Source organism: Rhodanobacter sp. C01, assembly GCF_002001045.1.
Taxonomy (GTDB): domain Bacteria; phylum Pseudomonadota; class Gammaproteobacteria; order Xanthomonadales; family Rhodanobacteraceae; genus Rhodanobacter.
The window spans coordinates 172,424-403,109 of the sequence record NZ_MUNR01000012.1 but is presented as its reverse complement, the minus strand read 5'-3'; the positions used below and the strand labels follow the sequence as shown (position 1 = coordinate 403,109).

Sequence of the window (230,686 nt, the reverse complement as noted above, 5' to 3'; positions counted from 1 at the left end):
ACGCGGATCGGCCGATTTGAGGAATGAGGCATTTTGTCCCATGGCGGCCGCGACGCACCGGTGCGATCCTATGTCCCATTGTCCATGCGACCCGAGCCAGCACGATGTCGAGCACGTTCCCGCACTCTCCACAGCCCACCGCCGATGCGTTGGCGCGCCGCGTCAGCCGCCTGCACAATCAGGCCAGACTCGCTCCGAGCGAGATCGCGATCGGAGTGGTGATCGGACGTGCCTCCGAATACTTTGATTTCTTCGTGTTCGGGATCGCTTGCGTGCTGGTGTTCCCGTCGGTGTTTTTTCCGTTCGTCAGCCAGCTGGATGGCATGTTGCTGTCGTTTGCGCTCTTCGCGCTGGCATTTGTCGCGCGTCCGATCGGTACTGGCCTGTTCATGGCGGTGCAACGGCGCTGGAGCCGCGGCACCAAACTCACCGCGGCATTGTTCCTGCTCGGCACGGCCACGGTGGGCATGGCGTTCCTGCCTGACTACGGTTCGATCGGCAGTTGGGCGATCGGGTCGCTGACGTTCTTCCGCTTTCTGCAGGGCATCGCGATGGGTGGGTCGTGGGATGGCCTGCCGTCGCTGCTGGCGATGAACACCCCGCCGGAACGGCGCGGTTGGTACGCGATGCTCGGGCAGCTGGGTGCACCAATCGGTTTCCTGATCGCAAGCGGACTGTTCCTGTTCCTGCACAGCAACCTGTCGCATGAGGATTTCATCGACTGGGGCTGGCGCTACCCGTTCTTCGTCGCCTTCGCCATCAACGTGGTCGCGTTGTTCGCGCGGTTGCGCCTGGTCGTGACGCACGAATACACAAAGGCGATGGAAGAGCGCGAGCTGGAGCCGGTCGGGGTGGTCAAGCTGGTGCGGACGCAAGGCTACAACCTCTTCCTCGGCGCCTTCGCAGCGCTGGCCAGCTATGCCTTGTTCCATCTGGTCACGGTGTTTCCGCTCTCATGGATCGTGCTGGGCAAGACCCAGTCGATCAACAGCGTGCTGGTCGTGCAGATCATTGGCGCGGTGGTTGGCATCCTGGCTACGATCGCCTCCGGTTTCGTTGCCGACAGGATCGGCCGGCGTCGCACGCTGGGTCTGCTGGCCGTGCTGATCGGCATCTTCAGCCTGTTCGCGCCGTGGCTGCTTGGCGGCAGCCGTTCGGGACAGGACGCCTTCATCCTGGTCGGGTTCGCACTGCTGGGTCTGTCTTATGGACAGGCCGCCGGCAGCGTCACCGCAAATTTCGAGACACGTTTCCGTTACACCGGCGCAGCGCTGACTTCCGATCTGGCATGGCTGATCGGCGCGGCGTTTGCGCCGTTGGTGGCGTTGAGCCTGTCGTATCGATTCGGTTTGGGTGCCGTCAGCCTGTACCTGCTCTCAGGCGCCGCATGCACCCTGGTGGCCTTGCGCGTCAACCGCTCGCTCGAAGTTCGCGACTGAGCGTGGCCCGTCAACATTAGCCATGTCAGGCGGCAGCGGTCAGAGCCGATCTTGATCGCTCCCGCCAATGTGGCACGGCCGGCCAGTCGCCCGCCGCATCGGCGGCCAGCGCACGTGCCACTTCGCGGCGATGCAGGTGCGGCGCGAACAGGCTGATGAATTCCAGCACATAGGCGCGCAGCACGCGCTCACGACGCAGCACGATCCAGGTTGTGCATGGTGGAAACAGATGATCGGCCGGCAGCACCTGCAGGTCGGTATCCGTGGGCAGCATCGCCATCTCGGCCAGCACGCCGATGCCCAATCCGGCCCGTACGTAGGTCTTGATCAGGTCGGCGTCACTGGCGGTCATTGCGATCTGCGGTGACAGGTCGACGGCATCGAATGCGCGGCGCAGCGAGGACTCTGCCTTCTGCGAGGAGTCGTAGCTGATGAGCGGCAGGGCCGCCAATTGCTCCAGCGACACCGGCTGCTTGTGCGTGGCCAGCGGATGGTTGCGCGGCACCACGATTACCCGCTGCCAGTGATAAGCCGGCAGCGCAATGCCGTTCGCCGGGGGGGCGCCGGTGCTGCTGACCACGGCGAGGTCGACCCGGCCGGCCTCCAGCTGTGCCAACACCTCGGCGTCGCTTACCGGCTGCAGGTGCACGCTGACCTGCGGATAGTCGACATTGAGCGCGCCGATCGCGGCGGGCAGGGCAAAGCGTGCCTGGGTGTGGGTGGTGGCGATGCGCAGTTCGCCATGTGCCTCGTTGCGCAGGTTCGCGGCGATCGAGCGGATGTTGCCGGCCTCGGCGAGGATCGTGCGTGCGCGCTCCAGCACCTGGGCGCCGGCTGGGGTTACCGCATCGAGGCTCTTGCCCTTGCGCACGAACAACTGGAAGCCGAGTTCGTCCTCAAGCTGCCTTAGCTGCTTGCTCAGCCCGGGCTGGGTGGCGTGCACGCGTTCGGCGGCAAGCGTGATGTTGAGGCCGGAATCGGCGATGGCAATGAGATAGCGCAGCTGGGTAAGCGTCATGACGATGGGTCCGTAGGCGGTCGTGGTCGTTGGATCGAGGCGCGAGCGGGATACAGATACATCGCATGGAGCAGGCCGGCATCGTGCACGGCATGGCGACGGCAGCGATGCCAAGGTCGCCGCAAGTACGTGCTGGATGATTTGTTAGGCTATTCATGGTTAGACGCCTATACGGCCATTTAACAAATAAGTCAACAAATTTCATGGTTGGCCATAACTCGACGGCATATGCGCACCGGAACAAATCATTTGCCGGGCCAGCCTGGTCTTTCGTAGCGTGGCCATGCATCCATGCACGCAAGGCAGGTTCCACGCACCATGAAGCTCTATCCGCTGTTCGCCGATCTGTCGCATCGTGCCGTGCTCGTGGTGGGTGGAGGAGTGGTAGCCGAACGCAAGGTCGCTGCACTGCTCGACGCACAGGCGCAGGTGACGGTGAATGCGCCGACGCTGACACCGCAGCTGCGACACTGGGTCAGCGAAGGTCGCATCGCACATCGCGCCGATGCCTTCCAGGAGGGCTGGCTTGATCGACTCTGGTTGGTGGTGGCGGCTACCTCTGACCGCGATACGAACGCTCTGGTGGCTACCCTGGCCGGGCTGCGACGGATCTTCGTCAATGTGGTCGATGATGCGTCGTTGTCCAGTTTCCACGTGCCGGCAGTAGTCGATCGTGCACCGCTGATCATCGCGATATCCAGCGGCGGCGAGGCGCCGATGCTGGCGCGACTACTGCGCGAGCGCCTGGAGACGCTGCTTGATCACTCGTTGGGCGCGCTGGCGACGCTGGCAGCCCAGTTGCGTGGGCGCATCCGCGCCCGACTACCTGACATGGCGGCGCGGCGGCAGTTCTACGAAACCTTGTTTGCCGGCCCTGTCGCAGCACTGCTGCGCCGGGGACAGCCGAAAGAGGCGTCGCAGGCAGCGGAGAGGGCGCTCGCCTTGGCGTCACCGGCGCATGCGGGATCGGTCGTGCTGGTGGGCGCAGGTCCCGGTGATCCCGGTCTGCTGACCCTGCGTGCCTTGCGCGCACTGAACGAGGCGGACGTGATCCTGCACGACCGGCTGGTCAGTGCCGAGGTGCTGGAGCTGGCGCGGCGCGATGCCGAGCGCATCGAGGTCGGCAAGCAGGCGGGCAACCATCACACGACCCAGGATGGCATCCATGCTCTGCTGCTTGAACATACTCGCGCGGGCCGGCGGGTGGTACGGCTGAAGGGCGGCGATCCGTTCGTGTTCGGTCGCGGTGGCGAGGAACTGGAATTCCTGCGGGCCCATGAGATTCCCTACGAGGTGGTGCCGGGCATCACTGCTGCAGTGGCTTGCGCAGCCTATGCCGGCATACCGCTGACCCATCGCGATCATGCGCAGTCGGTGCGTTTCGTCACCGCGCATTGCCGCGGCTCGCTCGACACGCTGGAGTGGGCCGCGTTGGCGCAGGAGCGGCAGACGCTGGCGATATATATGGGCGTGGGCGAGCTGGCGTCGCTGCAGGCGCGGTTGATCGAACACGGTCGCGCAGTCACGACCCCGTTTGCGCTAATCGAGAATGGCTCGCGCGCGGAACAGAGGGTGGTTACCGGAACCCTGGCGAACTTGGCCGAGCGCGCATCTGCTCACGCCGTGGGCTCACCGGCGCTGCTGATCCTGGGCGAAGTCGCTGCGCTGGCGCAGTCACTGGCCTGGTTCGGTCAGCCGCCGCTGGGTGCGACGGTGCACGATATTCGCTCGGCTGCCACAGGCAGGCGTAGCAACATCCAGCCAGCGCCGATGCATGCCGATCTGCTGGCCGCGATCCACCGTGGCTGACGATAGTTTTACCTGTGTGGGCGCATCATCGCCGACGCTGTTTTCCCGCCGGTTCCCATGGAGTGACCCATGATCTACAACAGCATCCTCGATACCATCGGTAATACGCCGATCATCAAACTCCACCGCCTGGCGCCGAAGCACGTCGAGCTATACGTGAAGGTAGAGGCGTTCAATCCGGCCGGCTCGGTGAAGGATCGCCTGGCGCTGGCGATCATCCTCGATGCCGAGCAGCGCGGCACGCTCAAGCCTGGCCAGACGGTGGTCGAAGCCACCTCGGGCAATACCGGCGTTGCCTTGGCAGCGGTATGCGCAGCACGTGGCTACCCGTTTGTCGCGGTGATGACCGAGACCTTTTCGATCGAGCGACGCAAGCTGATCCGCGCCTATGGCGGCAAGGTCCTGCTGACCCCGGCTGCTGCACGCGGCACCGGCATGGTGCAGAAGGCGGCGGAACTGGCGCAGAAGAATGGCTGGTTCCTTGCCAGCCAGTTCGAGAATCCGGCCAACCCGGCCTATCACCGCCAGACCACGGCGCCGGAGATCCTGCGTGATTTCGCCGGCCGCCGGCTGGATTATTTCGTCAGCGGCTGGGGTACCGGCGGCACGATTACCGGCGTCGGTGAGGTGCTCAAGGTGGCGCGGCCACAGGTGAAGATCATCGCCACCGAGCCGGCTGGCGCGGCGCTGCTGTCAGGCAAGGAGTGGCAGCCGCACAAGATCCAGGGCTGGACGCCGGACTTCGTGCCGGGCGTACTGAACCGCAACGTGGTCGATGCGATCGTGCCGGTCGACGACGTGCTGGCCCGTGATACCTCCAGGGCGCTGGCGCAGCAGGAAGGCATCTTCGTCGGGATATCGTCCGGTGCCACGCTTGCCGCGGCACTGCAGGTGGCAGCCGATGCACCGCATGGCTCGGTCCTGCTGGCGATGCTGCCGGACACCGGCGAACGCTACCTGTCGACCTTCCTGTTCGAGGGTGTCAACGAAGGCTCGGACGAGATCGAATGACAACAAAAGGCCCGCAAATGCGGGCCTTTTACTGCGTGACTCAGACGTCTTTCGCCAGCATCTCGGCAAGGCCGATATAGCTGCCCGGTGTCAGCTCAAGCAGGCGCTGTTTCGCCTCGGGCGGCAGGTCGAGGCCAGTGATGAACGTGCGCATCGAATCGCGGGTAATGCCTTGGCCACGGGTCAAGGTCTTGAGCTGTTCGTACGGCTCAGGCAGGCCGTAGCGGCGCATCACGGTCTGCACAGCTTCGGCGAGTACTTCCCAGCTGGCGTCGAGGTCGGTGCCGAGGCGGTCGGCATTGACGGTGAGCTTGCCGAGACCCTTCTTCAGCGATTCCAGCGCCACCAGGGTGTGGCCGAAAGCGGTGCCCAGCGCACGCAACACGGTGGAGTCGGTGAGGTCACGCTGCCAGCGGCTGATCGGCAGCTTTTCGGCGAAATGCCCTAGCAGGGCATTAGCCAGACCGAAGTTGCCTTCGGCATTCTCGAAGTCGATCGGGTTGACCTTGTGCGGCATGGTCGAGGAGCCCACTTCGCCAGCCTTCAGTGACTGCTTGAAGTAGCCGAGCGAGATATAGCCCCAGATGTCGCGGGCCAGGTCGATCAGGATGATGTTGGCGCGGCGCACCGCATCGCAGTATTCGGCGACGCCATCATGCGGCTCGATCTGGGTGGTATAGGCGTTGTAACCGAGCCCAAGGCTTTCCACGAAACGCTGCGAGAAGCTCTGCCATTCGACTTCCGGATAGGTGATGGCATGCGCGTTGTAGTTGCCGACCGCGCCGTTGATCTTGCCGGAGATATCCACGGCAGCGAGCTGCTTGCGCTGGCGTTCGAGACGCGCGACCACGTTGGCGATTTCCTTGCCCAGCGTACTGGGCGAGGCGGTCTGGCCGTGCGTGCGCGAGAGCATCGGCAATGCAGCGTTCGCATGTGCAAGCGCACGCAACTGGGCGATCACCGCGTCGAACATCGGCAGCAGCACCTGCTCGCGTGCATCGCGAAGCATCAGCGCATAGGACAGATTGTTGATGTCCTCGCTGGTGCAGGCGAAGTGCACGAATTCCTTCGCCTGAGCCAAGCCGGCATCGGCACCGATGCATTCCTTGATGAAGTATTCGACCGCTTTCACGTCGTGGTTGGTGGTCGCCTCGATCGCCTTGATCCGGGTACCGTCTTCCAAGCTGAAGTGAGTGGCGATCGCTTTCAGCGTGTCGATCTGTCCGGCATTGAATGCCGGCAATTCGACGATGCGCGGATCGGCGGCCAGCGCCAGCAGCCACTCGATCTCCACCTGCACGCGGCGATGCATCAGGCCGAACTCGCTGAAGATCGGGCGCAGCGCTTCGACCTTGCTGGCGTAGCGGCCGTCCAGTGGCGACAGGGCGGTCAGGGCGTGGGTGGACATCGCGGGTATTCCGGTATGGGGAAACACCCATTTTACATTGCCAGCGGCTTCATGCCCGGCGACTTATAGTCGGCCGATATTTCCCAGCCAGGATCCGGCCATGAGCGGTTTTCGCATCGAACACGACAGTATGGGCGAGCTGAAAGTGCCGGCTGACGCCCTATATGGCGCTCAGACCCAACGCGCGATCGACAATTTCCCGATTTCCGGCCTGCACCTGCCGCGCCCGTTCATCCGTGCGCTGGGCCTGATCAAGGCGGCGGCGGCCGAGGTCAACCTGTCGATGGGCTACCTGAAGAAGAACCAGGCCGCGGCGATCCGCAAGGCGGCGCTGGCGGTGGCGGATGGCCAGTACGACGCGCAGTTCCCGATCGACATCTTCCAGACCGGTTCGGGCACCAGCACCAATATGAATGCGAACGAGGTGATCGCGCACCTGGCGGTGAAGGGTGGCGCCAAGGTGCATCCGAACGATCACGTCAATTACGGGCAGAGCTCGAACGACGTCATCCCCACCGCGATCCACGTCAGTGCCGCGCTCACCACCAGCGGGCAGTTGCTGCCGGCGCTGAGGCATCTGCGGAAGACCATCGACAAGCGTGCCCGCGAGCTGCGGAATACACCGAAGACCGGCCGCACCCATCTGATGGATGCGATGCCGATTACCTTCGGCCAGGAGTTGTCCGGCTGGTCGGCGCAGATCGGTTCGGCGATCGAGCGCATCGAGGATGCGCTGAAACGCATGCGTCGGCTGCCGCAGGGTGGCACCGCGGTTGGCACAGGCATCAATGCCGATCCGAAGTTCGGCCCGGCGATGGCGGCACAGCTGAAGAAGCTCACCGGCGTGAAGTTCGAGTCGGCGGAAAACTATTTCGAGGGCATGGCGTCGCAGGACGCCGCGGTGGAACTGTCCGGTCAGTTGAAGACTCTGGCGGTGGCGCTGATGAAGATCGCCAACGACCTGCGCTGGATGAACTCCGGCCCGCTGGCGGGCCTGGGCGAGATCGAACTGCCGGCGTTGCAGCCGGGTTCGTCGATCATGCCTGGCAAGGTCAATCCGGTGATCCCCGAGGCCACCGCGATGGTCGCGGCGCAGGTGATCGGCAACGATGCCTCGATCACGATTGCTGGCCAGTCCGGCAACTTCCAGCTCAACGTGATGCTGCCGTTGATCGCGCACAATCTGCTGCAGTCGATCGGGATCCTGAGCAACGTCAGCGTGCTGCTGGCCGACAAGTCGATCGCCGGTTTCAAGGTCAATACCGTGCGGGTCAATCAGGCGCTGGCGATGAATCCGATCCTGGTCACCGCGCTGAATCCGGTGATCGGTTACGAGAAGGGCGCGGCCACCGCCAAGCGGGCCTACAAAGAGCATCGGCCGATCATGGACGTGGCGCTGGAAACCACGGGTCTGTCGAAGGACGAACTGAAGCGGCTGCTCGATCCAATGGCGCTGACCAAGGGCGGCATTCACGGCGAATAACAGATCGCCCTGTGCAGAAACGACAACGGGTGCCGCGGCACCCGTTGTCGTTTCACTACCTCGTCGAACGATCAGTTCTTGGAGTCGCTTGTGCAATCGGTGAGGTTGTCGGCTTTGATAATGCCAGCATAGGGTTTGAATGCAGCGAGCTGCACGGCAAGGCTGTCTTGCGCCGTCTTGATGTTGGCCAGGTCCCGGCAGATCTTCAAGGCTTCCTGCGTCACCTTCCGTGACTTGGCATTGATGTCCTTGTCGATGCTGTCGGTATCTCCGCTGGCAATACCTTTGACGACGCTCTTGATCGCCTGACCGGCAATCGCCGCGCCGGCCTTGCCGGTGAGGATGCCGTGTTCATTAACCGCCAGCACGTTGTGGTAGTAATCCTGCAGCAGTGCACGTTGGGCCGCACTGACGGTAGTCGAGCGCTGATCAATGCTCAGGTCACCTGCGGCATTGATGACGGCATCCGGTGTGCTTTGGACGTGCAGGGTGACTTCATCATTCCGCAAGGTGATGCCGCCGTTGACCATGCTGCCGCTGCGAAAGCTGATGACATTGGTACTGCCGGATTCTTTGCCGCAACCAGCTATCAGAGCGGTCATCGCGAGCAACCCGATCATGCGTTGGTAAGACATCAAGACATGCTCCAGTTGGATAACGTGGGCGGGGTGGCAGCAGCTGCCGTCGCGTCGGCGGCGGCACTGCAGCCGGCCTGAAACTTCTACTTGAGGCCAAGGCTCCGCAGGATGGGATGCGCCGTCCGCGAGATCTTTGGCCTCCCGGTTCAATTGGAGGACACCGCAAAACCTTTCTTGCCGTTCTTGTCGGCCATGTCCTTGCCGCAATCATCGACGTCCTTCTGCTGCATGGTGGCGTAGGGCCTGAACTCGGGCATCGCCGCGGCCAGTTTCTGCTGCGTGGACAGCAAGTCGGGCAGTCGTTGGCACAATTTTGCGGCGGCAGCCTCGATCTTGTCGGTTTGCGGCTTGATGCTCGCTTCGATCTCCTTGTCGCTCTTGCCGCTGAGCGCACCCCAGATCGCCTGCTTGGCTGCAGTGACGCCGATGTCCGCGCCGCTGGCGCCGATGTCCATGCCAGCCTCGGCGATGCCGATGATGTGCTGGCGGTAATCCACCAGCATGGTGTGCTGTTCCGGTGTGGCTTGCACCGGCTTGCCGGCGATTACCAGCTCGCCTTGCGGAGTGATGACTGCCTTGGGCAGTTCGCTGTTGTCGTCCCTGCCGTGCCAGCCCTTGCCATTGATGTGTACGCTGCCCACGTCGATGTCCTTGGTGACCAGCTCCTGCTTGGCTTGCTCGATCCCCTTGCGGACCTCAGCGGCAATCACCGACGAGGAGGTCTGTTCCTGAACTTCCTTCGCTGCCTGCGCCATGTCGCTGGCAGCGCGTGGTTGGTTGTTGTCCTGCCCTGACTGGCTGCAGGCTGTCAGTGGCAACAGCAGCGCCGTTGCAAGAATGCCGATGGCGGTCGCGTTGGTTTTCATCAATATTCTCCCCATTTGAGTTCGGCCGGATGTCAGCTGTCGTCGCGCCAGCGGCGGAACCAGATGGCGCCTGCCAGCAACCCGCATCCAATCACCACGCCGACCCACAGGTTTGGCGAAGCCAGCAGATGGTAGGTGTTGGTCAGATTCATGAAGTCCAGGTTCGGGTCGCCGGCGACGTCGTGGCCGATGGATTCACTGCTCGTGCCGAACAGGCTGCCGGTGCCAGGAAACGTGCTGAACAAGCCGCGCTGCACGACGTTCTTCCAGAACCAGGTGGTCGGCAGATCGAACAGCCCCATCAGGCCAAACCAGCTGATCACCAGGCCGGTGGCAACCGGCAGCGCAACTGCCCAGAGGAACGGCTTGCTGCGTGCCCAGGCCGAGCAGAGCAGCAGCCAACCCACCGAAGGTAGCGCCCAAAACACGTACAGCGGGATATAGCCGATCAGGTTGAACATGACGCGGAAGGGATGGGCCATGAGCAGCAAATGCCACACATTCACGCCATGGAACGACAGCGTTACTGCCAGTATCAGCAATTGCAGTATGCCGACGACGATGCCCACGATGACGGCGAAAACCGGAGCAAGCACGGTGGCGCTGACGATCTTGGACAGCACGGTACTGGTATCGGAGATCGGCAGCGACTTCCAGAACAGGATGCTGCGATCACGACGGTCGTCATACAGTGCACCGAGGCAATAGAAGAACACCACGAAGCCAAGCACCACGGCGAGCAAGCCCATCGCCGAGTACATCGCGATGTCCAGTGCGAACCCGACCTTGCTCATATCGCCGGAGTCCATGTCGGCCATGACACTGTGCAGACCACCGCTGGCACCGAAATTGATGCCGTGGCTGGCACCGAGTACCTCGGCGGTGATGATGCCCATGATGTTCAGCAGCAAAAACACACCGCCGGTAATGACCGGAGCCCATAAGAAGCCACCCCGGTGTTCCCAGAACTCGCGCTTCACGAGCCAATAGAAGGTTTTCATGCGTAGGTTCCCTTCATGGTGGCGACGAACAGGTCGCTGATGGATGGCCGGCGGGTTTCGCCAAGTTGTTCCAGCGTTGCGCGGTTCGCGCCGTCAAACAGAAAAATGCTCTTGCCGAAGACCTGGCGTTCATCGAGTGGTTTCAGCTGGCGCGCAGCCTCGGCCTTGTCGGCGTTCACCAGCACTTCAATGAAACGTTCGCCGATCGCATCCATATCGGCATCCAGCACGATCCTGCCGTCGCGGATGAACATCAGGTCGGTGAGGATGTGCTCGACTTCCTCGACCTGATGGGTGGTGACGATGATCGTCTTGTTCTCGTCGAAGTAGTCTTCCAGCAGGCTCTGATAGAACTGCTTGCGGTAGAGAATATCCAGGCCCAGCGTCGGCTCGTCCAGGATCAGCAGCTTGGCGTCGATCGCCATGACCAGTGCCAGATGCAGCTGCACGATCATGCCCTTGGACATCTGTCGCACGCGTTGGCCGGACTGCAGCTTGGTGCGGGCCAGGAACGCCTCGCACTTCTTGCGATCGAAACGCGGGTGCACGTTGGCGACGAAATCGACTGCTTCGCGTACACGAATCCAGCGTGGCAGTACCGCTACGTCAGCAATGAAGCAGACCTCGCCCATCAGCCTGTCACGTTGCTTGCGCGGGTCGAAGCCGAGCACGTTGAGCTCGCCGGTGAAATCGGTGAGGCCGAGGATCGCCTTCAGCGCGGTGGTCTTGCCGGCACCGTTGGGGCCGATCAGGCCAACGATGCGCCCGGCAGGAATCTGGAAGCTGGCGTTGTCCAGTGCCAGCGCATTCTTGTACCGCTTGCTCAGGCCGTTGGCTGTGATCACCGCGCTCATGACTGCTCCTCCTTGTCCGTGCCGGCTTCGCGCAGCAGCGTCTTTAGATCCAGCCCAAGTCGTTGCAGCCGGGCAAACAGCGTCGGCCACTCTTCGCGCAGGAACCGCTCGCGTTCGGATTTCAGCAGCGCCTCGCGGGCGCCCTCGATGACGAACATGCCTAAACCCCTCCTTTTTTCAACCAGTTGTTCGTCGACCAGTTCCTGGTACGCCTTCGAGACGGTCAGCGGATTGATCTGAAAATCCGCTGCCACCTGGCGTACCGACGGCAGCGGGTCGCCCTCGTTCAAGGCGCCGTCCAGGATCATCGCCACCACACGCTGGTGCAGTTGGCGATAGATCGGGACGCTGTCGTTCCAGGTGATGGTCATGTTTTATTCCTTGCTGGTGCTGCCGAATTTGTTGCCAAACGAATAGTAGGGCATGGCCAGCTGGGACCTGACCAGGCTGAACTGTTCCGTGCTGCCGGTGCCGCTCAGGCGGCCGATGCTCGGGATCACGGCGAGGCCGGCAGCGCCGACATCGGCCAGCAACGCGGCGGCGCGCTGTTCTTCGGCGCTGGGGTGGACATTGATCGGCGCCAGGTTGATGACCTTGATGCCATTGATTTCGGTACTCGCTGCCTGCTGGCTGGCGACGTTGTAGTTCAGGACGCCGAGAGTGGCGGTGGTGAACAGGACGGCGGCGACGCTGGCGATCAGTTTTTGCGCTTTCATGACGGGCCTCCTTGGTGAGCTCGTTGTCTGGTGTTGTAGTGAACTATAACACCATGTTTTGAGCTGTCAACAACCAGAATGCGATTTCGCAACATGACTGATGGCCTATAGGCCGAAAAGTGAGGCGCATCGATGCAAAGGCCAGTACGAGGCCGGCCTTTCGGGTGGAGCGGGGCAACGCGATCGATCACGCACGTTGTATATCAAGACTGCTGCCGACAACCCCTAGGCCGCCAAGGCTGCAGGGTTTCGTTGTGTCAACGCATGGCCGGCTGCGCTACCAGGTCATTCTTGACCGCAAACGCAAACGGCCCCGCAGGGCCGTCGCGCTCAGCTCGAAGCGTTGGAACTCAGGCGACCTTGGCCACCGGTGCGACCAGCGCAGCAATCGCGGCCTGCGCCGATTGCAATGCCTGTGCTTTCGGGTCATCGCCCATATTGAGCCCTTCGGCGCGCACGAAGCTCACCTCGGTGATGCCGATGAAGCCGAACACGGTACGCAGATAGGACTCCTGGAAATCCATCACGGCGCCCGGGCCGCTGCTATACATGCCACCACGGCTGGAGGCGACGATCACCTGCTTGCCACCAGCCAGCCCCTCAGGACCGTTGGCGCCATAGCGGAAGGTCTTGCCGGCGACCGCGATGCGGTCAATCCATGCCTTGAGCTGGCTGGGAATGCCGAAGTTGTACATCGGCGCACCGATCACCACGATGTCGGCAGCGAGAAAGTCTTCCAGCATCTGGTTGCCCAGCGCCACGGCAGGGTCGCTGGCGTCGACCACCGGCGCCCAATGCGGCAGTGGTTCAGCGGTCAGATCGTGGTAATGAGTTTCGATGCCGGCAGCCTTGCGCTTCAGCTCGGCTACGATGTCGGCGGTGAGCTGGCGCGACACGGAATGGGTACCCAACGCGCTGGAATCGATATGCAACAGTTTCATGATGAGGTTCCTGATACTGCCGACGAAGCGGCGATGTGATCAGGGTATATTTGGAACAATACGGCGATAAGATGGCAGATATCGGACTTATAGTCCGTTTAAGGAAACGATCATGACGGTATTGAGCGGAGCGCTGCAGGATCTCAACGATCTGTATTTCTTTGCCGCGGTAGTCGAGCATGGGGGCTTTTCCGCAGCCGGTCGTGCTCTGGGTGTACCGAAATCACGCTTGAGCAAGCGCGTGGCCCAGTTGGAGGAGAGGCTGGGCGTGCGCCTGCTGCAGCGGACCACGCGGCGCTTCATGGTGACCGAGGTCGGTGAGCGCTTCTACGCGCATTGCCGCGCCGTGCTGGAAGAGGCGCAGGCCGCACAGGACGCGGTGGACGAATTGCGTGCCGAGCCACGCGGCGTGGTGCGCCTGAGTTGCCCGGTCTCGCTGGCGCAAACGGTGCTGGCCTACCTGCTGCCGGATTTCCTGGCGCAATACCCGAAGATGCAGGTGCGCGTACTTTCAAGTGACCGTCGCGTCGATGTGATCGGCGAAGGCTATGACCTTGCGATCCGGGTACGCAGCAAGCTGGACAGCGATGCGAACCTGGTGATGCGCAGCTTTGGCCAGTCGCGCACCAAGCTGGTGGCCAGCCCAAGGCTGCTGAGCGCACAGGGGCGTCCGACCACTCCCGATGAACTGGCGAATTTGCCGGCACTGTCGATGCGAGAGCACGAGGGCGCACAGGTATGGGAACTGATTGGCGCGAACGGCGAACAGGTCAATGTGGAAGTGCAGGCACGCCTGATCACCGGCGATTTCGCGGTACTGCTTGAATCCGCCCGCCGCGGTCTGGGTGTGGCGCTGCTGCCGGAATTTGTCTGCGCGCCCGCGATCACCCGCGGTGAACTCGAAGTGGTGCTGCCGGACTGGAGCGTGCCCGAGGGCATCATGCACTTCGTCTACCCCAGCCGGCGCGGCATGTTGCCTGGCGTGCGTGCGCTGGTCGATTTCCTGGCCGAGCGATTGCCGGCCACGACCCTGCTGAAGCACGAGCAGTGCAAGGGACGCCCGCTGGACGATTTGTCCAAGCCATGATCGATGCGGTTTGATCCAAGCAGCATGATGTGCGCGATACCTCTCATGCGTTACGCTTCCTACTTTATGGACATCCATACGGCCAAGTGATGACAGACACCAAGCTCCCGAAAGTCGGAACCACCATCTTCAGCGTGATGAGCCAGCTCGCGCTGGAGCACAAGGCGGTCAACCTTGGCCAGGGTTTTCCCGACTTCGAGCCGCCGCAGGCGCTGCGCGATGCGTTGAGCCGCGCGATGAACGAAGGGCGCAACCAGTACGCGCCGATGCACGGCACGGCAACCCTGCGCGAGCAGATCGCGTTGAAGACCGAACGCTTGTACGGTCGCAAACTCGACGTCGACAGCGACATCACGGTTACCTCCGGAGCCACCGAGGCCATCTTTGCGGCGATCGCCGCGTTGGTGCGTGCAGGCGAGGAAGTGATCGTGTTCGACCCGGCCTACGACTGCTACGAACCGGCGATCGAGCTGCAAGGGGCGCGTGCGATGCATATCCCGTTGACCGTGCCGACATTTGCGATCGACTGGCAACGCGTGCGTGACGCGATCACGCCGAAGACACGGATGATCCTGATCAACACCCCGCACAATCCGTCGGGTGCGGTGCTGTCGGCAACGGATCTGGAAGAACTGGCGGCGATCGTGCGCAATACCTCCATCGTGGTGCTGTCCGACGAGGTATACGAACACATCGTGTATGACGGCGCACAGCATGAGAGCGTGCTGCGTCATCCGGAACTGGCCGAACGCAGCATCGTGGTCTCCTCGTTCGGCAAGACCTATCACTGCACCGGTTGGAAGGTCGGTTATGCGGTGGCGCCAGCCGCACTGTCGGCTGAGTTCCGCAAGGTGCATCAGTACCTCACGTTCTGCACCTTTCATCCGGCGCAGGTGGCGTTTGCCGAATTCATGGCCAGCAGTCCCGAGCATTATCTGGACTTGCCCGCGTTCTATCAGGTCAAGCGCGACCGTTTTCGTACGCTGCTGGCGCCGTCGCGGTTCAAGCTGCTCGATGTGCCAGGCGGTTATTTCCAGTTGGTCGACTACTCGGCGATCCGCGATGAGGGCGATCTCCCCTTCAGCCGCTGGCTGGTGGGGCAGGGTGGCGTGGCAGCGATTCCGCTGACGCCGTTCTACGAAACCGCGCCGGGCACGCGCCTGCTGCGGCTGTGTTTCGCCAAGAGCGATGCGACTATGGAAGCGGCAGCGGAGCGGCTGTGCCGGCTATGAGCATGCAACCCCTGAAGGTTTCGCTGGTGCAGGGCGCCACCCGCTGGCATGACGCACCGGCCAATCGCGATTACTACGGCACGCTGGTGCGACAGGTGAAAGGCGGCGACCTGATCGTGCTGCCGGAGACCTTCCTGTCCGGTTTCAGCAACGACACCCAGGCCAGTGCCGGAACGATGGATGGCGAAGGCGTCGCTTGGCTGCGTGCGTTGGCGATCGAAGTGGGTTCAGTGATCTGCGGCAGTCTGGCGATTCGCGATAACGGCACGGTCTACAACCGTTTGCTATGGATGCGGCCCGATGGCAGCTTCGCGCAATACGACAAGCGCCATCTGTTCCGCATGGCCGGTGAGCACACCCGCTACGGCGGCGGCAACGAGCGGCTGATCGTGGAGTTGAAAGGGTGGCGCATCCTGCCGCAAGTCTGTTACGACCTGCGCTTCCCGGTCTGGTTGCGCAACCGCCGGCTGGCATCCGCAAACGGAGGCATGGACTACGACCTCGCGCTATTTGTCGCCAACTGGCCGGCACCGCGTCGTGGCCCATGGCGCACGCTGTTGCGCGCTCGCGCGATCGAGAACCTCAGCTACGTGATCGGCGTGAACCGGGTCGGTGTGGATGGCAACGAGCTGCCTTATGCCGGCGACAGTGCGGTGATCGATCCGGTCGGCGAGCCGTTGCTCGAACTGGGTGTGCAGGAGCAGGTAGTGACGATCACGCTCGATCCGGCGCCGCTACTTGCTCATCGCGAACGGTTTCCCGCATGGATGGATGCCGACGTGTTTTCACTCGATCCGGGCTGATCTGTCCGTCGTCTTGGTACGACAACAAAAGGCCGCCTCAAGGGCGGCCTTTTGTTGTCGATTCGCGGTGAATCAGAGTATCGCCAGCACCGCTTCCGGTGGGCGTCCGATGACTGCGTTGCCATTGGCTACCACGATTGGCCGTTCGATCAGTTCCGGGTGTGCCACCATTGCGGCAATCAGTGCGGCATCGTCGAGCGCGGGGTCATCCAGTCCGAGGGACTGGTACTCCGCTTCGCCGCTGCGCAACAGTTCGCGTGCGCTCATGCCGAGCTGCTCCAGCAGCACGGCCAGTTCGGTGGCACTGGGCGGTGTGTCGAGGTAGTGGATCACCTCGCACGCGCCGACATGCTGTTCCAGCAACGCCAGTGTGGCGCGCGACTTGGAGCAGCGGCTATTGTGATAGATGCGTACCATCGGTCAGCTGCTTCGTGTGGCCGGACTGAGCCAGGGTTTAGCGGTTGCCCGAACGATTGCCACCGCGCCCTTGTGGACGGCCACCAGGCGCGCCACCGTGTCCCTGTGGACGGCCACCACCTTGCGGGCGATTGCCACCCTGGCCCTGTGGTCGGCCCTGACCTTGTGGGCGATTACCACCTTGCCCTTGCGGACGACCGCTGCCTTGCGGACGCGCACCGCCCTGGCCCTGCGGGCGTGCATTGCCGTGGGCCTGGTTGCCGTAGGACGAATTGCCGTGCGCCTGGTTGCCATGAGCGTGATTGCCCTGGCCCTGCGGGCGACCGGCATGTGCGCGGTTGCCGCTGGTGCCACGCGACTCGCCACCGAAGCCACTGTAGGGACTGCCTGCACCGCGGCCTTCGCCACCGGCGCGAGCACCAAACGGCTTGCCACCGGCTGGGCGGCGATTGCCGGTGGGGCCACCTGGGGTATTGCCACGCGGCGCACCACCGGGGCGAGCCCCGCCCTCACGGCTTTCGCCAGCAAACCAGGTGCGTACCGACGGCAGTTCCTGGCCTGGCGCCACGCGTCGGCCCTTGCCGCCGCGGTTGCCACCGCCGGCACCACGTTCTGGGCGGGCGAGGTTGCCGTTGACTTCCTTGCCGTCGCGGCGTGGTGGCTTGCGGCCGCGCACGGGTTCTTCACGGATGCGGTCGTACGCGCGCAATTCGCGCGCCTCGTCCTGACCGCCAGTCCAGGCGCTGCTGGCGCCTCGCTCGGGACGGTATTCGGTGACGTTGCGATTGGCGCGGCGCTGGTGCAGCACCGGGCTCAGCGTCAGCACTGGCTGCGGCGCACCGAGGCCGGTGGTCTGGCGCAGCTGCTTGACGGCTTCCGTGTCGAGCGCCTCGCACTCTCCACGGCGCAGATTGCGCGGCAACTCGATCTTGCCGTAGCGAATGCGCTTCAGGCGGCTGACCAGGAAGCCTTGCGAATCCCACAGTCGGCGTACTTCGCGGTTGCGGCCTTCACGGATCACCACGCGGAACCAGCTGTGGCTGCCGCCGCGGCTGATCACCGCGATCTCGTCGAAGCGGGCAGGACCGTCGTCCAGTTCCACGCCGGCCTTGAGCCTTTCGATGATCTCGTCGGGCACCTCGCCATGCACACGGCACAGGTATTCGCGCTCGAGCCCGCTCTTCGGATGCATCAGCGCGTTGGCCAGCTCGCCGTCGGTAGTCAGCAGCAGCAGGCCAGTGGTGTTGATGTCGAGGCGGCCCACGGCGACCCAGCGTGCACCTTTCAGGCGCGGCAGCTGCTCGAACACGGTGGGGCGCCCATCGGGATCGTCGCGGGTGGTCAGCACGCCCTCGGGCTTGTGATAGATCAGCACCTCGGTGTCGTCGCGGTTGTCGGTGGCGACGACGAACTGCTTGCCGTCCAGCACCACGCGGTCGCCGGCATGCACGCTGGCGCCGATGCCGGCCGGACTGCCGTTCAACTCGACTTCACCGGACTGGATGCGCTGCTCGAGCATGCGGCGCGAGCCGAGGCCGGCATTGGCGAGCACCTTGTGCAGGCGCTCCTCGATCTGGGCAGCTGTGTCGTCAGTGCGCGGCTCGCGCTTCAGGGATAGAACGGATTTCTGTGGCGCAGTCATGCGCGGTACTCCTCGGTATCTTGCTCGGCGGTGTCGGTTTCGACGTCCGCGGCGGGGGTCGCTGCCTCGTCGGCAGTGGTAGTCGGGGTCTCGGCGGACAGGCTCGGTTCGGAGTCGTGTTCGTCGGGTTCGGGTGAAGTGGCGTTCGCGGAGGCGTCGGCCTTGGTCAATTGAAGATGATCGGCATCGGTGGCGTCTGCCGGTGCATGTGGCTGGTCGTGTGATTCAGCGTCGTCTGCTGCAGGTTCAACCTCATCCACGGCTTCCCCATCCGGATCGATCGGCAGGTCGCGCACGATGCGGGCGGGCAGGGGCTCCTGCTCGAAGCGCAGCTGCGGATCTTCCATGTCGCGGATTTCCGACAGCGGGGGCAGCTGGTCCAGCGATTTCAGGTTGAAGTAGTCGAGGAACATGCGGGTGGTGCCGAACAGTGCCGGCTTGCCGGGCACGTCGCGGTAGCCGACCACGCGTATCCACTCGCGCTCCTCCAGGGTCTTGATGATGTTGGAGGACACCACCACGCCGCGGATCTGTTCGATCTCGGGGCGGGTGATCGGCTGGCGGTAGGCGATCAATGACAGGGTTTCGAGCAGCGCACGCGAATAACGGCTGGGTTTTTCGGTCCACATCCGCGAGATCCACGGATGGACCTCCTGACGCACCTGGTAGCGGAAACCGGAGGCCACTTCCTTCAGTTCGATGCCGCGGCCGTTGCAGTCATCGGCCAGTGCTTCGAGCGCCTTGGCTATCTGTGCATGACTGACTTCGTCGGCCTCGTTGAACAGGTCGCCCAGCTGATGAACCGTCATCGGCTGGCTGGAGGCCAGCAGGGCGGCCTCGATGATGGGTTTGAGTTGCTCGATCTGCATGGCCTTGGGTCGGATGCCGATTCAGTAGGTGTGGTTCATTCGTTGGACGATTCGATCAGTGCCGACTCGCCCGGTTGTTCGTCGTCCGCTGCCGTGTCGGCAAACACCTCGGCATGGTGCGCCTTGGCCTTCACATAGATCGGTGCCAGCGGCTCCTCCTGGACGATTTCCACCAGCATTTCCTTGGCCAGCTCCAGCATCGCCAGGAAGGTCACCACCACGCCGAGGCGGCCTTCGCCGGGATCGAACAGGCTCTCGAAACGGTGGAAGCTGTTGTCATCGAGCCGGCTCAGCAGTTCGCCCATGCGCTGGCGCACACTGAGTGCTTCGCGCTTGATCGCATGGTGGCCGAACAGCTCGGCCCGGTGCATCACGTCCTTCAGGGCCAGCAGCAACTCGGTCAGATCCAGTGGCGGCGGCAACTTGATCACGTTGCGTTCGCCCACCTCGGCATGCACCACCGCGGTGTCGCGCTCCAGCCGCGGCAGCGCTTCGATATCCTCCGCCGCCCGCTTGAAGCGCTCGTACTCCTGCAGACGCCGTACCAGTTCGGCGCGCGGATCGTCTTCCAGACCTTCCTCGGCCGGTGGTCGCGGCAGCAGCAGCCGCGACTTGATCTCGGCCAGGATCGCGGCCATCAGCAGGTATTCGGCAGCCAGTTCCAGTCGCATCACATCGCGCATCAGCTCGATGTAGGTCATGTACTGCCGGGTGATCTCGGCGACCGGGATATCCAGGATGTCCAGGTTCTGCCGGCGGATCAGGTACAACAGCAAGTCGAGCGGCCCCTCGAACGACTCCAGGATCACCTCGAGCGCGTCTGGCGGGATGTACAGGTCTTGCGGCATCTGCAGCATCGGCTGGCCGCGCACGATGGCCAGCGGCATTTCCTGCTGCTGCGGTACCGATGCAAACGCACCCTGCGGTGCGGTGACCAGGCTCTCGGGCTCGACTGGCTCAGTGCTCATCAATACATGTCGTTGGGCCGCCTTCAGCGGCTGGCAGTGCGTTTCAACAGGTTCGGAACCATTCCATGCGCTGGCATGACCCATGGAGATTCCGTATCCGGAATGCGGCGGTGAGGCGGCGTTCCCAAGGTGCGGCTAGGGGTACTGCGGTCTTTCACAACTTCCGCCGAGGCACTTCGGATGTGATCGTCGCAACGTGCTTGATGAAGCCACACCATGGTGGTTCGATCAAGCCGCCAGCGTTCAACATGCGCCGATCCCGGGTTGTCAGCCGCGGTGAAGGCGCAAGTCACAGATGGCGAGTAACGTACGCCACTGACTGTTCATCGGTCGGTTTGAGAGCTGTCGGGTTGAACCCCATCGGCTGCCGGCAGCGACCGGCAAGCACTTTCCATGGAGCCACGCGCAGTAGAGATTAGCGACTACCCGGCGACAAGTCCAGCAATGGCTGGTGCTGTGGGTTGCTATCCGGTGCGAGGCATGAGTGACGTGCAGTCGGTTCTGCATGGGTCCGGACTTCATGTTGTGGCGCATGGGAGGCACAATACGCGGTCGATCGACGGGAGCTTGATGTGTCGTTCGGTCCGCGCATGTCGTCGATGTGGGGCGGCAAGTGACCTAATGCGTCGGTCCGTTGCACAGTTACAGGATTCACGCGACCGATCTGCATGCATGCACAGTGCGGCGTTGCGGATAACGTGTGCAACGGCTTGTGTGTGCATGCGGGGTCATGAGTGAAAAGACTGCGCCAGCGCATCGGTTCGATGTATGGCATACAAGTTGCTTGCATACCGGTGACGGGCACGGTCATGCAGGATTTTGGAGCCCGGGAATCGCCAGGCAACGCGGCGCGACAGTTTCGGAATGTGTGAAACGCAGCTTCACCACCGGTAGCAGGCGCAGGCACATAGGCAGTATTGGAATGACCATGACGACCGACAAAAATGGACAAGGTGGCAGCGCGCCGGAACAGTTGCGCCCGGCACGCATGCAGATTGCCACGACGGTGTTGATGAGCCGCAATGGCGAGTCGCATCCGACCGAACTGGTCGATATCTCGGCCACCGGAGCGTTGCTGCGGCGTCCACTTGGCTGGTCCGGTGAAACGGGGCAGAGCTGGGTGCTCGACATGATCTTCGGGCACAACCTGCACATTCACCTGGAAGCGGCGGTTGCGCGCATTTCCGAGCATCACATCGGTTTTTCCTACAGCCGCATCCCGGAGGACAAGCAGGTGCCGCTGTGGAACCTGCTGGGCGGATACGCCGATATCCTGGAATACTGGAAAGACAGTTGAGCGAAATGCCGCGACCCCACAGCAAAACGCCCGCATGACGCGGGCGTTTTCGATTTGAAGCCGGCTGGCTTCAGGCGACGGCTTTCTTCTCGTCGCGCAGTTCGCGACGGAGGATCTTGCCCACATTGCTCTTCGGCAGTGAGTCGCGGAACTCGATGAACTTGGGCCGCTTGTACCCGGTGAGGTTCTCGCGGCAGAACTGCCTGAGCGCTTCCTCGGTGAGGTTCGGATCCTTGCGCACCACGAACAGTTTCACCACTTCGCCGGAATGCTCGTCCGGGACGCCCACGGCCGCGACTTCCAGTACGCCAGGATGCTGCATCACGGCGTCCTCGACCTCGTTCGGGTACACGTTGAAACCGGACACGAGGATCATGTCCTTCTTGCGGTCGACGATGTAGAAGTAGCCGTTCTCGTCCATCTTCGCGATGTCGCCGGTATGCAGCCAGCCATCGTCGCCGAGCACCTTGCTGGTCTCGTCCGGTCGCTGCCAGTAACCCTTCATCACCTGCGGGCCGCGCACCATCAGTTCGCCCACCTCACCGGTCGGCAGAGGTTGCCCTTCCTCCGACCAGATCGCCACGTCGGTCGACGGTACCGGCAGGCCGATCGAGGCGTTGTATTCCTTGATATCCAGCGGATTGATGCACACTGCCGGCGAGGTCTCGGTCAGTCCGTAAGCCTCCGCCAAGGTGCAGCCGGTAACCTTCTTCCAGCGGTCGGCTACTGCGCGCTGCACGGCCATGCCACCGCCCAGGGTCAGATGCAACTTCGAGAAATCCAGCTCGGCGAATCCGGGCGTATTGAGCAGGCCGTTGAACAGCGTATTGACGCCGGTCAGCGCGGTGAAGCCGGACTGTTTCAGCTCCTTGACGAAGCCGGGCATGTCGCGCGGATTGGTGATCAGCCAGTTCAGGCCACCCAGGCGAGTGAACACCAGTCCGTTCGCGCACAGTGAAAAGATGTGGTACAGCGGCAGCGCGGTGATGATCACTTCTTCGCCAGGCTTGGCGTTCGTGCCGACCCAGGCACCGGCCTGCAGCATGTTGGCAATCATGTTGCCGTGGGTCAGCATTGCGCCCTTGGCCACACCAGTGGTGCCACCGGTGTACTGCAGGAAGGCGATGTCGTCGTGACCCAGGGTCACCGGTTGCAGCGGATGCGCTGCGCCACGCGTCAGTGCATCACGGAAACGTACGGCCTGCGGCAAATCGAACGCAGGCACCATCTTCTTGACGTGCTTGAGCGCAAAATTGATCAGCACGCCCTTCGGACCCAGCAGATCGCCGATGCCGGTGGTGATGACATGCTGCACAGGGGTTTCCGCGACAACCTGCTGCAAGGTGGCAGCAAAGTTGTCCAGCACCACAATGGCCTTGGCACCGGCATCTTCCAGCTGGTGCTTGAGTTCGCGCGCGGTGTACATCGGATTGGTGTTGACCACGATCAACCCGGCACGCAGTGCACCGAACAGGGCGATCGGATACTGCAGCACGTTCGGCATCATGATCGCGATGCGATCGCCCTTGCCGAGCTTGAGTTCACCGGTGAGGTAGCCGGCGAACTGACGGCTCATCTCGTCGATCTGCCCATAGGTCAGCTTGTGGCCGAAATTCGCAAAGGCCGGCTTTTCACGAAAGTGTCCGAACGCTTCCTCGAAGACGGCAGGTACCGATGCATAGGTGTTGACGTCAATCTGGCTGGGCACGCCTGTCGGATAGTGATCCAGCCACGGACGTTCGTTGCTCATGCTCGGTGTTCCCTGTGTTGTCGATGACTGCAGGTCGATGATGGTTTTAGGATGACCACGACATCCATCATGCGCCAGCCGCGTTGTTCATTGGAGCATACGCCTGCGTACAGCGGCAAGCCGCACTGCATCGAGATTCCGTCCATGATCCGACTGAGAAAAGCCACCTGCCTGTGGATCGTTCTCGCGCTGTGCGCGGCGGTGTTGCCGGGCTGCCGACATGCGCCGGATGAAGTGCAGGTGCGCGAGGCGATTGCCTCGACCGCCCATGCCGCCGAAACGAATGCAGCGAGCGATGTGGGTGCAGCGCTCAGTGACGATTTCGATGGCAACGCCGGTGAGCTGGGTCGCAATGCCTTGGTCAATATGGTCAGGTTGATTGCCCTGCGTGGCGAGCATGTCGGTGTGACGATGGGACCGGTCACGATCGAGCATCGCGGCGAGCGGATGGTGGCCACGTTCACGGTCACTCTCACCAGCGGCAGCCATCTGCTGCCCGACCAGATGGGCCTGTACCAAGTCGAATCGGCGTGGCGCAAGAGCGATGGCAAGTGGCGTTGTTATACGGCGAGCTGGAAACATTCGATGTAGTTGGCTGGCCCATAAAAAAAGCCGCCCCGGATCCGGAGCGGCTTCATATTTGTCACCAGCTCATGCCGACAAGGCTCAGGCGGCTTTCTTGCCGGCCAGCTGGCGCAGCACGTACTGCAGGATGCCGCCGTGACGGAAGAACTCGCGTTCCTTCGGGGTCAGCAGCATCACGTTCACGCTGAACTGCTTCTTGCTGCCATCGGCAGCGTTGGCGGTGACGGTGGCTTCCTTCGAGTTGCCGTCGTCCAGACCGGTGATGTCGAAGGTTTCCTTGCCAGTCAGGCCCAGCGACTGCGCGTTCTGGCCGTCCTTGAAGGTGCACGGCAGCACGCCCATGCCGACCAGGTTGGAGCGATGGATGCGCTCGAAGCTCTCGGCAATCACCGCCTTCACGCCCAGCAGCAAGGTGCCCTTGGCCGCCCAGTCACGCGACGAACCCGTGCCGTATTCCTTGCCGGCGAACACCACCAGCGGGGTCTTGCTCGCCTTGTACTTCATCGCCGCGTCATAGATTGCCAGCTGTTCACCACTCGGCACATGCAGGGTGTAGCCGCCTTCCACGCCATCAAGCATCAGGTTCTTGATGCGGATGTTGGCGAACGTGCCGCGCACCATCACGTCATCATTGCCGCGGCGCGAGCCGTAGGAGTTGAAGTCCTTCGGCTCGACACCCTTGCTGATCAGGAAGCGGCCCGCCGGGCTGTCCTTCTTGATCGAGCCGGCCGGCGAGATGTGGTCGGTGGTGATCGAGTCGCCGAACAGGCCGAGCACGCTGGCACCGTGGATGTCCTCGATCGTGCCGGCTTCCTTGCTCATGCCGTCAAAGTACGGCGGGTTCTTGATGTAGGTGGAGTCGTCCCACTTGAACAGCGCGCCATCCGGCGAGGCGATCTGGTTCCAGCGGCTGTCGCCCTTGAACACGTCGGCGTAGTTCTTCTCGAACATGGCCGGGTTGATCGCGCCGGCGATGGTGTCGGAGATTTCCTTGTTAGACGGCCAGATGTCCTTCAGGTACACCGGCTGGCCATCGCTACCCGTGCCCAGCGCATCCTTGGTCAGGTCGATATCCAGCGTACCGGCCAGCGCGTAGGCGACCACCAGTGGCGGCGAGGCCAGGTAGTTCATCTTCACTTCCGGATGCACGCGGCCTTCGAAATTGCGGTTGCCGGAGAGCACCGAGGCCACGGCGAGGTCACCCTCGGCGATACCCTTGCTGATCTCGACCGGCAGCGGGCCGGAGTTGCCGATACAGGTGGTGCAGCCGTAGCCGACGATGTAGAAGCCGATCTTCTCCAGCTCCTTCAGCAGGCCGGTCTTTTCGAGGTAGTCGCTGACCACCAGCGAACCCGGGCCGATCGAGGTCTTCACCCACGGCTGCGCCTTGAGGCCCTTGGCCGCGGCCTTCTTCGCCAGCAGACCGGCCGCTAGCATCACCGCCGGGTTGGAGGTGTTGGTGCACGAGGTGATCGCGGCGATGACCACCGAGCCGTCACCGACCTTGAAGCTCTGGCCGTCCTTCTCCACGCGCACACCGCCATTGGTGATGGCGTTGGCGGGATTACCGACGGCGGACGAGCCACCTTCGCTGATGAAGTCGGCAGTGGCCTGGGTACGCGGTTGGCGGTTGGCGGTAAGCGGACCCACGGCATCGTGGAAGCTCTTCTGCACGCCTTCCAGCAGCACGCGATCCTGCGGGCGCTTGGGACCGGCCAGTGACGGCCTGACATCGGCCAGGTTCAGCTCCAGCGTGGTGGTGAACTCGGCATGCGGGGTGTTGGCGTCGTGCCACAGGCCCTGCGCCTTGGCATAGGCCTCGACCAGCGCGATCTGCGCGGCGTCACGGCCGGACAGGTGCATGTAGTTGAGTGCTTCCTGGTCGATCGGGAAGATGCCGCAGGTTGCGCCATATTCCGGCGCCATGTTGGCGATCGTGGCGCGATCGGCCAGCGGCAGGTGGGCCAGGCCATCGCCGAAGAACTCGACGAACTTGCCGACCACGCCAAGCTTGCGCAGCATCTGGGTGACGGTGAGCACCAGGTCGGTGGCGGTGACGCCTTCCGGCAGCTTGCCGGTCAGCCTGAAGCCGACCACTTGCGGAATCAGCATCGAGGAGGGCTGGCCGAGCATCGCGGCTTCGGCCTCGATGCCGCCCACGCCCCAGCCCAGCACGCCGATGCCGTTGATCATGGTGGTGTGCGAGTCGGTGCCGAACACGGTGTCCGGATAGGCCCAGTTCTCGCCGTTCGCGTCATTGGTGAACACCACGCGGGCGAGGTGCTCCAGGTTCACCTGGTGCACGATGCCGGTGCGTGGCGGCACCACCTTGAAGTTGTTGAACGCCTTCTGGCCCCAGCGCAGGAAGGAGTAGCGCTCCTGGTTGCGGTGGAACTCGATCTCGACGTTCTGCTCCAGCGCACTGGCCGAGCCGTAGGCATCGACCTGCACCGAATGGTCGATGACCAGTTCGGCCGGCGCCAGCGGGTTGATCTGGTTGGCGTCGCCACCCAGCTTCACTACCGCATCACGCATCGCGGCCAGGTCGACCACGCACGGCACGCCGGTGAAGTCCTGCAGTACCACGCGGGCGGGCATGAAGGAGATCTCGGTATCCGGCTCGGCCTTGGCGTTCCAGTTCGCTACCGCCTCGATTTCCTTGGTGGTGACGTTGACGCCGTCCTCGTGCCGCAGCAGGTTTTCCAGCAGGATCTTCATCGAATAGGGCAGGCGCTTCAGGTCGAAGCGCTGGCCCAGCTTGGCCAGGCTGGCGTAGCTGTAGCGCTTGCCGTTGGCTTCGAGCGTGTCGCGTACCGAGAATGAATCTTTCATGGGAGAACTCCTGGCTAAATCCTGCGGCTGGGATGGGGAGGCAACGGGTGCGGGTTTGCCGGACCGGCAAAGACCGCAATTATCGCGCAAACACGGAGCAGTCGCTAACCGGTGAGCCGGCTCTGGCTTCATGCGCGAGCCTTGTGGTGGCAGGTAGACTGCGCCACTGGCAGCACGGTTGCGGTGCTGGTTCGCCGCATAGCATGGGCGCGGGGTCCGTTATGCACAAACGTATTTGATGACATGCAGCATTCGATGATTTCGATGGCTCTTGCCGCCGTCTCGCTGCGCGATCTCGCGCTGGTACAGGCGGTGTATCGCCATGGCAGTTTCAACAGCGCGGCGCGGGCCATGCACATCAGTCCGTCCGGGCTGTCGCACCAGGTGCAGAAGGTGGAGCAGGCGCTTGGGGCACCGCTGTTCGAACGCGGTGGCCGCCGCATCGTGCCGACTGCCGGCGGCCAGCGTTTGCTGCAGCAGATCGATGCCGTCCTTGCAGCAGGCGAACACCTGCAACAGGTCGCCCGTGCCGGTGCGGTCGCCTTCGGTGGTGAGTTGCGACTCGGGGTGCCGGCCTCGCTGGGTCCCTATCTGCTGCCACACCTGATCGCGCCGTTCCCGCAGCATTTTCCGGGGGCTCGGTTGAGCCTGTCCGAAGGCAAGCCGCGTGGGCTGCTGCGTCGCCTGCACGAGGGCGAGCTCGATGCGGTGCTGGCGCCGCCGACGCCAGCGGTCAGCGGCATCGCCATGCGACCGTTGTTTGCCGAACCGTGGGAACTGATGCTGCGTGCAGATCATCCCTTGGCGGGTCAGAACCATATCGCGCTGGATCAGCTCGATCCGGCCGAGGCGACCTTGATGGCTGAAAGCCACGCCGATGGCCTCGACGGCGACGGCAGCGAGCATGGCCATGTCCAGGATGTCAGCCTGGAAAGTCTCGCTGCGCTGGTCAGTCTGCGTGGTGGCTACGCGCTGGTGCCTGCGCTGGCACACGAGCGGCTGGCCTCGATGCCGAACATCGTACTGGCCACGCTGAAGGGGCAGGCGCCTGGTCGCGAGATCGCGCTGTACTGGCGTGACGCCTCGCCATGGCGCGACGATCTGCAGGCGTTCGCCGAGCTGTTGCGCAAGCTGGCACGGCAGCGGCCGGGTCTGCGCGTAATGGGTGTGAAGACAAAAGCCGCTATGCCATGACCACACAGCAGAAGGCCGCCTTGCGGCGGCCTTCTGTTCCATCGGTGAGGCGACGAATCAACCGCGCGAAGCGCGCTTGCGATCGTTCTCGGTGAGGTGACGCTTGCGCAGGCGGATCTCCTTCGGGGTGATCTCGACCAGCTCGTCGTCGTCGATGAAGTCCAGTGCCTGTTCCAGCGAGAACTTGATCGCCGGGGTCAACTGGATCGCATCGTCCTTGCCCGAGGCGCGCATGTTGGTCAGCGGCTTGGGCTTGATCACGTTGACCGTGAGGTCATTGTCCTTCGCGTGGATGCCGACCAGCTGGCCCTCGTACACCGAGTCGCCTTCGGCGGCGAACAGCTTGCCACGATCCTGCAGCGGCCCGAGCGAGTAGGCCGGGGTGGTGCCACCAGCATTCGCGATCATCACGCCATTGAGGCGCTTGGCGATCTGGCCATCTTCCTTCGGGCCGTAGTGGTCGAACACGTGGAACAGCAGGCCCGAACCCTGGGTCAGGGTCTTGAACTGGTTCTGGAAGCCGATCAGGCCACGCGCCGGGATCATGTACTCGAGGCGCACGCGACCCTTGCCGTCCGGCTCCATGTTCTTCAGCTGGCCCTTGCGGATGCCGAGCCGCTCCATCACCGGGCCCTGGTGGATTTCTTCCACGTCGACCACCAGCTGCTCGAACGGCTCCATCTTCTGGCCGTCGATTTCCTTGATGATCACTTCCGGACGCGATACGGCAAGCTCGTAGCCTTCGCGGCGCATGTTCTCGATCAGCACCGACAGGTGCAGTTCGCCACGACCCGAGACGAGGAACTTGTCGGCGTCCGAACCCTGCTCGACCTTCAGCGCCACGTTGTGCACCTGCTCGCGGTCCAGACGATCCTTCAGCTGGCGGCTGGTGAGGAACTTGCCGCCGGAGAGATCCTTGTTGCCGGCGAACGGCGAGTTGTTGACCTGGAAGGTCATGCTGATCGTCGGCTCGTCCACGGTCAGGGCGGGCAGCGCTTCCGGGGTGTCCAGAGCGCAGATCGTGTCGGAGATGGTCAGGTCCGCAATACCCGAAATGGCGACGATGTCACCGGCTTCGGCGCTGTCCTGCTCGATGCGCTCGAGGCCCATGAAGCCGAGCACCTGCAGCACCTTGCCCTGGCGCTTCTTGCCTTCGCGGTTGATCACGGCGACCGGCATGTTCTTCTTCAGCGTGCCGCGCTGGATGCGGCCAATGCCGATGATGCCGACGAAGTTGTTGTAGTCGAGCTGGCTGATGCGCATCTGGAACGGGCCGTCCGGATCCACATCCGGCTTGGGCGTGTGTTCCATGATGGCCTGGTACAGCGGGGTCATGTCGCCTTCGCGGACACTGTCGTCGAGGCTGGCGTAACCGTTCAGCGCCGAAGCGTAGACGATCGGGAAGTCCATCTGCTCGGAGGTGGCGCCGAGGCGATCGAACAGATCCCACACCTGGTCAACCACCCACTGCGGACGGGAGCCCGGACGGTCGACCTTGTTGATGACGACGATCGGCCTGAAGCCCATCGCGAACGCCTTCTGCGTCACGAAGCGCGTCTGCGGCATCGGGCCGTCCATCGCGTCGACCAGGATCAGCACGGTGTCGACCATCGACAGCACGCGCTCCACCTCGCCACCGAAGTCCGCATGTCCCGGCGTGTCGACGATGTTGATGCGGTTGCCCTGCCAGGTGATGGCCGTGTTCTTGGCCAGGATGGTGATGCCGCGTTCCTTTTCCTGGTCGTTCGAGTCCATCACGCGTTCGGCCAGCACGGTGCGCTCACTGAGCGTGCCGGACTGCTTCAGCAGGCAATCGACGAGAGTGGTCTTGCCGTGATCGACGTGGGCGACGATGGCGATATTGCGCAGTTTTTCGATAGACATGGGATCGACTCGGGCGGCGCGAAGGCCGTCACGCAGGATTCGTGAAGGGTTAATCGACCAATTATACGGACTTATGTGACAACTTGCCCGCAATTTCGATTATCCGTTCATCCAGCTGCCGTTGCCCGGCCTATCCCAATATCTTGCCGCCTGATCACACCACGCCGGTAAGGTAGTACGCGGCGATCACCACCAGCACCGCCAGCGTCTTGATCACGGTGACCGCGAAGATGTCCTTGTAGGACTGCCGGTGGGTCAGCCCGGTCACCGCCAGCAGGGTGATCACGGCGCCGTTGTGCGGCAGGGTGTCCATGCCGCCGGAGGCCATCGCGGCAACTCGGTGCATCACCGCCAGCGGAATGCCGGCCGCATGTGCGTTGGCGATGAAGGTGTCGGCCATCGCCGCCAGCGCGATGCCCATGCCGCCGGAGGCCGAGCCGGTGATGCCGGCCAGCGCAGTCACGGTGACCGCTTCGTTCAGCAGCGGGTTCGGGATCGTGTGCAGCGCATCGGCGACCACTTTGAAACCCGGCAGGGCAGCGATCACGGCGCCGAAACCGTATTCGGAGGCCGTATTCATCGAGGCCAGCAGCGCTCCCCCGACCGCCGCCTTGCTGCCGTCGGCAAACTGGCGCGTCACGGGTCGCCAGGCAAACGCCAGCACGCAGAGGATGCCGACCAGCAGGGCACCTTCCACCGCCCAGATCGCGGCGATTTTGGATACTTCCTGAACCACCGGTTTGGCCTCGCCGACCACGCTGGGCAGGAACGACTGTGTTTCGCCGTAGACACGGGGGATCAGGTCGGTGAGCAGCTTGTTGCAGATACCGACCAGCACCAGCGGCAACAGCGCGATCAGTGGATGGGCGAGCTTGCCGTAATCGAATGGCGCTGGTTCGTTGAGCAGGTTGTCACCATAACCTTCGCCCGCGGCGGCAGCCTTGCGCCGGCGCGATTCGAGATAGGCCAGTCCCACGATCAGGATGAATGCCGCACCGATCGTGCCCAGCCACGGTGCCGCCCATGCGTTGGTGCCGAAGAACGCGGTGGGGATGATGTTCTGGATCTGCGGCGTACCCGGCAGCGAATCCATGGTGAAGGTGAACGCACCCAGCGCGATGGTGCCGGGGATCAGCCGCTTCGGGATGTTGCTGGCACGGAACAGCTCGGCCGCAAATGGATACACCGCGAACACCACCACGAACAGCGACACGCCGCCGTAGGTCAGCAATGCGCACACCAGCACGATCGACAGGATCGCGCGGCTACGCCCGACCAGGCCGATGGTCGCGGCGACGATCGCCTTCGAGAAACCGGACAGCTCGATCAGCTTGCCGAACACCGCGCCGAGCATGAACACTGGAAAGTACAGCTTGAGGAAGCCGACCATCTTGTCCATGAACAGGCCGGTGAACATCGGTGCGACCAGTGACGGCTCGGTCAGCAGCACTGCCCCAAGCGCAGCGATAGGTGCAAACAGGATCACGCTGTAGCCGCGATACGCCGCGAACATCAGGAAACACAGCGCAGCCAGCACGATCAGGAAAGCCATCCTTGCGGATCCTCGGGAGACAACGTCGGAATCGACGAGGGCCGAGTATCGGCGCGTGCCAGCCGCGCGGGCACTGTACGAAGGTACAAGTGTCGTGCCGGTGCCGGCTGCCTACTCTTTCATCGCATCAGCATCCATCGTCGATGGCTGCGTCACTGCCCGCATCCTTCAGCGATGGATGCGCCAAGTCGAAAGGGGAAGTCATGAAGCGCACGTATCTGAGTCTGGCGATTGGTCTGGCGACGACTGGCCTGCTGTTTGGTGCGCCGCTGCATGCGCAGCAAAGCAGCACCAGCACTGCTCCGGTTGACCAGGCCAAGCCGGCCAATGCCAAGCAGCTCGGGGAGGTCACGGTGACCGCACGCAAGCGCGAGGAAACCCTGCAGGACGTGCCGATCGCGGTAAGCGCCTTCACTGCGGAGTCGTTGTTCAATCAGAACGTGCAGAACCTCGCCGACCTGCAGGGCAAGGTGCCCTCGCTGCAGATCTACGCCGCGCGTGGCTCCAACACCACGCTGACCGCCTATATCCGCGGTGTCGGCCAGGCCGATCCGACCTGGGGCTTTGACCCGGCGGTAGGCGTCTATCTCGACGACGTGTACATGGCGCGCCCGCAGGGCACCATGCTCGATGTGTTCGATGTCAGTCGCATCGAGGTGCTGCGTGGTCCGCAGGGCAGCCTGTACGGCAAGAACACCATTGGCGGCGCGATCAAGTACGTGTCGGCACCGCTGCCGACCAAGACCGAGGGCGCAGTGGAGACGACGATCGGCACCCACGGCGAAAAGGACGTCAAGGCCAGCGTCGGCGGCGCCAGCGCCGACGGCGTGTGGCGCGGACGCATTGCCTATGCCAGCGAACACAACGACGGCTTCGGCACCGACCTGCTCAGCGGCAGCCGCAACGGCAACAAGAACACCAATGCCGCACGCGCAACGCTGGGTTTCTTCCCGTCGAACACCTTCAACGCGCAGTTGACGGTGGATGGCGTGCGCGACAACTCCAATCCGCGCGGCGCCAAGATGCTCATCGCCAATTCGTTCGACCCGGGCTATGCGCCCCTGTCGAGTGACTACGACACGCGCAGCGGCATGGCACAGGTCAACCACACTAAGCTCTATGGCGCCGCGCTCACCATGAACTGGATCGCCAGCCAGGACTGGTCACTGAAATCGATCACCGCCGTGCGCGGTTCGTCGACCGGTACCAACATCGACTTCGACACCTTGCCGGAACAGATCGCGGATGTCGCGGCCGTCTACAAGGATCACCAGTTCACCCAGGAATTCCAGGCCAATTACGATTCCGGCGGTTCCGTGCACGGCGTGTTCGGCCTGTACTACTTCAACGGCACCGCGAGCGGGCAGATCCGCAACATCTTCCTCGGCTCGCCGCCTTACAGCACACTGGGCTACTCGCAGTACGGCAGCACCGGCGGCACCATCGGCACCAAGAGCTACGCCGGTTACGGCGACTTCACCTGGGACATCAGCCCGGTCTGGAGCCTGGATGTCGGCGTGCGCCTGACCGACGAGAAGAAGACCGCGCTGATCCAGAACTATGGCTACGCGAACGCCAGCTTCACCGATCCGACCTCGACACTGGCCAACTTCACCGGTGCGCACACGACGCACAACGTTTCGCCGAAGGTGTCGCTGGACTACTCCGCGACCGACCAGGTCAAGCTCTACGCCAGCTACAGCGAAGGCTTCCACTCCGGCGGCTACAACATCCGCGCGAACTGCTCGGCGATTCCCGAGTCGTGTCGCCCGATCCAGGACGAGAAGGTGCAGTCGTTCGAACTGGGCAGCAAGATGACCTTCTTCGACGACAGCCTGATGATGAACACGGCGCTGTTCCACAACATCTATTCCAACATCCAGCTGTCGGTGTTCACTTCGTACACGCTGCCGAACGGCAGTCAGGGATTCTTCGGCGATTTCACCAACGCCGGCAAGGGCCATATCGACGGACTGGAGGAAGAGTTTGCCTGGAAGCCGGCGGAGAACTGGACCTTCAGCGGCAACTTCGCCTACCTGCATACCAAGTACACGCAGTTCATGAGCAGTGGCGTGAACATCGCCGACACGCAGAGCTTCACCAATGCACCGAGGTGGTCCGGTGCGCTGAACCTCGAGCGCAGCTTCCCATTGTCCAATGGCGGCAGCATCACCGGCCGCGTCAACTACACCTATCAGACCAGCGTCTTCCCGGAGACGACCCTGTCGCCGCTGATCGAACAGCCGGCCTACGGGTTGTGGAATGCCGGCCTGATCTGGCAGATCAACCAACCATGGACCCTGAGCCTGCAAGGCTCCAACCTCGCCAACAAGTCGTATCGCACCACCGGCTACAACATCGCTGCTCTTGGCATCGTCACCGGCTTCTACGGTGCGCCGCGGATGGTGACGCTGACCGCACGCTATACGTTCTGAGCCGAGATGTTCGGATGACAACCGGTTCATGCGCAGCCACCATAGGTTACGCATGAACCGGTTGCAGTTGTCGAATCACGGAGATCATCCATGTCATTCAAAGTCTGGATCCGCTTGTGCGGTTTGTCGCTGTTGCTCGGCAGTGGGAGTACCTGCGCGGCCCAACCGGCAGGTACCTTGCCGAAACTGAAACTTGATCCGTCGCGGGTCGCGGTGGTCGGACTTTCGTCTGGCGCTTACATGGCAACCCAGGCACAGCTCGCCTATCCGGAGCTGTTCCCGAATGCGGCGCTGGTAGCTGGTGGCCCATACGGTTGCGCTGGTGGCAAGCTGGACGTTGCCCTTGGCAGCTGCATGAAAGGCGTGCCTGCACCGGATGTCGGGGCATTGGTGGCAAACGCCACGAAGCGTGCGGCTGCCGGCGAGACAGGACCCTTGAAGGATCTCGCCCATGCCCATGTCTACCTGTTGCACGGCAGCGCCGATGCGCTGGTGGCACCGGTGGTGGCCGAGGCCGGGGCGCACTTCTACGAGCAGCTGCGTGACAGCACGCCAGGCCTGAGTGACATGCAGGTATACGACGATGGCCAGCGCGCGTTCGCGCACAACCTGCCCGTGGCCGCCATCGGCGAGGACTGCGACAAGTCGGTGTCGCCGTATCTGGGGCGCTGCGGCTTCGATGCGGCCGGCGAGATCTTCGCGCGGATGTTCGGCAAGCCTGCGCATGCGGCTGCACAGGCGCTTGGCGAGCTGCGCACGTTCGACCAGGATGCACTGCGCCCGGACGGCGTCGATGCGCTGTTGGCCAAGACCGGGTATGTCTATCTGCCGCCCGCTTGCCTAGCCGGCAAGCCGTGCGGCCTGGTAGTCGCGTTTCACGGTTGCAAGCAGAACGCCGACGCGGTGGGCGAGGCGTTCGTGAAAGATGCCGGCTTCAACCGCTGGGCCGATGTCTATGAGGTGGCCGTGCTATATCCTCAGACCCGCGCAAGTTTCGCGCCCTTGAATCCGCAAGCATGCTGGGACTGGTGGGGATATTCCGGAGCCGATTACGACAGCCGCCATGGCGTGCAGCTGCGCTGGCTGGTGAACGCGGTACACGCACTGGGATTGCCGGCGATGCATTGATGGCGGCGAGCTGGCCTCATCAACCCTGCGCTCAAAACCATGTAGGAGCGACTTCAGTCGCGACGCTTTGGCTCGCCACTCTGATTTTGCGAAGAGCATCGCGACTGAAGTCGCTCCTACAGAAAAGCGTGTGGAAGGTGATGTCGATCTCGGTCCAAGGGAGCCATGCATGCTGAGCGCTGGCCTGATCGCCGTTGCAGCGCTGTGCTGGTTGGGCCTGCTGTTCGGCGTGGCGCTGCTCGGCGAACGTCGTCCGCAACTCTTCGAAAAACGCTGGGCGACCGTCTATGCGCTGTCGCTGGCGATCCACTGCACCTCGTGGACGTTCTATGGCACGGTGACCCAGGCCAGCCGCTCCGGCTGGTGGCTGCCGCCGACGTTTGTCGGGGCGATCCTGATGTACCTGTTTGCGCTGAAATTCCTGCGTCGCATGGTGCAACTGGTGCGCGAGTACAACGCCGGTTCGTTGGCCGACCTGATCGCAGTGCGGTTGGGGAGGCATTCGGGGCTGGCCGCGCTGGTTACCGTGGTGGTGCTGATCGGCATCGTGCCGTACATCGCGCTGCAGCTGAAGGCGGTGGCGATGAGCTACGGCATCCTCAGCCACGGACAACTGTCCGAGTCGGAGCCATGGCAGGACAGCGCACTGTATGTGGCGCTGCTGATGGCGCTGTTCGCGATGCTGTTCGGTACCCGGCGCGCCTCGACCATGGCGCACAATCGCGGGCTGGTGCTGGCGATGGCGTTCGAGTCGCTGTTCAAGCTTGGCGCGATGCTTGCGCTGGGCACGCTGCTGTTTGCGGCACGGCCGGCGGGGTTGCCGCTCAATGTGCCGCCACCGCCTGACAGCAGCGGTTTCCCGGCGCTGATCCTGCTTGGTGCGCTGGCGATGTTCACCATGCCGCACCAGTTCTATGCGGGGATCGTGGAGTGCCGCAACGATCGGCATCTGCGCAGTGCACGCTGGCTGTTCCCGATGTACCTGCTGCTGATCTCGCTGCCGATCCTGCCGCTGGCGCGGCTGGGCGATGCGTTGCTGGGACCGAGCGGTGTGTCGTCGGACATGTACGTGCTGGCGTTGCCGATGGCGCGCGGCGAGCACAGCCTGGCGTTGATCGCCTTCCTCGGTGGCCTCAGCGCCGCCACCAGTATGGTGGTGATCGCCACGCTCACCTTGAGCCTGATGGTGGTCAACCACTTCATTGCACCATTGCGGGTGAAGGCTGGCTGGGGTCGTGACGAACATGGCGATCTGCGTGGCGAACTGCTGAACCACCGACGCGTGGCGATCCTGGTGGTGATCCTGCTGGCGTGGGCGTACAGCCGCGTACTGGCGCGCAATGAGGCGCTGGCCGATATCGGTGCGATCTCGTTCTCCGCGCTGGCCGGACTTACGCCGGCGCTGCTGGCCGCGGTGTATCGCCCGCAACTGGGTTCGCGTGCGGTGATGGCCGGGCTCGCGGTCGGCACGCTGGTGTGGGTGTATGCGGTGCTGCCGTCGTTGTTGCCGTCAGCATTGCCCTGGCTGCACGTAGGTCCGTTCGGCCTGCACTGGCTGGCACCGGACGATCTGCTTGGCCTCGGCGACTGGAACCGGCTGGGTCGTGCGGTGGTGGTGAGTCTGGCGGCAAATGGTGCGGTGATGCTGGCCGTGGCTGGCTCGCGTTATGGCCGGGCCATGCAAGTGGTCAGCGTGGGTCATGTCGGCGTGGCTGAATTGCATGCGCTGGCGGCGCGTTTCCTGCCACCCGAGCGGGTCGAGCACTTGTTCGCCAACGCGCCCGCTAGCGGATCGGCAGGCACTGTGCGCGTGGCCGAGGTCGAGCACGAGCTGGCTGCAGTGATCGGTGCCGCCTCGGCGCGGCTGCTGCTGGAGGTGGTGCATCGACAGGGCCGCGACGATCTGGACACCGTCGTTGCAATCGTTGGCGAGGCGGCGCAGGACCTGCGTTTCAACCAGCGCGTGCTGGAGGCAGCACTGGAGAACATGAGCCAGGGCATCTGCGTGGTCGATGCCGAGCTGCAGCTGGTTGCCTGGAACAGCCCGTACGCGCGCCTGTTCAACTACCCGCCCGAACTGCTGCAGGTGGGCCGGTCGGTCGCCGAGCTGACCCGCTACAACATCGACGCCGGCATGCTCGGCCCCGGCGAAGTCGAGCAACGCGTGCAGCAGCGACTTACCCACATGCGCGCGGGCACCCGGCACCTGTCCGAGCGGCGCTTTCCCGACGGCACCATCGTCGAGATCCGCGGCAACCCGATGCCCGGCGGCGGCTTCGTCGCCACCTTCACCGACGTCACCGCATTCCGCCAGGCCGAGAGCTCGCTCAAGCGCGTCAACGAAACGCTGGAACTGCGGGTTGAAGAGCGTACCCGAGCGCTGGCTGCGGCCTCGGCGGAAGCGCAGGGCGCGAACGAGGCGAAGAGCCGCTTCCTCACCGCGGTGACCCACGACCTGATGCAGCCGCTGCATGCGGCACAGCTGTTCGCGCATTCGCTCACCGAGCGCGGCGCCGATGCCACCACCGCGCATCATCTGAATGGTGCACTGGCTGCCACTGAAGGCCTGCTCGCCGGCCTGCTCGATATCGCGCGGCTGGAAGGCGGTCGGCTGCATCCGCAGCCGCGCGCGGTTCCGCTGGCCGAGGTGCTCGATCCGTTGGCCGCCGAATTCCGCGCCATCGCGCTCGACCGTGGCGTGCGATTCGACGTGGTCGGCACGCGTGTATGGGTACGCTCCGATCCGCAGCTGCTTCGTCGCGTACTGCAGAACTTCCTGTCGAACGCATTGCGTTATGCCGAACACGGTCGCGTATTGCTCGGTGTCCGTCGGCGAGGCGATCAGTTGCGTGTGGAAGTGTGGGATACCGGCCCCGGCATAGCGCCGGGCGAGCAGCAACTGATCTTCCAGGAGTTTCGTCGCGGCAGCGCCGCGGGCGGGCAGGGACTCGGACTGGGTCTGTCGATCGCGCAACGCATGGCTGGGCTACTCGGTCATCCACTCGGGCTGCGTTCGTGGCCGGGTCGCGGCAGCGTATTCGACCTCAGCATGCCGATGGCGCGTGCCGAGATACGACTGCCGCCTGTCGCCGATGCGCAGCAGCCATTGCCAGCCGGTCGTGCACTGGTGCTGGACAACGAACCGGCCGCACTCGCCGCGCTCAGCAGCCTGCTCACCAGTTGGGGATGGCATGTGCATGCTGCGCGCAATGCCGAGCAGGCACTCGCGGCACCGTGGCGGCCGGATCTGCATATTCTGGATTTCCATCTCGATGGCGGCGACACCGGTTTCGATGTGTGGCATCAGTTACGCGAACTGCATGTCGATGTGCCGACCGTGATGCTTACTGCCGATCGCGATGGCGAGCTGCGTCAGCGGTTGCTCGATGCAGGCGTGGGGGTGTTGTATAAGCCGCTGAAGCCGTTGGCGTTGAGGCAGGTGTTGCAACGGATAACTGCGGGAGCCGGGCAGGCCTAAGCTAGGTTAGCCCGGGATTCGGCGTAGCGCCTGGATCGGCTTGGCCGGCACCGCGACGGTCGCATAGCCCTATCGTCCAATTCAACTCACTGTCACTTCGTGCTCTCTTGGCGAGGCGAATGAGTGCCCTTCTCCATACCACCCCGTGGTCACTTCTCGCTTTGCGATCTCCATGGCGGCGACCGCACAAGGGCTTTGGCGACGGTGCCGATTGGGAAAAGATATCGGGCGCCATCAATAACACACATACGTGACGATGGAGGGCTTTTCGATGTGTTCGAAACACTTCAGATCCTTGGTTATAGCCGCGCTATTCAGCGCTATCGCGATCGCCTCTCCGTTTGCGCGGGCACAAGCGGTGCTCGGCTCGTACAACATCGCACCCAGCTCCGTAACGGTGGCGGGCATTTCGTCAGGCGGTTATATGGCCACGCAGCTGCAAGTGGCCTATTCAAAAGCGATCTACGGGACCGCCGTGATGGCCGGCGGAACGTATTACTGCGCGCAGGATAATGATGCGCTTTGGGGCGAAGCCTGCACTACCGGCGTCAGCGTGCCGGTGTCGTCGCTGGTCAGCTACACAAACAAAGAAGCCTCGGCAGGTGCGATCGATCCGGTCAGCAATATCGCCGGCAAGCCGATTTACATGTTCAGTGGCACGCTGGATACGGTGAATTATCAGGCAACGATGAACGACCTGTATCAGTACTACCAAAGTTTCACATCGAGCAGCGAGATCACCTACAACAACCACACCGCGGCAGAGCATTCCTGGGTGTCGCCGGACGGACTCACCGCCTGCGGGTATCTTGCACTGCCATATATCAACAACTGCGGCATCGATCCGGAACAGACATTCTTGACGATGTTTTACGGCACGCTCCAGGCGCGCAATTCAGGTGTTTTGGGCGGCAAATTCATCCAGTTCAATCAGAATCCGTTTTGCGCAAATGAAAATTGCGCGGCCATCTCGATGGATAGCACGGGCTGGGTCTTCGTGCCCAAGAATTGCGCGGCGGGACAGGCCTGTCGCCTGGTCGTGGCGTTGCATGGTTGCTCGCAAAATCAGGAAACTGTAGGCACAACCTTCGTGCATGACAGCGGCATCAACGAATGGGCGGACACGAACAATGCCATCGTGCTCTATCCACAGACGATCGATGCCTATGCTCCTTACAACCCTTATGGATGCTGGGATTGGTGGGGCTACACCAATAGTCACTATGCGCTCAAATCTGCCCCGCAGATGACGGCCATCATGGCGGAAGTCAATAAACTGGCTGGTGGCTCGTTGCAGCTCTGAATTCCGTGCAGCTACATTGCGAAGCCGCGCCGTGAGTCGGTGCGGCTTCAATGTCTGCAGTTGGAAGCGGCCCTTACGAATCACCTGCGATATCCGTCTTCGGGTGAAAATTTCTGTTACATCACCCGTGCGGGCTCTCCCAAATCCAGCGACCGCAACAATATCCCCGCCTGCGTCCGATTCCTCACCCTCAGCTTTTCGAAGATCGCCGTGACATGCGCCTTCACCGTGCGCTCCTGGATCGCCAATCGATCGGCGATCTGCTTGTTGAGCAGGCCTTCGGCGAGCAGGGCGAGCACGCGGGATTGCTGTTCGGTGAGACGGGCGAGGCGTCTGGCGAGATCGGTGTCGGCGGGATCGGCGGGCAGCGCAGCAACGGCATCGGCGAGGCCGGACGGCAGCCAGTTGCCGCAGTCGAGTACGTGACGGATCGCTTCGCCGATTTCGGCAGGACTGGCGCTCTTGGGGATGAAGCCGGCGGCGCCGTGATCGAGCACGCGGCGCACAATGCGCGGTTCGTCGTGGGCGGACACCACCAGCACGGCAACACCGGGATGCTGGCCGCGCAGCGTGGCCAGACCGGACAAACCCTGGCTACCAGGCATGTGCAGGTCGAGCAGCACCAGGTCGATGTCCGGTTCGGCGGCCAGCGCGGCGAGTACGCCGGACAGGTCGGCGGCTTCGCGCACGCGGCAGTCGGGCAGGCTTTCGTTGGCGGCCAGACGCAGCGCAGCGCGGAACAGCGGGTGGTCGTCGGCGATCAGCAAGCTCGTCATTCCGTGGACGTTAGCGGGCTGGGGCACCGCCGTCGAGGTCCGGAGGTCACTGCTGTCATGCTGGACTTTCGTACGATGGCGGGCGCGTGCATGCTTGTTATGGTGGCGGGATGAAAAACTCCGCCCGCGTAATCCCTCTGTTGGTCCTGCTCATGCTGTCGGCTTGCGCCGGCAGCCCTGTGCCCAAGGAACCCGTGATGCGTGATGTCGAGTACGGCGAAGTGCGGATGACCGATCATCGCGGTGGCGATGACTTGCTGAGTGCAGGGTTGGGGCTGGCGGGTCTGGCCGGCGTGCCGCTGCCGTTTGCCGATCCGCTGAATCCCACCGCGGAAGAGCTGCGCCGGCGGGCGATCCAGACCAGCTGGAAAGGCATTGCCGATCTTGGTCCGTTGGGTGGTTACGGCACGGTCTACGGCGGCGTGCCGGATGTGCCCGGTCGCGAATACCAGGCGTTTGCGCGCATCCCCGGCGCACGCGCACCACATCGCGTGCTGCTGCAGGTGCCCGATCATTTCGACCGGCAGAAACGCTGCCTGGTGGTGACTGCTTCGTCGGGTTCGCGCGGTATCTACGGCGCGATCGCGCTGGCTGGTGCCTGGGGTCTGCCGCATGGTTGCGCGGTGGCCTACACCGACAAGGGCACCGGTGCTGGCTATTTCGATTACGCCGACAACAGCGGCGTGGGGCTGGATGGCCGTCGCGCCAAACGGGGCGAAACCGAGCTGGAGTTCCAGCCTACGCCAGCGCCGCCGACGGGGGGCATCGCGGTGAAGCAGATGAACTCCGGTGACAATCCGGAGGCCGACTGGGGCCGGCATGTGATCCAGGCGGCACAGTTCGGGCTGGCCATGCTCGATCGTGCGTTTCCAGCCGATGCACCGTTCACCTCGCAGAACACCAGGATCATCGCCACCGGTCTGTCCAACGGCGGCGGTGCGGTGCTGCAGGCGGCCGGTCTCGACAAGGAACATTTTTTCGCCGGCGTAGTGGCGCTGGAGCCGAACGTCCATGTCCAGGGCCACGGTCGTGCGATGTACGACTACGCCACCGAAGCGGCGGTCTGGCTGCCATGTGCGTTGAGTGCCGAACATTTCGCCAAGGTGCCATTGGCGCGCGGCCCGCGCAGCGTAGCGCTGCCGGCATGGCCGGTACGCTGCGCCAGCCTGCGCGCGCAGGGCAAACTGACCGGCAACACGGTGGCCGAACAGGCGGAACAGGCACGGCAGTATCTGCATGCCCGCGGCTGGACGGACGAGGCGATGAGCACGGCCGCCAGCACCACCGCGTTCGACCTGTGGCGGGTGATTGCTGCCGGCTATGCCTCGTCCTACATGCGCCGTGGTGCCACCGAGATGCCGTGTGGTTTCCATTACGCGGCCGTTGATGCGAAGGGTTTGCCTGGCTTGGCCGACCCTGCTGCGCGAGCGGCATGGTGGGCGGATGGTTCCGGTATTCCGCCGGGCAACGGCATCGGCTTGCTGGGCGGCACCAGTGTCTCGACCGATCCCACCCTGGTCGGCAGTGAATGTCTACGCAAGCTGTGGACGGGCGACGATCACGAGTCGCAGGCGTTGCACGCATCCATTGCCGCCACTGCGGTCAAGTTGCCGCGTAATGACCTGCCATTGTGGGTGGTACACGGTGCCAGCGACGGCTTGCTGCCGACCGCCTTCAGCTCCGAGCCGTATGTGGCCTGGTTGCGCGATGAGGGTTGTCGGCCGATCTACTGGAAGGTGCCGCACGCGCAGCACTTCGATGCGTTCCTGGCGCTGCCCGGTTTCGGCGATCAGCACGTGCCGCTGCTGCCGTATGGCTATGCGGCGCTGGATCGGCTGTGGGCACATCTTTACAACGGAGCTGCCTGGCCGGCCGAGGTGCCGACGCCAGCGGCACAACCGCGTGGTGCGGGTGCCCTGGGGCGCAGCATGCTGGGCCTGCCCTGAATTGTTTTTGCAGGAGCGGCTCCAGCCGCGATGCTCCTAATCTGATGTCAAAGGCATCGCGGCTGAAGCCGCTCCTGCAACAGCATGCCCGGGGCGTGGCCGCTGGAGTATTCTTGGCAACCCGCGTGCCCGTGCCGGTGCACGTTGCGGCTCTCGAACCCAAGGATTTGCGATGACCATCAATGTCACCTTCACCACCAACCGTGGCCCGATCCACCTGCGTCTGCATGAGGACAAGGCACCGGTCACCGTTGCCAACTTCGTCAACCTGGCCCGGCGCGGCTATTACGACGGGTTGTCGTTCCATCGCGTGATCGCCGACTTCATGATCCAGGGCGGTTGCCCCGAGGGCAGCGGCCGCGGCGGCCCGGGTTACAAGTTCGAGGACGAGTTCAATTCTTCACTGCGCCATGACAAGCCAGGCGTGCTCTCGATGGCCAATGCCGGCCCGCGCACGAACGGCAGCCAGTTCTTCATCACCCATGGCGCCACGCCGTGGCTGGACGGCAAGCACAGCGTGTTCGGCGAAGTGCTGGACGCGGCCGATATGGCCGTGGTCAACGCAATCCAGCAGGGCGACGTGATCGAGAAGGTCACCGTGGAAGGCGACGTCGACACGCTGCTGGCCGCGCAGGCCGACCGCGTGAAGGACTGGAACGCGGTGCTCGACCAGCGCGGTTGAGTTTTCGTTACCGATACGCAAAGAACCGCCGGTCTGTGATCGGCGGTTCTTTTTTGTGTGCAAATGTCATGACACTGCGGTTTTGCGCGCTTATGATCAGCAGGCTTCACGCCTATTCACTACAACTAAGGAGAACGACCATGTCATTCCTCGACAGTTTGCTCGGAGGACAGGGGCAACAGGCAGGTGCCGGTGCTGGTTCGTTGATTGGTGTGGCCGGCCAGCTGATCCAGCAGGCGGGTGGCGTGCAGGGCCTGACCAACATGCTGCAGCAACACGGATTGGGTGGCGCTGTACAGTCGTGGGTTGGCAACGGTGCCAACCAACCGGTATCAGGCGATCAACTTGGCCAGGCGCTGCAGAACGGCGGCATGGGCTCGGTGGTGCAGGAGGCGGCCAGCAAGCTTGGCGTCGATCCCAGTGTGGTGCTCAATGGACTTTCACAGGTACTGCCGCATGCGGTCGATCACTTGACGCCTGATGGTCAGGCTCCGGCTGCGGGGCAGGGTGGTGGCTTCAACCTCGGCATGCTCGAAGGTCTTGCCGGCAAGCTGATGGGCGGTCAAGCCTGACAAGGGCTGTGGGTGCATGAAATGAAATCGGCGGGGAGTACCCGCCGATTTCATTTGTGTTGCCTGCAAGGACCGATGCGGATGCTTCGGCCGATGGCAGCGATTACTTGAAGACGAACTGCACAACGAGCAACAGGATGATGGCGCCGACGATTGACATGAGGAAGCCGGCCGTATGGAACTTGGAATCGGGTGCCGGTGCACTGATCGCCTTGCCGATCAGACCACCAATGACCGAACCCACGATGCCGACGATGGCTGTCAGCCAGAAGCCGAGGTGTATGTCGGCGTGGAAAACGTGATCGAGGACGAACTTGCCAATCAGACCAACGAAGAAGCCAACAATGATGGACCATATCAGGTGGAACATGGACGCCTACCTCCCTGAATTGCTGTTGAGTTGACCAATTCCACCAGCGACCGTGTGCATATGGTGCGGCGGCATCCGCATCATGCAACGAGTCGGCTGGATAGCACTATAGGAATTTGGCCGCGCAAGCTTTTGCGATTCCGCTGGATGACGCAGCGCCGCATGCTAAAATTCATGGGTTTGCTGACCTCATCCCCTGACGTCGAGGAACCCATGCCCCAGCTTGCCCAGCGTGTCGGCCGCGCCAAACCCAGCGCAATCATGGTGATAGCCGAGAAGGCGAAGCAGCTCAAGGCTGCCGGCCGCGACATCATCAGCTTTTCGATCGGCGTGCCGAACTTCCTGCCCGGCGAGCATGTGTATGCCGCGGCACGCGAGGCGCTGTCGCACGACTCCGGCCAGTACGGCAGCAACCGCGGTGCGGAGCCGCTGCTGGATGCGTTCCTGAAGCACATCGAGGCGCTGGGCTTCAGCGGGTACGGCCGCATGAACCTCTCGATCGGCATCGGCGCCAAGCAAGTGCTGTACAACCTGGCCGAGGCGCTGCTCAACGAAGGCGACGAGATCTGCTTTGCGGCGCCGTACTGGACCACCTATCACGACATCGCCGATATCGTGGGTGCGAAGGCCAATGTGCTGCATTGCGGTGCCGCGCAGAACTACAAGCTCACGCCGGCCCAGCTGAACGCGGCGCTGTCACGCAAGCCGAAAGTGTTCCTGTTCAACAATCCGTCCAATCCCACCGGCATGGTCTACACGCGCGACGAGATCGCTGCGCTGGCCGAGGTGCTGGTGAAGCATCCGGATACCTGGATCGTCACCGACGACATCTACAACTCGATGGTGTTCGACGGCATCGGTTACCACAACTTTGTGTTCGCCAAGCCCGAACTGCGCGAGCGGCTGGTCTTCGTCGACTCGGTCTCCAAGACCTACGGCATGCCGGGCTGGCGCGTCGGCCTGATCGCTGGCCCCGAGTCGGTGGCCAAGGCGGTCACCACGCTCAATTCGAACCACATCACCAGCATTCCTGAAGTGATCACGGCAGCAGCGGTCGCAGCGTTCTCCGGCCCGCAGGACATCCCGCAGGCGAAGTGCGCCGAGTTCGCTGGCAAGCGTGACACGGTAGTCGCTGCGCTCGGCGCGATCCCGGGCGTGGTCTGCCCGCGACCGCAGGGCGCGTTCTACGCGTTCCCGGATATTTCCGTCGCATTCGGCAAGAGCCACAACGGCGTGAAGATCAACAATGATGTGGAATTCTGCGCCGCGTTGCTGGAAGCCAAGGGCGTGGCCTGCGTGCCGGGCTCGGCATTCGGTGAGCCGCGCGCCATGCGCATTTCCTATACCTGTCCCACTGCACAGTTGGCACCGGGCCTCTCGCGTATCGCCGAGTTCTTCGCCGAGCTGAGCTGAACACATTACCTGTAGGAGCGGCTTCAGTCGCGATGCTTTTGATGTTGCATGAAAGAGCTATCGCGGCTGAAGCCGCTCCTACCAAAACTGAACATCCCACCAAGGAGTCAACCCCATGAAAGCCCCCGTTCGAGTTGCCGTTACCGGCGCCGCCGGCCAGATCGGTTACGCGCTGCTGTTCCGCATCGCCGCTGGCGACATGCTGGGCAAGGACCAGCCGGTGATCCTGCATCTGCTGGAAATCACCCCGGCGCTTCCCGCGCTGCAGGGGGTGGTGATGGAACTCAATGACTGCGCATTCCCGACCCTGGCCGGCATCGTCGCCACCGATGACCTCAACGTCGCGTTCAAGGACGTCGACTACGCGCTGCTGGTCGGCGCGCGCCCGCGCGGCCCGGGCATGGAGCGCAAGGATCTGCTGGAAGCCAACGGCGCCATCTTCGGCCCGCAGGGCAAGGCTCTGAACGATCACGCCAAGCGTGACGTGCGCGTGCTGGTGGTCGGCAACCCGGCCAATACCAATTCGCTGATCGCGCAGCAGAACGCACCGGACCTGGATCCGAAGTGCTTCACCGCGATGGTCCGTCTGGACCACAATCGCGCGCTGAGCCAGCTCGCCGAGAAGACCGGCAAGCACAACACCGACATCAGGAAGATGACGATCTGGGGCAACCACAGCTCCACGCAATACCCGGACCTGCACCACGCCACCGTGGACGGCAAGGCTGCCCTGTCGCTGGTCGACCAGGCCTGGTACGAGAGCGATTTCATCCCGACCGTGCAGCAGCGCGGCGCGGCGATCATCAAGGCGCGCGGTGCTTCCTCGGCTGCTTCCGCCGCATCGGCTGCGATCGACCACATGCATTCCTGGGCACACGGCACCGCCGAGGGCGACTGGGTCTCGATGGGCATCCCGTCCGATGGTTCGTACGGTATCGCACCAGGCGTGATCTACGGCTACCCGGTGACCGTGAAGGACGGCAAGTACACGATCGTGCAGGGCCTGACGATCAACGACTTCTCGCGTGCCCGCATGGATGCCACCGACAAGGAACTGCGCGAGGAGCGCGCCGGCGTCGAGCATCTGTTCGCGAAGAAGTAAGCGTCACCATCTCATCGTGGATGAAAGAGGGCGGCCACTGTGCCGCCCTCTTGGTTTGACGATCCATCCGGCTCATTCCGATCAAGCGGCGATCGCTTCCTTTCGGTGATCGTTGCCATTGGGCTGCGAATCAGATGGTCGAACGCGCTCAGTGCCGCAGTAGAACCGGCGCCCATCGCGATGACGATCTGCTTGTAGGGCACCGTAGTGGCATCGCCAGCGGCGAATACGCCGGGCAGCGAAGTCTGGCCGCGTTCATCGATGACGATTTCACCGCGCGGAGACAGTTCCAGCGTGCCTTTCAGCCACTCGGTGTTCGGCAGCAGGCCGATCTGCACGAAGATGCCTTCCAGCTCGACCGTGTGCATGTCGCCGTTGACGCGATCCTTGTAGGCCAACCCGCTTACCTTCTGGCCGTCGCCCAGCACCTCGGTGCTTTGCGCGCTGACGATGATGTCGACGTTCGGCAGGCTGCGCAGCTTGCGTTGCAGGACTTCGTCCGCACGCAGCTTGCTGTCGAACTCGACCAGGGTGACGTGGCTGGTGATACCCGCCAGGTCGATCGCCGCCTCGACGCCGGAGTTGCCGCCGCCGATCACCGCCACGCGCTTGCCCTTGAACACCGGGCCGTCGCAATGCGGGCAGTAGGCCACGCCCTTGTTGCGGTACTCGTCTTCGCCGGGCACGTTCATCTGCCGCCAGCGGGCGCCGGTGGACAGGATCACCGTCTTCGATTTCAACGTTGCGCCGTTGGCCAGGCGCACTCCTATCAGGCCATCGGCTTCCGTCGCCGGCAGCAGCTTTTCCGCACGCTGCAGGTTCATGATTTCGACGTCGTAATCCTTGACGTGCTGCTCCAGCGCGGTGGCCAGCTTCGGGCCTTCGGTATGCGAGACGGAAACGAAGTTCTCGATAGCCATGGTGTCCAGCACCTGGCCGCCGAAACGCTCGGCCGCCACGCCGGTGCGGATGCCCTTGCGTGCGGCATAGATCGCTGCCGCCGAGCCGGCCGGGCCGCCGCCGACCACGAGCACATCGAATGCGTCCTTGGCCTTGAGTTTTTCGGCTACGCGCCGGGCTGCGCCGGTGTCGAGCTTGGCCAGGATCTGTTCCAGGCTCATGCGGCCCTGGTCGAACACCTGGCCGTTGAGGTAGACGGTTGGCACCGACATCACCTGGCGTGCATCGACCTCGTCCTGGTACAGCGCACCGTCGATGGCGACGTGCTGGATCTTCGGATTCAGCACGCTCATCAGGTTCAGCGCCTGCACCACATCCGGGCAGTTCTGGCAGGACAGCGAAAAATAGGTTTCGAAACGATAGTCACCATCGAGGTTCTGCACCTGCTCGATCACGTCCGCTGCAGTCTTGGACGGATGTCCGCCGACCTGCAGCAGGGCGAGCACGAGCGAGGTGAATTCATGGCCCATCGGAATGCCGGCAAAACGCACGCCGATATCACTGCCGACGCGGTTGATCGCGAACGACGGCTTGCGCTCGTTGTCGTCGCGGCGCACCAGGTTGATCCGGTCAGACAGCGCGGTGATCTCCCCGAGCAGCTGGTTCAGCTCAAGCGACTTGGCACTGTCGTCCAGGGACGCAACGATCTCGATCGGCTGCGTGACCTTTTCCAGATAGGCCTTCAACTGGGCTGTGAGATTGGCATCCAACATGGGCGAGCTCTCCGTCAATGGGTTTCTTCAGGGTGTACGTGACGAGCACCCGGGCGGACCAGGGCGTCGTCATTGCACTATGTTTCGGTAATCCGGACCCGGAAGAACTCCGGGTCCGTGGCGCATGGCGCGCGGTGTCGCTTAGATCTTGCCGACCAGGTCGAGCGACGGCGCGAGGGTCTTCTCGCCTTCCTTCCACTTGGCCGGGCAGACTTCGCCCGGATGAGCGGCGACGTACTGGGCAGCCTTGACCTTGCGCAGCAGCTCCTTGGCGTCACGGCCAATGCCGCCGGCAGTGATCTCGACGATCTGGATCTTGCCCGACGGATCGATCACGAAGGTACCGCGATCAGCGATGCCGGCGTCTTCGATCAATACCTCGAAGTTCTTCGAGATCTGATGGGTCGGATCGCCAACCATGGTGTAGTTGATCTTCTTCACCGCGTCCGAGGTGTCGTGCCAGGCCTTGTGGGCGAAATGGGTGTCGGTGGAAACCGAGTAGATCTCGACGCCCAGCTTCTGGAATTCGGCGTAGTTGTCAGCCAGATCCTCGAGCTCGGTCGGGCAGACAAAGGTGAAATCGGCCGGGTAGAAGAACACGACAGACCACTTGCCCTTCAGGTCGGCGTCGGAAACTTCAATGAACTGACCGCTCTTGAGCGCCTGTGCCTTGAACGGTTTGATTTCGGTGTTGATCAGCGACATCGTTGGTTTTCCGTGTTGGTTGAAATTGAACCGTGAGAATAGGGGGTCTCACGTGATTACTCTAATTGATTGTTCGGATTGGTTCGATTTGTTGAAGCTATCGCGTAAAGGCCATGCAGGCGGGCCACAATTCCTGAAGAGAGTGACCGATTCAAGACGAATTGCCGGGGCGGGGACTCGCGTGGCGCAGTGCGCTAAAATGCACGTTTTGACGCGGAGCAATCCATGACGATGATGGCATTCCCGGGCGCGCGTTTCCGCGCTGCACTGGCTGAAGAGCGGCCGCTGCAGGTGATGGGTGCGATCACGGCCTATGCCGGTCTCATGGCCAAACGCGTCGGCTACAAGGCGCTGTACCTTTCCGGCGGGGGCGTGGCTGCCAATTCGCTGGGCGTGCCGGATCTCGGCATCAGCACGATGGAAGACGTGCTCACCGACGCACGGCGCATCGTGGATGCCACGCAGTTGCCGTTGCTGGTCGATATCGATACGGGCTGGGGCGGCGCGTTCAACATCGGACGCACGATCCGCTCCTTCATCAACGTGGGCGTGGCTGCGGTGCACATGGAGGATCAGGTCGGCCAGAAGCGCTGCGGCCACCGTCCGGGCAAGGAAGTGGTGTCGAAAGGCGAGATGGTCGATCGCATCAAGGCTGCGATGGATGCGCGTACCGATCCGGACTTCGTGGTGATGGCGCGCACGGATGCGGCTGCCGTGGAGGGCATCGATGCAGCCATCGAACGTGCCTGCGCCTACGTCGAAGCCGGTGCCGACATGATCTTTCCCGAGGCGATGAAGACGCTGGAGGACTACCGCAAGTTCAAGGCAGCGGTGAAGGTACCGATTCTCGCCAACCTGACCGAATTCGGTTCCACGCCCTTCTTCACCACCGACGAATTGCGTGACGCAGGCGTGGATATCGCGCTGTATTGCTGTGGTGCCTATCGCGCGATGAACAAGGCAGCACTCAATTTCTACGAAACCGTGCGCCGCGAAGGCACGCAGAAGAACATCATCGACACCCTGCAGACACGCGAGGAGCTGTACGACTACCTCGGCTATCACGCCTACGAGGACAAGCTCGACGCGCTGTTCGCCGGCAACAAAGACTGAAATCCATTCCATGGGTCGGTGCCTAGTCACCGACCGGCATTCGCAGGTCCGTGTTGGTGCCTAGTCGCCGACCGATTCCAGAGCTATTGAGGAGAAGTACCCGATGAGCGAGCAAGTCCTTCCCAAGGCCAAGAAATCCGTCGCACTGTCCGGTGTGGCTGCAGGCAACACCGCACTGTGCACGGTCGGTCGCAGCGGCAACGATCTGCATTACCGCGGCTATGACATCCATGATCTGGCTGCCAAGGGTTGCTTCGAGGAAGTGGCTTACCTGCTGGTGCATGGCGTGCTGCCGAACTGGACCGAGCTCAACAATTACCGCGCGCGCCTGAAGCGCTTGCGCGGCTTGCCGGCACCGGTGAAGAGCGCGCTCGAACTGCTTCCGGCCGCGACCCACCCGATGGACGTGATGCGGACGGGTTGCTCGGTACTCGGCACCGTGCTTCCGGAGAAGGACGACCACAACGTCACCGGCGCGCGAGACATCGCCGACCGCCTGATGGCCAGCTTCGGTTCGATGCTGCTGTACTGGTACCACTTCAGCCACAATGGCAAGCGCATCGAGACACAGACCGACGACGACTCGATCGCTGCCCACTTCCTGCACCTGCTGCACGGCAAGAAGCCGAGCGACCTGCATGCACAGGCGCTGGACAAGTCGCTGGTACTGTACGCCGAGCACGAGTTCAACGCCTCGACCTTTGCCGCACGCGTGATTGCCGGCACCGGTTCGGACATGTATTCGGCGATCACCGGTGCTATCGGCGCGTTGCGTGGCCCGAAGCATGGTGGTGCCAACGAGGTGGCGATGGAGATCATCGCGCGCTATCGCAGCGCCAATGATGCGGAGGCTGATATCCGCGCCCGCGTCGAGCGCAAGGAAATCATCATCGGTTTCGGCCATCCGGTGTACACCGTGTCCGATCCGCGCAACGAGATCATCAAGGAGATCTCGCGCAAGCTGTGCACCGATGGTGGCAACCCGACCTTGTTCGAGGTGTCCGAGCGGATCGAGAAGGTGATGGGCGAGGTCAAGAAGATGTTCCCGAACCTCGACTGGTTCTCCGCCAGTGCGTATCACATGATGGGCGTGCCGACCGCGATGTTCACGCCGTTGTTCGTGATCGCGCGTACTTCCGGCTGGAGCGCGCACGTGATCGAGCAGCGCGAGGACGGCAAGATCATCCGCCCCAGCGCCAACTACACCGGACCGGAAGACCAGGCTTACGTGCCGATCGACAAGCGCTGAGCCTTGACGTGGTGCAGATCAGGAGGGAGCCGCAAGGCTCCCTCTTTCGTTTCGGAGATGCCCATGAGGCACTGGATGAGTTGATGGCAGCTTCGGCCATCTGCCGATTTCCCGCGGCTGTATCACTTCTGTTACAGGTGTAACAGCGAACTGCCGGATCGGCGCCATCCCTTGTGTCAGGCCAAATCGCGAGGCATGCGAGCGGCCTTGACTGTAACCGGATTGAATCATCGCCCGGTTTTCGCTGGCGATTTTCGCCATGCCTGCTTGCGCAAGGCACGTCTAATTCATTGAATTTCAATGAATGAATTCCTGTGCAGTCAGGAAGGCCCGAGTGGCGCGAATGTTGCCTTACCTGAGAGCTGCAAAAGCAAGACAAACAGGGGGTCCACCCGCATTGCTCCAGGAGAACAATCATGCGCAAGACTCTTCTCGCAACCGCAGTGCTGCTTGGTCTGGGATTCGCTCTCCCGGCCATGGCAGATCACAACTACAACAACGACAACACGCTCACCTATACCAACTCGAGTACGCACACCAATTCGAGCACGCACACCAAGACGGTCACCAAGACGAACAGTGGTGATGACCGGAACAACAGTGGCGATTCCAGTTCCATTGGGGTCGGTTCGGCTGCGGCCAACAACGGTGCGACGGCTACCGCGTCGGTCAGCGATTCGTTCGACACCAGCAAGGCGGTCGCGGTAAGCAACCTTGATGGTACGGTGACCAACATCCGCGTTCACGATATCGGCAACGTGGCCACGAATTCGGGTAATGCCAATGGAGGCAAGGGAGGCTCGGGTGGCGGCGCTCTCGGCGGTTTTGCTGCCGGCGGTGACGGCGGTTCGGGCGGCAATGGCGGAAGCGCCCATGCCCGTAGTGGCCATGCAGGCGGGTCGGGCAGCTCCAGTGGTGATGCTGGTGCTCTGAGCGCGGCAGCTGGTGGCGACAGCAGCGGCGATACCGGCAATGCACGCAATCATCAGCGTGGCTCAGGATCCGGATCGGCGACAAGTGGTGCCGGCACATGGGCCGGTGGCGCCGGCACGAGTGGTGCGGCCACGGCAAGCAGCGGTGCGTCAACTTCCACCGGTGGAACCAGCGGCGCGGCCGACAGCACCGGAGGCATGGGTGGTGCAGGTGGCAGCGGCGCATCCGGCACGGGCGGCGCGGCTACTGCAGGAGCGGGTGGCGCCGGTGGTGCGGGCGGTTCGAACTCGGTGGATGCCGGCTCGTTCGACATGTCCAACAACATGTCCGGTGCGGCGGCAGCGGCGGCAGGTGTCACGGTGATGGCGCAGAACAGCGGCATCGGATCGTTGATCCAGCAAAGCGTGAACGTCCAGGCCAATCTGAACGTCGGTCACTGAGTGAAACCACACACCGTGGAGCGCCTGGCGCTCCACGGTGCTTTTGATCGCCGTGCGCCCTTTGCTTGCCGGTACCTGCTCGACAGGTGTGGCGTGTCTTTAGGCTGCGACTTTCATGGCTGTCGCGGGAGATACAACCATGCGAACTGTCAGACCTGTATTTTTCATTGCCATGCTGCTGGGAGTGTCCGCGTGGAATGCAGCGGCGGCTCCGCCATCTGCCTCAGCATCTCCGTCCGCGCCGGCATCGACCATGGCGATATCGCCAGCATCCGGGCAGCACGCGAAAGCGGTTGCTGCAACGTCACGTGATGTGGACGGGCTCGGGCCGAGCGTGGATTCCACAACGCTGGCAACGCTCAGCGGTGGTACCCAGGTTTCAGAAAAAATGACGCTCAATGGCACGGTGAGCAACAACAGTGCCGATCATGTGGTGACGGGCGCCAATGCGATCAGTGGTAATTCCTTCAGTGGTGCGGCCGGCTTGCCGATGGTGATCCAGAACACCGGCAACAACGTGCTGATCCAGAACGCCACCATTGTCAACGTGCAGTTCCAGCCATGAAACATGGCGTGTTGCTCCTGACGGCTGTATTCACCGCGCTGTTGCCGGTCGGCTCACTGATGGCGGCAACCGTGGCGATACCCGGCATACAGGGCAACAGCTACGGCTTCCACATCACGAGCCTGAAGGAAGCACGCTTCAAGAGCACGATCCGGCAGAAATACGATTTCAGCTGCGGCTCGGCTGCGGTGGCCACACTGCTGACCTACCAGTACGGTTATCCGGTAAACGAACAGACAGCGTTCGAGCAGATGTATGCGCACGGCAATCGGCAGAAGATCAGCAAGGAAGGCTTCTCGCTGCTCGATATCAAGGAATACCTGCAGGCCAACGGCTTCGAGGCGGACGGCTTCGAGGTACCGCTGGAGAAACTTCAGCAAGAACACCTGCCAGCCATCGTGCTGATCGACGAAAAGGGCTACCACCATTTTGTGGTGATCAAGGGACTGCGCGACAAGCGCGTCCTGATCGGTGATCCCGCCCGTGGCACGCGCACGATGCCCATTTCGCAGTTCGACGCCTTGTGGAAAAACCATCTCGTATTCGTGATCCACAACCGGCGATCGCTGGCCGTTTTCAACAATCCGGCCGACTGGCATGTCGCGCCGATTGCGCCGCTGGGTCTGGGCATCGATCGGTCCGGGTTGAGCACACTCACCTTGCCCAAGGATGGCCCTGACGATCTCAACCTATGAGCAGGACGATTGCAATGAGATCCTCGATCTGCAACAAGGCCTGGTCCGCTTTCATCGGGCTTTGTGCCTTGACCAGTGTGGTGTGTATATGGGCGGATGATGCCTTTGCCGGGACACCTCCGGTCCATGCCGCAGTCATCGCGCAGAAAGGCGCGACGGAAGCTGCAGGATGGGGCACAGCGGTCAGCGATCTCCATCTGGATGCCGTGCGCGGCGGCTTCGATACAGGTACCGGTCTGCTGGTCTCGTTCGGTATCGAACGTGCTGTCTATGTCAACGGCAACCTGGTCACCAGCACCAGCTTGTACATCCCCAACATCGGGCAGATGAGCGCGGAACAGGCTGGCGCCCTTGCGGCCGTGACCAGCACCATCAGCGTGGTCCAGAACGGTCCGGGCAACACCGTCGATCCCTCTTCGCTGGCTCAGGCAACGGCCGGTACGGTGATTCAGAACAGTCTGAACAACCAGAACATCCAGACCCTGACGACGCTCAATACCACGGTCAACACGCTCAACCTGTTCAAGAGCCTCAACCTGCAGAGCACCTTGCAGTCGGCATTGATCAATTCACTGGGGCACTGAATGTTGCTGCGATACAAGCGCAGACCCGTGCTCTTGCCGTAGTCACGCAATTCCTTCCACCTGATCGGTACCCGACTCGCGAGGATATGTGATGGAACCGAAATCGTGGCGACGCATGTGTTCGGTCGGCTGTGCGGGCCTGGTTCTGCTGGGTGGCGTGGCGAACGGTCAGGAAGCCGCAGCGCCGCAGACCCCGACACCTGCGGGCTCCTCCAGCCAGACACCCACGGATGTCAGCAAGAAACTGACCGAGCAGGGCGAACAGCTCGATGCGATGCGCAGCCAGATCGAGGCCTATACCGCGCAGCTTGATGCGATGAAGCGCAAATTGGTTGCCCAGGAAGCCGACTACCGGGCCCTGCGTCACGCAGTCGGGATGGATGTGCTCGATCGCCAACGCGCAGGCAATATCAATGCGGCGGGCCCCGGAGCATCGGCATTGCCGATGCCTGCTGCAGACACCGTGGCCAGCGACGGGCAGGCGGATGTCAAACCCGTCGGCCAGGCTCCGGCGCAGGACGATCGGCCGCCGGCAGTTGCACCGATCTCCGATCAGCCTGGCGTGCTGACGCCCAAGGGCAAGTTCGTGCTGGAACCGTCCTACCAGTTCAGCTATTCATCGGTCGATCGTGTCGACCTCATCGGCTATACCGTCATCCCGGCGATCCTGATCGGGTTGATCGATGCCCGCCAGGTCAGGACGACCACGCAGACTGCCACGTTGACCACGCGCTACGGATTGACGAACCGGCTGGAATTGGAGGTTCGCGTGCCTTATGTCTATGCAGGCACCGAGACGACCAGCCGCGAGATATTCACCGGCAGCGCCGAGGACAATGTATTCACGACCAGCGGCCACGGCATCGGCGATATCGAGGCAACGGCGCGTTACCAGTTCAATGACGGTGGCGCTGACAGTACCTATTACGTGGGTTGGCTGCGCTTCAAGTCACGCACTGGCGAGGACCCGTTCGAAGTCGTCACCGATTGCGTGACGCGCTGCGTGCAGAATGCGACGGGTACCGGCTTGCCGCTGCAACAACCCACGGGTTCCGGGTTCTATTCACTGCAGCCCGGTCTCACCTGGTTGCTCCCGTCCGATCCGGTGGTGATTTTCGGCAACGTGAGCTACCTGCACAACTTCCCGCGCTATGGGGTCAGCCGAAACGTGCTGCTGGCCGGCAAGGAATACCTTGGCAAGGTTACGGTCGGTGATGTGTTCGATGCGAGCATCGGCGTGGGGCTGGCGCTGAACGACAAGGCATCGATCAGTTTCGGCTATGACCAGAGTTTCGTCGGCATCACCAAGCAGAACAACCAGACCGTGCCCGGCTCGACCAAGACGGTACTTGGCACGTTCCTGATCGGTGGTGCGTACCGACTCAGTGACAAGCGCACCCTGAATTTCACACTGGGCGTCGGCGCCACCCGCGATACACCGGATGTCAACATGACGGTGCGGCTGCCGACGATGTACTAGGGATGTTCTGAAGGCCGGCTTGATACAACAGGGCTGGCCTTCGTGAAGCGGGGATCGGGTGCTATCGCCGGGACTGCAGAGCCGGGGGTTGTGACTCAGATGCCTTCGGCGCACATTGCCGCCTTGACGCCGGGGTCGGCATGCATGCGGTGAACAAAGCGTTCCAGGTGATCGAAACCGCCCAGGTCGACCGCTTTCGCCTTGGCCCAGCGTTGCACCACGAACAGGTAGGGATCAGCGATCGAACGTGTGCCGGCGAGCCAGTTGCGGTTGGCCAGTTGCGAATCCAGTCGCTCGAAATAGCTGCGCAGCTTCGCCCGTGCCGTGTCCTGCAGCTCGGCATGACTGGACACGTCGGCAATGAAACGCTCGGGTCGGAACAATGGCTTGAAAGCCGGATGCACGTCGGAGTTGAGGAAACCCAGCCAGCGATTGACCTCGGCGCGGCCGCGTGGCGTGCCATCGCCGCCCAGGTGTGCTGCCGGGAAACGATCGGCGAGGTAGTTGAGGATGGCGATGTTCTCCGTCAGCACCCAGCCGTCGTCATCGACCAGCACTGGTACCACTCCATCGGGACTGAGCTTCAGGTATTCCGGCGAACGCAACCCGGCGCGCGGCACTTCCTCGATCTGGTAGGGCTGACCGATCCACTCCAGCACGATGTGGTCCGCCAACGAACAGACGCCAGGCATGTAGTAAAGCTTCATGGGTGATTCCGTGCGGGTAGGGTAGCCAGTGTTGCGCGTTGGTTTGCCACGACTCAAGCGGAATGACCATCCGAGCGGAGCAGGGCGTCAGTGGCCTGCTGGTCTCGATCGCCTGTGTCGCTGCATCAACCAGCCGCCGCCGCAAATGCCGATCACCAGTACGATGTCCACACCGTATTTCAACCAATCCGACATGTTGAGCCAGCTGCCCAGCCATGGATCGTGGGTGATCATCCGGCCGGCAGTGAACGCAATCGCGCCGGCGCCGACGTACATGATGATCGGAAAGCGGCCAATCAGCTTCAGGATCAGCGTGGAGCCCCAGACCACCAACGGGATGCTGACCAGCAGGCCCAGAATGACCAGTCCGAGGTGGCCACTCGATGCCCCCGCGATTGCCAGCACGTTGTCCATGCCCATCAGGGCGTCAGCGACGATGATCGTGCGCAATGCACTCCAGAAGGTGTCGCGGGCGCTGATGGAAGGATCATCGCCGTCATCATGGCATAACAGTTTCCACGCGATCGGCAGCAACAGAAGGCCGCCGATCAGCATCAATCCTGGCAGTTTGAGCAGATACACGACGACCGCGGTCAGCGCAAATCGGATCGCAATGGCCCCAAGCGTGCCCCAGAACACAGCTTTCTTCTGCAGTGCCACGGGCAGGCGGCTGGCTGCCATGGCGATGACGATGGCGTTGTCGCCAGCCAGTACCAGGTCGAGCAGGATGATGGCCAGCAGACCTGAGAGAAAATCGGTGGTGAAGATATCCATGCGGGAGTCCATGCGCGGCAGACCATGCAGCGGCCACAGGCGCGCGCGGCCCGTGTCCACCACAAAAGTCTCGTTCGCAGCATGACTGCCGAGGTGACCGGAGCGAAGCATCGCCCGTGTTGACGATCACCACACCGACGCAGGTGAGCCTGCGTCGGGAACTACTCCCTTTTGGGATCAGTATTTGCGCATTTTCGATGCCGCCATGCATGCCAGTCAAGCCAGACCAAGCCCCTCAAGGAAATGCCTTCTCTCGCTACAAGGTATCGGGAACACGTAACGCTGTCGTTTTCTGCCGTACGGCCTGGGCAAGCTTTTGATGAGCGCGCCCGATGGAAACACGAAGAGGCGCGAATTGCGGCCCTTGGATTGGAGCACGAATGCAGGCTGTGGCTGGGTCACACCAAGGAGGGTGCGTTACAATGGCGAGCTAGATAGTGCGCCAGGAGACTGTCGCACGTGCCGATCGAACAGCGGCGCGCGCGCCGAGTGTCGGCTTGCGGTCAGCCAGGCGTTTATCTCTAAGGTTCTGGATATCCATGAATACCGTCTACCGCCAATCCTTACCCGGCACGTCGCTGGATTATTTCGATGCACGTGCTGCCGTGGAGGCGATCCAGCAGGGCGCCTATGACGCGCTGCCGTACACCTCTCGCGTGCTCGCCGAGAACCTGGTGCGCCGTTGCGATCCGGCGATCCTCACCGAGTCGCTCAAGCAGCTCATCGAGCGCAAGCGCGAGCGCGATTTCCCGTGGTTTCCGGCGCGCGTCGTATGCCATGACATCCTCGGCCAGACGGCGCTGGTGGACCTGGCCGGCCTGCGCGACGCGATTGCCGAGCGCGGCGGGGACCCGGCCAAGGTGAACCCGGTGGTGCCGGTGCAGTTGATCGTCGACCACTCGCTGGCAGTGGAGTGCGGCGGCTTCGACCCGAATGCATTTGCGAAGAACCGCGCGATCGAGGATCGCCGCAACGAGGACCGCTTCCACTTCATCAACTGGACCAAGAAGGCGTTCGAGAACGTCGACGTGATCCCGCCGGGCAACGGCATCATGCACCAGATCAATCTGGAGAAGATGTCGCCGGTTATCCAGGTTCAAGACGGTGTGGCCTATCCCGATACCTGCGTGGGCACCGACAGCCATACGCCGCACGTGGATGCGCTCGGTGTCATCGCCATCGGCGTAGGCGGCCTGGAGGCAGAGAGCGTGATGCTCGGCCGTGCCTCGTGGATGCGCCTGCCCGACATCGTGGGCGTCGAGCTCACCGGCAAGCGCCAGCCCGGCATCACCGCCACCGACATCGTGCTCGAGCTCACCGAGTTCCTGCGCAAGCAGAAGGTGGTCGGTGCGTACCTGGAATTCCGCGGCGAAGGCGCGGCCAGCCTGACGCTGGGCGATCGCGCCACCATCTCCAACATGGCGCCCGAATACGGTGCCACCGCCTCGATGTTCTTCATCGACGACCAGACCATCGACTACCTGCGCCTCACCGGTCGCAGCGACGAGCAGGTCAAGCTGGTGGAGACTTACGCCAAGGCCGCCGGCCTGTGGGCCGACACGTTGGCGCATGCTCAGTACGAGCGCACGCTGACGTTCGATCTGTCTTCGGTGGTGCGCAACATGGCTGGCCCGTCCAACCCGCACAAGCGCCTGCCCACGTCGGATCTCGCTGCGCGCGGCATCGCCGGTGAGTGGACGGAACAGCCGGGCCAGATGCCCGATGGCGCGGTGATCATCGCCGCCATCACCAGCTGCACCAATACCAGCAATCCGCGCAACGTGATCGCGGCGGCCCTGCTGGCGCGCAACGCGAACGCGCGCGGCCTTACCCGCAAGCCGTGGGTAAAGAGCTCGCTCGCCCCTGGCTCCAAGGCTGTGGAGATGTACCTGAAAGAGGCGAACCTGTTGTCCGAGCTGGAACAGCTCGGCTTCGGCATCGTCGCGTTCGCGTGCACCACCTGCAACGGCATGTCCGGCGCGCTCGATCCGGCGGTCCAGCAGGAGATCATCGATCGCGACTTGTACGCCACCGCCGTGCTGTCCGGCAACCGCAACTTCGACGGTCGCATCCATCCGTATGCCAAGCAGGCCTTCCTGGCTTCGCCGCCGCTGGTGGTGGCGTACGCCATCGCAGGTACCATTCGCTTCGATATCGAGAAGGATGTGCTTGGCCTTGATGCGAACCGCCAACCGGTGACGCTCAAGGACATCTGGCCCACCGACGAAGAGATCGACGCGATCGTGGCCTCCAGCGTGAAGCCCGAGCAGTTCCGCAAGGTCTACGATCCGATGTTCGCGCGCTCCGGCCACGCCGGCACGAGCGCCGCGCCGCTGTACGACTGGCGCTTGCAGAGCACCTACATTCGCCGTCCGCCGTATTGGGAGGGCGCCCTCGCGGGTGAGCGCGCGCTCAAGGGTATGCGTCCATTGGCGGTGCTCGGCGACAACATCACCACCGATCATCTGTCGCCGTCGAACGCGATCATGCTCGATAGTGCGGCGGGCGAGTACCTCGCCAAGATGGGCCTGCCGGAAGAGGACTTCAACTCGTACGCGACACATCGCGGTGACCACCTCACCGCGCAGCGTGCCACCTTCGCCAATCCCACCTTGCTCAACGAGATGGCGGTGGTCGACGGTGTAGTGAAGAAGGGTTCGCTGGCCCGCGTGGAGCCGGAAGGCAAGGTCATGCGCATGTGGGAAGCGATCGAGACCTACATGGACCGCAAGCAGTCATTGATCGTGATCGCCGGTGCCGACTATGGCCAGGGCTCCTCGCGCGACTGGGCGGCGAAGGGCGTGCGCCTGGCGGGCGTGGAGGCGATCGCAGCGGAAGGCTTCGAGCGCATCCACCGCACCAACCTGATCGGCATGGGCGTGCTTCCGCTGGAGTTCAAGCCCGGCACCAACCGCAAGATGCTGGGCATCGACGGCACCGAGACCTTCGACGTGGTCGGCGCGCGCAAGCCGTGCGCGGATCTCACGCTGGTCATCCATCGCAAGAATGGCGAACGCGTCGAGGTGCCGGTGATCTGCCGCCTCGATACCGCCGAGGAAGTGCTGATCTACGAGGCGGGTGGTGTGCTGCAGCGCTTCGCGCAGGACTTCCTCGAGGCCACGCAGGCGGCGTGATCGCTTCTGCCCGTCATTCCCGCTTTCGCAGGAATGACGGGACATTTGCTGGAATGACGAGTCATTCGACACTCCTGAGCAGTATCACCTTGCATTCGTGACTCCACTTGCATGGCGTAGCCCGTAACCACAGGACGACAGACACATGGCGCATGCTCCCCAGATCCGCATTCCCGCCACCTATCTGCGCGGTGGCACCAGCAAGGGCGTGTTCTTCCGCCTTGAGGACCTGCCCGAGGCGGCGCAGGTGCCGGGCGCCGCGCGCGATGCGTTGCTGCTGCGCGTGATCGGCAGCCCCGACCCCTACGGCAAGCAGATCGATGGCATGGGCGGCGCCACCTCCAGCACCAGCAAGACGGTGATCGTGTCCAGGAGCAGTCGTGCGGACCACGACGTGGACTACCTGTTCGGCCAGGTGGCGATCGACCAGGCCTTCGTCGACTGGAGCGGCAACTGCGGCAACCTGTCGGCGGCGGTCGGCCCGTTTGCCATTGCGGGTGGCCTGGTCGATCCCGCGCGCATACAGCGCGACGGCGTCGCCATCGTGCGCATCTGGCAGGCCAACATAGGCAAGACAATCATTGCCCATGTGCCGATGACCGACGGCGCGGTGCAGGAAACCGGTGATTTCGAGCTGGATGGCGTGACTTTCCCTGCGGCCGAAGTGCAGCTGGAATTCATGGAGCCAGCCGCCGAGGAAGATGGCGCGGGTGGGGCCATGTTCCCTACTGGCCACCTCATCGACGACCTGGAAGTGCCGGGTGTCGGCACGCTCAAGGCGACCATGATCAACGCCGGTATTCCAACGATTTTCGTCGAGGCCTCCGCGATCGGCTACACCGGCACGGAGCTGCAGGACGCCATCAACAGCGATGCCAAGGCGTTGGCGATGTTCGAGACCATTCGCGCGCACGGCGCGCTGCGCATGGGCCTGATCGGCTCGCTCGAGGAGATCGCCACGCGCCAGCACACGCCGAAGGTGGCCTTCGTCGCCAGGCCGGCCGATTACGTCGCGTCGAGTGGCAAGCCAGTGGCGGCGGGCGACGTCGACCTGCTCGTGCGCGCGATGTCGATGGGCAAGCTGCATCACGCCATGATGGGTACGGCGGCGGTGGCCATCGGCACCGCAGCAGCCATTCCAGGCACGCTTGTGAACATGGCGGCAGGTGGTGGCGAGCGCCAGGCGGTGCGCTTTGGCCATCCGTCAGGGACGTTGCGGGTGGGCGCTGAGGCGGCGCTGGTTGATGGTATCTGGACCGTCACCAAGGCGATCATGAGCCGAAGTGCGCGCGTGCTGATGGAAGGTTGGGTTCGTGTGCCTGCTGGGTGAGCCTGCAAGGATGGCACCGACTCCACTGTGACGTGGTTAGGCAACTTCGACAAGGTTTGCGTCAAACGACAGGATCAAGCAATTCCGACACAATGATGGTTGCCCGTGTTGCCTGGAGACGAGCCTCGTGAGTGTGCATGACATCCGCTCCGCCAAACGTCCCGATCCCGACCAGCCGATGGTCGATATCGCCAACTACGTCGCCGACTACAAGATCGACTCGACCGAGGCCTACGACACCGCGCGTTACATGCTGCTCGACTCGCTCGGCACCGCGATGCTGGCGATGAAGTTTCCTGAATGCGTCAAGCACCTCGGTCCGGTCGTTCCGGGCGCGAACCTGCCAGGCGGCGCCCGCGTACCGGGTACCAGCCATGAGCTGGATCCGGTGCAGGCGGCGTTTGCGATCGGCACCCAGATCCGCTGGCTCGATTTCAACGACACCTGGCTGGCGGCGGAATGGGGCCATCCATCGGATAACCTCGGCGCGATCCTCGCGGTGGCTGACTACCTGAGCCGCAAGGCCGAGCGTGAAGGTGGCCAGCCGCTGACCGTACGCGACGTACTGACTTATGCGATCAAGGCTCACGAGATCCAGGGCTGCTATGCCTTGCTCAACAGTTTCAACCGTGTCGGTCAGGACCACGTGATCCTGGTGCGCCTGGCATCCACTGCAGTCGCCACCGCGATGCTGGGCGGTGACAAGGAGCAGATCACCACGGCCGTGTCGCACAGCTGGATCGACAACGGTGCGCTGCGCACCTACCGCCACGCGCCGAACACCGGCCCGCGCAAGAGCTGGGCCGCTGGCGATGCCTGCCGTCGTGCGGTCACCCATGCGATCAACGCGGTCCATCGCGGGGTGGTCGGCTATCCATCTGCACTGAGCGCGAAGACCTGGGGTTTCTACGACGTCGCGTTCAAGGGCCGGCCGTTCGAGTTCGAGCGTCCGTTCGGCAGTTACGTGATGGAAAACGTCCTCTTCAAGATCAGCTTTCCGGCCGAGTTCCACGCACAGACCGCAGTGGAGTGCGCCATGCAGCTGCATACCCAGGTGGCAGGCAAGATCGATCAGATCGAGAAAATCGTCATCGAGACCCAGGCAGCGGGCTGCCGCATCATCGACAAGACCGGCCCACTGGCGAATTACGCCGACCGCGATCACTGTATCCAGTACATGGTGGCTGTGCCACTGATCTTCGGCCGTCTGGTGGCCAGCGATTACAACGATGACCTTGCTGCCGATCCGCGCATTGACGTGCTGCGCGACAAGATGACGGTGGTCGAGAACCCGCAGTTCACCAAGGACTATTTCGACCCGGCCAAGCGGTACATCGGCAATTCGGTACAGGTGTACTTCAAGGACGGCACGAGTACGGAAAAGGTATCGATTGATTATCCGATCGGCCACCGCAAGCGTCGTGCCGAGGGTATTCCTGTGCTGCTGAAGAAATTCGAAGCGGCCATGCAGGGCCATCTGCCGGCACATCAGGTCAAGGCAATCATGGCGGCCACACAGGCCCCGGCCCGACTCGATGCGATGCCGGTACAGCAATTCCTGGGCCTCTTCACATTGTAAAGACGGTGTGAGTGCGAGATTAAGTCAGGAACAGGTTAGACAGCGGGCAATCCACTTAATTGCCGGCCTTCCTGCCTCTTTAAGTGATAATGCACGAAAGCTCAAATCCGATAGACCACAAGCGCAAGCTTCAGTTAAAGTCGAATCTCGGAGTGCTGATCAACAAAGAACTTTCCTGAACGAAGGCTCACCGACGATTGGTTGTAAATGCGTTAAGGTGCCAACGGCTTAACGATTTTGCTACACTCCCTGCCGCTTGTCGCATGAACGCCAAGCAGGGGCTTTCAAAGGCTCTGAGTGACGTAGTTCAGTTCTGACGCGCGATTTCCGGTTGGGGTTGGGCGGACGCGAAAAATTTTAATAAATGAGGAGACACCTGATGAAACGTAAGGGCTTGTACTTTCTGATCGCGCTGGCCCTGGGCGGCGTGGGTGCCGTTCATGCGCAGGACACCACGGCTCCGGCAGCCGATTCCGCATCTACCCAGACGGCCACGTCGAGCTACGACGACCGCTGGTACATCGCACCGACCATCGGTGGCTATTACAACGACCACAAGCGCGATACCAACAGCCGCCAGTTCTACTACGGCCTGGGCTTCGGTCGCTTCTTCACGCCGAACATCTCGATCGACGCGTTTGTTGACCGCACCAAGCGGAAGATTGACAACGCTGTTGTCGAAGGCCCTGGGGCAAGCGGTCACAGCCAGGATTCTTGGGCCAGCACCAATGTCGGCGCCGTTGCCCGTTTCTACGCGGGTGACTGGAATGCATGGCGTCCTTACGCGCTGGCTGGCATCATGGGTAGCCATCACCAGAGCACGTATGCCAGTGGCTGGTCGCCGGCTGCAGAGTTGGGCGGCGGTGTGTCGAAGACGGTCACCGACAGCACGGATATCCGTGTGGAAGCCGGCTACCGTTATGACTGGGACAACAAGACCAACCCGGCCAAGAGCGGTTACGGTGACTGGTTCCTGGGTCTGAGCATCGTTTCGCGCTTCGGCGCCCCGGCAGCGGCTCCGGTCGCCCCGGCTCCGGCCCCGGCTGCTCCTGACTGCTCGAAGACGATCGTCAACGGCGTGAACCTCTGCGACAACAAGTGCCCGAACCTGCCGGAAGGCACGGTCGTGGGTCCGGATGGTTGCCCGCAGAAGGTCGTGATCGACCTGCGTGGTGTCAACTTCAAGTTCGATCGCCCGAAGAAGGGTGAGAAGGACATCGCCAAGTCGCTGGCCGAGCCGACCAAGGACTCGTTGTCGGTTCTGGATCAGGCCGTCGACACCCTGCAGCGTTACCCGCAGGTGCACGTGACCGTGGCTGGCTACACCGACTCGAAGGGTACTCCCGAGTACAACCAGAGTCTGTCGGAGCGTCGCGCGAAGATCGTGTATGACTACCTGACCGCCCACGGCATTGCTGCGGACCGTCTGGAAGGCCCGATCGGTCATGGCGAGAACGATCCGATTGGCGACAACGCCACGGATGCCGGTCGCGCACAGAACCGTCGCACGGAGCTGCAGGTTCAGCAGTAATCGAACCTCAGTAGGCAGTATGAAAAAACCCGGCTTCGGCCGGGTTTTTTTTGCCTGCCCATGCCCGGTGTAGCTGACAAGATTTCTGATCTGCACCTCAGTGGCAATCGCGAATCCTTGTCGCCTTGTGGTAGTGACCTATACGCTAGCCGAATGTCGCGCACCTCCTTCCGTTCCACCAGCATGGCCGTATCGATGGCTCAAGCACCACGGCATGGTCTGGCCCGGGTGTTGTCCAAGCTGGGTGCCTGTTCCCGCAGCCAGGCCGAGCAATGGATACGCGAGGGGCGCGTGAGTCTGGATGGTCGCGTGATACTCGATCCGTATCATCCGACACTGCTGGATAGGCAAGAGGTGGCTGTCGACGGCAATCCGGTGAAATCAGCCGAGCGCGTCCATGTGATGCTCAACAAGCCGCGCGGTCTGGTCGTCAGTGCCGCCGACGAGCACGGACGCGCCACGGTCTACACGGCACTGGCCGCTGCCGGACTACCCTGGCTTGGGCCGGTGGGACGTCTGGACAAGGCCAGTGAAGGTTTGCTGCTGCTGAGCAATGACACTGTCTGGTCGGCTGGAATCACCGACCCGATCACCCATCTGGACAAGACCTATCACGTGCAGGTGGCCGGCCATCCGGATGCATCGATGCTGGCCGCGATGCATGCTGGCGTTCGCGACGGTGGCGATCTGCTGAAGGCGCGACGGGCTACCTTGCTGCGTGCCGGCGAGAAGAACGCCTGGCTTGAGGTCGTACTGGATGAAGGACGCAACCGGCACATCCGTCGCCTGCTGGCCGCGCTCGGTTTTGATGTGCTTCGATTGATCCGGGTGGCGATCGGCACGCTGCAACTGGGCGATCTGGCGAAAGGACAGTGGCGCCGGCTGAGTGCGGACGAGGTTCTTGCGCTCGATACCCGCAAGGGCGGAGCCTGATCTGCGGTAACGACTGAAGTCGCTACCGCCATGGTCGGAGTCAAGCGCCGATTACACCCAGCTGTCGGCCTACCTTGGTGAACGCAGCAATGGCATGATCGAGATGCTCGCGAGTGTGTGCGGCACTCATTTGCGTGCGGATACGTGCCTGGCCCTGCGGCACCACCGGATAGAAGAAGCCGGTGACATAGATGCCCTCGTCAAGCAGCGCCGACGCCATGGCCTGGGCCTTCTTTGCGTCGTAGATCATCACTGGCACGATCGGGTGCACGCCCGGCTTGATGTCGAAACCGGCTTTGGTCATCTGATCGCGAAAATAGGCGGTGTTCGCCTTCACGCGATCGCGCAGGTCGCCGGCCGAGGCGAGCATGTCGAACACCTTGATCGCGGCAGCCACCACATGCGGCGGCAACGAGTTGGAAAACAGGTACGGACGCGAACGCTGACGCAACATCTCGATCATTTCGGCACGGCCCGTGGTGAAACCGCCGAGTGCGCCACCAAGTGCCTTGCCCAGCGTACCGGTGAAGAGGTCGATCTTGTCCATCACGCCATTGACCTCGGCCGAGCCACGGCCGGTGTCGCCGAGGAAGCCTGTGCAATGGCATTCGTCGATGTGCACCAGCGCGTTGTACTTTGCGGCCAGCGCGGTGACTTCATCCAGTTTCGCGATGAAGCCGTCCATCGAGAACGCACCGTCGGAGCTGATCAGCTTGGTACGTGCGCCGGCGGCGTCCGCGGCCTGCAATTGCTTCTCCAGATCGGCCATGTCGTTGTTCGCGTACCGGAAACGTTTTGCCTTGCACAGCCGGATACCGTCGATGATCGAGGCATGGTTGAGCGCGTCGGAGATGACGGCATCCTCTTCGCCGAGCAGCGGTTCGTACAGACCGCCATTGGCATCGAAGCAGGCGGCGTAGAGGATCGTGTCCTCGGTGCCGAAGAAGTCGGCGATCTTCTTCTCCAGCTGCTTGTGCAGGTCCTGCGTACCGCAGATGAAGCGCACGCTGGCCATGCCGAAGCCATGCGTGTCGAGCGCATCCTTCGCCGCCTGGATCACGTCCGGATGGTCAGCCAGGCCGAGATAGTTGTTCGCGCAGAAGTTCAGCACCTTGCGACCGCCCTCCAGCTCGATCTCGGCGGACTGTGGCGAGGTGATGATGCGCTCGGCCTTGAACAGGCCCTGTTCGCGGATGGATTCGAGTTCGCTGGCGTAACGCGCCTGGCCGGGGTAGCTCATGGAGAAGGGTCCGCTGTCGGGGGAAAGCGCTCATTGTGAGCCTTTCTCCGGCTACGGAAAACCATGCACGCAGGCTGGCGACCGCGCATCTTCGATATGCATGGCCCGGGAAGCCCAGCCAATCAGTGCATGCCGAAGTCGACGCGCGTGGTCTTGCCCTTGTCGTCGATGCCCTTGGCGTCGAGCTTGGGTGCCGACACGAAGACACGCTTGTCGTCCAGCTTGCCGCGGAACCATTGGCGAACCGCATCGGCGCGGCGTTCGGCAAGGTGGCGCAGCGCGTCCTGATCGACCTGCACATTGGCCTGCAGCAGTTTCTCCATCACGTCCGGTGGCTGCGACTTGGTCAGACCGATCAGGTCGCGTGGCTTGGAGAACTTGGCGTGCTTGTAGGCCTTGGTAAGGTATTTGTTGTAGTCATCGGGGCTGAGCTTGGACAAGGCGGCGATATCGTTCTCGTCGCCATCGCGATCCTTGGCCATCTCGTGCGCGACCTGTTCCTGCATCATGACCTTGCGCAATCCGTTCTCGTCGAACTGGGGATCCACGCGGCCGATGATGTCGAGATTGAGCGAGGTTTTCTCGTTGAGGATCTTGGCGATCTGGGCCAGTCGCTCCTGCGCCTGGGCATCGAGCACATTCGAGCCTGGTGCAAATTCCACGTAGCCGAGATCCTGGTGGTTGCCGCCCATGGCTGAAGCGAGCAGGCGGAATGGCGACGTGACGGCACGTCCGATCAGATTGACGAACGCGTGCCAGATCAGGCTGCCGAAACTGAAATGCGGATCGCTCAGCGATCCGGTCACCGGCACATCGACGTCGATATTGCCCTGGGAGTCCTTCAGCAGGGCCACTGCCAGTTTCACCGGCAGATGACTGATGCCCTTGCCCTCGACGCGATCGCCGAAGGTCAACTGGCTCAGGAAGATATGGTTGTCGGCATTCAATTTGCCCTGGTCGAGTGCGTAGTGCACGTCCATGGTGAGGCGACCCTTGATGATCGGGTAGCCGGTGTATTTGCTTGAATAGGGCGTCAGGTGCGTCAGCTCCACGCCGTCGGCCTTCCCCTTGATGTCGAGGAACGCCACCGGTGTCAACGGATTGATCGTGCCGTCGATATTGATCGGCGTGTTGTCGTCGAGCTGGCCCTGCAGGGTGAGATCAGCCGGTGCACCGCCGCTTGCGGTACCGAACGCGCCGATCTTGCCGGCCAGCTGCGTGATGTTTGCGGTGTAGTTGGGCTTGATGAAGTTGTCGGTGTAGTTGAGATTGCCGCGCGCGAGAACGATCTGGCCTATGTGGATGACCGGCGGCGGTGCAGCGCTGCTTGCCGCGGCAGCGGGTCCAGCGGCCGTCGGACTGGCGGCTACAGCGACCGGGGCGGTTGCCGGTGCGGTGGGTGCGGTGGTGCCGTTATTTGCCTGCGTCACCGAAACCGGTGCGGTCTGTGGTGAGGCCACAACATCCTGCAGGTTCAGGCGCCCGTTGCTGTTGACGATGACGCGCGCGTAGAAGTTGTCCAGCGCCAGGCCGCCGACCGATACCTGCGGGGCACCTTCACCGGTGCGTACGTCGAGGTCGCTGGCAGCCAGCGAATTCCAGCGCAGGAAATCGTCGTTGGTGACGTTGTCCAGCACATTCACGCGCCCCAGCGTGAGCCGCCCCCGATAACTCAGACGGGGCTCGGGCTTGCGATCGCTGTAGCGCACACGGCCGTTCAGGCTCAGCAGCGCGCTGTCGACGTGCACGTTGAGCGGCACCGTAATCATGGATTGCAGCGGTGCCACGTTCAGCCGGGTCGCCGTGACATGCAGGTCGGCGTTGAGCGGTTCCGGTCGCACGGAGCCGGTGACGCGATACTTGCCCTTGTCGATGCCACCGGCCAGATCCAGCTTCAGCGGCTGGTGCATGTTGTCGGACAGGCCATCGATGCTGAACTTGTCGGCATTGACGGTGATGTGCCCGGCCTTGCCCGGAACCGCCAGGTCGCGATAGGCAATGGCGCTGCCATCGATGCCGACATGCGCGATGCTCCAGTGCCATCCCGGTGCCGCCGCTTTCTTGCTCGTAGAGTGGGACGGGGACGCCTTGACCAGGTCGGTGAGGTCGATGCGACCGTTGCGATAGCGCTGGGCGTCGATCTTCAACCCCTGCAGGTTGAGATTGCCGAGAACCGCATGGCTGCCTGCCAGGTCCAGATGCGTGATGTCGGCATTCAGCGCCTTCCAGGCCACCGGCGTGCGGCTCTTCTGCTGCAGCGCAAAGTCGTTCACGGCGAGCTTGGCTGCATCGAGCTGCAGGTTGAACGCCTTGCTCCAGTCGGCTACGAGCTGTCCGCTTGCATCCAAGCTGCCGTGGCTCACCTGTGCATTCAGCATGGGCGGTGCCATCGCGACGAGTGGCGACAGGCCCACGCCGTTCAATACCGCGTTGCCGGTGAAGCGGCTCGCATTCATCGCCAGCGCACCATCCATATGCACGGTGCCACCGGTCAGCCCGGCGTTCAGATCGATCCTGGCTGGCGTTGTGCCCAGGGTTGCGAAGCCCAGGATCGTGCCATGCAGGTTGTCCAGCGACAGCCGCGCCGGCGTGTGGCTGCTCAGGTCGGCATAGTCGATCTGGCTGTTCTGGATGGTCAGCGTGGCGATACGCGCATCGGTGGCGGGCGAGGCTGGCTTGTCCGGGGTCTTGCTGCCACCCATCAACGCGTCCAGGTTGCTGTGGCCACCGGCCAGACTCGTGTAGTTCAGGGTGGTCTTGTCGAGTGCCATGGTGTCGAAGTCATATCGCGATATCAGCGGTTCGACATCCGCCAGTGTGGTCTTGAGCTGACCCAGCGCGACGATCGGCGAGCCGTCGTGGTTGTTGATCGCGAAGTTGTCCAGCTGCAGGTTGCCGCTCAGCTTCATCTGCTGGGTGGCATTCCTGTCGATGAAATCCAGCTTGAGCTGGCCCGACAACTGGCCACTGGGAATTGCCACCGGCAAGGGCGTTGGCACGTAACTCAGATAGCGCGGCAGATCCAGCTGGTCGATCTTGAAGTCGATCGCCGATTCACGGCTGTCGGCAAACGGCTTGGTCTGGCCGCCAATCCGCAACGGGCTGCCATCCACCTGCATGGCCAGCAGGGGCTGCACGAACACGTCGGTATCACGCGGCAGGTTGGCGATGAACGGAATGCCGAGTTCGAGCCGGTCGACGCGATGACTGGTATTCAGCACCTTGTCGTCGAATGCGATGTCGCCAGCGTGCACGCTGATGTTGGACAGCGCGAAGCGTGCCGGCGGTGCGTTCGGTTGCGTCGGTTTGCCGGCGAAGCGCTCGATCAGATCGGAGAAATTGAACTGCTGCGGTGCCGTGCGCGTGATATGAATCTGCGGGTGCTGCAAACGCACCTCATCGAGTACCGGTGCCATCCGGAACAGCGAGGTCCATGAGGCATTGACGACGACCTGGTCGACATCGACGAACGGCGATTTGCCGTCGCGCTCGCCGATATGCAGCCGGTCGAGTGTCAGTATCAGCGCGAACGGATTGAGGTGCACATCGCCTACGGTGACGGGGCGACCAAGCATGGCACCCAGGCGGCTCTGCAGCTGGCTCCTGATCAGCGGCGGCGCGGCAAGGAAGCCGAGCAGGCCGAAGATCAGCAGCAGCACGCCGAGGATCAGCAGGCCTTTGCGCAGCCGATGGGAGTGGTACACGGCACGGGCGCGTTCGCGCCCCGCGGCGATCAGTTCACTGTGCGAAGGACTGCGGTCTGCCATGCCGTCGTTGCTCCCTTGACATCACGAACTGTCGGTACCCGGTTCGATCAGCCGGGTACTCCCATGTCGACAGGCCATGCCGGCCTGTCGGTGCGTCAGTGTAGCGCGGCGATGGGCAGCGGTACCCGGCTCAGTTCCAGGAACAGACAACCTTGCCGCAGACACCCTTGTCCATCAGGTCGAAACCCTTCTGGAAATCGTCGATGTGGATCTGGTGGGTGAGCACCTTCTGCAGCGGGAAGCCGGTCAGCACCATCTGGGTCATCTTGTACCAGGTCTCGTACATCTTGCGACCGTAGATGCCCTGCAGGGTGAGGCCCTTGAAGATCACCTTGTCCCAGTCGATGCCAGCGCCACGAGGCATGATGCCGAGCATGGCCACCTTGCCGCCGTGGTACATGCAGTCGAGCATGTCGCCGAACGCACGCGGATTGCCGCTCATTTCCAGGCCGACGTCGAAGCCCTCCATGTGCAGGTCCTTCATCACGTCCTTCAACGACTGGTTGGTCACGTTGACTACCCGCGTGGCACCCATGTCGGCGGCCAGCTTCAGGCGGTAGTCGTTGACGTCGGTGACCACGACATTGCGTGCGCCAATGTGCTTGCAGATGCCGGCGGCGATGATGCCGATCGGGCCGGCGCCGGTGATCAGCACGTCCTCGCCGATCACGTTGAATTCCAGTGCGCAATGCGCGGCGTTGCCGTACGGATCGAAGAACGCCGCCAGCTCGGACGGGATCTGGTCCGGGATCGGCCACAGGTTCGAGGCCGGCATCGTCATGTATTCGGCGAATGCGCCGTTGCGGTTCACGCCGATGCCGATGGTGTTCGGGCACAGGTGCTGGCGGCCGGCGCGGCAGTTGCGGCAGTGGCCGCAGACGATATGGCCTTCGGCGGAAACGCGGTCGCCGATCTTGTAGCCGGTGACGCCCGGGCCGATCTCGACGATGCGGCCGACGAACTCGTGGCCGATGGTGAGGCCCGGCTTGATCGTGCGCTGGCTCCACTCGTCCCACTTGTAGATGTGCAGGTCGGTGCCGCAGATCGCAGTCTTCTCCAGCTTGATCAGCACCTCGTTCGGGCCGACCTCGGGCACTGGCACCTCTTCCATCCAGATGCCCTGCTCGGGCTTGCGCTTGACCAGGGCTTTCATCGTCTGAGGCATGGGATTTCCGTGGGGGAGGGCGGGGAAACGCACATTATAGAAGGCGACAGGCGAGACCGCTTTCGTGCGCTGCAGCGTTGCCGGCCGGGCCGCTTCGTTCTAGTGTCGCAAATTTCTGCGATAACCCACAGAGTCAAGCCAATGCATTTGAAGACAAGGGGCCGCACGACGGCTCCGCTGCACCGCTTCGTCATGTCGCTACGTCGTCGCCCGGCGGCGCTGCTGGCCCTCGCCCTGTTGATTATGCCGGCATCGTTGCCGGCCGTGGCCACTGATCAGGGTACGCCACCGCTGCAGTTCCGCATCACCGAAGGGCACATCGAGAACGCGTTCTATCAGGATGGCGACATCGCCGCCCATCTGTTGCTCAGTTCCGGCAACAAGCCCCGCGTGTTGGTGGCATTTCCGGCCGGTGACAGCGGTGTAGGCGTGTGGTTCGAGCCGACCGCCGCGCCGGTGCGATGGACGCTGGCGAAATTGAAAGGCGAACATCGCATGGAGGATGGTCACGCCTGGAACGGCATCGTCGCCGACGCCAATGTCATCGCCGACGCGCTGGTGCTGAAGGATGCTGTCCTGGGCAGCATCCGTGTGTTGCGCGACTACCAACTGACCCAGGGCTATCCCCAGGAAACGGCCGCGACGCCTACGCTGTCGGGGCGTTCCATTCATTGGCAGCGCAATCGACTGGACGGCGCACCGGGCTATGCCATCGCGCTGAGTGCTGACAACGGCCATTTCCAGCGCGATGGAAACCGTATCGTGCTGCGCCCGGACCACGCTGGTGAAGCGTTGCGCATGCACATCGAGGCGTCGACCGGCGAGACGCCGTTGACTCCGTTTTCTGATCTGCTCAACAAGCGCGCGCAGACCGACGCACGCAGCCAACAGGCGTTGCAGTTCCTCAGCTACCGCGAGAAGTTCCTCGCCGGTTCCTGGCGCTTTGACACCTATTTCGGCCGCGACACACTGATGTCGCTGCGCCTGCTCATGCCGGTGTTGCAGCCGGCTGCCGTCGACGCTGGCATCGCCTCGGTGCTGGCGCGACTCTCGGCCGATGGCGAGGTTGCGCATGAGGAGGATATTGGCGAGTTCGCGGTATTGCGGCACCGCAAGGAGCAAGGCAACTCGTCGGCCGAGCCGATCTACAACTATGTGATGGTCGACGACGACTACATGCTGCCGCCGGTCGCCGCGGCATGGCTGCTGGAGGATGCACGCGGGCGCACAGGTGCAGCCGCGTTCCTGGCCAGCAGCACGAAGGGCGTGCGACAAGGCGATGCGCTGGTACGCAATCTGCTGTTTGTCGCTGCCAGCAGCGAAGCGTTTGCGCGCAAGCCGGTGTACACGAACCTGATCGCGCTCAAGCCAAACAGTCCGGTTGGGCAATGGCGCGACAGCAACGAGGGCATCGGTCGCGGCCGCTATCCCTACGATGTGAATGCGGTCTGGATGCCGGCAGCGCTGCGCGCGATTGGCAGTTTCCTCGATGCCGGTCTGCTGGATGGCTACACCACGTCGGATCAGCGCGAGCGCCTGCGAGTGGCTGCTACGCATGCCGATGACTGGGAGCGAAAAGCCATTGCGCTGTTCGCCGTGCGCCTGCCGAATGAGCGTGCCGCACAGCAAGTGCGTGCGTATGCCAAACAGGTTGGTGTTGCCGATGCACCTGCACTGACGGCATTGGGCGGCGCTGCATTGGAGTTTCCCGCCATTGCGCTGAACGCGCAGGGCCAGCCGGTGCCGGTGATGCATTCAGACGAGGGTTTTCGCCTGCTATTCAGTCGGCCGGATGCGGCTGCGCTGGATCGCGATGTCGACAGCCTGATGCGGCCGTTCCCGGCTGGCCTGATGACGGATATTGGCATGCTGGTCGCCAATCCCGCCTACGCGGATCGTGACGTGTGGCCGCGCTTCGGCAACAACGCCTATCACGGCACCGTGGTCTGGGCCTGGCAGCAGGCGGTGATGGCCGCGGGCCTGCAACGCCAGCTGGCCCGCAGCGATCTGCCGGCCACCACCCGTGCTCGCGTGGCCGGTGCGCAAGCAAAGCTGTGGCGGGTCATTTGTGCCGCGGATGCAGTGCGTACCTCGGAGTTGTGGTCATGGTCGTACGCCAACGGGCATTACCAGATCGAACCGTTCGGTGCTGAGGGCGCGCACGAGGACGAGTCCAACGCCGCGCAGCTGTGGAGCACCGTGTTTCTGGCGTTGCCGTCGCCGGCTGCCGCAGCAGATGCGTCCGAAAAGAAATCCTGTCGATGATCCCTTCTGGCTCATGTCGACGCCATGTGCCGTGCAGCGTTGCCGATCCGGCGGTTTCATTCTATGGTCGCAAATTCATGCGATTACCCAAAGGGGAAAAACGAATGCGCTTGAAAACAATGGGCTTGGCGATAGCGATGGTGCTGGCCCCGGCCGCCCATGCGGTCGAAGGCATGTGGCAGCCCGCCCAATTGCCGAAGATTGCCGACACGCTGAAGCAGCACGGCCTGAAGCTGGATCCGGCCAAACTGACCGATCTGACTGCCTATCCGATGGGCGCGATCGTCAGCCTCGGCGGCTGCACCGCGTCGTTCGTGTCGCCGGACGGCCTGATCGTCACCAACCATCATTGCGGCTACGGCGCGCTGCAGTACAACTCCACGCCGCAGAAGAACCTGATCGTCGACGGCTTCCTGGCCAAGACCAAGGCGGATGAGTTGCAGGGCTCGCCGGACATGCGTGTGTTCGTCACCGAGGAGATCCGCGACGTCACCAAGGACGTGACCGCCAGGCTCAACGACCAGATGAGCGGCGCCGAGCGCTACAAGGCAATCGAGCTGGCGATCAAGGAGCTGGTGAAAAGCTGCGAGGGCGACGGTTACCGCTGCGACGTCTACACCTTCCATGGCGGCTATAGCTATCAGCTGATCAAGCAACTGGAGATCAAGGACGTGCGCCTGGTCTACGCGCCGCCGGAGTCGATCGGCAAATTCGGCGGCGACGTCGACAACTGGATGTGGCCGCGCCACACCGGCGACTTCAGCTACCTGCGAGCCTACGTCTCGAAGGATGGCAAGTCGGCCACCTATGCGAAGGACAACGTGCCGTATCACCCGAAGCACGTGCTGAAGGTGAACCCACAAGGCGTGGAGAACGGCGACTACGTGATGGTGGTCGGCTATCCCGGTCGCACCAATCGCTACCGCCTCGCCGACGAAGTGCAGAGCTCGATCGACTGGGTCTATCCGACCCAGATCAAGATCTACCAGGACACGCTGAACATCATCGACAGCGCCGGCAAGGCCAATCCCGACGTGACGGTGAAGTACGCCAGCATGGTCGCCAGCCTCAACAACTATCTGAAGAACTTCGGTGGCCAGCTCGAAGGGTTGCGACGTGCCGACGCGGTCAACGTCAAGCGCGCGCAGGAAGCCCAGCTTGATGCGTGGCTGAAGCAACAGGGCGGTGCCGACAACGAGACGCTGGTGGCTGACATCGGCAAACTGCGCGAAGCCATCGCCGCCGACAAGGCCGGTCGTGAGCGTGATCTGGACCTTACTCTGCTCAACCGCAGTGCGATGTTCAGCAGCGCAGTACGCCTGGTGCATTTGTCGAAGGAGCGTGCCAAGCCCGATCTGGAACGCGATGCCGGCTACCAGCAGCGCGACGAAGTACGCATCGAGGGCGGCCTCAAGCAGATGGAGCGCCGTTACGATCCGAAAGTCGACCAGCAGTTCATGGTCTACGCGCTGCAGCGTTACGTGACCCTGCCGCAGCATCAGCGTCTGCCCGCGCTCGATGCGTGGCTGGGCGATGCGAAGACCGAAGCGCAGCTGACGCAGAAGGTTGCCGCGCTATACGCCGGCAGCCAGCTGGGCAGCACCGCCGAGCGTCTGAAGTGGTTCAAGGCCGACGCCAAGGCGATCGACGCCAGCAACGACAGCATGCTCAAGCTCGCCGTTGCGGTGCAGCCGCAATTGCAGAAGCTCACGGACGAGATGGACGCCCGTGCCGGCGAGATGAGCAAGCTGCGCCCGCGCTACATGCAGGCGATGATCGCGTGGAAGGATTCGCAGCACCTGCCGGTGTATCCGGATGCGAACAGCTCGTTGCGCGTCACCTTCGGCAACGTGCAGGGCGTGGCACCGCGTGATGGCGCCAGCTATTCGCCGTTCACCACAGTGCAGGGCATCCTTGAGAAGGACACCGGCGTTGAGCCGTTCGATGCGCCGAAGGCCGAGATCGCCGCGATCAAGGCGAAGGCGTTCGACGGTTACGCCAGCAAGAAGCAGGGCACGTTGCCGGTCGACTTCCTCGCCGACCTGGACATCACCGGCGGCAACTCCGGCTCACCAGCGATGGATGCCAACGGCCAGCTGGTCGGCCTGGCATTCGACGGCAACTGGGAATCGGTGAGCGGCGACTGGCTGTTCAACCCGCAGCTCAACCGCTCGATCCAGGTCGACGTGCGCTACATGCTGTGGGTGATGCACCACCTCGACCACGCCGACAACCTGCTCAAGGAAATGGGCGTGCCGGCGAAGTAAGTCAGTAGCCCATGAAAAGACAAAGGCCCGCGTCGATGACGCGGGCCTTTGCTTTGTGCGGCTTCCAGGAACGGCTTCAGCCGCGATGCTCCTGATCCAGCCCAACAAAGCCCGAAAGCATCGCGGCTGAAGCCGCTCCTACATATCCAGCCGGTCGTAGCTGCGCTTGAACACGATCGGCTGTTGCACGGCAGGCGTGGTCCACGTTTCGGTGACGGTCAGATGATGGCCATCGGGTGACTGCACCCAGTCTTGCCGGAGGCGGACATCACCATCGAACTGCATGCTGATCTGCAGACCCGTGGCGGTCAGCTGGCTCTGCACCATCGCGCTGCCGTTGAGCGACTGCCGGGCAAAGCCGTCGAGCCTGCTGTCCAGCTGATCCTTGTCGCCAAGCACTACCCGGATACCCTTGGCATCCTGCTGCACGTTCAGCAGCGAATCGTCGGCAAGCAGCGGTGGTGGCGCATCGGGAGGTGCCGTCCCGTTGTCGCTCGTCGATGTCTTGGACTGGCCACGGCCGCCGCCATGGCCGCCGTGGCCACCCATGCCATTGCCGCCACCATGACCGCCATGCTGGCCGCTTTTCTGGCCTGCCGATGGCGTGCCGGTCGACGAGCTGCTGGCGGGCTGCTGCACGGGTTCTTCGCGCTTTCTTTCCAGGCGCAGGCGCGCGTCGATATCGGACGGGCTGTCGCTGTGTTGCTCGTCCAGTCGCCAGATACCGCTGTAGTCAAGCAGGCCAGAACCGGCGGCGTGGAGCGTGCCGGCAACTGCAAGTGAAGACGTGGCGAGCAGCAGTGCCCGTGGCAGACCGAGCGGTTTCGTGGACGTCATGAGAGAGGCTTCTGATGGTGGGCAGGAATCGCGTGATGGTCGTCGAACTGCGCATCGCTGCTCGGCTGGCGGAGCTGCAAGTGCGGATGTGGCTTCGCTGAAACGCATTTCACGCGGCGCTGGTTGACGCCGACGTGCCCGCTACAATGGAGCGATGTCAGTCGACCAGCGCCCTCTCGCCATTTTCCTGATGGGCCCGACGGCTTCGGGCAAGACCGCGCTGGCATGCACGTTGAGCGAGCGCTTTCCGCTGGACCTGGTCAGCGTGGATTCGGCGCTGGTCTATCGCGGCATGGATATCGGCACCGCCAAGCCGGATCCGGCGACGCTGGCGCGTTATCCGCATGCATTGGTCGATATCCGCGATCCGTCGCAACCGTATTCGGCAGCGGATTTCCGCACGGACGCGGTGCCGGTAATGCAGCAGATCAGCGCGCGGGGCAGGGTACCGTTGCTGGTTGGCGGCACCGGATTGTATTTCCGCGCCCTGCAGCAGGGGCTTTCCGATTTGCCGGAAGCCGATCCCGCGACGCGGGCACGACTGGCTGACGAGGCCGGGCGGTTGGGCTGGCCCGCGATGCATGCCATGCTGGCACGGCTCGACCCGGCTACCGCGCAACGGATCGGCTGCAACGACGCGCAACGAGTGCAACGGGCACTGGAAGTGATCGAGCTGACCGGCCGCACGTTGTCCGAACTCCAGCTCGGCAGGAACCACGCACACTTCCCTTGGCGCGTACTCAAGCTGGCCCTGCTGCCCGCCGATCGCCACCTCCTGCACGAACGCATCGCGCATCGCTTCGACGCGATGCTGGAGGCAGGCTTTCTCGACGAAGTGCGCGCCCTGCGTGCCCGCGGCGACCTGCATGCCGACCTGCCGGCGATCCGTGCGGTCGGCTACCGGCAGGCGTGGGAGCACCTGGACGGCGATTCCACTCCGGCTGAGTTCCGCGACCGCAGCATTTTCGCCACCCGCCAGTTGGCCAAGCGGCAGATCACCTGGTTGCGCAGCGACGTCGGTGCACGCCTGTTCGAGCCCGATCGCCCCGATCTGCCAGCCCGTGCAGCGGATGCGGTGCAGCTGTTCCTGGGCGAATCGGGTGGTTTGCAGCATGCCAAACCGTCACCAGCGTGATCCAGTGCGCCGCCGGCACGCAAAAATCCCCTTCCATCAATCATTTGAAAACGGCTAACATCCCAGTCATGTTGGGCCGGGGCGCCTTTGGCGTTTTTTCCCGGACCTGTCCGTGGCAAGGGGAGAACAAGAAATGTCCAAGGGACAATCGTTGCAGGATCCGTTTCTGAATGCGTTGCGGCGCGAGCGTGTGCCGGTGGCCATCTATCTGGTCAACGGCATCAAGCTGCAGGGAACCGTGGAGTCGTTCGACCAGTTCGTGGTGCTGCTGCGCAACCAGGTCAGCCAGATGGTCTACAAACACGCCATCTCCACCGTGGTGCCCAGCCGCAATGTGCGTATCGGCAATGGCCATGACGGTCACGATGGCCATGAAGGCCACATCGACCCGACGCCGGCCTCGAATGACGCAGACGCTTGATTGACGGGGTGTCAGCCCGCATGAAGTAGGTCTGCTCCTGAAGGATCATGCCCACTCGTGTTCGATAGACAAAAGAAAGGCGACCGCGCCGTATTGGTTCTGCCGCATTCCCGCGGCGAAGGTGATACGGCGCGCCGCGCAGCGGAGTTCGCCGAACTGGTGAAGTCCGCCGGTGCCGAGGTGCTGGGTGTCATCAGTGCCCGCGTCGAGGATCCCAACCCGCGTTATTACATCGGCAGCGGCAAGGCCGACGAGGTCGCCGAGGCGGCGCGTGCGCTGGAGGCCGACCTGGTGCTGGTCGACCACGTGCTCACGCCGGTGCAGGAGCGCAACCTCGAGAAGCATCTGGGCATCCGCGTCGTCGACCGCGCCGGGCTGATCCTGGACATCTTTGCCCAGCGCGCCCGCTCGCACGAAGGCAAGCTGGAAGTGGAACTCGCCCAGCTCAAGCACCTGGCCACCCGGCTGGTGCGCGGCTGGACCCATCTGGACGCCCAGCGTGGCGGCGCCATCGGCAACCGCGGCCCTGGCGAAACCCAGCTGGAAACCGACCGCCGCCTGCTCGCCGAGCGGGTCAAGATGCTCAGCAAGCGGCTGGAGAAGGTACAGACCCAGCGTGGCCAGCAGCGTCGCGCGCGGCTGCGCAACACCGTGCCGCGGGTGGCCTTGGTCGGTTACACCAATGCCGGCAAGTCGACCCTGTTCAATGCATTGACCACCGGCGAAGTCTTTGCCGCCGACCTGCTGTTCGCCACGCTCGATCCCACTGTACGCAAGCTGGAGGACCTGAGCTGCGGCCCGGCCGTTCTGGCCGATACCGTCGGCTTCATCCGCGAGCTGCCGCATGACCTGGTCGCCGCGTTCCGCGCCACTCTGGCCGAGGCGCGCGATGCCGACCTGCTGCTGCATGTCAGCGATGCGGCCGACGAGGAGCGCGAGCGCCTGCGCCGCGTGGTCGACAACGTGCTGGAAGAGATCGATGCCGGCGACGTGCCGCAGCTGCACATCATGAACAAGATCGACCTGGCTGGCGCCGAACCGCGAATCGACCGCGATGCCGCCGGTAAACCCGTGCGCGTCTGGCTGTCCGCCGCCACCGGTATCGGGCTCGATCTGCTGCGCGAGGCGCTGGGCGAATTGCTTGGCGGTGAACGGGTACAGTCGGCCTTGCAGTTGCCGCTGTCAGCCGGCCGGTTGCATGCGCGGCTGAAGGCGGCCGGTGCGATCACCGGCGAAACCGTGGACGAACATGGCTGGCAGCTGCGCATCGACGCGCCGCGCAGCGTGATCGCACCGCTCAGTGGCGGCAATGCGGCTGAAACCCTCCTGCTGCGCGAACTGCTGGCTCCGGCGGAGTAGGGCTGTTGCGCAGCGGACGATGTCATCCGGCTCTGCTAGAATATCCAGCGTTTGTGCGGCTCCCCCATGGGCTGCACACCAACCTCGACAGCTTTGGCTGAATCTCATGTGTAACCCGGTTCAACGCGTGTTCCGGCCGTGGTTGCCGGCCTCCGACGGCCTCAAGGAGACTGACAGTGGCATGGAATGAACCCGGCAAGAACGGGCAGAACGATCCGTGGAGCAGGAAGCGCCAGTCCGGCAAGTCGCCACTGGATGACCTGCTCGGCAACCTGAAATCCCTTCTCGGCAAGCTCGGACACGGTCCCGGCAGCATCCTCACCGGCGTGCTGGTGTTGCTGGCGGTTGCCCTGGTGCTCAGCTGCTACACCATCATTGGTGCGCGCCAGACCGGCGTGGTGCTGCGTTTCGGCGAATACTCGCGCACGCTGGCACCGGGTTTCCACCTGAAGCTGCCGCAGCCGATCGAATCGGTCACCAAGGTCGAGGCCACCCGCATCCGCTCGGTTACCGACAAGGTGGCGATGCTGACCAAGGACGAGAACATCATCACGATCGACTTCACCGTGCAGTATCAGGTGGACGATTCGCGCAAATACCTGTTCTCGCTGAACGATCCGGACGGCACCATCGGCGCCGCGGCGGAAGCGGCGGTGCGCTCGGTGATCGGCGGCAGCGACATGGACCAGATCCTGTCCGCCGCCGGCGCGAGCCTGGTCAGCGAGGCCCAGGTGACTCTGCAGAAGACGCTGGACGGCTACGACTCCGGCTTGCGCGTCACCGAAGTCAGCTTCCAGAACGTGTCCCCGCCGAACGAGGTGAAGGACGCCTTCGACGACGTCAACAACGCCCGCGAGGACAAGCAGAGCATCGAGAACGGTGCCCTGGCCTATGCCAGCAAGGTGGTGCCGGTGGCGCGTGGCGACGCTGCGCGCATCGCCGCCGAGGCGGCCGGCTACAAGGCCGAGCGGATTGCCCGCGCACAGGGCGACACGGCCCGCTTCAACCTGCTGCTCACCCAGTACAAGGCCGCGCCCGAAGTGACGCGCAAGCGCCTGTGGCTGGAAACCATGGAAAAGGTGATGGCCGACAATCCCAAGGTGATCGACGGCTCCGACGGCCGCAACATCATCAACCTGCCAAGCCAGCAGGGCGGCGCGACAGCGCCGGAAACCGGCACGGTCACGGCCGGTGCGATCACGCCGGCGCCGGCCAGCACCGCGGCCGACAAGGGGACCCAGCCATGATGAAGCTCACCGCCGCCATCATCGCGGCCATCGTCATCCTGCTCGGCCTCAACAGCATGTTCGTGGTCAGCGAAGGGCACAGCGCGCTGTTGCTGCAGTTCGGCCGCATCGTGCATACCGACTACCAGCCGGGGCTGCACTTCAAGCTGCCGGTGATCCAGCAGGTGATGGATTTCGACAAGCGCATCCTCTCGCTGGATGCGCCGCCCGAGCGTTATTTCACCTCCGAGAAGAAGAGCGTCAACGTCGACTTCTACGTGAAATGGCGCGTCGCCGACAACGCTGCCTACTACCGCGCCACCGGCGGCGACCAGTTGATGGCGGCGCAGCGGCTGACCCCGATCGTCAAGGATGCACTGCGTTTCGAGTTCAACGCGCGCACCTTGCCTGACCTGATCTCCGGCGGCCGCAAGGACATCACCGAGCGCGTGCGCCAGCAGACTGACGTCTCGGCGCGCAAGAACCTCGGCATCGCCGTGGTCGACGTGCGCATCAAGCGCATCGACCTGCCCAACGAGGTCAGCGAATCGGTCTACAAGCGCATGCGCGCCGAGCGCCTGCAACTGGCCAACGAATTGCGCTTCACCGGCCAGGAATCGGCCGAGACGATCCAGGCCGATGCCGACCGCCAGGGCCAGGTGCTGCGCGCCGATGCCCAGCGCGACGCAGCCAAGGTGCGTGGCGAAGGCGATGCGCAGGCGGCGCAGATCTATGCCGAGGCCTACAACCAGGATCCGGAGTTCTTTGCGTTCTACCGCAGCCTGCAGGCGTACAAGACGTCGTTCGAGGATGGCAAGGGCGTGCTGATCCTGAAACCCGATTCGGAATTCATGCGCTACTTCAGTAACCCGGCGGCATCGGGCAAGCGCTGAGCCGGCGGATTTCGGCACGTTATTCCGGACCACATGTCATTCCGGCCGACGCCGGAATGACATCTAAATATTTGACGATGCCCCATCAGCGGGCATGACCAACGAAGCGAGAACATCATGGGTAAGTCAGTAGTCATCCTAGGTGCCCAGTGGGGCGACGAAGGCAAGGGCAAGATCGTCGACCTGCTGACCGAGCGGGTCAGTGCGGTGGCGCGTTTCCAGGGCGGCCACAACGCCGGTCACACCCTGGTGATCAAGGGCAAGAAGACCGTGCTGCACCTGATCCCCTCGGGCATCCTGCGCGACGACGCACTGTGCCTGATCGGCAACGGTGTGGTGCTGTCGCCCGAGGCACTGATCCAGGAAATCGCCGAACTCGAGGCCAACGGCGTCGAAGTGCGCTCGCGGCTCAAGATCAGCCCGGCCACGCCGCTGATCATGCCGTACCACATCGCCGTCGATAAGGCGCGCGAAGTCGCCGCCGGCGGCAAGGCCATCGGCACCACCGGCCGCGGCATCGGCCCGGCATACGAGGACAAGGTCGCCCGCCGCAGCGTGCGCGTGGCCGACCTGATGTACCCGCATGAACTGCCGGCGCTGATCAAGACCGCCGTCGACTACCACAACTTCATCCTCACCCAGTGGCTGAAGGTCGAGCCGGTCGAGTACCAGAAGGTGCTGGACGACGCGATGGCCTGGGGCGAATACATCCGCCCGATGGTCGACGACGTTGCCACCATCCTGCACGACATCCGCAGGGAAGGCGGCAACATCATGTATGAGGGTGCGCAGGGCGCGCTGCTCGACATCGACCACGGCACCTATCCCTACGTCACCTCCAGCAACACCACCATCGGCGGCGCGCTGGCCGGCACCGGCGTGGGCGCGGGCGATATCGACTACGTGCTGGGCATCTGCAAGGCCTATGCGACGCGCGTCGGCAGCGGCCCGTTCCCCACCGAACTGCACGACGAGATGGGCGAGCGTCTGCGCAAGGTCGGCAACGAGTTCGGCGCCAGTACCGGCCGCCCGCGCCGCTGCGGCTGGATCGACCTGGTCGCGCTGAAGCGCGCCACCCAGATCAACGGCATCAACGGCCTGGCCATCACCAAGCTCGACGTGCTGGACGGCCTGGAAACCATCAAGGTCTGCATCGCCTACGAATACCGCGGCAAGCGCCGCGAACTGGCCCCGCTCGACGCCGACGGCTGGGACGAGTGCAAGCCGGTCTACCTGGAATTCCCCGGCTGGGAAGAATCCACCGCCGGCATCCGCGACTGGAACAAGCTGCCGCCCGCGGCTCGCGCATACCTGCGCGCGGTGGAAGAACTCTCCGGCTGCCGTTTGGCGTTGGTCGCCACCGGCGCGGATCGTGACGACACGATTGTGTTGGATGATCCGTTTGCTTGATTGGCAAGATACCGAAGCAACAGATAAAAAAGAGTCCCTGACAGGGGCTCTTTTTTGTTGGCATCGGCATCTTCTACTGTTTCTTAATTTTGATGTTTGCCAAGTGGTTCTTGAAAAAATAACTTGTCTCTAGATCTGTGCTGTAGACATAGCAACCCTTCATACCGCGAGTCATGAGCGTCTTGTAGGTATTTCGGATGATTCGGTCGACCCGTTCTAGCGTGCCATCGGGATCTGTCTTCATCATCTTTTTCCAACCTCGTATAGAGCGATCATTGTTGGAGCGGGCTTTGGGTACGGCAGTAAGCATTCCATCTCGCGCGATCAAATCAGGCCCGATGATTACGCCGATATAGTCAAGCTCTAGTCCCTGGCACGTGTGGATACAGCCGACTTCTTCAATGGAGTTTGGCGCCATGATCCAAAGGCTGCCGTCTTTGTCGAGGTTCCAGCGTTTGGCGTAACCGTGCTCCGGGATCACGACATCGAATTGATCGGGATTATTTTTGCTGACCCAGTCCCAACAGTAGCCCGCTACGACGCGGGACTTGTTGTTGACGGCATTTCGCTCGGCGATTAGTTGATGGAGTTCATTGGGAGAGTCAACGACTCGGAAATCGAACTCGTTAGGTTCGAGCACACTGTTGGCGGTTTCACGTATGCCAAGAGTGTTATCCAGCCACGCCATGTAGCCGTCTGATCCACTGCATCGGAACTGCGAATCCAACTGTAGATGTGTAACTTCGGCACCGAGCGAATGCGCCCACTTCTCGAGTTCAGCCGTGCGGCCAATGTCGGACAGAGTAACGATCTGGTCGTCATCGACAAAGAAGATTGTGCACTTGCTGCTTTGGATGATTTCCTTGATCTGGTTCTCACCAAGGTTTCCGTATAACCCCGACTTCTCGTTGAGCCGGTGTGCCTCGTCGACGATCAGGACGTCAAATGCGTTGGACTCAGTTTCAAAAAAGGATCCAGAGCCTGAGAACAGATTGCCGATGACGGTTTGCCTGAAGGTGCCTGTCAGCTTGGCTTTGAAGACTGCGCGCGGCGCGGCGTTTTTGGAGACGTATTTGCTGACTAGGCCCAGCTTGGAGAGATGAGCGAGCAGGTTGACTGCAATTACCGATTTTCCAGTGCCAGGGCCACCTTGAATAATGGCAACCTGTTTCTTCTCTTCCGATGCACGCGTAGCCAGCAACACCGAATTCTCGAAGGCGACTTTTTGATCATCGATGAGAACGAACTCGCGGTTGCCCTTCATCATCCCGACCAAGCTATCCACCAACATCTTGGATGGTCGAATGCGGCCGTTTTCGATCTCGAAGATCAGTTCGGCATTGTCTCCGTACTTCACATGCTTTTTGATGAAGTCTCGAAGGCGCTGGCGCTCGACTTCACCTTTCAAAAACAACGGTGCTTTCCGAATATAGTCGCCGTAATACGCAGGGTGGTCGATAACGCCATCTTGGACGTAGTTGTGGAGGTATGCACAAGGACTGAGTACTACGCTGCGCTTGTACACGGCTTCATTGAAGCCCTCAAGCAGCGCCGCATACGACCATGCCTGATAGCAGGGATGCGCGCCCTCGCGTTCGGCTGATGAACCACCGCGACGAGCGATGATAATGCCATCTTTTTCGGTGAGTTTGGCCTCGGACCACTGTTTGAGTTCGACAATGATGAGATTCGGGCCATCATCGGTTCGTCCTGAAAGGATAAAATCGATGCGCTTGGAGGTTTGAGGGATGCCGAATTCGACACCGACGCCAATATCGTCAGGAATGTCGGGATCGCGTAGCACCTTGGCCATTTCACCAAGCGAGTTCTTCCAGGAACGAAATTCTGCCTCAGGTGCGTAACGACCAGTGCGCTGCAGAAACTTGGCGGAGATGACGTTTTCGATATCCCGATTGTCGTGATCGTCCAAGAATTTGTTTTTATTTGCCTGATAGACAATCACGCTTCGGCCCCCTGTGGCCTTGCTTCAAAGTTCAGAGTACTTCTTCATCGTCCCTTTCGCGCGATCGACAGGGTATTTGGCGGCGTTGAGTTTCATTTTGTTGCGCGCTGCGTCAAGCGGGTCTATTCCAAGCTTGTCGGCAAGCTGCAGCAGATAGAGGAGAACATCTGCGATCTCTTGCGCAATGGCATCGCGTTTTTCTTCCGGGATCGCACGACTTTGCTCTTCTGTCAGCCACTGGAAATGCTCAAGAAGTTCGGCGGCTTCCACCGACAATGCCGCTGCCAAATTCTTTGGCGAATGGAACTGACCCCACTCACGTTCTTCTGCAAAAGAGCGTAGCGAGGCCTGAATTGACTGTATTTCCGCGCTCATCATTCCACCTGTACTACGACGTAGCCTTCATATAGCTTTCAGCTTAGGCGGCTTCTGCCTCTGGGGGAAGGTTGACCAAGCCGAGCCAGCCGACCATTGACCTCGGCTTCGCGTCCTTGACGTTACGGTTCGAGCGAATAGCTACTCTTCGCCAAGAGGAACTGCAAATGTCCGACGAACATGCCAAGACTCCCGCCGACCATATCGGCGACACGGTGGCGCAGCTCAAGGAGATGCGGCACTACTCCAAGAACAACGTGGAAACGCTGACGGCGGAGTGGCTGTTGTTCGACGGTGAATTGTCCAAGCTGAAGCTGGCCGACAAGATTGCCGACCTGATGGATCGCCAGGGGCAGTTGCATGAGGCGCTGGAGACGGCGATCACCGATCTGGAAGATGTGCTGGAGAAGATGAAACCCGCGCCGGAAGAGTAAGCGCGCGGACTCTTCGCTAACCTTTCTTCAGAAGATGTGCCGGAACACCACGAACAACGAACCCGCCAGCAGGATCGAGGCGGGCAGGGTCAGTACCCACGCCATCAGCAGGCTGCGCACGGTGCTCCATTGCAGGCCGGAGCCGTTCGCGGCCATGGTGCCGGCGACGCCGGAGGTGAGTACGTGGGTGGTGCTGACGGGCAGGTGATACATGTCCGCGGCCTGGATCAGCACCATCGCCACCAGTTCGGCGGAGGCGCCTTGCGCGTAGGTCAGGTGCTCCTTGCCGATGCGCTCGCCGACGGTGACCACGATGCGCTTCCAGCCGACCATCGTGCCCAGGCCGAGGGCCAGCGCCACGGCCACTTTCACCCACGGCGGAATGAACTGCGTCGCCTGCGTGCCGAGGCCGCGCCATGAGGTCAGCGTGGCAGTCTGCTGCGAGGTGAGGCCGGGCTGCTTCAGTACCAGCGGGATCGCGGTATCGGCCAGGTAGATATCGTTGCGGACGTTGCCCATCTGATCCGGCGGCACGGCCTTGAGCGAGGTGCGATCACCGAGCTGCTTGTCGATCGACGCCATCAGCGCGGCCAGCGCGGGCGCCGTGCCGGGCAGGAATGTCTGCTGCTGCACGGCGGCAGTCACGGTCTTGCGCGGATCGACGGTGACGCTCATGCCGTTGCCGAGGCTGGCCAGCACCTGTTGTGCTTCCGCGGATACCTGGTGGAAGGTCTTCACCTGGCTGCCGGTCACCGCGCCGTTCAATGCGTAGGCGGTCGGCACGGTGCCGATCAGGATCAGCATGATCAGGCCCATGCCTTTCTGGCCGTCGTTGGAGCCATGGCTGAAGCTCACGCCGGTGCAGGTGAGCACCAGCAGCGCGCGGATCGGCCACGGCGGCGGCTTGTTGCCTTCCGGCGCGCGGTACAGGGCAGGGATCTTCACTACCGCCTTCAGTATCACCATCAACAGGCCGGCCAGCAGGAAGCCGGCGATCGGCGAAAAGACCAGGCCCTTGAACACGCCCATCGCGGCGTCCCAGTTCACGCCGCTGGTGCCGCTGGCGGTGGACATCAGCTGGTTCGCCAGGCCCACGCCGATGATCGAGCCGATCAGGGTATGCGAGGACGAATTCGGCAGCCCGAAATACCAGGTGCCCAGGTTCCACAGGATCGCTGCGATCAACAGCGCGAACACCATCGCGAAGCCGGCCTGGCTGCCCACCTGCAGGATCAGCTCCACCGGCAGGAGTGCCACGATGGTGAAGGCGACCGCACCGGACGACGTCAGCACACCGAGGAAGTTGAACGCACCCGACCAGATCACCGCGAGATTGGGCGCCATCGAGTGCGTATAGATCACCGTGGCCACCGCATTGGCGGTGTCATGGAAGCCGTTGACGAACTCGAAGCCGAGCGCGATCAGCAAGGCCACACCGAGCAGGATGTAGGGCGCCGCGTTGCCGGATTTGACGACGGCCAGATCCTGCATCAGGTGTACGGCAGCGTAGCTGCCACCGATCAGCAGGATCAACCCGAAGATGATCGCGAACAGGCGGCCGGAGCTTTTGCCCGGGCTCGCAATCGCTGTGGCAGCGGCATCGGATGACATCGGCAACTCCCGTCGGTTGGTCCGGCCGAAGCTAGACGAGAGTCGCGACAAGAGCGTGACAGGCGAAGATGGTCAGGTCCGCATGAAATTGCGCAGCGGGTATCCAGCCGCTGCCCGAGGTGGGCATCTAGTGCGGTGTCGCGATTTTCTCGGCCAGCTTGATACTGCGGGGCGCAGCCAAGCCGCCGTAACGGACGTCGACCTTGTCCAGCAACGTGCGTGCTGCATCGGACTTGCCATTGGCCAGCAGGCTTTCCGCTTGCTGCAGTTGGTCGCTCAGATGCTTGTCGATGCGTGCACGGCAATCGGCGAGCTTGCCGGCATCGGGTTGCGCGGGTTTGTCCAGCAAATCCAGCGCGTGATTGAGCGGCCCGGGTGCGACTACCTCATGACCCGACCATGGCGCCGACACGGTATCCAGGTGGAAGACACACCACTCGCGCAACGACTGTTTACTGCGAGTATCCATGTCGAGGTGGTCCTCGTCATTCTGACCGGTGAGGTAGACCAGTCGCGTGGTGTCCTGAAACTGCAGGAACAATGTCGCTGGCGGTAACGACAGCTGTGCCGTGCCGATCGGGTCGCTGCCGGCCAGCAGCAGGGCGCCATGGAACAGATCCGGATAGCCCAGCGCGATGCGCTCGGCCACTCGCGAACCGCCGGAGAATCCGCCGACATAGATGTGCTGCGGATCCACCGGGTACTTCTGCATGATGTTGTATGCAGCCAGCAGGGCCAGGGGCACGCGGCGATCGAGCACGTCCGCATCGTTGCCGGAATTCCCTGCGCTGACGTAGATCATGCCGTGGCGATCCAGGGGTGGTATCCATGATGACGGTACGGCGGCCTCCTGCCATGGCGGCACGAACACCAGCAGGGCGTAGCCGTGTGGCGGCACGTGCGAGGGCACGTAGACGACGAATTTTTCCAGCGCCAGATCGAGCGGTTGCTCACGTATGGCATGGCCCGGGCGCATCGATAACTGGCTGACGCCCAGTGCGTTCAACGGACTCAGCAGGCGCCGCACCAGTTCGCTGCTACGCGACAGTGGCGAGTAATCGGTGAACACCACGTCGTGTTGCAAACTGCCAACAGGTGGCGCGTCGCTGGCAACTGCCAGCAGCGGCATCAACAAGATGGCAAGCAGCACGTTGCGATTGACCATGTGCGGACGCCGGCACCTGTGTTCATGAAGCAGCGCTTGCAGCATGTACAAATTCTAAACGCAGAAACCTGCACTGATTAACGGAAAGATCAACGTCACAAAGCCACGCTCCAATCCAGCACGGCTGTGGCGCTTGCGCGTCTGCTGCAGGGGAGCACTGGATCGGTTGGACAGCCGGCATCCGCTCAGGGAGAGCGGTGACCACGAACCGCATGGATTCGCACCTCAACTGTCATCCAAATCAAAAGGACTTAAACATGAAAGATCGTTGCGGGTTATCCGTTGCCGTCAAGGCAGCACTTTTCGCTTCTGTATTCTGTACCGGCTGTGCTGGTGTTTCTGCACAGACTCTCGCCAATGAGGGTACTCAAGCCAGCACCACCGTCACCCAGACGCTGGTAATCGAACCGGACCAGGGCCTCACGCCCATCTACAACCTGATCCAGTCGGCCAAGTCCAGCATCGACATGACGATGTACGAGCTGGTCGATACGCAGGCTTCGGGCCTGCTTTGCACCGCTGCCGAGAACGGTATCGCCGTGCGCGTGATCCTCGATCAGAACCTCGAGAAGAGCAACAACCAGGCGGCGTATACACAGCTGCAGAATTGCGGTGTGAGCGTGGTCTGGGCATGGACCAAGTACGCCGCCACCCATCAGAAGACCATCACCATCGACAACACCACCAGCGCGGTGATGACGCTCAACCTGACCAGCCGCTACTACAGCACCACCCGCGATTTCGCGGTGATCGAGAACGATCCGTCCGATGTGGCTGCCATCGAAAGCACGTTCAACTCCGACTTCAAGGCCCAGACGATCACGCCGCCGGTGGGTGACGACCTGGTCTGGAGCCCGACCGTGTCCAAGACCGACCTGGTCAACCTGATCAATGGTGCAAAGGACAGCCTGCTGATCGAGAACGAGGAAATGAGCTACAGCACCATCGTCACTGCATTGGAGAATGCAGCCAAGCGCGGCGTCAAGGTGACCGTGTGCATGACCAACGACGACAACGATTACGAGAGCGAATTCGAAGCTCTCACCAAGGCCGGCGTGAAGATCAGCACCTATCCGGATACCACGACCGGGTTTTACGTACACGCCAAGGTGATCGTGGCCGACTACGGTACCTCGACCGCGAAGGCCTTCGTGGGCTCGGAGAACTTCTCCTCGGCCTCGCTGACGGAGAACCGGGAACTCGGGTTGATCACCACCACGGCAGCCATCATGACCCAGCTCAACAACACGCTCAGCAGTGACTATGCGGGCGGCACACCCTGGACCAAGTCGTAAGCCATGGCCGAAGCGCATGGTGCGCAAACACCATGCGCTTCGGCGTCATCGGCGGCCGTTATTGATGCACTGGATCCGGTTTGCATGACATCACCCGCTGTCACCCTGGCGCGGTGTATCGGCGTTAATATGTCGACTGGATGCCTGATTCAGTGAACCGACCAAGGGAGACATGCCATGAACGGGTGGTACTTGAAGTCCAGGCCGCATCTGTTGTTTTCGGCATTGCTGATGAGTGCAATCGCGGTGCCGATGGTGGTAAGCGCGGCTGCGAATGGCACTCAGGCATCCCAGGCTGCAGACAAGGCGCCAAGTGATGCCGATCTTGCCTCCGCCAAGTGCGCGATAGGTGAGGAGCGTTTCCTGCCGGGCGACTACTTTTATTGCCTGGCCACGCAGAACTACGGCCAACAGCACTATGCCTACGCGAAGAAGTTCTTTACCGAGGCGGCTGGCTGGGCCAGCAAACCGGCGCAATACGTGCTCGGCATCATGGCATTGGATGGCGATCACCAGCCGGTGAATCGTCCGCTGGCAATCGCGTGGCTGGCACTCGCCTCTGAACGACCCCAGTCGGATTACGCCGTGGCCTACAAATCAGCGTATGCCAGCGCCACCGCAGCCGAACGGGAGACCGCTGAAAAGCTGCTGGCCAAGATGCGCCCGACCTACGCCGATGCGACCGCTGCGGTGCGTGCGGAGAAGCGCTATGCGGATGGCATGGCCACACTCGTCCGCTTGAATGCCGGCGAAAGGAGCTACTGCATGGAAGGTCTGGTGGATGCCAGTGATCCGTCGCCCGATCCGATGCAGTGCCCATCGATGCAGACCGTGGTCAATGCGATCGACAAGCAGGCTGCGAGCGTGTTCGATGGCTGGACCGGCCACGTGAGCGTGGGCGCGCTGCAGCCGGTCAATGCACCGGCTCCTCCAAAGTCTGGTGGTTAGGAACAGTTCGAGCGTCAGACGGTTTCGTTCGCAAAGTCGGAAAGAGCCCCGTTTATCGGGGCTTTTTCGTCGGGTTCGGACGGAGTCAGGGCATTGCCGCAACACCCGGCACAACCGTTGCTTGTCAGATACGACCCGGAACAGGTGAGAGCCCTGCTGGCAATCTGGCTATGGATAGGTTGGAAGCCACATGCATGACGTTGTGCACGAGACGTGTTTTTGCGCGGCACCTGATTAGGCCTTATCCCGCTGCCCTTGAGGGGCGGGAAGTGACGCCATGCAGTCAGTGCGTCGACAGCCACTCAATAAGATAGGCCAGTCATCCTGGCTGTCTTCCAGAATTACGAGCGGAATTGGAAACGATGATGGATAGCGATAGCGACATCTACAAGACCCTGCTGGAGTCCACCCGGGCGATCCCCTGGAAAATCGACTGGGCCACGATGACGTTTGCCTATATCGGACCGCAGATCGAAGCACTGCTCGGGTGGGAACCTTCCAGCTGGGTGAGTGCGCAGGACTGGGCCGAACGCATGCATCCGGAAGAACGGGCATGGGCCGTGGATTTCTGCATTGCGCAATCGAAGGCAGGCGTCGATCATGAAGCGGATTACCGCGCCCTGTGCAAGAACGGCGAATACGTATGGATTCGCGATGTGGTGCACGTGGTACGCAACCCGGACGGGTCGGTCGATTCACTGATCGGATTCATGTTCGACATCAGCGAGCGCAAACGCACCGAAGAGAAACTGCTCGGCTTGCAGAAGGAACTGGAGGAACTGTCCTACAAGGACGGCCTGACCGGCGTCGCCAACCGGCGCAGGTTCGATGCGATCATGGAAATCGAGTGGAGCAACGCGCGACGCAACAAACAGCCGCTGTCACTGGTCATGCTCGATATCGATTACTTCAAGCAGTACAACGACCACTACGGCCATCTCGAAGGCGACCAGTGCCTGAAGCTGGTGGCACAAGCCCTGGGCAAGGCTGCCACGCGCGCACGCGATTTCCTCGCCCGCTTTGGTGGCGAGGAGTTTGTGCTGGTGCTGCCCGAAACGGACGAAAGCGCCGCCACGAAAATCGCCGAGCGTTGTCGCGAACTGATTGCGAAGGAGCGGATCCCACACGCACGCTCCGGAATCATCCCGCTGCTGACCGTGAGTGTGGGTGTGGGCACCATGATTCCGGGTCATGGCGATGAGCCGTTGTCGTTCATCGAGGCGGTGGACAAGCGGTTGTACCAGGCCAAGCAACGGGGCCGGAACGGCATCGTTGCGGCTGGCTAGGGATGGGCTAGCCGGCTTGGTAGTGCGATCTTGATGGTGGCTTGGCGCAGCGGCTTATGCATGGCACTGTTTCTATGTATGAGCGTCAACGAATGAGTGGTCTCTTGAACCGCATAAACCGGAGCTGAAAACGGCAGCGCACAAGCACGATTGTTGAACGGTTTTTGGCTTAGCCTGCGCACGTTCGCCACATCCCGTTCCGACCATGCACGGTATTTTCGATTTCTGGTCCGCGGCGGTGGGCTGGCTGGCCGATCATGCAATCGTGCCGATCCTCGCCGTGTTCCACCTCACTGCCTATGTTGATCAACCGCGCGAGATCGCGCAGTACTTCCTGCTGACCGCGGTTCAGGTAGCGATCATCGCCTTCGTGTTTCGTCCAATGGAAAGCCTGTGGCCGGCGGAGGACTGGCCCGATCGCCGGATCACGGTTATCGATCGCAGCTATACGCTGATCAAGCTGTTCGGCGTGCTGCCGCTGTTCACCTATCTGGTGCTGTCACCGCTGAGCCAGTGGCTTGGTGGCGGCAGCAGCAGCGACGATGCCGCCGGCCTGATCAGCGTGCAGGGCATCCTGCCTTGGCTGGGCCATCATCCGGTGCTGCTTTTCCTGATCTATTACGCGATCTACGATCTCGTCTATTACCTGATCCACCGCCTGCAGCATGGGATTCCGTGGTGGTGGGCGCTGCACAGCCTGCATCACAGCCAGCGCCAGCTCAGCTGCTGGTCGAACGACCGCGACCACTATCTGGACGACTTGCTGGAAGCGCTGATTGTGGCAGCGGTATCCTTGCTGATCGGTGTCTCGCCGACCGACTTCGCGCTGCTGGTGCTGTCCGGCGAGCTGCTGCAGAACCTCGGGCACACCAACGTGCGGCTGCACTTCGGGCCGGTGCTGGAGAAAGTGCTGGTCGATCCGCGTTATCACCGACTGCATCACATGCGGGTGGACCCGGATCGGCCGCAACTGCACGCCTGCAACTACGCCTTCATCTTCCCGCTGTGGGATATCGTGTTCGGCACCGCGCTGTTCGGCGAGCCAGCGCATCCCACCGGCGTCGGTGATCCGATGGTCGATGCCGACAACCAGCGTGGCATCGTCGCCCAGCAACTGGTCACGCTGCGGCGCTTCTGGGGCGCGTTCCGTCGTCGTACCGGCTGGCACTACGGCGAGGTGGCGTTCAACGTGAACTACGAGCCGGTGCCGGTCAGGGATTTCGACTTGCGCGAACTGGAGGCCAGTCAGGTGCCGCTGGCTGCGACGTCGTCTTCGACGCGTGCGGTCGAGCCCCATCGTTGATGCCGGGTGGGAAACCAAGGAGGCTCCGCACAAAGCGGGGCCTCCTTGGTTTCAATCAGGCAAAGGCGAAGTGATTACGCCTCCACTTCTTCCTTGTACGCATCCACCGGGATGCACGCACACATGATGTTCTTGTCGCCGTAGACGTTGTCGACGCGTGCCACCGGCGACCAGTACTTCTGCAGCTTCAGGCTGGGCAGCGGGAAGGCGGCCAGTTCACGCGGGTAGGCGTGGGTCCACTCGCTGCCACTGACCATGGTGGCGGTGTGCGGGGCGTTCTTCAGCGGGTTGTCCTCGCGATCGAGCTTGCCGTCTTCGATCGCGCGGATCTCGTCGCGGATCTGGATCATCGCGTCGATGAAGCGGTCCAGTTCGTGCTGCGATTCGCTCTCGGTCGGCTCGACCATCAGCGTGCCGGCGACCGGGAAGCTCAAGGTCGGCGCGTGGAAGCCGAAGTCGATCAGGCGCTTGGCGACATCCTCGGCGCCGATGCCGGTAGCGTCCTTGAGCGGGCGCAGGTCGAGGATGCACTCGTGCGCGACCAGGCCGTTACGGCCGGTGTACAGGGTCGGGTAGTGCGGTGCCAGCCGCTTGGCGATGTAGTTGGCGTTGAGCAGGGCGACTTGCGTTGCCTTGCGTAGGCCTTGCTGGCCCATCAACGTGATGTACATCCACGAGATCGGCAGGATCGAAGCGGAACCGTAGCTGGCGGCGCTGACCATGCCGACCGTGCCTTCGCCGTTCAGCGTCCTGGGCAGGAACGGTGCGAGATGCGACTTCACCGCACACGGGCCGACGCCCGGGCCACCGCCGCCGTGCGGAATGCAGAAGGTCTTGTGCAGGTTGAGGTGCGATACGTCCGAGCCCCATTTGCCGGGCTTGGCCACGCCGACCAGCGCGTTCATGTTGGCGCCGTCGGTGTACACCTGACCGCCGTGCGCATGCACGATCTCGCAGATCGCGACGATGTCTTCCTCGAACACGCCGTGCGTGGACGGGTAGGTGATCATCAGCGCGGCGAGACGATCGCTGTACTTCTCGGCGGCGCGACGGATGTCTTCCACATCGACATTGCCATTCGCGTCGCACTTGGTTACCACCACCGTCATGCCGCACATCTGGGCGGAGGCCGGGTTGGTGCCGTGGGCGGACTCGGGGATCAGGCAGATGTCGCGATGGTCTTCATTGCGCGAGCGATGGTAGGCGCGGATCGCCAGCAGGCCGGCGTATTCGCCCTGCGCGCCGGAGTTCGGCTGCAGGCTGACCGCGTCGTAGCCGGTGCACTCGACCAGCATCGCTTCCAGGCCGTCGATCAGCTCCTTGTAGCCCCTCGTCTGCGACACCGGTGCCAGCGGGTGGATGTTACCGAACTCGGGCCAGGTTACCGGGATCATCTCGGCGGTGGCGTTGAGCTTCATGGTGCAACTGCCCAGCGGGATCATCGTGCGATCCATCGCCAGATCCTTGTCGGCCAGCGTGCGCATGTAGCGCAGCAGTTCGTGCTCGCTGTGATGCGTGTTGAACACCGGATGCTGCAGGAACGCGCTCTTGCGCACGAGCGCCGTCGGCAGTGCGTCCGGCGTGGCGGCATCCAGCTCGTCGATGTCGTCGATGCACGCGCCGAACAAGGCGGCGAGGGCGCTCACGTCGGCGCGCGTGGTGGTTTCGTCGAGGCTGATGCCGACGCTCTCGCCATGGATCTGGCGCAGGTTGATGCCGGCCGCCTCGGCCTTGGCGAGCAGGGCGTCGGCGTCGACGTTCACCACATGCAGGGTGTCGAAGAAATCCGGACCCACGGTGTGACCGGCCTGGCGCAGCGATGCGGCCAGGATCGAGGCGAGGCGATGCGTGCGGCGCGCAATGCGGGCCAGGCCTTCCGGACCGTGGTACACGGCATACATGCTGGCCATCACCGCCAGCAGCACCTGTGCGGTGCAGATGTTGGAAGTGGCCTTCTCGCGGCGGATGTGCTGCTCGCGGGTCTGCAGGGTAAGGCGGTAGGCGTGCTTGCCCTCGGCATCCAGCGAGACGCCGATCAGGCGGCCCGGCATCGAGCGCTTGTACGCGTCGCGGCAGGCCATGAAGGCGGCGTGCGGGCCACCGTTGCCGAACGGCACGCCGAAGCGCTGGCTGTTGCCGACCACGATGTCAGCGCCCCATTCGCCCGGCGCGGCAATCAAGGTCAGCGCGAGCAGGTCGGTGGCGACGGCGACCAGGCCACCGCGCGCATGCACGGCAGCGGCAATTGCCTGGTAATCGTTGACGGTGCCGAAGGTGTTCGGATACTGCAGCAGCACGCCGAAGGCATCGAGGTTCAGCGCATCGGCGTCGTTGCCGATCACCAGTTCGATGCCCAGCGGTTCGGCGCGGGTGCGGATCACTTCCAGCGTCTGCGGATGCACGCCGTTCGACACGAAGAACGTGTTGCTCTTGGACTTGCACGAGCGCTTGGCCAGCGTCATCGCCTCGGCGGCGGCGGTGGCTTCGTCCAGCAGCGAGGCGTTGGCGATCTCCATGCCGGTGAGGTCGGCGCACATCGTCTGGAAATTGATCAGCGCCTCCATGCGACCCTGCGAGATCTCCGCCTGATACGGCGTGTACGCCGTGTACCAGGCCGGGTTCTCCAGGATGTTGCGCAGGATGACGTTCGGCGTATGGGTGCCGTAATAACCCTGGCCGATGAAGCTCTTGAGCACCTGGTTCTTGTCCGCGATGGTGCGGATCTTGGCCAGTGCCTCGACCTCGGTGATTGCTTTCGGCAGGGCCAACGGAGCGGGTGACTTGATCTTGCCAGGCACGATCGCGTCGGTCATCGACTCCAGCGAATCGTGGCCGATGACTCGCAGCATCTGCGCGATCTCGGCATCGTTGGGACCGATGTGGCGCTCGATGAAGGCGTGATGGTGCTCGAGGTCGCGCAGGGAAGTTTTGTGGTTCATGACAGGGGCATCCGCAGACAACGTGCCGTGCCGCACGTGGGGCGCCCCTCTGTCCTTTTGCCTGAGAGTTTGGAAGCTTGATGGATCAGCCTCGTGCCCCTTCGGCGGCGGATTCAACCGCTCTCTCCAGAGTGTTTACGCTTGATGGTGTGGGGCCTGAGCGATTACGGGCGTTGCGTCTTCGGCAGCGGATCTGCCCGATCTAAGGGCCATCCGCTTCTCCCACCAAGCGTTTACCCCGCTGATTATACAGGCGTCGCAGGCAAGTGACGATCAGCCGAATCCATAAGGTTTATGCTTGGTAACCCATCCTGCAGCCCCGGGAGCGCACGATGATCCGTATCGCAGAGATCGACCATGTGGTGCTGCGCGCCATCGATACGGATGTCATGCAGCGCTTCTATTGCGACGTGCTGGGTTGCCGCGAGGAACGCCGGCAGGACGAAATTGGCCTGGTGCAGCTGCGTGCCGGCAGCTCGTTGATCGATCTGGTCAGCATCGGCGGCCAGATCGGTCGCCGCGGCGGTGCTGCGCCAGGCGGCGAAGGCCACAACATGGACCATTTATGCCTGCGCGTGGAGGATTACGACGAGGCGGCCATCCTTGCGCATCTGAGGGCGCATGACGTGCGCATCGGCGAACTGGGTTCGCGTTACGGCGCACAAGGCGAGGGACCGTCGATCTACCTGTACGACCCGCAAGGCAACATGATCGAATTGAAGGGGCCACCTGTCATCTGATCGCCCCGGCTGTTTCTTGCCGTGTGGCACGCGTACATGGCGCCGTTCCTGCGACGGCCGTCCCTGAAACAGGTGCGCGTTGATGACTGCAGGCAGTTATGGCGTTTTCCTATCGTAATAAGTCGAGTCAGCGGCAATATGACCGCCGCTGACGGTGTAGACGGACATGATCGGCACCTTGATGAATTTTCCTCCCGCGCCTTTGAGGTGTCCTGACAGCACGAATTGTGCGTACACCCTGTTTCCCGAACTGTCGATATTCTCGATGGCGTCGTTGGCATCGGGAATGGCATCAAACAGGCGCTTGTAGGTATCGGCAATCTGCGAATTGCCGGCCAATTCGGGATAGTCTGGACTACGCAGAACCGCATCTGCAGCATAGAGGCCCTCAATCGCGGCGACATCATGCCGATTGAAGGCCTCGAATTTCTGCCGGACCGTCTTGACCGGATCGACACCATGGTACGAAGCGGCGAATCCTGGTGTGTTCGTCATGCAGCAAGCTGAACACGCAAGCACGATCATCATGGCTGTTTTCATGTCGGCAAGACCTCAAATCGCATGTGAAGGAGTAATGTGTCGAGGTGTTCCGGTACGGAACAGGGTGAGCTTTCTTCGTCTGTCATCGCACTGACGATCGTGATTGCAATGAAACACGCATCCAAATGATTGGAAAAAGCCGACACCTTGACGCAACCAGTGCGGATCGACACGGATCTTGCCCGAATGGAATTGCCGGACAAGGTTGTGGCGTGTTGCGACACTCCCCGCCGCCAGGCAGTTACCGGCATACACGGTATGCGCCGCCGGCCGCGCTTGCCGGCTGGCTGGAGTACTTCTGGATCGAAAGCTGGGATCTTCGCGAATACGAACCGCAAGTCCGGGAGGTGCTGCCTCAGCCTTGTGTGCATCTCGCTTTCGTGCGCGGTCGTTCGCGCATTTATGGCGTGCAGTTGAGTCGATTCGTTCGAATGCTAAGCGGCAATGAACGGGTCCTCGGCGCAAAATTTCGGCCGGGTGCGTTCTATCCATTCTTGAGAAAGCCACTAAGTTCGATCTCGAACGCATGCATTCCGGTGAATCAAGTCTTCAGCAATGTGGCGGATGCAGAGGAAGAAATAGTCGCATGCCATGACGACCGCGGTATGGTCGATGCGGCGTCGCGGTTTCTTGTTGCGCATCTGCCAGCGCTTGACCCGAATGTCGAGACCGTCTGTCATGTCGTGGAAGAGATCATCAATGACCGCAGCCTGACGCGGCTCGAGGATGTTGCTGATCTATGCAGCATTCGGGATAGAACATTGCAGCGGCTGTTCCATCGTTACGTCGGAGCAAGCGCAAGGTGGGTGGTCAAGCGGTACCGGATATATGAGGCGCTTGAGCAACTGGCTGTCGGGAAGCCGGCTGAATGGGCGATGCTGGCCCAGGATCTTGGATACTACGACCAAGCGCACTTCATTAATGACTTCAAGAAACTCGTCGGTCGATCACCGAGCGAATACGTCAAAATATGAAACTTGCTCCGACGGAGCTGGCGGATTTCCCCCTGCCCAAAAGGTGAGGGTCGCGCATGCGTACCAACCTGCGTACCAGCTCGATCGAACCGCTGAAAAGACGAAAGCCGCCTTGGAGGGCGGCCTTCGTTTACAATTGGTGCCCAGGAGAGGACTCGAACCTCCACGGAGTTGCCCCCGCTAGCACCTGAAGCTAGTGCGTCTACCAATTCCGCCACCTGGGCAGGTGTCACACCGCTCTGCGAGCTGCGTGAGCCGCGTAATTTAGGCATCTGTCGGTAGCTTGTCAACTCTTTTTCACATTCCGATCTTCCACACCCAATCATCGCGTCGTGTCATTCTCCGCGCCGCGCATACCACAAGGATAATTAGTGACCAGAAAAACTCCCCCGCAGTCCGGCAAAGGCCCGGACTCATCTGCAGGTAAAGGCCGGGCGAAATCCACCGGACCGAAACAGCGCGCAGGCGCTCCCAGCGAACCGCGACGCAACAAGGCTGCCGCAGGCGCCGTGCGCGACCCCCATGCCGATCGCGAGGCGCAGCGTTATGCGCGCCCGATCCCCAGCCGCGAGGCGATTCTTGCCTTGCTTGAAGAACGTGGCGAACTGCTCACCGAGGCACGCATCGCCGAGGCGCTGGAAATTCACGAAGAAGACGATCTCGACGCGCTGCGCAAGCGGCTCGGCGCGATGGTGCGCGACGGCCAGCTGTTGCTGGGCCGGCGCGGCGGCTATGCACCAACCCAGAAACTCGACCTGATTGCCGGTCGGGTACTGGCGAACGCCGAGGGCTACGGCTTCCTGCGCCCGGACGAAGGTGGCGACGATCTGTATCTGTCGCCGCAGCAGATGCGCACCGTCATGCATGGCGACCGCGTGCTTGCCAGCGTGGTCGGCATCGACCGTCGTGGCCGCAAGCAGGGTGCGATTGCCGAAGTGCTGGAACGGCGTTCGTCGCGGCTGGTCGGCCGGGTGGTGATCGAGAACGGTGTGACCCTGGTGGCGCCGGACGATCGCCGCCTGAACCAGGACGTGATGATCAAGCCGGGACAGGAGCAGGGCGCACGCTTCGGCCAGATTGTCGTGGTTGAAATCACCGATCCACCGACGCCACATCGTGGCCCGATGGGCGAGATCCGCGCGGTGCTGGGCGAACGGCTGCAGCCGTCGCTGGTGGTGGAGATGGCGATTGCCAGCCACGACCTGCCGCACGAATGGCCGGCGGAAGTACTGCGCGATGCCGCGCTGGTCGAGCCGGTGGTGACTGCCGCCGAGCGCGAAGGTCGCACCGATATCCGCCAGTTGCCGCTGGTGACGATCGATGGCGCCGACGCGCGTGACTTCGATGACGCGGTATATGCCGAGCCGAAGCGTGGTGGTGGCTGGCGGCTGATCGTGGCGATCGCCGACGTCTCGCATTACGTCCAGGTTGGCAACGCACTGGATCGCGAAGCCTACGAGCGCAGTACCTCGACCTACTTCCCCGGTTTCGTGGTGCCGATGCTGCCGGAGACGCTGTCCAACGGCATCTGCTCGCTCAACCCGCAGGTTGAGCGGCTGTGCATGGTCTGCGACATGCTGGTCGACGCCGAAGGCAACGTGACCAAGTCGAAGTTCTACGACGCGGTGATGTTGTCGCATGCGCGGCTCACCTACGACAAGGTGTGGCAGGTGGTGGGTCTCAAGGATGCCGATGCGCGCCACGAAGTGGCCGACGTGCTGCCGCAGCTGGAAAACCTGCACGCGCTGTACAAGGCGATGGCGCAGCAGCGCAAGCGCCGCGGCGCGATCGATTTCGAGACGCCGGAAGTGAAGTTCCGCCTCGACCAGACCGGCAGCGTGGAGTCGATGGGCGCCACCGAGCGCAACGATGCGCACAAGCTGATCGAGGAATGCATGATCGCCGCCAACGTGCAGGCGGCGCTGTTCCTGGAGAAGAAGAAGATTCCCGCGCTGTTCCGCGCGCATGAGCCGCCGCCGGCGGAGAAGTACGAGGATTTGCAGCAGTTCCTGCGCGAGTTCAAGCTGCGCATGCCGCCGGTGGAGGACGTCACACCGGCTGACTTCTCCGAAATCCTGCGCATGGTGCATGACCGCCCCGAGCGCGAGCTGATCCAGAACGTGCTGCTGCGCTCGCAGAGCATGGCCGCCTACCAGCCGGACAACCGCGGCCATTTCGGCCTGGCGCTGCAGGCGTATGCGCATTTCACCTCGCCGATCCGTCGTTATCCGGATCTGCTGGTGCATCGTGCGATCCGCTACGCGTTGACCAACGGCAAGCCGGCCGACTACACCTACAGCCCTGCCGAGATGTCGGCGATGGCGATCCATTGTTCACAACGCGAGCGCCGTGCCGAAGAGGCCGAGCGCGATGTGGACGAGCGCTTCAAGTGCGCGTGGATGGAGAAGCACATCGGCAGCGAGTTCGAGGGCGTGGTCACCGGCGTCACCTCGTTCGGCCTGTTCGTGGAGCTGGACGAATCGAAGGTGTCTGGCCTGGTGCATATCAGCCAGCTCGCCAACGACTACTACCACTTCGATGCGACCCGCAAGCTGCTGAAGGGCGAGCGCACCGGCGCGCAGTTCCGTCTGGGTGACCACGTGCGCATCCAGGTGCTGCGTGCCAGCCTGGAGGATCGCAAGATCGACTTCCGGCTGGTGTCGCCGCGCGCGTCGGCGACACCGCCGGCCGCCACGGGCAAAGCCTACGACTACGCCGCCAGTGGCGAGCGCTACTCGTTGCCGAAGAAGGCAGCACCGTCAGCCAAGCCGCCCGGCATGTTCGGCCGAGCTGCCAAGGCGATCGGCCGCGCGTTTGGTCGTCGCGATGCCGTGGTGCCGGAGTCGCCCGTACTGAGCGATAATCCGCCGCCGCGTTCGCGTGCTGCCACATCGCATGACGATGGCGGCAATCGTCCACGTCGTACATCGGCATCGGCACCGGCCAAGTCGGCACATGGCCAGCCGAGTCGCGGCAAGCGGCAAGGTCAAGGCCACGCTGCGAAGGCAGCCACCACATCGACACCCGCGAGCGGCGGCAAGAAGCGCAGCGGACGCAAACCGAAACCGAAAGGCAAGCCATGAGTGAGAGTTGGATCGTCGGCATCAATCCCGTCGAAGGTGCACTGAGCAACGACGCCGAGCGCGTGCGCGAGCTGGTGGTCGAGCAGGGCCAGCGCAATGCGCGGGTGCTGGAACTGGCCGAGCGCGCCAAGGCGCTGAAGATCACGGTGAATCATCGTCCGCGCGAGCAGTTGGACAAGCTCGCCGGCGAGGCGCGTCATCAGGGCGTGGCAGCGCTGTACGAAGCACCGCCGATGGCGCATGAGAACGACCTGGCCGCGCTGATGGAGCGCGACGGCAGCAACACGCTGGTGCTGGTGCTCGACGGCGTCACCGATCCGCACAATCTCGGTGCCTGCCTGCGCAGCGCGGCGGCAGCGAAAGTCACTGCGGTGATCGTGCCGAAGGATCGCGCCGTGGGCCTGACGCCCGTTGTGCGTCGCGCCTCGGCCGGTGGCGCCGATCGGGTGCCGCTGATCGCGGTGACCAACCTGGCGCGCACGCTGCGCGAGCTGAAAGACGCCGGTGTGTGGATCACCGGCCTGGCCGGTGACACCGACACCTCGATCTATGGCGTGGACTTCAAGGGCCCGGTGGCACTCGTGCTGGGCGGCGAAGGCGAGGGCATTCGCCGGCTGACCCGCGAGCTGTGCGATTTCGTGGCGAAGATCCCGATGCCGGGCACGATGGAGAGCCTCAACGTCTCGGTCGCCACCGGCGTGGTGCTGTTCGAGGCCTTGCGTCAGCGGAGTGCGAAGCGATGAACCTGTTCTGGTATGACTGGGCCGGCTATATCGGTGTGGCGCTGGTGCTGCTGGCGTTTTTCCTGCTGCAGGAACGCAAGCTGCAAGGCAATGGCCTGATCTACCAGCTGATGAATATCCTCGGTGCGATCGGGGTGATGCTGTCGCTCTGCTTCGGCAATTTCAACCTGGCGGCCTTCATCATGCAGGTGGCATGGTTGCTGATCGGCAGCTACGGCATCGTGCGCGATGTGAAGCGGCGTCGCCAGGCACGCGGTCTGTCGTAGAAGCGTTACGTGCTGGCGCGGGGACGACCCCGTGCACTCTCCCATCGCGGGGACGGCCCTGCCACACACAGAGGAGCGCTGACATGGCGTGGGTCTATCTGCTGCTGGCCGGTCTGTTCGAAGTGATCTGGGCGATCGGCCTCAAGTACACCGAAGGCTTTACCCGGCTATGGCCGACGGTCGGCACGGTCACCGCGATGGTGATCAGCATCGTGCTGCTGGCGATGGCAGTGAAGACGCTGCCGATCGGTACCGCCTATGCGATCTGGACTGGCATTGGTGCGGTCGGTGCGGTGGCGCTTGGCATCGTGCTGTTCGGCGATCCGGCGACGCTGCCACGGCTGCTGTGCGTCGCGCTGATCGTGGTGGGCATCGTTGGGCTCAAGCTCACCGCAACATAACCTTCTTTCCGCATGGGCCCGCAAGCAGGCTCATGCGGGCACTCAGCCAGGCTAGCCACCCAGTTTGGTGATTTCCGGATTGGAAGTGAGATCGCCCTTGCTGCGCTGCTTGGTCAGCGGCTCGCCGGTGACCTGGAACCACACGTTCTCGGCGATGTTGGTGGCGTGGTCGCCGATGCGCTCGATGTTCTTGGCCATGAACAGCAGGTGCGTGCACGGCGTGATGTTGCGCGGGTCTTCCATCATGTAGGTGAGCAACTGGCGGAAGTAGCCGGTATAGGCTTCGTCCAGTACCACGTCGTCCTTCCACACCTGATAGGCGCGCTCGGCGTCACGGTCGCGGTAGGCCAGCAGCACTTCACGCACTTCGGCGGCAGCCAGTTCCGCCAGGTAGCCCAGGCCACCGGCTGGCCCGACCGGCGCGACCATCGACAACGGGATCGAACGCTTGGCCACGTTGGCGGCGTAGTCGCCGATGCGCTCGATGTCGGCGGCAATGCGCAGTGCGGCAAACACGTTGCGCAGGTCGCCGGCCATCGGTGCGCGCAGTGCGAGCAGGCGCACCACATCGTGGCTGATGTCCTGTTCGAGCTGGTCGATGGCGTCGTCGTTGCTGACCACGTGTTGCGCGGCGCGTTCGTCGCGGCGCTCGACCACGTCGATCGCCGCTTCAAGCTGGGACACCGAGAGTTCGCCCATGCGCACGATCTCACCGGTAAGCCGGGTGAGCTCGTCGTCGTAGCTCTTGATGATGTGTTCTTTGCTGCTGCCGCTCATGGTGATGTCCTGTGTGATCAGCCGAAGCGGCCGGTGATGTAGTCCTCGGTCTGCTTCTTGCCCGGCTTGGTGAAGATCTTCTCGGTGCCGTCGAACTCGATCAGCTCGCCCATGTACATGAAGGCGGTGAGGTCGGAGACGCGGGCCGCCTGCTGCATGTTGTGGGTGACGATGACGATGGTGAACTGGCTCTTCAGCTCTTCCACCAATTGTTCGATGCGGCTGGTGGCGATCGGATCGAGTGCCGAGGTCGGCTCGTCCAGCAGCAACACTTCGGGCTTCAGGGCGATGCCGCGGGCAATGCACAGGCGCTGCTGCTGGCCGCCGGAGAGGCCGAGCGCGTTCTGCTTGAGCTTGTCCTTGACCTCGTCCCACAACGCGGCACTGCGCAACGCCTGCTCGACGCGGATCGTCATGTCCGCCTTGGACAGCTTTTCGTGGTGGCGGATGCCATAGGCGACGTTCTCGAAGATCGTCATCGGGAACGGTACCGGCTTCTGGAACACCATGCCGACCTTGCCGCGCAGGCGATTCATCGAATAGCCCGGATCGAGGATGTTCTCACCATCCAGCATGATCTCGCCCTTCGCCTCGAGCTTCGGATAGATCGCATAGATGCGGTTGAAGATGCGCAGCAGGGTCGACTTGCCGCAGCCGGAGGGGCCGATGATCGCGGTGACCTTCTTCTCCGGGATGTCCATGTTGATGCCTTTCAGCGCATGGAAACCGTTGTAGTAGAAGTGCAGGTCGCGCACGGTGAGCTTGGGCGCGACAGCCGATGTGGCCGTCACCTGCGCCGGATTCGTGGCGACGGCGGAATCAGTCATGGGACACCTTGGAGCGGGAAAGGACCAGACGGGAAGCGAGGCTGAGCAACAGCACGAACATGGTGACCACGAAGGCACCCGCCCAGGCCATGGCGTGCAGGTCGTCGCCCGGGTCGTTGGCGTATTGATAGATGATCTGCGGCAGGCTGGACATCTTGTCGATCGGATTGATCGCCATGTAGTTGTTGCCGAACGCGGTGAACAGCAGGGGCGCAGTCTCGCCGCTGATCCGCGCCAGCGCCAGCAACACGCCGGTGATGATGCCCGAGCGCGCCGCGCGGATCAGGATCTGCAGGGTCAGTTTCCACTGTGGCACGCCCAGCGACAGCGCCGCTTCGCGCAGCGTGGACGGTACCAGCCGCAGCATCTCGTCGGTGGTGCGCACGATCACGGGCAGGGCGATCAGTGCCAGCGCCACGCCACCGGCAAAGCCGGAGAACGAGGTCGAACCGTGGGTCAACGCCGTGCTCGGCAACACGATGATGGTGTAGACGAACAGGCCCATCACGATCGACGGTGCCGACAGCAGGATGTCGTTGAGGAAACGGATCGACTCGCCCAGCTTGGTGCGGTTGGCGTATTCGGCCAGCCAGGTACCGGCCAGCACACCGATCGGGGTGGCGATCGCGATACCGATGAAATTGATGATCAGGCTGCCGATCATCGCGTTGGCGAGGCCGCCATCGGCGCCGTTGGCGGTGATTTTGGTGAACAGTTTCAGGTTCAGCGCGCCGATGCCCTGGCGCAGGGTTTCCCACAGGATCCAGGCCAGGAAGGCCAGGCCGACCAGGGTGGCCAGCATGCTCAGCCCCATCGCCAGCCAGTTGGTGATACGTCGGCGCAGATAGATCGAGCTCATCAGCTACCTTCCTTTTTGGCCAGCTGGCGCAACATCAGCCGCGCGATCAACAGCACGAAGAAGGTCACCACGAACAGCAGGAAGGCCAGCGCCATCAACGAAGATTTCTGCAGGCCCGAGGCCTCGCTGAACTGGTTCGCGATGGTCGAGGCGATCGAGGTGCCCGGATCGAGCAACGACGCGGACAGCTGCATCGCATTGCCGAGCACGAAGGTCACCGCCATCGTCTCGCCGAGCGCACGGCCCAGGCCCAGGAAGATGCCGCCGATCACCGCCGAGCGGGTATATGGCAGCACGATGTCCCATGACACTTCCCAGGTGCTGGAGCCCAGCGCATAGGCCGACTCCTTCAACCGGGTCGGCACAGTCTGGAATACTTCGCGCATCACCGAGGAGATGAACGGGATGATCATGATCGCCAGCACGATGCCGGCGACCAGGATGCTGGCGCCGAACGGATAACTGCTGCCGAACAGCTTGCCGACGAACGGTACATGCTGGGCCACCCATGACAGCTTGCCGTCATCGGGCTGGTCGCCGAGCTTGTTGGTCAGCCAGGGCTTGATGTGGTTGGCAAAGAACGGGGCGAAGATGAAAAGGCCCCACATGCCGTAGATGATCGAGGGGATGCCGGCCAGCAGTTCGATCGCCGAAGCCACCGGCGTGCGCAACCAGGCGGGCGCCACCTCGGAAAGATAGAGCGCGATGCCGAAGCTCACTGGTACCGCGATGAGCAGCGCGATCAGGGAGGTGGCGATCGTGCCGTACACCGGCACCAGGGCGCCGTAGACATCATTGCCTGGATCCCACGTAGTGCTGACCAGGAAGTGCCAGCCGAACGTGGCAAAGGCACTGCGACCGCCCCACAGCGTGGCACCGGCGGCACCGAGCAGGGAGGCCAGCACCAGCAGGGCGCAACCCTTGAGCAGCCAGCGGAACAACCGCTCGTGACGGGCGTCGCGGCGACTGCGCTGCTCCTGGATGAGCGATAACGCGATGGTGCCGGGTTGAGCTGACATGTGCGATGCAGTCCTCGGTGAAGCGTTCAATACGGCATGCGCTGCGGATGGTTCATTTCAGCGGAAAGCCGCCCTTCCTGTGAGGGCGGCCTCGCGCTTTGCGGCTTGCCGGGATGACCACAGGTCATCCCGGCCATCTCATGATGGATCAATGCTTGAAATCGGAAGCCCAGTAAGCCTCGATCTTGCTGACCAGGGCAGCCGGCAGCGGCACGTAATCCAGTGCAGCGGCATCCTGCTGGCCATGTTCGAGCGAGAACTTGAAGAAGTCGAACGCGACCTTGGTGTTCACCGGATTCTTCGGCGTCTTGTACATGATCATCCAGGTGGTGGCGGTGATCGGCCACGCCTTGGCGCCCGGTGCATTGGTCATGATCAGGTTGAAGTCCTTGGCTGAAGCCCAGTCCGCGGTGGCGGCGGCAGCAGCGAAGGCATCGGCGCTCGGCTTGATGAAGTTGCCGGCGGCATTCTTCATGTCGACCCAGGCGATCTTGTTCTTCACGGCGTAGGCGTATTCCACGTAGCCAATCGCACCCGGGATCTGGTTCACGTACTGCGACACGCCCTCATTGCCCTTGCCACCCACACCGGCCGGCCATTCCACGGCGGTGCCGAACTTCACCTTGGCAGCCCACTCCGGGCTGACCTTGGACAGGAAATTGGTGAAGTTGAACGAGGTGCCCGAGCCATCCGAACGATGCACGACGGTGATCTTGCCGGCCGGAATCTTCAGACCGGCATTCAGCGCGGCGATCTTCGGGTCGTTCCAGTTGGTGATCTTGCCGAGGAAGATGTCAGCCAGGGTGGCGCCGTCCAGCTTGATCTGGTCGGCCTGCACACCAGCAATGTGGACCACCGGTACGATGCCGCCGACCACGATCGGGAACTGGCCGAGGCCGAGCTGCTGCAGGTCTTCAGCCTTCATCGGGGCATCGGATGCGCCGAAGTCGATGGTGCCTTCCTTGATCTGCGCAATGCCCGCGCCTGAGCCGACCGACTGGTAGTTGAGGTGGTTGCCGGTCTTTTCGGCATAGGCAGCCGACCACTTGGACATGACCGGGTAGACGAAACTGGAACCGGCGCCGGTGATGTCGGTGGCCTGCGCGGCCATGCCGAAGCTCGAGGCAACGGCAAGCGCGGCGACAGCGGCGAATCGGATTGAGGGTTTGCTGGAGGTCAACACGGTAGCTCCTTGGAGGGACGAGAGGATGCGACCCCGCCATTTCAGGCTTTTCGTATTGCCATTGGATGAAATGAATGTTTCAGACAGATGACAGACTGCGGTGAACTTTCACTTCATCGCAGGAAATTGCACCATCCGTTGGCTCCAAGGCATCCAGACAGCGGTTTCATGCCGCATCCAGCCCGCGCTGGACCTGTTCGAGCAATTCGAGCTGGCGCCAGCGATTGACCACACTGCAGAACAACTCGGCAGTACGTTCGGCGTCATAGACCGCCGAGTGCGCCTCGCGGCTGTCGAATGCCAGGCCGGCAGCCAGCACGGCCTTGCTCAACACGGTCTGGCCATAGGCTAGGCCGCCGAAGCTCACGGTGTCGAAGCAGCTGAACGGGTGGAACGGATTGCGCTTGTGCGCACAGCGCCGTACGGCCTGATTGAGAAAGCCGAGGTCGAATGCCGCGTTGTGGCCGACCAGGATCGCGCGTTGGCAGCCAGCCGCACCCACGGCTTCGCGTACTACCTTGAAGATGTGATCCAGTGCCTGGCGCTCGGCCAGTGCGCCGCGCAGCGGGTTGTCCGGGTCGATCCCGGTGATTTCCAGCGAGCGCGGATCAAGGTTGGCACCGGGAAAGGGTTCGACGTGGGTCGATACGGTCGGCTGCAGTTGCAGGTAACCGTCGGCGTCCATGCGCAGCGGTACGGCAGCAATTTCCAGCAAGGCGTCGTGCTCGGCATCGAAGCCGCCGGTTTCGACATCGACCACCACGGGCAGAAAGCCACGGAAGCGGGCAGCCATGCGTGCATGTGCAGAATGGGAAGAATCAGACATGCGACAAGCATAACAGCAGCTTCCGGATGCCCATCCGCATGCAGCTCAATGGCGTGATGCGGGTCGGAACGGTTGCACATTCATTGCGCTGTTCGGGCGCAGCGCCTGCTGGTGCCTGCATCCATCTCCTCAGATGTCGTACCTGAGGGGCGGCAGAAGGTGCAGGGCCATGGGCGCTGCACGAATGCACGCTTTCGAGTGTTACAGCTCCACCTGTACCGTAACCTGATTGTCATTTGAGATGAATGCGAGTGTCACATTCATCACACAAACTTAATACCAGTGCGGCGCAGCTGTCCCATCTGATCGCTCATGACAGCCACAGATGAAGCGCCTTAGAACGACATTCTTGTCCCAGACGCGGAGCCTTTCATCATGCGCAACAAACTCGTCGCCGTAGCCATCGCAGCCGTGCTCGGCACCCTCAGTGTCAGCGCGCACGCCCAAGACAACGCCCAAGACAACAACGTGAACACCCTCAGTGACCTCTTCACGCAGGGTCATGTCGATGGCGAGCTGCGTATGTACGATTTCAACCGCACCTACGACTACAGCGTGGCGGCGAAGCCGAGTGCCCGCGCCTTTGGCGGCTCGATCCTGCTCAATGCACAGACCGCCTCGCTGGATGGCTTCAGCGCCGGCGCATCACTGGTCAGTGCTAATGCACTGGGCTCGCTCGCTGACAATCCGAAGCGCGTCGATACCACGCTGATGGGCGCCAACGATTCGCTGACGGCACTGAGCCAGGCGTACCTGCAGTACGCGAACAGCTGGGTCAACGTGAAGGCCGGTTATCAGTATCTGAATACGCCGTGGATGGGCAACAGCGATGGTCGCCTGCTACCCAATTCATACGAAGCCCTGAGCGCTGTGTTCACGCCGGTCAAGGGCTGGAACATCATCGGTATCCGCGAACTCAGCTACAAGAGCCGCACCTCCAGCGATTACTTCAACGACAACAACTACTACGCCAGCGCCTACCAGGGCGACACGCTTTACGGCGGCAACCAGGGCCTGCCGTTGACGGCGAAGCAGACCAGCGGTACCTGGGCCTTGGGCACCACCTATGTCGATGGCGGCCTGAAGGCGCAGGGCTGGTACTACGACTTCCTCGACTTTGCCCGCATGGGCTACGTCGACGGCAGCTATGTGTTCAAGACCGGCACCGGCTTCGACCCGGTCATCGGTTTCCAGGGCTTGACCGAAAGCGGCAGCGGTTCCGACAACGTGCTGGTGGCCAACAAGCTGAAGATCAACGGCGTCGCCGGCACCAAGGTGGACAGCAGCGCCTGGGGCGCCAACCTCGGTGTGGTGATCCCGAACGGCCGCTTCGATCTGTTCTACAACAAGCTCGACCAGCAGTCCGGTGGGGCCATCGGCGACGGTTCGATCATCTCGCCGTTCACCGCCAGCTACGCCACCGACCCGCTGTACACCACCTCGATGATTCGTGGCCTGGTGGAAGCTGGCCCGGGTCACGCGTGGAAGGCCAAGATGACCTACGGCTTCTTCGACAACAGCCTGCAGCTGGTGGGTGCTTACGCCAAGTACACCACGGATCTGAACGGCGACTTCCACGATACCTACTTCGACATCATCTACAACTTCAGCGGCTTCCTCAAAGGCTTCCAGATCCGCGATCGCTGGGAAAAATCCTCGGGCGGCATCAACAACCTGAATCCGGGCAACAAGCCGTTCACCTACAACCGCGTGATGCTGACCTACAAGTTCTGATCGACGGTGACCTGTCTGTCATGCCGCTGATCACAAACTGTCACAGCGGCATGGCAAGCTGATTCCATAGAGAGTTATCGCAAGGGAGTTTCACCCAAGGATGGAAAACGGCGGGCATGGCCCGCCGTTTGCTTTTCCGGAATCCCGTCCGATCTGGTGATGACATCAGCCGGGTGAATCGTCACCCCGCTGATTTCAGTGCGCCTTCGCCACGGGATCACCCGATGGCGGTTTTTCCATCTGCGCGTTGTTCCAGCCGCCGCCCAATGCACGGATCAGATTCACGCTGGCCTGCAGGCGACGTGTCCTTACCTGCTCGGCGTTGCGCTTGGCCTGCAGGTAGCTGGTCTGCGCAGTGACCACGTCGAGGTAATTCACCACGCCTTCGCTGTAGCGGTTGGTGGCGATCTGCGCAGCTTCCTCGGCCGCCGCAGCGGCCGCGTCCTCATCGTGCGCTTCTTCGCTGAGGTTGGTCAGCAGCGACAGGTTGTCCTCGACCTGCTGGAACGCATTCAGCACGGTGACGCGGTATTCGCCGGCTGCGGCATCGAAAGCCGCTTTCGCCTCTCGTTCCTTCGCATGCCGCAAGCCACCGTCGAAGATGCTCAGCGCAGCCATCGGACCGAGCGCCCACATCCGGTTGCCGGCGGCCAGCAAGCTGCCGTTGCCGGTGTTCTGCCATCCGAACAGGGCCGAGAGACTGAAGCTGGGATAGAACGCGGCACGCGCCACACCGATATCCGCATTGGCGGCAAAGGTGCGGCGTTCGGCGGCGGCGATATCGGGGCGCCGTTCCAGCAAGGTGGAGGGGATACCTGCGGGAATCGTCGGCAACCCGATCTGCACATCCGAGGCCGGCAGCGAGAAGCGTGATGCCGGTACGCCGACCAGGGTGGCGATGGCGTGCTCGGTGAGTGCGCGCTGCGCGGTCACTTCGGCGGACTGCGCCATCGCATCCGACAGCTGGTTTCTGGCGCGCGCCACCGACAGTCCGGAGGCAATACCGCCGGCCATGCGATTTTCGGTCATCGTCAGGCCCTTGCGATAGGCATCCAGCGAGCCGTCGAGGATGTGCGCCTGGATGTCGTAGCCACGCAGCAGGATGTACAGATCGGCGAGCTGCGATTGCAGGCTGAGCTTTGCGGTCGCCAGGTCGGCATCCGCAGCCTGCGCCTGCGCTTTGCCGGCTGCGACCTCGTTGCGAACGCGACCCCAGAAATCGAACTCGTAGTCCGCGGAGAACTGGGCGGTGTCGGCGTCGTACTCGTTGGGCTGGTTGCTGCCACGGAGCGGGCGGTTGTTCGACTGGCGATTGTCGGTCGGGCTGGCTCCCGCGCCCAGATGCGGGAACAGTTGCGAGCTGATCTCGCCCACATACGCATGCGCCATGTCATAGCGTGCCAGGGCCACCGACAGCGACGGGTTGCCGGCATCGAGGCGTTGTTCGAGGCCATCGAGCGTGGCGTCGTTGAAGACCTGCCACCAGTCGCCTCGAGCCTGCGTGTCGGCCGGTTCGGCCCTGGTCCACAGCCCGGTGCCTTCCTTGTAGCTGGCGGGAACGGCGACCGAAGGGCGCTGATAAGCCGGTGCCAGCGAGCAGCCAGACAGTGCTGCGATCAGGCAGCAAGCCAGGACACGGCAGCCTGCTGTCTGCGAGCCGAAGAGTCGTTTGGTGTTTCCGAAACGGGCTGACATGGAATCAACCTTGCCCGGGCTGTGCATGGATGCCGCTCTGTGCGGTTGCTTCCTTGGCAATGCGCACCTCATCACCCTGCGCCAGCGAATCCGGCGGGTGGTCGATGATGCGGTCGCCCGGCTGCAGGCCGTGATCGATTTCCAGCGTATCGCCCAGATCCATGCCGATATGGACGTCACGCAGCTGCACGCGGTCACCCGCACCGAGCACGGCGATCTGCGGGCCGGCGGCACGGAAGATCAGCACCGTCGCCGGCACGGTGATCAGGCGAGTATTGACGGATACCGGCAGGTTCACTTCGGCGTAGTCGCCGGGCAGCAGTTCGCCATTCGGATTGGGCGCCTCGAATTGCGCGAGCAAGGCGCCGGAGGCCTGGTTGACCGCATCCGATGAGCCGACCAAGGTGGCCTTGTAGAGCTTGCCCGGGTGCTCCAGCACGCTGAGGTCGACCGTCATGCCCGGCTTGATCGAGGATGCGTAGCTTTGCGGAATGCGTACGTACAGCCGCATCTTGCTGGTATCGGCCACGGTGAAGAGCGCCGGGCTGCTTTCGCTGGTCGCCGAGATCAGGTCACCGATATCGGTGTTGCGGCTGGTGACGGTACCACTGAAGGGTGCGGTGATGTGCTTGAAGGATTCCAGTGCAGCCAGGCGGTCCAGGTCAGCCTGCGCCGACAGCACGTTGGCGGCGGCCACGGCGGCTTCACCGGCTTTCTCGTCGGCCTCCTGCTTGGAGACGGAGTTGGACGTCAGCAGATGCTGCCAGCGCTGGCTGGTGATCTGCGCCAGATGCTCGTCGGCCTTGGCACGTACCAGCACGGCCTTGGCCTGTTCGTATTGCTGGTCGAGTTCAGGCGTGTCGATGACGCCGAGGGTGTCGCCGGCATTCACTGCGCTCCCGATGTCCTTGCTCCAGCTTTTCAGGTAGCCGCTGACGCGTGCATGGATCGGAGCGCTGATCCATGCCTCGATGTGACCGGGCAGCGTCATGTGATGGGCGTCCGCGGAAGTCAGTGGTGCCACCAGTTGAACCGTAGGCAGCTCCTGCGCATCGGTCCAGGTCACCAGCTGGTGGTAATCGTGGGCGCGCACGGCCAGTCCGATCGCCGTCGCCAGTACTGCCACGACCAGCGTGGCGATGATGGCAGTCCTGATGCGTGGTGGCTGCCTTGCCGGGTCGCCGACGTTATGTGGCGTGACGTTATGCGGCATGGGGTTCTTCTCCGAGCAGGGGAGCGGTGGAAGGCGCGTGTTCATTGGCGTGGACGAGACTGAAGATCACCGGCACGAACAGCAGGGTGGCGAAGGTGGCGAACAGCAGGCCGCCGATCACGGCGCGGCCGAGTGGCGAGTTCTGTTCCTGGCTCAGCGCCATCGGCAGCATGCCGATGATCATCGCGAGTGCCGTCATGCAGACCGGGCGGAAACGGGTGAAGCCTGCTTCCAGCGCGGCCTTGATCGGGTCACCGTGCTCGGCCAGCCGTTCGCGGCAGAAGCTCACCACCAGGATCGAGTTGGCGGTGGCCACGCCCATGCACATGATCGCGCCGGTGAGTGCCGGCACGGACAGCGTGGTGTGACTGACAAACAGCATCCACACGATGCCGGCCAGTGCAGCGGGCAGCGCCGTGATGATCACGAACGGATCCAGCCACGACTGGAAGTTGACCACGATCAGCAGGTAGATCATCACCACCGCGCCGAGCAGGCCGAACAGCAGGCCACTGAAAGCCTCGTTCATGGTGCCGACCTGGCCGCGCAGGGTGATCATCGTGCCCTTGGGTCGGGTCGAGGCGAAGTCGGCCAGCACCTTGTTCACGTCGTGGGCAACTGCCCCGAGGTCGCGGTCCTGCACCGAAGCGTAGATGTCGAACGAGGGCAGGATGTTGTAGTGCGAGACCACCGCCGCACTGGGTACGCGCGTGAAGCTGGCGATGCCGCCCAGCATCTGGCTGCCCTTGTCCTTCGACGAGGTCACGGGAAGACGTGCCAGGTCGGCCATCGAATCCATCTTGTATTGCGGGGTGGCGGCAACGATGGCGTAGGAGACGCCGTTCTTCGGGTTCAGCCAGAACGCAGGCGCCACCTGGCCGCTGCCAGCCAGCGAGGCGACCATGCTGTTGGTGACATCGCCCTCGGTGATGCCCAGCGCATCGGCGCGGGTACGGTTCACCGATACGTTGAATTGCGGATAGCTTGTGCTCTGCTGCAGGCGCACGTCGGCGATGCCGGGGACACCGCGCAGGCGCTTCATGATCTGCGTCGCGTATGCCTCGTTCTCGGCGCTGTTGCGGCCGGTGATCGATACGTCCAGCGGTGCCGGCGCGCCGAAGTTCAGGATCTGGCTGGTCATGTCGGCCGGCAAGAAGGAGAACTCGGTACCGGGAAACTCACTCGGCAATTTTTCGCGCAGCTGCTTGATGAAATCCGCGCTGGGCCCATGACCGTCCTTCAGCGTGATCTGGATGTCGCCGTCCTGCGGGCCGATGGTGCCGGTGTTGCTGTAGACCAGGTTGACACTGCTCAGCGGCAGGCCGATGTTGTCGATCACCGAATCAAGCTGGCTGGCCGGAATGACCCGGCGGATGGCTGCCTCGATGTGATCAAATTCCGCGGCGGTTTCCTCGACGCGGGTGCCCATCGGTGCACGTACATGCAGCGCGATCGAACCGGCATCCACGCCGGGGAAGAAGTCGCGTCCGAGCGTCGGCACCAGGGCGAACGAGATCAGCACGAAACCGAGGAAGCCGAGGATGAAGTTCCGGCGATGGGCCAGCGCCACGCCAAGCATCGCGTAATAGGCGTCGCGAATCCGGGTGAAATGGTGTTCGAAGCGCAGCTGGAAGGCGATCGCCTTGCGCACGAACACATGGCGTGGTGCACGGTGCTGGTCACCCTCGTGATGGTTGATGTAGCCGTCTTCCGGATGGTCACCGGTGCCTTGTTCGGTCACGTGCGGCTGCAACAGGTACATCGCCAGGGTAGGCACCAGCGTACGCGACAGCACGAACGAGGAAGCCATCGCGAAGATCACCGCCAGCGCCATCGGACGGAACAGGAAGCCGGCAATGCCGTCAAGCAGGAACATCGGCACGAACACGATGCAGATGCACAGCAGCGAGACGAAGGCGGGCGTGACGATCTGTTTCGCGCCATCCATGATCGCCGAATGCACATCCTTGCCCTGTTCGAGATGCCAGTTGATGTTCTCGATGGTCACCGTGGCATCGTCGACCAGGATGCCTACCGCCAGCGCCAGGCCACCGAGCGTCATGATGTTGAGGGTCTGCCCGGTCAGCGAGAGCAGCGCGATCGAGGACAGGATCGCCAGCGGGATCGATACCGCGATGATGGCGGTGGAGCGCCAGCTGCCGAGGAAGACCAGGATCATCACCGAGGTCAGCAGGGCCGCGATGATGCCCTCGCGCGCCACCGAGGCGATTGCCGATTTCACGAACACCGACTGGTCGTTGAGCATCGAGATCTTCAGCGACGGCGGCATCGTCTCCTCGATCAGCGGCATCAGCTTCTTGACGCCGGCGACCACCGCCAGTGTCGAGGCGTCGCCGGTCTTCAGGATCGGCATCAGCACGGCGCGCTTGCCGTCGACACGCACCACGTTGTTCTGCGGCGGCGAGCCATCGCGCACGTGGGCAACCTGGCCGATCGTGATGGTGGCGCCGTTGATCGTCTTGATCGGCAGGTTGTTCAGCGCGGCGAATGCCTCCGGGCTGTTGTTGAGCTTGACGTTGTATTCGTAGGTGCCGATCTTGGCGGTGCCGACCGGGATGATCTGATTCTGCGAGGCCAGCGCATTGGCCACGTCCTGCGCCGACAGGCCCTTGGCATCGAGCGCCTGCGGATCGAGATCGAGCGTGATCTGGCGCTGCTTGCCGCCGTAGGGCGTCGGGATCGCCACGCCGTCCACCGAAGTCAGCGTGGTACGCACGTCGTTCTGGGCGATGTCGCGGATCTTCGACTCGGACAGCGTCTTGCTCGACAGTGCCATCTGCAGCACCGGCACGGTCGAGGCGTTGTAGTTGAGGATCAGCGGCGGCGTGATGCCTGGCGGCATCTGCTTCACCACCGTCTGCGAGATCGAGGTGACCTGGGCGGTGGCGGTGCGGATGTCGGTGCCGGGCTGAAAGAATATCTTCACCACGCCGGCGCCGGGCAGCGACTGCGATTCGATGTGCTCGATATTGTTGACCGAGGTGGTCAGCGTGCGCTCGTAGTAGTAGATGATGCGACCGGACATCTGGTCCGGCGGCATGCCCTTGTAGGTCCACACCACGCTGATCACCGGGATGCCGATGTTCGGGAAGATGTCGGTGGGCGTGCGCAACGCCGCCAGCGGTCCGGCGATCAGGATGACCAGCGCCAGCACGACGAAGGTGTAGGGGCGTGACAGCGCCAGGCGAACTAGACCAAGCATGGGAAGGTTTCCGGGAGCTTCGGTGTGGCCGACATGCGTGCGTGACGAAGGCGCCGAGCGTCATTCCGCCACGTACAGGTATGCAGAGGGGATGGGCGCCGGATCAGGAGGGATCGGGCATATTCTTTCGGGGGACTGGTTTCATGCGGATGACCGGGAAAGTGGGCTGCAGGGATCAGGCGGATGCTGCGCATGATCGCAAGCCAGCCTTGTGGCAACCTTTTGCCTGTGCCCCGGACACTGGCTTGGTCATGCGGCATTCGGACTGGCGGTCCGGATGGGACCGGAAACAGCAGCTATGCCCGTGCCGCGTCCATGTGGATGCGCACCTGGAGTCCATGGCCGAAAGGGGACGCGAGCAGTTCGATGCGGGCGCCATGCAATTCGATCGCACGCTGGACGATGCTGAGTCCCAGGCCGTAGCCTGGGGATTCACTGTCGGTGGCACGCTGGAAACGCTCGAAAACCACGTCCCTGCGGTCTGCAGGGATGCCCGGACCGTCATCGCAGATGGCGATGACGGTCTCGCTGCCCACCACATGGATCGACACTTCGACGCGACCGTCCTGGTCGGTATAGCGCAGCGCGTTTTCGATCAGGTTGCGGAACATCGCCGTCAGGGCCGCCTCGTGGCCCTGCACCCACAGCGCATCCACATCGTGGTTGAGGCTGAACGCGATGTCTTTCTCGGCAATCACCGGCGCCAGCTCCTCGATGACTTCGGTGGCCAGGGCGATCAGGTTCAGGCGCACCCGCTGCTGCGAGGCGGCCCCCGCTTCAAGCCGCGCGAGTGCCAGGATCTGCTCGATCCTGCGCGCCAGCCGCGTCAGGCTCTGCTGCGCGCTGTGCAGCGTGAGCTCGATCTCGCCGGGACTTTTCGCAATCAGGGCGTTTTCGATGTGGATCATCGAAGCGGTCAGCGGGGTACGCAGTTCGTGCGCCACGTCGCTGGCAAACCGGTGCTCGCGCTCGATGGTGTCTTCCAGCCGTTCGAGTTGCTGGTTCAGCGTCACCACCAGTGGCGTGATTTCGCGCGGCGTGTGATCGACCGCGACCGGCTGGCGACTCCCCGGCGTGCGCGTTGCCAGCTGTTCCGTGAGCAATGCAAGCGGGCGCAGGCCGCGCTTGACGGCGAGGCCCGCCAGCAGCGCCAGCAGTGGCAGGCCGATCAGCAGCGGAAGACTGTGCTCCATGACCAGCGCGCGGGTGATTTCGTTGCGGTTGTCGTAGCGTTCGCCGATGCGTATGACCAACCCCGACTGGTTCTTCAGGGTGAAGATGCGCCATGCCCGATCGTCCAGCCGAAGGTCGCGGAAGCCGCGCTCATCGGTCGACGGTGCTGGCAGATCGGCGAAATTGGATGTGGCGGCGAGCAGCTTGCCGTCGGCGCTGTAGGCCTGGAAACCCACCTCGGGTTCATAGTTGCGCTTGTGCACGCGCACCATGACGGCGCTATGCAGATTCTCCGCGCTCAGCGCGATATCCGGCGAGCCTGGCAAGGTGGACGACGGCAGGTGTTCGAGCAGCGACCCCACTGTACGACCAGCCTGCGCCAGCCGGCCGTCGAGCAGGTTGCCCATCTCGCGCAACTCGCGCTGGTAGCTCAGCACGCCCAGCGGAATCAGCACGCCGACCTGTACGGCGATGATCAGCCAGGTGAGCCGGGTGCGCAGGCTTGCGGCTTTCATTCGGGCTGCTTCATTCGGGCTTGTTCATCTGGGTTCGCGAGGAATCATGTAGCCGATGCCGCGCACGGTGCGGATCGCTTCCGGGCACAGCTTGCGCCGCAGCCAGTGCACCTGCACCTCGATCGCATTGCGTTCCACCACGGTGTCCAGCCCGTAGACAGAGTTCTCCAGTGCCTCGCGCCGGACGATGTGGCCGGCATGTTCCATCAAAGCCTGCAACAGGGCGAATTCGCGTCGGGTCAGACTGATCTGGTTGCCGCGGAATTCGACCTCGGCCGTGGCCAGGTTCAGACGCATGCCGCCGGCCTCGATCAAGTTCTCGGCGAGGCCACGCACGCGGCGCGTGAGCGAACGGATGCGCGCCACCAGTTCGCCGACGTGGAAGGGCTTGACCAGGTAGTCGTCGGCACCGATATCCAGGCCGCGGATACGTGTTTCCAGGGCGTCGCGCGCAGTCATCACCAGGATCGGCGTCTTCACGCCATCCCGGCGTGCTTCAAGCAGCACGTCCATGCCGTCCATCCCGGGCAGCCCCAGATCCAGCAGCACGAGGTCGGCGGTGGGATCGCGCAACGCACGGGCAGCTTCCTTGCCGTCACGCAGCCAGGTCACGGCGTAGGACTGCTGCGCCAGCGCATGCCGGATCGCCTCGCCCAGCTGGTTGTCGTCTTCCACGAGCAGTATGTGCACGTCGGTCACCTGTGAGCCACGACCCGGCTATCGAGCCATTCCGGCGCATTCTGGACAACCAAGCTTGTCGCTACCTTTAATTCGACGATGCGAGTCAGCGGTTGTCCAGCGTCGCTCCGGTCAGCAGGCCGCGTGCCAGCATGCTGCACTGGCGCCGGTACAGCAGCAACTGCCACTGGCGACCGCCCACCTGCCGCCACAGCACGGCCGAACGCACCGCGGCCAGCAGATTGCTGCGCACCTTTTCCACCACGGCCGGCAACTGCAACTGCTGGGGATCGCCACTGACCATCACGCGAGGCCTCAAGGTGGACAGGGTGGATGCATACAGTTCGGCCAACCGGGTAGTGACCTGGCTCGAATTCTGGCCAAAATGTTCGACTTGCCGCTGCGCGGCGACAATGCCTTGCTGCAACTTGTTCAGCAGCTCCGGCCGGCCCGACAGGCTGCGTTCCAGCCGCATCACGGTCACCACCATGCGGGTCACCGCCATGTCGCGGTCGCTTTCGTCGAGCTGGGCAATCAGGTTGCGCAGGCCGATCCTGACGTTGGAGATATTGCCGTAGACGCCGACCACCGAGGGCGCGTCGATGCGGAACACGCTGGCCACGCTGGCTTCCATCGCGCCTTCGTCGCAGCGACCCTCGTTGGCCAGTTGCTGTGCCAGTGCGCAGGCCTGGAACAGGCCGGCGAGGGAGAGCACGCGCTCTTCATTCATGGAAAAGATTTCAAGCACGAGGTTGCGATTCTCTTGCAGTGGACGTGGGGGAGGGGATGAATGTCGGTGCCAGGCCGCCGTAAGGCGCATCGGTGGCGGCGATCACGGCGCCGCCGAGACAGACCTCGCCATCGTAGAAGACCACGGATTGTCCCGGTGTGACGGCGCGTTGCGGTTCGTCGAAATATACCTCGAGGCCGTCGCCCAGCACGCTGACAGCGCAGACCTGGTCGGACTGACGGTAACGGGTCTTGGCGGTGCAGCGAAAGTGCGCGCCCGGCGCCGTGCCGGCGACCCAGGTCGGTGTTTCCGTGTGCAGCCGCTGCGAGTACAGCCAGCGGTTCTCGCCGCCCTGGGCCACGTACAGCACGTTCGCCGGCACATCCTTGCCGACCACGTACCACGCCTCGCCGCCGGCACCGTGACGGCCGCCGATGCCCAGTCCGTTGCGCTGGCCCAGGGTGTAATACATCACGCCCTGGTGCTCGCCGATCAGTTCGCCGTCGGGCGTGCGCATCTCGCCGGCGCGGGCCGGAATGTACTGGGCGAGGAAGCTGCGGAAATCGCGCTCGCCGATGAAGCAGATGCCGGTGGAATCTTTTTTCGCATGCGTCGGGAGTGCCGCCTCGCGGGCGAGCTCGCGTACGCGCGGCTTCTCGATTCCGCCCAGTGGAAACAAGGTAGCGGCGAGTTGCTGCTGACCCAGCGCATGCAGGAAATAGCTCTGGTCCTTCGCCGCATCGACCGCACGCAACAGGCGGTAGCGACCTTCGCGACAATCCACGCGGGCGTAGTGGCCAGTGGCGATCTTGTCGGCACCCAGTGCATGGGCCTCGTCAAGGAAGGTCTTGAACTTGATCTCGCGATTGCATAGCACGTCGGGATTCGGTGTGCGCCCGGCGCGGTACTCGGCGAGGAAATGCTCGAACACGCCATCCCAGTAAGCGGCGGCGAAGTTGCGGGCATGGAACGGAATGCCGAGCCGGCCACACACGGCTACGGCGTCCTTGCGATCGGCGTCGGTGGTGCACGGGCCGACACGGTCATCCTCCTCCCAGTTCTGCATGAACAGACCTTCGACTGCGTAGCCGGCCTGCTGCAGCAGCAACGCGGCGACCGAGGAGTCGACACCGCCGGAGACACCAAGCATCACTTTCACCTTGGGTCACCTTCCGGCAGCCAGCTCAGCGTATCCAGCGACAGTCGCTGGCCGGCCAGCCACGCGTCGATGCTCAGTAGCACCATCGGGCTGCGCAGGCGATCACCCAGTGCAGCGATTTCGGCACGGGTGAGCCACAGCGCGCGGTGGATGTCGGTATCCAGCGGGCGATCCGGATCGTGGCTGAGCGCGCGGGCGGCGAAGCTGAAACGCACGATGGCATCGCCATGTTCGGTGCTGCGCCACTGGTGCACGCCGATCAGGTGCTGCAACTCGACCGTCCAGCCGGTTTCCTCCAGCGTCTCGCGCCGGGCGGCGGCCGCAAGACTTTCGCCTTCGTCGAGATGGCCAGCCGGCTGGTTGTAGGCGAGCCGGCCATTCACTTCTTCCTCGACCATCAGGTAGCGGTCACCGTCGGCTACCACGCAGGCTACGGTGACGTGCGGGCGCCAGACTTCGGTGGAGAGAGGGGAATCGGACATGGATACGGCAAGGGGCTGGAAAAGCGGCCATTGTGCCATTACCTCTGTCCGGGCATAGCTGCGGCCGCGCATCCACGGCGGCGTATACTTCGTACCAGAGCTCGATTACCCAAGAAACCATGGCCCACGAACCCGAACATGAGCACGACAGCGGCCGCGGACTGGCGCTGGAAACCGCCAAGCCTGAAGTGGCGCGACCACCGCTTTTTCAGGTGCTGCTGCTGAATGACGACTTCACCCCGATGGATTTCGTGGTCGAGGTGCTGCGCAGTTTCTTCAATCTGGACCAGGAGCAGGCGGTACAGGTGATGTTGCACGTGCATACCCGTGGACGGGGCGTGTGCGGCGTATTTACCCGCGAGGTGGCCGAGACCAAGGTAACCCACGTCAACGAGTATTCACGCTCCCATCAACATCCGTTGTTGTGCACTATGGAAAAGCTCTGAGCGACCCCATTTCGTGCTCATCGCGGCGCTGAAGGCCGCTCAACATTGCAAGCGGAGACGATCCGAATGTTCAGCAAGGATCTGGAAGTCACCATCGGCCATTGCTACAAGCAGGCCCGCGAACAGCGCCATGAATTCATGACGGTGGAGCACCTGCTGCTGGCGCTGACCGAAAACCAGTCGGCGGTAGGCGCCCTGCGTGCCTGCGGCGTGGATCTGCCACGGTTGTCGAGCGAACTCGAACGCATCATTGCCGAGACCGTGCCGGTGCTGCCGCATGGCGACGAACGCGATACGCAACCCACGCTGGGCTTCCAGCGGGTTTTGCAGCGAGCGGTGTATCACGTGCAGTCCTCGGGGCGGAAAGAGGTCACCGGTGCGAACGTGCTGGTGGCGATCTTCGGCGAGAAGGATTCGCACGCGGTGTATTTCATGCACCAGCAGGAAATCACCCGTCTCGACGTGGTCAATTACATCTCGCACGGCATCGCCAAGATCGGCGACGAGCCGGCGGCCGGCGTGTCCGGCGGCAGCGAGCGTGAAGGCGAGGAAGGTGGCGAGCCGAAGGGCAATCCGTTGCACGAGTTCGCCAGCAACCTCAACGAACTGGCGCTGGAAGGCAAGATCGACCCGCTGATCGGGCGTGCCGACGAGATCGAGCGCACGATCCAGGTGCTTTGCCGCCGGCGCAAGAACAACCCGCTGTATGTCGGCGAGGCCGGCGTGGGCAAGACGGCATTGGCCGAAGGTCTGGCCAAGCGCATCGTCGATGGCGAAGTGCCGGAAGTGCTGGAAAGCGCCACGATCTGGTCGCTGGATCTCGGCGCGTTGGTCGCCGGCACCAAGTATCGCGGCGACTTCGAGAAGCGGCTGAAGGGTGTGATCGCCCAGCTGAAGAAGCAGCCGGGCGCGATCCTGTTTATCGACGAGATCCATACGATCATCGGCGCCGGTTCGGCGTCGGGCGGTACCATGGACGCCAGCAACCTGATCAAGCCGATGCTGGCTTCGGGCGAGCTGCGCTGCATCGGTTCGACCACGTTCCAGGAATACCGCGGCGTGTTCGAGAAGGATCGTGCGCTGGCCCGGCGCTTCCAGAAAATCGACGTCGTCGAGCCGACCGTGGCCGACAGCATCGAGATCCTCAAGGGCCTGCGCTCGCGCTTCGAGGAGCATCACCACGTCGCCTATACCAACGAGGCGTTGAAGGCCGCGGTGGATCTGTCGGTGAAGCACATTCCCGACCGTCTGCTGCCGGACAAGGCGATCGACGTGATCGACGAGGCCGGCGCACGTCAGCGGCTGCTGCCGGTGGATCAGCGTACCGGCAAGGTCGATGTCACCGAGGTCGAGTACATCATCGCCAAGATGGCGCGCATTCCGGCCAAGCAGGTATCGGCGTCGGACCGCGATGTGCTGCGCAACCTGGAGCGCAATCTCAAGATGGTGGTGTTCGGCCAGGATCCGGCGATCGAGGCGCTGGCTGCGTCGATCAAGATGGCCCGTTCGGGGCTGGCCGATCCGTCCAAGCCGATCGGCTGCTTCCTGCTGGCCGGTCCCACCGGCGTGGGCAAGACCGAGGTGACCAAGCAGCTGGCGATGCAGCTGGGTATCGAGATGATCCGTTTCGACATGTCCGAGTACATGGAAGGGCATTCGGTGTCGCGGCTGGTCGGCGCGCCTCCGGGCTACGTCGGTTTCGACCAGGGCGGCCTGCTGACCGAGGCGGTGACCAAGCATCCGCATGCGGTGTTGCTGCTGGACGAGATCGAGAAGGCGCATCCGGATGTGTTCAACATCCTGCTGCAGGTGATGGACCGTGGCGTGCTGACCGACACCAACGGCCGCGAGGCGAACTTCAAGAACGTGGTGGTGGTGATGACCACCAACGCGGGCGCGGCGCTCGCTTCACGGCGCAGCATCGGTTTCGTCGAACAGAAGCACGAATCGGACGCGATGGAAGTGATCCGCCGCATCTTCACGCCGGAGTTCCGCAACCGGCTCGATGCGATCATCCAGTTCAGCGCGCTCGACTTCGAACACATCCTGCGCGTGGTCGACAAGTTCCTGATCGAGCTGGAAAGCCAGTTGACCGAGAAACAGGTGAGCCTCGACGTGGATTCCGAAGCCCGCCGCTGGCTGGCAGAGCACGGTTTCGACCCGCAGATGGGCGCCCGCCCGATGGCGCGGGTGATCCAGGAGAAGGTCAAGCGTGCGCTGGCCGACGAATTGCTGTTCGGCAAGCTGGCCGAGGGTGGCAAGGTGCACTTGAGCGTGCGCGATGGCGAGTTGCGGGTCGACTGCGAAGCGACCGAGAAGATGCCGGCCGTGGTCGAGCCCGGCTGAGTCGAGCCACGCCGAGTCGGTTCGTGAAATGACGGGCAAAGCAAAGGCGGCGCATTGCGCCGCCTTTCGTTTCCCGCACCTTCGTATCGGATCTTTCCCGCTGCGTCTCAGCGCATCAGGGTTGGACCGGATTACTTCATGCGATACGTGATACGACCCTTGCTCAGGTCGTATGGGGTCATTTCGATCTTGACCTTGTCGCCGGTGAGGATGCGGATGTAGTGCTTGCGCATGCGGCCGGAGATGTGGGCGATGATCACGTGCCCGTTCTCCAATTGCACACGAAACATGGTGTTGGGCAGGGTCTCCTGGACCGTGCCTTCCATTTCGATGACGTCGTCTTTGGCCATGTGTTCCGGGGTTCACGCACAGCCGTCATGGCTGCGTAAGCCGACGATTATGCCACGGATTGCGGTTCTGGTTAAAGAAACATCAAGCAGCGTCCTGAAGCCATTCAGCGCCTCCTGGCGGCGATCAGGCGAAATGTTCGTCCAGCTTGCGCCGGATCTCCTGCTCGACCATGCCTTTCAGCGGCGACAGCATCAGGCCTAGTTCGGCCCTGACCTGAATGGTGTCGCTGCTGACCGCAATCGTGCCGCTGACGCCTGGGCGCGAAAAGCGCAGGGTATCACCGTGCCATTGCCCTTCGATGCCGAGCTTTTCACGCATCCGTTCGGCGACCTTGTCGACCACCGCACGGGCCTCGGCAATCGACAACTGGTGCGGGCGGTGGATATCGATACTGGGCATGGCAGCCTCCGGGAAAACACCCATCTTAATGCCACGCGGCTGCATGCTAGAGTTTCGTGGTCTTTCTCCGTGGTTGATCCATGCGTATCGAATTTCCCAATGCGGCTCGTGAGGATTTCCACTGGACGCAGACGCAGTTGCGCATCGGTAGTGCATCCGACAACGATCTCGTGCTGGCGACCAGCCAGACCGCGCCGCATCACCTGCGGATCCAGCAGGATCGCCGTGGCTGGGTGTTGCAGGTACTGCCGTCAGCCGGTCGCATTTACGTGAATGCACGACCGGTGCGCGAGCGTGCGCTGCTGCGTGCAGGTGATGTGGTCAGCGTGGGGGACTCCCGCATGCTGTTGCGTGCCGATGTGGATCCGGCGCTGCGCCCACCGCTCGGCGTGCCGGAACAAGGGCGCTGCACGGTAGCCTTGCGTGCCGTGGCTGGCCCGTTGTCCGGCAGGGTATTGCCGTTACGGGACAGTCTGGAATTGGGCCCGCAGGGATGCTGTCCGCTGGAGCTTCCGCAGGGTGAGGCAGCCGCGCTGCGCCTTTTCTGGCAGGACGGACAGCTGCTGCTGGAGGCCATCCAGTCATCCGCACGCCATCCACTGCGGGTCAATGGCGTCGCTGCGCAGAAACTGGCACTGCAGCCGGGTGACCAGATCGGTCTGGCGATGCACCGCTTCGTGGTCGACGGGCCGGGAATGGAGCCGGAACCGGAGATCGTGATGCCCGAACTGCCACCGGAACACCTGCCGGAAGAGGCAGCCGGCCCGATCGGCGAAGTGTGGTGGCTGATCGTCACTGCTGCCGTGCTGGCACTGGGTATCGCACTGGTGCTGCTGATCCGCTTCTGAACCTGCCATGTTGCAGTTGACCGCGTCGTGCTGCGCCGCGCCATAATGCGTGGACCATCATGACGGGATGCGAGAGCACGTGAGCAGAGTCTGGAATTTCAGCGCCGGTCCGGCGGCGTTGCCACTGGCGGTACTCGAACGTGCCCAGCGCGAGATGCTGGACTGGAACGGCAGCGGCGCCTCGGTGATGGAGCAGTCCCATCGTGGCAAGCGCTTCATCGAGATGGCGGCACAGGCCGAAGCTGATCTGCGCGCCTTGCTGGCGATTCCTGCCGATTACGCCGTGCTGTTCCTGCAGGGTGGCGCGACTCAGCACTTTGCACAAATCCCGATGAACCTGGCCGGTGCCGACGACCGCGCCGACTACATCGTCAGCGGCCACTGGAGTGCGAAGGCAGTCAGCGAGGCGGCACCGTATCTGCAGGTGAACGTGGCTGCCAGCGGTGAGGCCGACCACTATCTGAAACTGCCGGCACGCGAAAGCTGGCAGCTCGATCCGCAGGCTGCCTACGTGCATTACACACCGAACGAGACAATCCACGGCGTGGAATTCCACGATATCCCCGATGTGGGCGCCGTGCCGCTGGTGGCAGACATGTCGTCGAACATCCTGTCCGAACCGCTGGATATCTCGCGCTTTGGGCTGATCTATGCCGGCGCGCAGAAGAACATCGGGCCATCCGGCCTGGTGGTGATGATCATTCGTCGGGATCTGCTGCAGCGGACGGGCCGGCCGATGGCGAAGATTTTCCGCTATGCCGAGCACGCGGCGAACGATTCGATGCTCAATACGCCGAATACCTGGGGCTGGTACCTGGCCGGGCTGACTTTCCAGTGGCTGAAGGAGCAGGGCGGTATCGCCGTGATCGGCGAGCGCAATCGCGCCAAGGCCGAGCTGCTGTATCAGGCCATTGACGGCTCGGGCGGCTATTACCGCAGTCCGGTGGCCCTGTCGGCGCGTTCACGCATGAACGTGCCGTTCACCCTGCACGACAGTGCGCTGGACGCAGTATTCCTGGAGGAGTCGGAGGCTGCCGGCCTGCTCGCGCTGAAGGGGCACAAGGCCGTCGGCGGCATGCGCGCATCCCTGTACAACGCGGTGCCGCTGGAAGCAGTGCAGGTGTTGACGACCTTCATGAAGGATTTTTCCCGTCGGCACGGATGATTGGCCATGGAGGCTGCATTTCGGGCATGATGCCTGTCCATCATTTGGACTTCTTTACTTCCAGGCGGCTAGCGCATGACCGATCCAAAAACATCGCTGAGCGAGATGCGCGAGCGTATCGACAGCATCGACCGACAGATCCAGCAGCTGATTTCCGAGCGCGCCAATCATGCGCAGACGGTGGCGAAGGTGAAAGGCTCGGGGCTTTCGGCGATCGACTATTACCGTCCCGAGCGCGAGGCGCATGTGTTGCGCATGGTGGTGGACCGCAACAACGGCCCGTTGTCCGATACCGAGATGGTACGCCTGTTCCGCGAGATCATGTCCTCCTGCCTGGCGCAGGAAGATCCGCTGAAGATAGGCTTCCTCGGGCCCGAAGGCACGTTCAGCGAGCAGGCGGTGCGCAAGCATTTCGGCCACGCCGCCTATGGCCTGCCGCTGGGCAGCATCGAGGAAGTGTTTCAGGAAGTCGCCGCCGGCCATGCCGATTTCGGCGTGGTGCCGGTGGAGAACTCCGGGCAGGGCATGATCCAGGTCACGCTGGACATGTTTCTCACGTCAGCAGCCACCATCTGCGGTGAAGTGGAACTGCGCGTGCACCAGTGCCTGCACTCGCAACCGGGCAAGCTGGAGGATGTCAGGCGCGTCTATGCGCACGCGCAGTCGCTGCAGCAGTGCAAGACCTGGCTACGCATCAACCTGCCGGGCGTCGAGTGCATCGCAGTGAGCAGCAACGCCGAGGCGGCCCGGATGGCGCGGCACGCCGACGATGCAGCCGCCATCGCCGGCGAGACCGCGGGCAAGGTCTACGGGCTCAAGACCGTGGCGCAGGGCATCGAGGATCGCGCCGACAACACCACGCGCTTCCTGGTGATCGGACGTTCGCTGTTCCCGCCGTCCGGCAACGACCGCACCTCGCTGCTGATCACCGTGAACGACAAGCCCGGCGCGCTGTACGACGTGCTCAGCCCGTTCGCCAAACATGGTGTCAGCTTGAACCGGATCGAGTCGCGGCCGGCGCATACCGGCAAGTGGCAGTACGCGTTCTTCATCGACGTCTCCGGCCATATCGACGACGCCACCTTGCAGGCGGCCGTGCAGGAGATCGGTGAATCGGCGGCCACGATACGCGTGCTGGGTTCCTACCCGGTGGCGTTGCCCTGATCTGCGCGGAGAACTCTGCTTGAATCGTCTCGACTGGAATAGCCAACCGGGCCAGCCGCTGCACGGCAGTGTGCGCGTGCCCGGCGACAAGTCGGTATCGCACCGCGCATTGATGCTGGCCGCGGTTGCCGAAGGGACATCGCATATCCGTGGTTTTCTCGAAGGTGAGGACACCCGCGCCACGGCGGCGGTGCTGGCGCAACTCGGCGTGTGCATCGAGACACCGTCGGCGGGCGAACGCGTGGTCCATGGCGTCGGCCTGCATGGTCTGCGTGGCACGGTGCAACCGCTGGATTGCGGCAATGCCGGCACTGGCATGCGCCTGCTGACGGGCTTGCTGGCGGGGCAGGCATTCGACAGTACCCTGGTCGGCGATGCCTCGCTGTCGAAGCGACCGATGCGCCGGGTGACCGATCCGCTGGCGTCGATGGGTGCTCGCATCGACACACACGAGGGTTTGCCGCCGCTGCATGTGCATGGTGGCCAGCCATTGCATGGCATCCATTACGAATTGCCGGTGGCCAGCGCACAGGTGAAGTCGGCGCTGTTGCTGGCTGGGCTCTACGCCGCTGGCGAGACCGAAATCATCGAGCCACACCCGACCCGCGATTACACCGAGCGCATGCTGGCCGCGTTCGGCTGGCCAATGGATTTTTCGCCGGGTCGCGCGAAGCTTGGTGGTGGGCATGCTCTGCGCGCCACCGATGTGGACGTGCCGGCCGATTTTTCCTCGGCAGCATTCTTCCTGGTCGCCGCCAGCATCGTGCCGGGTTCCGTACTGCGGCTGCCGGCAGTCGGCCTCAATCCGCGCCGTACCGGGCTGTTGCAGGCGTTGCGCCTGATGGGTGCCGACATCACGGTCGAATACGAGCGCGAGGCCGGCGGCGAACCGGTCGGCGATCTGGTCGTACGTCATGCGCCGCTGCACGGCATCGAGCTGCCGGAGGCGCTGGTGCCGGACATGATTGATGAGTTTCCCGTGCTGTTCATCGCTGCGACCGTGGCCAGCGGCCGCACCGTGATTCGCGGCGCCGCCGAACTGCGCGTGAAGGAGTCGGATCGGATCGCGACGATGGCTGCTGGCCTGCGCACGCTCGGGGCGGCGGTCGAGGAAACCCCGGATGGCGCCATCATCCATGGCGGCCGGCTCGGCGCCGGCACGGTGGAGAGTCACCTCGACCATCGCATCGCGATGAGCTTTGCCGTGGCCGGCCTGGTTGCCGGTGGGCCGGTGCGGATCAACGACTGCAGCCATGTCGCCACCTCATTCCCGGGATTCATGGAGCTGTCCAACGGCTGCGGCTTCGCCTTGCAGAAAATCGACTGAGCTGCATTCGGCTGCATGTATTGTTGTGGGCAGATTTGTCATCCGTCCCAAGGTCTCGTCATGTCCAACGCGGTCCCTCCGTTTATCGTCGCCATTCCCGCACGCTACGGTTCGACGCGGCTTCCGGCAAAACCCCTGCGCGAAATCGGCGGCGTGCCCATGGTGGTGCGCGTGGCCGAGCGTGCGTTGCAGGCCGGTGCCAGCCAGGTAGTAGTAGCCGTCGACGACCAGCGTATTGCCGAGGCCCTGGCCGGGCAGCGTGTGGACATCTGCATGACGCGCAGCGACCATGCTTCGGGCAGCGATCGGCTGGCCGAGTGCGCAGCGCATTACGGGTGGGCCGACGACAGCATCGTGGTGAACCTGCAGGGCGATGAGCCATTCGCGCCGGCTGCCGGCATCCGCGCGGTAGCCAAGGCGCTGGCTGACGACCATGCGCCGATGGCGACGCTGGCAACGCCGATCATGGATGCCGAGGAGTTGTTCGATCCGAACGTGGTGAAACTGGTGCGTACCGCAAACGGGCGTGCGTTGTATTTCAGCCGCGCCCCGCTGCCATGGGCTCGTGACGCCTTTGCCACGAATCGACATGCCTTGCCTTCCGGCTCGCCATTCCTGCGGCATATTGGCATTTATGCGTACCGTGCCGGTTTTCTTGCGAACTACACCCGTTTGCCGCGCACGCCGCTGGAGCAGACCGAATCACTGGAGCAATTGCGTGTGCTCGAACATGGCCATGCGATTGCGGTGCGCCTGACCCCGGAGCCGTTCCCGCCAGGCATCGACACCGAGGCCGATCTCGAACGTGCCGAGCAGTGGTTGCGCACGCACTCGTGAGCCGCCATATGGGTGGCATCGACTGCAGTCGCTAGAATGCCGCCATGCCATCCACGCAACCACCACCCTTCGACGGCAAGGCCTTCGTCCGCACGCTGACGTCCTCGCCCGGGGTCTACCGTCACTTCGATGCGGCCGGCGAACTGCTGTACGTCGGCAAGGCCGGCAATCTCAAGAAGCGCGTCGGCAGCTATTTCCTGAAGCCGCGGATGGAACCGCGCATCGCTGCGATGGTGGCGCAGATCGCCCGCGTCGAGATCACCGTGACGCGTACCGAAGGCGAAGCGTTGCTGCTGGAGTCGCAGCTGATCAAGTCGCTGAAGCCGCGCTACAACATCCTGCTGCGCGACGACAAAAGTTACCCGTACATCTACCTTTCCAGCGGCGAGGACTATCCACGGCTGGCGTTCCATCGTGGCGCGCGCAACCTGCCAGGGCGCTACTTCGGACCGTATCCGAGTACCTACGCGGTGCGCGAGAGCCTCAGTCTGATGCAGAAGCTGTTCAAGGTGCGCCAATGCGAGGACAGCTATTTCCGCAACCGCTCGCGGCCGTGCCTGCAGCACCAGATCGGTCGTTGCACCGCGCCGTGCGTGCAGTTGATCAGTGTCGAGAATTACCGCAGTGACGTGCGCCACGCAGAGATGTTCCTTGAAGGGCGCAGCAACGCGGTGATCGACGAACTGGCCGAGGCGATGGAGCAGGCCAGCAAGTCGCTCAACTTCGAGCGTGCAGCCGTCCTGCGCGATCAGGTGGCTGCGTTGCGCCAGCTGCAGGCGCAGCATCACGTGCACGGCGCCAGTGCCGACATGGACGTGATTGCCTGCCGCATCGAATCGGGCATGGCCTGCATCAGCGTACTGTTCTTCCGCAACGGCATCAGCCTCGGCACCCGCGACTTCTTTCCACGCCTGCCACTGGATGCCGAGCCGGCCGACGTGCTGGCCCAGTTCATCGCGCAGTACTACCTCGACCGGCCGGTACCGCGCGAGCTGATCCTTGGCGAGCCGATTGCCGATCAGGACATCCTGGCTGAACTGCTGGCCCAGCAATCCGGCCATGCGGTCGAGCTGAAATCCAGCGTGCGCAGCGATCGCGCGCAATTCCTGCAGATGGCCGAGCGCAATGCGCAGGCTTCGCTGACAGCCCGGCTGGCCAGCCGGCAGACGCTGGGCGCACGCTTCGACGACTTGCAGAAAATACTCGAACTGACTGTATCGCCACGCCGCATCGAGTGCTTCGACATCAGCCATACCATGGGCGAGGCGACCGTCGCCTCGTGCGTGGTGTTCGGCCCCGAGGGGCCGGAGAAGTCGAATTACCGGCGCTTCAATATCGCCGGGATCACGCCCGGTGACGACTACGCTGCCATGCATCAGGCGCTGACCCGACGCTTCCGCAAGGTTGCCGAAGGCGAGGGCGTCCGCCCGGACATCCTGCTGATCGACGGCGGCAGCGGGCAGGTGGCGCAGGCACTGGATGTGCTGCGGGAACTCGGTGTCACGGGTATCGAGGTGGTCGGTGTAGCCAAGGGGCCGGGGCGTCGTGCGGGCGAAGAAACCCTCGTGCTTGCCGACTCCGGGCGAGAGCTGCATCCAGGCTCGTCATCCCCCGCCTTGCATCTGGTTGCCGCCGTACGCGACGAAGCCCATCGCTTTGCCATAAGCGGTCATCGCAAGCGGCGCGAGAAGGCGCGTGAGCGCAGCGTGCTGGAGGACGTGCAGGGAATCGGAGCACGTCGGCGCTCGGCGTTGCTGAAGGCGTTTGGCGGCCTTGCGGGGGTGGAGGGTGCCGGTATCGAGGAGCTGATGCAGGTCAAGGGTATCGACCGCGGCCTGGCCGAACGCATCTACGCCAGCCTGCATGGCTGAACGCGCGCACTCGCTTTCACTCGTTGATGCCGCACCGGCGTGCGACACTGTGGCAAATTTTCGGAACGAATCATGCGTATCAACCTGCCGACCTGGCTGACCCTGTTTCGCGTTGCATTGCTGCCGGTCATGGTGGTGGTGTTCTATGCGCCATTTCGCGGCCACAACATTACGGCAGCGATCGTGTTTGTGCTGGCGGCGGTCACCGATTGGCTTGATGGTTACCTGGCACGCCGGATGAACCTCACTTCGGCGTTTGGCGCATTCCTCGATCCGGTGGCCGACAAGCTGATGGTTGCGGTGACCTTGTTCCTGCTGGTGCAGTCGCATCCCAGCACCGGCTGGTCCGGCATCCTGATGGCGGTGACCGCGGCGGTGATCGTGGGACGCGAGATCAGCGTGTCGGCGCTGCGCGAATGGATGGCCGAAATCGGCATGAGCGCCACCGTCAAGGTGGCCCTGGTCGGCAAGCTCAAGACCGTGATGCAGATGGTTGCCCTGGTGGTGCTGATCGTGCAGCACGAAAAGGACGCCACCGCCCTGCGCCTGTATCACATTGGCGAGTTTCTGCTGGTGTTCGCCGGCGTGCTGACCATCTGGTCCGGCCTGTACTACCTGCGTGCTGCATGGCCGACCCTGCGCGGTGATACGACGACGGGTCACCACTGACAGCGCATGGACTTGACGACCGGCATTCACGTATTAGAATGCGCGGCTCCGATGCGGGAATAGCTCAGTTGGTAGAGCACGACCTTGCCAAGGTCGGGGTCGCGAGTTCGAGTCTCGTTTCCCGCTCCAGTTTTTCAGCAAAGCCCTGACCTGTTCGGGGCTTTGTTGTTTTCGGGGATCGGCGGCATCAAGAACAGGAATCGACAAAACGCTGTCACGGGTATTCACAACTGTCATCGTTCTGCTATCATTGACGGCTCCGATGCGGGAATAGCTCAGTTGGTAGAGCACGACCTTGCCAAGGTCGGGGTCGCGAGTTCGAGTCTCGTTTCCCGCTCCAGTTTCAGGCAAAGCCTCGGTCCACCGGGGTTTTGTTTTTTCAGAGGCAAGCTGCGATCCTAGCGGTCGCAATGCGCCAAGCAATGGCCTGGTGGCAGAGTGGTCATGCAGCGGACTGCAAATCCGCGTACGCCGGTTCGATTCCGACCTAGGCCTCCATTGCGCAAAGGCTGTCACAGCCCTCGAAACCCGCCGCAGGCGGGTTTTTTGTTGCGGTGACTGCCCGATGGCGTCCAATGAGCACAGGGGAAGCACGCCGCTTATCGCCGGGCTTCCTGCGACGTCGTGATTTGCAACCGGAGAATCCGGCGCAGTTCCAGGATCGCGGCGGGGGTTTCCTGCACGCTGTGCCATGAGGGGATGGCGAGTTCGGAGTCGGCGCCGTCGAGGTGCGCACTCTTGTAAGGGACCACGCCGTCGTTGCTGTCCTGCAATGGTCCCTTCGATTTGTAGACGCCGACGATGGTGTGATAGCGCACCCGCGGCGATATCGGCAGGTTCGTGGCAGCAACGATGAAGGGATCGGTATCGCTCAGGTTGTCGATGCTGTTGGGTATGCGCAGGGGTGAGCCCTTGTTGGTATCGTCCTTCAGCAGGTCGGAAAGGCTCGCCATTTCCTTCAGCACGCTGACCGGCAGGCGGACCAGGTTCGCGATCAGGCGTGCCAGCCGATGCTGCGCGTAGGGCGTCCCGCGATGCGGCGTGGCCAGGAACACGGCACGGGTCACCTGCGGCATCGGCGTGAACTGTAGATAGGGCGCGAGACGTTCGTGCAGCTTGGCTCGTCTGGCTGGCGACAGATTTGCGCGTGCCGGAACCAGGCTCCACAGCCGGTCACCGCTGGAGGACACCAGCAGGCGCGCAATCAGGCCACCCATGCTGTGCCCGATCAGCACCATGTTATGCGACGCACGTGCGTGGCCGGACGGGTCGAAGTGCCGAAGCGTGGCATCCAGTGCCTTGCGGATACCGGCCAGGTTGACTGCGACCGGTGCGTTGGTAGGGTAGTAGACCTCCCACACCTGATAGTTGCGGCGCAGTTCCTCGTCGCCCATGACTTCATTCGCCACATTGATCCAGGCCTCGGGGCTGCTGCCCAGCCCGTGAAGCATCACCACGATCAGGCGATTGGGATCGTAGGGCTGCATCATCAGCACGCGCGGTGTCGTGATGCCGCCCTCGCGACCCAACAGGGAGCGGATCGACTGACTGGCAAATCCCGAGCGAGCCAGCCAGACGCCATAAGCAGCGGTAAAGTTGGCGCCCAGCGGTACGGTGCGGCCGGCGATCGTGATGATGCCATCGCGGTAGGGGTCACGCACCAGCAGCCTTACCTGTCTCGTCGCCAGTACTTCGTCCAGCGTCGCGCCATCGAAGACCAGGGCACCCGTCATCGAAACATAATCGGGCTCACGCCAAGGCACGTCATCGGCGCGTGCTTCCGGTGGCGCAACGGCGACGAAATCCGAACCGAAACCGTCCCGCTGATAGATGCTGCGCAGCCCCTTGAAACGCAGGTCGGCGGCCGGAAGCAGTTCGGCCGGCACGCTCGCGTCATCCGCCAACCGCACATCGGTCTGCGGACGCATCACCGTCCAGCCGGCCAGTGATGTCCGGGTCCACTGCGTGCCGAGCTGGGGAAGTTCCTGGAAGAAGCGGCTCACTGCCCGTTGCACGGCGAAGTTGTAGAAGCCGATCACCTGCACCTGCCTCAGCGCGAATGCGCGATCGGCGGGGGATCGTGCGGTGTAGAACAGATAGGCGTACGCATAGCGCGCGGACTGCAGGAACGCGTCGAGGGTCTGGTCATCCATTGCGGCACCGGCCTTGGCGTGATCGGTCCCGATCGCTTTGCCAAGCCAGAGCTCGGCGAGGGCAGACAGCCGCTGCTCGTCGTTCAACCCCGGCGAATGCGCAACGGTTTCCGTGCAGGTGACGAACTCACGCTGGCAGCTGTCGACCGTCAACGCCACCACGGTGAGTGCCTGCACCGAACGGTCGCTCAGGCGACCGGCACCGACCACATCCGCGCGTCGTTCATTGATGTAGTCGTGTGGCTTGACGTGACTCACGTCGACCATCGCGCAGCCATGCAGGCAGAGCAACCCGACCATGGCGGCGCATCGCGGGATCCGGGCGTGCGTTCCACGTTTCATGCTGCGTCACGTCCATTCAGCCGGGTGGTTGCGGGATTGTAGCCGTGGGGAACAAGTGCATGGGCGAATCGTGCGAGTTCGGGCAGGCGTGGCCGCACATTGTCTTCGCTTGCCCAAAGCGGCACGCTTGAACCATCGAGCAGCCTGTCGGGAATGAAATGACGAACAAGCTCCGGATGATCGGCAGGATCGCAATCATCGTCGCCATGATGCTGGTCACGTTCTGTTCGGGCGTGTGGGCGGCCCTTGCGCTCTGGTATCAGTTGCCGGGCAATCTGATTGGCCGGACGATCGGTAGTGCGGTCTGGGTGATCGTGGTGATTGCCCTCGTCACGCTCGCGATCGCCCGTCGCAGCTGGCTTCCGCTGGCCGCCTACGCGGCCATCTACGCGTTGCTGCTGGTCTGGTGGGCGAACATTGCGCCATCAAACAACCGCCTCTGGGCGGATGACGTATCCCGACTGCTCACCGGCACGGTGGAAAGGAGCCAGGTCACCCTCCACAACGTGCGCGACTTCACCTGGCATGCCGACGACAACTACGACGCACGCTGGGAAACCCGTCGCTACGATCTGGACCAGCTGGTCTCGGCCGATGCCGTGCTCTCCTACTGGGGCAATGCGGCAATCGCGCATGCGATGATCTCGTTCGGTTTTGCCGACGGCAGCCACGTGGTGTTCTCGGTGGAAATCCGCAAGAAGCGTGGCCAGCAATACTCGGCCATCGGCGGTTTCTTCAAGCAGTTCGAGACGATTCTTGTCGCCGCCGATGAACGCGACATCATTCGCGTCCGTACCAACGTGCGTGGCGAGGACGACTACCTGTATCCGTTGCGCATGGACAAGCCTGCCATGCGTGAGCTGTTCCTATCCTACGTACGGGTCGCGAACCGGCTGGCAGTCACGCCGGCGTTCTACAACACGATCACATCGAACTGCACGACGATCGTCTATCGCATGGCCCGGCAGATCGACCCCGGTCTGCCTTGGCACATCGGCCTGCTGCTGACGGGCTATCTGCCGGAATACCTGTACAAGGTAGGCGCGCTGGACCAGGGCATGCCCATCGCCGAACTGCGGCAACGCGGCCGCATCACCGAGAGAGCCAGGAACAGCAAAGTCGGTGACGATTTCTCCGGGGTGATCCGAGGCGGCATCGACGAGCCGCACCCGTGACACGGCGCAATCACCAGGCAGGTATCTGACCACATTTGTCGATTGACGAGGATCGAGTCGGTCAGGAGCACGGGCCGGCGAACAGCCGCAAACGAAAGGGCCAGCCTCATGGCGGGAGGCTGGCCCTGAAATGATCAAGCAGCTTTGTCAGGCTTGCGGGGCAGCGTCGTTCGCTTCCTCTTCGCCTTCCTCCTTCTTCCCGACCATCGACTCGAGCGCGCCGGCGCCCTTGAAGCCGGCAACCGCCGCCAACCCCTTGGTCAGGAGACCAGCATTCGGATCGAGTTTTTCCGCGCCTTCAACGGCAGCCACTGCACCTGCGACTTCACCCAAAGTATCCAGAATTCCCATGACGACCACCTCGCTGGTTGGAAGATTCCAGCATGCCGCGAATAGGGTTAGTGCAGGGTGAATGCGGGCGAAGCGAAGCTTGCCGCGACCTTCGCAAAAAAATGTTACGAGGCTGCTGATGCCGGAACTGGCGTCTTCACCGGGGACGCAAGGCGATCCTATTCATCCATCCCTATCAGTCCCTCGATATCAATCTCGGCCGAAAACAGGCCACGATGCATGGCCTCGGCACGAGTCAGCAGTGGCCGGTCCGAAGTGTTGGGTACCAGGCCGATTTTCTTGATGGCACCATCCCGGCTCACTTCGTATCCGGCATGGTCGTACTTGATCTCATAGGTGTACCGCTTTCCCTGAAAGCGCGTGTACGTTGTTTTCTCCATGTCTCTTGCTCTTGCGTCTTGCTCTCGCCAATGGTCCATGCCGGCATGATTTTCATGTGTGCATGTTGGGATTCATGCAGCAAAAAACTTGCCAAAGCAGCCTTGAGCAGGCAACCGGATGGCAACCTTCGTACTATTGCGGTCGAACGATGATCCGCTGGTATCGGCTTGTTCATCGGGCCGGCGAGTTGTCAGGGGGCAGGGCCAAACTGCGTCACAAAGTGCCCGGACAGGCTCGAATCAGGCAGCTGGTACTCATGCCGCACTGGGTAGGCACCATGATCGAAGCTGCGGCATGATGCCCCCTCGGGTCATTTTCACCATGGAGGCAGCACAGCATGAACAGCCGTGTGGACGAACCTGTCGAGGAACGGCATGTTGGCCGGCGTCACCTCGATCGACTGATCATGCTGTCCGACGGGATTTTCGCCATTGCGATCACGTTGTCGGCGATCGAGATCCGCCCCGAGCTCAAGCCTGGTCGATCGCTGTGGCAGGCATGGTCGATGCCATTGACCGTTTATTTCCTGAGCTTCATCCTGATCGGGGTGATCTGGGTCAATCACCGGCGCATCGTGGCCCATTTGCGGGATATCGATGGCATCGGCACCGGGATCAATCTCGTGCTGCTCAGTCTGGTTGCCTTGATGCCGGTGGTGATTCGCTTCGCGCTCTCCGATCCGGGCCAGGATGAGGCATTCGTGGTTTACGCCCTGGCAGTCGCCGTCACGTTCAGCTGCATGGCGGCCTTGTGGGTGCATGTGGCATTCATTGCAAACCTGGCTCCAGATCTCGAGCCCGGATTGGCCAGGATCTGGTTGCTGGAAATGATCGCAGCGCCCTTGATCATCGGTGCCATGGCGCTCTATCAGCTGCATGTCAGATCGGCGGCATTGATCCTGACACTGGTGGCCGTGACGCTTTGGCTGATCAAGGCCAGAATGGAATATTTGCGCAAGCGGAACAGCAACCACCAGAGCGCCCGATCAACTCACCCATGATTACAGCTATAACCGGGAGCTGGGATGACGTGAAACAGTCTCTTGGTGCCCGGGGCGGGGATCGAACCCGCATACCCGTGAGGGTGAGGGATTTTAAGTCCCTTGCGTCTACCAGTTTCGCCACCCGGGCTGGATATCTTCGAACGGACTGCAGGCATGGCTGCAGGCGGCGCGCATCGTAGCATGTGCACCCTTGCCGCCATGGTAAGCCGTGCGGATCAGGGCGCCCTTGGTCAGGGCAGACTGATCAGAGCAGGCTCTTGAAGATGTGGATGCCGGCGCTGTACTCGCCGATGATCGTGCCGATGCTGACCAGGAAGAAGTTCAGCAGGGTGCGCGCGACGCGGTTTTTCCACCAGCCGCTCCAGTGCACGATGTCGTCGCGCAAGGTATCGAAGTCGACCACGCGCGGGTGGCGCACCCAGGCTTCGGCCATCGCGCTGATGCCGCCGGCGGGGATGCCGGGGCGGAACGGTTTGATCGGTGCAGCGATGAAGGCGGCGAGGATGCTGAGCGGATGGCCGCCGGCGGCCACCGCGCCGAGCGCAGCGAAGCCACCGGTGAACAGCACCCAGGCAGTTAGGGCTTGCGTGCCCAGTGCGGCATTGCGATGGAACGCCCAGGCGATCGCGCCGAACACCAGCAGCACGAGGGCCGCTGCCAGCCATTTCGGCCAGCGTGCCTTGGCCGGCGTGGCGGCCAGTTCGGCCACCTTGGTAGCCGGATCATCCTGCTGTGTGCGCAACAGTTCGCACAGGCCTTTGAGGTGACCGGCTCCGATCACCACCAGTACGCGTCGCTGTTCGCTGCTCGGCGAGCGTGCAGCGTCCTGGCGCAGGCGCGCGGCCATGAAGGCGTCGCGCTCACTGATCAGGCTTTGAAAGAGCGGCTTCGATTCGTTGGCGAACTCGCTGAACGCACTTTCCAGCAGGTCGCCCTGTTTCAGTTTCTCGATCTCGCCCTGTTCGATTTCCTCGCGCTCGAACACGCTGGCCAGCAGACCGCCGAGCAGGCCGAAGCGCTGCCAGAAGCCGACGCTATGCCAGGCCCGCTTGAGCGTGGTGCCAACCTCGCGGTCGATCAACCAGACCGGCAGATGGCGTTGGTCGGCCCCATCCATCGCTGCCTTCATCTCGGCACCGGGCTGGATGCCGGACTGGTCGGCCAGACGCTTCTGGAAGGTTGACAGCACCAGGCTGGCGGCGACCATGCCGGCCTTGCCCTGGCGGATCACCTTGAACAGGTCCATCTGCTTGAACGCTTCCGGATCGCGCATGCTCTGCGCGCGGCTGTCGCACAGCTCGATCGCCACCGCATCGAAATGCTCGTGTGCCAGCAATGCCTCGACGGCGTCCACGCTGCTGCGGGAGACATGCGCGGTGCCCAGCACCACATATTCCACACCGTCACGCTGCACGCGCTCGATCGGCTGGCCCTGCAAGGCAGGCAACAGGGCAAGGTCGGTTTCGGGAACACTCATGCGATCAGCAGGCCAGTCTCAGAGGGAAATCCAAGCATGGGGATGACGGCCATGCGGAACAAGCCGCGGAGGTGTGCGGCCTCAGTCACGAAAACGCCGGAGCAGGTCGGCATACGCATCGATGCGGCGGTCGCGCAGGAACGGCCAGATCCGCCGTACGTGCTCGCTGCGCGCCAGATCGACCTCGGCCAGCAGCAGCTCACGCCCATCGGTGCCAGCTTGTGCGAGAAACTCGCCCTGCGGGCCGGCGACGAAACTGGAGCCCCAGAACTGGATGCCAGCGCCGACACCAGAGGGATCGGCTTCGTAGCCGGTGCGGTTGCACGACAGCAGCGGCAGACCGTTGGCCACCGCGTGGCCACGCTGCACGGTGATCCACGCATCGCGCTGGCGATCCTTCTCGGCCTGCACATCGTTCGGATCCCAGCCGATCGCGGTGGGGTAGAGCAGCAGTTCGGCGCCAGCCAGCGCCATCAGGCGCGCCGCTTCCGGATACCACTGGTCCCAGCACACCAGCACGCCGAGCCGGCCGACCGAGGTGTCGATCGGCTCGAAACCGAGATCGCCCGGCGTGAAATAGAACTTCTCGTAGAACGCCGGATCGTCCGGGATATGCATCTTGCGATACTTGCCGGCGATCGCGGCCGAGCGGTCGAACACCACCGCAGTGTTGTGATACAGCCCGGTGGCGCGTTTCTCGAACAGCGAGGCGACCACCACCAGCTTCAGCTCCTCGGCCAGCTTGCCGATGCGCGCGGTGCCGGGGCCGGGGATCGTCTCGGCCTGGTCGAAGACCTCGACCGATTCGTGCTGGCAGAAATACGGGCCGTTGTGCAGCTCCTGCAGCAGCACCAGCTCGACGCCGGCAGCCGCCGCTTGGCGCAGGCCGACCTCGATCGCGTCGAGGTTGGCGTCGCGGCTGCCGCGGTCGGTTTCCTGCAGCAAGGCGACCTTGAGGGTCTTGCGGGTCATCGGCTTCGATCCTGACTTGGCTGTTCGTACTGGAACCCGCGGAGTTTAGCGGATGCCGACAAAACTCAGGCCAGACCGGCCGGCAACTGCATGGTGATGCAGTGCAGGCTGCCGTTCTGCCAGATCAGCGGACGGCAGGGCACCTGCACGATCTCGCGGCCCGGATGAGCCGTTCCGATGATGCGTGCGGCCTCGTCATCGGCCGGATCCCCATAGGCCGGCACCAGCACGGCGCCGTTGACGATCAGGTAGTTCGCGTAAGAAGCGGCAAGCCGGCGACCTTCGTCGAGTATGGGCTTCGCCCACGGCAGCGGGTATAGCTCGTATGGGCGGCCATCGACGGTGCGCAACGCAGCCAGTTCGGCGCCCATCCGCTGCAGTTCGTCGTGATGCGGGTCGCTGCTGTCGTCGCAAGCCTGGAACACGATGCGCTCACCCGGTGCGAAGCGCGCCAGGGTGTCGATATGCGCGTCGGTGTCGTCGCCTTCGAGGTAGCCGTAATCCAGCCACAGCACGCGCGCGGCGTGCAGGCTGTCGCGCAGGATCGCGCTCATCTCCTCGCGCGACTGCTCGGGATGACGCTGCACCAGGCAGCGCCAGGTGGTGAGCACGGTGCCCGCGCCATCGCTCTCGATGCCGCCGCCTTCCAGCGCCCAGTCGATGCGCTTGTGTGCGGCGTGACCGAAGACGCCGGCATCGACCAGCCCGGCGATCAACGCATCGTCCTGCTCGGCGCCGAACTTGCCGCCCCAGCCGGTGAAGCGGAAGTCGGTGAGCTGGAAGCCTTCATGGTCGTCTTTCAGCGTGATCGGGCCGGAATCGCGCAGCCAGGTGTCGTCGTACGGCAGTTCGACGAAGCGGATGCGGCCGAGGTCGACCTCGGCACGGTGCAGTTGGGCCTCGACGCGGGCCTGCAGGGCGGCGTCAGCCACCACGATGATCAGCGGCTGGAAGCGCGTTACGGCCGCCGCCAGCGCCACATAAGTGGTTTCCACCGCGGCCAGGCGCTCGGCCCAGTCAGTGTCGGCGTGCGGCCACGCGATTAGTACCGCGGCCTGCGGTTCCCATTCCGCCGGCAGGCGCAAGGTGGCGTAATCAACCTTTTGCTTGCCACAAGAGGGGTCGGTCATGTGGGGATGTCTCATGCAGTCGGGGGGAGGGGCCAGGACTTAGCACCGGACTGCGGATTGTACGACGAGGTAATTGTCGAACACATAAAAACGCGGCCGGTGTCGCCACCGGCCGCGTCGTCGGAAAGCGAAATCAGTTGGCGGCGGTCGGGTTGGTATTGTTGCCGGCCGGGGTGTTGAGCACCGAGTGAATCACGTGCTCATGCTCGAAATACACGATGAAATTCGAGTATTCCCAGCGATTGATCTGCGGATGCTTCTGGGTGTCGCCACCACGCGGCGACAGCTTGCGCTGCGGCGCGCCGTAGGTCTTCTCAACCTGGGCCATGCTCATGCCACGGCTGGGCAGGTTCATGCCCTTTTCTTCCTGCACGCGATGGATCAGCAGGCTGTCGCCGTTCGGGGCCGCATGGACTGTCTGCGGCGCGGCAAAACCGGCGGCAGCTATCAACATGACAAAGACCGGCAAACTGTACGTGAACTTGACCATGGCTCCCCTCTCCAGACAAGGCTGTATGCGGCGTCGTTGTAGCAGAACTACCCAGGCTACGCCACATTGCGGCAAGCACAGTGTCGACTACGCCGTGTTGGTTTGTGCCTATTGCGATGGGTTGGGCATTCGGCCATCGCGCGGGCATAACCAGCCGGTTCGTCGAGAATAGCGCCATCACCGCTATCATGGGCGGCTGCGAGCGACTGCCCGCCCGGTTTGGACACTGCTTTTCATGATTTCCTTTCGACATTTTGCCCTGCGCCGCGGCACCCGCCTGCTGCTTTCCGATATCGACCTGGTGATCCAGAGTGGCTGGCGCCTGGGCGTGATCGGCCGCAACGGCTGCGGCAAATCCAGCCTGTTTGCTGCCCTGCAGGGCAAGCTGGAGAGTGATGCCGGCGAGCTGGACATGCCAGGCAAGCTGCGGCTCGCCTCGGTAGCGCAGGAAACCCCGGCGCTGCCGGACGCCGCGATCGACTACGTGCTGGGTGGCGACGAGGAACTGGCCGAGGCGATGCGCGACGAGGCCGACGCCGGCGAACGTGGCGACATGGAGGCGATGGCGAAAGCGCACCACCGTATCGAGGAGCTGAACGGCTACGACGGTCGCGCCCGTGCCGGCCGCCTGCTGCATGGTCTGGGCTTTCCGCCGGAAACGCACGAGCGCGCGGTCAAGGAGTTTTCCGGTGGCTGGCGTGGGCGCTTGAACCTGGCCCGTGCGCTGATGTGTCCGTCCGACCTGCTGCTGCTCGACGAGCCGACCAACCATCTCGACCTCGACGCCGTGCTGTGGCTGGAAGAATGGCTGCGCCGCTACCAGGGCACCTTGCTGATCATCTCGCACGATCGCGAATTCCTCGATGGTGTGATCACCCACACGCTGCACCTCAACGATGGCAAGGCGAAGCTGTATACCGGCAACTACAGCGCCTTCGAACGCCTGCGCGCCGAGCAGCTGCGCCAGCAGCAGATCTCGCATGAGCGCGAGCAGGCCGAGCGGGCGCACCTGCAGTCCTTCGTCGACCGCTTCAAGGCCAAGGCCAGCAAGGCCAAGCAGGCGCAATCGCGCATGAAGCGACTGGAGAAACTGGCCGGGACCGAGGCGGTGCGTGCCGAGCGACCCTTCAGTTTCCAGTTCCCGGCGCCGGGTCGGCTGCCCGACTCGATGCTGCAGCTGGAAGACATCCATGCCGGCTACCCGAACCGCGATGGCGATGGCCTCAATATCGTCCTGCGCGACGTCCGTTTCAGCCTGGAAGCGGGCGAGCGCATCGGCCTGCTTGGTCCCAACGGCGCCGGCAAATCGACCCTGGTGAAGACCCTGGTGGGCGAGCTCGATCCGTTCAGCGGCGAGCGCAAGGCGCACAAGGACCTGAAGATCGGCTACTTCGCCCAGCACACGGTGGAGAGCCTGCGCGAAGGCGCCAGTCCGCTCGACCACCTGATGGACAAGGCGCCGGGCGTGGCCACCCAGGTCATGCGTGACTTCCTCGGTACCTGGAATTTCGCCGGCGATCGCGCATTCGAGTCGGTGGACGGGTTCTCCGGTGGCGAGCGGGCACGCCTGGCGCTGGCGCTGATCGCGTGGGACAAGCCGAACCTGCTGCTGCTCGACGAGCCGACCAACCATCTCGACCTGGACATGCGCGAGGCGCTGGCCGATGCGCTGGCCGATTTCGACGGCGCGCTGGTGCTGGTCTCGCATGACCGCCATCTGCTCGGCATGGTCTGCGACAGCTTCTGGCGCGTCGCCGACGGCGTGGTGGAAAGCTTCGACGGCGATCTGGACGATTACGCGCGCTGGCTGAAAACGCGCGGCGCGGCCAACAAGAAGGCCGCCAAGGCTGGCGCAGCGGCCAAGCCGGTGGTCAAGGTCGTGCCGGAAGAAACGCCTGAAGAACGCCGCCGCAACGCGGCCACCCAACGCGAGAACGAGAAGAACTCGCGCCAGCGGGTGAAGCGGATCGAGACGCGCACGGCCAGCATCGAAACCGAACTGGCCGCGCTGGAAAGCCGGCTGGCTGATCCGGCCACGTACAACGGCCCCACCCAGGAAATGATGCGGCTGGGACAGCGCCAGACCGAACTGCGCCGCGAGAAGGAAGCGCTGGATGCGGAATGGCTGGAACTGTACGAGCGACTGGAAGCCTGAGCATGGCCGTCGGCGCGAAGCCATCGCTGTCGTTGTGGCTGCCCGCCTTGACGCATGTCGAGCCGGGCCATCCGTTGCGCGAGCTGCTGGTGCGCGCCGATCTTCTGGCCGAGGGGGCTGCGGGGTATCTCGGCGGTCTCGGCGAGCATTTCCAGGGTGTCGATGCGGCACTGCCGGCCGCGGCGCTGACCCGCGAATTTCTTGCTGGCGATGCGGGTGATGCCACCTGGCTTGCGGCCGACCCAGCCTGGGTACAGCCCGACATGAACGGCGTGCGGCTGCTGGCCTGCGGTCGGCTGCAACTGGACATGGCCGAGGCCCAGGCGCTGGCCGCAGCCTTGTTGCCGGTATTCGACGAAGCCGGCCTGCGACTGGATATTTCCACGCCGGATCGCTGGCATCTGAAGTTGCCGCCGGACGCACCTTTACCTGCCTTTGCCGCACCCGAGCAGGCGCTGGGCGAGGACCTTTCGCAGCACCTGCCTGCCGGTGCGGAAGGGCGCCGCTGGCGTGTGCTGCTCAACGAGATACAGGTGCTGCTGCACCAGCATCCGCTGAATGCACAGCGGCGTGCACGTGGTCTGGCGCCGGTCAACAGTCTGTGGCTGTGGGGCGGCGGCCGCCTGCCGGGACCGCTGCACAGTGATCTGCAGGGCGTGATCAGCGATGACCTGCTGTTGCGTGCGCTGGCTGGACACGCCGGTGTCGCGCAGCAGGCACGCACCGTCGAAACCGTGGCCGCCGCCAGCGCCGGCTGGCTGATCGACCTGCAGGATCTGCCGGCTGGCGAGATTGCATCGCGCTGGTGGCCGGCGCTGCAGCCGCTGTTCGATCGGCAGTCGGTCGCACTGCATTTCGCCAGCGCCGAACGCTGGCAGCGCAAACCCTGGCATCGCTGGCGCATCTGGCGCGGAGCAGGGCGTTGAGCGTGCTGCAGTTGCGCCGACGCGAGAGCAAGGGCGCGCCCAGCGGTTGGCCAGCCTCGGTGCATCCGGTGTTGCGGCAGGTCTACGCTGCCCGTGGTGTGCTGGATCCCAGCCAGGCCGAACACCGGCTGGCCCGGCTGCTGTCGCCGCAGACGCTGGGTGGCATGGCGCAGGCCGTCGATCTGCTGGTCGAGGCGATCCGCAGCGACTGGACCATCCTGATCGCGGGTGATTACGACTGCGACGGTGCCACCGGCACCGCGGTGGCGGTACGTGGCCTGCGACTGCTCGGTGCGAAGCGGGTCAGCTATGCCATCCCGAATCGTTTCGTCCACGGCTATGGGCTGAGTCCTGCGCTGGTCGAATCACTGCAGCCGACGCCGCAACTGATCGTCACCGTCGACAACGGCGTGGCCAGCGTGGCCGGCGTGGCGGCGGCCAAGGCACGCGGTATCCGCGTCATCGTTACCGACCATCACCTGCCCGGCGAGCAGTTGCCGGCCTGCGATGCGATGGTCAACCCCAATCTTGCCGGTGATGCTTTCCCCAGCAAGGCGCTGGCCGGCGTTGGCGTGATGTTCTACCTGTTGCTGGCCTTGCGTGCGCGGTTGCATGAGCAGGGTGCCTTCGGTGATGCCAAACCCGATCTGTCGGTGCTGCTCGACCTGGTCGCACTGGGCACGGTGGCCGATCTGGTGGCGCTGGATTTCAACAACCGTGTGCTGGTCGACGCCGGTCTGCAACGCATCCGTAGCGGTCGTGCCTGTGCCGGCATCAGCGCGCTGGTCGAGTCCGGCAAGCGCAGTGTGGCGACGCTGTGCTCCAGCGACCTTGGCTTCGTCGTCGGCCCGCGCCTCAACGCGGCAGGGCGGCTGGAGGACATGCGCCTGGGCGTCGAATGCCTGCTCACGGACGACGTGGCGCAGGCACGCCGCCATGCCGAGCAACTCAACACGATCAATCTGGAACGCCGCGACCTGCAGGCGTCCATGGTGGCCGAGGCCGAGCAGATGGTGGCGGGCATGACCGACATCGACGCGATCGGCGTGGCCCTGTACGAGCCGAGCTGGCATGCCGGCGTGGTGGGCCTGGTCGCCTCGAAGCTGAAGGATCGCCTGCATCGTCCGGTGATCGCGTTCGCGCCGGCCAGCGAGGACGATGCCGACAACCTGCGCGGTTCGGCGCGTTCGATCAGCGGCTTTCACATCCGCGATGCGCTGGCCGCGATCGATGCGCGCCAGCCAGGGCTGATCGAGCGCTTTGGCGGCCATGCGATGGCGGCTGGACTGAGTCTCAAGACCTGCGACTACCCGCGTTTCGCCGAGGCATTCGACGCGATCGCACGCGAACTGATCGACGCCGAGCGGCTGCAGGCGGTGCTCTACACCGACGGCGAGCTGCCAGCGGGGGCGTTCTCGCTGGAGTTGGCCCGGCAACTGCGCCAGGCCGGCCCGTGGGGACAGGCATTCCCCGAACCGCTGTTCGAGAACCTGTTCGCATGCAGCAACTGGAAAGTGATGGGCGAGCGGCACCTGCGCCTGCAACTGCGCGACCCGCGCGACGGCAGCGTGCATGACGCGGTGATGTTCAACGCGTATCACGGTCAGCCACCTCCGTCGCCGCTGCGCGCGGTCTACGAACTGGGCATCAACGATTGGCAGGGGCGGGAAACGCCGCGCCTGCTGTTGCGGCATATCGAGCCGGCCTGATCCTGGCGGACTGACTCCTAGGCCTGATCCGCTCGCACGTTTTTCACGCGATCCGGATCATGCTGGTAGTCAACCCATCAACGGAGAACGCTGGTGATCGCACAGATCGAGGGACTGCCGCCAGGCACGCTGGGTTTCCGCGCTCACGGCCAGGTTACGGCGGCTGATTACGAGAACATCATCGTCCCGGATGTCGAGGCGGCCTTTGCGCTCAACCGCAAGTTGCGCGTGTTGTACGTCACCGCCGAGGATTTCACCGGTTTCGACCCCGGTGCGATGTGGGACGACGTCAAGATGGGCATGCGCCACTTCAGCGGCTGGGATCGCGTGGCGCTGGTGAGTGATGTGCCCTGGCTGCGCACGACCACGGCGGCGATGAGCTTCATGCTTCCGGCCGAGATCCGCCTGTTCCACCTGAACCAACTGGACGAGGCGACGCGCTGGATCACCGAACCATCGGTTTGACGGAACACCTGTCCAGCCACTTGCTGATGGACGTCCAATCTGTTCTAGTCGGCTCATGCATCCGATGATTGCCAACGCACAGACCGCCACCGCGCCTTCCGCGCGAGGCTTTGTGCTGGCCGGCAACAACAATAATCGCGCGAACAATAACGCCAACTATTGGCGGGCTCTCGCGTAGCTTCAAGTTTCCAGAAACATACGCGAAGAAGGCCCGCCTAGTGCGGGCCTTCTTCGTTTTAGGGCCATGGATGGCCGGTATGCCGGAAACGCAGGAGCAGTTTTCGGCCAAGCAGCATTTTTCATCAACGACGAGGGGAATGACCATGTGTGCGATCTTCGGAATGTTCGACCTGCAGCCGGGCGACGACCTCGCCGCGTTGCGCCGGCAGGCGCTGGAACTGTCGCAGCGCCAGCGCCATCGCGGGCCGGACTGGAGCGGGGTGTACGTCGACGCCGGGGTGATCCTGGTGCATGAGCGGCTGGCCATCGTCGATCCAGCCAGTGGTGCTCAGCCGCTGCGTTCGCGCGACGGCGCACTGGCGCTGACGGTGAACGGCGAGATCTACAACCACCAGGAGCTGCGTGCAGCCAGCTCCTATGACTTCACCACCGGATCGGACTGCGAGGTGATCAATGCGCTGTATCGCGGACTGGGTGCGGACGGCTCCCTCGTTGACCTTGTGGGCGAGCTCAACGGCATCTTCGCGTTCGCCTTGTGGGATGGCGAGGCTCGGCGTTACGTGATCGCCCGCGATCCGATCGGGGTCTGCCCGCTGTACTGGGGGCACGATGCGCAGGGTCGCTTGTGCGTGGCCTCGGAGATGAAGGCGCTGGTGGGCGTATGCGCCGATGTGGCGCCGTTTCCGCCCGGCCATGTCTACGACAGCGTTGATGGCGAATTGCGCCGCTACTATCACAAGCCGTGGCGCGACTACGCGCATACGCAAGGCCACGATGTCGCGGCGCCGGCTTTGCGTCAGGCCTTCGAGCAGGCCGTGCATCGTCAGTTGATGACCGACGTGCCTTATGGAGTACTGCTTTCCGGTGGACTGGATTCCTCGCTGGTGGCCGCCTGTGCCGCGCAGTTCGCCCGTCATCGCATCGAGGAAGGCGATCGCACCGAAGCCTGGTGGCCACGCCTGCATTCGTTCGCGATCGGGCTGGACGGTTCGCCGGATCTGGCGGCCGCACAGATCGCCGCCGATGCGCTGGGCACCGTGCATCACGGCTTCGTCTACACGTTCTGGGAGGGACTGGACGCGCTGCCGGAGGTGATCCGGCATATCGAGACCTACGACGTCACTACCATCCGTGCCGCCACGCCGATGTACCTGCTGGCGCGACGGATCAAGGCGATGGGCGTGAAGATGGTGCTGTCCGGCGAAGGCTCGGACGAGTTGTTCGGTGGTTACCTGTATTTCCACAAGGCGCCGTCCGCCGAGGCGTTCCACGAGGAGACCGTGCGCAAGCTCGATGCGTTGCACAGCTACGACTGCCTGCGGGCGAACAAGGCGATGATGGCCTGGGGCGTGGAGGCGCGCGTGCCGTTCCTCGATCTGGAATTCATCGACGTGGCGATGGGTCTGGATGCGAAACACAAGATGGCGGGGCAGGGCCGGATCGAGAAAGCCGTGCTGCGCGAGGCGTTCGAAGGCGCGCTGCCGGACTCCATCCTGTGGCGGCAGAAGGAGCAGTTCAGCGATGGCGTCGGTTACGGCTGGATCGATGGCCTGAAAGCGCATGCCGAACAGGTGATCAGCGATCGCGAATTCGCCGCAGCCGCGGCGCGTTACCCGTTCAACACGCCGGCGACCAAGGAGGCGTATTTCTACCGGCGGATCTTCGAGCACCACTTTCCCGGCGAAGCCTGCGCGGCCACGGTGCCGGGCGGCAAGTCGATCGCCTGTTCGTCGCCGGCCGCACTGGCGTGGGACCCGGCCTTCGCCAGTGCAGCCGATCCATCGGGGCGGGCGGTGCGCGGGGTGCACAGTCAGGCACTGGCTTGACCTGTTTGGTATCCTGTAGTGCTTTACCGACGCTGCTTCCCGGCGCCCGCCACTTCAATTGGTTCAACCATGATCGAAATCAATCCGATCCTCGCGCAGATCGCGGACCTCCGGGGCCGCGTCGAGTCGCTTAGGGGGTATCTTTGACTACGCTGCAAAAAGCGAGCGTCTGGAAGAAGTAAACCGCGAGCTGGAAAGTCCCAACGTCTGGGACGATCCGGCGCGTGCGCAGGAGTTGGGCCGCGAGCGCGCCCGCCTGCACACCATCGTCAATGGCATCGACACGCTGACTGCGGGGCTGACCGACGCCAGCGACCTGCTGGAGATGGCTGTTGCCGATGGCGACGAGGACACCGCTCTGTCGGTGATCAGCGACCTGTCCAAGCTCGAAGCGCAGGTGAGCAAGCTGGAATTCCAGCGCATGTTCTCCGGCAAGATGGATGCGACCAACGCATTCGTCGACATCCAGGCCGGCGCCGGCGGTACCGAGGCGCAGGACTGGGCCGAGATGCTGCTGCGCATGTACTTGCGCTGGTGCGAATCGCGTGGCTGGAAGACCGAATTGATGGAAGTCAGCGGCGGCGACGTGGCCGGCATCAAGTCCGCCACGTTCCGGGTCGAGGGTGACTACGCCTATGGCTGGCTGAAGACCGAGATCGGCGTGCACCGACTGGTGCGCAAGAGTCCGTTCGATTCGGACAACCGCCGGCATACCAGTTTCACCTCGGTGTTCGTGTCGCCGGAAGTCGATGACGACATCGACATCGAGATCAATCCGGCCGACCTGCGCACTGATGTGTACCGTTCGTCCGGTGCCGGTGGCCAGCACGTCAACAAGACCGAATCGGCCGTGCGTATCACGCACATCCCGACCAATACCGTGGTGGCCTGCCAGACCGGCCGCAGCCAGCATCAGAACCGCGATACGGCAATGAAGATGCTCGCTGCCAAGTTGTACGAGCTTGAGCTGCAGAAACGCAATGCCGAGAAAGATGCGCTGGAAGCCACCAAGTCGGACATCGGCTGGGGCAGCCAGATCCGCAACTACGTGCTGGATCAGAGCCGCATCAAGGACCTGCGCACCGGTATCGAGCGTACCGATACGCAAAAGGTGCTGGACGGCGACCTGGACGAATTCATCGAGGCCAGCCTGAAGTCCGGCCTCGAAGCGGGCGCCAAGCGCGTCGATGCGTGAGCACTGACCTGTTGATCCGGTTCGATCGCTGACAAGGAGCCACGGCATGAGCAGCAAGAAAATCTGCGGAATCCTTGTCGCATCCGCTGTACTTGTGGCGTTCCACGGCGCGGCTGGTGCACAGCAGAATTCATCCGGCCAGGGTGTCAAGCAGGATGCCAAAGCCGTCGGCCATGGCATCGGCAACGGCGCCCGCGACGTGGGCCACGCAACCAGGCACGCCGCCGTCTCGATCGGGCATGGTGCGAAGAAAGCCGGTATCGCTGTCGGCCACGGCGCGCGCGATGGCTGGAATGCGACCAGGCATGCCGTCAAGCACGTGTTTCACAAGGACGATTGACGGGCGGCACCGTTTCGAAGAAAACCTTCCATGTTGTTTGCAACCCAACCATAAACAGAGAAACGTCCGCCGCTCGGCGCGAGCGCGGCAGTAACGGAATCCTCATGAGTGAATCGACCGACACCCTACCCATCGACGAGAACAAGCTGATCGCCGAGCGTCGCGAGAAACTGAAAGCGTTGCGCGGGCAGGGCATCGCGTTCCCGAACGATTTCAAGGTCGACAGTTTTGCAGGCGACCTGCAGGCCGAATTTGCCGACAAGGACGTGCAGACGGCCGAAGTGATCGAGGCCGCGGCGCGACGCGTGAAAATGGCCGGCCGCATCGTGCTCAAACGCGTGCAGGGCAAGGTCAGCTTCGTGCAGTTGCAGGATTTCAGCGGACGCATCCAGCTGTTCATCCACCAGGGCACGCTGGGCGAAACCTACGAGGCGTTCAAGGGCTGGGACGTGGGCGACATCGTGGGCGCCGAAGGCGTATTGATGCGGACCAAGACCGGCGAGCTGTCGGTCAAGATCGACGGCCTGCGCCTGCTGACCAAGAGCCTGCGCCCGCTGCCGGACAAGTTCCATGGCCTGGCCGACGTGGAGCAGCGCTATCGCCAGCGCTACGTCGACCTGATCGTCACCGAGGAAGCACGCCGCACCTTCATGCAGCGCTCGAAGATCATCGGCTTCATGCGCCAGTGGCTGGAAGCACCGAGCCGCCGCTTCATGGAAGTGGAAACACCGATGATGCACATCATCCCAGGCGGTGCTACGGCCAAGCCGTTCATCACCCACCACAACGCGTTGGATCTCGACCTCTATCTGCGCGTGGCACCCGAGCTTTACCTCAAGCGCCTCGTCGTCGGTGGCTTCGACCGCGTCTACGAGATCAACCGCAACTTCCGCAACGAGGGTGTGTCGACCCGGCACAACCCCGAATTCACCATGCTGGAGCTGTACCAGGCCTACGCCACTTACACCGAGATCATGGATCTCACCGAGGGCGTGATCCGCGATACGGCGAAGGCCGTGATCGGCAGCACCCAACTGCATTGGGACGCCGCCGATATCGATGTCGGCCCGGCGTTCCGTCGCTGGAGCATGGAAGACGCGGTGCTGGAGCTGAATCCGGAGATCCGCCGCGAAGAATTGCGCGACCGTGAGGCGATGGCGGCACACGCCAAGCGGCTCGGCGCGCAAGTCAAGCCGGGCTACGGCTGGGGCAAGCTGCTGCTGGAAATCTTCGAGAAAACGGTCGAGCACACCCTGGTCCAACCGACCTTCATCACTCAGCATCCGGTCGAGGTGTCGCCGCTGGCGCGCGAGAGCGATACCGACAAGGGCATCACCGACCGCTTTGAGCTGTTCGTCAACGGCAAGGAGATCGCCAATGGATTCTCCGAGTTGAACGACTCGGAAGATCAGGCCGCACGTTTCCAGGCCCAGGTCGATGCCAAGGATGCCGGTGATGACGAGGCGATGCACTTCGACGCCGACTACATCCGCGCATTGGAAGTGGGCTTGCCGCCTACCGGCGGCCTCGGCATCGGCATCGACCGGCTGGTGATGTTGCTGACCGATTCTGCCTCGATCCGCGACGTGCTGCTGTTCCCCTATATGCGCCCGGAGGCTTGAACCATGTGGTACGCGATCATCGGCACCGACAACGCGAATTCGCTTGAAGCACGCAAGTCCGCACGTCCCGCACATCTGGCCCGCCTGCAGCAGCTGCACGACGAGGGCCGCGTGCTGCTGGCTGGTCCATTTCCGGCGATAGATGCGGAAGATCCGGGTCCGGCCGGTTTCAGCGGTAGCTTGATCGTGGCCGAGTTCGCCTCGCTGGCCGCGGCGGAAAGCTGGGCTGCGTCGGACCCCTATATCGCCGCTGGCGTGTATCGCGAGACCGTGGTCAAGCCGTTCCGCAAAGTGCTGCCGTGAATCAGGTACCGTGATGAACGGGCAACCCGTCATTGAGCAGATCCGCGAACGCCTGCAAGCCGCGTTTGCGCCGAGCGAGCTGGAAGTGCTGGACGAAGGCCACAAGCACGCCGGCCATGCGGGGGATGGCAAGGGCCACTTCCATGTACGGATCGTCAGTGCCGCGTTTGTCGGCCAGCTACCGATCAAGCGGCATCGAATGGTCTATGCGGCGCTCGACGGGCTGATGGATAACGGCATCCATGCGTTGTCGATCGATGCCATTCAAGATAAATAACAATAAATAACATGTAGATGTGATTCACTGTTGAAGTGAAACTTCATATTGCATCGCATTGCAGCGCCGCCCCGCGTTTGGCACAGTGCCCTATCGCCCGACCAGCGGGCATTACCTGACTGACTTATTGATGACCGCATGCGCCTGAGCACGATCAAACTCGCCGGCTTCAAGTCCTTCGTGGACCCGACCACCCTGCATCTGCCGAGCAACATGATCGGCGTGGTCGGCCCGAACGGCTGCGGCAAATCCAACATCATCGACGCGATCCGCTGGGTGATGGGCGAGAGCGCGGCCAGCCGCCTGCGCGGCGACTCGCTGACCGACGTGATCTTCTCCGGCTCCAATTCGCGCAAGCCAGTGGGGCAGGCCACGGTCGAGCTGATCTTCGACAATGCCGACGGCTCCATCCAGGGCGAGTACGGCCAGTACGCCGAGATCTCGGTGAAGCGCCAGGTCACCCGCGACGGCCAATCTGCCTACTTCCTCAATGGCGCGCGCTGCCGCCGCCGCGATATCACCGACCTGTTCCTCGGCACAGGCCTTGGCCCGCGCAGCTACTCGATCATCGAGCAGGGCATGATCAGCCAGATCATCGAAGCGCATCCGGAAGAGCTGCGCACGCATCTGGAGGAGGCCGCTGGCATCTCCAAGTACAAGGAGCGCCGCAAGGAAACCGAGAGTCGCATCAAGGCCACCCGCGAAAACCTCGACCGCGTGCGCGATGTGCGCGACGAGGTCGACAAGCAGCTCGAACACCTCAACCGCCAGGCGCGTGCCGCCGAGCGCTGGAAAGCGCTCAAGGAAGAGCAGACGCGCAAGGAAGCCGAGTTGCGTGCACTGGAATACCGCGGCCTGAAAAGCCAGCACGACGGTGAAGGCGCGGGTCTGTCCGCTGCCGAAATCGAGATCGAGAAACAGCTGGCTGGCCAGCGCGAGATCGAGGCGCAGCTGGAAAGCGTGCGCGAGCGCCACACCGATGCCAGCGAACATCTGAATGCGGTGCAGGCCGACGTCTACAAGGTCGGTGCCGAGATTGCCCGCGTCGAGCAGCAAGTGCGGCACAACCGCGAGAATGCCGATCGGTTGCAGCGCGCCCACGGCGACGCCGAGCGCGAGCATGCCGAGCTGGCAGCGCACATTGCCACCGATCACGAGCAGATCGAAACGCTGCGCATGGCGTTGGCCGAGGGCGAACCCAAGCTCGAAGCCCTGCAGCAGATGCAGGACGACACCGCCGAAGCCCAGCGCAGCACCGAGGCCAAACTGGCCGACTGGCAGCAGCGCTGGGACAGCCACACCCGCAACGCCGGCGAATCCAACCGCGCGGCCGAAGTGGAGCGCACCAAACTCAACTACCTGGATCGCCAGGGCATCGACCTGTCCCGGCGCCGCGAGGTGCTGGAAGCGGAACAGAAAGCGACCGACGTGGCTGCACTGGACGTTGCCGGCGAACAGCTGCACCACGAGCACGATACCCAGCGCGAACGCGTCGAAACACTCGGCAGCCTGCTCGACCAGCACAAGTCCAGCCACGAGAAAGTGCAGGACGAGGAACGCCAGGTGCAGTCGGCGCTGAACGAGGCGCGCCAGCAATTGCAGGCCGCGCGCGGTCGGCAGGCCTCGCTGGAAGCGCTGCAGCACGCTGCGCTTGGCCAGGAAGAAAGCGCTGCCAGTGGTTGGCTCGGTCGGCTCGGGCTGGACAAGTCGCGCCGCCTCGGTGAATCGCTGCAGGTCGAGGCCGGTTGGGAAACCGCGGTGGAAACCGCGTTGAGCGGATTCATCGACAGCGTATTGGTCGACGGATCGCATGCCTTGGCCGGCGAATTCCATGCGCTGGAGAACGCCGACGTCGCGCTGCTCGATGCCGCGGACGGTGGTGCCAACACCGCCGGCACGCTGGCTGCGCATGTGCGTGGGCCGGCCGCGGCGCTGGCAATCCTCGGTCATGTGCTGACCGCTGAATCCATTGGTGATGCTCACCAGCGCGTAGCTTCGCTATCCGCGCTGGCTCCATACCAGTCGGTAATCACCCGTAACGGCGAATGGCTGGGTCCGGGCTGGGCGCGTGTGCGCCGGGCACAAGGCAGTCAGGTCGGCGTGCTGGCGCGCGAACGCGAGATCCGCCTGCTGGCCGAGCAGATCGCCACCCTGGAAGCGCAACTGGAGGAATCCAGCGAACGTCTGGATACCTTGCGCACCAGCAAGTTCGAGGCCGAGCGCGCCCGCGACGACGCCCAGCGCGAGCTGTACGCCGCACATCGGCGCCAGTCGGAGCTGGCCGGCCAGTTGCAGAGCCATCGCGGCAAGCTGGAGACCGCCCGTGCCCGCGCCGAGAAAGTCACCGGCGAGTTGAACGATCTGGCCACCCAGATCGATGAACTGCAGGGTCAGACCCGCGACGCACGCGCAAGGCTGGATGAATCGGTCGGCCTGATGGGCGACCTGGAAGATCAGCGCCGTGAACTGGAAAACGAGCGCCGTGCGTTGCTGGAAGCGCGCGAGGAAGCGCGCATGAATGCGCGCGAGGCCGCCGACCAGTCGCACTCGCTGGCACTGGCGCTGGAGTCCAAGCGCTCCTCGCTGGCGTCACTGGAGCAGGCGCTGGGTCGCATGGATGCCCAGTTGCGCCAGATCGAGGCCCGCCGCAACGAGATCACCGAACAGCTCGCCGCCGGCTCCGATCCGATCGCGGAACTGGAATCCGAACGCCAGACCTATCTGGACCAGCGCCTGCTGGTCGACAAGCAATTGGTGGAAGCGCGTCGCGCCCTGGAAGACTGCGACATCACCTTCCGCAAGCTGGAACAGCAACGCCATCTGGCGGAGCAGGGCCTGGCCACACTGCGCGAAAGCCTGTCCGAGAAGCGCCTTGCCGCGCAGGCGCTGCATCTGCGCGCCGAACAACTGGCCGAGGCGATCACTGCCTCCGGCCTCGAACTGGAAACCCTGCTGGCCGAACTGGCCGAGGACATTGACGCCAACCAGTGGCGTCAGCAACTCGCCGATATCGGTCAGAAGATCGTGCGGCTGGAACCGGTCAATCTCGCCGCGATCCAGGAGCACGCCGAGCAGAGCGAGCGCAAGACCTACCTGGACAACCAGCTGGCCGATCTGGTCAGCGCGATGGAAACGCTGGAAGGCGCGATCAAGAAGATCGATCGCGAGACGCGCCAGCGTTTCAAGGAAACCTTCGACAAGGTCAACGCCGGCGTGCAGGAACTGTTCCCGCGCCTGTTCGGTGGTGGCCATGCCTACCTCGAACTGACTGGCGACGACCTGCTCAATACTGGCGTGTCGATCATGGCGCGCCCACCCGGCAAGCGTGTCTCCAACATCACCCTGCTGTCCGGCGGCGAGAAGGCGCTGACTGCGGTTTCGCTGGTGTTCGCGATCTTCAGCCTCAACCCCGCGCCGTTCTGCCTGCTTGACGAGGTCGATGCGCCGCTGGACGAAGCGAACGTCGGGCGCTTCTCCAGCATGGTGCGCGAGATGAGCGAAAAGGTGCAGTTCATCTTCATCAGTCACAACAAGGCCACGATGGAAGCGGCCACCCAGCTGTGCGGCGTGACCATGCGCGAGCCGGGCGTGTCGCGACTGGTGCAGGTGGATCTGGCTGAAGCAGCTAAACTGGCAGGAGCTGCCTGAGGAACCCATGATGACGTTGCAACCCGTGCTCGCCTTTGCCTGGAACGCCGCCGTCGGCATCCCGCTGCTGATCGTCGGCCTGATCGTGCTGGCGCTGATCTGGCTGTTCGGCCAGCCGAAGAAGGAGCAGGGCAAGCGACGTTCCGTCCAGAGTGAGCACACTGGCGAACGCCGTGAGCCGACCCTGGGCGACGAACCCAGCCTGGCCGATGATCCGGTTTTCAGCGCACTCGATCGATCCGCACACGCCGGCCACGATGCGGAGATGTCACAGCCGGAGCAGGGCGAGCTGGAAGTCGGTTTGCGCGAGGAGCTCGAACGACTGGGCGCCACGCTCTCCGGCGAACGCCATGGAGCCCAGCCAAAACCGGCCGCATCGAATCCGCCGGCTTCGAACAGGCCCCCGCTGGCAGGTCATGCGGCATCCATCGTGGACGCCTTGCGGGCACCCAGCACCGACGAACCGGCACCTCCGTCCGCCAAGGCCGCATCGACCGCAACTGCGCCGGCAGTCCCTGCGACGCCGGCTGCAGCGAAGGTGCCGCCACGCTCGGATCTCGGCCGCCGGCCGGCCCAGCTACCGGTGGAACGCATCGTCACGCTGTTCGTGGTGGCGCGCGAAGGTGAGCACTTCAACGGCCCGGACTTTGTCGTGGCAGCCGAAAAGGCCGGTCTTGAATTCGGCGACATGGGCATCTACCACCGCCTGGTCGACGGCAAGCGCGAGCTCGGGCCGATCTTCAGCGTGGCCAACATGCTCAAGCCCGGAAGCTTCGATCTGGGTCGGCTGGATGCCTTGCGCACGCCAGGCGTGAGCTTCTTCATGACGTTGCCAGCGCCGTTGCCGGCGCTTGACGCCTGGGACGCGATGCTGCCCACCGCGCAGCGCCTGGCCGAGTTGCTCGATGGTCTCGTGCTCGACGAGGAGCGCAATGCACTTGGTCGCCAGCGCATCGCCCATATCCGCGATCAGCTGCGCGGCTGGGACCGCGATCACGAAGGCAAGGAAATCATCTTCGGGCGGTGAACCAATCACCATTTCGCCGGACCTATTTCAAGGCACGGCCGCGCTAGATTCTTCAAACTTATGATCCAGGGGTGGGGTGTGAACACGTTGCCTTTGTCGTGGAAGATAGGTGCTGCAGTGGCTGGCCTGGTTGTGGTCGGCTTTGCATGGAATGCCCTGAGCAGATATCAGGCACAGCGCCAAGCAGACGAAATCATGCAGGACCTCGCGCGTACTGCAGCGCAAAATGCCCAGCAGGCACAGGAGCAGGCCCGACAGTTCCATGCACAAGTGGCGGCAAGTCTGAGTCAGCAGCAGGAAGACCGGTACAACACGAACCAGCAGGTGAGTGAACAGGCCCGGCAATATCGGGCAGAGCAGGCCATGCGCCTGAGCAGGCAGCAGCAGGAAGCAGCCTTGCAGCAGAAGCGTTTTGTGCTTGGTCCGGATCAGAAATGCGTCAGCGGTGTGGTCATTACCGCACACGGCTCAAGCTACTCGCAGGCAACCGACTCCGACGGGCAACCGATCCCGTGCACCGGGCAGACAGCCACCGAACCCCTCCGCTGATTTTTCGAACACGCCGCTATCAGTCCGGCGTTCACGTGATCACGGGCAAGCCTTCCAACAACGCCATGGAGTCGATGATCAGTGGCCGTTTTCGGCGAAGCGGACTTGCTCGCCTTCGTAGAGCGAATCGGCCGGGTTGAGGATCATGCGGGCATTGGCATCCAGTCCGCTGGTCACCTCGATGGTGTTGCCAAAATCACGACCCAGGGTAACCGGCTGCAGATGAACGCGTTGCTGTGCGTCGACCAGTGCAATCCGCAAGCCCTCGCTGCGGAACAGCAACGTGTTGGCCGGCACGATGAAATCGTGCGTGGCGGTTGAAAGCGCCAGCTTGACGTTCGCATATACGCCAGGGACCAGCGCCTGGCCTGCGTTGTCCACATCGATCTCGGTGCGCAGGGTGCGGGTGCTCGGATCGAGTGCATCCGCAGTGCGGGCAACGGTACCGGCGAGCGGCTGGGCACCATAGCTGCTCAGAGTGACGGTCACCGGCATGCCGATGCGTACGCTGCCGGCGTAGCTTTCGGGCACATCGACGAACACACGCAGCCTGCTGGTATCGGCGATGACGAACAGGTCGCTGCCGGTCGAACCGGCATCAACCAGCGCGCCCACATCCAGATTGCGCTGGGTGATCACGCCATCGAATGGCGCCAGGATGTGCTTGAACTGCTCCATGTTCTCGAGCTTGGCGACATTGGCGCGATCCGCCTCCACCGTGGCGATGTCGGCATTCAACTGGGCCACGTACTGATCACCTGTCTGCAGCGCCACCAGCCCCTGCTTGACCAGAACTTCGTAGCGATCGGCAGTGACCTTGGCCAGCTTCTCGTTTGCCTCGTCGGTCCGCATCTGCGCCTGGCCCTGGAGGAGTTCGTTGTCGACATCGGGGGTATCCAGATCCGCGAGGCGCTGGTCCTTCTTCACCCTGGTGCCGATGTCCACGTACCACTTGGCCACGTAGCCCGTGGTGCGCGCGTAGATCTGGGCGTCCTGCCACGAATTGACAGTGCCGGGCAGGGTCAGCGACTGATCTTCGGGAGCAGCCTTCGGTATCAGGGTGGCCACGATAGGCATCGCGTTGCGGTCGGTGTCCTTGCTCAACTCGTGACGTGCATGCACGCGCTGGAGTATGCCGAGCACGCCGAGCGCGACCAGCACGATGCCAAGCACGATGAGCACGAGCCGCGCGCGATGCGATGGCTTGGCGGACTGGCGTGGAGCAGGAGTGTTCGGAAGGGACATGGACATGATCAGGGTCTCAAGCGGCGGCGGCATCGAGGCGCGCCTGGCGCCGCCGGTGCAACAGACTGAAGAACGTCGGTACGAAGAACAGCGTGGCCGCGGTGGCCAGCAACAGACCGCCGATCACCGCGCGGCCGAGCGGTGCATTCTGCTCGCCGCCTTCACCCAGTCCCAGTGCCATCGGCACCATGCCGATGATCATCGCAAAAGCGGTCATCAACACCGGACGGAAACGTGCAAAGCCCGCTTCGATGGCAGCCTTGACCGGGTCACCATGCTGGTCCAGCTGCTCGCGCGCGAAGCTGATTACCAGGATCGAATTGGCGGTGGCGACGCCCATGCACATGATGGCGCCCATCAGGGCAGGCACCGACAACGGCGTGCCGGTCAGGAACAACATCCACACCAGTCCGGCGAGTGCAGCAGGCAAGGCCGCGATGATGATCAGCGGATCCAGCCAGCTCTGGAAGTTGACCACGATCAGCAGATACACCAGCACGATGGCGAAGGCGAGTCCGCCGATCAGGCCGCGATAGGACGCAGCCATGGTCTGCACCTGCCCGCGCACGTTGATGTCCACATCGCGGGGCAGCTGTTTCGAATAGTCGTCGACAATGCGCTGCACATTGGCCGCGACGCTGCCCAGGTCGGTCTGGTCGACGGCAGCGTACAGATCCATGGTCGGCCTGGTGCTGTAGTGGGTGACGATGGCCGGCCCGACGCTGCGCGAGAAGGTGGCCAGGTTCTCGAGGATCTGGCTGGCCGCGCCACTGGTATCGAGACTGCTGTTGCTGCTTGCAGCCGGCGCCGTGGCTCCGGTCGTGCTGGTGATCGGCAAGGTCTTAAGGTCCTGCAGGGTGTCGATCCGATACTGCGGCGCCTGTGTCGCGATGGTGTAGCTGATGCCCGTCTTCGGATCGACCCAGAACGTCGGACTCACCTGCGAGGAGCCGGCGAGGGCAGTCAGCAGGTTGCTTGCCACGTCCTGCGTGGTGAGGCCGACCAGACTGGCACGCGTGCGATCGACATTGACATTGATCTGCGGCAGGTTGAGCGCCTGCTGCACGCGCAGATCGACCAGCCCCGGCACGCGGGCGAGCTTGCCGTAGAGATCGTCCGCCACCTTGGCGATGGCCTTGGGATCATGTCCACTCACTTGCACGTCGATCGGTGCAGGCGAGCCGAAGTTTAGGATCTGGCCGACCATGTCGGCGGGCAGGAACGAGAAGATCACTCCGGGATACTTCTGCGCCAGCTGCCGCCGCAGCGAGCGGACATAATCCACGGTCGGGTGATGGCCATCCTTCAGGGTGACAAAGACATCACCATCGGACGTGCCGACCACACCGGTATTGCTGTACGAGAGATTGATGCCGCTGTAGGGAAGACCGAGCGTATCGACGATGCTGTCCAGCTCATTCTTAGGGATGGTCCGGCGGATCACGTCCTCGATGCCGTCGGCCAGGCGTGCTGTTTCCTCGATGCGCAGGCCGGTCTCGGCGCGGAAGTGCAGCTTGATCTGGCCGCCATCGACATACGGAAAGAAATCGCGCCCCAACCAGGGCACCAGCAGCGCAACGGACAGTGCGCAGCTCGCGAAGAACAGCATGGCAAACAGGCCACGGTGTTCCTCAGCCGTTTGCAGCGCATTGCGGTAGCTGTCGCGAATGCTCTCGAAGCGCTTCTCGAAACCAGCCTGGAAACGTCCCAACACCCCTTTCGGCTGTTCACCATGCACGTGCTTTTTCAACCAGTACAGGGACAGCGTGGGCACCAGTGTCCGTGACAGCACATACGAGGCCAGCATGGCAAACACGACGGCTTCGGCCAATGGCGCGAACAGATATTTGGCCACGCCCCCCAGGAAGAAGATCGGCACGAACACGATGCAGATCGACAGCGTAGAGACCAGCGCAGGCACGGCGATCTGGTGTGCGCCTTCCATGATCGCCTCGTAGACTTCCTTGCCTTCCTCCAGATGCGAGTTGATGTTCTCGATGGTCACCGTGGCATCGTCGACCAGGATGCCGACTGCGAGCGCCAGGCCGCCGAGGGTCATGATGTTGATCGTCTCGCCCAGTGCGGACAGCGCGATGATCGAAGCCAGGATCGACAGCGGAATCGAGATGGCGATGATCAGCGTGGATCGCCATGAGCCAAGGAACAACAGGATCATCAAGCCGGTAAGTGCCGCGGCAATCAAGCCTTCGCGGATCACGCCCGAGATTGCTGCCCGCACGAACAGCGACTGGTCAGATATGGCCTCGACCTGCAGGTTCTGCGGAATGGCCGCGCGTATCCGCGGCAGCATCTTGTGCAGGCTGTCGACGATGTCCAGCGTGGATGCGTCGCCGATCTTCAGGATCGACATCAACACCGCGCGCTGACCGTTCACCCGTACCACATTGGTTTGCGGTGGCGAACCATCGTGCACATGCGCCACGTCGCGGATATAGGTAGTGATGCCGTTGACGGTACGGATCGGCGCGTCGTTGAGTTCGGAAATCTGCTGCGGGCTGCCATTCAGACGGACGCTGTATTCGATGTCGCCGACCTTTTCCGTGCCGGCCGGCAGGATCAGGTTCTGCGCGCCAATGGCGGCGACCACGTCGCTGGGCGACAGGCCGTGCGCCAGCAACGCCTGCGGATTCAGGTCGACCTCGATCTGGCGTTGCTTGCCACCATAGGGGTAGGGCGTGGCGGCACCGCGGACGGCGGTGATGAAGGGGCGCACGGTCTGGTTGGCATCATCGAAGATGGTCGTTTCCGACAAATCCTTCGACGACAGCGCAAATTGCAAGATCGGCACGCTCGACGCGTTGTAGACGATCACCAGCGGTGGCGTCGTTCCAGGCGGCATCGACTTGACCACGGTCTGCGAAATCGAGGTGATCTGCGCCACCGCCATGTCGATATTGACGTTCGGCTGGAAGAACACCTTGACCAGGCCGACGCCATTCAACGACTGCGTCTCGGTGTGCTCGACGTCGTTGACCGTGGTGGTGACCGCGCGCTCGAACCCGGTCACGATACGGTTGTTCATGTCATCGGCCGGCAGGCCGGTGTACTGCCAAACCACCGAGACGACCGGAATATTGATGTTCGGGAAGATGTCGGTCGGTGTGTTCAGAATCGCGAGCGGCCCGAGTATGAGCAGCAGCAACGCCAGAACGATGAACGTCAGCGGTCGCTCGAGGGCGATTTTTACAATCCACATATCCGTCGACTTCCATCGGCCATGCTCGTGGACAACAGTCCAACGATTACGGCCAGACTCTGAATTGCAGGGTGAGATCCATAGAGTAACTGCCTAGGCAACTTTTGGTTGACGCATCGAGTGTTGTTCCTTAATTTCGCATAATGTATATTATGTAAAATTCAATCCAGCCCGGAAGTTACTTCCCAATACCGATTGATCATCTAGCGCCGTTGAGATGTGTCCCATAGCGAAATACGAGAGTTTGCAGAGCGTCTATTGGCGTTCGCGCCACACAGGCGAGTAACTTCACGCGGCATGGCAGCGAATGCGAATGTAAGTCAGGATGCTTCGATTCGGCAGTGCAAGATCGATCTGTTTTGCTGGGGTGCACATCGTGAATACGGAAAGTGTTGCTGTTGTCGAGTTGGAGACGCCGACACCCGTGTTGCAGGAGTCATCCCGCCGGCTGGTCTATAGGCATGCGCTACCGGTTCGGATCATGCACTGGGTCAATGTCATCGCACTGTCGCTGATGCTGTTCAGCGGTTTGCAGATTTTCAATGCGCATCCGAGCCTTTACTGGGGCAACCGTTCCGACAGGGGCAAGGAACTACTGACCCTGGGCGCCCATCGGGATTCGGCAGGAAACCTTGTCGGCACCATCCGGATGGGCGGCCACGAATTCACCACCACTGGCGTGCTGGGCGTATCCAAAGGCAGCGATGGCACACTTGAGGTTCGCGGCTTTCCTTCCTGGCTCACCGTGCCCGGTCCTGGCTGGCTGGCGATGGGAAGGCGCTGGCACTTCTTTTTTGCCTGGGTGTTCGTGCTCAACGGGCTTTGCTACGTAAGCTATTCCCTTGCCCGACGGCATCTGCAGCGCGACCTGTGGCCTACGCTTAATGATTGGCGTGGCATCGGCCATTCGATCCTCGACCACATTCGCTTCAGGCATCCACATGGCGAAGAGGCACTACGCTACAACATCCTGCAGCGACTCGCCTACCTGACCGTGATCTTCGTGTTCGGTGTCGGCATCGTGCTGATGGGGCTGGCGATGTCGCCGCGCATGGATGCAGTGCTCTCACCCTTGGTCGAGGCCGTTGGCGGCCGCCAGTCGGCGCGGACCATCCATTTCATCATCGCCTGGGCCTTCGTGGCTTTCGTGCTGATCCATGTGTTCGAGGTGCTGATAAGCGGCGTATTCAATCAGCTGCGCGGCATGATCACCGGTTACTACAAAGTTGATACAGGGAAGGTCCATACCGCCGAACCAGATGAGACGATCTCTGCCGAGGAGCCTTCCCATGACTGACCGCCGATCGTTCCTGCGCATGGCCATCATGGGCACGGCCAGCCTGATCGTTGCCGGCTGCGACCGCATTTCGCAAAGCAGCTGGGGTCCGAAGGTGCTGGACAAGGCCGAAGGGCTGAATCGCCGCGTGCAGGTTTTGCTTTCACCTTCAAGCGCCATGGCGAAGGAATATACCGAGGCCGACATCTCCTCGGTGTTTCATCCCAACGGCACCACGATGCCCAGCACACCGGCGTATCAGGCACTGATGGCGAACCAGTTCCGTGACTACAAGCTGCAAGTAGACGGCATGGTCAGCCGCCCTGCCATGCTGTCGATCGATGACCTGAAGAAACTCGACACGCGCACGCAGATCACCCGGCACGATTGCGTAGAGGGCTGGAGTGCCATCGGCAAGTGGCAAGGCACCCTGCTCTCCGCCGTACTCGACCATGTCGGGGCCGATCCACAGGCACGTTTCGTCGTTTTCCACTGCTTCGACGAGATGGACGTGAACACGCCTTATTACGAGAGCGTGGACATCGACGAAGCAAGGCATCCGCAGACGCTGCTGGCTTTCGCCCTGAACGACAAGCCGTTACCCGTGCCGAACGGCGCGCCCCTTCGCCTGCGCGTTGGGCGGCAGCTTGGCTACAAGCAGGCGAAATACCTGAGCCGCATCGAGGTGGTCAAATCCTTCGATACGATTGGCGACGGCAACGGCGGCTATTGGGAAGACCAGGGGTACGAGTGGTACGCGGGCATCTGATCGGAAATGTAAAAAGCAACGACGATACTTATGCCAATGCGTGCTTATTTGCCAGGGAGGATGTCGTCATGCAATGACGAATGACCAGGCACTGAGCCATCGACTACCTCGATGGTCTCCACTTCACGTACCCAGCGGGCCGGCCGCTTGTCCCCTGCTACGACAAGCCGCAAGGGACCGTCCTTGCCGGACAGCGGGTGGCCATCCTGCCGGTCGACCACGAGTACGTTGCGATCGCCGAAGGCTGCATCCAGCTCGGCCAGACTGAAAACCACCTGGTAGCCGTCGGCTGCGGTGACGCGAACGAACCTGGCCATTTCGCGCCCACGCAACTGCTTGTCCAGCGGTGCGCCTGCGCGCTGCAGAAGCTCGACCAGTGTCACGCCTTCCCAAAGGCTCGGCTTCTCGTCATGCGCACCAGCCGTGACGCTGCTGCGGGGAAGACTCGCCAGATCGCTTTCGTTGAACGTGCGGGATTCCTTGCCGGCCACCCGAACCTGGACTGATCCGGTGTTCGACGTGCCTGGAGACAGCTCCGCTCCCCTGACGGAAAGCATGGGGGTTGATGCAAGACACACACAGATAATGAACTGCATCAAGGAGGTCTTCAGCATGGGATTCGCTCGATCTCGGTCATTCGCGGCTTAGAGTTTACGGCTTTGCGCGACAGCGTCAGGCGTGACCGTTCCCTGCTTGTTCCCGAAGTGCGCGATGACATAGTTCGCCAATGCCGCTACCTCCGTGTCCGAGTAAGCGCGACCGAATGCTGGCATGAAGACGTCGTGCCCACCGAGGCGCATCCGGGAACCATGCAAGATGACCTGAGTGACATTGGCACCTTTGGTGTCATTCACGCCACGCGTGCCCAGCAACGAAGCATACGGTGTCTCCTGGCCCTGGCCGTTCCATTGGTGGCAGCTTGCGCAGGCGCTTTCGAAGAGCTTGAGCCCCGCGCTGTTTGCATCGGCGCTGTCTCCGCCGGGGGCCGTATCGTTTGAGGCTAGCGCGGGGGCTGCTTTCGCATCGATCGTGATCGGGTCCTTCCCTGCCCGTGCGGGAACGCTGCGCAGGTAAGTCACGAGGGCATTCGTGTCTTCAGGCATCAGGTACTGAAGGCTGTTGTCAACAGCCTCGCCCATCGGCCCGGAGGCGGAGCCACGGCCATCCGCGTGTCCGGTGGACAGATAGCTGGCGATCTCGCCATCACTCCATGCACCGATGCCGTGCGCCGTATCCGAGGTGATGTTGTAGGCGCGCCAGCCCTGCAATACCTCACCAGCCAGCTCGTTGCCGTGCTCCAGGCCGAAGCCCACATTGCGCGGGGTGTGACATTCGGCGCAATGCCCCAGCGCGCCAGCAAGATAGGCGCCGCTGTTCCATTGCGGTGATTTCGAGGCATCGGCGACGAAGCGCTGGCTCTTGAAGAATGCTGCATTCCAGAAGCCCATGGCCCAGCGCTGGTTGAAGGGAAAACCGAGCGCATTGGGTTGGTCAGGCTGCGAAATCTTCGGCAGGCTGAAGAGATAGGCCTTGATCGCGAGGACATCGCTGCGGCTCAACTGCGTGTACGAGATATAGGGGAATGCCGGGTAAAGCCGCTTGCCATCCTTGCGCACGCCTTCGCGTACGGCGCGCACGAAATCATCATCGCTCCAGCTGCCGATGCCGGTCTGCGCATCGGCTGTGATGTTCGATGAATAAATCGTGCCGAACGGCAGGCGGAACGCGACACCACCGGCAAACGGCTTGCCCGAACCAGGCACGGTGTGACAGGCGGTGCAGTCAGCCGCCTTGGCGAGATATTCGCCGCGCGCGAGTACATCGGCGGTGGCGGGAGCGCCGGCAATGGCTGGTGCCGTGCCGTCGGAGCTGTCGGTGCGATTCAGTGCGAAATACGCGACGCTGCCGAGAATCAGCACGAAGACCACGAAGATGAGGAAGCGTTTCACGCGTCATTCCTCCCCTGGCTGCTGGCGGTTGCAGACACCACACGTTTGAGTGCGTTGGCGTCCTGCACGAGAAGGCTCCGGTCCACCGGAAGCTTGTAGAGCCGCACACCCGTCGCAGCAAAGATCGCATTGGCCAAGGCAGGTGCAGCGATCGCGGTGCCGACTTCACCCAGGCCACCGGGCGCTTCGCTGTTTTCGATGCGATGGACTTCGACCAACGGAGTTTCGTTGATGCGCAGGTTTCGATAATCGTGGAAATTGCTCTGTTCGATCGCACCGTCCTTGATCGTGATCTCGCTGTAGAGCGCAGCGCTGAGCCCAAACAGAAGGCCGCCCTGGATCTGTGCCTCGATGGAGCTGGGATTGACTGCAATACCGCAATCCAGAGTCACGACGGCACGGCGCAGCCGGATTTCGCCCTGCGGAGTGACTTCGGTTTCGACGATGGCGCAGACCCGGCTGCCGAACGGTTCGCCCAGCGCGATGCCCCGCCCTACCCGTGCGGGCAACGGCTGACCGCCCCAGCCGATTTTCTCCGCGGCCAGATTGAGCAAGGCCAGCGAGCGCGGGTTCTTCTGCAACAAGGCACGTCGATATTCCAGCGGGTCCCTACCGGCGTGATGGGCGAGCTCGTCCATGAAGCTTTCGACGACGAACAGGTTATGCGTCGATCCCACGCCCCGCCACCAGCCGACAATCAGCCCCGGAGGCATGTCATGGCGAATCCACTCGACCTTGAGGCTCGGGATTTCGTAAGGCACTTCCACGACACATTCCACGGCATCGCTGTCGAGGCCGTCCTTGCCCATGGCCATTGGCGCCCAGCGCCCCAGCACGGTGCCGCCGCTGGTGCGATAGCCATACCAGGCCGGCCGGCCATTCGCGTCGAGCACAGCCGAAATGCGATCGTGGTACATCGGACGCACGCGATCGTGACGAATGTCTTCCTCACGCGTCCAGACGACCTTGAGCGGATACGACACCTGCTTGGCCAGGGCCAGGGCCTGCTCGACCGAATCCGTTTCCAGGCGCCGCCCGAAGCCACCGCCGAGATACTGGTTGTGCACGATGATCTTGTCTTTGGACAGGCCAGTGATCTTTGCCGCCACGTCGAGAACCCGCGCAGGCACTTGGGTGCCCAGCCAGATTTCGCACTTGTCGGAAGTCACGAAAACGGTGGCGTTGAGCGGCTCCATGGTGGCGTGAGCGAGCATGGGCAGTTGGTAGACCGACTCGACTGTTTTTCCATCGGCCGGCCGACTGCCAACCTCGCGCGCCACGATCGACTTGCCGTTGAGCGCACTCTCCGCAAGTGCATCGCGAAGTTGCTGGGTGGTGAGGTTGGCGTTCTCGCCGAGGTCCCACGTGATACCCAGTGCCTCGAGTCCCTGCTTCGCGGCCCAGAAATGTTCGCCGACCACGGCGACTGCGTCGCCGATACGGAGCACGTCGACGACACCCGGCATCACGCGGGCGGCCTTGTCGTCGACCGAAGCGAGCTTGCCGCCGAAGGTAGGACATGCCTTGACGACAGCGATCTTCATGCCGGGCACCCGCACGTCCAGGCCGAACTGGGTGGCGCCCTTGACCTTGTCGGCGGAATCCACGCGCCGCAGCGGTTTGCCGATCAGCTTGAAATCCTTGGGGTCGGTGAGCTGCACCTTGTCCGGCATCGGCAGCTGGCCTGCCGCCGATGCCACTGCGCCGAAGCCGACGCTGCGGCCCGATGGGGTGTGGTGAACCATGCCCCGGTCCACCGTGCATGTCGACGGGTCGACATGCCACTGCGCCGCCGCGGCAGCCACCAGCAGTGTCCGCGCCACGGCACCGGCTTCGCGCAATACCTGCCAGGTGCCACGCGTGCTGGTGGAGCCGCCGGTAATCTGGCCGCCCAGGAGCGGCATGCCGTACAGGTCATCGCTGGGCGGCGAATGCTCGACGGTAATCTGGTCCATGCCCACGCCCAGCTCCTCGGCGAGCAACATGCTTGAACCGGTATAGATCGCCTGCCCCATTTCCACCATCGGCATGACCAGCCGCACGGTGCCATCCGTGCCAATGCGGATGAAGGCATTCGGCGCGAAGGCCGGGTTGCCGTCTGCCAGAGCGGCGGCAGCATCGCCCGGTTGCCGGCGCGCATTGATCGCAGCGGATGCTATGCCGCTGCCGCCCAGCCATAGAAAGGCGATTGCCAGACCACCTGACTGGATGGCGTGCCGGCGATTCAGGTCGATCTGTTCAGCTGTTTGAGGCTTGCCTGTTTTCAGCTTCATGACGCGGATCCCTCGGGCGAGGTAACGATCGTCTGCAGGATGTCGAGCTTGCCCGTTGCCGCCTGCTTGATGGCCGCGCGGATACGCACGTAAGTACCGCAGCGGCAGATGTTGCCGGACATGGCTGCATCGATATCTGCGTCGCTGGGATTCGGCGATCGCTTGAGCAAGGCCGCCGCCGACATGATCTGCCCTGACTGGCAGTAGCCGCACTGCACGACATCTACATCCAGCCACGCCTGCTGGATCTGTTGCCCGCTGGGCGTATTGCCGATGGCTTCGATGGTGGTGATGGTCTTGTCACCGATCGATCCGACCGGGAGCACGCACGAACGGACCGGCTGGCCATCCAGGTGCACCGTGCATGCACCGCATTGAGCGATGCCGCATCCAAACTTGGTACCGGTCAGCCCTATGACGTCCCGCAAGACCCAGAGCAGAGGCATATCAGCGGGAACATCGACCGAATGCGACTCGCCGTTAACGGACAAGGACAACATAGGTACCTCCACTCAGCGTAGAGAATCCGGGAAAACGACACTTGGCAACTTGGCGACAAAGACCGCAAACCATCGAGCCACTTTGGCACCCACCCCAAAGCCCGTCCCCATAATATGCGCCCGTGAATCACCATTTCAGCAACACATACGTAAAAGTACCGTATACCCATAGGCGCCAGCACGCGATACCCGAATGGGGCATCCATGAACAAATGTCGCGCTAGACTGAAACCTTGATTTGAAAGGTCTTGTGTTTCGTGCAAATTCCGCTGCCCCCACCCTAGCTGGTGACATGACTGATGAATTCGGCGCACGAACTGAGCACCCTGATTGACGCATTGCTTGCGTTGCGCCGCGACACATCATCCAAGGCTGCACTGGCAACGCTGACCCGCACTCGCGGCTCCACCTTTCGGCGCCCCGGCACACATATGCTCGTGCTGGGCGATGGGCGTGTGGTCTGCGAGCTATCCGGCGGTTGCCCGCAACGCGACATCGTGGTGCGTGCACAGGAGGTCATTGCCAGCACCCTTCCAAGCCTGATTCGCTACAACGCGGATTCAGGTCTCGATGTGTTGATGGAGATGGGCTGCGGCGGTGAACTTGAAGTATTGATCGAACCGCTGGCAACGACGCATGCCACGGACTTTGCCGATGCCCTGGCACAATGCCACAGTGATCGGCGTTGCGCCCACATGGCCACCTTGTTCGCCATCGATGGCGTGGTGGTGATGCCACAGCGGGTGTTGTGGAGCGAACACCTCGTGTTGCATGACGATATGGCTGATCCCGCGTTGACCCAGTCCGTCGTCGACACCATCGCGGCGGCGACGAACAAAAGCTCCATCACGCTGCGCCTGCCATCCGCGCGAGGCGTGGTCGATGTGCTGGTGGAGTCCATCGTACCGCCGCATGCACTGGTCGTGATCGGCAGCAGTGCCGCCGCGCGTGCCTTGTTGCCACTGGCCAGGGCATTGGGCTGGCAGACGACCCTGGTCGATCATGACCCGGCACGCCTGCAGGCGACGCATCTGCCGGCCGGGTTACACACGGTTTGCGCAACGCCAGGCAACTTGCGCAGTGCGTTGCCGCTCGATGCGCAAAGTTCGGTCGTGGTGATGACGCACAATCTTGAGCAGGATATCGCCTACCTGGGTGCCTTGCGCGGCGCACCGGCGGCCTATATCGGTGCACTCGGATCGCGTGAGCGTGTTACGCGCATGCGTAGCACCCCAGCACTTGCCGGCCTGCACGTACATGCACCCGCAGGCCTGGATATCGGCTCGGAAACACCCGTAGAAATCGCTCTGGCGATTGCCGCGGAAATCATGGCGGTGATCAACCACCGCAGCGGCGGCCCACTGCGCAACAACGAAGGCGCCATCCATTGACGATCGCTTCACAGCACAGCCCGACATCGCCGGTCATCGTGCTGCTGGCAGCAGGTGAAGGCCGGCGTTATGGCGGGATCAAGCAATTGGTCGAGATCGCGGGCCAGCCAATGGTGCGCCGCGTCGCGCGGGTTGCGCTGGAGCAACGCGTACCGGTCATCGTGGTTACCGGGGCCCATGCCGAACAGGTCGAGGCCGTGCTCGACGATTTGCCGCTGCAGATCATCCGTCATGCTGGCTGGCAGGACGGTATGGGCAGCTCGCTCGCTACCGGGATTCGCGGTGTAGATGCCTCGTTTCCGCAAGCTTCTGCGGCACTCCTGTGCCTGGCTGATCAGCCGCTGTTGGCAACCGTGCTGATCCAGCAAATGCTGCAGCGGCACGCGGAGGCGCCCGAGCGTCTACTCGTCACCGAACAGGACGGTGTATCCGGGCCACCGGTGCTGTTTCCGCGCGACTGCTTCACGGCATTGATGGCGTTATCAGGGGCGCGCGGCGCACATGCCTTGATCGAGCGGGAAGCGGCGCGTGTGGAGCGATTCGCCTCGACCAACGGCATCGACATCGATACGCCGCAAGATCTTCAGCGCGTACGTGATTGGCTGGCAACCGACAGTTCCCGTTGATGCCTGGCGGTGATCACATGATCTGAATCGTCGGCGTAATATCCTTGATCGAGTCGGTCAGCATGGTTACGGTCATGAGCGAGAAGAAGGTTCCCGGGGTCAGCGACTATGAGGCACCTGCCGGCGGCTGGGGTGCGTTGGGTGCGGTAGCGCGCGCCGTGCGAGAGCAGATGGCACCGGTGCGCGAAACCCGCGCGTTGCACCGGGTGAACCAGCCCACCGGCTTCGACTGTCCCGGTTGTGCATGGCCTGACCCAAAACACACCTCCTCGTTCGAGTTCTGCGAGAACGGCGCCAAGGCGGTGACCTGGGAGGCCACCTCCAAGCGCACCACGCCGGAATTCTTTGCCCAGCACACGGTCAGCGAGCTCTGGACCTGGCACGACCACGCGCTAGAGAACGAAGGCCGGCTCACGCATCCCATGGCCTACGACCAAGCTACCGATACCTTTGTCGAAGTGAGCTGGGACGAAGCCATGCAGCGCATCGGCGCGACCCTGCGCGCTCAGCCCGACCCGAACATGGTGGAGTTCTACACCTCGGGCCGCGCCTCGAATGAGGCGGCTTTCCTGTATCAGTTGTTCGCACGGGAATACGGCACCAACAACTTCCCCGATTGCTCGAACATGTGCCACGAAGCGACCAGCGTCGGCCTTCCCGAATCCATCGGCGTCGGCAAGGGCACGGTCACGCTGGAGGATTTCGGCCGCTGCGATGCGCTGTTCTCGTTCGGCCACAACCCGGGCACCAACCACCCGCGCATGCTTTCCACCCTGCGCGAGGTGTCACTGCGCGGCGTGCCGATCATTGTGTTCAATCCCATGCCGGAGCGTGGTCTGGAACGCTTTACCGCGCCGCAAGACCCGGTCGAGATGCTCACCGGCAAGTCCACGCCGATTGCTTCGACCTATTACAAGGTGAAAGTCGGCGGCGACGTGGCTGTGCTCAAGGGCATGATGAAATACCTGCTTGATACCGACGAGGCTGAGCGTGCCGCCGGCCGTGCCGGCACGATCGACCATGATTTCATTGCGGCCAACACCACCGGTTTCGATGCCCTGGTTGCGGATCTTCGGCACACCCGGTGGGAAGCGATCGAACGCAAGGCCGGTCTTACACGTGCCGATATCGAGGCTGCCGCTGCGGTGTACGCGAAAGCCCGACGCGTGATCGTCGCCTATGGCATGGGCATTACCCAGCACAGCCACGGCACCGAGAACGTGCAGCAGATCGCCAACCTGCTGCTGATGCGCGGCAATATCGGTCGCGAAGGCGCCGGCATCTGCCCGGTGCGCGGCCATTCCAACGTGCAGGGCGACCGCACCGTCGGCATCACTGAAAAGCCGAACAAGGCGCTGAACGATGGCATCCGCAAGCGCTTCGGCTTCGAACCGCCGGTCGCGCATGGACACGATGCCGTGGAGGCAGTTAAGGCGATCCGAGATGGACGCTCGCGCGTTCTGCTCTGTCTCGGTGGCAACCTGGCGGTCGCGATGTCCGATCCGGCGGCCACGTTTGCCGCCATGGCCAAGCTCGACCTGGCCGTGCATATCGCAACCAAGCTCAATCGCTCGCACCTGATCCTGGCGCGCGAGTCGATCCTGCTGCCCTGCCTTGGCCGCACCGAGCTGGACGTGCAGGCTGGCGGCCCGCAGTCGGTCACGGTGGAGGACTCCATGTCGATGGTGCACGCTTCCGCCGGCCGCCTGAAACCCGCGGGCCCGCTGCTGAAATCCGAGCCTGCCATTGTTGCTTCCATGGCCAGGGCCACACTGCCCGATTCCCGGGTGGAATGGGAAGCCTTCATCGAAGACTACGACCGTATCCGCGACGCGATCGAAGCGGTGTTTCCGATCTTCGAGCGCTTCAACGAGCGCGTGCGCGTGCCGGGTGGTTTCCGGTTGCCCGTCGCTGCATCCGACGGCGTATGGGACACGCCCGACAAGCGCGCGCATTTCCTGCTCGCGCGCGGGCTGGACGAAGACCGGAGCGGCCCCGAGGGCACGCTGACCTTGACCACCTTGCGCTCGCACGACCAGTACAACACCACCATTTACGGCATGGACGATCGCTACCGTGGCATCACCGGCCGGCGCGACGTGATCTTCATCCATGCCAGCGATCTGGCCGCGCGTGGGCTGCAGCACGGCGACCTGATCGACGTTGAAGCTGTCGGCAAAGCGGGGACTACACCACTTACCGTTCGCGGCTACACCGCGGTGGCCTACCCCATCGCCGAAGGCTCCGTCGCAATGTATTACCCGGAGGGCAATGCGCTGGTTGCGCTGGAGAATTACGACGCCCGCTCGGGAACGCCTTCCTACAAATCAGTGCCAGTGCGGATTGTGGCGGCGCAGCCAGCAACATCTTGATGCGTCTGGCGGGTAAAACTGTCGGTCAGGGTTTCGACCCGTGCCGCCGACGCACGCTGTCGCGGACATCCACATCGAACAACAACTCCAGCGCGTCGACGCCCTGCTCGCACGGCAACAGGTAGCGCAATCCATCGCGCGTTGGCAGACGCGCCGCATGCTCGCGAACCGCGGCTTCAGGTAGTCCGATCTGCCAGGCATCGGTGTAACCGGTGAGCACCGGTTCGACCTCGTGCTGCAATCGCAGCGTGAAGTGCATCATGAAGGCCTTGGCGAATTGCGTATGCCCTGCAACGACGTTGCCGGCGAGCAAGCGCGTCAGCTCGTCTTCATCGATGCGGATCCGCACGTGCTGGGCTTCGATCTGCAATTTCATATGCAAATGCTCCGTGGTCCGGCTCAGGATGGCGCGCGATCGATACGTGGCGGCTGGCCATGCGCCAGGCTTGCGACCTCCACGATCGAACCTTCACCGCAGTCCCCGGCATGTTCGGGCAACACCACCCAGGCGCCGCTCTCGGTGTAGGGATAGATGCGAAACGGTTGCTGCTGCGGCAGCACGCGGGCGTGAAGCCGGCCATCGTCGCCCAGATGCAAGGTGGCGCGCAGGAAATGGCGCAGGCCGGACTTGGGCTGTTGTGGCGTATCCAGCACGGCATGAAGCGCTGGCTCCGAACCCTGCCCCAGCATCGTGCGCAGCACCGGCGCAACGAAGAAGCGCATCGCCGCCGCGACCGCCATCGGCGTGCCGGGCAACGCCAGCAGAAGCGGACCTTGCGCCAGTCGCGCGCATAACAGCGGTTTGCCGGGACGCATCGCCACACCGTGGAACAACAGTTCAGCGCCCAAGTCGCGAAGTAGTTCGGGCACAAAGTCATAACGTCCCATCGATACGGCGCCGGTGCTGAGTACCAGGTCCACGCCAGCATCGAGTGCCCGCGCGAGAGCGTCGGCATAGGTCACCGCGGTATCGTCAACCGTCACGCACGAGTGCACATGCGCCCCGGCCTCGCCCAGCGCCGCAACAAGGTAGGGGCCATTGGAATTGTGAATGTGCTCGGCCTGCAGCGGCTGCGAACGGTCGGCCTGCAGTTCCTTGCCGGTGCAGATGATCGCCACACGCGGGCGGCGTGCGACAGCGATCGACCCGATGCCCAGCGCCGCCAACAGCATCACGTGCGCGGCATCGATGCGTATACCAGGGCCGATGACCTCACTTCCCATCGCCACATCGGAGCCGGCATGGCGGACGTTTTGTCCGACATCCAGTGCCTGCAGCAGGCGGATGCGCGCTGGCATGCCGTCGGCGTGCGTGGCCAGGAGCTGCGTGTTTTCCACGGCGATCACGCTGTTCAGGCCGTCCGGCAGCCGTGCGCCGGTCATGATTTCGCAGGCGTCGCCGGTGGCTGCACCGGCAGGATCTCCTGCAGCCTGTGAACCCTGCACGGCATGTTCCGAACCAGGTGCCAGCGGCTCCTGCACCCGCAAGGCATAGCCGTCCATGGCCGCATGGTCGAACGTCGGCAACGCCAGTGGACTGCGAATCGCGGCTGCCGTGATTCGCCCTAACGCCTGGTCCACCGGACAACGTTCGGGGGGCAGCCGCACGGCTTGTGCGAGCAGGCGTTGCAGGGCGTCGGTGTACTCGATCATGGACACGCCAAGGATCAACTCGCAACGCGATCGCGCTGCGGTGCCAGGGCCGCCACACCAACCGCCAGCGAATAAATGTTGAGCATGCCCTGCCCGCGCAACAGGCGTGCGGCCGCGCCACTTCGGCGACCGGTCGCGCAGACCAGCAACACCGGTCCCGTAGCCAGCTCGGTGGCACGTTCGCCGATCAACGCGGAAGGTATCCACCGCGATGGCACGTGCAAGGGTTGCACCGCGATCTCCTCCGCTTCGCGCACATCGACCAGCGCGTAACCCGCGGCGATGGCGGCATCGAGATCGCCAAACACGAGATCTACATCGTGCGTAGCCTGCACCATGGCCAATCCGCGACGCGCTGCCTCGGCACAGCCGCCATGCATGGCACAACCTTGGTTGGCATCGATCGGCAAACGCTGGCTGGTGCCATCGAGCAGGTTGATCAGCAGCAACGCATGGTCGGTCGGGCGTGGCAGATCGAGCAACAGTTTCAGTGCCTCGATCGCCTGCATGCTGCCAAGCACGCCGGGCACCGGACCGAGCACCCCGGACTCGATGCAACTGCCGGCTACACCGGCTGCCGGTTCCTGCGGCCACAGGCAACGCAGGCATGGATCCCCCGGCTTGGCCGTGACCACCTGCAACTGGCCTTCATATTGATAGACGCTGGCCAGGATCAGCGGGATGCCGGTAAGCATCGCGGCATCATTGCTGAGATAGCGGCTGCCCAGATCATCGGTGCACTCCACCACCAGGTCGTATTGCCCGAATACCTCGACGATGTTGTCGGCGTGCAGTGGTTCGGCATAGGTATGCACAGCGACGGTTGGATTCAGTGCAGCGATACGTCGCGAGGCCAGTTCCACCTTGCGTTCGCCGATGTCGCGAGCGTCGTAAAGCGTCTGCCGGTGCAGGTTGCTTGCATCAAGGCGATCGCCGTCGACGATACCCAGCGTTCCAACACCGGCCCCGGCAAGGTAGGCCAGCACGGGGCAGCCGAGACCGCCGGCACCGATCACCAGCACGCGTGCCGCGGCCAGCTTCGCCTGCCCGGCTTCGCCGACTTCGCGCAGGCGCGTCTGGCGCGAGTAGTCCGGCACGAATGACGCGGCCCGCTCGTGCGCATGATCATGCCCATGGTGATGTTCGTGCTCGTGCTCGCGATATGTGTGCGCGCAAGCAACCCAGGCGGTATCCCCATCGACGTAGTGTTCCTTCTTCCAGATCGGAAGACGGTGCTTGATCTCGTCGATGATGTAGCGGCAGGCACGAAAGGCTTCATCGCGATGCGCGGACGACACACCGATCCATACCGCCAGCTCGCCAATCGCCAGATTCCCGGTGCGATGCATGCAATGCGCGGCGTTCACGCCGTAACGCGCGATGGCTTCCTCGACGATGCGTTCGCCTTCGGCCAGCGCCAGCTCGGCATATGCCTCGTACTCAAGGCCATGGACCGCGCGCCCCTCGTTGCTGTTGCGCACCCAGCCCTCGAAGGCACAGTAGCCGCCGCTACCGGGATGTTGCAGCGATGCGTGCAACCCGGCGAGATCGATGGCGTCGCTGGCGAGGCTGAAGTGTTTCATCCGCCGGCCACCGGTGGAATGAAGACGACCGTGTCACCATCGCGCAGCGCCCGATTCCAGTCACTGAACTGGGCATTCACGGCCACCTTGAGCGCATCGGACGACAAGCTGAAACCGTGCCGGGCGCGCAGCTCCTCATACAAATCATGCAGTGAGGTTGCCGACGTGCTGACCTGTTCACCGCTGGTGCGCGCCTGCTCTCGCAGTTGGGCGTAGTACTGCAAGGTAACGGTCATCATGACGTCGTCTCGATCTGCTGATGCATCTGTTCAAATTCTTCCGGGGTATTGATGTTGTCCAGGGCGTCGCCCGGCGCCGGCAGAAGTTTCGTGCGTGAGAGGATCAGCGCCTTGCGCGGGCAATAGCTGCCACCGCCAACGCGTTGCTTGAGCAGTCCATGGCTGGAGGGTTCCCACAGCGCACACAGCGGCTCGGGCAGTCCATCAAAGCGGCTGTTGAAGGCGGTGGCATCGCCGCTTGCATCACGTGCATCGAGCAGCGTCTGCAGCGTGGCCTGATCCAGCAGCGGCAAGTCGCAGGCGATGACCAGCCATGCAACATCCGGATAGGCCTCCTGCGCTGTGAGAATGCCTGCGGCCGGTCCGATCGCCTCGTAGCGATCGACGAGCTGCGGCAGGCCTGCCCGGAGCGGATCGTCACGCTGTTCGGCACGTACCGAAAGAAAAGCTCGTTCCGTCACAGCTTCCAACAGGTGCCAGGCGCGCAACAATTGCGGCTGGCCGGCATAGGCGAGTTGCGCCTTGTCGCGCTGCATGCGCCGGCTGGCGCCGCCGGAAAGCAGCAGCCCATAGATCGCAGGTGTAACGTGGGTATTCATGCCAGACCTGAACCGGTCGAATGATCGACGTCGCGCTTGCCACCGGTCTTCTTGATCAGGCGGATATCGCTGATGACGATGTCATGCGACATCGCCTTGCACATGTCATAGATCGTCAGCGCGGCAATGCTCGCGCCGGTCAGTGCTTCCATCTCCACACCGGTGCGGCCCGTGCAGGATACGGTGCAGTCGATCAAGGCGTCGTTGCCTTCCATGCGGATCGCGACATCACATTTGTCCAGGCTCAACGGATGGCATAGCGGAATCAATTGTGGCGTGGCTTTCGCCCCCATCACGCCAGCGATATGCGCCACCGTCAGCACAGCCCCCTTGGGCGTTACATAACCGGCGGCATGCAACGCCGTGGCGACATCGGCGGGAAACGTCACACGCGCATGCGCATGCGCCACACGCTGCGTGGCCGCCTTGGCGCCGACATCCACCATGCGCGGCTGCTGCGCGTCGTCAACGTGCGAGAGCATGTTCTAACCTCCGATGTAATGCATTTCGATTTTACGCCGCGCGTGCTGGCGCTGCTCGGCACGCTCCTCGCTGTAGCGGTCGGTGCGGTGCAGCCAGGTATCGCGCAATATCTCGCGCAGCCTGTCGTCACTGGCACCTTCACGCAGCAGTCCGCGCAAGTCCGTGCCCTGGGTGGCGAACAGGCACGTGTAGAGCGTGCCTTCCGAGGACAGGCGCGCTCGGGTGCAACCGCCGCAGAACGGTGCGCTGACCGAGGAAATCACCCCGATCTCACCGGCGCCATCGCGGAAGCGGAAACGCGTGGCCACCTCGCCCGCGTATTGGGCTGGCAGGGCTTCCAGTGGCCAGCGTGCATCGATGCGCTCGATCAACTCGCGTGAGGGCACGACTGCCTCGGCACTCCAGTGGTTGCGATTGCCGACGTCCATGTATTCGATGAAACGAAGCACAATGCCGCTGCCACGGAATCGCTCGACCAGATCGGTCACGGTGTGTTCGTTGACCCCGCGCTGCACCACGGTATTGAGCTTGATACCACGCGGAAAATTCGCGTGCTGCGCCGCCTCGATGCCATCGAGCACCTCGTGCAATGCACCGCGATTGCCACTCATGCGATGGAACAGCGCCGGATCGAGCGTATCCAGGCTGATCGTGATGCGGTCGAGGCCGGCATCACGCAGCTCGGCGGCGTGACGGGCCAGCAGCACGCCATTGGTCGTCATCGCCAGGTCGTCGATGCCGTCGATCCGGCGCAGCCGCGCGACCAGCTCGACCAGGTGCGGGCGCAACAGGGGTTCGCCGCCGGTCAGGCGCAGCTTGCTGACACCCAGTTCCGCCGCCAGGCAGCACAGGCGCTCGATCTCGTCGAAACCGAGCCGTTCATCATTGCGCAGGAAGCTGAAGTGCTCGCCGTAGGTCGCCTCCGGCATGCAGTAGGGGCAGCGGAAATTGCAGCGGTCCATGACCGAGATGCGCAGATCATGCAGGGCACGACCGCGCTGATCCCGCGGATGTGCTTGTGGCGCTGGCAGATCGGTAATGGCTTGGAAGACGGTCATGTCACCAACCATAAAAGGTGGCCACCGTACCGGCCGGTACAATGGCGGTTCCGGGCGGCAATTCCACGAAACCATGTGTGCGCGGCAGCGCGGAGAAATCGCCCGAGGTGCCCGGTGGCAAAGGAGTGGCCATGGCCCGCCCGGTAGCATCATGGTGGACGCGAACCGGTACAAAAAACGTCAAGGCCGGGCTGGTAGCCACCGCACTTTCCAGGCACACCGGCATGGCCGTTTCGGCAGCCAGCCCAGTGGCCGATTGCAGCGACGGCAACAGATAGCGCGCGGCGCAGACCAGCACCGATACCGGATTGCCCGGCAACGCAAACACCACCTGCCCTTGCGGCCCGATGCCGAACCACATCGGCTTGCCAGGGCGCTGCGCGATCCGATGCAACACCTGGCGCACGCCCAGCGTGCGCAGCGCCTCGGGTACGTAATCGCGCTGTCCCACCGAAACGCCGCCGGACAGCACCAGTACCTGGCGTGTCCGCAGCAGTTCGGCCAAGGTGGCGGTGGTGGCAGCCAGGTCATCCGCGACCCGGGTCAGTTGCACGTCATCGAACCCGCGGGCGCGCAGTGCGGCCGCCAGCGCGCGATCGTTGGAGCCGCGGATTTGCCCTTCCAGCAGGGGCTGGTCGACGCCGACCAGTTCGTCGCCGGTGGCAACAACCGTTATCGACGGCATCGTGGCCACTTCGACTTCGGCCATGCCATTGGATGCAAGCACGGCGATCTCGGGGCCGTGGAGGTGCACACCTGGCTCAAGCAGCACGTCGCCCTTGCGGCAATCGGAGCCACGCGGATGCACGAATTGCCCAACTGTCGGCGTATAGCCATCGGCAAGCAGGCAATACTCGCCGTCACGCCGCGTCTGCTCGACCGGAACGACGGTGTCGCAACCACGCGGAAGCATCGCGCCCGTGGTGACCTCGATGCACATATCCAGATCGCCGAGTGTCTGTTGCACCATGCCGGCCAGTTGCAACCCGCTCAGCTTAAAGCGGCGCTGGCTCCTTGCGCTCATCGCGATAGCGATGCCATCCATCATCACCCGGTCGAACGGCGGCTGGTCCCGCTCGGCACGTATGACCTGGCGAAGCACGCGCCCCGCGGCCGCATCCAGTGCCACGCGTTCGCTGCCAAACACGGGCATCGCCTGCCGAATCAGCTGTTCGGCATCAGCGACACTGAGAAGCTCGCTCATGGGGATGGAGACCTGCTATCCGCAACGGCAGCACATGCGATGCCGATGGAGAAATCATGGCGGCGCCCCGTCGCTTTGACAACCGCCAGCCCACTCATGTGCCGAGCGCCGTAGCCTTGACCTGGGCCCACACATGTGAGCCGGGAGCCAAGGCCAGGGAACGCCAGGAGCGCCGCGTGATGCTGGCCAGCAAGGCGGTGCCGTGGACATCGAGCCGCACGATGCACTGCGAAGGGTGCGCGGCTTCCATCCTCCCGGCGACCACTGCTTCGATGACATTGAGTGCGCTGGAACCCGTCGCCGGAGCGCTGGTACTGAGTACGACATCCCGGGCACTGATCCGGCAACGCAGGCGATCGCCCACGCGCTCTGCACGTTGCGGCAACCACAGGCGGCCGCCCGCGAAGGCCAGTTCGATGAGGTGATCGACCTGATCCTGGGCAACCACCTGCCCTTCGATCACGACACCAAGTTGATCGCTCATCACCCGAGGCAGCTCGCCATGTGCCAAGATTGACTGCAGGGAACCTTGCGAGAGGACGCGGCCGGCCTCCATCACCACCAGATGATCGGCGAGCCGGGCTACTTCATCGATGGCGTGGCTGACATAGATGGTCGGCACGGCGAGGTCCGCATGCAGTTGCTCAAGGCAACCAAGCAGCTCGCTACGTGCAGGCGCATCGAGTGCAGACAGCGGTTCGTCGAGCAGCAACAGGGCCGGATCACTGAGGAGTGCACGCACGATCGCCACGCGCTGCCGTTCGCCTCCCGACAGGCTGCCTACCTTGCGCGCAAGCAGGCGGTCGACGCCAAACTGTTCAAGCCATACCTTGTGATCGACCGGCCCGTTGCCTCTGGCGCGGCGTTGGCTGTAATCGAGGTTGCCCGACACCGAAAGATGCGGAAACAGGCTGGCCTCCTGGAAGACGTAACCGATGCGGCGCTGGTGCGCCGGCACCAGACGCCGGGTCGAACTGTCCTGCCAGACGTCGCCGGCGAAGGCGATGCGGCCTGCGATATCCGGGTCGAGTCCCGCGATGGCGCGCAGGCATGTGGTCTTGCCGGCGCCGGATGGACCGAACAGCGCCGTGATGCCACGCGACGGCACGTTGATATCCACATTCAGCGCGAATTCGCCGCGCTGGTACTGCAACTGCACCTGCAAGCCGGCGGCGACTTCAGTCATGGGCGATCAACCGACGCGGACGCAACAGATGCATGGCGAGCAAGGCGGCGAAGGAAAAGGCCAGCAGATACAGCGAGAGGGCATGCGCCTGCAGGTACTCACCCGCCTCGACATGATCGTAGATGCGCATCGACAACACACGGGTCTGCCCGGGGATATTGCCGCCGATCATCAACACCACGCCGAATTCGCCAACTGTGTGAGCGAAACCGAGCACCGCCGCCGTCAGAAAGCCGGGCCATGCCAGCGGCAACGCCACCGAAAAGAACCGGTCGAGCGGCCCTGCCCCCAGACTTGCCGCCACGTCGAACGGGCGCTGGCCGATCGCCTCGAACGCGTTCTGCAATGGCTGCACCACGAACGGCAGCGAGTACAGCATCGAGGCGACCACCAGGCCGGCAAACGTGAAAGGCAAGGTACCCAGACCCAGCGCAGTAGTGAGCCGCCCGCCTGCACCATGCGGGCCAAGCAATAACAATAGATAGAAGCCCAGTACGGTGGGCGGCAGTACCAGCGGCAACGTGACCAAGGCCGATACCGGGCGCCGCCATGCGGTACGACCACGTGCCAGCCACCAGGCGAGCGGCGTCCCGAGCAACAGCAGCAGAACGGTCACCGTCGCTGCCAGACGCATGGTCAAGGCAAATGCGGTCCAATCTTCGGCAGACAGACCGGCCATGGAGGTTCTCAGTGTTCCGCTGCGGAACTGGGCAGACTGAAGCCGTAACGGCTGAATACGCTGCGCGCCTCGGCACTTTGCACGTACTGCGCAAAGTTGTGGGTCAGCGCGTTGTCGGCGCCACGCTTGGTCACCACAAAACTCTGCAACAACGGTTGGTAAAGCGATGCCGGAATGATCGCATAGCTGCCCTTCTTCGCCATCTGCGGATCCAGCGCAAGCGACTGCGCGATGATGCCGACCTTGGCACTGCCGCTGGCAATGAACTGCGCCGTCTGCGCAATATTGTCGCCATAAACCAACCGCGATTGCACCGCAACCCATATGCCGGCGGCGCGCAGTGCCTGCTCGGCACGCTTGCCGTACGGCGCATGCTCGGGGTTGGCAATCGCGATATGGTCAAATGACGGCTTGGCCAGATCCGCCACGGTCAACTTGCTGGCATCGACGCTGGCACTCCAGATCACGATGTGTCCCAGCGCATAGGGCACCGGATCACCGCTGGCGCCCCCGGCTGCCACCAGTTGTTTCGGATATTCGCTGTCCGCTGAAAAGAACAGCTCGAACGGTGCACCCTGCTCGATCTGCGCAAGCAATGTGCCGGAGGAGCCGTAGGTGACCTCGATGGCGTCCTGCGGATGCGTCTGGCGGTAAGTGGCGAGCACAGCATCCAGCGCATAGTGTAGGTCGGCGGCCGCAGCGATTGTCATATGCCGTGGCTGGCTGGCATACGCAGCGTGCGTGGATAACGTCAACGCCAAGGCAAGCAGGCCACCGAGTAGCGCACGCATCTTGATCATGTTCTGGAACTCCGGCAAGGATCGCGCATGCAGACAGCCTGCCACAGGTCGCCGCAGAAGGATGCAGCCCGCACCCGTATCGCTATGATGCCCGCATGACTCCTACGGCTCCACCCGACCCGGATACGCCCTCACCCGGCCATGTCGCGCGCAACATCGAACGCTGGCGCGATGGCCGTCTCGAACGGCTTGATGATCAGATCGCCGAAGAAATGCCCGTGGCCATGCTTTACAACGGCGTGTCTTTCGCGGTGATGATGGCCACGCCGCATAACCTGGAGGACTTCGCGCTGGGCTTCTCACTCAGTGAGGGTTTCATCGGGAGCGCCAGCGATCTGCACGCGATCGAGCAGCGTCATTTGCTGGAAGGCATCGAACTGGCGATGACGGTGGTCGAAAGTGCACCTGCCGCCCGACTCGATCGCCAACGCGAGCGGCTGCTGCCGGGCCGCGGCGGTTGCGGCATCTGCGGCACACGTCAGCTGGAAGACGCCGTGCACCAGCCTCGCCATGTCGAAGCCGGCGGACACATCAGCCGCGTTGCCCTGGAACGGGCCCTGGCCGACCTGCATGCCCATCAGCCAATGAATGCCGCCACCGGTGCGGTGCACGCGGCGGCCTGGGCTGATGCGGACGGCACCATCGTGCTGGTGCGCGAAGACGTGGGTCGGCATAACGCGCTGGACAAGCTGATCGGTGCCATGCACCACGCCGGCATCGCGCCCGAAACCGGCATGCTGCTGCTGACCAGCCGCGCAAGCTACGAGATGGTGATCAAGGCAGCAAGCGCCGGCATCAGCATCATGGCGGCCATCTCGGCACCGACCGCACTGGCGATCGAGCTGGCTCGGACCGCCGGCATGACCTTGATCGGTTTTGCGCGCGCGGGCAGTCACAACGTCTATACCCACCCCGAACGATTGCTGTAGGACAACAGGCAAACTACCCGATTATCACCGGTGCCTGTTTTCATTCGCTTCTCTCACATGCCATGTGATGACGACTGTTAGATCGCACGGCGATCAACCGACGCGATACTGACCGCCATCCACGACAATGGCTTGCCCAGTCATGAAGGCCGCATCGTCGCTGGTCAGGAACAGAACCGCACCGGTGATGTCTTCGGGCTCGCCCAGTCGCTTGATTGCCTGCTCTTCCCAGGTTGAGCGCTTCTGCTCTTCCGGTTGCGATGCGGTCGCCAGCGTATTGGTCAGACCGGGCAATAGAGCGTTCGCGGTAATGCCGTCGCCTGCGACGTCATTGGCCAAGCCTCGCATGAATCCAATGATCGCCATCTTCGAGGCGATGTAGTGACTCATGCCGGGTATGGCCAGGCCCATCGTCGTCACCACGACTGCGCGTGACAGCATGTGGGGCCCCACCTTCCCGGAACTCGTCGAGGAATTGCCTGACATCCAGATCATCGATCGTTCCTCGGTCAATGCCTGGGACAACCATCGTGTCGCCGCCGCGGTCGAGGCGACCGGGCGCAAGAAGCTGATCTTTGCGGGTATCTCGCTGGAAGTTTGCGCAGCGCTGGCTTGTCCGTTGGAAACAATGGCTATCTTGCTGGCTGCGTCGCGTCATCGGCGCCAAATGACGTAGCAACCAAGCCTGGGCAAGACACGACAGCATGCGGGCTACCAACAATGGCGGCCTGATCCCGCCGAATACCTTGTTCCGGTGTGGCCCACAACATTCCACGAGCGGCGCAGTCGGCACCGTAATCGAAAAGCCGCTGCAAGCTCTGCAAACGGAAATCGGCAAAGCTGTGATCGGGATAGTCTGCGGGTATCACGGCAATCCGAAGCTGCATGTGATGCTCTCTTGTCACGTTGTCGACAAGGGCAATCGTTTCCTTCGTCTTGTACATCAGTTGCGCCTAGAAGCTTCTGCCGAGAAGTTCGATGGTCTCGAGCGACGATTCATGCGGCGGGCTTGCCAGTTGGCTGTTGACGATCACATAGACGTTCGACCCGTTCAGTTGATCGAGACTGGTCGATACGACATCCGCGACCAGCCGGGTGATGAAAAAGGGCGTGGTCACGCTGCCATCCACATGCAGTTCGTCGTAGGCATGAACCCCGTCGCTGACGTGGATAATCACGGGTGGAAACATGCCAGGCACGCTCGCGGATGCGATGAGCACATCGCGGAATAGCTGCCTTGCCGCAGCGCCAACGTACGCGGCGATGGCGCCCATATCCCAGAGTACCGTTTCCTGCTTGTCGAGATCCGTCGTGGCGATAATCAACCTTCGCCCCTTCGAAGTTTCAGCGGCCACATCAGCGACCATCTGCGGTGTGACGAAATGATCCACGAGCTCATAAAGCCGCCCATGGCTTCCCAGGCCGGAAGGAAAAACAAGTCGAGCCAGAAAACTCGCCTTCGGCGAATGGATCAAATAGCTCCGTTCACCTCCGAAGGCATCCTGCAACGCGGAATCCCACGAGGAACCCAGAAACGCAAACGGAGCAATCAAGGCTCCGGCACTCACGCCTGTAACCAACTGGAAGTCCGGTCGCTGGTGCCCGCGCGTCATGCCGGCCAGCGCGCCAGCACCAAACGCACCGCCGGATCCGCCGCCCGACAACGCGAGAATATTGACCGGGCCGCCGTGTGCGGCCTGACGCAACCCCTGAATGATGGGAGGCGAAATGGTGGAGAAGCGGTGCCGATCCGTCGTGACGATACGTATGCTGGCATCGAACCTGCGAGTACTTGCTGGGCCATAAATCCCGCAGACCAGGTCGGAATTCCCGCCTAATCTTCAGTGCACAGGACCGCGTCTTTCTGGTCAATTTTCAACGCTCGGCAACAGGGCGGCGCTTCTGCAGCCGCCGCCAGGCCGGAAGCCCTGCGCCAAGCGCGAGAGCGAAGATCCCGCAGAGCCACGGGAAGGCGTTGCCGATCCGCGTATAGAGCGTTGGCCCGGATCCCAGCGGCAGGTCGGCGACGATCATAGTCAGGCCCGCAGGCGCATCCTTCTTGAGGGCGACCAGACGCCCTTGCGCGTCGCTGGCGAACACCAGGCCGTCATGGGCAGCCCGCACGATCGAGAATCCGCCTTCGACGCCGCGCATCACGGACATGATTCCGTGCTGCCAGCCATCGATGCCCATGTCGCCCGCGGGCACGCCCATCAGGCTGACGCCCTTGACGGCATCGGAACGAATGGTGTCGGGGAAATCCATGTCCTTGCAGATCTCCTCGGCACGACCATCGCCCAACCAGCCCGAGACATGACCCGGCGTGAAATCGTCCTCCAGGCCCGGCACCGGATGGCGCTTGTCGTAGCGCTGGATCCTGCCATCGGGCGTGATCGCAAGCGCGAAGTCGGCGGCCGGCATTTCGGAGTGGAAACCGGCAATGATCTGCACACCCGTATCCCTGGCGGCGGCAACGAGCGGCGCAACGATCGTGCCCTGTCCGGCAAGGATCGATGCCATGCCGCCTTCCGGTGTAACCACGAATCTGGCGCCGTCCCGGGCGGCTGCACGGATCTCGCGCGCATAGGTTTCGGTCACTGCGAGAGCGGCGGGCACGGTCTTCGCCCGCCAGGAATCCGCTACGGCCGTCTCATCGACGATTGCCGCCACCCGCAGCACGTCGGGCTGCGCGTGCGCGAGCCGCACGATACCGAACGCCAAATTGGCTGCACAGATAGTCAGCCCGACGCCGACTGCGGCCGTGTTTCGTTTGAGCCGCAGCGCCATGGCGAGGGTATTGGCAAAGAGGCAGATCAGGAACGTAACGGCGTACATCCCGAAGAGCGATGCGCTCTGGATCAGGACGGGCGCTGACATCGTGCTGTAGGCGAGCGATCCGTAGGTGCCGTTCGGGGACTGCAGTTCGATCAGGAACTCGAAGGTTGTCCAGCAAGCCGGAAACGCAAGCAGAGTGAGGAGCGGTGATGCCCGGTGCTGCACGAAGCGCGCAAACCATATCGCGACGCAAAACAGCCCGGTGTCGACCACCAGAACCGACATGAGGACGAGCGGCGGTATGAGGTGGAGGTAAGGGGATTGCACGATATAGCCTGCGCCGCCGAGGAGCGCGATGGCGCTCGCCCCGATCACTTGCCACGTACGCGTATTGCCATAGGCGAGCCACAAAAGCGGCACGGGTGCGAGCCAGACCAGGCCCCAGACGTGGTCGTATCCCTGTGCGAGATAAAACATGATGCCGCTCAACACGGCGGCCAGCAGGGTGATCATTCGTTTTTCCCGGACGGTTTGAGGGAATCGAGGAACTGGCGCTGCGCCGCGCGGTACAGCGCCTTGAACTGTTTGTCGTTCGCGAAACGCCTGGCGCGCTGCATCGACACGAATCCCTGTCCGTAGGCCGCGAGCGCCACGGCGATCCCGAGCGTAGGCTCGTCGCGGAACCGACCCTCGGCCTTCGCCTGATCGATGCGAGCCATCGCGAGCGCAATCGCCGGCGAACGGCCCGCGGCGAAATCATCGGGGAACCGGCGCGCCGCGGGCGCTGGCAGGAAGAACGCCGCGTCAAACCTGTGCGGCTGCGTGAGCGCGAAATCGAGATAGGCCTCCATGAGTGCCTTCAGCCACTTCACCGGGTCTTGGGTGCGGATGCCGCGAACGATCGCCTCCCACGCGGAGAAACCGTCCTGCATGAGGGCGTTGAGCAGCTCGTCCTTGTTCTTGAAATGACGGTAGAGCGCCATTGGCGAGAGGCCCGCCCGCTGGGCGACCCTGCGGATGGTCAGTCCCTCGAAGCCCGCGGATTCGAGCACTGCTTTCGCGGCTGAGAGTATGCGGCTCTTGGTCATGCGTACACTGTACACAAACGAGTACTAAGTACACAAGTCAATCTCGCGACCACAGTCCCAGGCACCCGAGGTGCTCAGGTTCATGCCATTGTTCGACGTAACCGTAAAAAGACTATGAGAAGGCAGGCAAGAACCCTGCAGTGCAGAGCCACATGCAGGCGGCCAAACTCGTCTCTTCCTTCCAACCGGTCTTCTATGACTTGGTGGCGCGTTGTGCCATCAATGTCTAGTGACCATCAGCCGCAACGTCCCTTCCCAGCTGTTGCGATGCTGGACGATCGCTTTAAATGCTTCACGTAAGACGACTGCGTGCCACCACGCCTGGGCTCACACAGCCCCTTCTCCTTCGTGTCATCTGGCGTGGCTTCCGCAGGAGGGAAAGAGGACAACTCATGCGCTCCGCGTCGCCACCACTGGCGGCACATGCGATGCGCGCAGCGCCGGGCCCAGCACGGCGAGCTGGCCGATCAACCACAGCGCGATCGCGCCGACCGGGAAATAGATCACCGGCAGTCGCGGCAATTCGTAATGCAGCATCAGGAACAGGTTGATGCCGTAGGCCAGCACCATGCCGAGCGCGATGCCGATCGTCGCCAGCAGGAAGTTCTCGGTCTGGAAGTAATGCAGGATGTTGCTGCGGGTGGCGCCGAGTGCGCGGCGCACGCCGATGGTGCGGCGGCGCTGCCCAACCCAGAAGTTGGCCAGTCCTACAATGCCCAGCGCAGTGACGATCAGCAGCGCCGCGATTACGCCGACGAGGATGCCGGCCATGGCGCGGTCGTTGGCGAAGAACGCACGGCGCGCCTGATCGTAAGTACGCGCCTTCAATACGACACGATTGGGATTGAGCTGCTTGAGCTTGGCCACCGCCGTTTTCAGTACTGACTCTTTATCCTGCGGCGCGCAGCGGATGAAGTAGCTCGCACCATCGGCCGAGGTCATGCGAATCGGCCAATACGTGCTGTACTGCGCGCCCTGCTGCAGGTTGTTCTGGCGTGCCAGAACGGCTATTACACCGATCACGCGAAAAGGAATGCCGCTGTCCGTGTAGAGCGTCTTGCCCAACGCTTCCTGCCCGGGCCACAACCGTTCGGCGATGGCCTGAGTGATGATCATGACCTGCGGCAGGCCCTTCAGGTCGCCACTGTTCAAGGCGGCTACCGCCGTGTCGAAATCGACGTACTCGCCGGGCTCGAAATTGCGTCCGGCCACCAAGCGCACGCCCAGTGTAGGCAGCAGGTTCTGGCCTAAATACTGACCTGCATCAAGCGTGTTCTGTTGCTGCTGAGGATCCAGCTTGATGCCAGTGTTGGAGGAGCCATCGAGTGAGAACGGCAGGTACCGGTCCAGCCCCACCTGCTTGACGCCAGGAATCTGTTGCAGCGCCGCCACGTCGGTCTGCGTCTGCACCTCGGCATCGGGGGTATCGCCGATGTATCCCAGCTGGACCTGCACCAGCTCGTGCTCGGCAATGCCGCTGGGCATGTCCATATGTTGCAGCCGCTGGCCGATCAGGAACACCGCATTGCAGACGATGGCGCAGGTCAGCGCGATCTCCAGAACCAACAGCCATGCGGTGAGCTTGTGCCGGCGCAGGGTGGAAAGAATCGGCAGGATGTCCATGTCAATGACTCTTCAGTTGCAGGGCGGGCGTGATCTGGCAGGCGCGCCAGGCTGGAAGCAGACCGGCCAGCAGGCTTGCGCCCAGCGCAAGCAGGAAGGTGGCCAGTAACATCGTCGGGTCAAGATGCGCCAACGGCGCATACTCCGCCGGCTGTCGGCGCACCAGCCACAGTCCGAGCAAGGCCAGCAGCAGCCCACCGATGCCTCCGGCAAGACCGACCACACCCGACTCCACCAGCAGCTGTGCGAACAGCGAGCGTTTCGATGCACCCAGCGCGCGGCGCACGCCAAGCTCGCCGGCACGGCGCATGAACTTGGCCAACATCAAGCCCATCGTATTGACCAGACACACCAGCAAAAAGCCGAATGCCAGCCAGGTCTGCAGGCGCACGTCATCCGGTACCACCTGGTTGTAGTCCAGCCACTGCATGACATCGCGCAGCTGGACATTAGGCGGCCGCTGGAAACGACCGAGCGCATTTTGCTGCTCCGAGTAATGGATGAGGAACGTCTTGTATACGGCCGCCTCAGCTGGCGTATCCAGCTGCACCCAGAACTGCAGCCAGGCGCAGCGCGAAGCATGATCCGGATTGATGCCGGTACCGCCCTTGCCCCAGCAGTCGACGCTGCCGTCGTGATGTATGCCCACGTCCTGCGAGCTGGACAGCGGTACGTAGACCCCTTCGTTTTCGTCATAACTCTTGCGAAGGAGGTCGTAGAACTGTGGATTGGGATGCCAGTTGCCGAGCACGCCGACGATGCGGAATGCGGCGCCGGACAGGCGCAGCGTCTGGCCCGTACTGTCTGTTTCACCGAACAGCTTGTCGTTGAGCGCGGCGCTGATCACCACCACGCGTGCATGCGCTTCGTCGTCAGACGCGTTCCACGCGTGTCCGTATTCGAACGGCGCGCCGAACATCGGGAAGAAATCCGCGGTGGTGTAGCGCGCCGCTTCGTAGAACGGATCGAGCATCGTGTTGTGCGGCTGCACCGCCACCAGGCCGCCGGTCATCAGCGCCTGACGATCCGCGCGTTTCGCACGCAGCAGGTTCATGCCGTCGATCCAGCTCATCTGATACATCGGCTGCGACTTGCCAGGCAGATAGCCGTTCATGTCGCGCGGATCGACTTGCGCGTAATACAGCGTGCTGCTGCGCCCCGGCAACGGATCACCGGACAGCACATGCAGTACGGTCAGCGTAGTCATGCTGGCGCCGATGCCCAGCGCAATCGCCAACACCATCAGCGCGGTAAGAACCTTGTTGCGCCTGAGACTACGCAAGGCGAGATCGAAGTAATAGCCGAGCATTCCTTTCTTCCTCCATTCACTTCCGCTTTTACAAGCAGGAGCTTGATCAACCGCCAACCAGCTGGCAGCAGATTTGGGGTGAATGGAGACGTCGGCGTGGTGAGGGGGAACTACTGCCCCATGCGGGCGAATATCGCTACGCGATACCGTCGGCTGAGTCGGAGAACGCGGCCGCTGTGCAGGTGGATTTCGTAGTCACCCTTGAAGAGGGGGGCGAGCGATGCGACAGAACCGAGGTTCACGGCTGTCGACCTGTGGATCCGTACGAAGCGTTGCTCCCCCAGTTGGGACAGCAGATCCTGCAGTGTCCTGCGTAGCAGATAGTTGCGCGAAGCAGTGTGCACGTGGACGTAGTTGTCGTCGGCTTCGAGCCATTCGATGGATGCTGCATCGATCAGCTTTAGTCGCTCGCCATCCGGCACGAGCAAGCGCTCGCAAGAAGGCGCCCGTGCCCGTCCAATCGCTACCGCTGTCGCGCCGGACTCCTGGGCGTTCAGCCGCTCCCTGACGCGCTGCATGGTTCGCGCAAAACGGTCCAGGTCGTAAGGTTTGAGCAGATAGTCGACTGCATTGAGATCGAACGCCTTCACCGCATGTTCGTCGAAGGCGGTCACGAACACGATCAGCGGCGCGCTCGATGGCTCAAGCTGCGCCGCGACCTGGAGTCCCGACAAGGTCGGCATCTGGACATCGAGAAAGGCCACGTCCGGGCGGAGTTGTTCGATACACTGCGCCGCGGACAATCCGTTCTCGGCCGATCCGACCACGGTCATATCCGGTTGCTCGGCCACCCAGCGTTCGAGCTTCTCGCGGGCCGGCGCCTCATCATCGGCGATCACGGCGCGGATCATTGGACGGTGCCCATCAGCGGTATTGAAACTCGCGCGGCAACGCCGTCACCCTCGTTGCCGACCAGCAGGGATGCCGTATTGCCGTAGATGATGTTGAGTCGCTCCCGGCAGTTGCGAAATCCCACTCCGTCACGGCGCTCCGGCGCCAGCATGGAGCCCGAGTTGTTGATGACGATTTCCAGCGAGTCGCTTTCGCGCCTGACACTGACCATGATGCGCACGTGTGCCACCGTGGGTTCGACGCCGTGCTTAAAGACGTTCTCAAGCAAGGGCTGCAACAATAGTGCCGGAACGGGGGTGTCGAGCAGCGCCTGATCGATCTGCCAGTCCAGCGTCACGCGATCCCGAAACCGCTCAAGCATGATGTCCGCATACAGCTCGAGCGTGCGCAGTTCTTCGGCGAGTGGCGTCATCTCATGTTCATTGGACCGAAGACTGATACGCAGCAGATCTCCGAGCGCTGCGACCAAGCGGTCCGCTCGCGCCACGTCCGTATGCATCAGGGCCGAGACGGTGTTGAGCGCGTTGAACAGGAAATGTGGCCGCAGCTGCCCCTGGAGCCGTGCTAGCTGCGCCTCGGCCAGCGCTTTCTGTGTTTGTAGCAAACGTTGCCATTGGAATTGCCACTGTCCATAGGAATCGATACCAAACAGCACCCCGAGCCACAGCCCCGAGTTGTACATCACTTTGAGGCTCTCATACACGACAATGAATCCCCACCAGCCCGAGGGTTCATAGGTACGGCCCACGGCGGCGTAGACGCCATACCGTATCGCGTAAACCGCCGTAATCCACGTGATGCAGACCAGCGGCAACCATCGAAGATAGCTGGCGAACCAGATCAAGGGCTTGTCCAGATACGGCGCACGGCGCCCACGAAACCGGACGGCAAGCCACATCCATCCGGTCGAGACCAACGCCGAACTCCCTTCCGTCAGGATCGGCTCCCACCACTGTGTGAGCGGATTACGGAGCTGGTCCTCGGTGGCGACACCGATCATGAGCAGCCAGAATGCCGCCCACAGAACCCACAACGTGGCCAAGGTCTTCGGAGGAAACGTCGCGCCGTAGTCGGCGTGGACGCCTGCCGGCGGTGGGCGAGATAGTGCGTTCATTGCGATCGAGTGTAGCCACGCCTGCGGCGACGGACGTTGTCTATGTGGCAAGCGGGACGTGCGAGGGGTAAAACGGACATTTGCGAAGCATCGAAAGTCGCTTTGTCGACACTTTGATGGTGCTGTCTTCTTTTGAAGTCCAGGGATGTTCTGAGAAACCCAAGCAAACACTTGTTACATAAGACTTTTATTCGTAGCCTTTCGAAGGTGACACAGTTGACTGGGGGACGGCAAGAACCTTGATTGATCCTCGGTCTAGCACCGCCCTGCGAAGTGCCGACCCACCTTCGACGCTGCACGGAAGCCCCGAAGTTTTGCCACAGCGTGACGCTTCCTCCATGCTGCGAAAGGCAACTTGCCCCAGCACGCAGTGTTTCATGCCTGCGGCGTCAACGTCTTCATGACTGCAGGATGGTTTTCTCATGAGTGTCACCAGTGCGCCTGAGCATGAAGAGTTGAACCAGCTGCTGATGCAATGCGGCCGCAATGACCAGAAGGCCTTTGCCGAACTCTACAGACGCACCTCATCCAAACTGTTCGGCGTATGCCTGCGCATGGTGCGCGACCGCGGCGACGCGGAGGAAGTTCTGCAGGAAACCTATACCGCGGCATGGCGGCGTGCCGCCAGTTTCGATTCGGCCAAGGCCAGTGCAATCACCTGGCTGGTCACGTTGTCGCGCAACAAGGCAATCGACCGCCTCCGCCAGCATCGCGTGGAGCTGCTGGACGAACCATCCAGGCTGGAAGAAATCGTCGACGAACAGCCTACGCCGGCAGTCGAGGCCGAAACCAGCCAGGAACACCGCCGCCTGGAACGCTGCCTCGATGAACTCGAACCGCAACAAAGATCCTCGGTACGTGAAGCCTTTTTCACCGGAGCTACGTATAACGAATTGGCGACGCGCTGCAAGGTGCCGCTCGGGACCATGAAAAGTTGGATTCGGCGAAGCCTGATGCAACTGCGCACCTGCCTGGACCAATCTGCCTGATCTCATGAATACGCCTGCCGACGACGGAAATAACAACCTGCGCTATGCCGAGTACGTGCTCGGCGTGCTCGACGCCGACGCACGTGCCGAAGTGGCGCATGAGGTGATGGCTTCGGACGAGGCTGCCACCGCAGTCGCACTTTGGCAGCGCCGGTTGCTGCCGTTGGCTGACACGATTGCCGATGTGGCACCGGCGCCCTACGTGTGGGCGCGCATCCGTGACGAGTTGCAACTGGACGCACCGCCCCCTGCCGTCGTAGCCACCCGCAAGGGGTTGTGGAACAACCTGGCGCTGTGGCACTGGCTCGGTATCGGCGCCAGTGCGGTCGCGGTGGCCCTGCTGGTGATGATGGGCCTGCCGTCGCGTGCGCCTACTCCGGTCGAGGCGAATGTCAGCTACATGGCGGCTACCATCCAGCAGGACAACGGCAGCACCGGCTGGACCGCCACCATGGACCCCCAACGCGGCCGCATGGTGGTGGTGCCTGGCTCGCCGGTGGCGTTCGCACCGGGACACGCGCCCGAGCTGTGGCTGATTCCTGCCGGCGGCAAACCGATCGCGATCGGCATGATCACGCTGGACAAGGCGACCACGCTGACTCTGGCCCCGGCCCTGCTGGCGAAACTCGACACCACCGCCATCCTGGCGGTCTCGGTGGAACCGCCAGGAGGCTCGCCCACGAGCCAGCCGACTGGCGCCGTGGTCGCCAAGGGCGCGATCGACCATGCCGTCACATCCGGCACTCCAGGCAAGGTGGCCTTGCGCGTCGACGGCGAGGCGCTGCGCGGATCAGCCTGATCCCTGCCCGCACCCCCTTGCGCGGTGAATCCAAAACCTGTCCATCCGCGTATGCAGTCGAGATGAAGCCCATCGCTCCGGTGGGCGCCGCCCTCGGCCGTCTCACGGCAGGAACATGCGTATGATGGATCTTGGTCAAACCGTCGCCGAGGTAGCGCCCTTCCGGGCGAAACGATCCGTGTCCGCATCCGTGAGCAACGCCATGCCCGACGCGCTGTACTGGGCCACGCAGATGTCCGCCGTGTCGGTGCAGCGCGATCGCGTCAGCTTCATGCGCATCTACGATCACTTTGCGCCACGCCTGCAGCGCTACCTGCGCAATCTCGGAGTGGCCGACGGGGTGGCCGACGAACTGGTGCAGGAGGCGCTGCTGACCTTATGGCGCAAGGCCCACCTGTTCGACCCGGCGCGTGCGGGCCTGGGCACCTGGCTGTTTCGTGTCGCGCGCAACCTGTACATAGATCACGTGCGGCAGGAGCCGCACTGGCTGCCGGTGCAGGAGGGGCTGGACCGGCTCGACCACGCCGAATGCGATCGGCGCGATTCGCAGCCCGAGTCGTTCATCGACCAGGATCTGCTGAAACAGGCGATCGACCGTCTTCCCCCCATGCAGGCCAAGCTCGTCCGCATGTGTTACCTCGAAAGCAAGAGCCACAGCGTGATATCCGCCGAGCTGGACATGCCGTTGGGCTCGGTCAAATCCTCGTTGCGGCGCGCATTCGCAAAATTGCAGGGCAGCATGAGGGCCCAGCGATGAAACCCACCCACCATCTCGACGATGCAACCCTGCTCAGCTATTCCTCCGGCGCGTTGCCGGCAGCGCTGGCGGTGGTCGCCTCCACACATCTGGAGTGCTGCGCGGCGTGCCGCGCGCACCTGCTAGACGCCGACCAGATCGGCGGCATGCTGATGCAGCAGCAACGCGTCGACGCGCCGGCGCACGCCGCGCGCGAGGTAATGCTGGCCCTGTTGGATGCCGAGCCGGCCATCCAGCAGGCCGCGCCACCGCCGGACATCGTGGAGGAACACGATCTGGATCGGCTGCCCAGCGCGCTGCACCCCTGGTTCGGCCATTCCATGCGTGCCCTGCGCTGGCGCCGGGTGGCGCCCGGCGTGCAGCGTATCCGCGCGACCGGCATTGGCGGCGGCGACCTGATGCTGCTGCGTATCGCCCCGGGCAGCAAACTGCCACTGCACAGTCATGGCGGCAGCGAGCTGACCGTGATTCTGGATGGCGCCTACGACGACATGCTCGGCCACTTCGGCCCCGGCGACGTGGCCGATCTCGACAGCGGAGTCCATCATCAGCCGGTGACCTCGCCGGGCCTCCCGTGCATCTGTGTGGCGGCCACCGACGCGCCGCTGGTGTTCTCCGGCTGGATCGCACGTACGCTGCAGCCGTTGTTCGGTTTCTGAACTTGGCATCGACAGGGTCATGAGCGGATGCCTACGTCGATGAGCACGGCACTCGTGCTGTTCCGGCGCGACTTGCGTGTGACCGACAACCCCGCGCTCAGTGCCGCGTGCGCCGCGCATGACCGGGTCTTGCCGGTCTTCATTCACTCGCCCGGCGAGGATGGCGAATGGGCTACAGGTGCCGCCAGTCGCTGGTGGCTGCACCATGCGCTGGCCGCGCTCGACGACCGACTGCGCGAAAAGGCGGCAGCGCTGCACCTGCGCAAGGGCGACACGTGGACCGTGCTGCGCGAGCTGGTCCGCGACAGCGGTGCCACCGCGGTGTATTGGAACCGGCTGTACGAACCAGCCACGATCGCACGCGACATGCGCATCAAAAGCGTGCTGCAGGCCGAAGGCGTCGCCGTGCACAGCCAAAACGCCTCGCTGTGGTGCGAGCCATGGCAGATCGCCACCCAGCAGGGCCAGCCGTACAAGGTGTTCACGCCGTACTGGCGCAACCTGCGCCCGCAGGTGCAGGCGAGCGAGCCGTTGCCGGCGCCGCGGCTGCCCGGCTGGTGCAAGCTGCCCGGCAACCTGCCGCTGACAGCGCTTGAATTGCTGCCGCGCATCGCCTGGGCCGGAGGCCTAGCCGCCAGCTGGCAGCCGGGCGAGGCTGGCGCGCGGGAACTGCTGGAGATCTTCGGCGACGACGCGATCGGAGACTACGCGCACGCGCGCGACCTGCCGGCGCGGCATGGCACCTCGCGGCTGTCGCCGCACCTGCACTTCGGCGAGATCTCGCCGCGGCAGATCCATGCCGAACTCGACCGTCGCGCCCGCGCAGCCGATGCGAAGCGCCGTCCCGACATCGAGCCTTATCTGCGCGAACTGGGCTGGCGCGAATTCGCCCATCACCTGCTCTACCACTTTCCACGCACGCCGGTGGACAACTTCAACCCGCGCTTCGACTCTTTCCCGTGGGCGCCGGCCGATCCGGCCGCGATCGAACGCTGGCAACACGGCCGTACCGGCATTCCGCTGGTCGATGCGGGCATGCGCGAGCTTTGGCACACCGGCTGGATGCACAACCGCGTGCGCATGATCGTCGGCAGCTTTCTCACCAAGAATCTTCGTCAGCACTGGCAGCATGGGGCACGCTGGTTCTGGGACACCCTGGTCGATGCAGACCTGGCCAACAACACGCTGGGCTGGCAATGGGTGGCTGGCTGCGGCGCGGATGCGGCACCGTATTTCCGCGTGTTCAACCCGCTGACCCAAGCGAAGCGCTTCGATCCCGAGGGCCACTACCTGCGCCGCTGGTTGCCGGAGCTGGAGCAAGCATCGCCGGCGTTGCTGCACGAGCCCTGGAAAGATCAAGCCCTGCTCAGGCGCAGTGGCTACCCCCCGCCGATGGTCGACCTGGGCGTTTCGCGCCAGCGGGCACTGGACGCCTACCAGTCGCTTTGCTGATCCAGGCCTCAGCCGAGCAGCAGCGGATTCAGGAGCCATACGGCGCAGTTCAACGCCACGGCGAAACTCACCCAGTCCAGGTAGGGCAGCAGCAGCGCGCCGGCCAGCGGGCGCACACGCCAGAAGCCGATCGCGGTGGCCACGATCAGCAGCCACAGCGACACGATGTCGGCGAATGCCAGCGCGCCACGATGCCAGCCGAAGAACAGCCAGCTCCACAGCGCATTGACGGCCAGCTGGAGCACGAACAGCGCGAGCGCCCCGCGCCGCCGTTGCCAGCCGCCTTCGCGCCAGACCAGCCACGCGGCAATGTCCATCAGCACATACAACAGCGACCACACCGGACCGAATACCGAGGCCGGAGGCGCCCACCACGGCTGCGCCAGCCGGCGGTAGAACGCAGCGGCCTGCACAGAGGCCATCGCGCCGATCGCAGCGGCGGCGAAGCTCAGCAGCAACCAGCCGATCAGCCCTGCGGTGCGCTTCAGATCAGGCATGGATGTCTCCCGTTGATGTCAACGTGATACGCATGGAACGCGGTTCCGGATCCCATGCCGGCCGACTCCGTTGGGAAGACAGGCGCTACCGCCCATTTCAGGCTGGGGTGCATCCACGGCGGTGCTTATTACGTATCTGTCATTGAACCGCTGACAGGTATGTTCCCATGGCCACCCCCCGTCCGATCCCGATCACGCCTGCCCTCCAGGTCGGAGCCCCGACTTCCGGCGGAGCGACTCAGACCGCCGCCAGACATTCCTGGCTGATGCGCACGCTGCGGCGCTGGTTCGATACGAGTGCCACGGTGGAGATCGACGAGAGCCGCGAAGACCGGATCGACTGGCTGCGTGCAGCGCCGTTCGTGGCGATGCACCTGGCCTGCCTCGGCGTGATATGGGTGGGCACGTCGTCGATCGCGGTAATCGTTGCCGCCACGCTCTATGTGGTGCGCATGTTTGCCTTGACCGGGTTCTATCACCGCTATTTTTCGCACCGCACCTTCCAGACTTCGCGCGCGGTGCAGTTCCTGTTCGCCTTGATCGGTGCCTCCTGCGTGCAACGCGGCCCGCTGTGGTGGGCTGCACATCACCGCCATCATCATCGTGTGACCGACACGCCGGACGACCCACATTCGCCGGGCATCCATGGCTTCCTGTGGAGTCATGTCGGCTGGTTCCTGACTCCGCGCAACTTTCGCACCGACCTGTCGCGGGTGCCTGATCTGGCCAAGTATCCGGAGCTGCGCTGGCTGGATCGCTTCGACATCGCGATTCCGGTGCTGCTGGCGATCGCACTGTATGGGCTGGGTGCGCTGCTGAATCACGTGGCGCCGCAGCTTGGCACCACAGGTGGACAGATGCTGATCTGGGGCTTCTTCGTCTCGACGATCGTGCTGTTCCACGCCACGGTCACGATCAACTCGCTGGCACACCGTTTCGGCAGGCGCCGCTTCGACACCAAGGACGACAGCCGCAACAACGTGTGGCTGGCATTGCTTACCTTCGGCGAAGGCTGGCACAACAATCATCACTTTTTCCCAGGTTCGAGTCGGCAGGGTTTCCACTGGTGGGAAGTCGATTTGACCTGGTACGGGCTGAAATTGATGTCGGCACTTGGCCTGGTGCGCGGGCTGAAACCGGTCCCCGCATGGGTGCTGACCAAGGCGAGGAGCTGAGCCATGCGGGTTGCCGTGGTGGGATCAGGTATCGCGGGGCTGGCATCGGCATGGCTGTTGTCGCGCAAATACGATGTGACGCTGTTCGAGGCCAACAGCTATTTCGGTGGTCACACACATACGCATGACGTGGTGCAGCACGGGCGCAACTACCGGATCGACAGCGGCTTCATCGTGCACAACCCGAGCCATTACCCTTTGCTGACGCGGATGTTCAAGCAGCTCGGTGTGGAGTCGCAACCCACCACGATGAGCTTCTCGGTGCACAACGAAGCCAGCGGCATGGAATACAACGCGGCCACGCTGGATACATTGTTCTGCCAGCGTCGCAACCTGTGCTCGCCACGCTTCATCGGCATGGTGCGCGACCTGACGCGCTTCTATCGCGAGGCGCCGGCGCTGCTGGATTCGCCCGGGAAAGGCCCCACGCTGGGCGACTATCTCGCCGAGCGCGGATACGGTGCCGCCTTTCGCGATGAGCATCTGGTGCCGATGGCATCGGCGCTGTGGTCCTCGCCGGCCACACAGATCCTCGGCTTCCCTGCCCGTTATCTGGTGCAGTTCATGGCCAATCACCAGATGCTGCAGGTAAGCGACCGCCCGCAATGGCGGGTGGTGCGCGGTGGTTCGTCCAGCTACGTGCAAGCGCTGCGTACACATTGGCCGGTACACGAACGGCTGAATTGCACGGTACGTTCGATCCGCCGCCATGCCGATGGCGCCATCGTGGAGAGTGCCGCAGGCATCGAGCACTTCGACCAGTTGATACTGGCCTGCCACAGCGACCAGGCACTCGCACTGCTTAGCGACGCGAATGAACGCGAGCAAGCCATTCTTGGGGCGATGCCTTACCAGGCCAATGACACCGTGCTGCATACCGACGCCCGCGTGTTGCCGGTACGCCGCAAGGCATGGGCAGCCTGGAATGCCTGGCTGCCGCGCGATCCGAGCGAAGCCTGCACTGTCAGCTACTGCATGAACCTGCTGCAAGGTATCGAATCGCCCGAGCCTTTCGTGGTCACGCTCAACCGCACCGCGGCGATCGACCCGGACAAGATACTCGCACGCATGCAGTACCACCACCCGGTTTACAGCCACGCTTCGGTGGCCGCGCAGATGCACAAGGCCGAGATCCAGGGGCAACGACGCACCTGGTTTGCCGGTGCGTACTGGGGCTGGGGTTTCCACGAGGACGGCATGCGCAGCGCGGTCGAAGTCGCCGAAGCACTCGGCGTGCGCTGGCCGGTGGGAGCGGCGTCCCTCCATCTGGTGAAACCACGTGGGCAGGAGATGGCGGCGTGAACGCCGAAGCGCCCCATGCAACTGCCCCGCTGGCGAGCGCCGTGTACGAAGGCGTGGTGCGCCATCGTCGCCTCGTGCCCCACTCGCATGTCTTCGATTACAAGATGGCCCAGCTTTATCTGGATCTGGACGAAGTCGATCGCGTGTTCAAGCAACGCTGGCTGTGGTCCAGCGAGCACGGCAACATCGCGCAGTTTCGGCGCAAGGATTACCTCGGCCCAGTGGAGCTGTCGCTCGCAGAAGCCGTGCGCCAGCGCGTCGAACAGGCCACCGGCCATCGGCCGGTCGGGCCGATCCGCCTGCTGACCCATCTGCGTTACTTCGGCTACGTGTTCAATCCGGTCAGCTTCTACTACTGCTACGCCGAGGACGGCGTGACCCTGGTCTGCATCGTGGCCGAGATCACCAACATGCCATGGCACGAACGCCATGCCTATGTGCTGCCGGTCGAGACTGCACAGATGCATGGACGCGCCATGCACTGGACCTTCCCCAAGACCTTCCACGTATCGCCCTTCATGCCGATGGCGCGCGAGTACGACTGGCGCTTCACCGTACCGGCTGACGACCTGCATGTGCACATGGACGTGCTGCGCGATGGCCAGCGCGAATTCGACGCCACCCTCACCCTGCAGCGGCAGCCCATGACCAGCGCCGTGCTCGCCCGCGTGCTGTGGCGCTATCCGTTGATGACAGCCCAGATCGTCGGCGCCATTCATTGGCAGGCGCTGCGACTGTGGCTGAAACGCAATCCCATCCACGACCATCCGCAACCGCTTTGAGGCCCGCATGAACGCTATCGTCAAACCCGGTGTGACTGAATCCGTTGATGCCACGGTGCCGTCTGCCGGTGCGCGTTTCCTGCGCCAGCGCCTGCTCGCGCAGATGGCCGGTCTGCGGCATGGCCGTCTCGTGCTTCAGGATGCGCTGGGTACCGTCGAGTTGGGCACGCCAGCGACGCAGCACCCGGATCTCACCGCGCATATCGAGGTGCTCGACCCCGCGTTCTATCGGGCCGTTGCCGCCAATGGCAGCGTCGGTGCCGGTGAGTCCTATATGGATGGGCAATGGCGCTGCACCAATCTGGTCGCCCTGATCCAGTTGCTGGTGCGCAACCGCGATCTGCTCGACGGGATGGAGACCGGGCTGGCCCGGCTCGGCGGCATGGCAATGCGCGCCTGGCATGCCCTGCAGCGCAATACGCGCACGGGCAGCCGTCGCAACATTGCCGCACATTACGATCTCGGCAACGATTTCTTCGAACTGTTCCTGTCGCCGGACCTGATGTATTCCTCGGCGATCTGGGCCGGTGCCGACGACACGCTGGAGGCTGCCTCCGCGCGCAAGCTGGAACGCATCTGCCGCAAGCTCGATCTGCAGCCAACTGATCGCGTGGTCGAGATCGGTACCGGCTGGGGTGGCTTTGCGCTCTACGCGGCACAGCATTACGGCTGCCATGTCACCACCACCACGATCTCGCGCGAACAGCATGCGTTGGCCAGTGAGCGCATCACTGCTGCCGGCATAAGCGACCGCGTTACCTTGTTACTGAAAGACTATCGTGACCTGAGCGGGCAGTACGACAAGCTGGTGTCGATCGAGATGGTCGAGGCGATTGGTGCGCCTTACCTCGATACGTATTTCGGCCAGCTGGGTCAGCTGCTCAAACCCGATGGACTGGCGCTGTTGCAGGCCATCACGATCGAAGACCATCGCTACGCGCAGGCCTTGAAGTCGGTCGACTTCATCAAGCGCCATGTGTTTCCCGGCAGCTTCATTCCGTCGATCAGCACCCTGCTCGCCGCCAAGACGCGCAGCAGCGATCTGGCGCTGGTCCAGCTGGAGGACTTTGGCGAGTCCTATGCGCGCACCCTGCATGCCTGGCGCGAACGTTTCATGGCACGTCTGTCGCAGGTACATGCGCAGGGTTTCGACGAACACTTCATCCGCATGTGGGAGTTCTACCTGGCGTATTGCGAAGGCGGCTTCCGCGAGCGCTCGATCGGTGTGGCGCATCTGCTGCTGGCCAAGCCCGGCAACCGCCGGCCTGCCCCGCTGCCCGAGCTCGGGATCCCTGCATGAAATTCTGGATCAGCCTCATCGGCTATCAGCTGGTCTGGTTCAGTGCCGTGATCGGCGCCGAACACGGACTGGCATGGCCCGGGGTTGTCGGCATGCTGGTATATGCGGCATGTCAGCTGGGTATCGCACGCCACTACAAGGTTGATCTGTCGTTGATGGCGACCGCCATCGTGATGGGCTTCCTGCTCGACGGCGGATTGATCCGTGCAGGACTGGCCAGCTATGCAGCTTCGTGGCCGTCCGCAGCCTTGGCACCGGCATGGATTCTCGCGTTGTGGGCCACCTTTGCGCTGACCTTCACGCAATCGCTGGCCTATCTGCAGACACGCCTCTGGCTGGCGGTATTGCTGGGTGCCGTTGGTGGTCCGCTGGCCTACCTGAGCGCAGCCCGCGGCTGGCATGTAGTGACCTTTGTCGATCCGAGCTGGCGTGGCTTGCTATGCCTGGGAATCGGCTGGGGACTGGCCACGCCGGCACTGGCATGGCTGGCCAGACGCGGGACAGCTACGACGGCTCCTGTATCCGCCTCCCTGCAAGGTCACGCACCATGAATCCATGGATCCAGCTGGTCTGCCTGTGGGTGCTGGCGGCCTTGATGATGAGCTTGGGCTGGCTATGGCAACGCCTACGCGCCAATGCGGGCATCGTCGATGTGCTGTGGGCCAGCGGTGTAGGCGGCGCGGCAGTTTTCCTTGCGGTGTTCGGCGATGGGGCCGCGTGGCCGCGCGCGACCTTGGCCGTGCTCGGTGGCTTGTGGAGTGCGCGGCTCGCTGCGCATTTGTGGACACGCGTTCGTGGCGAGCCGGAGGATGGCCGTTACCAGGATCTACGCGCGCATTGGAACGGCAATCAGTTCAAGTTCTTCCTGTTCTTCCAGTTCCAGGCCTTCCTGATCGTGCTGTTCGCGCTGCCATTCCTTGCGGTGGCACGTAATCCCGACGGCGCTGGTCCGTGGACTCTGGCAGCGATCGCGATCTGGCTGATCAGCGTGATCGGTGAATCGATCGCCGACCGTCAACTCGCGCGCTTTCGGACAAATCCTGCCAACCACGGGCGCACCTGTCGCAATGGCCTGTGGCGTTACTCGCGTCACCCCAACTATTTCTTCGAATGGATCCACTGGTTCGCTTACGTCTGCCTTGCGCTGGGCTCCCCCATCGCGTGGCTGGCCTGGTCGGGGCCGGTGGTGATGTATGTGTTCCTGCGCTGGATCAGCGGCATCCCGTATACCGAGACGCAGGCGCTGCGCAGCCGCGGTGAGGACTACCGCGCCTATCAACGCAGCACATCGATGCTGTTTCCCTGGTTTCCGAAGAGGATCGACCCATGAATGCCTATGCCGCCATCAGCGACGAACTGCCGCAAGAGCACCCCGCCAACGGGTTGCTGGGTCTGGCCGAGCGTGGCCACTTGCCCGACGCCCTCTTGCGGCAGGGCATCCGGCGCATGTGCGCGCAGCGCCTGCGCGAGGAAATGACGGGTGGACTGGATCAGCAGGCCGCCCGCTTTGCCGAGCGCATCGACATGCTGCGGCACAGCCCGGTGGCCATCCATACCGACGCTGCCAATGCGCAGCACTACGAACTCCCGCCGGCCTTCTTCGAGCTGTGCCTCGGCAAGCGCCTGAAGTATTCGGGCTGCTATTACCCGCGTGGTGACGAGTCGCTGGAACAGGCCGAAGAGGCGATGCTCAAGCTGTATGGCGTGCGTGCCGAGCTGGCGGACGGCCAGAAGATCCTCGAACTCGGCTGCGGCTGGGGCTCGCTCACGCTGTGGATGGCCGAACGCTATCCGAACGCGAAGATCGTTGCGGTCTCGAACTCGAACCAGCAACGCGAACACATCGAAGCGCAGTGCCGCCAGCGCGGCCTGTTCAACGTGTGCGTGATCACCCAGGACGTCAACCGGCTCGAACTGGAAGCGGCGCAGTTCGATCGCTGCGTGTCGGTCGAGATGTTCGAGCACATGCGCAACTACGAGATCCTGCTCGGCCGTATCGCAAGCTGGCTGCGGCCTGGCGGCAAGCTGTTCGTGCACATCTTCGCGCACAAGACCTTGATGTACCCGTTCGAGACCGCGGGCGAGGACAACTGGATGGGCCGGCATTTCTTCACCGGCGGCCTGATGCCAGCCTCCGACACCCTGCTCTGGTTCCAGCGCGACCTGCAGATCGAGCAGCGCTGGCACGTCGACGGCACGCATTACCAGCGCAGTGCCAATCATTGGCTCGCCAATCAGGACGCGCGCAAGGATCGGGTAATGGCCACGCTGATCAAGGCCTATGGCACCAAGGCGGCGCCGCTATGGTTCCAGCGCTGGCGCATGTTCTGGATGTCATGCGCGGAGTTGTTCGGCTACGCCGATGGCCAGGAATGGCTGGTCGCGCATTACCGGTTCGTGCGTCCCTGATGGCTCTCGCCATCTTCATTTCCACACATCGGAGTCACCGCATGTACCTGCAAAAAGCACTCATGCTGGCCTGCGGCCTCGTGCTGGCCAGCAGCAGTTACGCCAACGATCTACCACCGATCAAACCCGTCGCGCATGTCGACCTGCCGCGCTTCATGGGCAAGTGGTACGTGATCGCAACCATCCCGACGCGTTTCGAAAAGAATGCCTCCAATGCGGTCGAGACGTACAAACTGCGACCAGACGGAAATGTGTACACCGCATTCCGCTTTCGCAACGGCTCGTTCGACAGCCCGGTAAAGGCGATCCATTCCACCGGCTTCGTGAATACGGGCAGCGGCAACGCCGTGTGGGGCGTGCAGGTGTTCTGGCCGATCAAGGCGCAATACATCGTGGCGTATCTGAAGGATGACTACAGCCAGACCATCGTTGCCCGCGACAAGCGCGACTATGTCTGGGTCATGGCGCGCACCCCGAGCATTCCGCAGACGGACTACGCCGCACTGGTTGCACGCGTGCAGCAGCTGGGCTATTCGCTCGCCGACCTCCGCAAGGTGCCTCAGGCATGGCCTGAAACCGCCAAGTAGCGGAAACCTGCGCTTGGTGGGCGCACATCGCAAGATAACTGCATGATTCGGGCTCCTGCGTCACTACTGCACCCTCAAAGGGGGTTGCAACATAACTGCGACTGAAGTTGCCCATTGGCGGGCACCAGCCTACTCAGCGCAGGCGCCATTTGCCACCGAATTCACGTCGCACGGGACGCTCGCGCGGCCTACTCCGCCGTGATCCGGGGAATCACATTCAATGCGATCGAACTGACGCCTGTGCACTCTTGATCATGGCCAACCAGTCATAGCCATCTTTCAAGGAGATGATGACCGCTTCACCGGCAGCGTCGAATTGCGGCGAGTGCTTCATGTCTCTGGCACCTTCGAATTCGGTGCGTTTGCGTTGCAACAGTGAATTGAGATGACGCTTCATCCTGGCAATCCTGGGGCAAGGTGGGTGATCGGAGCCATAGCTGTCATCAGACAGCGAGCAACCATATGGGGTTCAAAGCGAATATGGGGATCGCGACCGCATGGCCAAAGCGTCATCATGTGATCGCTCTGTCTCTATGAGAAGAACGATCAACGGGGCATCAGTCGTTTGGGTTGACGCAGCCGTGATTGTTCGCACAGGGAAACGGCGTGGTCGTCCAACGACACTTCCGCCGCGACTCGCCAGACCCATATTGCCCACCAGTGCGGTTACTGGTGCTGTGTCATGCGGAAGTCCCTTCTTTCGATGTTTGGTGGCAGCCTGCTGCTGGTGATGACCAGTCTGCCTTTCAGTGGTCGCGCCGCAGGCACTCATGACAGCGACTATGTGAGCATCGGCGTACCCGACCTGGTGCAGGCCACGGCGTTTTTCCGCAACGTCCTGGACTGCGAGCCGATCGGCCCGATCAGCGCGAATGCAACGGCATCCGAGGCAGGATCCCGACATGCTGGTCTGCCCTCATCCCGACTTCTGCTGTGCGACTCCGGGAATGTCGTCGAGCTGTTCGACAATCACGGCGTGAACAACATCTCCGCTTCGCGATATTCAGCGAAGCATGACAACGAACCGATCCCGCTCTTCGCTGACGACGTCACGCATGGCGACCGATGGTTGCGACATGAAGGTGTCCGCGTGATCGGCTCACCCGTGACCGCGACGTCTGGTCCGCATGCAGGTCAGACGGTGGTGAACTTCGTGGCGCCGTGGGGCCTGCGGCTGCAACTGGTTGGTCGGAACACGGGGCGGCTCGCTACTGCACCATGATCTCCTCTGGCAATCCATGCCAACGGATGCCATAACAGCAACATGTCAGGCCTTTCATCCCAGCTGATCGAGGTACAACCGAATACGACGGCGCTGTCCGAATTCGTGGCGGCACACCGGCGTCTGTTCGTGTTGACCGGTGCAGGCTGCAGCACGGATTCGGGCATTCCCGATTACCGCGACGTCAAGGGTGGCTGGAAGCGCCCGCAGCCAGTGACCTATCAGGCCTTCGTCGGCGAACTCGCAACGCGCCAGCGCTACTGGGCACGCAGCCTGATTGGCTGGCGACGCTTCGGGCGGGCGCAGCCGAATGAGACCCATCACGCACTCGCCCGGCTGGAACAACGAGACAAGCTGACCCTGTTGCTGACCCAGAACGTCGATCGGCTGCATCAAGCGGCCGGCAGCGAAAACGTGGTCGACTTGCACGGACGACTGGATCAGGTGCGTTGTCTGGCCTGCGAACAACGCACGCCACGTAGGGATTTCCAGACTGAGTTGTTGCGATTGAATGCAGCCTGGGCGGATCTCAATGCAACGGATGCGCCGGACGGTGACGCGGATCTGGAGGAACAGGATTTCTCCAGCTTCCAGGTGCCGCGCTGCCTGCGTTGCACCGGCATGTTGAAGCCGGACGTGGTGTTCTTCGGGGAAAACGTGCCACGCGAACGTGTGGATGCCGGCATGCAGGCACTGCATGATGCCGATGCAATGCTGGTCGTTGGTTCGTCGCTGATGGTGTATTCCGGCTACCGTTTTGCGAATGCTGCGGCGCGGGCCGGCAAGCCGATCGCTGCAGTGAACATCGGGCATACCCGCGCCGATCCCCTGCTGAGCCTAAAGGTCGAACAATCCTGTGCGCAGGCGCTGGCCTTTTTGTAACGGCGCGACTCAGCGACGAGCGCGGAAGAAATCGCGCAGCAAGCTGGCAGATTCGTCCGCAAGCAGTCCGCCAACCACCTCGATGCGATGGTTGTGACGTTCGTCGATCAGGGTGTTGAACACGCTTCCGGCCGCACCGGTCTTGGGGTCGGGCGCAGCGTAAACCACGCGACCGAGACGGGCGTGGATCATCGCCATCGCACACATCGCGCAAGGCTCCAGCGTGACGTACAGCGTGGCGCCGGACAGACGGTGATTGGTCAATTTTTGGCCAGCCGCGCGCATCGCCATGATCTCGGCATGTGCCGTCGGGTCATGCAGGGTGATGTTGCGGTTCCAGCCCAGGCCGACGATCTCGCCTTCCAGCACCAATACGGCACCGACCGGCACCTCGTTCTCGGCGTCGCGTGCATGTGCGGCGAGCTGCAGCGCGCGCTGCATGCACTGCACGTCGGCGGTCGAGAATTCACTTGAGATTTCGGAAATTTCGTCTTTCATTTCAATGCATTATTGTCTTTACACGAGAAAGCCGGCAACTCGCCGGCTTTCTCGTGTGCATGCAAGTCATTGATTCTGTTATTCCCACTCGATCGTGGCGGGTGGCTTGCCGCTTATGTCATAAACGACACGAGAAATACCACGTAACTCATTGATAATTCTATTTGAAACCTTGCCGAGAAACTCGTACGGCAGGTGTGCCCAGTGCGCGGTCATGAAGTCGATAGTCTCCACGGCGCGCAGCGCGATCACCCACTCGTAGGCGCGCGCATCGCCGACCACGCCGACCGATTTGACCGGCAGGAACACTGCGAACGCCTGGCTGGTCTTGTCGTACAGATCGGCCTTGCGCAGTTCGTCGATGAAGATCGCATCGGCCTGGGCCAGCAGGTCGGCGTACTCGCGCTTCACTTCCCCAAGGATGCGCACACCCAGGCCCGGACCCGGGAACGGATGGCGGTAGACCATCGCGCGCGGCAGGCCGAGTTCCACGCCGATGCGGCGCACCTCGTCCTTGAACAGTTCGCGCAGCGGCTCGACCAGCTTGAGCTTCATGTGCGCCGGCAGGCCGCCAACGTTGTGGTGGCTCTTGATGACGTGCGCCTTGCCGGTCTTGCTGCCGGCCGACTCGATCACGTCGGGATAGATGGTGCCCTGCGCCAGCCACTTCACCTTGCTGCCGTCGGCGGCGATCTTGCCCGACTCCTCGTCGAAGATCTCCACGAACAGGCCGCCGATGATCTTGCGCTTGGCTTCCGGGTCGGCCACGCCTTCGAGTGCCTTGAAGTAGCGGTCCGCGGCGTTGACGCGGATGACCTTGACGCCCATGTGCTCGGCCATGGTGGCCATCACCTGGTCGCCTTCCTGCCAGCGCAGCAGGCCGGTATCGACGAAGACGCAGGTCAGCCGGTCGCCGATCGCCTTGTGCAGCAGCGCGGCGACCACCGAGGAATCGACACCACCGGACAGCCCCAGCAGGACATGGTCGTCGCCGACCAGTTCGCGCACGCGGACGATCTGGTCGTCGATGATGTTGGCGGCGGTCCACAACGTGGCGCAGCCGCAGATTTCGGCGATGAAGCGCTTGAGCAGCGCCCCGCCCTGCTTCGTGTGCGTTACTTCCGGATGGAACTGCACGCCATACCAGCGCTTGGCCTCGTTCTCCATCACCGCGACCGGGATGCGGTCGGTGGTGCCGGTGATCGCGAAGCCAGGGGGCGCCTTGGCGACATGGTCGCCGTGGCTCATCCAGACGTCGAGCTTGTGCGCACCGGCATGATCACTGAGTTTATCGAACAGACGGCTCGTCGCCACGATATCGACTTCGGCGTGACCGAACTCGCGCGCATCGGCAGCCTCGGTGGCGCCCCCGAGCTGGGCGGCCATCGTCTGCATGCCGTAGCAGATGCCGAGGATCGGCACGCCGGAGTCGAACACCTGCTGCGGCGCTTTCGGTGCGCCTTCGAGCGTGGTCGATTCCGGGCCACCCGAGAGGATGATGCCCTTTGCGCCGAACGCGGCGATTTCGGCCGGCTCGTGGTCCCACGCCCAGATTTCGCAATATACGCCAAGCTCGCGGATGCGGCGTGCGATCAGCTGCGTGTACTGCGCGCCGAAATCGAGGATCAGGATCTTGTCGCTATGGATATTGGTCATCGGTCCGGTTTCGCCGCGTGGCCACTCGGCCACATCGGTGCCTTTGATCTTGAAGGAACACGCAACACCGGCTGCCCGGGTCGCTACCTGTAAAACAAGGCGCCGGCCATCAGGCCGGCGCGTCAGTCACGAGTTGAGCCGGTAATTCGGCGCTTCCTTGGTGATCTGGATATCGTGTGGATGTGCCTCGGTTACGCCAGCCGAAGTCACCTTGACGAACTGCGCCTTGTGGCGCACGTCATCGATGGTCGCTGCACCCAGGTAGCCCATCGAGGCGCGCAGGCCGCCGATCAGCTGGTGAATGATGTTGCGCAGCGGACCGCGGTACGGCACGCGACCTTCGATGCCTTCCGGCACCAGCTTGTCGGCATCGGCCTCGTCCTGGAAGTAGCGATCCTTGGAACCGAGCTGCATCGCGCCGATCGAGCCCATGCCGCGGTAGCTCTTGTACGAACGGCCCTGGAACAACTCGACCTCGCCCGGCGATTCCTCGGTACCAGCGAACATCGAGCCGAGCATCACGGTGGACGCACCGGCAGCGAGCGCCTTCGGGATATCGCCGGAATAGCGGATGCCGCCATCGGCGATCAGCGGGATTTCATCCTTCAGCGCGGTAGCGACCATGTCGATCGCGGTGATCTGCGGCACGCCGACACCGGCGACCACGCGCGTGGTGCAGATCGAACCGGGACCCACGCCGACCTTGACGGCATCGACACCGACATCGAGCAGCGCACGCGCGGCTTCACCGGTAACGATGTTGCCTGCGATCACCTGCACCTGCGGGTAATGCTTCTTGACCCAGCCGGCACGTTCGATCACGCCTTGCGAATGACCGTGTGCGGTATCCACCACCAGCACATCCACGCCGGCATCGACCAGCGCGGCGACGCGCTGCTCGGTATCGCCACCGACGCCGACCGCAGCGCCGACCAGCAAGGCTTCGTGGCGATCCTTGGCGGCGTGCGGGTTGTCGCGCGCTTTCTGGATGTCCTTGACGGTGATCAGCCCGCGCAGCTCGAAGTTGTCGTTGACCACCAGCACCTTCTCGATGCGGTGCTTGTGCAACAGCTGCAGCACTTCGTCCTGGCTGGCGCCTTCGCGCACCGTTACCAGCTTGTCCTGGCGGGTCATGATGTTGCGCACCGGGTCGTCGTGCTTGCGCTCGAAGCGCAGGTCACGGCTGGTGACGATGCCGACCAGCTTGCCGCCATCGACCACCGGTACGCCGGAAATGTTGTGCGCATGGGTCAGTCGCAACACTTCGCGGATCGAGGTGTTCGGTTCCACGCTGATCGGGTTGCGGATCACGCCGGCTTCGAACTTCTTCACCAGCCGCACTTCCGCCGCCTGCTGCTCGGCCGTCATGTTCTTGTGGATGATGCCGATGCCGCCGTTCTGGGCCATGGTGATGGCGAGGCGTGCTTCGGTGACCGTGTCCATGGCAGCGGAGACGATCGGGATGTTCAGGCGCAGGTTGCGGGTGAACCGCGTGGAGGTGTCCACATCGCGCGGCAGCACGATGGAGTGGCCCGGAACTAGGTAGACGTCGTCGTAGGTCAGGGCCTCGGCGATGATGCGCATGCGAAAAGTCCCGCTGCAAAGAGGGAATTATACGCGCCTCGCCATGATGCTCGCCAGATGTTGGCTGAACGCTGCCGGTGGATCAGGCGACTTTGTGTGGCGTGGGACGCGCGTCAGCGGCTTCCAGGGTGTTTTCCATCAAGGTGGCCACGGTCATCGGGCCGACGCCGCCTGGGACGGGCGTGATCCAGCTGGCCTGCGCTGCTGCCGCCTCGAAATCCACATCACCGACCAGTCGGCCATCGTCGAGGCGGTTGATGCCTACGTCGATTACCACCGCACCCGGCTTGATCCATTCGCCCTTGACCAGACCCGGTTTGCCGACGGCCACGACCAGGATATCGGCCTGGCGCACGAAGCTTTCCAGATCGCGGGTGAAGCGATGGCAGCAGGTGGTGGTGCAGCCGGCGATCATCAACTCCAGCACCAGCGGACGGCCGACGTGGTTGGACACGCCGACCACTACGGCATGCTGGCCGCGCACCGGACGATCGGTATGTCCGAGCAGGGTCATCACGCCCTTGGGTGTGCACGGACGCAGGCCGAAGCGACGCAGCGCAAGACGCCCCACGTTGACTGCCTGGAAGCCGTCCACGTCCTTGTCGGGATTGATGCGATCGACCAGCGCGTCCTCGTCGATGTGTTCCGGCAACGGCGATTGCACCAGGATGCCGTGCACGGCCGGATCCGCATTGAGGCGGTCGATCAGGGCGAACAGCTCGGCCTGTGTGGTGCTTGACGGCAGGTCATAATCGAACGAGCGAAAGCCGACCTGGTGACAGGCCTTGCGCTTGTTGCGCACATAAACCGACGAGGCGGCATTGTCGCCCACCAGCACTACCGCCAGTCCGGGCTCGGCGAGGCCACGCGCCACGCGATCAGCGACGCGCAGGCGCAAGCGCTCCAGCAACTCCTGTGCGATGCGTTTGCCGTCGAGGATGCGTGCGCTCATGTTGATGCCTGGCAGGAAGTTGCCCATTATCGCGGCTCCACATGACGCGCACAAACTCCGGCTCACATGGACACACCCGAGACTTCCCTGCCCGCGCTGGAGCTCACCGACGGACGGCTCCGACTGCGCCCGTGGGCGGACCACGATGCTGCCGAGCTATATCGCGCCGTCCGTGAGTCGGTACCCAGTGTCGGTCAGTGGTTGCCTTGGTGCCGCGCGGAGTATGGACACGACGATGCGACTGCCTGGGTGGAGCATTGCCGGGCCGGCTTGCACACGGGCGAGCATTTTGCGTTTCCGATTTTCGACGCATCAACTGGCCAGCTGCTGGGTGGTACCGGCCTCAATCAACTTGATCGACTGCATCGCAGCGCCAATCTCGGCTACTGGGTTCGCCAGTCGCGTCAGCGCGAAGGCATTGCCGCGGCAGCAGCTGTGCTGGTGGCGCGCTTCGGATTCGAACAACTGGGCCTGATCCGGATCGAGATCATCATCCAGCCTGACAATCATCCAAGCAGACGCACGGCTGAAAAGGCGGGAGCAAGGTTCGAAGGAATTGCACGCCATCGTCTATGGGTGCATGAGCAACCGCGCGATGCGGCGGTGTATGCGCTGGTGCCGGACGACCTGCGCTAACCCGCCGCCGAGCAAAGCCCGGCGATCCGCTGATATCCCATGAAGGGGGCGTCAGCGGCGCAGCCCGGACAGGTCGGGTCCCGTGGCAGGCGCGTCTCGCGAAAGTGCATGCCGAGCGCATCGAAACTCAGCAGGCGACCGACCAGAGGCTCGCCCAGGCCAAGTATCAGCTTCAATGCCTCGGTTGCCTGCAGCAGCCCGACGATGCCGGGCAGCACACCGAGCACACCGGCCTCGCTGCAATTCGGCGCATCGGCGGCCGCGGGCGGTTCGGGGAACAGGCAGCGGTAACACGGCGAGTCGTCGCGGCGCGGATCGAATACGCTGAGCTGGCCAGTGAAACGCTCGACAGCGCCGTACACCATCGGCAGTTTCAATCGGATTGATGCCGCAGCCAGCAGATAGCGCGCCGGAAAATTGTCGGCACCATCGATCAGCACGTCATGACCCGCGAGCAGCCGTTCGACGCTATCGGGCTGCAGCCGCTCGGTGCGGGTTTCGATGCGGATGCGTGGATTGAGCGCCTGCAGCGCGATCCGTGCCGACTCGGTCTTGGCCATGCCGACGCGGGCATCGGCGTGGACGATCTGGCGATGCAGGTTGGAGCGCTCGACCTTGTCGTCATCGATCAGGGTGAGCTGGCCCACGCCGGCAGCCGCCAGATACAGCGCCGCCGGGGCGCCGAGGCCGCCAGCACCGAGCAGCACCACCTTCGCCGCTGCCAGTCTGGCCTGCCCCGCTTCGCCCACCTGCGGCAGGCGCAACTGGCGCGCGTAGCGTTCGGTGGCATCCGTATCCAGCGCACCGCTGGATATCGGCAGACCCTCAGCCTTCCAGCGGTTGAATCCGCCGGCCACTGAGCACACTTGGCGGTAACCCATACGCTGCAATGCCTCGGCGGCGAGCAGCGAGCGCTGACCGCTGCCGCACAGCATTAGCAGTGGGCGATTGCGATCCGTTTCAAGCTGCTCGATCCGCAGTTCGAGGAAGCCACGCGACAGGCCCAAGGCATTGGCCGGTGTGCCCGTGACACGTTCAGCGTCTTCGCGTACATCGATCAACAGGGCGCCACGGGTCTGCCGTGCCAACGCCTCGGCCGGAGTAATTTCGGGCACACGACAGCGCAGTTCGTCCAGCCATGATTCGCGGTTCAGGGGCTCGCTCATTCGCGTAGCCTAATACGAGATACGGGACTGCCGACGAATCAGCGCGTACGCTTGATCAGGTCGCTGACCCGGCGCCGGGCCTTTTGCTCCTGCTCCTTGGTCAACACCTTCTTGCGACCCGCATACGGGTTTTCGCCTTCGCGGAAGGCAATGCGGACCGGGGTTCCTTCCAGCTTGTAGCGCTTGCGGAAGAAGTTTTCCAGATAGCGCTGATACGCAGGTGCAATATGCTTTGTGCGGGTGCCGTGGATCACGATGGTTGGCGGGTTGTTGCCGCCCGGATGCGCGAAGCGCAGCTTCGGCGAATGGCCATGCACCAATGGTGGCTGGTAGCTTTCGTAGGCCTTTTCCAGCGTCTTGGTGAGGTCGGAAGATACCAACACCTTGGTCGCCGACGCATGTGCACGTACCACGGCGCGCATCAGCTCCCGCAGCCCTGAACCATGCAGTGCCGAGATATGCACCTGCTTGGCCCAATCGACGAACGTCAGTCGGCGATCCAGCGCACGCATGCACTCGTCGCGCTGATACTGGTCCAGGCCATCCCACTTGTTGATGGCGATCACCAGCGCCCTGCCCTCGTCCATCGCGTAACCGATCAGGGTCAGATCCTGGTCGGCCAGGTTCTCGCGGGCATCGATCATCACCACCACAACCTGGGCGGCGGCAATCGACTGCAGCGTCTTGATGACACTGAATTTCTCGACGGCTTCCTCGACTCGCGCCTTGCGACGGATGCCGGCGGTGTCGATCAGCGTGTAACGCTTGCCGTCGCGTTCAAGCGGCACGCGAATCGGATCGCGGGTGGTACCAGCGACGTCAGAAACGATCAGCCGTTCCTCACCAAGCAGGCGATTGATCAGCGTCGACTTGCCGGCATTCGGGCGACCGACGATGGCAACGCGGATGCTGCCATCCTCACCCTCCGCCTCAGTCGTGCTCTCCTCGTCGGCCGGCAGCAACGGCAGAACCATCGCAATCAGGTCGGCCGTGCCGCGATTGTGCGCGGCCGACAAAGGTAGGATCTTGCCGACGCCGAAGGCGGAAAACTCCGCCAGTACGGCCTCTTCTTCCAACCCGTCAGTCTTGTTGACCGCCGCGATGATGGTCTTGCCGCTGCGCCGCAGCTCGTTGAGGATGACGTAGTCCTGCGGCAGCAGGCCATCCCGGGCATCGACCACGAACACCAGCACGTTCGCTTCTTCGATCGCGAGGCGTACCTGTTTCGCGGTCAGGACATCCATCGCCTCCTCGACACCGGACAGACCGCCGGTATCGACCACCACGAAGGGACGCTCGCCAGTACGGCAGACACCGTAGTGGCGGTCGCGGGTGACGCCCGGCATGTCAGCCACCAAGGCGTCACGGCTGCGCGTCAGTACGTTGAAGAGGGTCGACTTACCGACATTGGGACGACCGACCAGGGCGACGACGGGCAACATGAGAAAGCATGATTCCTTGCGATCGACGCAGCGATCATTGGGCCGAAAGACGATAGGCGCCGATGTGGCCCTTCACGTCCTCGACATAGACGATGTCGCCCACGGCCAGCGGCTGGGCGCGAATCGCTTTCTTCGACAAGCGCTGGCGGCCAGCGAGTGCACCGTCGCTGCTCTGCAGCCAGTGCACGAATCCGTACATGTCGCCGACCACGACGTAATTGCCCTGCACGGCGGGCCCAGTGAGCCACCGGTACTTCAGATCGTCGTTCTTCCAGGCGTCGGTGCCGCTGCTCTTGTCGAACGACCAGACCTGCGAGTCCTCATTGATCCCGTACAGCGCATTGCCGTTTAGGGCCAGCGAATCGAAAGTGGAGAACGGATGCCCCCATATCGGGCGGCCGCTGGGACCATCCACGGCCATCAGATTGCCGTGATAGGCCGCGGCATACAGCGTGCTGCCTTCGAGCAGGATCGAGCCATCGGCATCATTCAGCCGTTCGATGTCGGTACGACCGTTGCCGCTGGCCAGCTTCTGTTCCCACAGCTTGGCACCGTTGTCCTGGCGCAGCGCGATCAGCTTGCCATCGTCGCTGCCGAAGAACACCACGCCATTGGCCGCCAGCAGGCCGCCGTTGCCGCGCAGGCTGAGCAGCGGCACGTTGCCCTGGTCATAGACCCAGCGACGCTTGCCGGTCGCCCGGTCCAGCCCATAGACACGACCGTCTTCGGTGCGCACCAGCACGAGGTCACCCGAAATCACCGGCGATGCGAGCACTTGACCAGCCAGTTCGGCATCCCAGCGCGGACTGCCATCTTTGGCGTTCACGGCATACACATGGCCATCCAGCGTACCGACCGCCAGCAGATCGCCCTCGACCGAGGGACCACCTGCATACAAGGCGTCCTTGCGCTTCTTGTCACCCCAGCCGAACCAGCCGTGCGTACGCGTGCTCTTCGACCACAGCGTCTTGCCGCTGGTGGCATCGATCGCCGCCAGCTTGCCATCCGTGCTGTCGGCATAAAGCACGCCATCGACCACAGTCGGGCGCAGACGCACGCCGCTCGTGCCTGCACCACCACCGACGCGGGTACTCCACACCTTGGTGACCTGCACCGTGGGTTTGAAATCCTTGGCCAGCGGAGTCGGTGGCTGGACGTTTTCCTTCTTGAACGAATGGCAGCCGGCAAGCGCCACCAGTGAAGTCAGAGAGATCAGCAAGACGCGTTTCATCATTTCAGGTTTCATGCACCCTGCTTCCCGGCCATGGCCAAATCATCAAGTTTCATCTGCAAGGCACCGCGCTGCGGTGCATCCTCGCTCAGTGCCGACATGGCCGTCTGATAGGCCTTGCGTGCATCAGCTGAACGCCCAAGCTTGACCAGCGCATCGCCACGGAGTTCCTGCGCCAGACCCTGGAAGTTGTTCGCCGGCGTGCGATCGAGCGTGGCCAGCGCCGCGGCACCGTTCCCGCTGGCCAGCTCCACCTGCGCGATACGCAGCTGGGTCAACGACTTCAATGCTGGTGCAACGGCATGACTCTCGGCCCAGGCCAATGAGGATTCTGCCTTGTCCAACTGCTTGTCTTGTACCTGCTGCTTGGCGCGGTCGCTGACGGCGAATACGGCATACGGCGACTCGGCGTAATCAGTCATCAACTTGTCGGTGAACTGCGTGGCCATATCCGGCTTGCCCGACGCCATCGCGATCTGCACCTGCTGATACAGCTGTGCCGCGTCGGCCTCATGGTTTGCCTGGTGATTGCGCCACTTTTGCCAGCCAAAGATGCCGACCAGACCGATGGCTACACCGACGACGATCGACAGACCATTCTCGCGCAGCCATTTCTGAACCAGCTCGCTTTGTTCGTACTTGTCGTATTCTTCAAACGCCATGCAATCACCATTCAGAGGGCCGCGCACCCGCAGGCGCGTGCATAGGCCAACGCGATAAAAGGGAAAAGCCGATCACGTCCGCTCGATACCCGAACGGACAATGGGCAAGCATAACCGAAATGGATTGTCCGGAACGGCCGAAGCAGCAATCAGAGGCTGGCCGCAGAGGCCTTGCCGTCCTGTACCCGCACGCGGAAACGCGCCACGTTGGCACGCCGGAAATCATCCAGCCCGATCGACTGACCATCGATGCTGACCTGTGCGCCGCTGGCATTGCCGATGCGCACATCCAGCGGCTGGTCGCTGTGATAGACCTTGTTGCTGCCTGCGGGCAACAAGCCGTATTCCAGCCGCGAACCATCGGCACCGACCACTTCAACCCAGCTGGCCGCACTCAGGTTCAGGCTCACACTGTGACTGCCGCTGCCGGTATTGACGGCTGGCGCAGACGATGACGCGGCAGCCGGTTGGCTGTTGTTGTCCAGGTTCGGAAACGGCGCCATCGAAGCCATCAGCGATTGTGGCTGCTCCTGCGCAGGAGCCTCGGTCACTTTCGGCGGTGCCGCCACGGCAGCCACGGCACTGCGAGTCGAGCCGGCAGGCGTCGTCGGGCTGGCGACCGCCCCCGGCGCATCCTGCTGGGCCACGGGAGCCGCATCCAGCGGTGCCAGATGACTCAGGTCGCGATCCAGCGTGCTGCGCACACCGAACCAGACCGTCGGCACGGCAATGACCAGCGTGAGGATCACGTAGGTGGCAGCCGTGGCGTAGTGGTCCAGCAGAAAACGCGAGTGCGAAATGCCGCCGGTGGCCACCAGTACGGGCTCGGTCTGCTTGATGCGATCGAGCTCGACCTGGATCGATGCCTGGTCGATACCCAGAAAACTGCCGTACTTGCCGATGTAGCTGGCGAGATAGACCTTCGAATCGATCCCTTCGCCGGAACCCTGCTCAAGCTGGCGCAGCAAGCGCGCCGGCAGCTTGAGCGCATGCGCGCATGCGGCCAGATCCAGCCCACGCGCCTCGCGTGCCGCGCGCAATCGGCTACCAAAACTGGCAGCGTGCGAATCGGCTGGAGACACATCCCTGTCTAGCAGGTTGATACCGAACAGATCGGGCTCACCCGAACCCTGCTCGGACGGGGTTGGCTGCATGGAAGTCATGGGCTGGCAGTGGATGAGTTGAGTGCATGCGCCTGTTCCGAATCCGGGAACTGGCTCTGCAACCGCTGATTGTAGGTCTGGGCACCATCCCGGTCGCCCAAATGGAGTTCGATATCGTAGCCGAGCTTGAGCGATGCTGCAGTTGGCTTGCCCAGCGCGTCGAAACGCTGCAGGAAGGCCCGGGCCCGGAACGCATCATTGTGAAGATAAAGTGTATTCGCGAGCTGGAAGAGTGCCTCTGCATTGCTCGCATTTCGCGCGATGGCGTCACGAAAATTTGCTTCGGCCCCGGCAACATTGCCCGCTTGCAGCTGGCAGACGCCCTCGTTTGTCAGCGCCACGTCCGGGGTCTGGTAGAAGGGGTCGGCAACCGCCTTGCGGAAATACTGGTCGGCTTCGGCAACCTTGCCGGCGTGGCACAGGAACACCCCGAGATTGTTGTTCGGGTCGCCCTTGGCCGGTTCCAGCTCGACTGCCCTGCGGTAATGCACTTCGGCTTCGGGAAGATTGTTGATCTTCTCGTACAACACCGCGATCACGGTGTGCGCAGGTGCGTAGTTGGGATCGAACTTCAACGCCATGTTCAGCTTTTCCAGCGCCGTCTGCATGTCGCCATTGGCCATGTAACGCTGACCCAGTTCGGTATGCACGCGTGCGGCATCCAGTGCCTGCTGACTCTTGCTGGTCTTCGGGATGCTCTTAGTGAGCGAATTGCTGTCGGTATGCGTGGTGACGCAGCCGGCCAACGGCAACAACAAAGAGAAGATCAGTGCACGCTCAAATCGCATGGATGGTTCCTTCGTCCTGGCGCTTGCGGATGTCAGCACTGCGGCGGGTGCGATCGGTCACCTGCCCGGCCAGCTGGCCGCAGGCAGCATCGATATCGTCACCACGGGTACGCCGCAACATGGTCAGCACACCGGCATTGAGCAGCTGCGTCTGAAAGTCGCGAATATCGTTCGCGTTCGAACGCTCGAAGCGGGTGCCGGGGAATGGGTTGAACGGAATCAGGTTGACCTTGCAGGTCGGCAGCTTGCGCATCAGCTTGATCAGCTGGCGGGTGTGCTCGGGCTGGTCGTTGACGCCCTTCATCAAGGTGTATTCGAAGGTGATCGAGGTGCGCGGCTTGCGCGCAACCCAGCGCTGGCAGGCAGCGATCAATTCAGCGATCGGGTAGCGCTTGTTCAGCGGTACCAGCTCGGTGCGCAGGTCGTCGTTGGCCGCGTGCAGCGATACTGCCAGCGACACGTCGATCGCATCCGACAGCTGGTCGATCAGCGGCACCATGCCCGCGGTGGAGAGCGTGACGCGCTTGGCGGCCAGGCCGAACCCGAGGTCGTCTCGCATCAGACGCATCGCCTTGACTACGTTGTCGAAGTTGGCCAGTGGTTCGCCCATGCCCATCATCACCACATTGGTGATGCGACGGTTCTGGTGGGTGACGTTGCCCAGGTACTTCGCCGCCACCCACACCTGTCCGATGATCTCGGCAGTGGACAGGTTGCGGTTGAAGCCCTGCGCGCCGGTCGAACAGAACTGGCAGTTCAGCGCGCAACCGATCTGCGAGGAAACGCACAAGGTGCCGCGGGTCGGCTCGGGGATGTACACGGTCTCGACCGCGTTGCCCTGGTCCATGCCCAGCAGCCACTTGTGCGTACCGTCGTTGGCGGCCTTGTCCAGCAGCGTGTTGGGCCGGCCGATGTAGCAGACCTCGGTGAGCTTGGCGCGCAGCGCCTTGCCCACGTCGGTCATGTTCTCGAAGTCGTCTTCCAGGGCGTGGTAGATCCACTTCATCACCTGCTCGGCGCGATACGGCTTCTCGCCGATCTGCGTGAAGAAATCACGCAGGCCCTGGCGATCGAAGTCGAGCAGATTGACCTTTGCAGGTGGATTCACAACAACCTGGTTCACAACTTTTGCCTCACAACTTGTTTGAATCGCTCAGCGCGACAGCACGTCCGTCGCGGCGAAGAAATACGCAATCTCCACCTTGGCGGTCTCGATCGCATCGGAGCCATGTACGGCATTGGCGTCGATGGAATCGGCGAAGTCGGCGCGGATCGTGCCCGGCGCGGCTTCCTTCGGATTGGTGGCGCCCATCAGGTCACGATGCGCGAGCACGGCGTTCTCGCCTTCCAGTGCCGAGATCATCACCGGGCCGGAGATCATGAACTCGACCAGCGCGTTGAAGAACGGACGCTCGCGATGCACCGCGTAGAAGCCTTCGGCTTCCTTGCGCGACAGCTGCTTCATCTTGGCAGCGATGACCTTCAGGCCAGCCTTCTCGAAGCGGGCGTAGATTTCACCGATGACGTTCTTGGCAACGGCGTCGGGCTTGATGATGGAAAGGGTGCGCTCCAGCGCCATACGGGTCTGCTCCGGGAAAACGGATTTAGGGAAAGGGATCGTGCCAGCCCCCGGCCGGCAGATGAGCTAAACCTGACAAGGATTACGGATTTAGCTCACGAAAGTTTGACAGATTCTAACTCATACGGAAATAACCTGCCGTTTGCAACAAACGATCGTTTGACGGCCGTCGAGCTCTCCGCGTATGCTCAAACGATCGTTTGAACCAGCCTGATGGCCGACGCATGACCCTGCCCGTGAACAGTTCCGGCTCGACCAAGGATCGGATACTCGGCGCCGCCGAGGTCCTGTTCGCCCAGCGCGGCTTCGACGGTGCGTCATTGCGCCAGCTGACTGCCGCCGCCGGGGTCAACCTGGCAGCCGTCAACTACCACTTCGGTTCCAAGGAAAAACTGGTCGAGGAGGTGTTCCGGCGCCGCCTGGACGCGCTGAACGCCCGTCGGCTGGAGGCCCTGGCAAAGATTGCCGGTCTCCCCAATACCACCCTGGAAGACGTGCTGGCGGCCTATATCCGCCCGGCGCTGGACCTGTCGCACGAGGACAACGGCTCCCTGTTCATGCGCGTGCTGGCACGCGCCTTCGCCGAGCACGACGACACCCTGCGCCAGTTCCTGTCCGAGCACTATGGCCATGTAATGCGCCAGTTCACCGCTGAATTCGCCCGCCTGCTGCCGCAACTGAGCAAATCCGAGCTGTATTGGCGGATCGATCTGGTCACCGGCGCGCTGACCCACGCCATGTCCGGCTTCGGCATGATCCAGCGCAAACACGACGTCAGCGAGCAGGTGCACCGTGAGCAGACCGCCCAGCACCTGATCCGCTTCAGCCTCGCCGGCCTGAGCCACCCCTAGTTTCGTGTCACCGGCCGGCAACGGCCGTGCTGTTCCATTCCATCCAAAGTTTTGTGTTCGTACCTCCGGAGAAGCCAATGACCGCTGCATCCTCAACCAAATCAGCGCTACGCATCCGCAAGGCTGCCGTGCTGGGCGCTGGCGTCATGGGCGCGCAGATCGCCGCGCACCTGACCAACGCCGGCGTTGAAACCGTGCTGTTCGACCTGCCCGCGAAGGACGGCCCGAAGAGCGGTATCGCGCTCAAGGCCATCGCGAATCTCCTCAAACTTTCCCCGGCGCCGCTGGCCGACAAGAACCTCGCCGCTGCGATCATCCCGGCGAACTACGACGAGGACATGGCTCATCTGAAGGACGTCGACCTGGTGATCGAGGCGATCGCCGAACGGATGGACTGGAAGCTGGACCTGTACAAGAAGATCGCCCCGCATCTGTCAAAGACCGCGATCCTTGCCTCCAATACCTCGGGCCTGTCGATCAACGGTCTCGCCGAGGCGCTGCCGGAAGAAATGCGCCACCGCTTCACCGGCGTGCATTTCTTCAACCCGCCGCGCTACATGCACCTGGTCGAGCTGATCCCGACCAAACTCACCGATCCGGCCGTGATCGAAGGCCTCGAAGCCTTCCTCGTCACCACCGTCGGCAAGGGCGTGGTGATCGCCAAGGACACCCCGAACTTCATCGGCAACCGCATCGGCGTGTTCTCGATGCTGTCGGCGATGTACCACACCGACCAGTTCAAGCTCGGCTTCGACACCGTCGACGCGCTGACCGGTCCGGCGCTGGGCCGTCCGAAGAGCGCCACCTACCGCACCGCCGACGTGGTCGGGCTGGACACCATGGCGCACGTGATCAAGACCATGGCCGACACCCTGCCGGACGACCCGTGGCACCAGTACTTCAAGGCGCCGGCCTGGTTGCAGGGCCTGATCGACAAGGGCGCGCTCGGCCAGAAGACCGGCGGTGGCTTCTACAAGAAAGCCGGCAAGGACATCGTGGTGCTGGATGTCGCCAAGCAGGATTACCGCGTCTCCGAGCAGAAACCGTCCGACGAAGTCGCCGCGATCCTCGCGATCAAGGACCCGGCCGAGAAGTTCGGCAAGCTGCGCGCGTCGAGCGATCCGCAGGCCCAGTTCCTGTGGGCCAGCTTCCGCGACTTGTTCCACTACACCGCCTACCACCTGGCCGACATTGCCGACACCGCGCGCGACGTGGATTTCGCGATCCGCTGGGGCTACGGCTGGAAGCTCGGTCCGTTCGAGACCTGGCAGGCCGCCGGCTGGCAGCAGATCGCCGGCTGGATCAATGAAGACATCGCCGCTGGCAAGGCGATGAGCAAGGCGCCACTGCCGGCATGGGTTACCGATGGCCGTAAAGGCGTCCATGGCAAGGACGGTTCGTACTCGGCCAGCGCCAATGCCGACAAGCCGCGTTCGCAGCATCCGGTGTACAAGCGCCAGCTGTTCCCCGATCCGTTGCTCGGCGAGAAGTTCGACCAGGGCACCACGGTGTGGGAGAACGAGGGCGTGCGCCTGTGGACGCTGGGCAACGATGGCGTTGGCATCCTCTCGTTCAAGACCAAGATGAACACGGTCAACGACTTCGTGCTCGACGGCGTGCAGCACGCGATCAAGCTGGCCGAAGAGAAGCTCAAGGCCGTGGTGATCTGGCAGACCGGCGAGCCGTTCTCCGCCGGCGCCGATCTCAAGGGTGCGCTTGGCCTGCTCAAGGAAGGCAAGATCGCCGACTTCGAGAAGATGGTGGAGAACTTCCAGCGCACCAGCATGGCGATCAAGTACTCGCTGGTGCCGGTGGTGTCCGCCGTGCGCGGCATGGCGTTCGGCGGCGGCTGCGAGTTCCAGATGCATTCGGCACGCACTGTGGCAGCACTGGAAAGCTATATCGGCCTAGTCGAGGCCGGCGTCGGCCTGCTGCCGGCCGGTGGCGGTCTGCACGAACTGGCCGTGCGCGCCGCCAAGGCGAACCCGGGCGACCCGTTCGAGGAACTGAAGAAGGTGTTCGAGACCGTGGCGATGGCCAAGGTGTCCGCCAGCGCGTTCGAAGCGAAGAACCTGGGCCTGCTGCGCGACAGTGACGTGGTGGTGTTCAACGCCTACGAGCTGCTCTATGTGGCCAAGCAGGTGGCGAACGCATTGGCCGAGAGCGGCTACCGTCCGCCGCTGCCGGCCCGTGCGATTCCGGTCGCCGGTGATGTCGGCACCGCCACGTTCAAGGCCTCGCTGGCCAACCTGCAGGCCGGCTATTTCGCCTCCGAGCACGACGTCGACATCGCCACGCGCATCGCCGACACCTTGTGCGGTGGCGTGATCGAGCGTGGCTCGACGGTCGACGAGGAATGGCTGCTGGCGCTGGAGCGCAAGCATTTCGTGGAACTGGCGCAGACCGAGAAAACCCAAGCCCGCATCGCCCACACCATGACCACCGGCAAACCATTGAGGAACTAGTGAGCGCGCCTCGCGCGCAGAAGTGAGGAGTGAGAGTGAAAGTTCACGCTTTCTCTCACTTCTCACTCTTCTCCACTCTCTTCTCGCTTTTGGAGTTCCACCATGACCAAGCAAGTGCAAGACGCCTACATTGTCGCCGCCACCCGCACCCCGGTCGGCAAGGCGCCGCGCGGCGTGTTCCGCAACACCCGTCCCGACGACATGCTCGCCCACGTGATCCGCAGCGTGATGGCGCAATACCCCGGCATCGACCCGCACCGCATCGGCGACGCCATCATCGGCTGCGCCATGCCCGAGGCCGAGCAAGGCATGAACGTGGCGCGCATCGGCGTGCTGCTGGCCGGCCTGCCCGACACCGTGCCCGGCGTCACCATCAACCGCTTCTGCTCGTCCGGCCTGCAGGCGGTGGCGATGGCCGCCGACCGCATCCGTCTCGGCGAGGATGACCTGATGCTCGCCGGCGGCACCGAGAGCATGAGCATGGTGCCGATGATGGGCCACAAGATCGCGATGAACCCCGCGATCTTCAGCAACGAACACATCGGCATCGCCTACGGCATGGGCATCACCGCCGAGAACGTGGCCAAGCAGTGGAAGGTCAGCCGCGAGCAGCAGGACGCGTTCGCGGTGGAAAGCCACCGCCGCGCACTGGCCGCCCAGGCCGCCGGCGAGTTCAACGACGAGATCAGCCCGATCGCGCTGGACGACCATTACCCCAACCTCGCCACCCGCGGCATCGTCACCGACAGCCGCAGCATCGGCGCCGACGAAGGCCCGCGCGCCGGCACCACGATGGAGGTGCTGAGCAAGCTCAAGACCGTGTTCCGCAACCAGCAGTTCGGTGGCAGTGTCACCGCCGGCAACTCCTCGCAGATGTCCGACGGCGCCGGCGCCGTGCTGCTCGCCAGCGAAAAGGCGATCAAGGAATACAACCTCCAGCCGCTTGCCCGTTTCGTCGGCTTCTCCGTCGCCGGCGTGCGCCCGGAGATCATGGGCATCGGCCCGAAGGAAGCGATCCCCAAGGCGCTCAAGCAGACCGGCATCACCCAGGATCAACTGGACTGGATCGAACTCAACGAAGCGTTCGCCGCCCAGGCCCTCGCCGTAATGGGCGACCTCAAGCTCGACCCGAGCAAGGTCAACCCGCTCGGCGGCGCCATTGCACTTGGCCATCCGCTCGGTGCCACCGGTGCGGTGCGCATCGCCACACTGGTGCACGGCATGCGTCGCAGGAAGCAGAAGTACGGCATGGTGACGATGTGTATCGGCACCGGTATGGGCGCGGCGGGGATTTTCGAAGCGTTGTAATCGCGCACGCAGCTACCAATACTGGAAACAAGAACGGCGCCGTAGGAATACGGCGCCGTTCTTGTATGTGGCTCTGACTTATTTACTTGCTGATACGCTTTACTTGTGCGCGCTGCCCCACGCCTTTTGCAGCGCCTCAAAAACGTGACTCATCTCGTGCTCGAATTGCTCACTCGTAATGTTCGCGCCTACAGCTTTGGCCAGCGTGGTCTTCTCGATGGACTTCATTTGTTTGGCTTCGTCGGCAGTCTTCCGCCAAGGGTCTGGATAGCACTGCTCCAAGGAACCATGAGGCGCCACGATGATGTGCCCCCTTTCGTGCAAGGCACCGTAGGCTTGGCAGAACCTCTCGAAGTCCGCCTGCCTTTGAGCGTTGGGCTTGTCACACAAGACGACCAGTCGATCGTTGTAGATAGGCGTCTGGACCAGAGGTGTGAAAGCCACGTTGATGGCATTCATAGACTCCCGCTGACGCCCATCATCTCCATTGGCCCGAATAATCTTGATCCACGGTCGATCTGAGTAAAACCGTTTGACCAGCAGGCTGATGAGATGATCCTCACAGGTTCCCTCAACAATCAGGAAATTGTTGGGAAAGAGGAGGTCCGAAGGTGACCCGCCAAGCAGCTCGAAAACCAGCTCGGGTTTGTCCTGGCCACCAATCGATGTAATGCCAGTTGCGCCATCCCTCTTGACCACCTTCCATAAAGACTGGCCTTGAGCATCGTCTGCAACTAGCACTGAGGAGTGCGTATTGATGAAGACTTGGTCCCCGTTATCCGCGAGCTGCGCGAGTGCCTCTTTCAGTTGACGCTGCGCAGTTGGATGGAGGTGGAGCTCCGCTTCATCGATGAGGAAGAGGAAGCGCTTGCCCAACTCGTCTTTCTCACGGCGATAATCGGAGTAAGTCTTGATGATGGCGAGCATGAGAGCACGCTGCATCCCATCACCCTTCTCCTCCGCAAGTGTCTCGATGCCATCATCTACAGATGTTTCGAAGCTTTTAAGCAAGTCGTCGAAGATCGGAGCTGTCACACCGAACTCGATTTTCGTGCATTCCGGAAACTGCTGCTCCAAGTGAATGCGGACCTTACCGGCAAGAAAGTCCAGTCCAGTTTTAACTTCTGACGTTTCGCTTGTGAATAACTCATCGAACTTGTCGCGGAACTCGATGTATTGCTTGCTCGTTTCCAATATCGCCGTGAGTACACCCGAGAGCATCTCACCGATCGGTGTCTTCTTCCCATACTTGGAAATCTCGGCTAAGCGGGTCCTAGTAGCCACATACTGCAAACGAGGAAGGCAGTCGTTGAAGGCCTTGTCGAAGCCTGCAAAATTCTTAGCCGTCCACTCCCCCTTGCCCTCATCCCACAGAGCACGTTTTGAAGGATCGGAGCTTCGGCGAATCACCCTGATGACGTCCTTGCCGTCTGCGAACTTGCGAAACTTCTCTCTGGTTCCTTCGTTTTTGACTGCCTCGATACCTGCCTGAATGCCGATATATTCGATTTCGACGGAAACCTCGTTTTCCCGATTGCGCCTGAAAGCAATCTGGGTGAGGTCACCAACTGCGTTGTAAAACCACTCGATGGCTTCGAAGAAATTGGTCTTTCCATGGTTATTCTGGCCAGCGAAAACGTTGAACTCAGTCGGGATAATCTCTGCGTGTTCGATGGAGCGGAAGTTGTAGATAGTGACTTTCGAAATGCGCATGTTTGCTTCCTTTCAAAACAGAGCCAAAACAAAAAAATGTAAGGTTTATTTACCCACTCCCTGCTGCGCCCGAAACACCCGCCTCACCTCCGGATCCAGCGCATCCACCTGCCGCTTCTGCTGAAACATCGCCCGTTCCCCTGCCCCGAGCTGGCAATTCCGCGACAACGTATCCGCGCCTTCCGACGTCGTCGCCATCACGTCCTGCACGTTGACGACCACGCTCAGCGTGTCGCCCAGCGGTTCCAGCGCGAGGCAGACGTTGTCGATGGTGGCCATGCTGCGGTACTGGCCGCCGCCGACCATCACCAACAGGTTGGCGTTGTCGATCCACACGACGGATTGCACGCCTTGCAGCGGACGCACGGCGGCGCTGGCGGCTTCGTGGTCGATGCGGCGCGACGGGTCAGCCAGATGCATGGAACGCATCATGTCCTTGTGCATCGCTTCGATGTGGCCCTGCATGGCGCGTTGATCGCCGCTCAGGCCTGCGACCTCGACGCCGGCGAGATGGCCAGCGGTGATCAGTGGATTCGTCGGGTCAGCCTGTTGCGGCTGGCGTGCGATTTGTGCCGTCTTTCCGTCCGGTGCTTCGCTACAACCTGCAGCGGCGACGCAAGTGACGGCAGCAGCGATAAGCCAGCGTGGCATGGGCATCCCTTTCCCCCGAAAGTCCTTGCGAGCATAGCGCAGCGGGAGCGTTTCAATGCAAACAACTCAAACCGTTCGCCAATAGCCATCCTGGATTGACCCGTCGGCCCTGCACCGCCGCATTCACGCCGGCCAAACCGCACCGATCCTATGGCTCCGTTCCTGCCTGTGCCTGTCAGGCGCTGCGACAGTGAGCTGCCCGGACACTGATGCTGGTTCATCAGCTTCGGCCAGGACTTTAGCGCCGATGAAGGCCTGGTCATGGCGGTAACCCGGAAGGCGCCGCTGGCCAGCACGTTCGGAAGCTCATGCATGGGCTGAAAATTCGGTCAAAAAAAGCGCTGCATGACTGCAGCGCTTTTCCTGTCAACATCAGCCGTCGGGATTACTTGCCATCATCCGCTGTCAGTGTCAGTTCCTGCTTCTGTTCCGCACTGGCTTTGTCCCACTTGTGCATGTAATCCACTTTCTTGGCCTGGACGCTGGCCTCATTTTCCATGTACCACGCCAGTGCCTGCGGGGTCGTGTTGACCCAGGATGTCTCACTCATCCACTTGCCGAAATCCGCCGACTGGGTGCTGTACTTCGCGCGAGCCTGGTTGTGGATGGGAAGCAGCGAGAAGCGCGCCTTCCATACGCCCATGCGTGGGCTGACCAGCACGTAATAGGTCTTGCCCGCATCGAGATGCGCGATCATGAAATCCGCATTCTCGGCAATCACCATGAACAGGTGGTCGCCAGGCTCTGCCTGGTAGGCAACTTTGTCCTTGCTCGATACCACGCCAATGAACGTGTCGGCGCTTTGGTGGGTGTCGTACACCGACGACTGGATCGCGCCACCGAATGACGACGGTCGCATGAACACCACCAGTGATTTGCCGGATTCCGGCACTGGCTCGGCAGTCCCGGCCGGACTCCTCACCATCAACGACGACTGGCAGCCGGTCAAACCAGCCAGCAACAGGATTGCCAAACTCCATCGCATCAAACGCATTTATATTCCCCTGTTTGGATTGCACGAAAATCAAGACTTGATTGTTCTTCACTGCATGGAGTGTCGACGACGAGCGCCTGATGATCCATCGCTGCGACATGCCATGAAGACATCCGACAGCTTTCCAAGCATAGCCACGATGGCTGCATTGTCGAGTCCATCCGGTTGAGAGGCGATAACCTGACAGAGCCCTATCACTCAGATTCATCCCTTTGGCCGCCGACAATGATCCGCGCACTGCGCTGCCAGGTGCAGTACGACCGGGCCCAGTCGAGCATCACCACGAGTCGGTTGCGGAAGCCGATCAGGAACAGGATGTGCGTCATCAGCCAGAACCACCACGCAATCACGCCGGACAGATGGATGCCGCGAAGATCGACCACGGCGGCACCACGACCAATGCTGGCGAGCGTGCCGTAGTCGCTGTAGTGGAAAGCGGACGTCGTGCGTCCGGCCAGACGATTGCGGATCGCCCGCGCGGCATACGTGCCCATCTGCTTGGCTGCCGGTGCGAGACCTGGCACAGGCTTGCTGCCCTGCTCCACGTGCGCCAG

The 230,686-nt window shown here is 63.0% G+C and carries 200 protein-coding genes, 5 tRNA genes, 2 pseudogenes and 1 riboswitch (1 of these 208 only partly in view); of the genes and pseudogenes, 106 read left to right on the top strand and 101 right to left on the bottom strand.

Features of this window, described 5'->3' with window-relative positions; all coding sequences use genetic code 11:
* Positions 1-104: 104 nt before the first annotated feature.
* Complete coding sequence (locus tag B0E50_RS13425) at positions 105-1,439, top strand: MFS transporter (protein ID WP_077441804.1); 1,335 nt, start codon at positions 105-107, stop codon at positions 1,437-1,439.
* Positions 1,440-1,464: 25 nt separating this feature from the next.
* On the opposite strand, the gene B0E50_RS13420 is transcribed toward B0E50_RS13425, so the two are convergent.
* On the bottom strand, positions 1,465-2,457 hold the full coding sequence (locus B0E50_RS13420; protein WP_077441803.1) for a LysR substrate-binding domain-containing protein: 993 nt from the start codon (positions 2,455-2,457) through the stop codon (positions 1,465-1,467).
* A gap of 318 nt (positions 2,458-2,775) precedes the next feature.
* Here B0E50_RS13420 and cysG point away from each other — a divergent pair, with 318 nt between their 5' ends.
* Both cysG and cysK read left to right on the top strand, forming a co-directional pair.
* Positions 2,776-4,266: a siroheme synthase CysG gene (cysG, locus tag B0E50_RS13415; protein ID WP_077441802.1), complete on the top strand. Its 1,491-nt coding sequence runs from the start codon at positions 2,776-2,778 to the stop codon at positions 4,264-4,266.
* A 69-nt stretch (positions 4,267-4,335) separates the two neighbouring features.
* On the top strand, positions 4,336-5,277 hold the full coding sequence (gene cysK, locus B0E50_RS13410) for a cysteine synthase A (protein WP_077441801.1): 942 nt from the start codon (positions 4,336-4,338) through the stop codon (positions 5,275-5,277).
* Between the two features lie 40 nt (positions 5,278-5,317).
* On the opposite strand, the gene purB is transcribed toward cysK, so the two are convergent.
* On the bottom strand, positions 5,318-6,685 hold the full coding sequence (gene purB / locus B0E50_RS13405) for an adenylosuccinate lyase (protein ID WP_077441800.1): 1,368 nt from the start codon (positions 6,683-6,685) through the stop codon (positions 5,318-5,320).
* Positions 6,686-6,785: 100 nt separating this feature from the next.
* On the opposite strand from purB, the gene B0E50_RS13400 reads away from it, so the two are divergent.
* Entirely contained in the window at positions 6,786-8,168 is a 1,383-nt protein-coding gene (locus tag B0E50_RS13400) for a class II fumarate hydratase (protein WP_077441799.1), read from the top strand.
* 71 nt (positions 8,169-8,239) lie between these two features.
* Here B0E50_RS13400 and B0E50_RS13395 read toward each other — a convergent pair whose 3' ends face one another.
* The 7 genes from B0E50_RS13395 to B0E50_RS13365 all read right to left on the bottom strand — a co-directional run bounded on the left by B0E50_RS13395 (position 8,240) and on the right by B0E50_RS13365 (position 13,184).
* Positions 8,240-8,788 (bottom strand): DUF2884 family protein, encoded by a 549-nt coding sequence (locus tag B0E50_RS13395; protein ID WP_077441798.1) that lies wholly within the window; start codon positions 8,786-8,788, stop codon positions 8,240-8,242.
* Positions 8,789-8,952: 164 nt separating this feature from the next.
* The gene (locus tag B0E50_RS13390) at positions 8,953-9,672 is read right to left on the bottom strand and encodes a hypothetical protein (protein ID WP_077441797.1); all 720 of its coding nucleotides are present in this window, start codon (positions 9,670-9,672) and stop codon (positions 8,953-8,955) included.
* 32 nt (positions 9,673-9,704) lie between these two features.
* Complete coding sequence (locus B0E50_RS13385) at positions 9,705-10,673, bottom strand: hypothetical protein (protein WP_077441796.1); 969 nt, start codon at positions 10,671-10,673, stop codon at positions 9,705-9,707.
* Entirely contained in the window at positions 10,670-11,527 is an 858-nt protein-coding gene (locus B0E50_RS13380; RefSeq protein WP_077441795.1) for an ABC transporter ATP-binding protein, read from the bottom strand. Before B0E50_RS13380 ends, B0E50_RS13385 begins: the two co-directional genes overlap by 4 nt.
* Positions 11,524-11,898 (bottom strand): GntR family transcriptional regulator, encoded by a 375-nt coding sequence (locus tag B0E50_RS13375; RefSeq protein WP_077441794.1) that lies wholly within the window; start codon positions 11,896-11,898, stop codon positions 11,524-11,526. Before B0E50_RS13375 ends, B0E50_RS13380 begins: the two co-directional genes overlap by 4 nt.
* 3 nt (positions 11,899-11,901) lie before the next feature.
* Positions 11,902-12,243, bottom strand: coding sequence for a hypothetical protein (locus B0E50_RS13370; protein ID WP_077441793.1), 342 nt, complete (start codon positions 12,241-12,243; stop codon positions 11,902-11,904).
* Between the two features lie 350 nt (positions 12,244-12,593).
* Positions 12,594-13,184: an FMN-dependent NADH-azoreductase gene (locus B0E50_RS13365; RefSeq protein WP_077441792.1), complete on the bottom strand. Its 591-nt coding sequence runs from the start codon at positions 13,182-13,184 to the stop codon at positions 12,594-12,596.
* Positions 13,185-13,296: 112 nt separating this feature from the next.
* Between B0E50_RS13365 and B0E50_RS13360 the strand changes: the two genes are divergently transcribed.
* From B0E50_RS13360 to B0E50_RS13350, 3 genes are all read left to right on the top strand, one after another.
* Complete coding sequence (locus B0E50_RS13360; protein ID WP_077441791.1) at positions 13,297-14,271, top strand: LysR substrate-binding domain-containing protein; 975 nt, start codon at positions 13,297-13,299, stop codon at positions 14,269-14,271.
* Positions 14,272-14,360: 89 nt separating this feature from the next.
* Positions 14,361-15,503, top strand: coding sequence for a pyridoxal phosphate-dependent aminotransferase (locus tag B0E50_RS13355; protein WP_077441790.1), 1,143 nt, complete (start codon positions 14,361-14,363; stop codon positions 15,501-15,503).
* A gap of 2 nt (positions 15,504-15,505) precedes the next feature.
* Positions 15,506-16,306, top strand: a complete 801-nt coding sequence (locus B0E50_RS13350) for an amidohydrolase (RefSeq protein WP_168170879.1) — start codon at positions 15,506-15,508, stop codon at positions 16,304-16,306.
* A gap of 72 nt (positions 16,307-16,378) precedes the next feature.
* Here the strand turns inward: B0E50_RS13350 and arsC are convergent, their stop codons facing one another.
* From arsC to B0E50_RS13330, 4 genes are read right to left on the bottom strand one after another with little or no spacing between them, the layout of a single operon-like run.
* Entirely contained in the window at positions 16,379-16,723 is a 345-nt protein-coding gene (gene arsC, locus B0E50_RS13345; protein ID WP_077441788.1) for an arsenate reductase (glutaredoxin), read from the bottom strand.
* 37 nt (positions 16,724-16,760) lie between these two features.
* On the bottom strand, positions 16,761-18,365 hold the full coding sequence (locus B0E50_RS13340; RefSeq protein ID WP_077441787.1) for a pseudouridine synthase: 1,605 nt from the start codon (positions 18,363-18,365) through the stop codon (positions 16,761-16,763).
* Positions 18,362-19,234, bottom strand: coding sequence for an SMC-Scp complex subunit ScpB (gene scpB / locus B0E50_RS13335; protein WP_077441786.1), 873 nt, complete (start codon positions 19,232-19,234; stop codon positions 18,362-18,364). Before scpB ends, B0E50_RS13340 begins: the two co-directional genes overlap by 4 nt.
* A gap of 35 nt (positions 19,235-19,269) precedes the next feature.
* Positions 19,270-20,202 carry a ScpA family protein gene (locus B0E50_RS13330; RefSeq protein ID WP_077442008.1) on the bottom strand — a complete coding sequence of 311 codons (933 nt, stop codon included), beginning with the start codon at positions 20,200-20,202 and terminating at the stop codon, positions 19,270-19,272.
* 928 nt (positions 20,203-21,130) lie between these two features.
* Between B0E50_RS13330 and B0E50_RS13325 the strand changes: the two genes are divergently transcribed.
* Complete coding sequence (locus B0E50_RS13325; protein ID WP_077441785.1) at positions 21,131-21,499, top strand: PilZ domain-containing protein; 369 nt, start codon at positions 21,131-21,133, stop codon at positions 21,497-21,499.
* Positions 21,500-21,569: 70 nt separating this feature from the next.
* On the opposite strand, the gene B0E50_RS13320 is transcribed toward B0E50_RS13325, so the two are convergent.
* Complete coding sequence (locus tag B0E50_RS13320) at positions 21,570-23,249, bottom strand: AMP-binding protein (RefSeq protein ID WP_077441784.1); 1,680 nt, start codon at positions 23,247-23,249, stop codon at positions 21,570-21,572.
* 51 nt (positions 23,250-23,300) lie between these two features.
* On the opposite strand from B0E50_RS13320, the gene B0E50_RS13315 reads away from it, so the two are divergent.
* Positions 23,301-23,840, top strand: coding sequence for a hypothetical protein (locus B0E50_RS13315; protein WP_254427286.1), 540 nt, complete (start codon positions 23,301-23,303; stop codon positions 23,838-23,840).
* Between the two features lie 75 nt (positions 23,841-23,915).
* On the opposite strand, the gene acnA is transcribed toward B0E50_RS13315, so the two are convergent.
* Positions 23,916-26,666, bottom strand: a complete 2,751-nt coding sequence (acnA, locus tag B0E50_RS13310; protein ID WP_077441783.1) for an aconitate hydratase AcnA — start codon at positions 26,664-26,666, stop codon at positions 23,916-23,918.
* Between the two features lie 243 nt (positions 26,667-26,909).
* Between acnA and B0E50_RS13305 the strand changes: the two genes are divergently transcribed.
* Positions 26,910-27,860: a LysR family transcriptional regulator gene (locus tag B0E50_RS13305; protein ID WP_077441782.1), complete on the top strand. Its 951-nt coding sequence runs from the start codon at positions 26,910-26,912 to the stop codon at positions 27,858-27,860.
* 57 nt (positions 27,861-27,917) lie between these two features.
* Here B0E50_RS13305 and typA read toward each other — a convergent pair whose 3' ends face one another.
* Together typA and B0E50_RS13295 are read right to left on the bottom strand one after the other, a co-directional pair.
* The gene (gene typA, locus B0E50_RS13300; RefSeq protein ID WP_077441781.1) at positions 27,918-29,744 is read right to left on the bottom strand and encodes a translational GTPase TypA; all 1,827 of its coding nucleotides are present in this window, start codon (positions 29,742-29,744) and stop codon (positions 27,918-27,920) included.
* Positions 29,745-29,898: 154 nt separating this feature from the next.
* Positions 29,899-31,296, bottom strand: a complete 1,398-nt coding sequence (locus tag B0E50_RS13295; protein WP_077441780.1) for a GntP family permease — start codon at positions 31,294-31,296, stop codon at positions 29,899-29,901.
* A 203-nt stretch (positions 31,297-31,499) separates the two neighbouring features.
* Here B0E50_RS13295 and B0E50_RS13290 point away from each other — a divergent pair, with 203 nt between their 5' ends.
* The 4 genes from B0E50_RS13290 (at position 31,500) to B0E50_RS13275 (ending at position 39,640) form a co-directional block, all read left to right on the top strand.
* Complete coding sequence (locus B0E50_RS13290) at positions 31,500-33,731, top strand: TonB-dependent receptor (RefSeq protein WP_077442006.1); 2,232 nt, start codon at positions 31,500-31,502, stop codon at positions 33,729-33,731.
* Between the two features lie 90 nt (positions 33,732-33,821).
* Positions 33,822-34,859 (top strand): PHB depolymerase family esterase, encoded by a 1,038-nt coding sequence (locus B0E50_RS13285; RefSeq protein ID WP_077441778.1) that lies wholly within the window; start codon positions 33,822-33,824, stop codon positions 34,857-34,859.
* A 169-nt stretch (positions 34,860-35,028) separates the two neighbouring features.
* Positions 35,029-38,337, top strand: coding sequence for a PAS domain-containing hybrid sensor histidine kinase/response regulator (locus B0E50_RS13280; RefSeq protein WP_077441776.1), 3,309 nt, complete (start codon positions 35,029-35,031; stop codon positions 38,335-38,337).
* A gap of 271 nt (positions 38,338-38,608) precedes the next feature.
* On the top strand, positions 38,609-39,640 hold the full coding sequence (locus B0E50_RS13275) for a PHB depolymerase family esterase (protein WP_168170878.1): 1,032 nt from the start codon (positions 38,609-38,611) through the stop codon (positions 39,638-39,640).
* 116 nt (positions 39,641-39,756) lie between these two features.
* On the opposite strand, the gene B0E50_RS13270 is transcribed toward B0E50_RS13275, so the two are convergent.
* A complete protein-coding gene (locus B0E50_RS13270; RefSeq protein WP_077441773.1) occupies positions 39,757-40,416 on the bottom strand; it encodes a response regulator transcription factor in 660 nt (219 codons plus the stop codon).
* Positions 40,417-40,613: 197 nt separating this feature from the next.
* On the opposite strand from B0E50_RS13270, the gene B0E50_RS13265 reads away from it, so the two are divergent.
* From B0E50_RS13265 to B0E50_RS13255, 3 genes are all read left to right on the top strand, one after another.
* Positions 40,614-42,362 carry a D-(-)-3-hydroxybutyrate oligomer hydrolase gene (locus tag B0E50_RS13265; RefSeq protein ID WP_254427285.1) on the top strand — a complete coding sequence of 583 codons (1,749 nt, stop codon included), beginning with the start codon at positions 40,614-40,616 and terminating at the stop codon, positions 42,360-42,362.
* A gap of 172 nt (positions 42,363-42,534) precedes the next feature.
* Positions 42,535-43,044: a peptidylprolyl isomerase gene (locus B0E50_RS13260; RefSeq protein ID WP_077441771.1), complete on the top strand. Its 510-nt coding sequence runs from the start codon at positions 42,535-42,537 to the stop codon at positions 43,042-43,044.
* Positions 43,045-43,184: 140 nt separating this feature from the next.
* Positions 43,185-43,616 carry a YidB family protein gene (locus tag B0E50_RS13255; protein ID WP_077441770.1) on the top strand — a complete coding sequence of 144 codons (432 nt, stop codon included), beginning with the start codon at positions 43,185-43,187 and terminating at the stop codon, positions 43,614-43,616.
* 103 nt (positions 43,617-43,719) lie between these two features.
* Here B0E50_RS13255 and B0E50_RS13250 read toward each other — a convergent pair whose 3' ends face one another.
* Positions 43,720-43,986: a GlsB/YeaQ/YmgE family stress response membrane protein gene (locus B0E50_RS13250; protein WP_077441768.1), complete on the bottom strand. Its 267-nt coding sequence runs from the start codon at positions 43,984-43,986 to the stop codon at positions 43,720-43,722.
* Between the two features lie 213 nt (positions 43,987-44,199).
* On the opposite strand from B0E50_RS13250, the gene B0E50_RS13245 reads away from it, so the two are divergent.
* Positions 44,200-45,399 carry a pyridoxal phosphate-dependent aminotransferase gene (locus tag B0E50_RS13245; RefSeq protein ID WP_077441766.1) on the top strand — a complete coding sequence of 400 codons (1,200 nt, stop codon included), beginning with the start codon at positions 44,200-44,202 and terminating at the stop codon, positions 45,397-45,399.
* A 115-nt stretch (positions 45,400-45,514) separates the two neighbouring features.
* Positions 45,515-46,501: a malate dehydrogenase gene (locus B0E50_RS13240; protein WP_077441764.1), complete on the top strand. Its 987-nt coding sequence runs from the start codon at positions 45,515-45,517 to the stop codon at positions 46,499-46,501.
* Positions 46,502-46,626: 125 nt separating this feature from the next.
* Here B0E50_RS13240 and ahpF read toward each other — a convergent pair.
* A pseudogene (gene ahpF, locus B0E50_RS13235) lies at positions 46,627-48,174 on the bottom strand (alkyl hydroperoxide reductase subunit F); the annotation flags it as partial.
* A gap of 141 nt (positions 48,175-48,315) precedes the next feature.
* A complete protein-coding gene (gene ahpC, locus B0E50_RS13230) occupies positions 48,316-48,879 on the bottom strand; it encodes an alkyl hydroperoxide reductase subunit C (RefSeq protein WP_077441760.1) in 564 nt (187 codons plus the stop codon).
* 225 nt (positions 48,880-49,104) lie between these two features.
* Between ahpC and prpB the strand changes: the two genes are divergently transcribed.
* The 7 genes from prpB to B0E50_RS13195 all read left to right on the top strand — a co-directional run bounded on the left by prpB (position 49,105) and on the right by B0E50_RS13195 (position 55,938).
* Positions 49,105-49,992 (top strand): methylisocitrate lyase, encoded by an 888-nt coding sequence (gene prpB, locus B0E50_RS13225; protein WP_077441759.1) that lies wholly within the window; start codon positions 49,105-49,107, stop codon positions 49,990-49,992.
* 103 nt (positions 49,993-50,095) lie between these two features.
* Entirely contained in the window at positions 50,096-51,241 is a 1,146-nt protein-coding gene (gene prpC, locus B0E50_RS13220; RefSeq protein WP_077441758.1) for a 2-methylcitrate synthase, read from the top strand.
* 416 nt (positions 51,242-51,657) lie between these two features.
* Positions 51,658-52,614, top strand: coding sequence for a hypothetical protein (locus B0E50_RS13215; protein ID WP_077441756.1), 957 nt, complete (start codon positions 51,658-51,660; stop codon positions 52,612-52,614).
* Between the two features lie 115 nt (positions 52,615-52,729).
* On the top strand, positions 52,730-53,179 hold the full coding sequence (locus tag B0E50_RS18425) for a hypothetical protein (protein WP_254427284.1): 450 nt from the start codon (positions 52,730-52,732) through the stop codon (positions 53,177-53,179).
* A gap of 8 nt (positions 53,180-53,187) precedes the next feature.
* Positions 53,188-53,874, top strand: a complete 687-nt coding sequence (locus B0E50_RS13205) for a C39 family peptidase (RefSeq protein WP_254427283.1) — start codon at positions 53,188-53,190, stop codon at positions 53,872-53,874.
* Between the two features lie 14 nt (positions 53,875-53,888).
* Positions 53,889-54,458, top strand: a complete 570-nt coding sequence (locus B0E50_RS13200) for a hypothetical protein (protein ID WP_077441750.1) — start codon at positions 53,889-53,891, stop codon at positions 54,456-54,458.
* Between the two features lie 91 nt (positions 54,459-54,549).
* Entirely contained in the window at positions 54,550-55,938 is a 1,389-nt protein-coding gene (locus B0E50_RS13195) for an acetate kinase (RefSeq protein WP_139350869.1), read from the top strand.
* Positions 55,939-56,033: 95 nt separating this feature from the next.
* On the opposite strand, the gene B0E50_RS13190 is transcribed toward B0E50_RS13195, so the two are convergent.
* Both B0E50_RS13190 and B0E50_RS13185 read right to left on the bottom strand, forming a co-directional pair.
* A complete protein-coding gene (locus B0E50_RS13190) occupies positions 56,034-56,645 on the bottom strand; it encodes a glutathione S-transferase N-terminal domain-containing protein (protein WP_077441748.1) in 612 nt (203 codons plus the stop codon).
* Positions 56,646-56,732: 87 nt separating this feature from the next.
* Complete coding sequence (locus tag B0E50_RS13185; protein WP_077442003.1) at positions 56,733-57,419, bottom strand: TerC family protein; 687 nt, start codon at positions 57,417-57,419, stop codon at positions 56,733-56,735.
* Between the two features lie 539 nt (positions 57,420-57,958).
* On the opposite strand from B0E50_RS13185, the gene acnD reads away from it, so the two are divergent.
* The 5 genes from acnD to B0E50_RS13160 all read left to right on the top strand — a co-directional run bounded on the left by acnD (position 57,959) and on the right by B0E50_RS13160 (position 65,926).
* Positions 57,959-60,553, top strand: coding sequence for a Fe/S-dependent 2-methylisocitrate dehydratase AcnD (gene acnD / locus B0E50_RS13180; RefSeq protein ID WP_077441746.1), 2,595 nt, complete (start codon positions 57,959-57,961; stop codon positions 60,551-60,553).
* Between the two features lie 145 nt (positions 60,554-60,698).
* Positions 60,699-61,883, top strand: a complete 1,185-nt coding sequence (gene prpF / locus B0E50_RS13175; protein WP_077441744.1) for a 2-methylaconitate cis-trans isomerase PrpF — start codon at positions 60,699-60,701, stop codon at positions 61,881-61,883.
* A 127-nt stretch (positions 61,884-62,010) separates the two neighbouring features.
* Positions 62,011-63,462, top strand: a complete 1,452-nt coding sequence (locus tag B0E50_RS13170; protein WP_077441742.1) for a bifunctional 2-methylcitrate dehydratase/aconitate hydratase — start codon at positions 62,011-62,013, stop codon at positions 63,460-63,462.
* A 379-nt stretch (positions 63,463-63,841) separates the two neighbouring features.
* Positions 63,842-64,993: an OmpA family protein gene (locus tag B0E50_RS13165; RefSeq protein ID WP_077441740.1), complete on the top strand. Its 1,152-nt coding sequence runs from the start codon at positions 63,842-63,844 to the stop codon at positions 64,991-64,993.
* A gap of 153 nt (positions 64,994-65,146) precedes the next feature.
* Positions 65,147-65,926, top strand: a complete 780-nt coding sequence (locus B0E50_RS13160) for a pseudouridine synthase (RefSeq protein WP_077441738.1) — start codon at positions 65,147-65,149, stop codon at positions 65,924-65,926.
* 40 nt (positions 65,927-65,966) lie between these two features.
* Here the strand turns inward: B0E50_RS13160 and kbl are convergent, their stop codons facing one another.
* The 3 genes from kbl to tdh all read right to left on the bottom strand — a co-directional run bounded on the left by kbl (position 65,967) and on the right by tdh (position 72,098).
* Complete coding sequence (gene kbl, locus B0E50_RS13155; protein ID WP_077441736.1) at positions 65,967-67,166, bottom strand: glycine C-acetyltransferase; 1,200 nt, start codon at positions 67,164-67,166, stop codon at positions 65,967-65,969.
* Positions 67,167-67,288: 122 nt separating this feature from the next.
* The gene (locus B0E50_RS13150) at positions 67,289-70,933 is read right to left on the bottom strand and encodes a DUF748 domain-containing protein (protein WP_077441734.1); all 3,645 of its coding nucleotides are present in this window, start codon (positions 70,931-70,933) and stop codon (positions 67,289-67,291) included.
* 130 nt (positions 70,934-71,063) lie between these two features.
* A complete protein-coding gene (gene tdh / locus B0E50_RS13145; protein WP_168170877.1) occupies positions 71,064-72,098 on the bottom strand; it encodes an L-threonine 3-dehydrogenase in 1,035 nt (344 codons plus the stop codon).
* A 192-nt stretch (positions 72,099-72,290) separates the two neighbouring features.
* Between tdh and B0E50_RS13140 the strand changes: the two genes are divergently transcribed.
* Together B0E50_RS13140 and B0E50_RS13135 are read left to right on the top strand one after the other, a co-directional pair.
* Positions 72,291-74,363, top strand: a complete 2,073-nt coding sequence (locus B0E50_RS13140) for a hypothetical protein (RefSeq protein ID WP_077442002.1) — start codon at positions 72,291-72,293, stop codon at positions 74,361-74,363.
* Positions 74,364-74,467: 104 nt separating this feature from the next.
* Positions 74,468-76,630 (top strand): S46 family peptidase, encoded by a 2,163-nt coding sequence (locus B0E50_RS13135; RefSeq protein WP_077441731.1) that lies wholly within the window; start codon positions 74,468-74,470, stop codon positions 76,628-76,630.
* 138 nt (positions 76,631-76,768) lie between these two features.
* Here the strand turns inward: B0E50_RS13135 and B0E50_RS13130 are convergent, their stop codons facing one another.
* A complete protein-coding gene (locus B0E50_RS13130; RefSeq protein ID WP_077441729.1) occupies positions 76,769-77,467 on the bottom strand; it encodes a hypothetical protein in 699 nt (232 codons plus the stop codon).
* Between the two features lie 154 nt (positions 77,468-77,621).
* On the opposite strand from B0E50_RS13130, the gene miaA reads away from it, so the two are divergent.
* From miaA to B0E50_RS13100, 6 genes are all read left to right on the top strand, one after another.
* On the top strand, positions 77,622-78,602 hold the full coding sequence (miaA, locus tag B0E50_RS13125) for a tRNA (adenosine(37)-N6)-dimethylallyltransferase MiaA (RefSeq protein ID WP_077441727.1): 981 nt from the start codon (positions 77,622-77,624) through the stop codon (positions 78,600-78,602).
* A gap of 133 nt (positions 78,603-78,735) precedes the next feature.
* The gene (gene hfq, locus B0E50_RS13120; RefSeq protein WP_077441725.1) at positions 78,736-79,023 is read left to right on the top strand and encodes an RNA chaperone Hfq; all 288 of its coding nucleotides are present in this window, start codon (positions 78,736-78,738) and stop codon (positions 79,021-79,023) included.
* Positions 79,024-79,080: 57 nt separating this feature from the next.
* Positions 79,081-80,382, top strand: a complete 1,302-nt coding sequence (gene hflX / locus B0E50_RS13115; RefSeq protein WP_077441723.1) for a ribosome rescue GTPase HflX — start codon at positions 79,081-79,083, stop codon at positions 80,380-80,382.
* A gap of 176 nt (positions 80,383-80,558) precedes the next feature.
* Positions 80,559-81,629, top strand: a complete 1,071-nt coding sequence (hflK, locus tag B0E50_RS13110) for an FtsH protease activity modulator HflK (protein ID WP_077441721.1) — start codon at positions 80,559-80,561, stop codon at positions 81,627-81,629.
* Entirely contained in the window at positions 81,629-82,501 is an 873-nt protein-coding gene (hflC, locus tag B0E50_RS13105) for a protease modulator HflC (RefSeq protein WP_077441719.1), read from the top strand. The genes hflK and hflC overlap by 1 nt, the downstream gene beginning before the upstream one ends.
* A 117-nt stretch (positions 82,502-82,618) precedes the next feature.
* A complete protein-coding gene (locus B0E50_RS13100) occupies positions 82,619-83,911 on the top strand; it encodes an adenylosuccinate synthase (RefSeq protein ID WP_077441717.1) in 1,293 nt (430 codons plus the stop codon).
* Positions 83,912-83,984: 73 nt separating this feature from the next.
* Here the strand turns inward: B0E50_RS13100 and B0E50_RS13095 are convergent, their stop codons facing one another.
* Together B0E50_RS13095 and B0E50_RS13090 are read right to left on the bottom strand one after the other, a co-directional pair.
* Positions 83,985-85,874 (bottom strand): DUF2075 domain-containing protein, encoded by a 1,890-nt coding sequence (locus B0E50_RS13095; protein WP_077441715.1) that lies wholly within the window; start codon positions 85,872-85,874, stop codon positions 83,985-83,987.
* Between the two features lie 24 nt (positions 85,875-85,898).
* Complete coding sequence (locus tag B0E50_RS13090; RefSeq protein ID WP_077442001.1) at positions 85,899-86,249, bottom strand: nucleotide pyrophosphohydrolase; 351 nt, start codon at positions 86,247-86,249, stop codon at positions 85,899-85,901.
* A gap of 167 nt (positions 86,250-86,416) precedes the next feature.
* On the opposite strand from B0E50_RS13090, the gene B0E50_RS13085 reads away from it, so the two are divergent.
* The gene (locus B0E50_RS13085; protein ID WP_077441713.1) at positions 86,417-86,683 is read left to right on the top strand and encodes a hypothetical protein; all 267 of its coding nucleotides are present in this window, start codon (positions 86,417-86,419) and stop codon (positions 86,681-86,683) included.
* Between the two features lie 27 nt (positions 86,684-86,710).
* Here the strand turns inward: B0E50_RS13085 and B0E50_RS13080 are convergent, their stop codons facing one another.
* Together B0E50_RS13080 and B0E50_RS13075 are read right to left on the bottom strand one after the other, a co-directional pair.
* A complete protein-coding gene (locus B0E50_RS13080; protein ID WP_077441711.1) occupies positions 86,711-88,294 on the bottom strand; it encodes an inorganic phosphate transporter in 1,584 nt (527 codons plus the stop codon).
* 127 nt (positions 88,295-88,421) lie between these two features.
* Positions 88,422-89,459 carry a hypothetical protein gene (locus B0E50_RS13075; RefSeq protein WP_077441709.1) on the bottom strand — a complete coding sequence of 346 codons (1,038 nt, stop codon included), beginning with the start codon at positions 89,457-89,459 and terminating at the stop codon, positions 88,422-88,424.
* A gap of 257 nt (positions 89,460-89,716) precedes the next feature.
* Between B0E50_RS13075 and B0E50_RS13070 the strand changes: the two genes are divergently transcribed.
* The 4 genes from B0E50_RS13070 (at position 89,717) to B0E50_RS13055 (ending at position 94,291) form a co-directional block, all read left to right on the top strand.
* A complete protein-coding gene (locus B0E50_RS13070; RefSeq protein ID WP_168170876.1) occupies positions 89,717-90,754 on the top strand; it encodes a phospholipase D-like domain-containing protein in 1,038 nt (345 codons plus the stop codon).
* 177 nt (positions 90,755-90,931) lie between these two features.
* Positions 90,932-91,702: a hypothetical protein gene (locus B0E50_RS13065; RefSeq protein WP_077441706.1), complete on the top strand. Its 771-nt coding sequence runs from the start codon at positions 90,932-90,934 to the stop codon at positions 91,700-91,702.
* A gap of 362 nt (positions 91,703-92,064) precedes the next feature.
* Positions 92,065-92,988 carry a sensor domain-containing diguanylate cyclase gene (locus tag B0E50_RS13060; RefSeq protein ID WP_254427282.1) on the top strand — a complete coding sequence of 308 codons (924 nt, stop codon included), beginning with the start codon at positions 92,065-92,067 and terminating at the stop codon, positions 92,986-92,988.
* A 205-nt stretch (positions 92,989-93,193) separates the two neighbouring features.
* A complete protein-coding gene (locus tag B0E50_RS13055) occupies positions 93,194-94,291 on the top strand; it encodes a sterol desaturase family protein (RefSeq protein ID WP_077441705.1) in 1,098 nt (365 codons plus the stop codon).
* Between the two features lie 74 nt (positions 94,292-94,365).
* Here B0E50_RS13055 and gcvP read toward each other — a convergent pair whose 3' ends face one another.
* Positions 94,366-97,230 carry an aminomethyl-transferring glycine dehydrogenase gene (gene gcvP, locus B0E50_RS13050; RefSeq protein WP_077441703.1) on the bottom strand — a complete coding sequence of 955 codons (2,865 nt, stop codon included), beginning with the start codon at positions 97,228-97,230 and terminating at the stop codon, positions 94,366-94,368.
* Between the two features lie 39 nt (positions 97,231-97,269).
* A riboswitch (glycine riboswitch) is annotated at positions 97,270-97,370 on the bottom strand.
* Between the two features lie 192 nt (positions 97,371-97,562).
* Here gcvP and B0E50_RS13045 point away from each other — a divergent pair.
* Positions 97,563-97,970, top strand: coding sequence for a VOC family protein (locus tag B0E50_RS13045; protein ID WP_077441701.1), 408 nt, complete (start codon positions 97,563-97,565; stop codon positions 97,968-97,970).
* Between the two features lie 96 nt (positions 97,971-98,066).
* Here the strand turns inward: B0E50_RS13045 and B0E50_RS13040 are convergent, their stop codons facing one another.
* Positions 98,067-98,510 carry a nuclear transport factor 2 family protein gene (locus B0E50_RS13040; protein ID WP_077441699.1) on the bottom strand — a complete coding sequence of 148 codons (444 nt, stop codon included), beginning with the start codon at positions 98,508-98,510 and terminating at the stop codon, positions 98,067-98,069.
* Positions 98,511-98,722: 212 nt separating this feature from the next.
* Between B0E50_RS13040 and B0E50_RS13035 the strand changes: the two genes are divergently transcribed.
* Positions 98,723-99,484, top strand: a complete 762-nt coding sequence (locus tag B0E50_RS13035) for an AraC family transcriptional regulator (RefSeq protein ID WP_254427281.1) — start codon at positions 98,723-98,725, stop codon at positions 99,482-99,484.
* Between the two features lie 137 nt (positions 99,485-99,621).
* Here the strand turns inward: B0E50_RS13035 and B0E50_RS13030 are convergent.
* A tRNA-Leu gene (locus B0E50_RS13030) sits at positions 99,622-99,708 on the bottom strand.
* A gap of 285 nt (positions 99,709-99,993) precedes the next feature.
* On the opposite strand from B0E50_RS13030, the gene rnr reads away from it, so the two are divergent.
* From rnr to sugE, 4 genes are all read left to right on the top strand, one after another.
* On the top strand, positions 99,994-102,567 hold the full coding sequence (rnr, locus tag B0E50_RS13025; RefSeq protein WP_139350867.1) for a ribonuclease R: 2,574 nt from the start codon (positions 99,994-99,996) through the stop codon (positions 102,565-102,567).
* Entirely contained in the window at positions 102,564-103,310 is a 747-nt protein-coding gene (gene rlmB, locus B0E50_RS13020; protein ID WP_077441692.1) for a 23S rRNA (guanosine(2251)-2'-O)-methyltransferase RlmB, read from the top strand. The genes rnr and rlmB overlap by 4 nt, the downstream gene beginning before the upstream one ends.
* Entirely contained in the window at positions 103,307-103,576 is a 270-nt protein-coding gene (locus B0E50_RS13015; protein ID WP_077441690.1) for a hypothetical protein, read from the top strand. Before rlmB ends, B0E50_RS13015 begins: the two co-directional genes overlap by 4 nt.
* Before the next feature lie 83 nt (positions 103,577-103,659).
* A complete protein-coding gene (gene sugE / locus B0E50_RS13010) occupies positions 103,660-103,977 on the top strand; it encodes a quaternary ammonium compound efflux SMR transporter SugE (RefSeq protein ID WP_077441688.1) in 318 nt (105 codons plus the stop codon).
* 51 nt (positions 103,978-104,028) lie between these two features.
* Here sugE and phoU read toward each other — a convergent pair whose 3' ends face one another.
* From phoU to rnt, 6 genes are all read right to left on the bottom strand, one after another.
* Entirely contained in the window at positions 104,029-104,754 is a 726-nt protein-coding gene (gene phoU, locus B0E50_RS13005; protein WP_077441686.1) for a phosphate signaling complex protein PhoU, read from the bottom strand.
* 17 nt (positions 104,755-104,771) lie between these two features.
* A complete protein-coding gene (gene pstB, locus B0E50_RS13000) occupies positions 104,772-105,581 on the bottom strand; it encodes a phosphate ABC transporter ATP-binding protein PstB (RefSeq protein ID WP_077441684.1) in 810 nt (269 codons plus the stop codon).
* The gene (gene pstA / locus B0E50_RS12995; RefSeq protein ID WP_077441682.1) at positions 105,574-106,440 is read right to left on the bottom strand and encodes a phosphate ABC transporter permease PstA; all 867 of its coding nucleotides are present in this window, start codon (positions 106,438-106,440) and stop codon (positions 105,574-105,576) included. The genes pstB and pstA overlap by 8 nt, the downstream gene beginning before the upstream one ends.
* Positions 106,440-107,459, bottom strand: coding sequence for a phosphate ABC transporter permease subunit PstC (gene pstC, locus B0E50_RS12990; RefSeq protein ID WP_077441680.1), 1,020 nt, complete (start codon positions 107,457-107,459; stop codon positions 106,440-106,442). Before pstC ends, pstA begins: the two co-directional genes overlap by 1 nt.
* Before the next feature lie 148 nt (positions 107,460-107,607).
* On the bottom strand, positions 107,608-108,639 hold the full coding sequence (pstS, locus tag B0E50_RS12985) for a phosphate ABC transporter substrate-binding protein PstS (protein WP_174575051.1): 1,032 nt from the start codon (positions 108,637-108,639) through the stop codon (positions 107,608-107,610).
* 169 nt (positions 108,640-108,808) lie between these two features.
* On the bottom strand, positions 108,809-109,468 hold the full coding sequence (gene rnt / locus B0E50_RS12980; protein ID WP_077441677.1) for a ribonuclease T: 660 nt from the start codon (positions 109,466-109,468) through the stop codon (positions 108,809-108,811).
* Positions 109,469-109,843: 375 nt separating this feature from the next.
* Here rnt and B0E50_RS12975 point away from each other — a divergent pair, with 375 nt between their 5' ends.
* Complete coding sequence (locus B0E50_RS12975) at positions 109,844-111,202, top strand: hypothetical protein (RefSeq protein ID WP_077441675.1); 1,359 nt, start codon at positions 109,844-109,846, stop codon at positions 111,200-111,202.
* A 195-nt stretch (positions 111,203-111,397) separates the two neighbouring features.
* Here the strand turns inward: B0E50_RS12975 and B0E50_RS12970 are convergent, their stop codons facing one another.
* From B0E50_RS12970 to B0E50_RS12935, 8 genes are all read right to left on the bottom strand, one after another.
* On the bottom strand, positions 111,398-112,897 hold the full coding sequence (locus B0E50_RS12970; protein WP_077441999.1) for an efflux transporter outer membrane subunit: 1,500 nt from the start codon (positions 112,895-112,897) through the stop codon (positions 111,398-111,400).
* 4 nt (positions 112,898-112,901) lie between these two features.
* Positions 112,902-114,110 (bottom strand): efflux RND transporter periplasmic adaptor subunit, encoded by a 1,209-nt coding sequence (locus B0E50_RS12965; protein WP_077441673.1) that lies wholly within the window; start codon positions 114,108-114,110, stop codon positions 112,902-112,904.
* The gene (locus B0E50_RS12960) at positions 114,100-117,333 is read right to left on the bottom strand and encodes an efflux RND transporter permease subunit (RefSeq protein WP_077441671.1); all 3,234 of its coding nucleotides are present in this window, start codon (positions 117,331-117,333) and stop codon (positions 114,100-114,102) included. The genes B0E50_RS12965 and B0E50_RS12960 overlap by 11 nt, the downstream gene beginning before the upstream one ends.
* A 296-nt stretch (positions 117,334-117,629) precedes the next feature.
* Complete coding sequence (locus tag B0E50_RS12955) at positions 117,630-119,021, bottom strand: ATP-binding protein (protein WP_077441670.1); 1,392 nt, start codon at positions 119,019-119,021, stop codon at positions 117,630-117,632.
* A 24-nt stretch (positions 119,022-119,045) separates the two neighbouring features.
* Positions 119,046-119,711 carry a response regulator transcription factor gene (locus B0E50_RS12950; protein ID WP_077441998.1) on the bottom strand — a complete coding sequence of 222 codons (666 nt, stop codon included), beginning with the start codon at positions 119,709-119,711 and terminating at the stop codon, positions 119,046-119,048.
* 94 nt (positions 119,712-119,805) lie between these two features.
* Positions 119,806-120,429 (bottom strand): high frequency lysogenization protein HflD, encoded by a 624-nt coding sequence (gene hflD / locus B0E50_RS12945; RefSeq protein ID WP_077441668.1) that lies wholly within the window; start codon positions 120,427-120,429, stop codon positions 119,806-119,808.
* A 10-nt stretch (positions 120,430-120,439) separates the two neighbouring features.
* Complete coding sequence (gene mnmA / locus B0E50_RS12940) at positions 120,440-121,588, bottom strand: tRNA 2-thiouridine(34) synthase MnmA (protein ID WP_077441666.1); 1,149 nt, start codon at positions 121,586-121,588, stop codon at positions 120,440-120,442.
* Entirely contained in the window at positions 121,585-122,070 is a 486-nt protein-coding gene (locus B0E50_RS12935) for an NUDIX hydrolase (RefSeq protein WP_077441997.1), read from the bottom strand. Before B0E50_RS12935 ends, mnmA begins: the two co-directional genes overlap by 4 nt.
* A gap of 119 nt (positions 122,071-122,189) precedes the next feature.
* Here B0E50_RS12935 and clpS point away from each other — a divergent pair, with 119 nt between their 5' ends.
* Positions 122,190-122,516 carry an ATP-dependent Clp protease adapter ClpS gene (gene clpS, locus B0E50_RS12930; RefSeq protein WP_007808959.1) on the top strand — a complete coding sequence of 109 codons (327 nt, stop codon included), beginning with the start codon at positions 122,190-122,192 and terminating at the stop codon, positions 122,514-122,516.
* 66 nt (positions 122,517-122,582) lie between these two features.
* Complete coding sequence (gene clpA, locus B0E50_RS12925) at positions 122,583-124,862, top strand: ATP-dependent Clp protease ATP-binding subunit ClpA (RefSeq protein WP_077441664.1); 2,280 nt, start codon at positions 122,583-122,585, stop codon at positions 124,860-124,862.
* 131 nt (positions 124,863-124,993) lie between these two features.
* On the opposite strand, the gene infA is transcribed toward clpA, so the two are convergent.
* Together infA and B0E50_RS12915 are read right to left on the bottom strand one after the other, a co-directional pair.
* A complete protein-coding gene (infA, locus tag B0E50_RS12920) occupies positions 124,994-125,212 on the bottom strand; it encodes a translation initiation factor IF-1 (protein WP_007508585.1) in 219 nt (72 codons plus the stop codon).
* 124 nt (positions 125,213-125,336) lie between these two features.
* The gene (locus B0E50_RS12915) at positions 125,337-125,612 is read right to left on the bottom strand and encodes a polyhydroxyalkanoic acid system family protein (protein WP_077441995.1); all 276 of its coding nucleotides are present in this window, start codon (positions 125,610-125,612) and stop codon (positions 125,337-125,339) included.
* Between the two features lie 80 nt (positions 125,613-125,692).
* On the opposite strand from B0E50_RS12915, the gene B0E50_RS12910 reads away from it, so the two are divergent.
* The 10 genes from B0E50_RS12910 to B0E50_RS12865 all read left to right on the top strand — a co-directional run bounded on the left by B0E50_RS12910 (position 125,693) and on the right by B0E50_RS12865 (position 133,991).
* Positions 125,693-126,460 (top strand): FHA domain-containing protein, encoded by a 768-nt coding sequence (locus tag B0E50_RS12910; RefSeq protein ID WP_077441663.1) that lies wholly within the window; start codon positions 125,693-125,695, stop codon positions 126,458-126,460.
* A gap of 79 nt (positions 126,461-126,539) precedes the next feature.
* Positions 126,540-127,625 (top strand): 3-phosphoserine/phosphohydroxythreonine transaminase, encoded by a 1,086-nt coding sequence (serC, locus tag B0E50_RS12905; protein WP_077441661.1) that lies wholly within the window; start codon positions 126,540-126,542, stop codon positions 127,623-127,625.
* Between the two features lie 75 nt (positions 127,626-127,700).
* A complete protein-coding gene (gene pheA, locus B0E50_RS12900; protein WP_077441660.1) occupies positions 127,701-128,789 on the top strand; it encodes a prephenate dehydratase in 1,089 nt (362 codons plus the stop codon).
* A gap of 19 nt (positions 128,790-128,808) precedes the next feature.
* Positions 128,809-130,116, top strand: a complete 1,308-nt coding sequence (gene aroA / locus B0E50_RS12895) for a 3-phosphoshikimate 1-carboxyvinyltransferase (RefSeq protein WP_077441658.1) — start codon at positions 128,809-128,811, stop codon at positions 130,114-130,116.
* Between the two features lie 60 nt (positions 130,117-130,176).
* Entirely contained in the window at positions 130,177-130,953 is a 777-nt protein-coding gene (gene kdsB, locus B0E50_RS12890; protein WP_077441657.1) for a 3-deoxy-manno-octulosonate cytidylyltransferase, read from the top strand.
* A 44-nt stretch (positions 130,954-130,997) separates the two neighbouring features.
* On the top strand, positions 130,998-132,824 hold the full coding sequence (gene uvrC, locus B0E50_RS12885; protein WP_077441655.1) for an excinuclease ABC subunit UvrC: 1,827 nt from the start codon (positions 130,998-131,000) through the stop codon (positions 132,822-132,824).
* A gap of 72 nt (positions 132,825-132,896) precedes the next feature.
* A complete protein-coding gene (pgsA, locus tag B0E50_RS12880; RefSeq protein WP_077441653.1) occupies positions 132,897-133,493 on the top strand; it encodes a CDP-diacylglycerol--glycerol-3-phosphate 3-phosphatidyltransferase in 597 nt (198 codons plus the stop codon).
* A gap of 53 nt (positions 133,494-133,546) precedes the next feature.
* Positions 133,547-133,622, top strand: a tRNA-Gly gene (locus tag B0E50_RS12875).
* Positions 133,623-133,757: 135 nt separating this feature from the next.
* Positions 133,758-133,833, top strand: a tRNA-Gly gene (locus tag B0E50_RS12870).
* 84 nt (positions 133,834-133,917) lie between these two features.
* Positions 133,918-133,991: transfer RNA gene (locus B0E50_RS12865), tRNA-Cys, on the top strand.
* Positions 133,992-134,092: 101 nt separating this feature from the next.
* On the opposite strand, the gene B0E50_RS12860 is transcribed toward B0E50_RS12865, so the two are convergent.
* A complete protein-coding gene (locus B0E50_RS12860) occupies positions 134,093-135,946 on the bottom strand; it encodes an alpha/beta fold hydrolase (protein WP_254427280.1) in 1,854 nt (617 codons plus the stop codon).
* Positions 135,947-136,146: 200 nt separating this feature from the next.
* Here B0E50_RS12860 and B0E50_RS12855 point away from each other — a divergent pair, with 200 nt between their 5' ends.
* Positions 136,147-137,163 (top strand): DUF4105 domain-containing protein, encoded by a 1,017-nt coding sequence (locus B0E50_RS12855; protein ID WP_254427279.1) that lies wholly within the window; start codon positions 136,147-136,149, stop codon positions 137,161-137,163.
* 147 nt (positions 137,164-137,310) lie between these two features.
* On the opposite strand, the gene B0E50_RS12850 is transcribed toward B0E50_RS12855, so the two are convergent.
* Together B0E50_RS12850 and B0E50_RS12845 are read right to left on the bottom strand one after the other, a co-directional pair.
* A complete protein-coding gene (locus tag B0E50_RS12850) occupies positions 137,311-137,514 on the bottom strand; it encodes a hypothetical protein (protein ID WP_077441649.1) in 204 nt (67 codons plus the stop codon).
* 158 nt (positions 137,515-137,672) lie between these two features.
* The gene (locus B0E50_RS12845; protein ID WP_077441647.1) at positions 137,673-137,894 is read right to left on the bottom strand and encodes a hypothetical protein; all 222 of its coding nucleotides are present in this window, start codon (positions 137,892-137,894) and stop codon (positions 137,673-137,675) included.
* Between the two features lie 338 nt (positions 137,895-138,232).
* On the opposite strand from B0E50_RS12845, the gene B0E50_RS12835 reads away from it, so the two are divergent.
* Positions 138,233-138,895: a TMEM175 family protein gene (locus tag B0E50_RS12835; RefSeq protein WP_077441643.1), complete on the top strand. Its 663-nt coding sequence runs from the start codon at positions 138,233-138,235 to the stop codon at positions 138,893-138,895.
* Positions 138,896-138,938: 43 nt separating this feature from the next.
* On the opposite strand, the gene B0E50_RS12830 is transcribed toward B0E50_RS12835, so the two are convergent.
* The 5 genes from B0E50_RS12830 to B0E50_RS12810 all read right to left on the bottom strand — a co-directional run bounded on the left by B0E50_RS12830 (position 138,939) and on the right by B0E50_RS12810 (position 142,967).
* Positions 138,939-139,025 (bottom strand) — tRNA-Leu (locus tag B0E50_RS12830).
* A gap of 117 nt (positions 139,026-139,142) precedes the next feature.
* A complete protein-coding gene (locus B0E50_RS12825) occupies positions 139,143-140,375 on the bottom strand; it encodes a TraB/GumN family protein (protein ID WP_077441641.1) in 1,233 nt (410 codons plus the stop codon).
* Between the two features lie 81 nt (positions 140,376-140,456).
* Positions 140,457-141,347, bottom strand: a complete 891-nt coding sequence (locus B0E50_RS12820; RefSeq protein ID WP_077441639.1) for a carbon-nitrogen hydrolase — start codon at positions 141,345-141,347, stop codon at positions 140,457-140,459.
* Between the two features lie 65 nt (positions 141,348-141,412).
* The gene (locus B0E50_RS12815) at positions 141,413-142,477 is read right to left on the bottom strand and encodes an agmatine deiminase family protein (RefSeq protein ID WP_077441637.1); all 1,065 of its coding nucleotides are present in this window, start codon (positions 142,475-142,477) and stop codon (positions 141,413-141,415) included.
* Between the two features lie 133 nt (positions 142,478-142,610).
* Complete coding sequence (locus B0E50_RS12810) at positions 142,611-142,967, bottom strand: hypothetical protein (RefSeq protein WP_077441635.1); 357 nt, start codon at positions 142,965-142,967, stop codon at positions 142,611-142,613.
* Between the two features lie 235 nt (positions 142,968-143,202).
* On the opposite strand from B0E50_RS12810, the gene B0E50_RS12805 reads away from it, so the two are divergent.
* The 13 genes from B0E50_RS12805 to B0E50_RS12745 all read left to right on the top strand — a co-directional run bounded on the left by B0E50_RS12805 (position 143,203) and on the right by B0E50_RS12745 (position 159,189).
* Entirely contained in the window at positions 143,203-145,122 is a 1,920-nt protein-coding gene (locus tag B0E50_RS12805) for an ATP-binding cassette domain-containing protein (RefSeq protein WP_077441633.1), read from the top strand.
* Between the two features lie 2 nt (positions 145,123-145,124).
* A complete protein-coding gene (locus B0E50_RS12800; RefSeq protein WP_077441630.1) occupies positions 145,125-146,048 on the top strand; it encodes a phosphoglycerate mutase in 924 nt (307 codons plus the stop codon).
* Positions 146,045-147,757: a single-stranded-DNA-specific exonuclease RecJ gene (gene recJ, locus B0E50_RS12795; RefSeq protein WP_077441628.1), complete on the top strand. Its 1,713-nt coding sequence runs from the start codon at positions 146,045-146,047 to the stop codon at positions 147,755-147,757. The genes B0E50_RS12800 and recJ overlap by 4 nt, the downstream gene beginning before the upstream one ends.
* 93 nt (positions 147,758-147,850) lie before the next feature.
* Positions 147,851-148,222, top strand: a complete 372-nt coding sequence (locus tag B0E50_RS12790) for an STAS/SEC14 domain-containing protein (protein ID WP_077441625.1) — start codon at positions 147,851-147,853, stop codon at positions 148,220-148,222.
* Positions 148,223-148,545: 323 nt separating this feature from the next.
* Entirely contained in the window at positions 148,546-150,228 is a 1,683-nt protein-coding gene (asnB, locus tag B0E50_RS12785; RefSeq protein ID WP_077441993.1) for an asparagine synthase B, read from the top strand.
* Between the two features lie 69 nt (positions 150,229-150,297).
* Positions 150,298-151,423, top strand: a protein-coding gene (prfB, locus tag B0E50_RS12780; RefSeq protein WP_139350866.1) for a peptide chain release factor 2 whose coding sequence is annotated in 2 segments (ribosomal slippage) — positions 150,298-150,372 and positions 150,374-151,423 — 1,125 coding nt in all. Because the reading frame shifts where the segments join, the coding sequence is not laid out codon by codon here.
* Positions 151,424-151,469: 46 nt separating this feature from the next.
* Positions 151,470-151,763, top strand: a complete 294-nt coding sequence (locus B0E50_RS12775) for a hypothetical protein (protein WP_077441620.1) — start codon at positions 151,470-151,472, stop codon at positions 151,761-151,763.
* A 104-nt stretch (positions 151,764-151,867) separates the two neighbouring features.
* A complete protein-coding gene (lysS, locus tag B0E50_RS12770) occupies positions 151,868-153,385 on the top strand; it encodes a lysine--tRNA ligase (RefSeq protein ID WP_077441618.1) in 1,518 nt (505 codons plus the stop codon).
* 3 nt (positions 153,386-153,388) lie between these two features.
* On the top strand, positions 153,389-153,688 hold the full coding sequence (locus B0E50_RS12765; RefSeq protein WP_077441616.1) for a YciI family protein: 300 nt from the start codon (positions 153,389-153,391) through the stop codon (positions 153,686-153,688).
* A 13-nt stretch (positions 153,689-153,701) separates the two neighbouring features.
* Positions 153,702-153,965, top strand: coding sequence for a BolA family protein (locus B0E50_RS12760; RefSeq protein WP_077441614.1), 264 nt, complete (start codon positions 153,702-153,704; stop codon positions 153,963-153,965).
* A gap of 138 nt (positions 153,966-154,103) precedes the next feature.
* Positions 154,104-157,613: a chromosome segregation protein SMC gene (gene smc / locus B0E50_RS12755; RefSeq protein ID WP_077441612.1), complete on the top strand. Its 3,510-nt coding sequence runs from the start codon at positions 154,104-154,106 to the stop codon at positions 157,611-157,613.
* 10 nt (positions 157,614-157,623) lie between these two features.
* Positions 157,624-158,640 (top strand): cell division protein ZipA, encoded by a 1,017-nt coding sequence (zipA, locus tag B0E50_RS12750; protein WP_077441992.1) that lies wholly within the window; start codon positions 157,624-157,626, stop codon positions 158,638-158,640.
* Positions 158,641-158,835: 195 nt separating this feature from the next.
* A complete protein-coding gene (locus B0E50_RS12745; RefSeq protein WP_254427277.1) occupies positions 158,836-159,189 on the top strand; it encodes a hypothetical protein in 354 nt (117 codons plus the stop codon).
* A 78-nt stretch (positions 159,190-159,267) separates the two neighbouring features.
* Here the strand turns inward: B0E50_RS12745 and B0E50_RS12740 are convergent, their stop codons facing one another.
* Together B0E50_RS12740 and B0E50_RS12735 are read right to left on the bottom strand one after the other, a co-directional pair.
* Positions 159,268-160,440, bottom strand: coding sequence for an efflux RND transporter periplasmic adaptor subunit (locus B0E50_RS12740; protein WP_168170875.1), 1,173 nt, complete (start codon positions 160,438-160,440; stop codon positions 159,268-159,270).
* 10 nt (positions 160,441-160,450) lie between these two features.
* Positions 160,451-163,651 carry an efflux RND transporter permease subunit gene (locus tag B0E50_RS12735; RefSeq protein ID WP_077441608.1) on the bottom strand — a complete coding sequence of 1,067 codons (3,201 nt, stop codon included), beginning with the start codon at positions 163,649-163,651 and terminating at the stop codon, positions 160,451-160,453.
* A gap of 325 nt (positions 163,652-163,976) precedes the next feature.
* Here B0E50_RS12735 and B0E50_RS12730 point away from each other — a divergent pair, with 325 nt between their 5' ends.
* Together B0E50_RS12730 and B0E50_RS12725 are read left to right on the top strand one after the other, a co-directional pair.
* On the top strand, positions 163,977-164,948 hold the full coding sequence (locus tag B0E50_RS12730) for a cytochrome b/b6 domain-containing protein (protein WP_077441606.1): 972 nt from the start codon (positions 163,977-163,979) through the stop codon (positions 164,946-164,948).
* The gene (locus tag B0E50_RS12725) at positions 164,941-165,696 is read left to right on the top strand and encodes a molybdopterin-dependent oxidoreductase (RefSeq protein WP_077441604.1); all 756 of its coding nucleotides are present in this window, start codon (positions 164,941-164,943) and stop codon (positions 165,694-165,696) included. Before B0E50_RS12730 ends, B0E50_RS12725 begins: the two co-directional genes overlap by 8 nt.
* Before the next feature lie 44 nt (positions 165,697-165,740).
* Here the strand turns inward: B0E50_RS12725 and B0E50_RS12720 are convergent, their stop codons facing one another.
* From B0E50_RS12720 to B0E50_RS12705, 4 genes are read right to left on the bottom strand one after another with little or no spacing between them, the layout of a single operon-like run.
* Complete coding sequence (locus B0E50_RS12720) at positions 165,741-166,310, bottom strand: molybdopterin-dependent oxidoreductase (protein WP_077441602.1); 570 nt, start codon at positions 166,308-166,310, stop codon at positions 165,741-165,743.
* Positions 166,311-166,340: 30 nt separating this feature from the next.
* Positions 166,341-167,645, bottom strand: coding sequence for a c-type cytochrome (locus B0E50_RS12715; protein WP_077441600.1), 1,305 nt, complete (start codon positions 167,643-167,645; stop codon positions 166,341-166,343).
* Positions 167,642-169,918, bottom strand: a complete 2,277-nt coding sequence (locus B0E50_RS12710) for a molybdopterin cofactor-binding domain-containing protein (protein WP_077441598.1) — start codon at positions 169,916-169,918, stop codon at positions 167,642-167,644. The genes B0E50_RS12715 and B0E50_RS12710 overlap by 4 nt, the downstream gene beginning before the upstream one ends.
* On the bottom strand, positions 169,915-170,418 hold the full coding sequence (locus B0E50_RS12705; protein ID WP_077441596.1) for a (2Fe-2S)-binding protein: 504 nt from the start codon (positions 170,416-170,418) through the stop codon (positions 169,915-169,917). Before B0E50_RS12705 ends, B0E50_RS12710 begins: the two co-directional genes overlap by 4 nt.
* A 299-nt stretch (positions 170,419-170,717) precedes the next feature.
* On the opposite strand from B0E50_RS12705, the gene B0E50_RS12700 reads away from it, so the two are divergent.
* The 3 genes from B0E50_RS12700 (at position 170,718) to B0E50_RS12690 (ending at position 174,807) form a co-directional block, all read left to right on the top strand.
* Complete coding sequence (locus tag B0E50_RS12700; RefSeq protein ID WP_077441594.1) at positions 170,718-171,809, top strand: XdhC family protein; 1,092 nt, start codon at positions 170,718-170,720, stop codon at positions 171,807-171,809.
* A complete protein-coding gene (locus tag B0E50_RS12695; protein ID WP_077441592.1) occupies positions 171,806-172,435 on the top strand; it encodes a nucleotidyltransferase family protein in 630 nt (209 codons plus the stop codon). The genes B0E50_RS12700 and B0E50_RS12695 overlap by 4 nt, the downstream gene beginning before the upstream one ends.
* Positions 172,436-172,509: 74 nt before the next feature.
* Positions 172,510-174,807 carry an FdhF/YdeP family oxidoreductase gene (locus tag B0E50_RS12690; RefSeq protein WP_077441990.1) on the top strand — a complete coding sequence of 766 codons (2,298 nt, stop codon included), beginning with the start codon at positions 172,510-172,512 and terminating at the stop codon, positions 174,805-174,807.
* A gap of 25 nt (positions 174,808-174,832) precedes the next feature.
* Here the strand turns inward: B0E50_RS12690 and B0E50_RS12685 are convergent, their stop codons facing one another.
* From B0E50_RS12685 to modA, 11 genes are all read right to left on the bottom strand, one after another.
* Positions 174,833-175,183: a hypothetical protein gene (locus B0E50_RS12685; RefSeq protein ID WP_077441590.1), complete on the bottom strand. Its 351-nt coding sequence runs from the start codon at positions 175,181-175,183 to the stop codon at positions 174,833-174,835.
* Between the two features lie 23 nt (positions 175,184-175,206).
* Entirely contained in the window at positions 175,207-176,460 is a 1,254-nt protein-coding gene (locus tag B0E50_RS12680) for a molybdopterin molybdotransferase MoeA (RefSeq protein WP_077441589.1), read from the bottom strand.
* A 14-nt stretch (positions 176,461-176,474) separates the two neighbouring features.
* On the bottom strand, positions 176,475-178,043 hold the full coding sequence (locus B0E50_RS12675; RefSeq protein ID WP_077441588.1) for a ThiF family adenylyltransferase: 1,569 nt from the start codon (positions 178,041-178,043) through the stop codon (positions 176,475-176,477).
* Entirely contained in the window at positions 178,040-178,282 is a 243-nt protein-coding gene (locus tag B0E50_RS12670) for a MoaD/ThiS family protein (RefSeq protein ID WP_077441587.1), read from the bottom strand. The genes B0E50_RS12675 and B0E50_RS12670 overlap by 4 nt, the downstream gene beginning before the upstream one ends.
* On the bottom strand, positions 178,279-178,881 hold the full coding sequence (locus B0E50_RS12665) for an NTP transferase domain-containing protein (RefSeq protein ID WP_077441586.1): 603 nt from the start codon (positions 178,879-178,881) through the stop codon (positions 178,279-178,281). The genes B0E50_RS12670 and B0E50_RS12665 overlap by 4 nt, the downstream gene beginning before the upstream one ends.
* Positions 178,878-179,363 carry a cyclic pyranopterin monophosphate synthase MoaC gene (gene moaC, locus B0E50_RS12660; protein WP_077441584.1) on the bottom strand — a complete coding sequence of 162 codons (486 nt, stop codon included), beginning with the start codon at positions 179,361-179,363 and terminating at the stop codon, positions 178,878-178,880. Before moaC ends, B0E50_RS12665 begins: the two co-directional genes overlap by 4 nt.
* Before the next feature lie 3 nt (positions 179,364-179,366).
* Positions 179,367-180,422 carry a GTP 3',8-cyclase MoaA gene (moaA, locus tag B0E50_RS12655; protein WP_077441989.1) on the bottom strand — a complete coding sequence of 352 codons (1,056 nt, stop codon included), beginning with the start codon at positions 180,420-180,422 and terminating at the stop codon, positions 179,367-179,369.
* 1 nt (position 180,423) lies between these two features.
* Entirely contained in the window at positions 180,424-181,626 is a 1,203-nt protein-coding gene (locus B0E50_RS12650) for a molybdopterin molybdotransferase MoeA (RefSeq protein WP_077441582.1), read from the bottom strand.
* Positions 181,627-181,720: 94 nt separating this feature from the next.
* Complete coding sequence (gene modC, locus B0E50_RS12645; RefSeq protein ID WP_077441580.1) at positions 181,721-182,812, bottom strand: molybdenum ABC transporter ATP-binding protein; 1,092 nt, start codon at positions 182,810-182,812, stop codon at positions 181,721-181,723.
* Positions 182,805-183,491 carry a molybdate ABC transporter permease subunit gene (gene modB, locus B0E50_RS12640; RefSeq protein ID WP_077441578.1) on the bottom strand — a complete coding sequence of 229 codons (687 nt, stop codon included), beginning with the start codon at positions 183,489-183,491 and terminating at the stop codon, positions 182,805-182,807. The genes modC and modB overlap by 8 nt, the downstream gene beginning before the upstream one ends.
* Before the next feature lie 8 nt (positions 183,492-183,499).
* Positions 183,500-184,291 (bottom strand): molybdate ABC transporter substrate-binding protein, encoded by a 792-nt coding sequence (modA, locus tag B0E50_RS12635; protein WP_254427275.1) that lies wholly within the window; start codon positions 184,289-184,291, stop codon positions 183,500-183,502.
* Between the two features lie 95 nt (positions 184,292-184,386).
* On the opposite strand from modA, the gene fdhD reads away from it, so the two are divergent.
* A complete protein-coding gene (fdhD, locus tag B0E50_RS12630; RefSeq protein WP_077441576.1) occupies positions 184,387-185,220 on the top strand; it encodes a formate dehydrogenase accessory sulfurtransferase FdhD in 834 nt (277 codons plus the stop codon).
* A gap of 93 nt (positions 185,221-185,313) precedes the next feature.
* On the opposite strand, the gene B0E50_RS12625 is transcribed toward fdhD, so the two are convergent.
* Complete coding sequence (locus B0E50_RS12625) at positions 185,314-185,610, bottom strand: SDR family oxidoreductase (protein WP_168170874.1); 297 nt, start codon at positions 185,608-185,610, stop codon at positions 185,314-185,316.
* On the opposite strand from B0E50_RS12625, the gene B0E50_RS12620 reads away from it, so the two are divergent.
* On the top strand, positions 185,609-185,896 hold the full coding sequence (locus B0E50_RS12620) for an isochorismatase family protein (protein ID WP_217343287.1): 288 nt from the start codon (positions 185,609-185,611) through the stop codon (positions 185,894-185,896). The genes B0E50_RS12625 and B0E50_RS12620 overlap by 2 nt on opposite strands.
* A 277-nt stretch (positions 185,897-186,173) precedes the next feature.
* Here B0E50_RS12620 and B0E50_RS12610 read toward each other — a convergent pair whose 3' ends face one another.
* The 7 genes from B0E50_RS12610 to B0E50_RS12580 form a co-directional block, all read right to left on the bottom strand.
* Entirely contained in the window at positions 186,174-186,926 is a 753-nt protein-coding gene (locus B0E50_RS12610; protein ID WP_168170873.1) for a patatin-like phospholipase family protein, read from the bottom strand.
* A 169-nt stretch (positions 186,927-187,095) separates the two neighbouring features.
* Positions 187,096-188,508 (bottom strand): nitrilase-related carbon-nitrogen hydrolase, encoded by a 1,413-nt coding sequence (locus B0E50_RS12605; RefSeq protein WP_077441569.1) that lies wholly within the window; start codon positions 188,506-188,508, stop codon positions 187,096-187,098.
* Positions 188,505-189,083 (bottom strand): TetR/AcrR family transcriptional regulator, encoded by a 579-nt coding sequence (locus tag B0E50_RS12600; RefSeq protein ID WP_139350865.1) that lies wholly within the window; start codon positions 189,081-189,083, stop codon positions 188,505-188,507. The genes B0E50_RS12605 and B0E50_RS12600 overlap by 4 nt, the downstream gene beginning before the upstream one ends.
* Positions 189,084-189,473: 390 nt before the next feature.
* Positions 189,474-190,706: an FtsX-like permease family protein gene (locus B0E50_RS12595; protein WP_077441565.1), complete on the bottom strand. Its 1,233-nt coding sequence runs from the start codon at positions 190,704-190,706 to the stop codon at positions 189,474-189,476.
* Position 190,707: 1 nt separating this feature from the next.
* On the bottom strand, positions 190,708-192,015 hold the full coding sequence (locus B0E50_RS12590) for an ABC transporter permease (RefSeq protein ID WP_077441563.1): 1,308 nt from the start codon (positions 192,013-192,015) through the stop codon (positions 190,708-190,710).
* 110 nt (positions 192,016-192,125) lie between these two features.
* The gene (locus tag B0E50_RS12585) at positions 192,126-192,866 is read right to left on the bottom strand and encodes a LytTR family DNA-binding domain-containing protein (RefSeq protein ID WP_077441561.1); all 741 of its coding nucleotides are present in this window, start codon (positions 192,864-192,866) and stop codon (positions 192,126-192,128) included.
* Positions 192,863-193,981, bottom strand: a complete 1,119-nt coding sequence (locus tag B0E50_RS12580) for a histidine kinase (RefSeq protein WP_077441559.1) — start codon at positions 193,979-193,981, stop codon at positions 192,863-192,865. Before B0E50_RS12580 ends, B0E50_RS12585 begins: the two co-directional genes overlap by 4 nt.
* Before the next feature lie 422 nt (positions 193,982-194,403).
* Here B0E50_RS12580 and B0E50_RS12575 point away from each other — a divergent pair, with 422 nt between their 5' ends.
* From B0E50_RS12575 to B0E50_RS12555, 5 genes are all read left to right on the top strand, one after another.
* Complete coding sequence (locus B0E50_RS12575) at positions 194,404-194,970, top strand: sigma-70 family RNA polymerase sigma factor (RefSeq protein WP_077441557.1); 567 nt, start codon at positions 194,404-194,406, stop codon at positions 194,968-194,970.
* 4 nt (positions 194,971-194,974) lie between these two features.
* Positions 194,975-195,769, top strand: coding sequence for an anti-sigma factor (locus tag B0E50_RS12570; protein WP_077441555.1), 795 nt, complete (start codon positions 194,975-194,977; stop codon positions 195,767-195,769).
* A gap of 178 nt (positions 195,770-195,947) precedes the next feature.
* Entirely contained in the window at positions 195,948-196,526 is a 579-nt protein-coding gene (locus B0E50_RS12565) for a sigma-70 family RNA polymerase sigma factor (protein WP_254427274.1), read from the top strand.
* Positions 196,523-197,185 carry a ChrR family anti-sigma-E factor gene (locus B0E50_RS12560; RefSeq protein ID WP_077441551.1) on the top strand — a complete coding sequence of 221 codons (663 nt, stop codon included), beginning with the start codon at positions 196,523-196,525 and terminating at the stop codon, positions 197,183-197,185. The genes B0E50_RS12565 and B0E50_RS12560 overlap by 4 nt, the downstream gene beginning before the upstream one ends.
* Positions 197,186-197,224: 39 nt before the next feature.
* The gene (locus B0E50_RS12555; protein ID WP_077441549.1) at positions 197,225-198,637 is read left to right on the top strand and encodes a deoxyribodipyrimidine photo-lyase; all 1,413 of its coding nucleotides are present in this window, start codon (positions 197,225-197,227) and stop codon (positions 198,635-198,637) included.
* Between the two features lie 8 nt (positions 198,638-198,645).
* Here the strand turns inward: B0E50_RS12555 and B0E50_RS12550 are convergent, their stop codons facing one another.
* Complete coding sequence (locus B0E50_RS12550) at positions 198,646-199,134, bottom strand: TspO/MBR family protein (protein WP_077441548.1); 489 nt, start codon at positions 199,132-199,134, stop codon at positions 198,646-198,648.
* 266 nt (positions 199,135-199,400) lie between these two features.
* On the opposite strand from B0E50_RS12550, the gene B0E50_RS12545 reads away from it, so the two are divergent.
* Genes B0E50_RS12545 through B0E50_RS12510 form a run of 8 tightly spaced genes read left to right on the top strand, consistent with a single transcriptional unit; the run spans position 199,401 to position 206,689 of the window.
* Entirely contained in the window at positions 199,401-200,309 is a 909-nt protein-coding gene (locus B0E50_RS12545) for a fatty acid desaturase (RefSeq protein WP_254427294.1), read from the top strand.
* A 3-nt stretch (positions 200,310-200,312) separates the two neighbouring features.
* Complete coding sequence (locus tag B0E50_RS12540; RefSeq protein ID WP_077441544.1) at positions 200,313-201,611, top strand: FAD-dependent oxidoreductase; 1,299 nt, start codon at positions 200,313-200,315, stop codon at positions 201,609-201,611.
* Positions 201,608-202,393, top strand: a complete 786-nt coding sequence (locus tag B0E50_RS12535; RefSeq protein ID WP_254427273.1) for a DUF1365 domain-containing protein — start codon at positions 201,608-201,610, stop codon at positions 202,391-202,393. Before B0E50_RS12540 ends, B0E50_RS12535 begins: the two co-directional genes overlap by 4 nt.
* Before the next feature lie 7 nt (positions 202,394-202,400).
* On the top strand, positions 202,401-203,693 hold the full coding sequence (locus tag B0E50_RS12530) for a cyclopropane-fatty-acyl-phospholipid synthase family protein (protein WP_077441542.1): 1,293 nt from the start codon (positions 202,401-202,403) through the stop codon (positions 203,691-203,693).
* Positions 203,690-204,244, top strand: a complete 555-nt coding sequence (locus B0E50_RS12525) for a DUF2878 domain-containing protein (protein WP_077441540.1) — start codon at positions 203,690-203,692, stop codon at positions 204,242-204,244. Before B0E50_RS12530 ends, B0E50_RS12525 begins: the two co-directional genes overlap by 4 nt.
* On the top strand, positions 204,241-205,023 hold the full coding sequence (locus tag B0E50_RS12520; protein WP_077441538.1) for a DUF1295 domain-containing protein: 783 nt from the start codon (positions 204,241-204,243) through the stop codon (positions 205,021-205,023). The genes B0E50_RS12525 and B0E50_RS12520 overlap by 4 nt, the downstream gene beginning before the upstream one ends.
* On the top strand, positions 205,020-206,102 hold the full coding sequence (locus B0E50_RS12515; protein ID WP_077441536.1) for a class I SAM-dependent methyltransferase: 1,083 nt from the start codon (positions 205,020-205,022) through the stop codon (positions 206,100-206,102). The genes B0E50_RS12520 and B0E50_RS12515 overlap by 4 nt, the downstream gene beginning before the upstream one ends.
* Positions 206,103-206,143: 41 nt before the next feature.
* Positions 206,144-206,689 carry a lipocalin family protein gene (locus tag B0E50_RS12510; RefSeq protein WP_077441535.1) on the top strand — a complete coding sequence of 182 codons (546 nt, stop codon included), beginning with the start codon at positions 206,144-206,146 and terminating at the stop codon, positions 206,687-206,689.
* Positions 206,690-206,906: 217 nt separating this feature from the next.
* Here the strand turns inward: B0E50_RS12510 and B0E50_RS12505 are convergent, their stop codons facing one another.
* Positions 206,907-207,086 (bottom strand): hypothetical protein, encoded by a 180-nt coding sequence (locus tag B0E50_RS12505; RefSeq protein ID WP_077441533.1) that lies wholly within the window; start codon positions 207,084-207,086, stop codon positions 206,907-206,909.
* 285 nt (positions 207,087-207,371) lie between these two features.
* On the opposite strand from B0E50_RS12505, the gene B0E50_RS12500 reads away from it, so the two are divergent.
* Together B0E50_RS12500 and B0E50_RS12495 are read left to right on the top strand one after the other, a co-directional pair.
* On the top strand, positions 207,372-207,911 hold the full coding sequence (locus tag B0E50_RS12500) for a VOC family protein (RefSeq protein ID WP_254427272.1): 540 nt from the start codon (positions 207,372-207,374) through the stop codon (positions 207,909-207,911).
* 42 nt (positions 207,912-207,953) lie between these two features.
* Positions 207,954-208,793 (top strand): NAD-dependent protein deacetylase, encoded by an 840-nt coding sequence (locus B0E50_RS12495; RefSeq protein WP_077441530.1) that lies wholly within the window; start codon positions 207,954-207,956, stop codon positions 208,791-208,793.
* Between the two features lie 9 nt (positions 208,794-208,802).
* On the opposite strand, the gene tadA is transcribed toward B0E50_RS12495, so the two are convergent.
* From tadA to folD, 4 genes are all read right to left on the bottom strand, one after another.
* The gene (gene tadA / locus B0E50_RS12490; RefSeq protein WP_077441529.1) at positions 208,803-209,291 is read right to left on the bottom strand and encodes a tRNA adenosine(34) deaminase TadA; all 489 of its coding nucleotides are present in this window, start codon (positions 209,289-209,291) and stop codon (positions 208,803-208,805) included.
* A gap of 78 nt (positions 209,292-209,369) precedes the next feature.
* Entirely contained in the window at positions 209,370-210,947 is a 1,578-nt protein-coding gene (gene guaA / locus B0E50_RS12485) for a glutamine-hydrolyzing GMP synthase (protein ID WP_077441986.1), read from the bottom strand.
* 126 nt (positions 210,948-211,073) lie between these two features.
* A complete protein-coding gene (gene guaB, locus B0E50_RS12480) occupies positions 211,074-212,531 on the bottom strand; it encodes an IMP dehydrogenase (protein ID WP_077441528.1) in 1,458 nt (485 codons plus the stop codon).
* A gap of 82 nt (positions 212,532-212,613) precedes the next feature.
* Entirely contained in the window at positions 212,614-213,483 is an 870-nt protein-coding gene (folD, locus tag B0E50_RS12475; RefSeq protein ID WP_077441985.1) for a bifunctional methylenetetrahydrofolate dehydrogenase/methenyltetrahydrofolate cyclohydrolase FolD, read from the bottom strand.
* Between the two features lie 66 nt (positions 213,484-213,549).
* Here folD and B0E50_RS12470 point away from each other — a divergent pair, with 66 nt between their 5' ends.
* Complete coding sequence (locus B0E50_RS12470; protein ID WP_077441527.1) at positions 213,550-214,119, top strand: GNAT family protein; 570 nt, start codon at positions 213,550-213,552, stop codon at positions 214,117-214,119.
* Here B0E50_RS12470 and moeB read toward each other — a convergent pair.
* From moeB to ndk, 8 genes are all read right to left on the bottom strand, one after another.
* The gene (gene moeB, locus B0E50_RS12465) at positions 214,116-215,285 is read right to left on the bottom strand and encodes a molybdopterin-synthase adenylyltransferase MoeB (RefSeq protein WP_077441526.1); all 1,170 of its coding nucleotides are present in this window, start codon (positions 215,283-215,285) and stop codon (positions 214,116-214,118) included. The two genes, B0E50_RS12470 and moeB, sit on opposite strands and share 4 nt — an antisense overlap.
* A gap of 38 nt (positions 215,286-215,323) precedes the next feature.
* A complete protein-coding gene (der, locus tag B0E50_RS12460; protein WP_077441525.1) occupies positions 215,324-216,727 on the bottom strand; it encodes a ribosome biogenesis GTPase Der in 1,404 nt (467 codons plus the stop codon).
* 34 nt (positions 216,728-216,761) lie between these two features.
* A complete protein-coding gene (gene bamB, locus B0E50_RS12455) occupies positions 216,762-217,961 on the bottom strand; it encodes an outer membrane protein assembly factor BamB (RefSeq protein WP_077441524.1) in 1,200 nt (399 codons plus the stop codon).
* A gap of 8 nt (positions 217,962-217,969) precedes the next feature.
* Entirely contained in the window at positions 217,970-218,620 is a 651-nt protein-coding gene (locus tag B0E50_RS12450; RefSeq protein ID WP_077441523.1) for a tetratricopeptide repeat protein, read from the bottom strand.
* Positions 218,621-218,769: 149 nt separating this feature from the next.
* Complete coding sequence (locus B0E50_RS12445; RefSeq protein ID WP_343124520.1) at positions 218,770-219,774, bottom strand: RodZ domain-containing protein; 1,005 nt, start codon at positions 219,772-219,774, stop codon at positions 218,770-218,772.
* 5 nt (positions 219,775-219,779) lie between these two features.
* Complete coding sequence (gene pilW / locus B0E50_RS12440) at positions 219,780-220,571, bottom strand: type IV pilus biogenesis/stability protein PilW (RefSeq protein WP_077441521.1); 792 nt, start codon at positions 220,569-220,571, stop codon at positions 219,780-219,782.
* Complete coding sequence (rlmN, locus tag B0E50_RS12435; RefSeq protein ID WP_254427271.1) at positions 220,561-221,679, bottom strand: 23S rRNA (adenine(2503)-C(2))-methyltransferase RlmN; 1,119 nt, start codon at positions 221,677-221,679, stop codon at positions 220,561-220,563. Before rlmN ends, pilW begins: the two co-directional genes overlap by 11 nt.
* Before the next feature lie 45 nt (positions 221,680-221,724).
* Positions 221,725-222,150 (bottom strand): nucleoside-diphosphate kinase, encoded by a 426-nt coding sequence (gene ndk, locus B0E50_RS12430; protein ID WP_077441519.1) that lies wholly within the window; start codon positions 222,148-222,150, stop codon positions 221,725-221,727.
* A 224-nt stretch (positions 222,151-222,374) separates the two neighbouring features.
* Here ndk and B0E50_RS12425 point away from each other — a divergent pair, with 224 nt between their 5' ends.
* From B0E50_RS12425 to B0E50_RS12415, 3 genes are all read left to right on the top strand, one after another.
* Positions 222,375-223,001, top strand: coding sequence for a TetR/AcrR family transcriptional regulator (locus tag B0E50_RS12425; RefSeq protein WP_077441518.1), 627 nt, complete (start codon positions 222,375-222,377; stop codon positions 222,999-223,001).
* A 77-nt stretch (positions 223,002-223,078) separates the two neighbouring features.
* Positions 223,079-225,466, top strand: coding sequence for a 3-hydroxyacyl-CoA dehydrogenase/enoyl-CoA hydratase family protein (locus B0E50_RS12420; RefSeq protein WP_077441517.1), 2,388 nt, complete (start codon positions 223,079-223,081; stop codon positions 225,464-225,466).
* Positions 225,467-225,568: 102 nt separating this feature from the next.
* Entirely contained in the window at positions 225,569-226,774 is a 1,206-nt protein-coding gene (locus B0E50_RS12415) for an acetyl-CoA C-acyltransferase (protein ID WP_077441516.1), read from the top strand.
* A gap of 99 nt (positions 226,775-226,873) precedes the next feature.
* Here the strand turns inward: B0E50_RS12415 and B0E50_RS12410 are convergent, their stop codons facing one another.
* The gene (locus B0E50_RS12410; RefSeq protein ID WP_077441515.1) at positions 226,874-228,487 is read right to left on the bottom strand and encodes an AAA family ATPase; all 1,614 of its coding nucleotides are present in this window, start codon (positions 228,485-228,487) and stop codon (positions 226,874-226,876) included.
* Between the two features lie 45 nt (positions 228,488-228,532).
* Positions 228,533-229,138 (bottom strand): hypothetical protein, encoded by a 606-nt coding sequence (locus tag B0E50_RS12405; RefSeq protein WP_077441514.1) that lies wholly within the window; start codon positions 229,136-229,138, stop codon positions 228,533-228,535.
* Positions 229,139-229,360: 222 nt separating this feature from the next.
* Between B0E50_RS12405 and B0E50_RS18475 the strand changes: the two are divergent.
* Positions 229,361-229,447 (top strand): annotated as a pseudogene (locus tag B0E50_RS18475) (alpha/beta hydrolase); the annotation flags it as partial.
* A 76-nt stretch (positions 229,448-229,523) separates the two neighbouring features.
* On the opposite strand, the gene B0E50_RS12400 reads toward B0E50_RS18475, so the two are convergent.
* Positions 229,524-229,997, bottom strand: a complete 474-nt coding sequence (locus B0E50_RS12400; protein WP_139350864.1) for a hypothetical protein — start codon at positions 229,995-229,997, stop codon at positions 229,524-229,526.
* Between B0E50_RS12400 and B0E50_RS18010 the strand changes: the two genes are divergently transcribed.
* A complete protein-coding gene (locus tag B0E50_RS18010) occupies positions 229,996-230,301 on the top strand; it encodes a hypothetical protein (RefSeq protein ID WP_139350863.1) in 306 nt (101 codons plus the stop codon). The genes B0E50_RS12400 and B0E50_RS18010 overlap by 2 nt on opposite strands.
* Before the next feature lie 25 nt (positions 230,302-230,326).
* Here B0E50_RS18010 and B0E50_RS12395 read toward each other — a convergent pair whose 3' ends face one another.
* A protein-coding gene (locus tag B0E50_RS12395; protein ID WP_077441512.1) for an NAD(P)/FAD-dependent oxidoreductase crosses the window boundary here: on the bottom strand, positions 230,327-230,686 show its end. It continues 906 nt past the right edge of the window; only the last 360 of its 1,266 coding nucleotides appear in the window; the start codon falls outside the window, past its right edge; it ends in the stop codon at positions 230,327-230,329.

Coding starts and splice junctions, on each gene's coding strand:
- clpA (WP_077441664.1), top strand. CDS start 122,583: ATGTTCAGCAAGGATCTGGAAGTCACCATCGGCCATTGCTACAAGCAG.
- guaB (WP_077441528.1), bottom strand. CDS start 212,531: ATGCGCATCATCGCCGAGGCCCTGACCTACGACGACGTCTACCTAGTT.
- acnA (WP_077441783.1), bottom strand. CDS start 26,666: ATGAAAGATTCATTCTCGGTACGCGACACGCTCGAAGCCAACGGCAAG.
- B0E50_RS13330 (WP_077442008.1), bottom strand. CDS start 20,202: ATGAGCACTGAGCCAGTCGAGCCCGAGAGCCTGGTCACCGCACCGCAG.
- B0E50_RS13280 (WP_077441776.1), top strand. CDS start 35,029: ATGCTGAGCGCTGGCCTGATCGCCGTTGCAGCGCTGTGCTGGTTGGGC.
- B0E50_RS13070 (WP_168170876.1), top strand. CDS start 89,717: ATGAAAGATCGTTGCGGGTTATCCGTTGCCGTCAAGGCAGCACTTTTC.
- B0E50_RS12670 (WP_077441587.1), bottom strand. CDS start 178,282: ATGATGACCGTTACCTTGCAGTACTACGCCCAACTGCGAGAGCAGGCG.
- B0E50_RS12825 (WP_077441641.1), bottom strand. CDS start 140,375: ATGAGTGTTCCCGAAACCGACCTTGCCCTGTTGCCTGCCTTGCAGGGC.
- B0E50_RS12970 (WP_077441999.1), bottom strand. CDS start 112,897: ATGTCAGCCCGTTTCGGAAACACCAAACGACTCTTCGGCTCGCAGACA.
- B0E50_RS13285 (WP_077441778.1), top strand. CDS start 33,822: ATGTCATTCAAAGTCTGGATCCGCTTGTGCGGTTTGTCGCTGTTGCTC.
- B0E50_RS13290 (WP_077442006.1), top strand. CDS start 31,500: ATGAAGCGCACGTATCTGAGTCTGGCGATTGGTCTGGCGACGACTGGC.
- B0E50_RS13420 (WP_077441803.1), bottom strand. CDS start 2,457: ATGACGCTTACCCAGCTGCGCTATCTCATTGCCATCGCCGATTCCGGC.
- B0E50_RS12585 (WP_077441561.1), bottom strand. CDS start 192,866: ATGATCCGCGCCGTGATCGCCGATGATGAGGCGCCGGCCCGCGAGAAG.
- B0E50_RS12965 (WP_077441673.1), bottom strand. CDS start 114,110: ATGCCGCATAACGTCACGCCACATAACGTCGGCGACCCGGCAAGGCAG.
- B0E50_RS12495 (WP_077441530.1), top strand. CDS start 207,954: ATGTCAGGCCTTTCATCCCAGCTGATCGAGGTACAACCGAATACGACG.
- tadA (WP_077441529.1), bottom strand. CDS start 209,291: ATGAAAGACGAAATTTCCGAAATCTCAAGTGAATTCTCGACCGCCGAC.
- B0E50_RS13150 (WP_077441734.1), bottom strand. CDS start 70,933: ATGGCAGACCGCAGTCCTTCGCACAGTGAACTGATCGCCGCGGGGCGC.
- B0E50_RS13370 (WP_077441793.1), bottom strand. CDS start 12,243: ATGAAAGCGCAAAAACTGATCGCCAGCGTCGCCGCCGTCCTGTTCACC.
- B0E50_RS13350 (WP_168170879.1), top strand. CDS start 15,506: ATGCAACCCCTGAAGGTTTCGCTGGTGCAGGGCGCCACCCGCTGGCAT.
- B0E50_RS13215 (WP_077441756.1), top strand. CDS start 51,658: ATGCGCAAGACTCTTCTCGCAACCGCAGTGCTGCTTGGTCTGGGATTC.
- B0E50_RS13185 (WP_077442003.1), bottom strand. CDS start 57,419: ATGGATATCTTCACCACCGATTTTCTCTCAGGTCTGCTGGCCATCATC.
- B0E50_RS12420 (WP_077441517.1), top strand. CDS start 223,079: ATGACCGCTGCATCCTCAACCAAATCAGCGCTACGCATCCGCAAGGCT.
- B0E50_RS18010 (WP_139350863.1), top strand. CDS start 229,996: ATGAACACCACCAGTGATTTGCCGGATTCCGGCACTGGCTCGGCAGTC.
- B0E50_RS13340 (WP_077441787.1), bottom strand. CDS start 18,365: ATGACTGCGCCACAGAAATCCGTTCTATCCCTGAAGCGCGAGCCGCGC.
- purB (WP_077441800.1), bottom strand. CDS start 6,685: ATGTCCACCCACGCCCTGACCGCCCTGTCGCCACTGGACGGCCGCTAC.
- B0E50_RS13275 (WP_168170878.1), top strand. CDS start 38,609: ATGTGTTCGAAACACTTCAGATCCTTGGTTATAGCCGCGCTATTCAGC.
- pilW (WP_077441521.1), bottom strand. CDS start 220,571: ATGCGATTTGAGCGTGCACTGATCTTCTCTTTGTTGTTGCCGTTGGCC.
- B0E50_RS12690 (WP_077441990.1), top strand. CDS start 172,510: ATGAGCGAGAAGAAGGTTCCCGGGGTCAGCGACTATGAGGCACCTGCC.
- B0E50_RS12730 (WP_077441606.1), top strand. CDS start 163,977: ATGCTTCGATTCGGCAGTGCAAGATCGATCTGTTTTGCTGGGGTGCAC.
- B0E50_RS13360 (WP_077441791.1), top strand. CDS start 13,297: ATGACGGTATTGAGCGGAGCGCTGCAGGATCTCAACGATCTGTATTTC.
- ndk (WP_077441519.1), bottom strand. CDS start 222,150: ATGGCGCTGGAGCGCACCCTTTCCATCATCAAGCCCGACGCCGTTGCC.
- B0E50_RS13200 (WP_077441750.1), top strand. CDS start 53,889: ATGAGATCCTCGATCTGCAACAAGGCCTGGTCCGCTTTCATCGGGCTT.
- B0E50_RS13075 (WP_077441709.1), bottom strand. CDS start 89,459: ATGGTCAATCGCAACGTGCTGCTTGCCATCTTGTTGATGCCGCTGCTG.
- B0E50_RS12405 (WP_077441514.1), bottom strand. CDS start 229,138: ATGCCACGCTGGCTTATCGCTGCTGCCGTCACTTGCGTCGCCGCTGCA.
- B0E50_RS12720 (WP_077441602.1), bottom strand. CDS start 166,310: ATGCTGAAGACCTCCTTGATGCAGTTCATTATCTGTGTGTGTCTTGCA.
- hflD (WP_077441668.1), bottom strand. CDS start 120,429: ATGAATGAAGAGCGCGTGCTCTCCCTCGCCGGCCTGTTCCAGGCCTGC.
- B0E50_RS13400 (WP_077441799.1), top strand. CDS start 6,786: ATGAGCGGTTTTCGCATCGAACACGACAGTATGGGCGAGCTGAAAGTG.
- cysK (WP_077441801.1), top strand. CDS start 4,336: ATGATCTACAACAGCATCCTCGATACCATCGGTAATACGCCGATCATC.
- B0E50_RS12815 (WP_077441637.1), bottom strand. CDS start 142,477: ATGACCGACCCCTCTTGTGGCAAGCAAAAGGTTGATTACGCCACCTTG.
- arsC (WP_077441788.1), bottom strand. CDS start 16,723: ATGGTACGCATCTATCACAATAGCCGCTGCTCCAAGTCGCGCGCCACA.
- zipA (WP_077441992.1), top strand. CDS start 157,624: ATGACGTTGCAACCCGTGCTCGCCTTTGCCTGGAACGCCGCCGTCGGC.
- B0E50_RS13160 (WP_077441738.1), top strand. CDS start 65,147: ATGTCGCGCACCTCCTTCCGTTCCACCAGCATGGCCGTATCGATGGCT.
- B0E50_RS12515 (WP_077441536.1), top strand. CDS start 205,020: ATGAATGCCTATGCCGCCATCAGCGACGAACTGCCGCAAGAGCACCCC.
- B0E50_RS12400 (WP_139350864.1), bottom strand. CDS start 229,997: ATGCGACCGTCGTCATTCGGTGGCGCGATCCAGTCGTCGGTGTACGAC.
- B0E50_RS12765 (WP_077441616.1), top strand. CDS start 153,389: ATGTGGTACGCGATCATCGGCACCGACAACGCGAATTCGCTTGAAGCA.
- B0E50_RS12820 (WP_077441639.1), bottom strand. CDS start 141,347: ATGACCCGCAAGACCCTCAAGGTCGCCTTGCTGCAGGAAACCGACCGC.
- B0E50_RS12705 (WP_077441596.1), bottom strand. CDS start 170,418: ATGTTGTCCTTGTCCGTTAACGGCGAGTCGCATTCGGTCGATGTTCCC.
- B0E50_RS13380 (WP_077441795.1), bottom strand. CDS start 11,527: ATGAGCGCGGTGATCACAGCCAACGGCCTGAGCAAGCGGTACAAGAAT.
- fdhD (WP_077441576.1), top strand. CDS start 184,387: ATGACTCCTACGGCTCCACCCGACCCGGATACGCCCTCACCCGGCCAT.
- guaA (WP_077441986.1), bottom strand. CDS start 210,947: ATGACCAATATCCATAGCGACAAGATCCTGATCCTCGATTTCGGCGCG.
- B0E50_RS12935 (WP_077441997.1), bottom strand. CDS start 122,070: ATGTCCGATTCCCCTCTCTCCACCGAAGTCTGGCGCCCGCACGTCACC.
- B0E50_RS12850 (WP_077441649.1), bottom strand. CDS start 137,514: ATGGGAATTCTGGATACTTTGGGTGAAGTCGCAGGTGCAGTGGCTGCC.
- pstA (WP_077441682.1), bottom strand. CDS start 106,440: ATGAGCTCGATCTATCTGCGCCGACGTATCACCAACTGGCTGGCGATG.
- B0E50_RS13390 (WP_077441797.1), bottom strand. CDS start 9,672: ATGAAAACCAACGCGACCGCCATCGGCATTCTTGCAACGGCGCTGCTG.
- B0E50_RS12530 (WP_077441542.1), top strand. CDS start 202,401: ATGAACGCTATCGTCAAACCCGGTGTGACTGAATCCGTTGATGCCACG.
- B0E50_RS12595 (WP_077441565.1), bottom strand. CDS start 190,706: ATGGACATCCTGCCGATTCTTTCCACCCTGCGCCGGCACAAGCTCACC.
- B0E50_RS13165 (WP_077441740.1), top strand. CDS start 63,842: ATGAAACGTAAGGGCTTGTACTTTCTGATCGCGCTGGCCCTGGGCGGC.
- B0E50_RS12520 (WP_077441538.1), top strand. CDS start 204,241: ATGAATCCATGGATCCAGCTGGTCTGCCTGTGGGTGCTGGCGGCCTTG.
- B0E50_RS13085 (WP_077441713.1), top strand. CDS start 86,417: ATGTCCGACGAACATGCCAAGACTCCCGCCGACCATATCGGCGACACG.
- B0E50_RS12955 (WP_077441670.1), bottom strand. CDS start 119,021: ATGAAAGCCGCAAGCCTGCGCACCCGGCTCACCTGGCTGATCATCGCC.
- B0E50_RS12810 (WP_077441635.1), bottom strand. CDS start 142,967: ATGGTCAAGTTCACGTACAGTTTGCCGGTCTTTGTCATGTTGATAGCT.
- B0E50_RS12575 (WP_077441557.1), top strand. CDS start 194,404: ATGAGTGTCACCAGTGCGCCTGAGCATGAAGAGTTGAACCAGCTGCTG.
- B0E50_RS12735 (WP_077441608.1), bottom strand. CDS start 163,651: ATGTGGATTGTAAAAATCGCCCTCGAGCGACCGCTGACGTTCATCGTT.
- B0E50_RS13395 (WP_077441798.1), bottom strand. CDS start 8,788: ATGATCGGGTTGCTCGCGATGACCGCTCTGATAGCTGGTTGCGGCAAA.
- B0E50_RS12605 (WP_077441569.1), bottom strand. CDS start 188,508: ATGATCACCCTGCTGGCCGCCGTGTTGAGCGGCATCATGTTTTATCTC.
- B0E50_RS13055 (WP_077441705.1), top strand. CDS start 93,194: ATGCACGGTATTTTCGATTTCTGGTCCGCGGCGGTGGGCTGGCTGGCC.
- B0E50_RS13195 (WP_139350869.1), top strand. CDS start 54,550: ATGGAACCGAAATCGTGGCGACGCATGTGTTCGGTCGGCTGTGCGGGC.
- B0E50_RS12560 (WP_077441551.1), top strand. CDS start 196,523: ATGAAACCCACCCACCATCTCGACGATGCAACCCTGCTCAGCTATTCC.
- bamB (WP_077441524.1), bottom strand. CDS start 217,961: ATGATGAAACGCGTCTTGCTGATCTCTCTGACTTCACTGGTGGCGCTT.
- B0E50_RS13250 (WP_077441768.1), bottom strand. CDS start 43,986: ATGTTCCACCTGATATGGTCCATCATTGTTGGCTTCTTCGTTGGTCTG.
- moaA (WP_077441989.1), bottom strand. CDS start 180,422: ATGACCGTCTTCCAAGCCATTACCGATCTGCCAGCGCCACAAGCACAT.
- B0E50_RS12425 (WP_077441518.1), top strand. CDS start 222,375: ATGACCCTGCCCGTGAACAGTTCCGGCTCGACCAAGGATCGGATACTC.
- B0E50_RS13045 (WP_077441701.1), top strand. CDS start 97,563: ATGATCCGTATCGCAGAGATCGACCATGTGGTGCTGCGCGCCATCGAT.
- infA (WP_007508585.1), bottom strand. CDS start 125,212: ATGGCCAAAGACGACGTCATCGAAATGGAAGGCACGGTCCAGGAGACC.
- B0E50_RS12915 (WP_077441995.1), bottom strand. CDS start 125,612: ATGCCCAGTATCGATATCCACCGCCCGCACCAGTTGTCGATTGCCGAG.
- scpB (WP_077441786.1), bottom strand. CDS start 19,234: ATGCAGATCGAGCAACTCAAACCCATCATCGAGGCCGCCCTGCTGGCC.
- ahpC (WP_077441760.1), bottom strand. CDS start 48,879: ATGTCGCTGATCAACACCGAAATCAAACCGTTCAAGGCACAGGCGCTC.
- B0E50_RS13375 (WP_077441794.1), bottom strand. CDS start 11,898: ATGACCATCACCTGGAACGACAGCGTCCCGATCTATCGCCAACTGCAC.
- clpS (WP_007808959.1), top strand. CDS start 122,190: ATGGCCCACGAACCCGAACATGAGCACGACAGCGGCCGCGGACTGGCG.
- lysS (WP_077441618.1), top strand. CDS start 151,868: ATGAGTGAATCGACCGACACCCTACCCATCGACGAGAACAAGCTGATC.
- B0E50_RS12665 (WP_077441586.1), bottom strand. CDS start 178,881: ATGAATACCCACGTTACACCTGCGATCTATGGGCTGCTGCTTTCCGGC.
- B0E50_RS13135 (WP_077441731.1), top strand. CDS start 74,468: ATGCGCTTGAAAACAATGGGCTTGGCGATAGCGATGGTGCTGGCCCCG.
- B0E50_RS13080 (WP_077441711.1), bottom strand. CDS start 88,294: ATGTCATCCGATGCCGCTGCCACAGCGATTGCGAGCCCGGGCAAAAGC.
- asnB (WP_077441993.1), top strand. CDS start 148,546: ATGTGTGCGATCTTCGGAATGTTCGACCTGCAGCCGGGCGACGACCTC.
- B0E50_RS12580 (WP_077441559.1), bottom strand. CDS start 193,981: ATGAACGCACTATCTCGCCCACCGCCGGCAGGCGTCCACGCCGACTAC.
- B0E50_RS12845 (WP_077441647.1), bottom strand. CDS start 137,894: ATGGAGAAAACAACGTACACGCGCTTTCAGGGAAAGCGGTACACCTAT.
- B0E50_RS12685 (WP_077441590.1), bottom strand. CDS start 175,183: ATGAAATTGCAGATCGAAGCCCAGCACGTGCGGATCCGCATCGATGAA.
- pheA (WP_077441660.1), top strand. CDS start 127,701: ATGACCGATCCAAAAACATCGCTGAGCGAGATGCGCGAGCGTATCGAC.
- B0E50_RS13270 (WP_077441773.1), bottom strand. CDS start 40,416: ATGACGAGCTTGCTGATCGCCGACGACCACCCGCTGTTCCGCGCTGCG.
- der (WP_077441525.1), bottom strand. CDS start 216,727: ATGTTGCCCGTCGTCGCCCTGGTCGGTCGTCCCAATGTCGGTAAGTCG.
- B0E50_RS13315 (WP_254427286.1), top strand. CDS start 23,301: ATGACCACGACATCCATCATGCGCCAGCCGCGTTGTTCATTGGAGCAT.
- B0E50_RS13060 (WP_254427282.1), top strand. CDS start 92,065: ATGATGGATAGCGATAGCGACATCTACAAGACCCTGCTGGAGTCCACC.
- B0E50_RS13190 (WP_077441748.1), bottom strand. CDS start 56,645: ATGAAGCTTTACTACATGCCTGGCGTCTGTTCGTTGGCGGACCACATC.
- B0E50_RS12860 (WP_254427280.1), bottom strand. CDS start 135,946: ATGGTCGGGTTGCTCTGCCTGCATGGCTGCGCGATGGTCGACGTGAGT.
- B0E50_RS13260 (WP_077441771.1), top strand. CDS start 42,535: ATGACCATCAATGTCACCTTCACCACCAACCGTGGCCCGATCCACCTG.
- phoU (WP_077441686.1), bottom strand. CDS start 104,754: ATGAGCGGCAGCAGCAAAGAACACATCATCAAGAGCTACGACGACGAG.
- pstB (WP_077441684.1), bottom strand. CDS start 105,581: ATGACTGATTCCGCCGTCGCCACGAATCCGGCGCAGGTGACGGCCACA.
- kdsB (WP_077441657.1), top strand. CDS start 130,177: ATGTCCAACGCGGTCCCTCCGTTTATCGTCGCCATTCCCGCACGCTAC.
- B0E50_RS12745 (WP_254427277.1), top strand. CDS start 158,836: ATGCAGGACCTCGCGCGTACTGCAGCGCAAAATGCCCAGCAGGCACAG.
- B0E50_RS12805 (WP_077441633.1), top strand. CDS start 143,203: ATGATTTCCTTTCGACATTTTGCCCTGCGCCGCGGCACCCGCCTGCTG.
- modB (WP_077441578.1), bottom strand. CDS start 183,491: ATGGCCGGTCTGTCTGCCGAAGATTGGACCGCATTTGCCTTGACCATG.
- uvrC (WP_077441655.1), top strand. CDS start 130,998: ATGCCATCCACGCAACCACCACCCTTCGACGGCAAGGCCTTCGTCCGC.
- B0E50_RS13385 (WP_077441796.1), bottom strand. CDS start 10,673: ATGAAAACCTTCTATTGGCTCGTGAAGCGCGAGTTCTGGGAACACCGG.
- B0E50_RS13015 (WP_077441690.1), top strand. CDS start 103,307: ATGAACCTGTTCTGGTATGACTGGGCCGGCTATATCGGTGTGGCGCTG.
- B0E50_RS12760 (WP_077441614.1), top strand. CDS start 153,702: ATGAACGGGCAACCCGTCATTGAGCAGATCCGCGAACGCCTGCAAGCC.
- B0E50_RS12410 (WP_077441515.1), bottom strand. CDS start 228,487: ATGCGCATTTCGAAAGTCACTATCTACAACTTCCGCTCCATCGAACAC.
- rnt (WP_077441677.1), bottom strand. CDS start 109,468: ATGTCTGATTCTTCCCATTCTGCACATGCACGCATGGCTGCCCGCTTC.
- kbl (WP_077441736.1), bottom strand. CDS start 67,166: ATGAGCTACCCCGGCCAGGCGCGTTACGCCAGCGAACTCGAATCCATC.
- moeB (WP_077441526.1), bottom strand. CDS start 215,285: ATGAGCGAGCCCCTGAACCGCGAATCATGGCTGGACGAACTGCGCTGT.
- B0E50_RS13130 (WP_077441729.1), bottom strand. CDS start 77,467: ATGACGTCCACGAAACCGCTCGGTCTGCCACGGGCACTGCTGCTCGCC.
- hfq (WP_077441725.1), top strand. CDS start 78,736: ATGTCCAAGGGACAATCGTTGCAGGATCCGTTTCTGAATGCGTTGCGG.
- B0E50_RS12700 (WP_077441594.1), top strand. CDS start 170,718: ATGAATTCGGCGCACGAACTGAGCACCCTGATTGACGCATTGCTTGCG.
- B0E50_RS12975 (WP_077441675.1), top strand. CDS start 109,844: ATGCGCAACAAACTCGTCGCCGTAGCCATCGCAGCCGTGCTCGGCACC.
- B0E50_RS13245 (WP_077441766.1), top strand. CDS start 44,200: ATGCCCCAGCTTGCCCAGCGTGTCGGCCGCGCCAAACCCAGCGCAATC.
- B0E50_RS12710 (WP_077441598.1), bottom strand. CDS start 169,918: ATGAAGCTGAAAACAGGCAAGCCTCAAACAGCTGAACAGATCGACCTG.
- moaC (WP_077441584.1), bottom strand. CDS start 179,363: ATGCTCTCGCACGTTGACGACGCGCAGCAGCCGCGCATGGTGGATGTC.
- pstC (WP_077441680.1), bottom strand. CDS start 107,459: ATGTCAGCTCAACCCGGCACCATCGCGTTATCGCTCATCCAGGAGCAG.
- B0E50_RS12620 (WP_217343287.1), top strand. CDS start 185,609: ATGCCGGGTATGGCCAGGCCCATCGTCGTCACCACGACTGCGCGTGAC.
- modC (WP_077441580.1), bottom strand. CDS start 182,812: ATGACTGAAGTCGCCGCCGGCTTGCAGGTGCAGTTGCAGTACCAGCGC.
- B0E50_RS13265 (WP_254427285.1), top strand. CDS start 40,614: ATGCGTGATGTCGAGTACGGCGAAGTGCGGATGACCGATCATCGCGGT.
- B0E50_RS13040 (WP_077441699.1), bottom strand. CDS start 98,510: ATGAAAACAGCCATGATGATCGTGCTTGCGTGTTCAGCTTGCTGCATG.
- B0E50_RS13365 (WP_077441792.1), bottom strand. CDS start 13,184: ATGAAACTGTTGCATATCGATTCCAGCGCGTTGGGTACCCATTCCGTG.
- B0E50_RS12445 (WP_343124520.1), bottom strand. CDS start 219,774: ATGCAGCCAACCCCGTCCGAGCAGGGTTCGGGTGAGCCCGATCTGTTC.
- B0E50_RS12555 (WP_077441549.1), top strand. CDS start 197,225: ATGAGCACGGCACTCGTGCTGTTCCGGCGCGACTTGCGTGTGACCGAC.
- B0E50_RS12510 (WP_077441535.1), top strand. CDS start 206,144: ATGTACCTGCAAAAAGCACTCATGCTGGCCTGCGGCCTCGTGCTGGCC.
- B0E50_RS12540 (WP_077441544.1), top strand. CDS start 200,313: ATGCGGGTTGCCGTGGTGGGATCAGGTATCGCGGGGCTGGCATCGGCA.
- B0E50_RS13090 (WP_077442001.1), bottom strand. CDS start 86,249: ATGAGCGCGGAAATACAGTCAATTCAGGCCTCGCTACGCTCTTTTGCA.
- B0E50_RS13100 (WP_077441717.1), top strand. CDS start 82,619: ATGGGTAAGTCAGTAGTCATCCTAGGTGCCCAGTGGGGCGACGAAGGC.
- B0E50_RS12775 (WP_077441620.1), top strand. CDS start 151,470: ATGAGCAGCAAGAAAATCTGCGGAATCCTTGTCGCATCCGCTGTACTT.
- B0E50_RS12570 (WP_077441555.1), top strand. CDS start 194,975: ATGAATACGCCTGCCGACGACGGAAATAACAACCTGCGCTATGCCGAG.
- B0E50_RS12450 (WP_077441523.1), bottom strand. CDS start 218,620: ATGGCGTTTGAAGAATACGACAAGTACGAACAAAGCGAGCTGGTTCAG.
- B0E50_RS12910 (WP_077441663.1), top strand. CDS start 125,693: ATGCGTATCGAATTTCCCAATGCGGCTCGTGAGGATTTCCACTGGACG.
- B0E50_RS12545 (WP_254427294.1), top strand. CDS start 199,401: ATGCGCACGCTGCGGCGCTGGTTCGATACGAGTGCCACGGTGGAGATC.
- B0E50_RS12550 (WP_077441548.1), bottom strand. CDS start 199,134: ATGCCTGATCTGAAGCGCACCGCAGGGCTGATCGGCTGGTTGCTGCTG.
- folD (WP_077441985.1), bottom strand. CDS start 213,483: ATGAGCGCACGCATCCTCGACGGCAAACGCATCGCACAGGAGTTGCTG.
- B0E50_RS12625 (WP_168170874.1), bottom strand. CDS start 185,610: ATGAGTCACTACATCGCCTCGAAGATGGCGATCATTGGATTCATGCGA.
- B0E50_RS13355 (WP_077441790.1), top strand. CDS start 14,361: ATGACAGACACCAAGCTCCCGAAAGTCGGAACCACCATCTTCAGCGTG.
- B0E50_RS13325 (WP_077441785.1), top strand. CDS start 21,131: ATGACGACCGACAAAAATGGACAAGGTGGCAGCGCGCCGGAACAGTTG.
- B0E50_RS12725 (WP_077441604.1), top strand. CDS start 164,941: ATGACTGACCGCCGATCGTTCCTGCGCATGGCCATCATGGGCACGGCC.
- B0E50_RS13255 (WP_077441770.1), top strand. CDS start 43,185: ATGTCATTCCTCGACAGTTTGCTCGGAGGACAGGGGCAACAGGCAGGT.
- B0E50_RS12740 (WP_168170875.1), bottom strand. CDS start 160,440: ATGTCCATGTCCCTTCCGAACACTCCTGCTCCACGCCAGTCCGCCAAG.
- prpC (WP_077441758.1), top strand. CDS start 50,096: ATGAGCGAGCAAGTCCTTCCCAAGGCCAAGAAATCCGTCGCACTGTCC.
- tdh (WP_168170877.1), bottom strand. CDS start 72,098: ATGCCTCAGACGATGAAAGCCCTGGTCAAGCGCAAGCCCGAGCAGGGC.
- B0E50_RS12590 (WP_077441563.1), bottom strand. CDS start 192,015: ATGCTCGGCTATTACTTCGATCTCGCCTTGCGTAGTCTCAGGCGCAAC.
- B0E50_RS12500 (WP_254427272.1), top strand. CDS start 207,372: ATGCGGAAGTCCCTTCTTTCGATGTTTGGTGGCAGCCTGCTGCTGGTG.
- prpB (WP_077441759.1), top strand. CDS start 49,105: ATGACGATGATGGCATTCCCGGGCGCGCGTTTCCGCGCTGCACTGGCT.
- rlmB (WP_077441692.1), top strand. CDS start 102,564: ATGAGTGAGAGTTGGATCGTCGGCATCAATCCCGTCGAAGGTGCACTG.
- B0E50_RS13320 (WP_077441784.1), bottom strand. CDS start 23,249: ATGAGCAACGAACGTCCGTGGCTGGATCACTATCCGACAGGCGTGCCC.
- B0E50_RS13305 (WP_077441782.1), top strand. CDS start 26,910: ATGCAGCATTCGATGATTTCGATGGCTCTTGCCGCCGTCTCGCTGCGC.
- B0E50_RS12800 (WP_077441630.1), top strand. CDS start 145,125: ATGGCCGTCGGCGCGAAGCCATCGCTGTCGTTGTGGCTGCCCGCCTTG.
- B0E50_RS13240 (WP_077441764.1), top strand. CDS start 45,515: ATGAAAGCCCCCGTTCGAGTTGCCGTTACCGGCGCCGCCGGCCAGATC.
- cysG (WP_077441802.1), top strand. CDS start 2,776: ATGAAGCTCTATCCGCTGTTCGCCGATCTGTCGCATCGTGCCGTGCTC.
- B0E50_RS12960 (WP_077441671.1), bottom strand. CDS start 117,333: ATGCTTGGTCTAGTTCGCCTGGCGCTGTCACGCCCCTACACCTTCGTC.
- B0E50_RS13295 (WP_077441780.1), bottom strand. CDS start 31,296: ATGGCTTTCCTGATCGTGCTGGCTGCGCTGTGTTTCCTGATGTTCGCG.
- B0E50_RS12650 (WP_077441582.1), bottom strand. CDS start 181,626: ATGAGCGAGCTTCTCAGTGTCGCTGATGCCGAACAGCTGATTCGGCAG.
- B0E50_RS12525 (WP_077441540.1), top strand. CDS start 203,690: ATGAAATTCTGGATCAGCCTCATCGGCTATCAGCTGGTCTGGTTCAGT.
- smc (WP_077441612.1), top strand. CDS start 154,104: ATGCGCCTGAGCACGATCAAACTCGCCGGCTTCAAGTCCTTCGTGGAC.
- B0E50_RS12600 (WP_139350865.1), bottom strand. CDS start 189,083: ATGACCAAGAGCCGCATACTCTCAGCCGCGAAAGCAGTGCTCGAATCC.
- sugE (WP_077441688.1), top strand. CDS start 103,660: ATGGCGTGGGTCTATCTGCTGCTGGCCGGTCTGTTCGAAGTGATCTGG.
- B0E50_RS12415 (WP_077441516.1), top strand. CDS start 225,569: ATGACCAAGCAAGTGCAAGACGCCTACATTGTCGCCGCCACCCGCACC.
- B0E50_RS18425 (WP_254427284.1), top strand. CDS start 52,730: ATGGCTGTCGCGGGAGATACAACCATGCGAACTGTCAGACCTGTATTT.
- B0E50_RS12855 (WP_254427279.1), top strand. CDS start 136,147: ATGACGAACAAGCTCCGGATGATCGGCAGGATCGCAATCATCGTCGCC.
- B0E50_RS12505 (WP_077441533.1), bottom strand. CDS start 207,086: ATGAAGCGTCATCTCAATTCACTGTTGCAACGCAAACGCACCGAATTC.
- B0E50_RS12470 (WP_077441527.1), top strand. CDS start 213,550: ATGGACACACCCGAGACTTCCCTGCCCGCGCTGGAGCTCACCGACGGA.
- pgsA (WP_077441653.1), top strand. CDS start 132,897: ATGCGTATCAACCTGCCGACCTGGCTGACCCTGTTTCGCGTTGCATTG.
- miaA (WP_077441727.1), top strand. CDS start 77,622: ATGTCAGTCGACCAGCGCCCTCTCGCCATTTTCCTGATGGGCCCGACG.
- hflC (WP_077441719.1), top strand. CDS start 81,629: ATGAAGCTCACCGCCGCCATCATCGCGGCCATCGTCATCCTGCTCGGC.
- B0E50_RS13140 (WP_077442002.1), top strand. CDS start 72,291: ATGTCGCTACGTCGTCGCCCGGCGGCGCTGCTGGCCCTCGCCCTGTTG.
- acnD (WP_077441746.1), top strand. CDS start 57,959: ATGAATACCGTCTACCGCCAATCCTTACCCGGCACGTCGCTGGATTAT.
- B0E50_RS12675 (WP_077441588.1), bottom strand. CDS start 178,043: ATGAAACACTTCAGCCTCGCCAGCGACGCCATCGATCTCGCCGGGTTG.
- prpF (WP_077441744.1), top strand. CDS start 60,699: ATGGCGCATGCTCCCCAGATCCGCATTCCCGCCACCTATCTGCGCGGT.
- B0E50_RS13065 (WP_077441706.1), top strand. CDS start 90,932: ATGAACGGGTGGTACTTGAAGTCCAGGCCGCATCTGTTGTTTTCGGCA.
- B0E50_RS12680 (WP_077441589.1), bottom strand. CDS start 176,460: ATGATCGAGTACACCGACGCCCTGCAACGCCTGCTCGCACAAGCCGTG.
- gcvP (WP_077441703.1), bottom strand. CDS start 97,230: ATGAACCACAAAACTTCCCTGCGCGACCTCGAGCACCATCACGCCTTC.
- modA (WP_254427275.1), bottom strand. CDS start 184,291: ATGATCAAGATGCGTGCGCTACTCGGTGGCCTGCTTGCCTTGGCGTTG.
- B0E50_RS13425 (WP_077441804.1), top strand. CDS start 105: ATGTCGAGCACGTTCCCGCACTCTCCACAGCCCACCGCCGATGCGTTG.
- B0E50_RS12835 (WP_077441643.1), top strand. CDS start 138,233: ATGAACAGCCGTGTGGACGAACCTGTCGAGGAACGGCATGTTGGCCGG.
- typA (WP_077441781.1), bottom strand. CDS start 29,744: ATGTCTATCGAAAAACTGCGCAATATCGCCATCGTCGCCCACGTCGAT.